Source organism: Paenibacillus sp. MY03, assembly GCF_002165585.1.
Lineage (GTDB): Bacteria > Bacillota > Bacilli > Paenibacillales > Paenibacillaceae > Pristimantibacillus > Pristimantibacillus agaridevorans.
Genome location: NZ_MXQD01000009.1, coordinates 115,344 through 300,057, shown reverse-complemented (window position 1 = coordinate 300,057; position 184,714 = coordinate 115,344). Strand labels below are relative to the sequence as shown.

The window sequence follows — 184,714 nt, the reverse complement described above, 5'->3', positions numbered from 1 at the left end:
TGATATGCTCCCCTTTAGGTAGACAGGTGAAATAATAAAACCTGTTTATCAAGGGGAGTTTTTTCATGTCCAAAATAAATGAGTACTGTGTGGAAGAGAAATTAGCCATTTTGAAGGAGCATGAAGCAGGACAGGGATCACGTAATGAGATCGCCTGTAAATATAACATTAACGTCAGTACTTTAAAGGAATGGCAACGTCGTTATAAACTGTACGGAGTCGAAGGTCTAGCATGTCGTGCAGAGAATAAGAGCTACTCAGCGGAACTTAAACTTCAGGCGGTTCAAGATTATCTATCTGGAAAGTACTCACAGAATGAAATCATAAGGAAGTACCGTATGGCAAGCCGTACTCAACTCCGAAACTGGATTAAGAAGTATAATAGTCATAGCGGTCTAAGACCGTATAAGAACGGGGGCGGAGCCGCTATGACAAAGGGACGGAAAACGACTTGGGAAGAACGAATGGACATCGTAATGTATTGCCTTTCGCAAAATCGAAACTATCAAAAAACAGTTGAAAAGTATCACGTTTCTTATCAGCAAGTTTATGGTTGGGTAAAGAAGTACGAAGCAGATGGCGAGAACGCTTTACGCGATGGTAGAGGGCGCACGAAGGCACCTGAAGAGCTAACCGAGGCCGATCAGCAAAAGCTCGCCATGAAGAAACTGGAGTACGAAAATGAGCGGCTTCGGGCGGAGAATGCTTTTTTAAAAAAGTTACAGGAGTTTCAAAGGAGGCGTCGCTAAGCGGGCATCGACAGGAAAACATTTACCTCGCTATCCAAGCCGTGCAGCAGGCAGAATCGCTTAGCATACAGCTTCTGTGCAAGGTTGCAGGGATTCCAAGGTCAAGTTATTACAAGTGGCTCAATCACAAGCCTAGCCAACGTCAATTGGAGAACCAGGACCTGACGGCGGTCATGATGGCATTGTATGAGAAGGTTGAAGGCACCTTCGGTTACCGTCAATTGACGCTGCATATGCGTCGACAAACGGAGAAGCAGATTAACCATAAACGCGTGTATCGTCTGATGAAGATAAAAGGGATTCAATCCGTTATTCGTAGGAAGAAAAAGAAATATGAGCATTCTACGCCGCAACATGTTGCTGAGAACGTATTAAACCGTCAGTTTCAGGCGGAAGCACCGAACGAAAAGTGGCTGACGGACGTCACTGAATTTAAGTATGGCCATGGTCAGAAAGCCTATTTAAGCGCAATTCTCGACCTTCATGATAAATCGATTGTTTCTTATGTACTGGGGCATTCCAATAATAATCCGCTCGTGTTTAAAACATTAAAGTTGGCGCTAAAGGCAGCACCAAAGAGCAAAGCGCTCCTTCATAGTGATCGGGGCTTCCAGTACACGTCTCCGGGTTTTAAGAGAATGTTGGATAAGGCAAAGCTAAAGCAGAGCATGTCACGAGTTGGGCGTTGTATTGATAATGGACCTATGGAATCCTTTTGGGGAACGTTGAAATGTGAAAAGTACTATTTACATAAATACCAGACCTTTGAACAGCTAAAGAACGACATTGATGATTATATCCGCTTTTACAATTACGAACGATTACAGAAAAAACTAAACGGCCTCAGTCCCATTGAATATAGGGCTAAGGCCGCTTCATAGATCTTTATTTTTTTGTACTGTCTACTTGACGGGGAGCAGTTCAAGGTTGGTTGGCTCTTTGCTGGCTTTACAATAATGGAGCGCCCACGGAGTAGCCGACGATCAAAAGCAGCAGCACGGTTATGTGGTTAAGCGAGAATATGAACATCGAACGTGCCCATTTCTCTTCCTGCTTCCGCCGATAACCGTTAATGCTGAGTATGAGCCAGCCCAGGCTCAGGAGCGCATTCGCAATGGCAATGTAAGGATTAAAGGACCAGAACAAGAAGCTGCTCATAAACAATGCAACCAAATACACGTTCATCTGCACGTATGTTCTTTTAATTCCTTTGACAACGGGCAGCATCGGTATGTTAGCCGCCCGGTACTCCTCCATGCGGCGAATCCCGATGGCGTAAAAATGCGGCATCTGCCAGATGACCATCAACACGAACAACGCAATGGCGCCGGGATGAAAAATATCCGGAGAAATCGCGGCCCAGCCGATCAGCGGAGGCATTGCGCCGGACAAGCTTCCAACCTCCGTGTTATAGATGGTTCTGCGCTTCGTCCACATGGTGTAAGGCACAACGTAGAGGAACAGTCCCAGAAACCCCATTAAAGCGGATAGCGGAGAAGCGATATACAGCGCGACAAGACCGCCGAGCGCGATCCAGCCCCCCATAATCAGTCCGCTCCAAGTATCGATGATGCCGGAAACGGTCGGCCTGTTTTTTGTCCGATCCATAATACTGTCGATATCGCGGTCGTACAGGTTATTGAAGATGCCGGCTGCGCCGATCACGAGCGCTGAACCGATCAATGCCAACGCGATATTGCCGATCCGATCCATAAACGGGATGTCATGAACGAACAGCGCCATGGTAAGGCCTGCGACCATCGCGATGAGGTTCGACTTGATGATGCCAATTTTTATCGTTTCGAAGAGTACCTTCGTGACTGAAGTTGGAATTGGTTCGACACTAACCGTATTGCCTTGGACACGCATGACGGTAACACTCCCCCTAAAGTAATTTCACTTCTTAAAGTGAGTGTTCAAAAAGTTCGGTTTTCAGCACCGAGAAGATGGAATGAAAGTAGAAACTGAGGAGCGGAGCGTAGTGGAAGCTACGTGAGCACCGGAAGTTTCGCTTGCGTTCCATATTCGATGTCGAGTAGGCTTCGTGGCATACTTCGTGATCAAAAGCGGACTTTTTGAACTACCTATATAAGGTTACCATATTGTGCCCATGATTTGCGGTTCGTCAAACCAACCCTCATCATTCTGTCATAAATGTTTGTCGCTTTGGTGAATAAAAGGATTATAAATGGCTAATTATCCGTAAATTTGCGGATTTTGACGGCGGCACTCCTCCATGACCATCATTTGCTGGCGGACCTGCTGAGGCGTAATTTCCAGCTCCGCCCCCTCGGTAATCGATCGATACAGCATCATGTAGACCTTTTCCGTCATATCCTCGAACGGCGTTTTGCCCTCTTCCAGCGCTAAGCTCCAGCTGTCCTCATGCCAGATTAACGTTTCGTTGCAATAGGCGGGAAGACCGTCCTTGCCGAACAGCGGCTCTTTGATCAGTTGCTGCTCGGGAGCCTCTTTCGGCTTGAAATATTTCCATTCCAATTGCTGCGCCGTGCCGCGGAGGCCGCCGTTCGTGCCTTGAATGTTGAATGGCTCGCGACCGTAAGTACAGCATGAGGAAATTTCAAGGTCGATCGTCGGACGTCCTTGGCCTCTCATAATGAGCTTGACATAGTCCTCCGCGTCGCCGAATGTGTTCGCGCGGTCCATTATACAGGTTACTTGCGGCATGATATCCGTTCCGAACAGTTGCAGCGCCTGATCAACGGGATGCGGACCCGTATTGAGCAGATTGCCGCCGTTGTTGCTCTGCAGCGTCTGCCAATCCCAGCGGCGGGCGAAGCCGTTAAGCGTGAAATTCACTTGTACAATGCGTCCAAGCACGCCGGACTCGATGACTTCACGGATCTTCGTAAACGCATGCTGATAACGGGATTGCTGGAAGATCGCTATTAATTTGCCGGAACGTTCGGAGGCTTCGATTAATTTGTCGACTTCTTCCGCCGTCTTGGCAAGCGGCTTCTCGCACAGAACATTAAACCCGCGATTTAGCAATTCCAGCGAAATCGAGAAATGCTGATGGCTTGGCGATGCGTTAACAACGAGATCAAGCTCCTCGTTTTGAACCATTTCCTCCCAACTCGCGTAGGCGTTACAGCCATACTCTTGCCTTGCAAGCTCCTGGCGCTCGGGCATGGAATCGGCTACCGCCGCGATTGTGTAATACTCGGAAATCTGGACAAGAAGATTGCCATGAATGTTGCGTCCGCTGCGCCCTTGCCCGATAATTCCTACCTTCAATGCTTTATTCGTCATAGGTAAGCTCCTCTTCTCGTCATGAGATCAATTTATGGGTTATGTCCAAAGGTTTTTTTGTATTCCGTGGGCGTAATTCCCGTACGTTTCTTAAAGGTCCGAATAAAATGGCTCAAATGATGAAAACCTACCTGGAAGCCGATTTGAGTAATCGTATGCGAATCCCTCCGAATAAGCTCCATCGCCCGTTCGATTCGAACCTCGTTCATAAAATCGATAAACGTCTGCCCCGTTTCCTTCTTGAACATATGACTGAAGTAGGCAGGCGCCATATTGGCAATAAGAGCGCCGTGCTCCAGCGGGATATCCTGGCTGTAATTGTTATAGACGTACCGCTTGACCTCATCGATTGGATGCTGGTCGGCGAGCGCAGGCCTGCTGGCCGGCTTTCTCCACAATCTGCGGTATTCTCGGTCGATTAAAATCAGCAGCTTAATGAGGCTGGTGCGGACAGAGTATTCGTATCCGGCCTCGCGATGCTCAAGCTCGTCCTGAATATCCTGCAGAAGCTGCTCGACGAGCGGCTGTTTGCTATTGTCGATGTGCAGCCAGGGCTGATGCAAGGCAGCCGTGTCCTCATGCCGGGATTGCTGAAAAAAAGGTTGGAGCGTCTCGGCGAACGGCTTCAGTTCCTCCCGCACTAAAAAAGGCATGAAATCGAGAAGCACGATTTCGAATGGTTTGTCCTCAATCGCGCTTAAGCTGTGCTCAATGCCGGGCAAAATGATAAATATATCGCCTCGGTTGACCATGAGCGACTTGCCGCGCAGCTGATGATTGCAAACACCTCCAAGCACATAAGCAATCTGCACATATTCGTGGACATGCAGGGGCTGCTTAAGCTCCATGTTCGTGTGGCGTATGATTTTAAAGGGAAAGTCCTTGCTGAGCATATCCTTGCTTTGAAAATAAGGCATCTCCATATCCATACCACCAGTCGAAAACGAACTTTTTGAACACTCAATTATAGTGCCTCTTATAGCTAGCATATTTCAAACGGCTGAGGATAACAATCTGTTTTCAGCGGGACATGCGGCCCAGCATTTTTTTGATGAAGTGAAAATCGTGCTCCAGCCGTTCGTAGGCTGGAAACGGCGCATGACATTCCAGCGTGACCCAATCCTTGTAGCCTTTATCGAGAAGCGCGTCGAACAGAGGCTGATGATCGGCTTCTCCTTCTCCCAGGCGGCTTTGCAGAAAACTTTCCTCGCCCCGATGGGTCAAGTTTACGAAGGTGCCAGGCTCGCCGGCTTTTTCGATCCGCCGTTCGTCCTTGACATGCACGTGAAATAAATGTTTGCCCAGCTTGTCGACCGAATCGCGACCGTAATCCGTATCGGTAATGTACATATTACCGGCATCGTGAATCATGCCGACATTATCGTGTTTCAGCAGGCCGAGCAGGCGCAGGCTGCTGTCTACGGTCTCTACCAGCGACAGGTTATGGATTTCCAATACAATCCTGATGCCCAACGCTTCGGCTTCCGCTGCGCACTTATCCAGCCAGTGAGCCGCTTTGGCAAAGTGATAATCATGGGCGAGAAAGGCGTTCGGTCCGCCCGGCATCACGCGGATCATAGAGGCGCCAAGCTCGTCTGCAATGGGAAGCATCCGCTTGAAATCGTCAAATGCCTTCTCGGCTTCTATATCGCTTGCCGTAGAGAAACCGCCCATATATCCGGCCAGAGCCGGAATCTCCAAGCCCAGGCTGTCCGCCAGCGTTTTCATTTCCTGTACGCGCGGCAGGCTCGTCGTAGGAGACAGGTGCGGCTCGCGCACGGCGATTTCGATACCGTCCATGCCAAGCCGCTTCGTCAACTGCATTGCCTCCTGAATGCTATGGTCTATAAAAACTCCGCTAAACGCTGCAAATTTCATCGATTTCCCTCCTGCAACTTTTACGATCCATGATACACCAACTCGCCGGATTTATAGGTTTGCTCTAGTCGGATCCGCTCGCCGTCCCTTCGGTAGAGAACGAAGTCGGCCGGGGCGCCTGCGGCCAAACCTACAGCCGCGGACAGCTTCATGAAGCCCGCCGGCCTTACAGACGCCATGTCCCAGGCTTCCGCCAATTCGGCGAGCCCACGATTCGTTAGATGCTCGATGCCCCACAGCAGCATTTGCGCCGAACCGGCCAAAATTTGCTCATTGCGGGCGAGATGAAGCTTGCCCTCCGGCGTCAACACCACTTCCCCTCCTACAGGGGTCGTGTAAGCTCCGTCGGGTAAACCGCTTAGAGAGACCGCGTCGCTGACCAGCATCGCTTGCTCTCCCTTCACCTTGAGCACGACTTTTAACACCTGATCCGGCAAGTGAAAGCCGTCAGCGATTACGCAGCTCCACAGGCGGTCTTGCGCCAGCTGCTCCCAAATGTAATTGGGATGGCGGGGCAACATGAGATGGGCTCCGTTGCCGAGATGCGTCGACATTCGCGCGCCGGCTTCGACCGCAGCCTGAATTTGCTCAGCCGTTGCGGAGGTGTGCCCGATCGACACCGTTATTCCATGCTTCGCGCAGCGCTCGATAAACGGTACGCTCTCCGGCCATTCGGGCGAGAGGGTCACGATCCGTATCCGTCCGCCGGAGGCCTCCTGCCAGCGGCTAAAAAGTTCCCAATCCGGCGGCCTTACATAATCGCGGTTGTGCGCGCCCCGGACGCCGTCATGCGGCGAGATAAACGGTCCCTCCAGATGAATGCCGGCAATGCCGCGGGCCGCTGCCGCATCCTGTCCGCATACGCGGGCGATTGTTTCCATTGCCGCCTGGATCGCTTCGCCGCTGTTCGTAATGACGGTCGGATAAAAAGAAGTGACGCCTTGCTCCCATAGCTTGCGGACCGCTTCGCTTATGGCTTCCTCCGGAATAGGCAACTGGTTAAAGTCATATCCGCTGTACCCGTTAATCTGCAGATCCACGAGACCCGGGGCGATAGTCGGCAGCTCTTCCTTGTTCTCCACGGCTATCGATTCGATCGCAGCAAAACATCCGCGCTCTATCCGGATCGATACCGGTTCTCCTGTCGAGTAGTGGACGGCCTTCACCGCCTGCTGCCGATTAAGAGATTCCATAGGAGTCATAGTCCACGTACAAAGTGCAATCGGGATGGTTCCGCAAACTAGTGGATGGGCATTCCGTCGAGACCGGCCCGTTTAGTGTACGGTTGACCGCATTTCGTTTCGTCGGTCCCGGGACGCTGCAGAACAGGTGGGCCCCCGACAACAGCGCGGGAATCGTAAGCGTCAGCGCATGAGTCGGAACCGCTTCAAATGTCGGGAAACAACCGTCATTTACCTGCTGCTGGCGGCAGGCGTCGTCCAGTTCCACCGCTTTAATTGCAAACGGGTCGTTAAAGTCGGCGACAGGCGGATCGTTAAAGGCAATATGTCCGTTCTCCCCGATGCCGAGGCAAACAATATCGATCGGCGCTTCCTGCAGCAATCCGCCGTATCGGCTGCATTCGCCGTCAATCGTATTTGAGCTGTCGATCAGGTGAACCGCGCCAGGCTTTACCTTGTCAAACAGCCGTTCGCACAAAAAACGGCTGAATTTCTGAGGCGCATCATTCGGCAGTCCGATATATTCATCCATATGAAAGGCCGTAATGCGCGACCAGTCGATTTCCTTATCCCGCGCCAGCTGCTCCAGCAGTTCGTTCTGCGACGGGGCTGCCGCGAATATCATCCGGATGCCCGCTTTCCGGGACAGCAGCTCCTTGATCTTGGCGGCAACGTCCATCCCTGCTGCCGCGCCAAGCGCACCTCGATCCTTAAATACGGAAACCTTCAACGCGTCTACCGTTTCTGTCCGTACTGCAAGCTGTTCACTCATATTCTTGCTCCTCTCGATTCGATTCGTAGGTCAGCTCTTTGGCAAAAGCAGTTGCACGCCTTTTGCTGCGCTTTCGTATATGGCCTCAACCAGTTGTACCGCCCGCAGTCCATCCTCGCCGGTAACGAGCGGACTTCCGCCCGTTTCGATCGAGGAGATGATATCAATCAGCTGGCTTTGATGAAAGTCGGATGGGATGCTTTTTGGATCAGTTACTCCGCCGTAAGCGTCCGAATGAATCCAGGTCGGCTTGTTCCTGTCCGGGACCGTCCAATGAACGATAGAATTGCCCTCCAGCTTAATCGTGCCCAGCTCGCCGTACAGGTTAATAGCTGCGGCAAAGCCGGGCTGAATGCTGGTTGAAGCCATAATCGTCCCGAAGGCTCCGTTATCAAACTGCAAAATCGCCAGCCCCAAATCTTCCGCCTCCATCTTATGCGTCTGCGTTGCGACTTGTCCGAAGACGGAGCGAACTCCCCCGGCGAACCACAGCAGAAGATCCAGGCTATGAATGCCTTGATTCATCAAGGCGCCGCCGTCCTCCGAGATCGTGCCCCGCCAGTCCGCGCTGTCGTAATACGCCTGCGTGCGATAAAAGGGAAGCGACATCTCGACCAGCAACAGCTTGCCGAGAGCGCCCTCCTCCAGCACCCGCTTGACTGCCTGATGCTGGACTTCAAAACGCCTCTGGGATATGACGGATAGGGTAACGCCGCGCTCCTTGGCCGTTCGGACCAGTTCGGCTGCATCATTTGCGCTCATCGCAATCGGTTTCTCAATGACTACATGCTTGCCGGCGTTAAGAACATCCAGGCCGATGCGAGCGTGGCTTCCGCTTGACGTTGTCACGCAAACAATATCTACGTCCTCGCGGCGGATTAATTGCCGGTAGTCGGTCGTCCAAGCGCAGCCCTCCCGCTCGGCAGTCGCCTTCGCTGTATCCTCGTTGCGGCTGGAAACAACCGTCAAGTTTGCGCCTTCAATTTGGCGGATCGCCTCCATATGAAAGTCGGCAACCGAGCCGCAGCCGATGATCCCGAAATTCCACGTCTTCATTCTGTCCCTGCCTCCTTAAGCAGGGTGCGCAGCGCATCCAGCGTCATGCAGGTGCCCGTCATCTTGCTTCCGCCTGCGGGAATAAAATGCGTTTCTATCGTAAAAAGGCCATCGTAACCATCAGCCTGAAGCGCTTTCAGCTGCTCGATAACGGCTACGTTGCCGGAGCCGAGCGGAACACAACGTCCAGTGCCGTCTTCGCGGATATACGCATCTTTTAGATGGACGTGAGCAAGATATTCCTTCATGGCCGCATAACCTGCAGGATACGCCTCGCGGCCGGCATACGCTTCGTTGCCCGGATCCCACAAACCTCTAAGCGCAGGAGATGCGATTTCGCGAACGAGAAGAGCGACCTCCTCCGCATAACCTCCATTGCAGGAAGGCTCATTTTCCAATAGAAGCGTAACTCCTTGCTCTGCGGCTGTCTTGGCCGCCCGCTGCAGATGACGGACGATTTCGCCCGTATACAAGGACGGGTCGGCTTCGCGCCAAAAAGAAAAAATACGAATCCGATTCGTGTTCAGCAGCTTTGCAATCGCAATGACGCGGTCCAGCTTGGAGAAATGCGCATCCACGCTTTCTTCTATTTGACCGAAGGTGTCTCCCGCCGCAACCTCCCTGGAAGGATCCAGCTTGCATTTAAATAAAGGCGATGCGATAGCGGAAATAAACAGCCCTCGCCCCTCAACCTGCCTGCGAACTTCGCGCAGCTGATCGTCGTTCAGGTCTGCGGCATTTTGCCCGTTAACCACCCGGACCTCCACATGCTTCAAGCCCTGCTCGGCAATCCAGTCCAGCGCCTCCTCGAATCGATCCGACACTTCATCCGTCAGAATCCCTAACCGGTTTAGTACCAACGAGATTTCCCTCCGTTTCTTTGTCTTTCCTGTCTCCAATTTACTATATCAACATCTTCGGCGCGCGTGTTGACGTTTCTTTCGAATTAAATTTACATTTTTTTAGGTATTTCTCGAACGAGCTCGGCAATCAAATAAGAAAGAGGCTGTCCGAGAAGTATCCACTTCCAGGGCCGCCCCGTCGCCCTTATGGCTCGATATGGTTAGACATGTATACAAAATGCAACAAAATTGGCTGCCCGAAGAAATGGTGTACGAAAATACACAATCCACCAAACAGGCCAGCGCCTAGCCGAACGTGTACGAAAATTCATATACAATCCACCAAACAGGCCAGCGCCTAGCCGAACGTGTACGAAAATTCATACACAATCCATCAAACAGACCTGCACCTGGCCGAACGTGTATGAAAATTCATACACAATCCACCAAACAGCCCCGCACCTGGCCGAACGTGTATGAAAATTCATACACATTCCATCAAACAGGCCCGAGCCTGGGCGAACGTGGATGTTCAAAAAGCCAGTGTAAACTGCATGCTGGATACCTCGTTTGAGTTGAATCTTAAGTGACAGGCATCCGCCTCTCCACTTTCCTGAAAAAAACAGGTACACAAAAAAGCTGGATGGAAATCAAAATGTCTTCCGCCCAACTTTTTATTTTTGAGACTTATTGGACAGCCCCTATGGTAAATTAATACAGCTTGTTTACTCGGAAACAATCGTAATGGATGCCTCATCCTGAACGGAAATGGTCCATTTGCCAGCCGTTAAAAAAGGGGGCGTCCCGGATCCTGATACGATGATTCCATCAGCCGTCAATGGTGCCAGCGGCAGGATGACTTCGCCGAGAACGCCCCGCGGAAGACGAACATCCACTTTAAACCCGCCTTCCCCTTTTGTCCAGCGCGCTTCCACTAAACCTTCGGGTGTATTTAACTTCCCCTCCGCCCAATGCAGCCCGATCGGCTGAGGCGCAATTCTCACTTTTTTGAATCCGGCCTCGATTGGCGTTATGCCGAGAATAATCCGCGGCAGGAAATGAGCAGGCGCTACACTCCAGCCGTGGCAATAGCTCCTTGTCGGATAAGCGGAGGACCATCGACCGGGCATATCCTCCCAGCAGGTTGTGCTTCCCTGCTCCAGCATATATCCCCAAGTATCCTGAATTTCCTGAACAAGCGGTTTCAGCATGCCTGCTTTTTCGAGCGCCTGCAATTTAAAATACCGCATAAACGGGGTTGCGCAACGAACAAAGTCGACAGGAGGCTCTGTTAAGTAAGACAAAAGCGCCGACTGCCGCTCCGGCAAAGCGACATCATGAAGATAACAAAGCAAATTCGTCTGCTCGCTAAACACCGAACTCAGACGTCCATCCTTATGGATACAATCCGCATAAGCTTGCCGCTCCCCGCTCCATAATTGAACGTTTATTCCTGCAATAATGGTTGCCCGAAGCGCTCGAAGCTCCATAGCGTCCTGCTTATGGCCAAAAAGATCCGCTAATTGCGCGATCCTGCGACAGCTCTCGGCAAACCAGGCGTTTACATGGGTGACAATCGCCCCGTCCGGACAGTCCATAGCCGCCCAATCGAGTAAATTCCAGAAAGGCGAACGGATCAAACCCGTACCTTCATCGACGCATTCGTCACGGAAATATCTGATTTGCTTCAAAAGATACGGGTACATTTCCTCCGCGAATGCGGCGTCGCCCCAGTAGCCGTAATATTCCTCGCAAGCAATCGACCAGAGGACGCTCCAGGTCGAGAGTACATTTTCCCATCCGCTTGGCACTTGCGATTCCACAACAGGAGATCGATTCATCGACGCTGCCGCAAGTCGCAAGCTTCTGCGCACCAGCGGATCGGCCCCGGCTAACGTTGCCTGAACCCCTGACATCACGTAGGCGTCGCCTACCCAGAACGCCTGCTCATAGGTGGGACAATCGACAAACGCGTCATCGCTGCATAATTGCGCCGTTCGCCGGCTCATCTCGAAAATTCGATTAAGCCTTTCATCCCCGCACCGGAACCCGCCGATTCTGGGAGAGGGATAGGTTCGCTGGATACAGCGCACAAAGCGGATCTTTAATTCTCCGCTTAAGTTGGAGGCTTGAATCACCCAATATCTGAACCCTCTCTGGATAAAGGAACGATAACGTTGCCAGCCTTTACGCGCTACATATCGCAGCGTGTTGTGCATGGAGTGCATATGAACGATATTCCCGCCCTGGTATGCTTCGAATCCATAACCGTCGACAATAGCGCCTTCCTCCGCCCATATCTCGAACTCGATCCAACCAGCCGTCATCTGTTCGAATTCATAGATGATCCTGACCGCTTTCCCTTCATCGAGATCGCGAAGAAGCGTATAATCCGCGTTTCCGCCGCAGCTGTTGTACAGCCCTTGGACTTGATCACCTGCCAGGCTTCTTGAGAGAACAACGGCGTCCGTCATCTGATGGAATACATTGGACACATGTTCCTGCTCATAAAGAATAATCTGCATCCCGTCACAAGCGGATAGCAGCTTCCATGAGCCCACTGCGGCAAGTGATCGTGGTTTCGCCGAGTCCTCCAAAAGGGAAGCTCCAAAGAAAACAAACCGCCCATCCGATCTACCGGGAAGTCGCGGCTCCAGCGCAATGGAACGGCCGCTCTCAATCTCGTGAAAGGATACTTGAAAATGATAGTCGTGAGCCGTCCCTTCTATTAAAAAAGACAGCAGATGTTCTCCCTCATCCATATGAACCTCATAGTCATATAATCCGCTCCAATGACTGCCGGAAACATCCCTCGAAGTAACGGGCTGGCCATCCACATAAAGCTTCACATTCATCCCCGAGGTTCGGTCCTGGAAACAAAATCTCGCATAAATAGGACGGTCCAGCTTAACCGTTGTCGCAACCAAGCCGCATACCGCATTCGGACTGGCATTCACGACTCCGGGCAGCAGCCATTGCCTTAAATCCATACTCCATGCGGGCTCAGGGAGCGTAACCGTCCCGAAGGACTTGATGCCCGCAGGATACGCCTCGTCCTCCGTTAACAGCGGGATATCTCTTGGACGCAGTTTTATCCAAGGCTCACAGCCAGCCGTTCCAAGGGGCAGCGCCTCTCTCCATTCCTCATTGACAACAAAACCGGGTAGCTTCCATCCAGGAAGCTCCAGCCCCGCGTCATAATGCTCCGCGTAGGCTTGCTGCGAAGAAATACGAGGCGTAGGACTGCCAAAGGAGAAATGACGCCGCCACTTCCAATCTTGGCCGCTTGCAACTTCCAGCGGCTTACCGGACAAAGAACGTCCGGATAGTCGCGCCAGCAATCCCGGCTTTCCAGCTATATATTGAAAGGTGGACGTGTTCAGAACGTGAACCAGAACGGCAATCGCATTGATCCCAGGCCGCAGCCACGCTTCCACCTCATACGTGTCATAGAACCATTCCTGCGTCCAACCGCGAACAGGGCCCTGACCGATAAAATGTCCATTCAGCCAAACCGTGTAACGGTAATCCGCTGTAATATGCAGCAACGCTTCATTCATCGGCTCCCATTGAAATTCATGGCGAAAGCAAACATAGGACGACGTCTCCTGAATGGATAACATGGAACGGTCAAAGCCGATCCATTGCGCTGCTCCAAAATCCGTTAACGCAAGTGTCATTCGGATTACACCCTCTCTATAAGCCTGGTAAGCTACCCGAAGCTGTCTTATTCAGCTTGCGGAAAGCCTCCTCATACGACTTCGCACCCGCTTTCCCTGAACAAGGACTTACAAACTGCTGATACCCCCAACTTACAAGCACATTCGCGTAGCGGCTGGCCAGCTCCATCTTCGCTTGCAGTTTGGCAACAGGCACCTGAATCCATCTTGCATCCTGAAATCCGGGTCCGTTAACGCCTTCCTCTCCTCGAAACCGCTTCATCTCATCAAAGTCCGCGACGTCAATTTCCGCCAGCTCCACATTCCCCCATAACTCTACCCCATGCGCGGCGCATGCTCGCCCTACGGCGGCAAAAAACGGTTCCCGCTCCGCAAGGCTTAAGAACGCGGAATGCTCCGCCCCGGAATCCTGAAGCAACAGCGCGTCGATATCGACCTCGCTGAATATCCCGTTCCAGAACGTTTCGTATTCGTCCGCTTCCGCGTAAGGATAACCAAGCACCTCTTCTCTATCGGTTACGAAAAAGGGGGAGAGCACAACTTTACAACCAGGGGTAAGCTCCCGGCACCATTGACTTACCTGCTTCCACAGACCAAGACAATAATCCAGTTCCTTGCCCTGTACCACATAAATTTCATTCCCCAAGTAATACCCGTAAAAGGAACGATGTCCGCTATACTTGCGGTTTAGATGCTCGATGATCCGGAGGCTTGCGTTCAAATCGGATTCAAGATCCCAATGGAAATGCCAATCCTCTCTGGCCATCACCTCAAGAACGACTCTCATATTTCGGGAATCCGCTTCCTCCATGATGCAGGTAACGGGATCATAAGAACCCTCTTTCTCCAGCCATCCTAGCGAGAGCACCGGTCCGTTCATCCAAATCAGATCAAATCCCGCAGCCTGCTGCGCATCCAATTCACGACCAATTCGCTCCCGATCAAACGATGCATCCACATAATACAATGACCCGCTAATAGGCAGCATCCGGCTAACCCCCTCTGCCTTTTATGGATTCCAATGCTATCAGCCGCTCTCCGTACTCGGTGTCTGCTCCCACCGTCGGGGCAGCCCACTTGACCGCGTTGGATATCACCTTCAAGATGTCCTTGTTATGATAGGTCGGATAGGTTTCGTGCCCAGGCCTGAAATAAAAGATTTTCCCTTTGTTTCTGCGATAGGCGCAGCCGCTGCGGAACACTTCTCCACCCTCGAACCAGCTAACAAATATTAATTCGTCCGGCGCCGGAATATCGAAGTGTTCGCCATACATCTCTTCCTGCTCCAGTTCAATATACTTCCCTAATCCATCCGCGATCGGGTGCGCGGGATCGACCACCCAAAGCCGCTCCTTCTCGTCCGCGATACGCCATGACAAGCCGCATCCCGTACCCATCAGTTTGCGGAACAGCTTGGAGACATGTCCGGAATGCAGGACGATCAGCCCCATCCCCTCGAGCACTCTCTTATGCACGCGATCGACGATGGAGTCCTCCACGGTCTCCTGCAGCATATGGCCCCACCAGATCAACACATCCGTTTGGGCCAATACGTCATGGGTTAATCCATGCTCTTCCTGATCCTGGGTCGCCGTTCTGGCAACGATGCTATCGCTCGTTATCCCGTTTGCGATGGCATGGTGCATGCCCTCCGGATAGATGCGGCTAACGCGGGGATCCACCTTTTCATGATAATATTCGTTCCATACCGTTACTCTGATCATTGACTTATGCCTCCCGCTTCCCGTTTATAGTTTAACTTCCGAACCCGTTTCCGCAGACGTATAAATCGCGCTTAAAATCTTGACCATATCCACTCCGAATTGAGGCAATATAATCGGTTCGGTTCGCCTCTGCACGCAATCTACAAAGTGGTTGATATTTTCCGTGTGAGGATGAATGCCGGCAGGGAATTTAGGCGTAATGTCGCAAGAAATGCCCTCTATATCGGTAAACAGCTTGCATTCGCGATCGGTAAGCTTCGCCCCGGCTTGCGTGCCGCGCAGCTCCAGATAAGCCATCTCTTCCTCTACATGGGAGGCCCAACTAAACTCGATCTGCAACGTAGCCCCGTTATCAAAACGAATAAACCCCGAAGCCAAATCCTCAACGTCGTTTTTATATGCGGCTTGATTGCGCGACGACTGTACCGTTTGCGACAGCTGAAGATGTTTGTCGCCAAACTTGCTGTAAGCCGCTCCAACAACGGAAACGGGTTTTGGACTGCCCATCAGCCAAACGCTTAAATCGATAAAATGAATGCCCAAATCAATTAAAGGACCGCCGCCGGATAATGCTTTATTGGTAAACCAGCCGCTGCCGGGAATGCCCCAGCGCCTTTGCCAGCCGCAGCGGCCCGTGTAGATGTCACCCATATGGCCTTTTTCGATATAGGTTTTCAGAAACCGCGATTCCGCGCGGAACCGGTTATTGCGGGTAACCATCAGAATGTTTCCGCTCTTCTTGGCTTCATCCGCCATTCTCTGCGCTTCCTCCGGATTGATGGCGTCCGGCTTCTCGCAATAAACATGTTTGCCCGCATGAAGCGCGGCGATGGAAACTTCGGAATGAAACAGATTTGGAGTCGTTATATCCACCATATCGATCTCTTTATCGGCAAACATTTCACGATAGTCGGTGTATACGCCGGCGACCGCATGTTCACGAGCCATCGCCGCCGCAGCGCTCTCGTTTACGTCACAGAAAGCAACGATTTCAACCTCCGGATGGGCGGACCACGCCGGCAGGTGAGCGTATTTAAATATATTTCCTACTCCCACGACACCCAGCTTTAATTTTTTCAACATAACCATCTCCTTCTTGCGCGCGATTCATATTTAAATGGAATAACGGAATACGGGAACCGCTAAATCCGCTCCGTCCCGAAGATTGCATACAGGATTAAAACCTTTGCCGTACCATAACTCCACTCCGGCAGGCGCGCTCTCCTTCAGCTTTACGATAACGGTATTGGCATTTGATTGATCCAATCGGCACTCCATTACGGGAAGAGCCGCCCCTCCATGCTCGACTCGAAACCCGCGTAAATCCTTGCTCGGCCGCAAACCTCCGTTGACATGCTCAAACTCGATTCGAAGCTCCGTCCTTTCCCTATCCGCAAAAAAGCAGCGCCGCACTCGAGGGCCCCTTTCATAAGCGGCATCCTGAAAGCATAACCTTCTAGCCAGCAGCGCAAAACGTTTGCCAAGCTTCTTTAACGCAGGCGTGCCCAGATGGATGGCGTCGGACAAGGAAAGATCGATCGTCGATACGAACGCGACATGCGGTAGGTCGCCTTCTATATGGAGTTGATCCAGTTGAATACCGTTCCATGCCGGGAAAACATCGCCTTCCCCCAACCAAGTGTTTAATTGAGCATAAAGGATGGGCAACTCCGGTTGTCCCGAATCACGCCTTAACGCTTCTATCAATGAAATAAATCGTTGTTTATACACCGCCGCCTTATCCCAATCCGCGGCGTCGGATTCGCCTTGATACCATAAACAAGCCTTGACCTTTCCTCCAACGGCGGACACCCTCCTGAGCATGGAGCCGTATAACGACCGACCGCCATCAGACAGCCCGACCGAATCCCACTGCTCCATATCCGTCCCCCCATGGGCGCACATCAGCAGTCCTATAGGAACCTTTGAATACTCCTTCATCGCCTTGCCGAAGCTTATTCCGAGACCCGCGCCAAACTCCCTAAACAATCTCTCGTTCCTCGCCGCCTCTTCCTTCTGATTCTTCGGGACTCTCCAATGAACGGAATCCGACGCTTCGTTAAACCAGCACAATGGATCCTTCGCTATTCCCCATTGATCATCCAAATAGAAACATCTTACCCATTGCGAAGGGCGTTCCGTCCCTAGGAGCTTGCCTACGCCTTCCATATTGGATTGTCCCGCAAGAAGATACACATCTCCGACGCCGATCCCATTAATTTGATTTCGGTATACAGCTTCCCCGCCGGCGTTATATGCAATCACTTCCAAACTGTAATCCCCCGCTAATACCCCTTGAAAGACGCCCTCGCAACTATTTCCATCAACTTGTAAAAGAATGGTGTATTCGCAATCCGCCTCTTTATGCCCGAAAGGGCGCAAGTGGCATTGAATCGACAACTGCCGCGTCTCCCCTTGCGAAACCTGCAGCTTGACGGGAATATCCGCATACCCTTTTTCATCCCTTTGGCGCACACTATACGAATGTGGGTATTCCAATTGGAAAACCCCGTTTTTATCCATAGTCATATCCTTCTCCCGTTCATCCCTATTCGATTATCCTTATTCCTTTACGCTTCCAAGCACAATGCCCTTAACAAAATATTTCTGCAGAAACGGGTACAAAATCAAGATAGGGAGAGCGCCCAGAAAAATTTGCGCCGCTTTCATCGTTCTGTCGGACACCTCGCTAAGCTCCTGCATCTCTTGCAGCGTCACGCTGCTTAAATCTCGTTGAATAATAATCGTTTGCAAATAGCTGGATAGCGGATACTGATCTCGGCTGTTCATATAGATCAAGCCGTCAAACCAGGAATTCCAATGGCCGACAACCGATAGCAGCGTAATCGTCGCGAGTCCCGGCAGCGACAACGGAGCATAAATGCGCCATAATGCCGTCCAATGACTCGCCCCGTCTATAAATGAAGCTTCCTCCAGCTCTTTGGGCAGCCCCCGGAAAAAATTAATCATAAGAATGACGCTAAAGACGGGCACAGCTCCTGGAATAACAAGAGACCAGATCGTGTCCAGCAAATTCGTATAGTTGATGATCATATAAGTCGGAATGAGCCCGCCGTTGAACAGCATGGTGAATACAAATATCCAGACCATCCATGTCCTTCCCCGAAACGATTTGGTTTCCTTGGATAACGGATAGGCTATCAGCAAAACCATTAGCAGTTGTAGGGAGGATCCTAAGCCAACCCGCTTCAGCGTAACAACAAAAGCCTCCAGAAACGCGGGATTCTGAGCGACGAACTGATACGACTTAAGGGTAAAATCCACAGGCCAGAGGTTGACCTGTCCGGCTGTCGCGGCAGCGCTGGAGCTAAACGAAACGGCTAATACGTGAACCAACGGAAGAACGCATATCAACGACAGCAATGCTAAGAAAATATAATTCGATATGACAAATAGCGTGCGACCTATCGTGCGCCGATCCTTCATCATTTATCCCCCTCTCGTCAAAAGATCCGGTAATTGGCGAACCGATAGGCGAGCCAATAGGAGATTGTAATCAAAATGAAGGAAACCACTGACTTGAACAACCCCATAGCCGTAGCTAAACCATATTGGGCATCTACCAATCCCATCCGGTAAATCATCGTATCCAGCACATCTCCGGTTTCATACACAATGGGACTGTATAAATTAAAGATTTGATCGAAACCCGCATTCAGAACATTGCCCAGGCTTAACGTCGCCAATAAAATAATGATCGGCGAAATGCCTGGAAGCGTCACATTCCACGTCTGCCTCCAGCGCGAGGCGCCGTCAATCGCTGCCGCTTCGTACAAGGTTGGATTAATGCTTGTCAACGCGGCGAAATACACGATCGTACTAAATCCGAATTCCTTCCAAACATCGGATAGGATGATGATAAAACGAAACCAGCGATTGTCGGCAAGGAAAAAAACCGCCTCTCCGCCTAACGCCTTAATGACCTGATTCACCAATCCCTCCGATGGGGATAACAGATCAACGAGAATGCCTCCCAGAATGACCCATGAGAGAAAGTGGGGCAAATAGATGAGCGTTTGCACGCCTCGCTTAAACGCGCTTTTACTCACCTCGTTCAATAGCAGCGATACAACAAGCGGAACGATTAACCCTGCTATCATTTTCAGAACGGCGATAATGACGGTATTCCATAATACCGGGAACGTGTCCGGCAATTGAACGATATACGCAAAGTTACTCATGCCAATCCATTCGGAATCAAAAAAACCTTTGGCGGGGATAAAACGTTGAAAGGCGATCCCGATCCCGATCATGGGCAGATAGCTATATATTAATATGATAATCAAGCCTGGAATGAGCATGAGATATAATGGCAGTTCCCTGTATAGCTTTCCGGAAAACATGACATCTCTCCTGTCGAAACTCTTCTATTGTCGAGAGGGAATAGAGCAGAACAAACAACTGCTCTATTCCTTCATTTCTCCTGTACAGGTTATTTCGCCGACGCGTACCACTCGTTAACTTCAGCTGTAATCTGGTCGCCGCCAAGCTGTTTCCACTGGGAAACAAACTTGTCGAACTCGTCGGGAGATACGGCTCCCATAATAATTTTGGTGAACGTCTCCAGCTCCAGCTTATCTAATATAGCCTGCTTCTCTACCATCGTTTGGGTCGGAGGACCTCCATACAGGGAATCGCGATAATTATCGCCGGCAATATAACCTTCAACCACTTCCATTGTTTTCATAAAGGAGTATTGAACCCAATACTTCGGATCCTGCGTCTCCATGTATTTCAAGATTTCATCGTAGGACACTTTCTGCTCCGCTTTTAGTTGGGACGGATCCTTTGCCAGCACAGCCGATCGAACCTCGGCGGCGGTGTTCATATTTGCCGTAACAAACGCGGAGTTGATCAAGGCGGTATTAATGATTTCAATGCCGTCCTGCGATTTGCCGTATTTGTAATTGCTTTCGACCGTCACCTTCTGAGGAGCCAGCTTCTCCAAGTACAGATTAGCCATCTTAATAACCGCTTCCGGATTGGCGTACCCTTTCTTGACGACAAACCATTGGCTAAGCGGGAAATAATACGACAGCTTCAGCGGCTCTCCGTTTGCCGTTGGGATCGGATAGGCTACCCAATTCGCGGTCGGATCCTTCTGCACGGCTTCTCCAAGCGGCCAGTTCATCGCCCAGCCGTAGCCGAAGTATAGACCCGCTTTTCCGCCCGTTATGCCCTCCAACGCTTTCGCCGTATCCTTAACGCCGAATTCCGGATCGACGATACCGGCTTTGTACAGCTCCTGCAGCTTGGTCAGGGCCGTTTTCACTTCCGGCTGAATACTCCCGTAAGCGAGGCCGTCGCCGGCCGGGTCTTTGATCCACATGTACTGCTTCCAGGCTACATTGGAAGGATTGCCTTGATAAGCGTTAAAGAAGCCTTGCAGATCGGGATAACCGTTAATATCCTTGCTTATCGGAATTCCGTATGTGTCTTTCTTTTGATTGCCGTCAGGATCTTGTTCGGTGAAGGCGGTTGCTATTGCCAACACATCATCCCATGTTTTCGGTTCAGGCAGGTTCAACTTGTCAAGCCAATCCTTGCGAACCCATAACACCTCGCTGCCCGAGTAATCCCCGCTTCCCGTTACTGGCAGCGCCATTAGCTTGCCGTTAACCGTAGATGATCCAAGGCCGCTGTCGCCATATTCCGCGATCGCTTCTTTTAGAAGAGGAGAAGCGTATTTGTTAAACGCTTCAGTCAAATCTTCGAGTTGATCCGCTTCTACTAGCTGCTTCAACGTTTTGGCGTCTACAGAAAACGTATCCGGCAAATCGCCGGAAGAGATGGACAGATTCAGCTTCTGATTATACTGATCCGAAGTGCCTGTCGTAACCCAGTCGTACTTGAGCTTGATGCCAAGTTCTTCCTCGTAAGCTCTTGTCCATGTATTGTCGTTTTCGTTGTCTCCGGCTATAAACTTGGTGCCTTGATTGTAATTGCGAACCGCCGTAAGCTCGATAGGCGTTTCATATTTGCCAAGCGGATCCGCCGGTTTCCCGGAATCATCGGCCGGAGTTGGTTCTGTTGCGGCAGAAGATTCAGGACTTTGACTTGCGCCCGGATTGGTCGCGTTGTTGGTGCTGCAAGCAGACAACAACATCGAAAACGTTAGTACAGCCATCATAACGACTACAGTGATTTTACGAGCCTTCATGTGTTCTCCCCCAATGGTTTAATTTCAGAAGTTTCCTTCCTGTACTTATCATAAAAAAAAATAGAGTCTTCCATCGACTCTAAAGATTCTACTTTCCACTCACTTTCATTGTCGTGGGGACGCCGACTCCCGGTCTCTGTATTCTTGGGGCGTCATTGTCGTCGCTTTCTTGAAATAACGGTAAAAATACCGGTCATTATCGAATCCAAGCAACTTCGAGATGTCCTGAATCTTAAACGGCGACTCTACCAGCATCTCTTTAGCTTTATTGATTTTAAGCTCATTAATGTAATCGGAGATATTCATGCCGGTATTATTTTTGTATAATCGCGAAACATACGCGGAGCTGTGCCCCACCACTTCGCCGATTCTGGTCAAGGACAGATCTCCCGCAATATTAGCCTGAACATATCGCTGGATTTGCTTTACGACGTCTTTTTCCTGCTGTTCATGCCCCGCCCGCTTCTGGTTAAAAATTTGTTCCGCAAGCTCTACATAATAATCGGATGTTTCATTCCAGGTTTCATGATGGCCCAAGTGCGTCAACCGATTGAGGTCAATCTTCTGCCCCAGCTCATTCCACAGATTCCATTTATTCAAGTAACGAATAAACATTAACGAAAAGGAATATTTGATTTCCTGTTTCAATGATTCCGGCGCCTTCGAGCGGAGTTGCGCGGCATTCATCATTTTGGGATATTCGATGAAAAACTGGTACCTCTGCCCATTTTCTAAATATTCGGCAAGCAGCTCTATTCGTTTGGCGCCCATCCTGCTTTGGTACTCCCATTGATCACTATGGAGCGCCGCCTGGTTTTCCTGCTCGGGCTCAAACAATAACAATTCTGTTCCCATCCCGAGTCCATGGCTGGAGAGAAGCTTTAATTGCTCGAACTTTTGGCCGGCTTGGTGCCACTCTACCGCTTTACCCGCGACAGTGATGGAAATGGATAATTTCAACAAGCTTTTGCAGGTTCTCTGCACAAACTCCAACGTTCCATGTATAAAGCGCACGGTAAGTTTCCATTCCTCCTCCGATACGGGCTTCGCCGTATTTTGCAGCGCGGAAGAAGGCTGAATTAACCAAATAAACTTGGCTCTTTCATACACCAAAGTAACAACGCAACAAGAAGGAGACAGACATTCCTCCACAATATTTTGAATCGCGAACAACAAAGGAGCCCGGTCGTAGCTGCTGTAGTGATGATTCCATTCATCCACTCGTCCGATCATCGCAAGAACGCGATTGTGGCTGTCTAGCGGCATCTCCAAATTGCTAAATTGCTCCGGCAGCGCCGATGACACCGCCATGTTCCCTTCGAGAATATCCAATAAATAGTCCCGCTGCAGCATGGGCAAAGCCTGCTTTAATTGTTGCTTCGCTTTGTTCACCATACTGTCCATTTGCAGTTCCTTCTCGATAGCGGCGATGGTTTGTTCAACGACCTCCAGCAATACCTCGTCGCCTTCCGTCTTAAGCAAATATTGACATGCGCCATGCCTCATCGCGTCCTGGATATAGTCGAAATCGCTATAGCCGGTCAAAAATATAACTTTGCATAACGGCCATTGCTTGACGATTAGCTTCTGCAACTGCAAGCCGTCCATTCCCGGCATTCGTATATCGGAGAGCACAATATCCATTTTGGTACGTCCCAGCCAATTCAACGCCTCTTCGGGGTGATAAGCCCGGTATACCTCTACATTCAAACGGGTTTCATTCGTAAATAGCTCAAATAATCCGTCCACCACATGGCGTTCGTTATCTACGATTAGCAGCCGATACATCTCTCAACCTTCTCTCTGCAACGGAATAATAAGTTCAACCTTCATGCCGCCCATACCGCTTCTCGATACGCGAAGCCCCGCCGTTGAGCCGAACTTGAGCCGCAGCCGGCTATGTACATTGATCACTCCCGTTGTCTCCGTCACCTGCTTCGCCATCATTAAGCCGTTCAGTTCCTGAAGCTTCTGATCCGATAATCTATCGCCATTGTCTTCGATCGTAATGGATAACCGATCGGCATGCCGGGCAAAATCGATTTTCAGTCGAGCGTCGCTTCTCAGCTCTTCCAATCCGTATTGAAACGCGTTTTCGATAAGCGGCTGAAGAGTCATTCGGGGAACGAGGATATCCCGGCACATACTAGGAATTTCGCTCCAACTGACTTTGACCAAATCTCCAAAGCGAACCATTTGAATTTCGACATAGGATTTGGCATGCATCATTTCTACTTCCAGAGGCACTTCATCCATTCCGGTCCGAGTCAGAAAATGATAGTACTTGCTTAAGTGCTGCGTTATTTTTACAACCTTGTCCAAATCCTCCGCTTTGGCCAATCGATATAAGGCATAAAAGCTGTTGTATAGAAAATGGGGATTGATTTGAGACTGCAGCTGCTTTAATTCGGCGCGTTGATTTCGTATTTGACCTTCATACACTTCATGAATGAGAATGCCGAGCCGGTCTACCATCGCATTGAATTGCTGGTAGACATAATTAAATTCATCCTTGTTGGGGTGGCGCACTTGAACGCCAAGATCCCCCGTCTCGACTCTTCGCAATGCTCGCACTAAATGACGAAGAGGCCGATGGATATTCCGAAAGATCCAATACGAAAATCCGATAATGACCGTAATCGAAAATAGAGATAACAACCACATCCAGACGGTATATTGGGTCAGAGGCTGCAAAAGCTGACTCTCGGGATAATAAAGCAGCAGCGACATATCAAGCTCCGATGATTTTTCGTACGTAAGCAAATAGGAAGTGCCGCCGACCTTTACGCGGCCTTGTCCGCGACCATGATTGTCGAATACAAAGGAAGGCGATTCCGCGGAAATCGCTTTCAATAATTCCGGCTGCGATTCCCCGTTCAGCATCCATGCGTTTTCGTGCCCGAGCAGAATGGCTCCGCCCCCCGCGACTCCCGTTATTCGGCTCAGCGAATCCTTGATTTGTTCCTTCGACAGCTCTACCGCGATAAGAAACACGGGAAGACGATCTCCGTAATTGCTTTCCGGATAAGCGCCGCTAATAAAAAGACGTTCGTCCCAATAAATAAAGGGAGACTCCTTGTTATGCGACAGCGCTCGAACCGTCTCTGGCGGCATGGCATGCTCATCGTATCGATTCGAATATATCACTTTTCCGATAAGCGGAACGTTCACGCTAGCTTCTTTGACATACAGATTGGAATTTTTTAGCAGCTCCAGTTTTTTTTCAATGCGAAGAAAAGCCGTGGTTCGATCATGAACCGGCATTAGGTGGGACATGCTGCTTATTTTCTGAAAATCATCGTCAAACAAATATTCGCGTTTAAGCGTTTCGATTCGATTCATTTCGGATTCAAACGAGCGGAGATAGAAGTCGATATTGGACTCCATGGAGCTCATAATCTCACTGCGCATATTCCGCGCCGCCGATTGATTGATCATCAGGCTCATCACATATAGAGGACAGACAACGATGATAAAAGTAAGGACGATTTTAGGGAAAATAGTAAGTTGTTTAGCGCGCTGGAACCACTGGATAAGACCACTCCCCCTACATCGCATGTCATGAATGCAAAGTCATTAAAACAAAGGCAAAGATCGGATATCTCTGCCTTTGATTATAACGAATATTAGGATTTGTCGACTAGTCTGATAAATAGATCATCAAACCATGCCGTGCCGTTAACCCCCCACAACTGCGCTTGCAATTGAACGCTGGCTGTTAGCGGAGGCAAAGTGATCTTGCCCCTTACATAGGTCCAATCGTTTGTTCCATGCAGCACAGTCGCGCTAACATCGGCTTGCAGCCATTTGCCATTGGAGTCCATAGCAATCGCTTGCAGCTGCGCTCCCATAGCGCCCGCGGAAACGTTCGAAGTTTTGATCCAGCCCCCAAACTCGTATTCCTTGCTGACCTGCAGATTGCTTCTGGATGTAAGCCATGCTGAGTATTGATTAGCGTTATTCGTGATTTTTAGAGACTTCTTCCCTTTATAAGAGGTCGAATTGTCCCATGCAAACGGCGTGCCGGACGAAGTCCAGTTGGACCAACCCGTTGGACCTCCGGTACCGATTTCCATCCCCGCATTGGAAATGCCCGTATCCGCCACAGACAATTCAAAATCGTCAAACCATGCGGTGCCGGAAGCCGAATACAAATTGCCGACAATAAAGAGATACGCCGTTCCCTCGGGCGGGTTAAAGCTGAGCTGATATTTGTTCCAGTCATTCGTGCCCGTTACGAATGGAATTCGATAGGTTGCAAGCACATTATGCGCCGAATCCTTGGCCTCTACTGAAATAAAGGCTCCCTGCGTTCCGGCAACGGACAACGTCTTGATCCACGCAGACAATTGCAGCGTCTTTGCCAAGTTCCCCGGAGCGTTCACCTGAGCGATCCATGCGGAATGATCCGTTGTCGCGTTTGTAATCTTTAACGATTTGTTTCCCCAATGACGCGTGCCGGAATCCCATGCAAACGTTCCGCTCGATGATTGATTCCATGTCGTCCAATGGTCTGGCGAAGTCGTGCCGCTCTCGGCGCCGCCATTTGGATTATCCGTCTTTCTAGGGAATTTCATCGTGAATACTTCATTGCTGTTGATCTGGAACCTTGGATAATAACCTCTGAACCTGCCCCCGTTTTTGAGCGTTACCGATTTGGCGGAACCAAACTCATACCTGATCATTTGGGAAGACGGAGGCTGATATAAGCTTAGGCTAGTTGCATTTTTCGTTACGAAGGCGCCTGGAAACGTATCGCTCATCGCATCTTCGCTGCCGTCCGACCAATACGCCGAAGTGGCATTGCGCGGAACGATTCCCCCGTCCTCTATTAAATATCCTCCGGCGTTCGGGCCTTGAACTTTTATCTCGATTCTGTCTGTGTAGAAGTCATAATACAAGGTTTCATTGCCTACGACCGTCACGATCCGCTTGTGCGTGGAGCTAATATCCGAGTAGGTTACGGAATCCGCCTCATAGAACAACCCGTGCTGCCCCACGATGGACACATCCGGCTGCTCCTCGAATCGAATGTCGTCGAACCATACCGTGCCGCTATTTTCGTAGAAGTTGGCGCCAATTTGAACCGTGGCCGTTCCGAGAGGAACCGTTACATCGGATACAAAATACGTCCAATCCTGAGTGCCTACATTGGAATAGGCGTCCGCTCCGCCCCTCGCTCCGAGGGAGACGCCGTTCGCGTCGAAAAACTGAATGTTCAGATAGGCGCCCCGACCGGCGCCGTTGGGCCCGTCTACTTGATCCGTTTTGATCCAGTACGAAACCTCGTAATGTTTGCCCGGAATAAAGTCGGTAGTCTGCTGATACCAGGTTGAATTTGCGGATTGATTGGCGTTCGTTATTTTGAGGGAGCGGTTTCCGCTATGTTTGACGCTGGCATCCCATGTAAACGAGCCATTCGCGTTATTCCATGTATTCCAATTATCCGGCGTGGTCGTTCCGCTTTCCGCTCCGCCATTTTGCACCTTATCGGTAAAGGCGCTGCCATTATATTTGAGCACCATCGGCGTCGAATAAAAATCCAAGCCTAAATTTTGCCTGTTGTAGCCTTGTTTATCCTGCAGAAATCCAATAACACCCGCTTTCTTGTATACTCTGGCCTTGTACCCATTCGCAAAGTCGGAGTCAATCTCGTAATAGTCATAATCCGTCGAGTCGATGACGCTCAGCGTATCCGAATACGCTTCGGCCCCGACTTGGACGGAGGCATACGCCGAAGCGGTTCCTTCATTTTCCGAACTATCTACAGCCGAAACTTTATAATAATACGTTTTGCCTTGTTCCACTGCGCGATCATGGAAGGAAGGAACTCCGCCCGGCTTTATCCAAATCTCTCCAACCTTGTTTGCCTGGGCAGGCGTAAACGCGCTCGTTTCACTCCGATAGACTCTATAGTAGGACAAGTCCGCCTCCGCCCCCGCTGTCCACGTTAAGTTCGCCTTGTGAAAGTCCGGCGCTGTTACATTTAAACCCGTTACCTGCGCAGGAGCCGTTTGATCCGGAATGTCCGAATAATAATAAATCGTATTTGCCGGAATCGTATCCGTAAATGTGGTTCCGCTTATTGACTTGGTCCCGAAGCTGGCCGGGATTTCGCCAAACTTATCGACTAAATCAATAGAGGCCGACTCGAACTTATATTTCTTAAACGTCGTATCAATGGAGTTCTCCAGCGTAAAGCTTACATCCGCGTCGTTATTCGACCAGTTCACCACGATAATGGTGTGTTTGCCCTCCGCTGTTTTAATGATGGCGGGGATAACTGCTTCATTTGAAGTAGTCGCCTGATACGCAGTCGAACCTTTGGGAATGAGCTTGTACGCCAGTGCCGTCGCCTTGTAATTGGGTCTTGGCGTAAAATTCTCCTGCTTGCTGCCTATGATGCCGAAGCCGTAATCTCCAAAGCTGGTAGACGTTTGGTTGGAGCCGGCAGGCCATGTCCAAATATCATCCGCAAACGACCATCGGCCGAATTCGCTGACACCCGCCCTTAATCCATTGGCGATCAACGCAACGGAATTTAGTCCATCCTCCGCTCTGCGAATGGTGCCGGTTGGGGTATAATCGGTAATCATAATCGGTTTATCAGCCCCGTTGGGGTCATTGGTTTTGATAATATCGATAAAGCTTTTGATCAAGCTGACATAGGAGCCATCCGTCGCCTCCGCTTTTGTCTGTCCGGAGTGGATGGTATAAGCGTCGAGACTAGCGGAGATATTCGTTGACAAATCGTCCAGCCAGGAGGCTGTATCATGGTCGCTATAACCGATCTCGGGACCAATCAGCTTGACGTATTGCAGCAGATTTTCACTTTGCAGCCTGCTCCGCACCGCGGTCATGGAATCTTTATAGCTCGTCAGCTTGCTGACGCCTGGCGGAGTCAGAAAGAAGTTGTTCGGCTCCCCTGAGAAGGAAACGTATTTGACGTTCGTAAACCCTTTGGTCACAACGAGATGTTTGACCATAGCGGCGATATGCTCCGCATATTCGGGGATCATGCCTGTATTCGGTCCGGTGTTCGACGCGTATTCGGCAGTGAGCCATGGATACATGACTCTGGGATCGTCGACCATAACATCTACAAACACATCCACGTTCATATCTTTAAAGGCTTGAAGATATTTATACAGCGAGTTCATTTCGATGCTGTTCCATGTAAATCCGGAATCCAGCATGACATCGGGGTCCGCGTTGTCATTTGTCGGCTCCCACCATGCTCCATCTAACCATAACCTAGCAACCGTTGAGCCTGTTTTTTTAAATTGCGTCATCAAAACCGCCAAGTCGTCATCGTTAAAATCTTTAACCTTCCAGGAAGAATGATAGCCAAAGGGCATAACCGTTCCTCCCATGCCGAGCGTCGTGCCTTCAAAAGCTTTTGTGTTGTTTTTTAACGTGATGTTTACCGTGGAGTTAGCCAATACCTTGTCTACGCTTTCAAAAACGATAAAGCTTGCTAGCAGCAACGCAACGCTTGCAACCAGCATGAATGGCAGTCTGTTGCTTTTCATGATTTCCCTCCCGATCTCACATTAGAATGACACCAAAAAAGAAGATTGTGTCTGATCTCACTATAAAGCAACTCTATTTTCCTTATCGACTATAAAGTTTCTACTTGCGACTCACCATTATTGTTCTAACCGGGAAAAAAATAAATTAAGAAGTTCTTCATAAATTCGAGAATGGGATATTAAGATTTTCCAATTATAATGAGATAAAGAACAGCAAGGGGAGAGAATGGGATGGAGCAGCGCGTGGTGCTGGTTGTCGACGACGATAAGGAAATCCGCGACGCCATTGAAATTTATTTGAAACAGGAAGGCATAACGGTCTTGAAAGCAAAGGACGGCTTGGACGCGCTAGAGACCTTGGAATCCAAGCAAGTGCATCTCATCATACTGGATATCATGATGCCGAGGCTTGACGGCATTACCGCTACCTTTAAAATCCGGGAGAATCGCAACCTCCCTATCCTCATCTTAAGCGCCAAAAGCGAGGACAGCGACAAAATACTCGGACTCCATGTAGGAGCCGACGACTATGTGACCAAACCTTTTAATCCGATGGAGCTTGTTGCCCGAGTCAAATCACTGTTAAGGAGATATGTCACTTTCGGCTCCTACGAAGGCATGAAGAAAATGATCGATTTGCGAGGTCTCGCGTTAAATCCGGAGGGAAAGGAAGTTACCGTAAACGGCGAACCGGTCAGGCTAACGCCTATCGAATATAAGATTGTGGAGCTGCTGATGACGAATGCGGGACGAGTCTTCTCGATCCAGGAAATATACGAACGCGTTTGGAAGGAGCCCTGCTACAATGCCGAAAATACGGTTGCCGTACACGTACGCAAAATCCGCGAAAAGATTGAAATTGATCCCAAAAATCCAAGATATTTGAAGGTGGTGTGGGGCATTGGATACAAAATGGAAAAATAGGACGCTCTTTTTACTCTATTCACTTTTGTTGGTCATTGGTCTGAGCGGTCCCTTAACGATAATGGATCAAGGCAGCCGTTACCTGTATCGCGATTATTACCGGACGCCGGAATTCCGGCAGCAACTCGAACAATTTGCGACCTACTTAAACCTGTTCGAGCTCAACTCCCTCTCGGCGCAGGAATTAAAAGCGGCCATTACAGTGAGCGAGGATGACATTCTCGATTATCGCAACCAGTTGGAGCCTCTTGCGTTTCAGATTCAAAATATCCACAACGAATATGATTCTCTCATTCTGGAAGCGGTCGCGACCGACAACAGCAGTGCGGCCGATTCTTACAAAGCTCAGAGAGATAACAAGCTGGAAGAGCAGAAAAAGGTATTCGAGGATAACGACTATGCCCTATCGCTTATCCGCAAGGAGAAGGAACGACAAATAGACGACTACTACAATCAACGAGAAATGTACCGCTCCGAATATCTTTATAATCAGGATCTGTTCAATTATTACTTCCGTAACCCTTCCACAGGTATGGTCCATTCGAGCTTGAGCAATGCGGATGACCAAGTTGTGGCGCAAAACGAATTATATGGCGACAGCCATGTCTATGCAACGAACTATTCGATAGACATCGTTAATTCTGCTCACTACATGTTCGGAGCACGCGAACTGCTAGACGCTTCCATCCTCCCTTACAAAGGCTGGATCGCCGTGCCGAAGGACAGTCCCCTGCAGGAACAGGCCAGAAAATATCGGTGGGAGCAAATCGTATTGCTTGCCTACGGCGTGGCAGCTGCCGTTCTGCTTGTCGCATGTTTCATTCGCTTCAAACGCGTCATGTCTATTCAAGCGGAGAGAAGTCAATGGACAACTTATTATCGCAAACTGCCGTTGGATGCCAAACTGTTGTTTTCAATCGGATCGGCAGCTCTTACACTCGGTTTATTGGCGAACCTGGCAGGACATTATTCCTCCATTGCCGAGGAGCCTTTGTTCTATGGCGAGAAGCTGATTGTTACACTTGCAATTGCAGCGATCAGCATGGCTTTGACCCTTATTCAAGGAAAATTCCTTGTGCAAGATCTACATAGCTGGAGCAAGTTCGGAGAAGAATGGAAACGTTCTTTGCTGCAGCGAGGCGGCTTGCGCATAAAAGCAGGTTTCATAAGCGTTATGAATCAAGTGCGAGATTCCTTTATTTATAAAAACACGGGAATCCGGTTGCTGCTTCTCTCATGGATCTGGATTTGTCTAGGTTTTATTGGAGGATGGATGACGTTTTCTTTTTTTCAATACAACGATTCTTCATTCGTTCTTGTTTTGCCAATATTGGCGATAGCGGGGATTGTCGTATTTCTCCTTACGACACGTAGGCTCGGGCATTTGAGTAAGGTTGCCAAGGCAGCGGATGAACTTGCGGCCGGTCGAATGCCGGATGAGCTTCCCCAATCGGGGAGCGGGGTGCTTGCCTCCTTGGCTTCTAATATCAATGCATTAAGACGAGGAGTCACGCTGCTTCAAAATGAACAAGCGAAAAGCGAAAGACTGAAGACGGAGCTCATTACGAACGTCAGTCATGATCTGCGGACTCCCCTGACTTCCATCATTACCTACGCCGGTCTGTTAAAGACAGAGGATGCAACAGTGGAGGAAAGAGCTGCCTATGTCGACATCATCAACCAGAAGTCGAAGCGATTAAAGACGATGATCGACGATTTGTTCGAAGTATCGAGAATGGCAAGCGGCAATGTAAAGCTGATCCTTGAGAAATCGGATCTCGTCCAGCTCATGCAGCAGGCGCTGGCAGAGTATAAAGAGGATATGGACGGATCAGATGTTCAATTCCGGGTTTCGTTGCCGGCGGGACCGTTATTCGTACTCGCTGATGGTCAAAAGCTGTGGCGCGCTTTCGACAACCTGATTGGAAACATGTTAAAGTATTCGCTGAGTCACACGCGTGCCTATATTTCCATGCAGTTATCGGAATCGCAAGAGGTTGCGATCACGTTTAAGAACATTTCGAAATATGAAATCAGCGACAACGCCGAGGAGCTGTTCGAGCGCTTTAAACGCGGAGATACGTCTCGTCATACCGAGGGGGCGGGCCTCGGACTCGCGATCGCAAAATCGATCATCGATCTTCACGAGGGCCGCCTCACGTTGGAGACTGACGGGGATCTGTTTAAGGTCTCCATTACACTCAAGCTTCAAGCTTCTGCCAAGCAGGAGGCTCCTGATCTCACCGCGGCCTTATAAGAGCTTGAATATCTTCTGCATCAAGTTCGACATCGGCGGCGGACATGGAATCCCGGAGTTGATCCGTTCTGGAGGGTCCGATAATCGCTGCAGCAGGCAATCGATTGCAGGTAATATAACCTAGCGATGCTTGAGTCGCATGGATTCCTTTTTTCTTGATTAAGTCTTGGACATTTTCGATTCTGGCCACGTTTATGTCGTTGAAATATTTCTTTTTAAGCTGTTCGCTAATCCCGTTCCAGCCGTTGGCAACTACCTTTGGAACGATGCCCGAAGCTTGAGAAGACCATGCCAGCACCGGAATTCCTGCAGCCATATAGGCTTCATACTCTTCATCCGTCATTTCTGGAAGCACTTCATTTGCCTGTTGGCCAGCCATCGTTACCGCGAGACTCCATTTCAGCTGGGAAACGGTAAACGGGGTCAAATGATTGGCTTTAGCAAATGAATTTGCTTCCAGCATTCTTTTTACCGTCCAGTTTGATGCCCCGATACTTTTGAAATGGCCTTCCGCGACATGTTTGTGCAAAACAGGCATGATTTCGCTAACGGGAACATCCTCGTTATCTCTATGTAGAAAGTAAACGTCGATGGCATCCACCATAAGGCTCTTGAGGCTTTTCTGGATGTCGTCCTGGATGCAAGCCGCGGAAACTCTGCTTTCCTGAGGAGAATGTAATTTGTAGTGCGCGCCTTTGGTTATCACTTTCATTTTATTTTTGTTACCGGATTGTTTCAGCCACTTGCCAATGGTCCTTTCGCTTACGGGATCGCCGGTGTCATGCCAATCTCCGTATACGCTGGCCGTGTCGATGCTGTCACCGCCAAGCTCGGCATAAAGATCCATAAGTTCAAAGGATGTTTTTTCGTCGATTTTTGTTCCGAACATCGTGCTGCCAAGAATGATTTTTGAGAGCGTGACTGGACTGGATACGGCTTCGATTGTTAATTTTCTCATAAGTGCTCCCTTCTCCCTTCTCCTTTCTACTTTCGGCTAATCGGATGACTCTCGCTTTTCGAGGTTGTCGCCCAGCAAAAAACCAAACATCTCTTTATGCACCGACTCCGGCTGCTCTTGATTGATGGCATGCCCTGCTTTCGAGATCATCTTGTATCGATACCCGTCCCTTTTTAGCAATTCTATAAACGCTTTGCCGACAACCGCATGATGATCGCCAACGAGAAAATAAAGCTTGTCTTTTAAAGCCATGCCTTGCTCGCTTATATATTTCCGAGGTTGGTGGGGAAACATCGCCTTCTGGTTATGGCCTTTCATCAACAGGACAAGATGGGAAGCCAGCAGCGGATGCTCGTCGAAAACTCGCGAATCAGGAGAACACAGCTTGGGTATGATGTTGCGCAAATTCCGGTCGGTTGGCATCAGCATTTCCGGAAACATAAGCATAATCGTACGAAACATGGATTGGATGGGGCTCACAACCATCCCGCCTTCCAGACATACGGCTTTTCGCACCCGTTCCGGCCGGGCAACGGTATACTGATACGCCAGATACGCTCCATTGGAGACACCTGCTGCAAAAGTCGTTCGAAGGCCGAAATGATCTGCCACATCGTCCAACCATTCCTCCTGGCTGAAAGATCCCTTGACGAACCGCTCATTCGGCACGCTTTTGCCGGGGCCGCCCAAAGTGTCAACCGCTATACAAAAAAATCGTCGCGAAAGCTCCTTCATATTAAGAGCCCACATGAGCGCCGAATTATCCCCCACTCCATGAAACAGCAGCAACGGAGGGTTATCCGCCCGGCCCGCGATAAGGCAATGCGTCGTTCCGAATCGGGTCTCTACGTTTCGAACTTCTATTTCCGTCCCCCACATTTGCAGCACTTCATCATAGGAGGACAACACTTTTTGGCGCATCTTTTCGTTTTTGAATATTTGAACCATGATCTCTCATCCTCCTGTTGTTCGCCTACCGCATTCAGTCTCTGCGTGCAACCAAGAAACGAAGCGCTATTTCGGCATCCGGGAAAGGCAAGCCGTGCCCCTCCTCCGTCTGTATGCGGGAGAGCGCGATCCCCTGCACAATCGAATAATAGGCGATTGCAAGCATCAATGGATCATCCTGCATCAGTTCCCCGAGTCTTTGGCCTTCCATAATGAGCGGTACAAGATGTTTAAACGGTTCGCCCCTTCGTTCCGCAACCATCGCTTTGACCGGTTCCGGAATGGCGTCCGGCGAAGTCGCCAGCAGCAGATTAAGCCGCCAATGTCCCGATGCGGCGCTTGTCGGCGCCAAATACGCCTCCGTCAGCCAGTAGAGGCGATCCAGCGGCGAGCCCGGAAGCTGGCAAGCTTGGTAGACGGAATGTCCCGCGCCGTCCAATGCCAGCTCTACGATTTTGGCGAACAGCTCCTCTTTGGATTTATAGTAGCTGTATACATAACCTTGACTAAAGCCTGCGCTTGCGGCAATGTCCTTAATTTTTGTGCCCGCAAACCCTTTGCGGGAAAATACTTCAATCGCATGCCCTAATATTTTTCGTCTGACCGGATCCCCTGCTCCCCATTCAAACGCTTCCAAAAAAAGTTGCTGCAACCGTTCGCTTTGTACGGACTTCGTTCTTTCGCCTTTATGGACCATCGGAGCCCCCTTGCTTTATAGGTAGAATTGAATGCATTTGAATGAACGTTCGTTCAAAATATACCATAAATAGTTAGTATGCTGCAAGTAAGAAAATCGGGTTGTCGAGCCGAAAGGCAGGCGGGGCGGGGATTTTAGTCGGCGAAACCGACTTAATCGCTCGACAAGCGGCCGGACTGCCGATTTTAGTCGGCGAGACCGACTTAATCGCTCGACAAGCGGCCGGACTGCCGATTTTAGTCGGCGAAACCGACTTAATCGTTCGACAAGCGGCCGGACTGCCGATTTTAGTCGGCGAGACCGACTTAATCGCCCGACAAGCGGCCGGACTGCCGATTTTAGTCGGCGAAACCGACTTAATCGTTCGACAAGCGGCCGGACTGCCGATTTTAGTCGGCGAGACCGACTTAATCGCCCGACAAGCGGCCGGACTGCCGATTTTAGTCGGCGAAACCGACTTAATCGTTCGACAAGCGGCCGGACTGCCGATTTTAGTCGGCGAGACCGACTTAATCGCCCGACAAGCGGCCGGACTGCCGATTTTAGTCGGCGAAACCGACTTAATCGTTCGACAAGCGGCCGGACTGCCGATTTTAGTCGGCGAGACCGACTTAATCGCCCGACAAGCGGCCGGACTGCCGATTTTAGTCGGCGAAACCGACTTAATCGTTCGACAAGCGGCCGGACTGCCGATTTTAGTCGGCGAGACCGACTTAATCGCCCGACAAGCGGCCGGACTGCCGATTTTAGTCGGCGAAACCGACTTAATCGTTCGACAAGCGGCCGGACTGCCGATTTTAGTCGGCGAGACCGACTTAATCGCCCGACAAGCGGCCAGAAACTGACATCGCTCTCCTCCAAGTCAATGTATCCGCCTTCAGACATGGACATAAGAGCCTGGATTTCAGGTTGGGGTGCGATTAATTAACCGACTCAGCGTAACAGTCTAATGGGAAGAGCCTTGATTCTTCCTCAAGGAATGAATCAAGGCTCTCGAATCAACTATTCGCTTGACACGGACTTCAAAGGTCTCTCCGCTGGGCCTTCCATCACTTCGCCCGTAATCGAGAATCGGGAGCCGTGGCAGGGGCAATCCCATGTGCGTTCGCCGTCGTTCCATTCCACCTCGCAGCCCATATGGGTACAAGTCGTATCGACGATGTACAGTTTGCCCTCCTTGTCCCTGTACGCGCCTGCCCTGCGCCCCTTGACCGTAACGGCCGCTCCTTCGTCCGGAGCCAAATCCTCGGGTTTCCGTCTCACCATCTCGAGCTTGCCGCCGATCAGATGTTTGGCGACATCGAAGTTGTCGACGACCAAGTTTTTGACCGTCTTTAACGACAAGGAGCGCGAAGGCGAGAACAATTCCTCGAATTCACTGCTTTTCTCTTGAATGAGATTGCTGACGAGCATCGCGGCTGCCGTACCGCTTGTCATTCCCCACTTCTTGAAGCCGGTCGCGACATAGATATTGGGAGTAGAGTCGGTTATCCGGCCGATATACGGCAGCTTGTCTCCGGTGACCAAGTCTTGCGCCGACCAGCGATAGACGATTTCCTTCGCGTCGAAGTGCTGCGAGGCATAACCCTGAAGCGCTTCGTAATGATTGATGGTGCAAATGCCTTGCCCGGTTTTGTGATTCTGCCCGCCGATGATCAGCAGCGGCGTTCCATCCTGGGAAGCCGCGCTCCTAATAGACCGGCTCGGCTCTTCCGCGCTGATGTACATGCCGCCGGGATACGGCTTGTCGGTCCTGATGCCAAGCGCGTAAGAGCGCTCCGCGTGCATCCGCGCGAAGTAGAAGCCAAGTCCGTCGTAAAAGGGGTAATGCGTGCAGACGACGACATGCTTGCAGGTAACGGAGCAACCGTCGGCCGTGTCGACTTTGGGCCGCTCCCCCTTCTCAATATCCAAGGCGGTCGTCCCTTCGTAGATCTCGCAGCCGGATTCCGCGGCCAGCTTGACGAGAGCCGCCAAATACCGCACGGGATGGAACTGGGCTTGTCCGTCCATTCGAACCGCGGCTTTCGCGGGAATATCGAGAAGCGGAATGCCTCCGACATAAGAACCCGGAATACCTAATGACTCGTAAGCCGCAGCTTCGTCCTCAAGCTTCCGAATATAATCATCCGAGTTGGTAAACACATAGGCGTCTTCCGTTTGCAAACCGCAGTCGATGGCATGCCGACTGATCAGCGATTCCGCGAACTTGCGGGCGCCTTCGTTCGCCTTGTAATAGAGCGCCGCTTTTTCTTGGCCTTCCTGCTTGATCAGCTCGCCGTAGATGAGATGGTGCTGGGCCGTTAATTTGGCCGTCGTATGGCCCGTCGTGCCGTGCAGGAGCTTGCCGGCTTCCAGCAGCGCGACCTTCATTCCCGCCTGCGTCAGCAGATAAGCGGTCGTAATGCCGGCGATGCCGCCGCCTACAACGGCGACGTCGACTTCGATGTCATGCTGCAGCTTGGAGAAGGACGTCAGCTCTTCGGTCGCTTGAATCCAAAGAGACTCCGGGTAAGTCGGCAATGGCGGATTATGCTTCATAGAAACGCTCCTTAGAAATGGTCTGTTTCATTCATTCCTTCCCTAATTGGCGGATTCTATTCTACGCGCTTGCATGATAAGATGGAATTATGTCTACGCCAATTCCATCCACCAAACTTCATATTCCGCCGCTTCGGCCCAATACGGTTCTTCGCGAGCCGTTAATCGATAAGCTTCAACGCGGGTTGAGCCGCAAATTAACCTTGGTCTCCGCGCCGGCCGGTTACGGCAAATCAACGTTGGTTAGCGACTGGACGTCCCGATGCGGTCGGCCGGTCGCATGGCTGTCGCTTGAGGATAGCGACGGCGATCTGACGCGTTTCCTAACCTGTGCGATCTCCGCTTTGCGAACGGTTGCAGAGCATTTCGGGGATCGCTTGCTCGCCGTGCTTCAATCGCCCGAGCCGCCGCCTACGGAGTCGATGCTAGCTGAGCTTCTTAAGGAAGCCTCCGAGCTGGCTCCGCTCGCGCTCGTCCTTGACGATTATCACGCGGCGAAGTCCAATGCCGTCGACGGAGCCGTCTCCTTCCTGCTCCGCCATCTTCCCGCAGGCATCCATCTCGTGATGATTACCCGGGAGGATTCGTCTCTTCCCTTGGCCCGGTTGCGGGCCCAAGGCCAGTTGACGGAGCTGCGGGCGGAAGAACTAAGATTTAATGCCGCCGAAGCCCATCGGTTTTTAACCGACTATATGGGACTCGCCCTGTCGCCGGACATCATCGAGGCTCTAGCATCGAGAACCGAAGGCTGGATTGCCGGCCTGCAGTTGGCCGCGCTGTCCATGCAGGGAACGCCCGAAGAGGATCGGATCGTTCCGTCTATCGCCGGCAGCCATCCGTTTGTGTTGGATTATTTGGTGGAAGAGGTTCTGCAGCGCCAATCTCGATCCGTTCAGGATTTTTTGATCCGAGCTTCCGTTCTTGACCGGTTGTGCGCCCCTCTCTGCGACGCTATTATGTCCGATCCCGAGATGTCGGGCATGCAACGGCTGCAGGATCTTGAACGTCGCAATCTGTTCCTTATCCCCTTGGATCATGAACGGCGATGGTATCGTTATCATCACTTATTCGCCGAGTCCTTGCGAAGACGGCTGCAGGATAGCCTCGACGGGAGCGCCATCGCGGAATTGCATGTAAGGGCTAGCGAGTGGTACGAGCAGCAGGGACAGGAGCTCGACGCGTTCCGTCATGCCGCGGAAGCCGGCGATATCGAACGGGCCGCGCGATTGCTGGAAGGCAACGGGATGCCTCTGCATCTTCGCGGGGGAGCGGATATCGCGCTGCGATGGCTGGAATCGCTGCATGCCGCGGAACTGGACGCCAGACCCGCGTTGTGGGTTATGTACGCTTCGGCGCTGCTGATCAAGGGCAGGCCGACCGCTATCGAATATAAGCTGCTAGCCGCGGAGAAGGCGCTGGAGGGGATCCGGCAGGATGTCCGCGTTAGAGACCTGATCGGACTGATCGCGGCGACCCGCGCGACCGTTGCCTCGTTAACCATGGCTGCAAAGCCGCATGGCTTCCGTCCGAAATTGCAGGAAGCCGAGGCGTCCATGCAGCTGTCGGATCAGGCTGACAAAACCGACGATCTGATCGGGCTCATCGCCCCCGCAAGCTTGGCCCGGACGGACGAAACCGCGGAGATCGATCGGGTCATCGCCCAGTCCGCCCGAGCGCTTGAATATCTGCGGCAGGACAATTTCCCCGTTCGGACATCGGCCGCTTGGATGCTTGGCGTCGCGCTCCAACGGCGAGGGGATCTTGCCGAAGCACGCAAAACCTATAACGAGGTGATCTCGTACTGCCATCTGATCGGCCATGTACCGATGGCCGTCCTGTCTCTTATCGGATTGGGCCAAATAGGGGAGGCGGAGGGCGATCCGGGCATGGCGGAAGCCTGTTACGCCGAGGCGCTCAAACTGGCTGGCGATCTACCGCTCCCGGCTCTTCGCGAAGCGCGTGCCGGCCTGGATCGCGTACGGCTTACCGCAATGGCGGACGGCATGATCGAACCGCTCAGCCAGCGGGAACTCGAGGTGCTCGCGCTCATCGCCAAAGGATTTTCCAACCGGGACATCGCGTCGCGGCTTTTCCTCGCTCTCGATACGGTCAAGGGGCATAACCGCAGAATCTTCGAGAAACTGCAAGTGCGGCGGCGAACGGAAGCCATCGCTCGCGCCCACGAATTGCATTTGCTCCCTTCGCCAGACAAACCACACTAAAGTGTCTACAGCCCATCGCCTCCCCTTCGCTATAATTCTGCTAATACAAGCGAAGGGGAGATCGACATGGATAGGAAAGTCAAGGTGGCAGGCGCGCTGTTTTTGATTTCGACGGCGGCGTACTTAATAGGGAGCGGCATTCTGAATCCGCTTCTGTAGAAGCCCGGAGTTCTGGAGCAATGGCATGACGACCGCGCGCTTGCATTAGCGGGCATGTTCTTGGAGCTGGTCAACGCGTTGGCGGTCTCGGGTATTGCCTTCCTGCTGTACCCGGCCCTGAAGAGACATAACGAGGCATTCGCGATCGGTTACTTCGGCTCCCGCCTATTGGAGTCGGCCATTTTGATCGTGAGTTTGATCGCGCCGCTGCTGCTGCTGCCTTTGAGCAAAGAGTATATAACTGCTGCGGAAGCTGCAGGACGTTTTTCCCTCACGACGATAGCGAATACGGCGGTAGACGCCCATTTCATGTTATTCGAACTGGCCATGGTCGTGCTTGGCTTGGGCAGCTTGTTGTTTTGCTCGATTCTATACCGCTCCAAGCTGGTTCCCCGGTGGTTGTCCGTTATCGGCTTTATCGGGTATGCGGGATTGTTATCGAGCAGTTGTCTGGCGATCGCCGGCCATGACATCGGCGCCGTTTTGTACATTCCGGGGGCGTTATTCGAGATCGTACTCCCCATCTGGCTGATGGTCAAAGGACTTCATTTTCGTCATTAGGAGGTGGCTGGCATTCGAACGCTGCCTCCTCTCCTTCATGACGCGCAACGCCGCCGATACGGAGAACAGCAATACGAATAATACCATGATCCCCGCCGAGAAACGGTACATGACCGCATAATCCGTCGCGGTCGCCACGGCGCCGAGCAGCAGCGCCCCGATCGCCACGCCGAAATCGGTGGAATTATAGAACATGCTGTTCGCCTCGCCGTATCGCTCCTTAGTCGAACAACGGAGCATCCAGGCTTGCAGCGTGGGCTGAATGGCGCCAAAGCCGAGACCGTACAGCAGAGCCGAGGCAACGAGCATCGGCAGCCCATGCGAATAAGATAGCAACAGCATGCTCGCCGTCACGAACGAACCTGCGGGAATCAACACAAGCACCGGCCCTCTCCGATCGAACAGCTTGCCCGATAACGGGCGAACCAGTACGATTGTTGCCGCGTTGAAGAGGAAAAACAATCCGACTTGCGTAAGTCCCGCAAATTCTCCGTACAAGACGATAAAGCTGAGCAGACCGCTGTACGTAATCGACAGCAGCACATTGAGGAAGGCGGGAAACCATAAGGAGCGATTGACTCCGCCAGATCGGGCGACGACACCTGACCCTCCGCCACGTTGGCGGTCCGGTTTCGCGGTCCACTTGATGAGCTTGAATGCAAGCAATATCGGCAACATGAAACAGACGACCGCAGTGCCGGCAACCGTTAGGACGCCGAAGCCGTAGCTGTTCATAATATTGATGCCGATCATGGGTCCTATCGACATCGCAAGGCTGGTGGACAGTCCGAAATAGCCGATGCCTTCCCCCATTCTTCGAGCCGGAATGATCTGCGAGACGAGCGTTGGCAGAATCGTACTAGCCATGCCGAAGCCGATGCCGTACAAGATGCGGAGAACAAGAAGCGAAGGCACCGATTCCGCGATCGAATAGAAGGCAGTCGTCAGCACGGAGAGCAGCAGCCCTGCCAGAAGCAGCTTGTCCCGGGAAATTTTGCGCATAAGAGCCGCCGTCATAAACCTCGATGCGATAGCGGACAGCGCGAACACGCTGGTGACGAGACTGACCGCCACGTCGCCGCCTTGAAGCTCCCCCTTCACGAAAGCGGGGAAAGAGGACAATAACATTTGCAAATTCAAAAACAATAAAAAAGAACAACCCGTAATCGCAAGAAACGACCGGGTCCATAATGGTTCTCGATGTAATTCTGGCTGCATATTTAAACTCCGTTCTTCTGTAGGATGACGATTAACGAATCCGGCTATGACTGCAGCTTCGCATCGACGTGATCATGTATCCGTAGAAGGATATTGATCAATAAGCGGTATTCTTCGTCCGTCATGATCGATCGGACTTCCTCCGACAGGCTTTGCTCGATAGAGGCCGTCTCTGTAATGACTTCCCGCCCCCTATCCGTCGCATGCACCACGAATGCTCGACGATCAAGCTCCCCGACTTTTTTCGTAATAAAACCTTTTTCCTCCAGCTGATCCAAAATGCGCGTCGTTGTCGGTTTGTCTTTGTGCGTCAGCTCCGCGATTTCCTTCTGGATCAAACGATCCGATCGTTGTATGGTATACAGCACCGACCATTGCTCGGGCGTCAGCCCGTACGGTCTTAATCGCTGCTGCAGCATTGTGGATAGTTTGCGGTAAGTAATGCCCATCCAGAATCCGACGGATGCCTCAAGCTGGCCTCTTGTTTCTTCCATCTTCGCCCATGCCCCCTTGCCTCGCTTCATCAAATTAGTTGCTACGACAACTATATACTAAACAATTAAATAACTCAATATTTCAAAAAAAAAGTAGTGGAGCTTAAAGCCTTCTCCACTACTCCCGATATTATTTACTTGTAAACCATTCATTCATTTCGTCGATAGCCTTCTGACCGCCTTTGGCATTAAACTCGGATACAAACGCATCAAACTCGCTTAAATCACGATTGCCCATAATAAATTTAATGGAGTTTTCGGCCACATAGTTGCTAAGCTCCGTCAGCTTTGTATCGTACGCTTCGATAAAGGGGGCATAGGCCGTTTCTTCTCTGTTTTGCTTATGCTCAAGCAACTGGTTGTAGTAGGGAAGGAAACCTTTGGCTCCCAGACGTGCGTTAAAGCTTGTATCGGTGTCCAGGTTAAAATAAAGGGTGCGCCATGGAATCTCGTTGCTTTGTTCTGGCGTTTGCACCACTTTGCCGTCTTCAACCGTGTAATCTTCGTTTTCAATGCCAAAAGTGATCAGTGTATCCGTTTTTTCTTCCAAAAGGAAGTTGTAATAATCCGCTGCGCCTTCTTTATTTTTGGCTTGCTTGGGAATAACAACAAACGAATTGGCAAGCGACTGCTCTGGAACTCCGCTTTGACCATTGGGTCCTACCGGCGGATCAATGTAGCGCACGGAATTCAGGGTGCCGCCTTTACCCGCGATCGCATCGTCGATAATTTTGGCATCCGCCCAATACAATACGCTCATCGCGGCTGTAGCCGTGATCATTTTATCTTTTACATCTTTGTTGATGGCAAATTCTTGATCGATCAGCCCTTCTTTAAACCACTTGTTCATCGTCTCCAGGAATGTTTTATATTCCGGCTGGATCCAGCTGAATGCAAGCTTCCCATCCTTTTCGACCGTTGTATTGCCTACGCCATACATGCTGGAAATTGGAGAGAACGCACCCATGAATGATCCTGGATTAGAAGCAGCGGCCGTTAATGGAATGATATTTTTTTGTTCCTTTATCGTTTTCAGGACATTATACATTTCATCTAACGTTGTTGGATCCTTTAATCCCAGCTCTTTAAACACGCCATCATGAATAAGAACCCCGTTGCCTACTTTTTGAGCCACGCGAACCGGAAGCCCGTATAAAACGCCATCAAGTCTTGCGGCATCAAGCTGTTCTTTGCTGAATACCGAGGAAAGATTGGGAATATACTTTTCCACCAAATCGTCTAACGGCTCGAAGGAGCCTTGCTGAGCCAACTTGAAATAATCCGACTTGCCTGGAATATGCATTAAATCCGGTACGTCGCCCGATGCAAGGATGACGGAAATTTTTTGGGAAGCATTATCTTTCGGCAGCGTTTCATAGTTAATATTATAACCGGACCATTCTTTAAGAAGATTGTACAGCTTATTGCTGTTAATATTGTCCGAGCCCTTAAATTGCTCCAGACCGGCATGATAAGTCCTCATCAATTTTACTTTTTTGTTTGTAATTTCCCCAGATTCCGAAAGATTACCGCCATTCGTTCCGTTATTTCCCGAACCGCAAGCCGCAACAATCAGTGCAACAATCATCAACATGCCGACTAACGACAAACTACGTTTTTTCATCTTCATCCCCCCTGGATATGTTTTCACCCTTTGACTGCTCCTAACATGATGCCCTGAACAAAATATTTTTGAATAAATGGATAAACGCATAGAATAGGAACAACTGCACACAAGATAGAAGCAGCCCGAATGGTCTCCGCCGTAACCTCTTGGAAAGCGTCGATCATCGCCAAATCGTTGACGCCTTCCTCCGAAATGAGCTGCAGGAGCAACATCTGGAGCGGCATCCATCGCCTTTCGGTAATGTACATCATGGCATTAAAGAAGCTGTTCCAGTAACCAACCGCGTAAAACATCGCAATTGTCGCAAGCGCCGGTACCGACAACGGGACAAAGATGGAGCGTAATATTCGGAAATTGCTTGCGCCATCGATTCTAGCCGATTCCTCGAGCGCATCCGGCACGCTCATAAAGAAGTTCCGAATTAAAATCAGATTAAAGGGCGACATAAGCACGGGAATAATTAACGACCAGATGGAGTTTAGCAACCCCGTATCTCTTACCACCAGGTAAGTTGGAATAATCCCCCCGCTAAAAAACATCGTAATGACAATGATGACCATAAAAAAACGGGTAAAGGGTACATTCTTTCGCGATAGTGGATATGCAGCCAAGATCGTAATCGCCATGCTCAGCGCGGTTCCAACTACGGCTAGAAAAACCGAGTTCGTAAAGGAATAAAAAAACTGACGATTTTCCAGCACGTATTGGAAGGAGGATAGCGTGAATCCTTTGGGCCAAAAATATACTTCCTTCGCCAGTACAAAAGCCTCGCTGCTTAACGATTTCGCTGCAATATGGATAAACGGAAGTATCATGGACAAAGAAAGCAGCGAGAGAAAGGCCACATTGAAATATTGAAACCAAATTTCCCCTCTAGATCGTATCAATCTGTCTCCCCCTCTCACTTGATTTGAACTTCCTTCTTTAAAAAATGCCTTCCTCTCCCATCCTTCGCGCCATCCAATTCGCCATAATCAGCAATCCGCATCCAATAACGGATTTAAATAAGCCTGCTGCCGTCGTTAGCCCAAATTGCATTTGGCCTAAGCCTACTCGATATACGTAAGTATCGATAATGTCAGCTACCTCGTACACCATAGCATTGTACATGACAAGAATTTGTTCGAAGCCGGCATCGAATACATTGCCAATCCGAAGCAATAACAAAATAACGATTGTCGATCGAATACACGGCAAGGTCACATGCCAGATTTGCCTCAGTCGAGTTGCGCCGTCCACCCTGGCAGCCTGGTACAGCTCATCATTGATGCCCAGTATGGCGGCCAAATAAATGATCGCTCCCCAGCCTGCTTCCTTCCAGTTATCCGAAAACACCAGGATCCAGCGGAACCACTGTCCGTCCGACATAAAGAAAATGGGTTCCAGGCCAAAACTTTGGATGACCTTATTAATGATCCCGCTGCTGGGCGACAGCAAATCAATAACAATCCCGCCGACTACAACCCATGATATAAAGTGAGGGATGTAAGTAAACGTTTGCACAACTCGTTTAAAACGTTTCAATACAAGTTCGTTTAATAGGAGTGCGATAATAATAGGAGCCGGAAAACCGAATATAAGCTTCATAAAGCTGATGATGATGGTATTGCGCACAACCCTTGGGAATTCATCGAACATAAAGAGCTGACGAAAATGTTCGAAGCCGATCCACGAACTGCCCATGATCCCTTTCATAATATTAAAATCTTTGAAAGCGATAATGACGCCGTACATCGGGACATATTTGTACACAATAATAAAAAGCATGGCCGGCAAGAGCATAAGATATAAATCCCAATACCGAAGCCAAGGTGATCTTTGTTTAAAAGCGTTCATATACCCCTCCCCTATTCATTTGGAATGCTTTAACTATATCCTTTTTTTCAATACATTCGTATCCAGCATATTTGCCTTCTGATGAAACAATTTTTACTTTTTCGCAAGGCGAAACGGTTAAGATGTCCTTGGGCTCCTCGCAAATCAATGCTTGATCTCGCTGGGCTTGACTCCCCAATATTTCATAAAGACCTTCGAAAAGTAGTTCACATGTCGAAAGCCAACCTGCGCGGCCGTATCGTAAACAAGCTGTCCGTTTGCCAATAGTTCCTTTGCTTTCTCCATACGAAGCTTCAGCACATATTCCGAGAAGGATTCTCCTATAAGCTTTTTAAATATTCGGCTCAAGTACGAATAATTGACATACAGTCTATCCGCAACCAAATAGAGACTGAGCTCCTCCTCATGAATATGTTCATGAATAAATTGAACAATTTCTTTCAACATTAACTGTGTTCCCGTCTGCTTGCGCTGCGCAATGGTTGAGCTGATAGAGAATGACAGCTGCCGGAACCATTCCAACACCTGTTCCCTGGTCAATAGCGAGGGGTATTGCTCAAATCGGGCATAATCCTTTCCAAGCGCGTCCGACATGAACCAGCCATGCGAGTGGACGATTTTCCCCAAAAAACAGACCATTCGAAAAATCGCTTCTTTCGCTTCCATTGCGGAAGCGCCATTGGCAAATCTGCTTTCGATTATTTTTTCTGATAATGCCATAATCGCCGCTTCGTTGCCCGTCTCAATCGCCATCTCCAGCTCTTTCTCGATATCCTGAACAAACATCAAGCTCGCATTGAAGCTGGACGGATCACGGAATTGGACAATCGTTTCATTACCTAGTACGATCCGTTCCTGCAGGGCTTGCTTGCTCTGCTTATAAGCATGCGGGAGCATAAGCGTGTCGTCTGTAACAGGACCCAGCCCTACGCTGGCTGTCAGCTTTAAACAATCCTTAACTGTCGCCAATAACGTTTGAATATGCTGATGCGCTTGCGATTGCCAAGACCCTGACTCCTCCTGCGTATGCGACCCGAACAATATAACCACCGTCATCCCGTCATCATCCTGCAAAATAATTGGATCCAGCTCCATAAAAACCTCTCTGGCGATGGTTAGCAAAGAAAATTGTACTAATGGGCGATCTTGCTCGTGAAAACGTGTATTGCCAGCCTGAATCGGATCCATGTCAAATACAAGCGGCCACAGCGGCCCTTGCTTGATCGAAATATTGAGATCACGACATCTCTTCTCCAGCTCCCACAGAGCATATTGTCCATTCAACCAATTCTTATACATCGATTCTCGCAATTGCGGCAGCTGCTCTTGCCATCGCTGCTCAAGCAAAGTGAGTTGATGCCTTTCCCAAAGCTCTGTTTCATGAAGCTTCTTTAACTCCAATACCGCCTCCAGCAGCAGTTCGTTCGCTACAGGTTTCACCAAATATTTATAAACCTTATAATCAATACTTTCTCTTGCATATTCGAAATCATCGTAGCCGGTTAAAATAATGATCTTGATATGGGGATACCGTTGATGAAGCTCCCGAGCAAGCTCCAACCCATTCATATCTGGCATCCGGATATCGGTTAACACAAGATCCAAATGTTCTTTTTGCAAGATTTCCATGGCTGCCCGTCCGTTGCCGACTGCGTCAACGACTTCAATCCCGTGCTCATCCCAAGCGATCCCCTTCTCCATACGTTCGCGTACAAAATGCTCATCCTCCACAATTAACATTCTCATGCTGGTTCATCCCTTTCTATCGGCAAAGTTACAGTGACTCGAGTTCCGCCCATCCCATTATGATCGATTGTCATTTCCGCATGGTTTCCATAATACATCTTCATTCGCGATACAACGTTTTTTAACCCAAAGTATTTGCTGAATTCTTTTTCTTGTATATACCGATAAGAATGGGCATTTATTTTCTGGAGCTCCTGCTTGATTTCCGTCAGCTCGTCATCTGCAATTCCACAGCCCGTATCTTCAATCGTTATTTTCAGGAAGCCATCCACCAATCTTGAACGTATATAAAGATCGCCGCCATAAGAGCTTTTGCAAATGCCATGTACAATCGCGTTTTCCACGATAGGCTGCAATAAAAGCTTTAGAACCGGAATAGGCTTCGTGTCCTCGGCGATATCCATTTCTACCGTAAACTGATCCGTTCGAATTTGTTGAACTCTGATGTAATACATAAGATGCTGGATCGTCTCCTCTAACGTAAAGGTTTCCTTCCCCTTGCCCAGGCTGAATCTGAAAAATTGGGCCAGATTTAATACCATTTCCCCAATTTCCTTGATCTGGTGTTTATCCGCGACAGAATAAATAGAATCCAACGTGTTATACAGAAAGTGCGGATTAATTTGGGATTGCAGCAAGCTGAATTCGGAGCGCGCCAGCTTAAGCTCCTTCTCGTAGTCATCCTCAATAAGCTTGCGCTGAGACTCGGCCATTCGATTAAAAGCATCCATCAACAGGCCGAACTCATCCTTGCGTCCATGCTTGATATTGGCAAGCAGATGCCCGCCGCTAAATAGTTTAATGGCGCCGAACAGTTTTCGCATCGGCTTGGAAATTTCACTGTACACGAGCCATGCCAAACATAACGCCAGCAATATGCTGATCATAATGATCAAATAGGTCATCAGCTCTAAATAATAAGGCTGCTTAAAAAGCTCGGATTCCGGCTGTTCCATCTGGATGGACCAGATCCCGTTGCTTTCTTCAATACTGAACATGTTATTGCTGGACTGAACCGTGGAATTGCTCGTCAACACCAGCTGATCCAGATACAGAAGACTGGTTTTAATATGCTCGGAGGTTTGCAAATGCTGAACAACCGTATTCAAAGCATGTTTATCGATCACAATCACTAGCACATTATCTTGAGAATTACTGTTAAACACGTCTAAAAGCCTTGCATAATAAATATAACCTTCCTCCAAATAACGGGATTCATTTTGTTGAGCGGCATCCGGCATATAAACCGATAACCCTCCATTGGCTTCTAGCGCGTCTTGAAACCATTGTTCCTCGCCAATCTCCTTCCACTTTACCCCGCCTTGCAATGTCGAAATCCCGCTTCCGCTTTGTCCATGAACAATAAACGCCTCTCTTACGGCTGGATTTACGCTAATTAATGCGGAAAGCTGTTGTTGAATCATGCGCATATCATAGAGATACTGCAGATTTAACGGATCATCCGCTTCCATCCAAACATTTACGATTTCCGGATTCGAGCTAATTAAAAGCGATTGCTGCTCGATATTTTTCGTAAGCTGATCCACATATTCTAAAGCTGTAAGCAGCGCCCCTCTCGTACGCTCTGTAATTTGGTCGTACATCATTCGCTGCGAGTAAACATTTGCAATGACGCTAACGACCACGAGAGGCAGCAAAATGACCAGAAAACTGACCGTTAACTTAAATTGAATAGAATGCCATACATTCGATAGCTTCATGCCGCTCCCCCCTGTAAGTGCGTGTTCAAAATCTCTATAAGGCCGAAAAAGACGGAGAAGCACATATTCGCGCTCCTCCATCTTCCCAATACCTTTATTTCATTATGGCAATTCAAGGTGAAACGGCTGTCGCCATCCTTAGGCGGCGCGGCGCGTTTCATTCCGAGAATTATAGGTCAGTATGGAGAAAACTCATACTATTCTATAATTTAAATAATGCCCTTGCATTTTCACTCAAAATTTTACGTTTTGTCTCTAACGGGAATTGCTTTAGAATTTTAGTCGGATCATCAAAATCCCAATGCGGATAATCGCTGGAGAACAATAACATGTTTTCCGCATCGAACATTTCAAACATCATTTTTAAATGTTTGGGATTATCAGGCTCCTCAATCGGTTGAGTCGTCATAAAGCAATGGTCGCGAACATATTCGCTGGGCAACCTTTTAAGCCATGGCGTTGACGCGCGAAGCGCTTTGAAATTTTTGTCCAGCCTCCATAACAACGGCGGCAGCCAAGTGACGCCTCCTTCACTGAGCACGACCTTGAATTCGGGATACTTCTCAAACACGCCCTCACATACGAAGCTGACCAAATGGGCCATGTACGTCTGCGGCAAACAACTATGCCACTCCAAATAATTCGATACGTAGCCGACTGCTGTAGGAGGATTAAAAATCCCTGAACCTTCTGCGCCAGGGTGAATAACCAACGGCATGCCATTTCGCTGACAGGCTTCATAGATGGGATGAAAAAAGCGTTGCCCGTATGGCATCCTTGATCCCCCAATAATCGATACGCCGACGATATCAGGATGCGGGGCTATTCGATCAATCTCCCTGGCCGCTTGAATCGGATCTTGTGTAGCTATACATAACAAACCTTTAAATGTTGGGCTTTTCGGCAGCCATTCCGCAATTAAGTAATCATTGTACGCTCGGCACATCGCCGCTGCATAATCGGCATCCGCAAAAGAAGAAACGGCGATCATGGAATCAGAGCATAATATAGCATACTCAACGTTAAACGGCTCAATCAACTGCTTAATCATATAGTCAGGATCTGCCCCGACAGGCAATCCGCTTGGAGGATTTGCGTCCTTCCTCTTATTTCCGATCGGCGATGCATAGGGCAAGCCGCCGCCTAACGGCAAGCCGCCTCCACGGAGAAGCGCCTGGCTTTTCCATGTATCATCCAGATAAGGAAACAAGTCATGATTCGACCTAAAGCCATTATGCACATCACAATCGATAACCGGCAACTTTTCTTCTTGATTCATTATGTCTCCTCCTCTATTTGCCGACAGCGATAAACAACTGGCCATCCTGTATTTGCATCGGATAGCTGCGTACGCGAACCTTATCGCTGAATAAGGACTTCCCTGTTTTTAGATCAAATTCCCAGCCATGCCAAGGACAACGTACAATCTCCTGATCGCGACCATAAATAAATTGATAAACCTCTGACTCCATATTTGTCCCGCACACCGGACCTTTACAAATTTCGGCTCCCTGATGAGGACAATAGTTATGAATGGCAAAATATTCGCCGTTCACATTGTAAACACCGATTGAACGCCCTTCAATTTCGACCACGATATTCGTTCCGACCGGGATTTCTCCCTCTAATGCGACAGGATAAAGAGCCATTTAAAATCCCCCCGAACCAATCAATTAAGAAAACGTTTTCTAAATAATCTGAAATCAGATGTGATATAATCACATCACATGAATCTAGATGAGGTGATCGCTTTTGCTTCAACTTTTTCTCGTATGCGTGGACGATATGAGGAGCAACTGGCAAATCGAAGAAGCTCGTACCCCCTATAATATTTTCATTCTCGTCACGAAAGAAAAATTAACCTATACGATTGAGGGCGTTGACGTCCAGCTCGAAAAGGGCGATATTTTATACATTCCGCGCAACAAATTACGCGGAGGCCGCAATCATCCCGATGGACCGCATCAGAAATATTCGGCGCATTTTCAAATCCTGCAACCGGATGCGTTTCCTTTTCTTCAGGTGGAGCACTTTTGTAAAATTCGCACTCGACAGTTAGACTACATGACGCAGCGATTTGTCGTCCTGCTGCAACAGTGGCTCGGTCATCTTCCCCAATATCAGATCATCAGCCAAGGCATTTTGTCCGAATTGCTGGGACATATGGGGAGAGAAGCCGAGATGACGGTTTACTCCCCCGCTAAATTAAAGCTTGTCAAAACCATACAAACCTATCTCATCCAGCATTATCGGGAAACGGTCAGCATTCCGCGAATTGCCGAGCTTTCGGGCCGTTCGCCCAATTACATCAGCCAAACCTATAAAGAAATAACAGGCTTGTCACCAATCGCTTATATTCATCATCTTCGCATACAAACGGCGATGGACTTATTGATCAACAACCATATGACCATCGGCGAGATTTCGGACTATCTTGGCTACAGCGATCAATCCCACTTCAATCGGATGTTCAAAAAGTTAATGGGAGGGCCTCCATCCAGCGTTAAACGATAAGTAAGTAAGCGCTTTAAAGAGACTGCAAACTCAAACTTATACTGTAATCTCACAAAGTTTCGCTAACTCATCTTCACCCAGAGCTTCCTTAAATACCGCCAAGCCTCCAATAGCTCCGGTATAAAAGTTGCCCATTTCGTTGGAACGATGCACCGCAGCTACTGTAAAGTCTGCGCCATCGTCTCCGCCATCGAATAGTCCCGAATCATACAAATAGGGGTTAAAATTTTCACGTTCATCCAGAACCCCGTCCAAATATACCTTGGCGTATTGCCCGTCATACGTAAAGGCCACGCAATGCCATTCTTCTTTTACAATAGGTGTAGAGCCGATCGCCGAGGTCATGCAATACTTATAACCCGGCGTAGGACCTCCCACCGCCGAAACATGGCCGCAAACCTGGTCGGCACTGTCCCAAATATTTAAATTAACGAACATGCAGTATTGACGTTTCTTTTCCGTCTCATTCCACATCCCCGCTATGGCCTCGCAACCTCGATTGGGAATATTCTCGCGCTTTAGCCAAGCCAATACGGTAAGTTTGGCATCTTTGCCATGAAAGTTCAGTTCAGGACAGGCATGTCTCGGCAGGTTCCACCATTGTCCAAGTTTTACTTGAGCAGCCGCGCCGAATGGTCCGTTCTCAACTCGCTCAATCGGTCCAGCCATTTCGGTTAACGGATAAGGAAATGGTCCCTTTGCTATCGCCTCTTGTCCGGGCTGTTCGGCAAAATCCCAAAACGAAATTAATTGCGGATGGTTCACAATGATACGGTATACATCGTTCATTTCAAAACTCCTTCCAATTATTCGAAGAGTTGTACGAGATACGATCTACACCGAGTATAGCAAGCATCCCCTGTCAAACACTATATACAAAACATGACTCATTTGAACAATTCTATGATGGATTTGTTATCGTAGTTGATCCCGATATTGGCTTGGCGTCATTTGCACCACCTTTTTAAAATTACGAATAAAATTGGAAGAGGTGCTGTATCTTAATTTTTCGGCGATTTCTGAAACCTTTAGGTTGGAGTTCTGCAGCCACTTCTTCGCAATTTCAATCCTGTATTGAGTTAAGTAATCCGTAAAATTAATGCCAGTATCCTTTTTGAACACTCTGCTAATATAGCTTGGGTGATAATGAAGTTGTGCTGCGAATTGCTCAATGCTCAAATCTTGATCAAAATGTTGCTCGATTTCCTGTAGCATCATTTGAGTTATATTTATATCCTGCTTTTGAAGCCGATCCTTGCTCCATTGGGCAAGAGGAGAAATAACTGATTGACTGAACCATCCCTCCAACTGCTCCAATTGGTGGATGCGGTATACGAAATCCAAGCTGAAAGTATCTTTGTTAAACACTTCATGCAAAGCATCTCCTGCATCCAATACAATACCGGTTAAGTGATTAAATAGACGCTGTATATATTGCTGATGCTCATAATGATTCATTTGATTGCTGAGCAATTCCTTCAATATTTCATGCAGTTGACCATTTGCTTGTTCTTCTTCTCCATTTTTTAAAGCATCGATAAGCAAAGCTTCTCTTTCTTTCGGAAAGCGGTAGCTATTAGGTGATTTTGGTTCAACTTCATCAATACATACAATGACGTTAGACCCTAACCTCGTTCGATAGATAAGCGCATCCAGGCTTTCCTGATAGGCAAGCGGGGCTAATATCCAATTATTATATTGTCTGCTTATACCGGCGCTTACCTTTAGTTTTAAATATTGTTGAATGCTGGACTGTATCTCTAATGACTGCTGATAAGCAGTCACATGAAGAGGAGCATTCGTATCCACGCTTTCGCCCATCACAACAACTATACTTTCATTCTGGATGATTGGTACAAGTCGAATGGCATTCGGTACCAGTTCTTCAACAATATTCAGCGCGGCATATTGCAGCAGCTTTCGGTCGGTCTCACTGTAGGGTGTGTCTTCCCAGAAATCTATTTGGAATGAAATTACATTCCAGGAAATCCAATCGCCTGCGAACTTATAATGCTCCAGCTGCTCCTGAATCAAATCGGACTTGACTTCGCCGATAAGTAGCTTAAATACAAAAAATTCCTTTGCTTGCTGATGCAGGCGCTCTACTTCCGTGACAAGTTTGGACTTGGAATGGGTAAGCTCCTTCAAATGTTTATCAATATAATACAGCTCATTATTGATCATATTTTTGGGCTCGGGCTGTATAAAGCGATACATTCGACTGATTGGCAAATATAAGCGATGGGAGAACATATACGCGACAAACAGGACAAGTAAAATGAGTATGCCTACGCTAAGAATAGTATAAAGCTTGATCTGGTTAGCTTTACTCATCAAGAGATCAAGTGGCGTAATCGACATATAAGTCCAATTATTGTAAAGTGAACGATCATACTGAAATAAATAATCCTTCATATAAACAAATGAGCCTGATTCGCCCCGGCTATCAACCAATTGATTATAAAACGGGCTTTCTTGAATATTCGAACCCGATACCGGGCCATGACGAGAAGCTATGACAAGCCCATTTGTATCTGCAATTACCAACTGACTGTTGTAAACATCGCTATTCAGATGTTTTTGCAGCTCTGTTATAGGAATATTAACGATTAACGTGCCGCTGGGCTCTATGGAATGCAACGGAATATGTTTAATGAGCTGCAGAACGGCCAGACTGTTCTCGTCCAGCGAAACTTGCCAAGTAGAAGGTCTCTCTTGTTCCCTATACGTCAGCAGCTTTTTATGCAATTGATGCAAATACAGATCATGACTATCCACGGTAGTCCGATTTTCCATAGGATAGATCGCTCCGCTGTCCACAATCCAATTCTGCTTGTAACTGATCAGATTGACATCCTGAATACCAAACTCGTACACCTGTATTTGCACGAGCGCGTACATTAGTCTTTCGAATATGTCCTGATGCTCATACTGAAAGGGCAGCTTCATCACTGTATCCATCGATATGGAGCTCGTTGTAACGGGAGCGGTAATCACTTGCGTGGTAAGGGTATCGATATTTTTTAAGAGCGCTTCAATCTTTTCTTTGTTCTGATGCAAGATCAACTGATTGCTGCTTGTTAATTCTTCCTTCAAGATCGCATTGGATAGATGAAACGATTGATACCCCAGCAGTAGAACGGGAAATACCCCGATTATTGTACTTAGCAATAATAAATTTTTAAAGTAACTAGGCATCTCCCATCGCTTCATCTATATCCCTCGCCTTCCAATAGATATTTAAAGCGCATAAGGGACTGTACCCTAACGGATACAATCCCTGCATAATGTTAACCTTTATTTCTGCTTATACAATTCCGCTAATTCTTTGGCAACCTGCGAACCGCCTGTTTTCTTCCACAGTTCAACCTGCGCGTCGAAACCGGCTTCGTCGATTTCGCCCATAATATATTTCGTACGCGCATCGGTAATGATGGTGTTGAGCTGTTCATTCTTTTCGATTTGGGTAGGAGAAATCAGGCCAAGAGAAGGGTCCGCCACTCCAACCGCAGAATGCTCGGCCATACGGTTTCTCAGCATCTCATCCCGATCAGAATCCCCTGGCGGATAAATCAGCGCGTCTGTATTGATCAAATTTTTTAAGTCATCGACATTAAACTGCTGTTCCGCGGGTTTCTTCTCGTTTTCCTGCGCAATTCGAACAAACTCCGATTTGGCCTCCTCGCTATTCATCGTATCAAAATATTTCAAAATAGATCGAAGCTCATCCTCGGTTTTCACGCTTGTTTTAGAAATCAATGAACCTCCATTATGGCCTGAAGTCGAAAAGGATAGGTTATTAATAGGTGGTCCCGCCAGCATATCATAATAATTTTTGGTATCCTCTTGCTGGAAATAATAGAATGGTACAACCGCATCCAGTGCTTCAATGCTTAGTCCTACCTTATTATTATAGAGATCCTTACGAGCCTCGTTTCGCACGACAATCGCAAATTCCTTGGTAACCAAACCTTCCGAATACAGCTTTCTTACAAATGCCAAGCCGTCTTTATACTCCGCGGTCTCCACATCCTTGATAAAGCTGCCATCGTCATCCACCCTCCAGTTATTAGGAGAACCGTGCCATGCGAATATATCTCCTGGAATAACGTTTTCATACAAAAGCATTCCGTAGGTATCATTTTGTCCGTTCTGATCGGGATCCTTCTCTTTAAACGCTTTCAATAGATCATAAAACTCATCGATCGTTGCAGGGGCATCCATGCCTACATTTTCAAGCCAATCCTTGCGAATAATCGTGCCGTTACGAACAAGCGGACGTGGACGAGGAATAAAATAATACTTGCCGTCAACCTTTAAATTTTCTATCACTTGTTGATCGAATTTTTTGAGATTCGGGAACTCATCAAGATAAGGTGTCAAATCCCAAAACATTCCTGATCTGATGCCGTTAATAACCGATGTACCATTTGTGTTTTGAATCATGACGACCTGTGGCATATCGCCCGATGTCATCGTAACATTGATTTTTTCTTCATAAACGTTGGCCGGAACGTAAGTGATGTCCAGGTCAGTACCTGTAATGCGTTCCGTTTCCGTAATAATAAATTCGTCCTTCTTAGGCGCAGTGTTAGAGAAATAAGCATTAATCATCGTAATCTTGGAAGCTACCTGAACTTCAGAACTGCTTTGTTTAGTAGGAGAAGAGCTGGACTGCGCAGCTGGCGAAGTCGGAGCGTTAGTTGTGCTGGAATTAGATGAACATGCAGACAAGGCAAACGCAGTTATAAGCAGGACGACGAAATAAAACCAAAGTGTCTTAATAGACTTTAACATTTGTTTTCCCCCTTCACTCATCATAAAAGATAGACTGCGATCTGACTAGGAACATTTAGTAAGTGGTTACAAAATTAAATATAAACGATCCTCTTCCTCCTCCAGCACCCCCTTTTCCAGATTTTCATGGGTTGCATCGCCACTGCAAAGCTTGCCTTGAAACAGTTTGGTGTTTGGATCCACAAGATGCTCTCCCGTAATTAAGTCGAATTCCCAGCCATGCCATGGACAACGAACAATCTCTCCTTCGCGGCCGAGCTTATATTCATACACATTGGAAGGAAGACGCGTGCTTGTCACACGTCCTTTGCATACCGGTGCGCCGAAATGCGGACATGCATTTTTCCACGCATAAAACTTACCTTTAATATTGTAGATCCCGAACTCGGCATTTTTCACTTTGACGATTTTGCAGGACGCCTCGGGCACTTCGGACTTTGTCGCAACCAAGTATTTCTGCATGTTATTTCCCCCAGTTATTAACCTTTAACTGAACCAACCATTGCTCCCTTGACGAAATACTTTTGCAAGAACGGGTATACACACAAGATGGGCGCAGTCGCGACCGTAATGACAGCCATCTTGACCGTGTCCGGCGGTATCGAGGATTCTCCTTCCACGCTGCCTTGCTCGACAAAGCCCGCTTGCGAAACCATAACGATCTGACGAAGCAGCACCTGAATCGGCCATCTATCCGTTTCATTGATATACAGAATCGCATGCATGTACGTATTCCATTGAAACACGGCATAAAAAAGCGCCAAAGTCGCGATTGCCGGAAGTGCCAATGGAATCATAATTCGGATCAGCATCGTCCAATCTCCGCAACCATCCATTTTTGCGGATTCTTCGATTTCCTCCGGTATATTGCGGAAGAAGTTAATTAGAATGATAAGATAAAAAGCAATGATGGCACGCGGGAGCATAAGAGACCAATAGCTGTTCATCAATCCCATTTCCTTCACGACCAAATAGTCCGGTATCATGCCGCCTTGAAAAATCATCGTAAACACGATTAGAAACATGATCACTCTTTTGTAATGGAAACGTCTGCGGGACAGCGGATAGGCTAATGTCGCGGTGAAAGCAAGACAGATCAGCGTTCCAAGGACAGTAATGTAAACGGTGATCCCCAGACTTTTCGGCAAAACGTTCGTTGAAAAAATATATTCATAAGCTTTTAACGAAAACTCCGTTGGTATCAACAAGAAGTCCTTTGAATTATACTCTTTCACGGAAGCGAAGGAGCTGGCAATGACATGAATAAAGGGAAGGACGGTTACAGCGGCAAAGAGAAGAAGCAGAATCGTGTTAATGATGTCAAAGACATGTCTGGAAAACGATTTATCAACCATTAAAACAGCCCCTCCTCTCCGAGCTTCTTCGCCAGCCAATTGGCGACGAGCACAAGCAGCAAACCGACTAATCCTTTAAATAAACCTACTGAAGTCGCGTAGCTCAGCTGCCCGTTAATCAAGCCCACCCTGTAGACGTAAGTGTCAAAAACTTCGGCTACATCCCGGTTCAAGGAATTGATAAGCACGTAAACATGCTCGAAGCTCAGTTCCAAGATGTCGCTTAACTTAAGCAAGAACAAAATAACGATCGTGCTGCGTATACCCGGCAGCGTAATATGCCATATTTGACGAAAACGATTGGCTCCATCCATCTTCGCCGCTTCATATAGCTCGGGGCTTACGGCTGTCAAGGCGGCTAAATAAATAATGGTGCCCCACCCAGATTCGCGCCATATCACCTGCAAAATATACATCGGTCTAAATAGATCCGAGCTCATCATAATCGTAAACTTCTCAAAACCAAGCCGCTCAAGCAATAGCTGAAAGGCACTTTGCTCGGATTCGAATAGAACAAAAAACATCGCTACGACGACAACCCAGGACATAAAGTGTGGAATATACACAAGAGTCTGGATTGATCGCTTGAACCATTCTCTGCGCAGCTCATTCAGCATCAGGGCCAAAATAATCGGCGCGGGAAAAGCAAATACAATCTGAAATAGGGACAACATCAATGTGTTGCGCATCAGCGTTATAAAGTCGTAATCGGTAAACAAACGCTCAAAATGCTTGAAACCAACCCATGGACTGTTTAGAAATCCAGTGAAGGGATGAAAGTCCTGAAAAGCAATGACGACTCCGCCCATGGGCAAATATTTAAAAACAATAAAGTAAAGGATTCCCGGTATCGCCATATAGTACAGCAAATGATCACGTCGCATGTCTTTCATGATTTTCACAAATCGTCTCTGCACGGCAGGATTCCTTTCTCCTGAGTATTATTCCAGGCGATATAGCTTTGCAGCTGTCCCTCCCTGGATCTTCGCTCTTAGCTCCTTGGGAAAACGCTGCAAGGTTAATTTCGGATGATCGAAATCCCAATGCGGATAATCGCTGGAATACATAATGTTGTTCTCAGCACGGCACATTTGAATGATCTGCATCAAATGATCGGGATGATCCGGTTCTTCAATGGGCTGAGTCGTTAAAAATAAATGCTCGCGAATATATTCGGAAGGCAGCTTTTTCAGCCAAGGCGTGGAATCGCGTAACGCCTTATAGTTTTTGTCCATTCTCCACATGAGATGAGCCAGCCAGGTGATGCCGCCCTCGATTGCGACTACCTTAAGCGCAGGAAATTTTTCAAATACGCCTTCGCAAACCATGGAGTTGACATGCGCCATATAATTGGTTGGCAATATATTGTGCCACTCCATATAACGCGATGGATAACCCGATGGAGTTGCTGCACCCGTCAACCCGCGTCCCTCTGTTCCAGGGTGGAAGGAAACAGGGAGCCCATAACGTTCGGCCTCTTCGTAAATAGGATGATAGAAACGATGACCATATAATCGGTTAGCGGCACTGCACATAATGACCTCGACTATATCCGGATGACCGCCAATTCGTTCAATCTCCCTGGCGGAATAGACAGGGTCGGAATGATTGATCAACATCGCTCCCTTTAATCTGGAATCAATCGGTAACCAATGCTGAATTAAGTAATCATTGTAGGCGCTTACAAGAGCGTTGCCATAATCGATATCGGGATGAAGAGACACCTCAAGAATGCTTTGTCCTGTTAAAATGCCATAATCGAATTGATAACGATCCAAATGATCCTTGACTAAAAAATGAGGATCGCTGCCCGAGCTTCCGCCTGCATCAGGAATCGCGTCTCTGCGCAATACTCCCACCTGGGAATAATAAGGCTGTCCTAGTCCTGTACGCTGTCCTAACCACTGCTCATGCCATACCTTCGGCAAATAAGGCAACAGATCGGCTTCGGATTTTAATCCGTTGTGAATATCCGTATCGATGAGCAAGTTTTTTTTCTTTTCGGTACGATTTGCTGATGTTTCCATGCCATCACCTCCAAGCTTGGTTGATACCCTTATCGTATTGGAGGAGCCGATTTCCAGATATAATCAATTCGTGACGATTGCTGCCCTAGGCACAGTTGCAGCAATTTCCATGAGAAAATGTTCAATAGATGACTGTCAATAATCATTTTTTTCCTTCGTTATCCTGTACGCTAACGTCAAACAGCCCCCACCATGGAGTCCAGGATGGGGGCTGTTGCTTTGCATTATAAATTTTTTCACCTTCTAATTCCCCAAATCCGTCGCATCGATCTCGACGAATTTGTTTCCGCCATCCTCCCAGCCAGCCAGCGGGATCAAAGTCACCGAATAAAGTCTCATCAGCTCATCCCCATCGATCCGGACAGGCATAATCATCAAGTCATGCTCGCCGGACGTTATGCCGAGCTCATGCTCGGCCAACAGCCGTTCGCCGGTTGACGACGGGACAATGCGGCCTTCGATACGTTGATCGCCCAAGGCAATCGCATAGCTGCCAAGACAGACCGCGCCCCGTGAGCCATACGCCATCACCAGCTTGAACATGCCTCGATGTTCCAACCGCACTCTCCACTTGACCAGTTGATGGATACTGCTCCAATCCCGGATATAGTCATTGTCCTTTTTTCCGTCGCCGTAACCGATTCCCTGACTGACTTCAGCATCAAATGCTTTCAGCACCGTTGCTTCGGTCCGACCGATGAGTCGCGCGGGATTCACCTCGGGTTCGCCGTCAACTTCAACGGCCACCACGCTATTGACGGGATCAGGAGCCTGTACCGATACATCGATCTGCCAGTCGCAGGCGTTCAAGCGCGTGGTCTGCAAGGGCTTGCGCTCAGGGTCTGCCAACAGCCAAGCTTTCCTGATATGGCTCCTCAGACCTCCCAGCACCAAACTTCCGTCCTCCGGCCAGTTGAAGACATGGAGATACAGCATGCCGCCCTTTCGGGTCGACTCTCCCCAGCCTTGTACAGGAAGCGGCGTCCGTCCGGCGCCATAGATGCTTTCGCCGTTGGCATCCAGCCAGTTTCCGAGCGACCGAAGAATCGGAATATCCCGCTCGTCGATCCGTCCATCGCCCATCGGCCCCAGATTCATCAGCACATTTCCGCCGCGAGCCGCCGACTTGGCCAGCAGCCGAATAAAGACGCTTGCCGGCTTATGGCTGTGGTCATCGGCCGAGTAGCCGTAAGATTCGTTGGTCGTCGGGATCGTCTCCCAATCGCCCGGGCAAGGGAAAATATCAAGCGCCCGATCCGCCGTATTGACATAGTCGGCAAAGCTGCCATAACCAAACCCGTTAGCCAGCCTTCCGTTTACCACCACCCGGTCGTCCGTCTGGCGGATCGCCCGCAAAATCCTTAAATTTTCCGAGAGAGGAAGCTTGTGGGGGGTATCGAACCATAAAAGATCGGGTCCATATTTGCGGATAAGCTCGACAATTTGCGGGATCGCCTTCCGGTCTACATAATAGTCCGCTACCCGGGGCAGCAGCTCCGGATGTTCGCTGAACCACAGCTTGCCTGGTCCCTCGTACAGCTTTAAATCGCCGCCGGGATTGGTATACTCCCAGTCATTGCCCGGCGCGTCCGGATGCTCCCAATCGAAGGCATGGGAATAATACAGACCGAAGGCAAGGCCATGACGCCTGCAGGCGTCCCTAAGCTCCATCAGCGGATCGCGCGCGAACGGTGTCAAGCGAATATCGAACGGATAAGCCTCGGAAGGATACATGGCAAAGCCGTCATGATGTTTGGCCGTGATGACCACATACTTCATGCCTGCGGCTTTTATAAGCTGTACCCAGGCTTCGGCATCGAAGCTTTCCGGATTAAACTTCTCGATAAATTCGCGCCGGTATTCCTCCAAACTGATCTTCCGGGCTCTCATCAGATGCTCTGCATACCCCTTCGAAGGCTCTCCTTTCCACCTTCCGCCCGATAAAGAGTACACTCCCCAATGAATAAAACAGCCGAAACTCGCCTCGCGCCACCAGGCAATCCGCTTCTCCTTGCCGGCGAGGGACTCGGGCCACCATGTCTCGACCGCTTGCCGGATAGCCTCCCGATCACGGACTTCGGGCTCCGGGATGACCGGCGTTATGACCCGGATTGAACCGAACGGGAAGGCCGAGGCTCGCTTGAGACGGAACGTCTCCAGGGCGCTTCCTCCTGTAATAACCTTGGAATCGCCCGTAAAACGCTCTCCGGCATACACGATAGCCTGATAGCCTGGAGCAACCTGTATAGCATCAACTTCCCCCTCGCATAGTCCATGCTCAAGCAATTGGGGAAAACCATATTCACCCGTATGGAATTCAACCGATGATTCCGCTTGGCGGATCGTAACGGCCGGCGTTTCCATGCACTTCTTCATACGAATACCTCCTGCAATTACTTATTCGGGAGCAATCGGAATCACCATGTTCCATGTATGCGAAGCACGTCTAAATCCTCCATCTCCGTCTGCCGTCGCCGCAAACAAGTGCGTCGGCTTCCCGTCCTGGAATAAAATGAACGGCCGCTCAAAGCTTCCCATCGTCGACACCGAGCCGTCATCCCATGCAACCGTTCTGGAATACGCTTTGGGCGTGTCCGACATTTGCCACTTCAGACCATCCTCGGAATAGGCATGTATGCCGGCATGCCGCTCCCCGCATATATGGCCGTCCATATCTTTGGCGATAAGCTCGTACCTGTCGCCCGAATGCCACACAAAAGGGTCCTCCAGGTGGAAGCGGGCCGGCGGGAACAGCGGCTTCTCGCTGATCACGCGGTAGACACTGTCGAAACTGTCGGCCCGAGCCGCGCCGAACGTCATCTGTCCATGTTTGTTCCCTTCATATCGCCGCGCTTTGTAGATCAGCAGCACGGATCCGTCCCTGTGCAGACACGGAGCCGGGTTGGAAGTGAGAAAGCTGTCGAAGCAGCCCGGGCGGGTCGGCATAATAGGGGCATCCTTTCTCACCCATGGGCCAAACACGCTCTTGGAGACAGCTATTCCGATCCGCTTGTTGGCTCGGGCGACGATCGTGCGGGCATCTTCGAGTCCCAGCTCCTCTCCCTCCGTCACGTCGTTAAGAGGATGAGTGGAGCCCATATAATAAAGCACGTAAGTATCTCCATGCTTCGTGATATGCGGATTGTGCGTGCTTCGGCCATCCCAATATTCCGCTCCTCGGGCAGGCAGCACCACCTCTTGGAAGGCGTAGGGCCCTTCCGGAGTATCGGACACCGCCCGAACGACTTCGGAGTGGACCAGCCAGCCCGGATGCATCGGCAGATGCTTCGGCCAACGGGAAGCAAACATATGGAAGCGGCCGTCCTCTCCTTGGACAACGGAGCCGCACCATACCCAATACCCCTCCATGCGGAAGCCCCCGGCTCGCGGAGCCGGAAGCAGACGGTCATAAAGACTGCGAGATGTTGTTTTCATAGGACCCTCCACCCCGGCATCAGCAGCAGCCGCTCACCGGGCTTCGTCTCAAGCTCGAGTCGTTCCCCGGCAAACGTTGCTTCATCCGTCCCGTCCCGATAGACCTTGGCGCCCCGATCCGGCCATGGATTAAGCAGATTGAGCCGTCTTCCCCGTTCGCTTTCGACGAGGATATAACTCACCTCTCCGTTTTGCCATTCGCTGCTGACGACAAACGCGCCAAACGCTCTCAGCTTTTTGAATTTCGCCTCTCTGTCCCGAGGCCAAGCCGGAAATAAACGAAGAATGCCTTGATGGCTTTGCAACAGCATTTCGTGCAGGCACGCGGGAACGCCGGCCGTATCCTCTATTCCTCCGCCTCCGTGATGTATCGACAAGTTCGGTAGCGAATAACTTTCGCATTCCGCTCTCAGACGGTTCAGAAGCTCGACCGGATCATAGCCGACCCGCGCGGCAGCCGCGTAATAGGTCGGGAAGGCGTTGAAATCGGACCAGCGCTGCATCTCGGCCACCGTGTCTTGCGCAATCTTCAACTCATCGGACGAACTGTCGAGCCCGATCATCCCTGCGGGGAATACATGCTGCACCGCCAAAGAATTGCGGTCGTTCCAGCTCATCCCCTCTTCGGTCAGCCGATAGACCGATTTTCCGTTGCGTTCCATTAGCGGATAATCGCTCAAGTGCGACAGGATATGTCGCCACTTCGGCCGTCTGTCCTCGTCCATTTCAAGCTCAGTGCTCAAATCGATCATGGCCCCAAGCACCATTCGCACAAAACCGAGCGAAAGAATCGGGTTTTTCCGATCATGGGATCTTTCATGGATGTCGTCGTCGTAGATGACGTAGCGTCCGTCTTCCAGGACCAGATAGTCCTCCCAGAAATCCGCAACTTCCAGCAGATAAGGATATACCATTCGCGCATAGTCCATATCGTAAGTATAGTAGATATGCATGAGCAGATTGACGGCCGCGAACGAGGCATTGGATTTTTGTCCATGAAACATCATGGAGCAAATCATCCCGTCCGGTCCGAGCTCGACCGGCATATAGATGCCGCGGCAGTTCAGCTTCTCCCTGGCCAGACGTTTGCCAAGCGGCAAGAATGCCAGCAGAGGGCCGGCGTAGCCCGATGCCAAGTCGATCCGGTTGCCGGTATATAAACCAAAGTAAGGCGATTCGTAATTGTAGTTCATCGTATAAGAACCGGTCCATTTCGGCCGATCTGTCGTCACCCAGTTGCCGAACAGCCCCGGCTGGGTTTTGTCCGGGCGCATGCAAGAGCCGATTATATAATAGGAAGCGTAATAATATTTCTCGAGTACGGGATCGCCGATCTCGACGGAAGATGCGCTCCAATACTCTCTCCACCAGCTCCGATGCTCCCGCTTTCGTTGCTCCAGTCCGTCCAGACCTTCCGCTGCATACTCGCCCAATCGATCCAAAGCGCCTCGCAAGCAATCCGGCTCATCCAGGTTGCTGACGATCGCCGTCACGATGGCCAGCCGTTCTCCCGCCCGGAGCTTGCAGGAGGCTTCCACGTTTTGAAACAGCCATTTGCTTTGCGAATCGACGCCGATGACACGGCTTGCGACCGCAACGCGGCGCACCTCCGGCAGACTGCCGGGATTGGCGGCGTACCGGAACCATACCGCTTCGGCTTCAACCCCGTTGTCATAATGGAATACCTCGTCGGTGCCGCTCTCGCCGGCATGGAGTCTGGCCGACAGCTCCAGCTCCCCGGCTTCGCATGACAGCTCGGTTACCAGTACGTTGGCGGCGGCGGAAACCCAGGAACAGATCTCAATATGCGCCCGATCGTTCCGGAACGAACTCCGCGTCTCGGCATTCAAAATATCCTGCTCCAGCAAATACGACGCATCCTCGAGCTCCGGCATCCGCAGCGACAACTGTCCTACCGTAATGATACGGGCGCCCGTTCGTCGGCCTTTGTCCCGGAGCAGGCGGTCGACCCGCTGCTCCCCGCCTTCGCCAAGATGAGGCTGAGTCCAAAAATCGTTTTTGCCGATATAATAGGTTTGTTGACAAGCTTCTCCCCCGATCGCCACGCCGACATCCCCGTTGCCAAGCAGCGGCGCATCCGTCCACATATCCGTTGGAATGCGGGCGGGAGGACGCCGGAATACGCCCGTCCTGTCCTTCCATTGCTCTTCCCGAATGATGATTTCGTCCTGGTCGTTACGTACTTTCGCTTCCATTGCTCTCCTCCTCGTCTAATTTCCTTGCTGTGGCTGTATCGGCTATATCGGGGGCTGCAGCTCCAGGTGCAAGCGCAGCGGCCTCTCATCCAGCTCAACGGACACGGGAAGTCCCGGCCGGTATTCGAAATTCTGAATTCGTGCCACAAAGTCCGGCAATACAAGCTGGACGACCTGAGGTCCGCCGCCAGCACGCAGCGTTACGTCCAGCCTTTGTTCTCCCCGGTCCCAGTCAAGCTCGCATTGCACTCCGCCTCTTGACAGTAACGGTCCCGCCGAACCCCGGATCCAGCGTGACGGCAGCGCCGGGAGCAGATGCAGCTCGCCGGGCACGGAGAACAGCAGCATCTCTTGCACCGCCGCCGTCCAGCCCATATTGGCATCCAGCTGCACGGGCGTCCAGTCCATGTCCACGCCGATGCCCATCCCCCGCCAGTCGTTATGGAGCGTCATCAGATTGTTCATGACACAGGAGCGGCCAAGGATATCCAGACATTCCAATGCCAAATCCCCTTCTCCCATACGCGCATAGTTATTTGCCATATGGGCAAGCGACCAGCCCGACTGCTCCTTCAGTCCAATAACGAGCCGCTTCCGGATCGCCTGGACGAACGAGCCGAACAACTCCGGATCGTTCTGCCGCGTCACTTCGATTCCCGGAAAGACGGGATATGCATGCGACTGATGGCGATGATGGTAATTGTCGTCGAAGTCGGGATGCATCCATTCGCGTATGGCGCCGTCCCCGTTGATCTGATAAGGAGGAATCCGCTCCAACATGGCCCTCCACTGGTGCTCTTCTTCCCCGCCGTCTCCGATCGCGCGCAAGCCGTCGGCCAAATTGCCTAACAATTCCTTGGCGATCGCGAAATCCATGGTTGCATTCATCGTTGTTCCCATCGAGTGACGAGGCCCCTTCCAATAGTTCCCCGGCGTATTCTCCGGCGAATTGGAAGGCGAGCTCACAAAGAACCCATCCTCGCCAAGGATAAAAAAATCCCTGTAGAACCATGCGGCCTCGCGCATGAACGGAATCGCGCGGTCGCGTAAAAAGACCGCATCGCCCGTATGCAGGTAATAGTCATAATACAACTGGCTGATCCAGCCCGCGCCGCCGGTCCAGTGGATAATGTGAGGCTGAATATTTTTGAGCAGGCCCGAATCCGGCGCCGTCGGGGCGGGGATATAGATGCCGCGGCAACCGTATAAGCGGCGCGCATTCGTTCGGAAGTCGTCCATCAGCGACTCCATGTAGTCGAACACGGCCAGCATCTGATCCGGCATATTGCCGGAGAGCGCTTGCCAATACATCATTTGCAAATTTTCATTGACCATATGAAATGCCCATAACGCATCGTAATCGCCAGCCCATAACCCATACAGATGGCACGGCTGCCCTTTCTCTCGCGAAGCGGAAATCAGCAAATAACGCCCGTATGCCCACATCTTCTCCATAAGCGCATCCGGCGTCTCGCCCCGGTATGCCTCCATCAGCAGCTCCTCATTGGAGCGCTCGCGTCCCTTTGCCTTCAAATCGAAGGACGAAGCATGGAACAATCGGCCGTGCTCCGCCCCATGCCGTGCGAGCAAGGAACCGTAATCGTCATCCATCTCGCGAAGCCCGAGCGTCAAACGTTCCCATTCGCGCTCCCTCTCCCCCGACGGAAACAGCCGTATGATCGCCAGCAGCGAATCGGCGCCTTCGATCGCGCAGTCTTGTTCGCCGGCGCCCATTGTCCCCGACCTGGCCGAGATCCGGGCGACGGCACCGAAGTCGGAGCCGTCATTGTTGCGAGCGGCATAATACAAATAATCGCCATCTCTCTTTGTTTCTACCTCCTGAGGGATGTAAGCCGTGCCTGGCCTGCGGGTATCCTCGGGGTTATGTAGCTGAAAGGCCAGTCTGGCATCCAGTGCAAGCGGGCCTTGCTTTCGAATTTCCAGAACGACGGCATCGTCCGTACGAGAGACGAACAATGCTCTTTCGTAAGCGGTCCCGCCATCCTTCCATCCGACAACGATCTCCCCGGTTGCCATGTTCAGCCTTCGCTCGTAATCGCGGAACGCTTGCCGCTGCGGCATAAAGATCTTAAGATCGCCCAGCGGCAGAGGCGAAGCAATCTTTGGCTCATACCCGCTCGCGCGCAAGCCTCCGGCCAACACGACTTCGGCCGTCTCCGCTTCTCCCCCGCTTACCAGGCGGCGAACCTCGGGCAGCATGGCGCTTATATCCGGCAGCTCCGGCGTCGAGCCTTTGCGCCATAACAGCTCATGATTAAGCAGCACGGTTTCTTCGTACACCCCTCCGTATACCGAGGCGCCAATGTTTCCGTTGCCCGACGGCATCGCTTCCCTCCACTGGGAACGCCACCATGATGCGGGATAACGCATCGTTAATATATGTTTATGATCGGTCGTGCGATTGGCCGAATACATGGATATAGACCCCTTTCCCCGCGAAACAAGCTTCGCTTTCACTTCAGGTTTTCTGTAACGCTTACGCCATTATTCTCGCGATAGCGGCGCGTCGCTTCCTCCAAAATGTCGTTGCCGCCTTTCGCCTTGTATTCCTCAATAACCTTGGGCCAGTCCGAGATCGGCTCGGCGCCGTAAATCATGCGGATCATATGGTCGATAATCAGCTTCGGGCCGACATCGTCGGATTGCGGCACCAGATCGGGATATTTCGCGAACGAATGTAATGCCGGAAAAAAACGTACCGTGCCAAGCCCCTCCCGGGACACGACGTTGTCCATCGCGAACAGCATATCCCTGCCGTTCTCGGTCAACTGCTCGCGCTGCTTCATGTATATTCCGTCATGAACGAACCACAAGCCCGTACGGAACGAATCCAGATCAATCTCCTCATCCGTTTCGGGAATAGTAAAGCGGATTTCGCCGTCTTCGTATCGATAGGTATCGTTTTCGATACCGAATGAAAAATAGGTTTCCGCTTCGGGCGTCAGCATCCAATCAAAAAAACGAACGATATCGGCAGCCTTGTCCGCGGAAATCTTGCGATTAATGTAATAAGAGCTTGCAACGTTCGGGTAAAGCAGGTAACCGCCCCATTGCTCGGGTCCGCGGGGCGACGGGATGATATCGACTTCGGCTTCCGGAACCGCCATGCTGATTTTGTTGCGGGAATCGCTGAGCGTCTTGGCGTTGGCCGACCAGATCCCTGCTTGACCGCTCTCGATGCGCTTGCTGTACTCTCCCTGAGTGATCGTGGCAAAGTCCTTCGGAATGAGTTCCTCGTCCAGCATCGTCTTATAAGTCTGGAGAGCGGCTGTCATATGCTCAACGTCAAAAAACTTGGGCACAACCTCGCCGTCGACGATTTCGTACTGTGAAGGCAGCACATCAAATGCGCCGAGTATCGTGTCGGCATATTTAAAATTTTCGCGCATCTGATACGGATATTCGACGCCTAGCCGCTTCATCGCCCTGAGCACGTCCAGAAACTCCTCGACGGTTTCGGGGGCAGGCAAACCTGTACGCTTTAGCAAGTCGCTGCGGATATATGTCGCTCTCCTGGACGGGATGGACAGCCAGGACGGGATGCCGTATATTTGGCCGTTGTAGCTCGTTTCCGCCCATGCTTCCTCGGGCACTTCGCGCATAATATTTGGCGCATGCTCCTTTAGCAGCTCATCGAGCGGCATAAAGATGCCCGCCTCAACCGATCCTGACATTCCTGTCGTGGTGGCGCCGCCGATATTTTGCACGACGTCCGGAATATCGTTGGAGGCAAACATCAGCGACATTCGCTCATGAAAATCCTTTAACGGAAACATGCGGATCTTCAGATCGGTCTTCGTCAGTTTTTCCAGCTCCTTGATCCATTTCACGTCGTTGATATCCTTCAACCGCTCGGCGTATTGGTTGCTGCTCGACGAGATGGACATGGAGAAGCTGAGCGCCCGTTCCGGCGCTTCATCGATTTCGCGGTTATAGCTTCCCGTTCCCGAGCAAGAGGATACCGCCATCGCGATACCGATATACAGCAGGATCAGCCGCAGCGCGTTCGTCATCGTTCTTCCTCCCAGCCTGATGCATGTTCGACGGTACCAGCCGTTTCATTGAGACGCGGGCATAAGCATGCGGATTTCCGTCCCTCGCCCAGCCTCGCTCTCGATTCGAAGACCGTACGCTTCGCCGAAAACCATCTGAATCCGGCGGTGAACATTTAACATCCCGATACCGCCTTTATCTCCTGCCGCATGTCCTCCCTCGTCAGCCAGACGATTGGTTTCGAGCTTCAAACGCATTTCGCGCAAGCGATCCGCGGACATGCCCTCGCCGTTGTCCTTTACGCTGACCAAGAACATGCCGTCCTTCGTCCAGGCGTTGATCCGAATGTAGTGAAAATCCTCGATGCCATCGGGAAAGGCATGCTGAAATACATTTTCGACCAGCGGCTGCAACGTAAGACGCACCATTTTGTGAAGCAAATATTCCGGTTGAATCTCAACGTCCAGCTCAAACGGACGTCCGATCCGATGACGCAATACGACCATAAAATACATCACGTGCTTCAATTCGTTTGCGACCGTGATTTCCTCCAGATTCGTCTGCACGGAATAACGAAGCATATAAGCAAGCGATTTCACGATGTCGGAGATATCCTCGGAATCGCGGACAAACGAATAACAGACGATCGTCTCCAGCGTATTGTACAGAAAATGGGGATTGATCTGCAGTTGAAGCGACTGGAACTCGGCGCGCTGCCGTTCCATCTGGCTCTCCTGGTTTTTCAGCTCGGCCTGGTAGACTTGCTCAACGAGATCGGACAGCCGGTTAACCATCAAGTTGTAGCGGACCATAAGCTCCACGATTTCGTCCCGGTGGTCGGGCAAGGGGATGGTCGCCCAATTTCCCTTTTCCGTTTCCCGCATGCCCATTTTTAACGCTTGTATCGGTCTCGTAATCGATTTTCCGAACCGCAGCGCAAGCCCGAACGCGAACACGAGAGTAAAAAAACCGACAATCAGCGTCGTCGTCCGAATGCTGGAGACGGGCATCTCGATCTCCTTCGTCGGCTTGGATACAACCAGACTCCAGCCGGAATAATCCGACTTCCGGACCATATAGGTGCGTTTCTCCCCGTCGGCGTCCAGCTCGAACAGCTCCTCGCCGGCTTCTGCGATTTTGGCGCTGAATTGGCGATCCAGCTGTCTGTCCAGCTGCGTCTGATCGGGATGATAGACGATCTGGCCGTTCTCGTCCATGATAAAGAAGTAGCCGTCCTTGCCAAGGTCGATGCCCTGCCACATGGCGGACAAATCTGCCGCGCGAATCTCGATCGCCAAAATGCCTGCGGATTGCGGCGAGCTTAGCCCCCTGATCTGTCTGGTCAACGTTAACATCTGGCCTTGTCCATTTTTCAGGATGGTGCTTCTCAAAATGCTTAGTTCGCCCTCGCTGCCGGTATGCGACTTCAAATAATCCATATGCTCCGCCACTTCGACGGCCTCAAAGCCTTGATCCGGCACGTTATTGAAATAATAGACGGCATTGCCGGCAAAGCTGATCATATACACGGTCTCGATTTCCGGATTGCGGATAAACAGCGGGTCGACGCCGATATCCTCGATCAGGGAACGGTAATGATAATATTCGTATTCGTCGCGTTCCGACGGCAAGTCGATAAATTCTTTCACGGAACGGTTCGTCAACAGCGATACCATAGAGCGTTCGTAGGTTTTTAGATACAGATCCGTATGATGCACCGCATTGTTTACGATTTGCTCCATCTGATCCCGCATCAACAGGTCCAATTCCCTGGAGGCTTTTGTATAAGTAAATAATCCGACGCTGGACAAGGACACGACAATGACGATCAGAAAATAAACATACAGCTTTTGATACAAATTAAATCGCTTCATTTGACGCCTAGCTCGCTGCGATACTCGGAGGGCGTAATCCCGGCGATTTTCTTAAATGTCTTCGTAAAATGCGGATAATCCTCGTACCCGACTTCCGAGGCGATGTCGGAGATGCGGTAATGAGGAATCGCAAGCATTTCCTTGGCTTTTTCCATCCTTTTCTGTATCCGGTATTGGACAAACGTTTCATTGGTCAATTTCTTAAACAGCGCGCTGAAATAATTCGGAGTAAGTCCGACCATGCACGCAACCTCTTCCAGCGTTATGTCTTGCGAAAGTCTGCTGTCGATATAAGTTTTGGCTTCTTCCATCGGATCCTTAAAATTTCCTTTGCGCATCGTATGCAGCTTGTTCATAATGCTTTCCAGATGGCCCGCGAAACACATCAGCATTTCGTCCGCGCGGCATCCCTGGATATCTATGCGGTCGAGGCGAAGCGAGTAGTGCCTGCTCTGTAAGCGCTCTATTAAAAGATCGAGACAGTCGCCGAGCATTTCCTTCATCCTGGCCAGCGGTATATCCTCGGAAAGGCATTCCGCTTGCCACTGCCCGATGATTTGCGCCAGCTGCTCGGCCTGAAGCGACCAGACGCATTCTTCGATGCGGTCCACCCAGTGCAGATAGCGGGTTACCGACACGTAACCGCGCATCGAATGTTTGAACAGCCGCTCCAGAACGTCGTGCACGTCCGACTTCGTCACCGGCTTGAGCAGGTAGTGCTTTACGCCCCAAGCCATGCTTTTTTGCGCATATTCGAAATCGCCGTAGCCCGATATTACAGCCATGTGGATACGGGGATAGTCATCGTGAATCGCTTTGCAAAGCTCCAGCCCGTCCATCTTCGGCATGCGAATGTCCGTCAGGACGATGTCCGGCTCAGCTTCGCCGATTAACCGCAAAGCCTCGATCCCGTTTACAGCTGTACGCACCTTCATCTGGCCCGGAGAATACGTCTCGGCCATCTTCGATAAGCCGTACCGAATGACAGGCTCGTCGTCAACGATCAGTACTTGCATGCGCCAACAGCTCCTTTGCTCCTATGTCTATCGCTCGAAATGTACTCCAATCATACTACCGCCCCGATAGCATCGCAATGAATAAGCTTACGACCGCTTGTGTTTTTTTACGATTTTGCAAGAGATAGCGGTCTCCAGGAAAAGGCGTTCAAGCTGACATGTCGCTGAGAAAAACGGGGCTGTCCACCGGTTCCTTAAGAACCTGAACAGCCCCGTTGCTTGTTGGCTCGCGTTAATTCATTAAGTTCGCGCTCTCAAGCATACGCGCGATCAGAGCAGCCGCTTCCGCTCGCGTCGCTTGGCCTCGGGGGACGAATCGGTTGCCGTCCCTTCCTTCCAGCAGCCCCATTGCCCGAAGCCCGTCCACCGCTTCCCGGGCCCATGGTTCAATCTCGGCATCGTCGACGAACGGCGGCGCGGCATCTGGATTGACGAGCCGAGCCTCCCATCCGGTTGCCGTCTCCGCAAGCCGGACGGAACGATAGATGAGCACCGCCAGTTCCATGCGATTGATCGGCTGTTCGGGACGGAAGGTTCCGTCCCCGTAGCCCTGGATCAACCCGAACTGGAGGGCGGCCGCCGCGATGTCCGCATGCCAATCGCCTTTTGTTACGTCCACGAATGGAGCTTCCGATTCGCCCGCGGGCAAGCCGAGACCTCGCACGAGCAGCGCAGCCAGTTCCGAGCGGCCAATCGGCGCGTCCGGCAATGCCTGCCTCGCGCTTGCTCCGTTCATGATCCGCTTGTCGGCGAGCTTGACCATAACGTCTTCGGCCCAATGTCCGACTGTATCGTCAAAGACACTGCTGTTGCCAAAGGCCGCGAATACGCCGCTGCAACCGATCAAACAGCGGATGGCCGCCTTTTTTGTACCGTCTTCGCCGAATACGGCGGGAATGGCGGTCAAGCGCTCCGCCCCGACGTCCAACCGCATGATCGCCGTACGGTCCCGGCTTGCGAAACGCTCGCTTAGCGGCAGCTCCAGCTCCACGAATCCGGCGTCGGCAAGCATCGCCGTTTCCGGGCCTTTGCCGCCAACAGCCCAAAGCTGGAACGCGACGAGTTCGGAAACAAGCTCGCCTTGCGGATGGGCAGCTGCAATCGCAGCGGCTTCTTCCGGCGTCGCGGCGCGGATCTGCAGCGTCAGATCAACTTTTCCCGCCCCGGCCAGCTTCAATAGCTCTTCCGTACGAAGCACGATCTTGCCAAAGGCGGTCTCGAAGCCGACTCGCAGCTCCTCGCTCGCCGCATCGGCAAGCGCAGCTAACGCTTCCGCCCGAATCAGCAGCTTGTATTCTTCGGCATCCGCATCGCCGTCGGCACGGATAATCAACTCTTCAGCCTGCGAACCCGCACCCTTTAAGTATGTCTGCAGTTTGGCCGCATCGAATGCCATAACGACCGCTTTGCCGTTTCTCGCGGCCGTTACGGTATCCTGCGCTTTCACCGGATTCGCGGGTGGAATGTAGCCGATTCCGCCCGGTTCGATTTGCTGGACGACGCCCGCAATGACAATTTCGTTCAGGTTGTTCCACGCGTCCTTGTCGCTTCCGCGCGTCACGAGGCGGACGAACCTTGCATCGGCAGCCGGAAATTGCACCGGTTCCAGCATATTGGGCGTGCCGCTTGTCATACCGGTAAACACCTTCGTCCACTCCGCGCCATCCTTGGACAGCTCGATGTCGTAATCATAATGCGATTCGTCAAAGCGAGCCGTCAACACGTAAGAGACCGAATGCTCGCGGCCCAGATCGAACACGATCCATTGATCGCGTCCGCTGCCCGCCCAGCGGGTGCCGAGATCGCCGTCGATGGCATTGGACGGCGGGTAGCTGGCATGCGAGCCAAGCGCTTCGGCGGACACGATCGGATACACCGTCAGGTTCTGCGGCACGCTTCCCAAAACCGGCATCGACTCGAACTTCACTTCATATTGCAGCGAATTGCCGGGATCTCCCGTCTCATATACGGTAATCCTTGCCGCGCCCTGCGGCGAATCCGCCTGCTCGATCGTAATGACGAGGCCTTCCCTTGCCGTGGCGGACACAGTTGGGGCCGCCCCCGCTCCTAACGGAAGCTTGACCGTATAACTATAGGTTTCCGGTATGAAATCCGATAGCGGAACGCCGTCAAGGGATATGCCCGTTAGCAGCGGCTCACCTTCGACGGAAGGAGCCACATCCTTGTCTCCGCCACCGTACGCGACAGGCGCAAGGGCATCGACGGCTTCCTGACCGAGCCGCTCGAGCAGCTGCTGCTTATAGAGACTGACAGGCGCGGCGATGTGCTTTCCGGCGCTTTCCCAGTATGCGTCTTTGCGCGGACGCGGGTCGTAAGCGCTCGGCACCAGAGGAGGCACCTTCGTACCAACGTGGCCGATGACATAGTTCTGGGCGGTAGGCGGCTGCTGGCTTGTGAGCCCGCCCTCCGTATTCCAGTTCACATAGTTCGCTCCGGACCATCCGTGTCCGCTGCCCAGCCAGGCACGGTCCCGGATCGACACCTGAGCGTCGACATTGTCGAACAGACCGCCGACCGACCACTTGTGATGCGGTTCGCTGGTGTTGTAATCCAACTGCGATTCGCTGTCAAGCACAACGTTCGGACCTTGAATGCGGCTGTCGACGACGAACGCATGGCGGGCCGTCTCCGTATAAACCCGCTGCACCAGCGTTTGCTGGCCCATCATATGAAAAATATAGCGCCGTCCGCCGGTAATAATGCTGACCATGTCATACATGCTGCTGTCCTGAACGGTGATCCATTTGCTGCCCCGGCCCATCTGTACAAGCGAATACGAGAGATGATAGCCCGTGACGTCGCGCACCCACGCGTTTTTGATGTTGTCCAGCACGACGAAACGTTCGGCGTGGTTCTCGTCCGCATAATAAGGATCGGTCGTATCATTGTCCATAACGGTATCGATGACGCTCGGATCAAAGTCGGAGACGACGCGCATCCGTTCGACGCCGATCCGTTCGATCCGGGAGTCGTCCGAATAGCGGTACAGCTCGCCTCCTCCCCAGCGGCGTTCGATCGCATTGGCGATCGGTGCGTCCAGGGTGACGACGTTGCCGTCGATTGCGGTAACGACCCGGTCGAAATCGAGATTAAACGGCGTCCACTGGCTTGTCGCGGAGCCGTCGGTTCCCGGACGCATGTAAATATAGTCCATGCCGATTTCGTGAATCCAGCGTTCGTTGCCGTAACGCCGGACGATGACAGTGTCTCCGACATTATAACTTGAGGCGTCCGCAACCTCGATGACGCTTGCGCCCGACGGCACGTAAAGATCAACGATCTCTTGACGGGTCGACGAGTCCAGAACGGGTCCGGAGCCTCCTTTGGCTTCGATAATGTTCCGTTTTGTCGTCCCGGTCGCTCTCAAAACGGTCCCATCCTCGCCGTCTCCTTCTCCGCGCAGTACGATGCCGCCGGTTGATATCGACAACTTGCCTGCAATCTCGTAGTTCCCCTTCTTTAGCAGCACAGCCCCGCGGAAACCATCGGAACGGACAGGCATAAGGGCAACCCGATCAATCGCGTCCTGAATTCTCGCGGTGTCGTCCCCTTCGCCCGGTTCGACAACGACTCTTGCCTGCACATCCGGCAGCGGAACGCCACCGCCTCCGTAGCCCGACTGGGAGAAATCAATGATCCGATTGCCGCGGTAATCGGGTACGTATACCATCTTGCCGCTTGACGGGTCCAGATAGGCAACCTTGCTCCCGCCTTCCGGCACATCCGACGGGTCCATAATCGTAAAATAATACGTATCGTTATAAGCTCGGCCCGACGTTCCTTCCGGTTCGATCCGGAGCGTCAGCGCATACTCGCCTTTGGCTTCCGCCTGGCCGCCAAGCGATATGACGCGGCTCTCGAACGCCTCGAACGATTGTTCCGGCAGGACGACATCGCCAGGCTCTCCGTTGCGCGAAAGAACGCCGCTGACAGTCGCCGCTACCATTGGCTCGACGCGAACGGACGGCAGAGGATCTCCTGGCTCCAATACGGCCGGCTGACCGATCTCCATCGTCATGTCTTCATGGATCAGCTCCGTGTCCGCGATCAATGACGGCAAACGGAATTCATTGGGGTCGACGACCTTGATCCAGAAGTCCGGCGTCCGCAGCTTGCCGCCGCCGGGTTTCTCGACTTCGGCATAGACGCGCGCCGCGCCGACCTTGTAGCCGCTAGCGATCCCATCCCGGCCAATGCCGGCAACGCCCGTCGCCGTCGACGTGTAGGACTTGGCCAGTGTGTCCATTCCCACTTCAATATTCGATGAAGTGCGTCCCATGAGTTTAAGCTGCGCTTCTTCGCCGAGCTCCACTACCAGTTCGGCATTGGCGGAATATGGCGTGCCTGAGCCATCAACGAAATAGATGCTTTCCAAATCTGCGGGTATCTCTTCCCCCTCCTCTTCCAGGTATACGGCAAACTCTCTGAACTGGTAGGAAAGTCCGTTGTTTAATGTCATGTCGAACTTGATGTAGCGGGCGTTGACGGTATCGAATCGAATCGTCTCGTAGGGTTGAATAGAGCCGGTCCTGGAAGCCGCCGTCTGCCACTCGATGCCGTCATCGGAGTAGAGAACATCCAGCTTGCTCATCGTAATCCGGCTCATGTCGTAGACAATGCTGTTGAAAGCGGCGCCGGTACCCAGATCGACCTGCAGCCATGCATTTAAATCTTCGCGATCCGACATGGAGGGCTGCCAGTAGGTAGCAGGATCGCCATCCACCACAGCGGCTCCGCTGTTTCCTTGACTTGTCGTTGACGGCCGGTTCAACGCCAGATTGTCTGATTCCGAGGCTGCTTCCGCTGCCGGGACAATCGCGCCGAACAGCAGGGCAACGAACAGGGACAACACCGTTAAGCACGAAATTGATTTTTTACAGGCTGACCATGACATTCCTTCCCTTCACACCTTTCCTTTGCGTATATTGGGCCATTGTTGGCTATTCCCGCTTCTTGCTCATTCTTGCGGCGGCCGCATCAGTCCGATCGAGGATATAAAGCCTCTTGCATCGAGCTTCTCCATGTTCGGTCCTCCCTGCCGGTGTTGAGAAGGCCATCCCTGCGGGGGATGGCCCATTGGTGACTGGATTTGCAAGCTGTCCGATTACTTCATTAATACTTCTTTCGCGGGTTTATTGTTTGCGCGAATCCTGGGAGACAACGCCATCCTGATTATTAAACCGCTCGGTTGCTTCCTTAATGATTTCGTTGCCGCCCTTTTTGCGATATTCCTCGATTACTTTCGGCCAATCGGCAATATCCTCGTTGCCGTAGATCATCTTAACCATATGGTCGACGATGATCTTGGGCGCCTGATCGGGGCGTTTGGAGGCCAGATCCGGATATTTCTGGAACGTCTCCAGATCCGGGATAAAGATAATGCCGCCCACGCCTTCTTTGGCCAGCGTCTGATCCAGCGCGTCCAACACGTCCTGGCCTCCTTCAAGCAGCTCCATCCGCATCCGGTTGATCGTGGCGTCGCTAATGAAACCAAGCATGCCCCTAAAGCCTTGCTCGGCTTCTTGTTCCGAGTTCGTAGGCGCTTTGTAATTCACTTTTCCATTATCGATCGTATAATTTTCGCCTTCGATACCGAAAGTGAAGAACATTTTAGCTTCGTCGGTCAGCATCCAATCCAGCATCTTGATAATGCGGATCGCTTTTTCCTCCGGCACGTTTTTATTGATATACAGGGACGTAATGACCGAGCTGTACAAGCCGTATCCGCTCAGTCCGTCAGGACCGACCGGCGACGGTATAATTTCGACCTGCGCATTCGGATCAACCGCTTTAATCTTTGTGCGGAAGTCGAGCAATCCCGCGGCGTTGGACGTCCACATGCCGGCTTTGCCGCCGTTGATGCTCTCACCGTACGTGGACACATTCAACGTAGCGAAGTCTTTGGGAATCAACCCTTCGTCATACATCGTTTTGTACATAGTCAGAGCGTTCGTCATATTCTCCACATCAAAAAATTTCGGAACGATCTCATCGCCTTGCTGCATGAATTGGTAGCCCAGCGCGTCGTAAGGGCCGAAAAAGAGATCGGCGTACTTGAAGTCCATTCGGAGCTGGTAAGGGTTTTCAACGCCCAGTTTCTTGAAAGCGCGGATGACGTCGAGGAATTCCTCCGGCGTCTTCGGCAGCGGCAATCCGGTTTTATCCAACAAATCCTTCCGAATGAACGTCGCCCTTCTGGACGGGTTGCTTAGCCAATTCGGAATGCCGTAAATTTTGCCATCATAGCTGACTTCGTCCCAGGCTGCTTGCGTGACGTTTTTCATTATGTTTGGAGCATGTTCCTTAAGCAGATCGTCCAGCGGCATAAATACGCCAGCCTGCACGGAGCCGGCCATCGATTTGTCCGTTGCTCCTCCCACGTTTTGCACCACATCCGGGATCGAGCTGCTCGCGAACATAATCGACATTTTGGAATCAAAATCTTTTAGCGGAATCGTGGTCAATTCTATGTCTGTATTCGTTCGTTTCTCCAGCTCCAGCACCCATTTGTCCTTGTTAATATCCGGGGACTGCTCTACATGGGCGTTGCCGCTTGTCGTAATCGACATGCTGAACTTCAAAGGCTCCTCCGCTTCCGCCTGGCCAGTCCCTTCGGTCTGAGCCGGCTTCTGGCTTGTCTGCCCTCCACTCGTATTTTCCGGTTTGTTGCTCCCCCCTGAGCAAGCGCTTACAGTTCCTGCGGCGATGATCATGGCTAGCATCAGGCTTAGCTTCTTTTTCATTGCAACCTTCATCTCCTTTAATTTGAATACGATTGCAACTACAAAATACCAAATATAAAATATAATGGGTATGGCATAATTACTGTTGATATGTGTTTTTTTACGGGATTACGATTTTATTGATCCAATCAGCATTCCTTTTACAAAATATTTTTGCAAAAACGGATATACAAGCATGATTGGCAGGACGGATACGATAATGACGGACATTTGCACGCCGCTTGGCGACACATTGGACAATTCCTCTATAAGCGCCCCCGCCTCTCCCATCGTATTGTTCATCACAATTTCCTGAAGACGAAGCTGCAGCGGATACAGAGTACGAGAGTTGATGAAGTAGAGCGCCTGCGAATACGAATTCCAATGCGTGACGGCATAAAATAAACCCATCGTAGCCATCACCGGCTTGGACAGCGGAAGCACAACGCTCCATATAATTCTGAGCTCGGAGGCGCCGTCCGTTCGGGCGCAGTCGATTAATTCATTAGGCAAACCCATATAAAAGGATCTCATAATAAACAAATTGTAGGCGCTGATCGCTCCCGGAATCATGAGCGCCCACAGCGTATCCAGCAAATGCAGATTTTTGATCAGCAAAAAGTTCGGAATAAGCGGCGCCGAGAAAATGAAGGTAACGAGAATGAGCATCAGAATAGGCTTGCGTCCCTGATACTCCTGTCTGGACAGCGGATATGCGAGCGATGCCGTTGCGATCAGGTTGATCAAGGTGCCGACGACCGTAACGAGCACGCTGACGCCGAACGCCCGCAATATCGACGGATCGTTTAGAATGACCAGATAGTTATCGAAGGTCAAATTGACCGGGAACAGCGTTACGCGGCCGGTATTGATTGCAACTTCGCTGCTCAGCGATTTGGCCAACACGTGCAAAATCGGAAAGATCATAAGTATTCCAAGCAGAGTCATAAATAGATAGTTGAAGAAGTCGAATAATTGAAATTGACGAAGCTTCCTTGATGGCTGCATGCCGCATCCCTCCTTTGTTCGTTGTTCGTTGGACTAATAAAGACCGCTGCCCGTCGCTTTCTTGCTCAGTGCATTGCCCAGCATGATCAGACCGAGGCCTACCACGGATTTAAACAATCCGATTGCGGTCGTATAGCTGTATTGCTGCTGAATCAAGCCGACGCGGTAAATATACGTATCCAGAATGTCGCCGTTATTTTCGTTAAGCGGATTCAGGAACACGAATACCCGTTCAAAACCGAAATCCAGGAAATTGCCGATATGAAGCAAAAACATAATAACGACCGTCGGCAATATCGCCGGAACGGTAATCGCCGTGATCTGCTTCCATCGGTTCGCGCCGTCTATGCGCGCTGCCTCGTACAGCTCGGGATTAATGCCGGCAAGGGCCGCAAGGTAGACGATTGTGCCCCAGCCGCTGTCCTTCCATACTCCTGCTCCCACGAGAATGCTTCGAATATAGGACTCTTCTCCAAGAAAATAAATGGAATCAAGGCCTAGCGCTTCGATCATGTTGTTGACCAGTCCCGTCGACGGGGACAAAATGCCGATTGCAATGCCGCCAATGATGACCCATGATAAAAAATGCGGCATATACACGACGGTTTGAAGCACTCGCTTAAACAAAACCAGTCTCATCTCATTAAGCAATATGGCCAAAATGATCGGCACGGGAAAGGCAAACAGGATATCGTAGGCGCCGATCAAAATCGTATTTTTCAAAATTCGCAAAAACTCGCTGTATTCAAACATGCGTTGAAAATGCTCCAGCCCTACCCAAGGGCTGCCCGAAAATCCTTTGAATATGTTGTATTCCTGGAACGCCATCGCCGATCCAAGCAATGGAATGTATTTGAATACGATAAAATACAACAACCCCGGAATCGATATAAAGTAAAGCACCTTGTATTTGCGGAACTGCGTCCATCTCATGCGGGCCGCGGAAGTTCGTTTGGACAGCTGCGATGCGGCAGCGGGGGGATGTCCCGGCATTTTGCTCACTCCTCCTTCTCTAGTCTTCTAAATCCAGCGCCGAATCAATGGCATTTAGCGTAGCTGCGTCAAGCTTGATGCCGGAGGCTCGCGCGTTATGTTCGATCTGCTCCGGCCGGGAGGCGCCAACAATACAGCTGGCGACGGACGGGAGCCGCAAAATCCAGGCCAATGCCAGCTGCGCAAGCGACAAGCCGGCTTGATCCGCAATCGGCTTCAGCCGCTGCACCCGCTTAAGATTATCTTCGCTGATCCAGCGGGATATGGCTCCGTTCTGCTTCGGGTCGACCGCCCGCGAGCTTGGAGGAAGCTGACGGCCAGGCTCGTATTTGCCCGTAAGCGCGCCTTGCGCCAGCGGCGAGAACACGATTTGGCCTAAGCCTTCCCGCTCGCATAGCGGGATCAATTCCTGTTCCGGTTCCCGCAGGAGCAAATGATATTGCGGCTGGCTGGAGACGATGCGGTTTAGATTGAGTTCCGCGCCCGTCCGTACCGCATCTACGATTTGCGCCGGCTTCCACATGCTGACGCCCGTATACAACACTTTGCCCGCTTTTACCAGATCGTCGAGAGCCCGCAGCGTTTCGTCGAGCGGCGTGTCCGGATCGTACCGATGGCACTGGTACAAATCGATGTAATCGACGCCAAGCCGCTTTAAGCTTAAGTCGCACTGCTCGCGGATATGCTTGCGGGACAAGCCTCGGTCATTGGGGCCGTCTCCCATCGGCACGCAAACCTTGGTCGCAAGAACGTAAGAGCTTCGTTCATATTTGGCCAATGCCCGCCCGACGATGCGTTCCGCTTCGCCAAGATGATAAACGTTCGCCGTATCGAACAGATTGATGCCAAGTCCGTATGCTCGGTCTATAATTCTCTCCGGAAGTCCGGCATCGGACGCCGCTCCGACCGTAAGCCAGCTGCCGAGCGAGATTTCACTCACTTTCAAGCCGCTGCTGCCCAGTCTTCTGTATTGCATGCCATGTCAACTCCGTTCATAAATTCAATTGTCAGATTGGTTGGGATGCCGATCGGGACCGGCATGACACCAGAGCGTCACGACGGGATCCTCTTGGCTGGAGCGGAGATGATGATCCTCGCCCGGTTCGATGACCAAGACGTCCCCGGTCGCGACGGGGTGTTCCTCGCCGTTCACCTCCATAATGCCGCGCCCTTGCAGGATGATGAACGCTTCCCGATCCGCATGCGTATGCAAATCCGTGCCCCCGGGTCCATCGTTCGAATGACTTCTATCGCCGGGTTTGGCGAAGGCGAGACCACCGGCGCATAAGTAATCGCCAGGCAAAAGATCGCCGAGAATATGCCCGGTTTTCGTATCCCTCAATTCGTTGAGCCGAAGCTTCAGCATGTGCGTCCCACCTTTACCTATTGTTTCGAGGTTATCCTTGATCCGTCGCAGATATGGAGCTCTGGAGATCCTTCCCCTGCCCCCTGCCCAACTCTATTCGCGTACGCTGCCCCGTGCTGGCCGCGACGTTCGTATAATAAACCAGAGCCTGTGTCTTCAAATAATCGGTGCCGCTCGTCTCCGATTCCCTGCCTTCTCTTAAAGAGGCCAGAAACTCGGTCAGCGGATCGCTTGTCGGAACGGAAGAAAATTCCCGAATCTGCTCTGTTTCGCCATCGCGATAGATCGTAATGATGCCATTTTCAAGCATAAGCGCCCCACGGTCTCCCTCGATCCGCCAATCGCCGTACCATGGCGTCATGGGGCCTCTCGATGCGATCGTTGCGGAGTAATTCGCAGCGATGCCTCCCGTCATTTCGATCATGGCGTTCGCGGCGATGACAGCCCCATCTTCCTGCCAAGCTCCGATCGGCGCGAACAGCCTGGCCTGAACGGCGTAACCTTCGCGACCGGTAAAGTACCGGAGCATGTCCATATGATGAACGCCGATATCGTCCAGCACCGAAACCGGGTATTTGCGCTGGACCCGATGGTAGCGCGCGAACCTGACGTCGACCGACGATACGTCTCCGATCGTTCCTTGAGCCAACAGTTCCTTGAACCTGCGCACGCTGGGGAAATGTCTGTAGTTTTCCGCGATCATAAACGGAATGCCGTCCTTCTCCGCTCTGGCCACGACAGCCAACGACTCCTCGTATTGAAACGAGATCGGCTTCTCGCACAGTACGGGAAGTCCCTTGTCGAAAGCCGCTACATTGACGGGCGTATGCGCGGCGGGAGACGTAACATTAACCAGAAAATCCGCCTTCTCCCGATCGAGAGCATCCTCCAGCGAGGTATAGAACGGAAACGGATCATCCTGCATCTTCTCCTTCATGACGGGGTCGGCCTCCACGACGGCAAGCAGCATGCCTTGATCCCTCAACCGCTTGTACCAGCTGAAACCCGCGCTCCCGAGCCCGACCAGTATCGCTTTCAATCGCGTCTCTCCTTTCCTCTTCTCCTGAATCCGCTTACGGCGTCGGCACGGTCTCGCAGCCGTATCTCCGGGCGGCGCTCCGGTACAGCCACTCCTCCACCGTATGCAGCGCCGTCTCCTCGTCGATCCAGCCAGCCGCAAGCCGCTCCCATAAAAACTCTGCGGTAAGCCTTTTAATGATCCAGATCTTGCCGAAGCACCACTCCATATTGCGAGCGTCCGATACGACGATAGAGCTTTGACTGGCCGGAAGCGCCTCTAACCGATACTGCATGCTGTCCCGATACGTGCTCCCGCGGAAATTAAACCACCACATCCCACCTACGCTGACGTTCGGGAAGTTCCAAGCGGCTTGCACCGCGTCCAGATTATTGAGCTCTGCAGCAAGCACAAGCTCGAACGCGCAGCGATAGGTGTCGAACAACGCCGACAGCTTCAAAATCCGCTGCGTATCATTCGAAGGCACAGCTTCCCCGCACCAGGAGCGCTCGACGCCCAGGAACAGCTGGACGAACAACCCATTCCGCTCGGCTCCGGCACACACTTCGTGCAGCAGCTCCATTAAAATTTCGTCGCTGCTGCTTCCAGGTCCAATCGTGTAACGGCGATTGGCGCTCGCGGCGTATGCCGGCAGCGTGGTCATGATGCCGGGGCAGCCAGAAGCCTTGTACGCTTCGAGGTTATGCCGAATTTCCTCGGCCGCCTGCTCGAACGATCCCGCGGGATCTTGGGATGCAGCGATCGTTTTCTGCCATTGCCCAAGCGCGCCGTCAATTCGGGGAACCAGTACCGCGGGAGATCGCATATGCATGAATTCCGCGTGCTCCGGCCGGTTAACGACAAACCGCTTCGCGCCGATCCGGTCGGCTGTTTCTTGCGCCCAGCCCTCATCGCCTTGTCTCGCTTTCACCGCCTCGATCGCCGCCTTGACGGATGCCGCGTCGCGAATCGTCACGCCGTACAAGCTTCGCATGATTTCCGTAAAGGCGATGTTCATCAGCGTGCTTCTCGTTGCGCGGTATGCGGCCACGAAGGCGTCGATCCGCTCCTCCTCGGGCAGCTCTTCCGCATGGGCGGGATAACCGCCTGCCTGCATCTCCCGGTTCAGCCAAAAGTAATGGGCGATTTCCCAGAAGCTGCGCGCACCAAGCGCATCGCCGACCAAATGCGAATGCGTATCGAACACCTCCATGCCCATCACTCTATCGTAGAAAGCCATTTTCTCTTCTTCCGTCCGACTCGTCATCCTGTCCTTCCTCCCTCGCTTATCGTTCGCTGCTGCTAAGCGGCACAGTTCCGGCTTTCGTGAACATCATACACCCCGATCGTCTCCTGCAACATGTCGTTTCTTAAGCTGCTGCTGTGTTTTCCTATGCAAGCCCCGCCCTTATATCCGACAAATTCGTCTCGATATCCGCCTGTTTCGCACTTATGCGAAATCCTCTACCCCAAGCCTCTCAGTGATGAGCGACCGCGTTTAATAGCTGAATTTATCACCAAAAAAAATAGAAGGTAAAAAGAGTTGCTCGACTCGGTGGCGTTCGTTCAATAGACCTCACCTTCTCCAGAATACAGGGAAAAACGCCCTCTAATGTCCGCGTCTCGGCCCATGCTTTCGTTTTAGAGGGAAATCCTACCTCTAATCCACCTCGAACTGATGCATTCGCGCATAAGCCCACCGATTAGTGGGAACTTTTCCCACTATGTCGAGCCCGCAGCCCGATTTGTCCAGATTAGAGGGAGCTTTTCCCTCTATTATCCGATGCGCGCACGATTATCCGATGAGGCATACGGTTATCCGATGCGCTGTTAGGGATCAAGCCAAGTTTGGAGAAAACTTATGGCTTTCCTATACTTCAGCAGCTTTCCATTAAGACCAAAAAGGCGCAGCCTCCTCCATAACAAGAGGAACTGCGCCTTTGACCGCGTTGCTGCCTATATTCTCTCGATTCGAAGCGCGATATACGGCTTCCCGGGCATATCCACCCGGCAAGTTCCGGACATCGGCTGTTCGATCGGCGTAATCTCCATATTCCATGTATCGATAATTTCCGCCCGGAAGGTTTCGCCCTCCGGCAAGTCGACGATTCGATAAAGCGGCTGGTGAATGCCGTAATAATGCAGGTAATACTGCCCGGGCACGCCGAACGCAGGCACGTCCCGAACCTCGGGAATCGGCCTGCACGCTGCCGGCGCCGCCTCAATCAGCTCACGCAAAAATGCGATGCGCTTGGCGCTCTCTCCGTACAAGCGCCCTCCCTTTGCCCACCATATCTCATCCTGCGGATGCACGAAGGTTTCCCCATGCGTCACATAAGCGCCGCGGGTTACCCCGTCCCAGAATCTCCGCGTCATCTCTTCTCCGGAGATATTGCCCCAGCGTTGCGGAATATTGCCCTCGTAGCAAATCTCATCGATGACAATCGGCTTCTTGTATTGGTCTCGCCATATCGACGCCATCGTCGCGTCCCAATGCTGGATGCTGCAGTGCGTCACCCACGGCTTGGCATGATCGTACATCTTGACGCTGGCATAATCATACATCTTTGTCCCGTTATGAATAGAACGGAGATGGACGTACGGATCATGGTCCTGTACATAACGGAGCAAGCGATCCCAGTCCGGCATGGCCTTTTCTGCCATGAAGTCGTATTCGTTGGCCAGCGACCACCATACATGGCGGAACGCGCCCAGCCTAGCGATGACGTAGCGCAGATAAAACTCTTCCGTTCGGGCATCCAGCCGGTCGAAGCCCCAACGCCCTTTGTCATACGGATGGAACAAGATCAGATCGGCCTCGATCCCGAGCTCCAGCAATCCCATTAATCGCGCTTCCAGATTCGCAAAAAAAGCTGGGTTAAAGCGCGTGAAATCAAAACCGGAAGCTGCTGATCCCGCAAAAGGAAAATGTTCGGGCTCATCAAAGTTGAAGCTGTAGTTTTTCGGGAACACGCACATTCGAATTTTATTAAAAGGCGACTCTTCCAGCGTTCTCAGCGTCTGCTCTTGCAAAGCTTGTTCCTGATGAATCCAGGCGTAACAAGTCGTGCCAAACGGGTAATAAGGCGTTCCGTCTTCATAGGCGAATTTAATATCATTGCGAATACGAACAGGACCATGGTTATTCGCTTCGGGCTCTATACATGTAAATGTCCCGGCGACGCCATCCAGCTCCGCCTGGTTGCTATTCGTCTCATACGTCCATTCTCCCGTCGCATCCGGCATAAACCGCACGCGATACGAATTTCCGCCATCATAGAAACCGTCAACCTTGACACTCCGCTGATTAAATCGGAACACCGCTTGCACCTGAACGTCCAGATAAGGGTTGCCAACCTCCAATCCGGTCAGCTCCAATTCGAATAGCTCCCATCTTTGAACGCGCTTTTCTTTTCCTTGACTGCTCACCGTACGCTCACTTCCCCTGATTTTCTTTTGGCGCCAGCTCGACGGCTGCGCGAATCGCCGCAATCATGCTTCTTTCGTCGGCCCTGTTGGATCCCGCTATATCAAATGCCGTGCCATGATCGACGGAGGTGCGAATAATGCCGCCCTTTAGTCCGACCGTAATATTAACTCCCTCTTCGATCCCCAACACTTTGATCGGGGCATGTCCTTGGTCGTGATAGCAGGCGACCACCATGTCGTAATCGCCTCGCGCCGCCAGGTAGAATAACGTATCCGCCGGATGGGGTCCCGTTGCCGCGATCCCTTCGGCCTGCGCCCTCAATATGCCCGGCAGCAGCTTCTCCTCTTCTTCTCCATTGCCGAATAAGCCATTTTCGCCCGCATGGGGATTGATCCCGCATACGGCGATCGTCGGACGGGGATATCCGGCCCTTACTAACGTATCGTGAGCCAGCTTGATGACGGTATAGGTGCGCTCCGGATTAATCATCTCTATCGCTTTTATTAATCCCACATGCGTCGTGAGGTGAATCACCCTCAGCTTTGGCGTGGTAAGCATCATGGAGAAATCCTCCGTATCGGTCAAATGCGCCAATATCTCCGTATGCCCGGGATAGAGATGACCGCCTTTATGAAGCGCCTCTTTATTAAGCGGAGCTGTGCAGATTGCGTCAATTTCATGATTTTGCGCCATCGTAATCGCTCTTGCAATATATTGATAAGCCGCGTCCCCTGCTTGCGCCGATACTTGACCGAAAGGGAGATCCGCCGGCAATAAATCCAGATCGATACAGTCGATCTCGCCCGGCAGGAAACGACAATCCTCCATGCTCGTCACGGCATGTATAACGACCTCTGAATTCGCCAGCTCCGCAGCGCGTTTTAACATTTTGGCATCGCCTATAACAACCGGACGACAACTTTTATAGAGCTCGGGAGCTTGCAGCGCTTTTACAATGATTTCCGGTCCTACTCCCGCACAATCGCCCATCGTAATCCCAATACAAGGTTTCATTGGCCAACCCTCATCTGAAGTGAATTTATGGATGCCCATAGCACCCTCTCGGAACCGAAGCTTCCCGCCTTGGTGACGGCGCTTATGTTTTTGCCGCCTGTTAATCTGCCGATCGGCACGCCGGTCTCGACCTCTCCGATCAAGGTCAGTTCGCTGGCGCCCAGCTGCATGATGACCTGCTTCGCGATATCGCCGCCTGTAAGCACGATCCCCGCTACTGCTTGCTTGTCTAACAATCTGCTAGCCATTTGTCCCATAATAACCGCAATCCGGTGACTGACCTCTGTGGGGCTCCACCCGTGGGAGCGGCCCATCTCTTGCGCTTTAGCCACATCATCGAGATCGGATGCGCAGTACAACGCGACGTGAGCTCCGCCGGCGAGACCCGTCGAGGCCAATGCGCAAGCACGTTCAATCTCGTCCCGGGAGTTGTCCGGCGTTGAGACTAGAAGATCGCATCGTACCATAACGCCGATGACATCGGGCTGTTGAAGCACAAATGCCACTTGCTTGCGCGACTCGGAGCTCGCGCTGCCGATCGCAAGAAGAACGGGCGCCGTCCGATCGGAGTCCTTATCCCGCTCCATTGCCTTAATCGGAGCAATTTTATTAGCATCGCCGTGCAACGGCATGTACGACACCAGCCCCGCCGATCCGGACCATACGACGCGGTATTCGGTTGCCTGTACGATCCGGATAATAGACTCCAAATCGGATTCGTCCTCCGAATCAAAGATCAGATAAGGGATTCCATCGGATTTGAATTGATCCAGCTTACGTTTCACTTCGTCGAAGCCGCGCCGGATTTCGGCATAAGTGACAAAAGCGATCGGCCTATCGGTTTGTTGCGCCAGCAAACGGGGAAGGAAGGATTCCGTCACGGGTGTCTTGGGATCGTTGGCCGCCTCGGATTGATGCAGCGGCACGCCGTTAAGATAATGATACCCGTCTATGACTTGACGTCCGTTTCTGGGAAAGCCGGGGGCAATAATGACAAAATCCGGCGAACATACATCATACATCGCGTCAAGCTCTGCGCCAATATTGCCCCTCATCGTCGAATCCATCTTCTTGTAGATGTCTCCGGCACCGTCTTGCACGACAGTTCGTGCAACCGCCTGTACGCGGCGATAGGCTTCCGCCCGGCTAACCGCCCTGCTGTCGGTATCGAATACGATAGCGTCATGATCCCCGCTTGGCTTTCGTTGATCGCCAATCATCACCGACGTTCTCAAGCCGGCTCGAACTAACTGCGCGCCGCTGTCATTAGCCCCCGTTAAATCATCTGCAATGATCGCGATTTTCACCCCCGCACCCCCAGCTCCGTTTCCTCAACGATCTTAATCACGGTAGCGTGCTTAACCGCGGAGGGCAGCTCCATGCGGTCGTTGATCAGCTCCCAATCCCGCAGGTCGTAAGAACGATAAGCATCATAGATATCCGCTCTAAATCGGTCGACAAGCATGATCCATTCCCGTTTGCCATCGCGATCTACGCAATAGAGAGTGGGGCCTTCCGTCATAGGGAAGGTTAACAGCTCCGAGATGTCTCGTACATTCGGTCGATCAGAAGCTTCCTTATCCAGATAACAGGATCGAATCGCCTTGCATGCCGCCCCTTCATCATCATAATGCCGCTCGTCCTTATACAACATGAAGTAACAATCGCCCAAATCCGTAACGTTAGCGTCAATTACGTTATAACCGGGATCAAAAAACAGCTTCGCCTCCGAGAAGGTATTAAAATCCGTCGTCGTTACAGACCAGATGCGATGATTCCGCGGACCTTCCTCCACGGTGGACGACCATACAATGCGATACGCCGCCTGAGCGGTGTCATAATAAATTTCGGGCGCCCACGTGTTCTGCGTAACCGGCATATGCTCCATAACGGGAATCAGCTTCTCGTCGCTCCAATCCGTCAGATTGCTCGAACAAGCGTAGCCAATGCTCCTGCTGCCCCAACCGTCCGTCCAGACGAGATGGAAGAGCCCGCCCTTATCCTGATAGAGGAAAGGGTCGCGCATGTTTTTTGTTCCTACGCTGGATGCAAACACAGGTTTGCCGTCATTTCGTTCCTTCCACGAGTATCCGTCCTTGCTTTCGGCGAGATACAGACTCTCATCCGCATTTTTAAAATAACTGATCACGTACATCGTCAGCACCTCCGGGTCCTTGTGTGAAAATGAACCGGGGAGGTGTGAACACCTGCTCCCGGTCCATCGCAAACCTATTCTTTAATCAGATTATATTGTTCGGTATATTCCTCAATGATTTTTAAACCGCCGGCTTTTTCCCAATTCGCGATCTCTTTCTTCCAGCCTTCTTCGTCAATATTGCCCATAATATATTTGACTTGGGCGTCAAGCATAATAATGTTGAGCTCCGCCCCTTTTTGGGAGTAGGTTTCCGAGGAGAGCGATACCGCCGGGTTTCCGACCGCATAGTTTAAGTTGTCTACGGTGATGTCTAATGTTTTTCTCTCCAAATCGGACATATCCTTCGGAATCGACTTCCCTCCCGGGTTAATCGCCAGCAGTCTGTCGCGATACGGCTTGCCTTCCAAGCGGAACAGATCTTCATCGATCACGGTCGCGTTGCCGTCTGTATTTTTCCAGTGCTTGCCTTCAATGCCGTATTGGAGAAGGGTCGCCATTGGCTCGTCCAACAGTTTATTTAAGAACGCCAGAATTTTCTTTAAATCTTCTTCCGTCTTCACGCTGGATTTCGGGAATACCAGCAATCCGTTATTGCCCAATTCGGCAGGCGCCCGCTTGCCATCCGCGCCCTGGAGCGGTTCTACGTCAACGACAGCGGTTGGAACGGTTTTGGCTACCGTGCCTTGCAGCGCAACCGCAATACCAGCCGTCCCCACCTTAATGCCGAGCTTGCCGGCATCCCAAGTGGTGCCCGCGCTTGAATCGTCGATAACCGCAAAATCCTGATTGATCAAGTTCTCGCTGTACAATTTGCGGAATAAGGTCAATACGTCGAAGTAGGTCTGGGAATAGAAGCTCGGAACGACTTTGCCGTCTTCCACTCCCCATTGATTAGGCGCTCCTTGGCTAACCGCGAGCAGATTTACGACAGAGGATGGTCCATCGGCGAAAATTTTGTCCAGCATAATGCCGTAAGAGTCCTTCTTGCCATTGCCGTCCGGATCCCCTTCGCCCATTGCTTTCACCACGTTATACCAATCATCTAATGTAACCGGCAATTCCAGATTTAATTTCTCCAGCCAGTCTTTGCGGAACGTGACGCCCGATCTGGCGAGCGAACGGAATAGCGGCACGCCGTATACTTTGCCGTCTACAGACACATTCTCGTAATGAAGCGGGCTGACCTCAGCCAGATTGGGATAATCCTTGATGAGCGGGCCTACCTCCCAGAACAAACCTTCCTTCATATAACTAATGTAATTGGGCGAATATTTAATCGTCATAATTTCAGGCAGATCTTGCGAGGCGATCATGACGTTGATCTTGTCGTCATAAGCGGAACCGGGAATCCACTGCATCGAGAAATCGACGCCGGTGTATTCTTGAAGCTTCATTTCAATCTCATTGTCTTCCTTCGGAATTTGCGTCGATTGCTCGGCAACCATTGTGATATGGAAGGGTTTGTCCGATTTCGCGTTGTTCCCTCCTGAATTTGGCGCATTGTTGACTGTCGAATTGTCGTTCGAGCCGCAGGCAGTCAATACACTGGAAGCAGTCAGCACCGTACAGAGCAACACCGTTAACTTTTTCAAGATAAGACCTCCATTTTTTCCTTTGTATTTATTAAAAGATATCCCGCTTTGAAATGTCAAAGAGGATTATCCCTTAACCGAACCCATCATTGCGCCTTTGGCAAAGTGTTTCATCAAGAAAGGGTACACCAGCAGGATGGGAACGGTAGCGAATACGATAACCGCCATCCTGATCGTGATCGGGTGGAAATCGGAGCGTTCCACCGCCGACTGATCGCCGAACCGGTCATTGGCCAACATGACAATATCTCTCAGCAGAACTTGAAGCGGCCACTTGCTAGAGTCGTTAATGTACAGGATCGCATTAAAAAACGTGTTCCAATGGGTTACCGCATAAAACAAACCTATGGTTGCCATCGCCGGGAGCGACAAGGGAATTACGATACGGAACAAGATGCCGAGATCATTGCATCCGTCGATCTTGGCGGATTCCTCAAGCTCGTAAGGAACTTGCTGGAAAAAGTTTTTCATAATAATCAAGTTGAAGGCGCTTATGGCCCCTGGAATCATTAATGCCCATAGGGAGTCAATTAAACCTACATCCTTCACCACAAAGTAGGTAGGGATCATGCCGCCGTTAAACAACATCGTAAATAGAACGAGCAGCAATATCTTTTCTCTGCCGCGCAGATGCCGCTTGGCCAGCGGATAGGCCATCATGGAGGTAAAAAACAAATTAATAAAGGTGCCCATGAGCGTAATATAAATCGATGTCCCCAAGCTGCGCAGCAAGGTGTCTGTCGAAAAAATATAGGCATACGCCGAAAGCGAAAATTGCGTAGGGAACAGGATAAAGCCGCGTTGCGCAATCTCTTCGGGAGTCGCAAAGGAAACGGCAATGACGTAAATAAAGGGTAAAATCATGACTAATGCGACTATTGTCAACAGCAGATAGTTCGCGCCATCGAATAATCGGTTTCCCCAAGAACGTTCTTTCATGGTGATCACGCCTTTCCTATCCTTTAATAAATACCTTCTTCTCCGGCTTTCTTAGCCAGCCAGTTCGTACCCAGCACCAGCACCAAGGCAAATACGGATTTAAACACCCCTACAGCCGCGCTGTAGCTATATTGCGCTTGCGTTAGACCCTTGGTGTAAACATAAGTGTCGAACACTTCTCCTACTTCCCTGTTCATCGTGTTGAGCACCAGAAAGACCTGTTCGAAACTGACATCCAGGAAATCGCCCATCTTCAATATAAACAAGATGATGATCGTACCGCGGATCCCGGGGAGCGTAATATGCCACATCTGCCTCCAGCGATTCGCGCCATCCATTTTGGCTGCTTCGTAGAGCTGCATATCGATGCCGGACAACGCCGCCAAATAAATAATCGTTCCCCAGCCCGCTTCCTTCCAGATGGTCTGCCCCGTGATCAACGTTCTAAACCATTCTTCGCTTAGCAGGAACGGAATTTTCTCGAAGCCGAAATGAGCAATCAAATCGTTGATAATGCCGCCTTCCGTCGTTAGAAACATATAACTGATCCCCACGATGACCACCCAGGAAACAAAATGAGGAATGTAGATGACCGTTTGGATCGAGCGTTTGAACAACTCCACGCGGACCTCATTCAGCATTAACGCCAAAATGATCGGGATCGGGAAAAAGAAACAGATATTATAGAGAGCTAGCACGGCTGTATTTCGGAATAACTTAAAAAACTGCGGCTCGGAGAACAGGCGGATAAAATGCTCCAGTCCCACCCATTCGCTGCCGCTGATGCCCAGATGCGGCTTGAAGTTTTGAAAGGACATCACTAATCCCCACATCGGCCAGTACTTAAAAATAAGGAAGTACACGAGACCGGGAATAAGCATGAGATACAACCAACTATTCTTATACAACTCTCGAAGGATATCATTCGGTTTTTCTAATCGGTTCACATTCATAGCGTTCCTCCAGTGGTTGATGGTTGATGGTTGAGCCGATCGATAGCGGCTGTTTGATAAGGCTAATTATTGCAGGGTTAGAGTAACATTCAATCTCCCGTTTTCAACTCTTTGCGTGATTAGCCCCATTCGTACCGCATTCAATATGGAATATGCTCCATTCAACTTCAGCCGAAATTGGACAAAAAAAATCTCTTGCGTCCGCAATGGCTGCTGGCGCAAGAGATTCTTATCTATTTGGTCCCGACTTTTTGAACACGCATTTTTACTTAATCGTTTTTCTTGTGCTCGGTTCGATATTTGCCCGGTGTTTCGCCAACGACTTTTCGGAAGGTTCGGATAAACGCCGTCGTATTGTTGTAGGATAATTTCTCGGCGATTTCCGATACCATCATATCCGTTTGCTCCAGCCAAATTTTCGCTTGATCCATGCGGAACTGGGCGACATATTCCGTAAAGTTCATGCCTATTTGCTTTTTGAACACGCGGCTTAAGTAGACGGGATGGTAATTCAGCAGATCTCCGCACATTTCCAGCGACAGATCCCGGTCATAGTGATCGCGCACGATCTTCAGCATCTCGCCCGCTACATTGGCAAATTTGGATTGCTCGCGATTATGCAGAAACGTGATAACCGGCGCGAACACGAATTCCCCGAACCACTTGCGGATCTCCTCCGTCTGATTAAGCTGCTTCCACTCGTCCTGAATAACGGATGGATCAAATACCTCGGTAATCGGAACGCCATGCTCTTGAATGAGTTCGTATATTTTCGATAATAATTGCCTCATTAGAATTTGATATTCCTTGAAGCCTATTTGTTTGTGCGTGATCGCGTCCAGATATTTCTGGAAGGCTTCCTCCACTCGCGGCTGATCGGCAGGTTTAAAAGCTTGCAGCACTTGATTTTCCAAAGCCTTCAGTTCGATATAAGCTTTATTGTCGAATTCCAGGTTGTAGCGCAGATCGTCATAGTGCAGAATAATATCGTTGCCCAGCACGAATCGGCTTTGAATCGCTTGCAGTCCTTCCTTATAGGCGCGTTTGGCATCCGTTATTTGATCGAAAGTATTGCTTATGCCTATGCTGACTTGCACGCTCAAATATTGGGCGACATTGGCTTTTAGTTGTTTGGCAATGTCATAAAAATAAGCGTTGGCTTCCTCTAGCGTCGGCTTGTCGCAATAGACAATGCTGACTTGGGATTGATCCAGCAATATCGGTTTAAACCAGTTCGTGTCCTGTATAATATCTTCCGCAATATTATTAATCGCGTATAACAGCAAGTCGCGGTCGGTTGCTTTATATTTGCTATCCGTTAACGTGTCGATCTGCAGCACAATAACCGCATAATATTTCCATTGAACGGAGAAGCCCAGCATCCTGCACTTGTACAGCCAGTCTTCCGGCGAATAATGATCCATAAACAATTGCAGCACCAGCAGCTCTCTCATTCGAGGGAATTGTTCTTTGACCTGCAGCTGCAGCTTTTTCTCCGAATGAAACATCGTTTTAAATCGTTCTTCTATGACGCTAAACTCGTTATGACTTTTGTCTTTGGCATCGTGATCTTGTTCGCCGCCCAAATATTCGAATAATCGTTTGATGGGAGAATACAGTCTTCGGCTTCCATAATAAGAAAACACCGCCACGAGCAGGAACAAGGAAAGACAAGTGATGATCGTAATATCCGCAATCTTTCTGGTTTGCTTTTTGATTTCCGTCATGGATTCAAACGACATGTAGATCAAGTCATTGTACGACGACTGGATATAAGCAATGCCCCAGTCCTGACCGTTCATCCTGGCTCCGACAAATCCATTTGCCGAGTCTAATAAAGGCCGAAGCTCATCGGTATCCACCGCCAATTGCCCGGGTCCGGCAACAATAGGCTCGTATTCGGCATCAAGCACGATCGCGTGTCCGGGTTGATCTTCGAAGAGAGAGCGGAATAAATCATTCCTGAACATCTCAATGACAAGTATGCCATCGGCATTATTGGAATTCAGGTATAAAGGAAGCTTGACGATTAAATTCACCGTATCTGACGATAACGGATTATCGGCGAACACCCAAAACATCTTCTTCGGATTTTGCGAGGCTGCATTCTTGAATTGCTCGGCATGTTCGAATTGGTTAAGCTCGTAAAAACCGTTGTTGCGAATAATCCAATTGTCCTTGAAGTGGATCAGATAAACTTCCTTAATGCCATCGTTCGCTTGAAGCGTATACAACCCTTTGGACAGATCCCAGATCTGTCTGTAATCCTTGTGCGAAATTTCTCCTCGTATCGCTTCAAGAACCAAAGAAGACCCCGCATATTGCAATGCGGAAGCCTCCAGATTCATAATCATTTGTTCCACTCTCAGCTGGTCTTGCTTCAGGATTTGTATATTGGATTGTTTCACTCTATCCTCAATATCCTTCGAAGCGATCCAATACGAGACGAAGCCTACGATAATAACCGGAATGATGCCAATCAATAAAGCAATCACAAGTATTCGATACATATAATTGGGATATCTCATGAGACCCTCCAGCCCATTATCATAGATGCACAACTCGTCTTATCGAATAATTCCCTCATCCAGCTTATAGTATTTGATTCCTTTACGCAAATACGTAAACGCCACATGGATTGCTCCATCCCTGCTCTGCAAGATCGATGGATAAGAATAACCAATCTCGTTTTCCCAATATTCTTGATCCGCAACTTGCAGATCGAGCTTGCGCGGCCAGGTCTCCCCTTCGTCCTGGGATATGGCGATCGTTAAGGGAGTTCGAAGCGCCTTCTTAAGCGTCTGACCGTTTTTTTCGTACCACCGAAAATTATTATTCTCCAGGCTTGCCGGGTTATAAATAAGCGCAAGATGATTATTGATTAATCGCACGACCTGCATGGATGAATTATTGTTCGGAAGCTCGCTCCGTTCCGGCGCTGTCCAGGTCACGCCATAATCATGCGAACGGCTTGTATAGATCCGATCGGAATCGCGGCTGCGAAACATTGCGAACAGACTGCCATCCGGAAGCGATACGACGCTCATTTGCACGCGGCGGGACACCTCCGGAATCGTATGTTCCGTCCAAGTGTTTCCCTGATCGCCGCTAATAAATACGATGGCGTATTCATCCTCTTCCTTGCAATAATAAGCCGGCAACAGCCAGTTGCCATTGTCCATAATGACGACGGGATGTCTCAAAAAGAAACCTGGACCGTCGAACATGATCTCCGGATCTGACCACGTATGGCCGCGATCGGCAGAAATTCGCCGCACAACTCTTGATGTCGTTTGATTATGCGGCTCATTGGAGGTGTGCATCAGCCATAACTCTCCATTTGGTTGTTGGAAAAGGACGGGATTCTGCTCGGACCGATCCGGGTCGCAGGATAATTCAATAGGCTCGGTCCATCCGGCAGCGCCCAGCGGCAGCCGCGACATGATGATATTGGTATCGGGATTGCCTTCGGCGCTCCCCGAGAACCACACGCATAGCAAGTCCCCTTGATCCAATTCGATCAAGTTCGCGCAGTGGCTCGTTAAATACCGAACAGGCAGATAAGCTTCTTCCACGCCCGGTTGATCCGGCTTCTTGCGGATGATTCCATCAAATCGGTTCATTTACATCTCCCCCAGTTTAGCTGATTAGTTGTCGATAGATGCTCTCGATGTCGTCCACTGTCATATGCTTCGGATTATTGTCCATCAAACGGGTAACCTTCGAAGCCGCGATAGCCAAGTCGGGCACATCCCGATCGGTGACGCCGAAGCTTCGCAGATCCTGCGGAATGTCGAGCGCGGACGTCCACTTCGTAATTCGCTCGAGTACGCGATCCGCCGCTTCCCCGGAGGAGCAGCGATGCGAATCCGTTATCCCCATAGCGGAAGCTGCAAGATTCATTCGATGCGCGATCGCATCCAGGTTAAACGCCAGCACATGCGGCAGCAGCATCGAATTCGCGACGCCATGCGGGATATTGAACTTCCCCCCGATCGGATAAGCCATCGCGTGCACGGCCGCGGTGCCCGCGCAGGTAAGCGCCATGCCGCCATACATCGACCCGAGCATCATCGCTTCGCGCGCATCCGCTTGATCGCCATGATGATAGGCCGTTTCGATGCTTTGGCTGATGAGACGCATGGATTCCAGGGCAAACATATCGCTAAACGGATTGGCTTTATTTGAGATAAAAGATTCGAAGGCATGCGTAAAAGCATCCATGCCCGTTGCTGCCGTAATCGGTTTAGGCAGCCCAAGCGTAAGCAGCGGATCGATGATGACTAGTTGCGGCAGCAGGTAACGGCTGACGATTCCGATCTTGAGCTCTTGCTCCGGCAGCGTGACAATCGCATTGGGCGTGACTTCGGATCCCGTTCCGGACGTAGTCGGAATCAGAATCAAGGGAACGCCCGCTGCCGCAATCTTATCGATGCCCAGCATCTCTTCGATGGTCATTGCATTAGTCGCCAAGACAGACAAAATTTTGGCGGCATCGAGCACGCTCCCTCCTCCGATCCCCACTACCATATCGAATCCTTCGTCTTTATATTTTTCGAATATCGCGATAATCGCTTGATCCGTCGGCTCCGGCCTCACATCCGCATTTAATTGGCATGCGATGCCCGATTGCTCCAGCTGTCGAACGACTGATTCCGCGTATCCAGCCTTAACGATGGACGGCTGAGATAGAACAAGCGCGGTTCGAACCGGCGGAAGCACATTCAAATATTCGTTTAGTCTCTCCAGCGTATGGCATCCCGCCGCAATTTTGTCGGCAGTTTGAAATTGATAAGGTCGCATAAGCTCATTCCTTTGTCGATGATCGTGGAAACGTGTACTTCATCATCTGCAGATGCTCGCTATGAAGCACCAATTCATTGTTTACGTACAAGCGATAACCTTGCTCCATGGTCCCGGCCTGCGACGCTGACTTGTTATAAGTCACACGAATGGCGTCATTGTTAATGTTCACATTATTCAGCTCGAAATAGGTTAAACCGACATGTACGGGATCGAGTACGATTCCGTCCTCTTGCACGTTTAATCCGGCAATATGCCGGATCACGAGATCAATGTAATACGAATGGTTGTAATCCACATCATCGCTGATCGGCTCTCCCGTCATACTGTCATAATGCTCCACCAAATAAGGTTTGTCGAGGTCCCGCTGCGCGTAATGCAGCATGGAGTACTCCCTGAAGGCATGTCCGAACTCCTTGTCGTAGACATGCTCCCTACGTTTGCTCTCCTCCGCCAGCGCATCCAGGATGACGCTGTTCGTGTAAGGCCAAGTGGGACCATTCCAGACGCAGCCGTTTCTTCCTTTAAAGAAATGGCCCTGCCAGCCCCCTTCGGCCGAGAATACGGGACAATCCTTGGCAACAGACGGGAAAGGATTTCGTGTCCCGAAGTAACGTTCGTCGAAGAGATAATCCAATCCGTTCTTGTGGCGTTGATCCGTCATTCCGGCCCAATACGGGTAGAACCCTACAATGTTTTTGACATAAGCCTTCCGGTTGTCCTTATAATGCAAATCGTAGAAAAATTGACTTTCCTCGTCCCACATGCCGGATAGAACATCGGATTTAATTTGCTCTGCTTGTTCCCCAAACCTCTCGGCCTCGGGATCGTCTAACGCCAGGCATAAGTTCATGACGCCGATGCAATTTAAATAATGATAGATCGAACGATCGACGCGTTTGAGCGGCGTGACTAGCTCCGGATCCTTGCAGTTTTTCGGGAAGTCATTAAAGTACCAGTAGCTCGGCTGGTATTCCTTCCCCGTCCGATTATGTTTGTACTCAATGATTAAACGATCTTCCGCATTGCCCATCAACCGGCTTTCGCCATCTATCTGGCGCTTAAGTGAAGGCAGCAATTGCCGGGCCATCTCCTTGTCCCGATGGATCAAATAATATTGATAGGCGCCCCATCCCATAAAATTCGCGTAGGAATGCAGCGTTTCATTGACTAACAAACAACGATACAGGCCGTCGTCATCCTGGCTTGCCATCATATTTTTCCATATGCCATCCCCGTACGAGCGATCCGGATACCATCTGGCTTCGAGCAAATGCATCGGAGCGGTAAGCGGAATAAGCTTCGAGAACTCCCAGCCATGCGGGGCAAACGGCGTCTTGGACATCTTATGCGAGCGACCTTCGTAAAAAAGCGGGTATTGCAGCTGCCCTACCCTTGGATCGGCTAAATTATGCCGCATAAGAAACCAGCGATAATGCCAGGTTTTGGTGATCAAAGGTTCATCGCATGTGAACTGGGGCGCTTGATCAAACCAGCTCTGATATTCGGCTTGATTCGCCGGGAGGATATCCTCGGCCGGTTGTTCGAGGAAGGCGGCTGCCCGCCGTTCCAGAGCGGCGGCATCATCCTGCTCCTCGATGCCCATAGCCGCGGCAATGACAAGCCGAACCTGCTGGCCCGGCGCCAGCTCCAACCCTTCGTGCAGCCTGTTATCGCTAAGCTTCAGCACAGTCCGTATGGCGAACGAATAACGATCTGCCGAGTAGACGCCTGACAACGAGCCCTGATCCTTATTTTGCAGGATACGGGGGTCGGTCTTCAATCGGATGACGATAGCATCCGGGCCGCGATTTTCCCATGTTTGCACGGCTACCGAGCAATCGTTCCAGGTGACAAACTTATGCTCGCGCAATGACAACGAAGCGCTCTCATATTCGAAAGCCAAGTAGCTGGGATGCCAGTTCAGCTTGCAGGGCTCGAATACAGTCCCTTGATCCGATTCGACGGTGAACAACAGCGGAATATTCAATTTGTGTATAAAGTCGATCGCACCGCTAAAGCCAGGCTTGGGATCCAGATAATCCGCCCAAAGCCTGGCCCCTGTCGGGCCGAGAAGACTGGTTGTCGGCAGCGTCCTTAAACTTCTTCTGCCGCTCGCCAACTGATCATCGATCCGTGCGTTCAAAGCTGGCAACGTTTATCTCCTCCTTTGCGATGGCACCCGATTCTATATAGGCTTGGATCATCTTTGCAACCTCGCGCTTTTGGCTTTCGCCTAATCCCTTTACCGGGAATCGAGCGGGTCCCCCCGGCAATCCCATCTGGCTCATCGCTTCTTTTAATGCCGAAGGGATCGTTCCTAATTGAAAGGAGTTGCGAAGCGGGCGAAGGGCGTCTTGGGCATGTTGAGCCGCTTCCAGGTCACCGTTTGCCCAGTTGTTGTAGATCGATGCGACAAGCCGCGGAAGCACATTCGAGGTTGCCGCGATAGCGCCGGTTCCGCCAGCCATCAACGTAGGCAGGATAAGAGAATCCGTTCCCGCCAATACCGCAAACGATTCGTCCGCCGCGTCCAAAAGTTGCAGAATGACATCCATTCTGCCGCTGCTGTCTTTGATCCCGACAATATTCGATTCCCGAGCGAGCCTGGCTGCTGTTTGCGGTTGAATCGAGTTGCCTGTCTGATTCGGTATGTTGTAGAGAATAATCGGCAGATTAGTGGAAGCCGCAATCCGTTGGTAATGCAGAGTCAGCTCATCCTGCGAGAACGTTAGAAAGTAGGGGGTGATCACCGATACCGCATCTACGCCCGCCCGCTCCATCTCTTTCGTCAGAGTAATCGTTTCATCCGTGCTTATTCCGCCTGTTCCGGCATATACGGGAATTCGCCCGGCAGCCTCTTCGACGACAATCTCGGCAATTCTGACCTTCTCTTGCTTGTTAAGCATAAGAAACTCGCCGTTCGTTCCAAGACAGAATAATCCATGCACACCCTGCTCGATAAATCGTTGTACAAGAACACGCAGGCCCGCCTCATCCAAAGTTTGATTTTCTGTAAATGGCGTAACCATTGCCGGTATGATTCCTGCTGGTCTGATCATTTTGCGCTGCTCCTTCAGTTGAATTAGTGTTGGATCAATCAAATTAATAGGAATCGTCGAACCGTTAAATGTTGTATACATCATTTATGAGTAGTTTATCGGCAACCTTCCGGTCTGTCAACAAACAATATCGCTGCGCTTAGTCATCTGGTATGTTGTATGCATCATTTACTTCAACCGATTTCCCATGTTACTATACAAGGTGAAACGGCTGTTCAATCATTTTACGCAAAGGAAGTTATTGCACATGGATCTGCCTAAACTCGACAACTCCAACTTATGGGACAAAACGTATTCGGTGTTGAAAGAGCAAATTATACGCAGAACGTTTAAGCCCAATCAGAAAATATCCATACCTGAATTAGCGAACCAACTAGGCGTCAGCCGCACGCCCATTCGAGAAGCGCTTAATCGTCTGGAGACCGAAGGTTTGATCAAGACCGTCTCCAAGGTCGGAACCTTCGTCGTAGCTATCGATGAAAAGACGCTGCTGGATATCATCGACACCCGTCTTATGCTCGAATACTGGGTGCTCGAGAACCTTCCAAAGCTATCGTCGGATGAGATTAATGGAACTCTGGCAAGTATGGAAGAGATTTTGTCGCTCACCGAAAGTACCATTCGCTCCTCTCCATTTGACTCCAATCAACTCGCCGAGTACAACCTGGCTTTTCACCTTGCTTTTATTCGAATGGGCGGGAACCAACGGAACACGGACATCTATCAGCAATTGATGAATTACCGCTTTTCGGCAGCCAAATCCTCCCTCATAACCCAAACTATGGTGGAGACTGCGCTCGAGCAGCATTACGCGATTATCGCATCCATTCGGACCGGCGATATCGCGCTTATGCGAGAAGCCATATATACGCATCTTAACGATTCGAAAGTACGTTTGCTGGAGAATCTCAAAAACAATGGCGGAGTTATTTAGTGGCAGGCTAGCGGCCAATGGCTACTGGTCATTGACTAACGATCAATCAAAAAGGTACAGCTCTCCTCATCATTGAGAAGACTGTACCTTTTGGTATTTATGATGAACTGCCTTTTTAAATGCGAGTTCAAAAAGTTCGGTTATCAGCACCGGAAGGTTCGGCTGCATTCAATATTCGACGTCGAGTAAGCTACTTGGGTTTCTTCGTAATGGGAAGCGGACTTTTTGAACAACCTCTTAGAGCAAATTTTTGAAGGCGTGACGAACGACGTTGCCGCGACTAATAATGCCAACGAGAACGCCGTTGCGTACAACCGGCAGCTTCTTGATGCGTTTCTTCCCCAGAATGGCCGCTACATCCTCGATATCTCGATCCCAATCGATCGTAACGACCCGCTTCCTGGCAAGCTCCATGACATTGAGGTTAAGCAGCCGCTTCGTTCTCTCCTCGAAAGGCTCCTGATAATCTTCCAGCTGTATAACGAAGGCGTATGCGATCGCATCAAACATACCTTGCTCCGACTTCCCAATAAAACGCATAATATCGCCGTCGCTGATATACCCGACGATCGCATTGGCTTCATTGACAACCGGCATGCCGCTGATGCCGTGGTCGATGAACTTTTCGATGACCATCCGGACCGTGTCCGTCTCCTTCACCTTGTATACTTGCGCATTCATCACGTCGCTTGCTTTCATCGTAGTCCCTTCTTTCTGATATACTGTACCTGAATCTGATTTCGTGTGAGGAAACCTCAATCTTATGTGGTAAAATAGAGTTTAACACCTGAACGAACCTTATGTCGATCAGGAAAACAAAGGGACGGAGGTCGCCAAAGCATGTCGCTTCAAATCTTTATTCTCGGAATCTTATGCGAGGGACACCGTCATCCTTATGACATCAAAAAGATGTTTAAGCAAGAAAGTCTCGCTCCGGAAATCCGTATTACCGATGGCACGCTTTATTATCATTTCGAAGCGCTGACGAAACGGAAATTCGTCGAAAAAATGACGACCTCTCGGGAAGAGAACCGCCCGGAACGAACCTTATATGGCATTACCGAGCTCGGTCGGGAAGCTCTTGTCGAGATGATCTATAAAAGCTTTCGAAATTTCAAAGAGGTCAGCGATCTATACCCCTGCATCCTGTTCATCCACCACGTGAACCGTGAACGGGTCATTGGCATGTTGGAGGAATGTATTGAGGCCATGAACAAAAAAATCCGCCGATATGAGACAATTTGGAACGATGTGCCTCCGGAATCCAATGAGCATCCCATTGTTTTAAATGCCAAAAACTTGCAAGAGCATGCAATGAACAGGGCCAAGACGGACCTTGAATGGCTCGAAAGGGTGCTCGAACGCACCAGGCCCAATTAATTGCCAACTCTATAAACGCCAACCCTAATCGTTTTCTCCACATCCAATGCCGTCGATCGCGGATAGTCGCGGACGGAATTCAATAATGACAATTTGTTCAAAAACGGCCAAAAGTGACGCTAATGTCTGTTCGATCACCCCTTCTCACGAATAAGTGGAAAAACGCCCTCTAATATCCCCCTTTCCACCCTTGCTTGCGCTTTAGAGGGAAATCCTCCCTCTAATCCAGGCCGAATCACGGCATTCGGGCAGAATCCCCCCGATTATAGGGAGCTTTTCCCTCTATGCCGAACCGATGGCCGGATTTGTCCATATTAATGGGAGCTTTTCCTTCTATTTTCTGATGCGATATGCGGTACGCGGCATCCGGCATGCGGTGCGTGGCATGCGACATGTGGTGCGCTGCATGCGACGTCCGGTACGTGGTGTTAGCCTCTCCTCGCCTTGCAGCTTAGGTTGAGGATACGTCGCTGCCTTAGCCATATGCTTTCCTATACGTGAAACATACACTGCGAAGACGCCCAATTAGGGCGTCTTTTGCTGTTTTCAAGCCTGTCCGGGTTTGCTTCCCCTCTTGACAAGAAAGAGCTTACACAGTTATCCTTCAATTTATATTACTTTAATTAGAGTAATCAGTCTAGAGGTTTTCCAGGAGAGAGGAGTTCAGAAGGAATGAAGAACATACTGACGTTGTTCAAGCAGAAAATGGTTATCGGCGGCATCTTCATGGCGGTCTTTTATCAAATCGTCTTTATTACCATCTACATGAGCGGTTACGGCGCGATGTCGGATAATTTGGACCAGCTCAGCGTCGCCATCGTGAACGAGGATGAACAATACGGCAAGGAGATCGCCGACTCCTTGGGGTCCCAGCTACCGTTCAAGCTCATTACGAATGTGAACCTGGCGGATGCGCAACAGGAATTGGACGATCGAGACCTCCATATGATCATTCATATTCCGGAGAACTTCACCGAGAAGCTCCAGACGGAGGGCGAGCAGGCTCCGCTGGACTTCTTCATTAACCAGTCGACTCCGGCAATGGTCGCTTCTTCGATGCAGCAAGTAGCGACTCAGTTGACGTCTACGTTGAATCAACAATTCGCCGTACAGAACGCCGAGCGGCTCCTGCTCGCGCATAACATGCCCGAAGAGCAAGCCAAGGCGCTTGCAGCCGGCATTGCGACGAAGCTCGCTTCAGAGATCAACCTGTCGAATCCGATTCCGGCCGGCATGCAGAACCAGGTGGCTCCAGTGTTTTTGTCCATGGTTTCACTCGTCGGCGCGATGATTTTCGCCATGCTGGGAACAGGCGCAGCCCAAAGCCTCGCCCCTTCCATGGGCAAATGGCATGCTTTTCTCGCCTTTCACGGAGTCAGCGCCATTGTCTCGGTCATTGCCCCGGTCGTGGGCCTAGCGATCGCATTCTGCTTTCATGGCTACGGCTTTGAAACCTTCTTCAAGATGTGGGGGCTGCACGCGCTCGAGATGTTCGCCGCAATCGAATTTATGGGCATCTTCTTCTTCCTTGCAGGGCAAGCGGGGATGCTGATCTCCTTATTTTTTATCCTGGTTCAATCCATTACAAGCGGATTAATGATGCCTCAAGCTATCATGCCCGACTTCTACCGAATCATTAGCTATATTTCCGTCATGTACTACAGCGGGCAATCCGACTTAAGTCTTATGTTCGGAGGGGGCAAGACAGGCGAGCACATCCTTGGCCTCGTTCTAATTGCCGCCGCGGCCATCCTGATTAATACGCTGATTTATTGGCGGAAGACGGCCGCGAAGCAGGTAGCCGAACCCGCTCGCGTCTTCGCAACCGATTAATTAAGAAATGAGGTGCCGTCCATGAGAAACGTATTCGCTCTTTTAACTAATAAGGCCTTCATCACCGGCTTTGTTATGCTGCTGATTTTCCAGTCCATGATGCTGCTGGTTTTCCTGCCGGGTTACACGGCCATTCCGAAGAATCTGCCCGGCTTGACTGTAGCTCTGCTCAATCACGACAAGGGAGAGGCGGGAGCGCAGATCGCCGAAGGACTAAGCGGGCAGCTGCCCTTTAAGCTGGATACCTCCTCCTCGCTTGAGCAGGCTCAAAAAGATCTGGACAATCGCGACATTCATATGATTATTCAAATCCCCGAGAACTTCTCGGAGAAGATTGGCGATATAAGCGAACAAGTGAATCTGAACTTCTTCATTAACCAATCCAATCCTTCCACCACGGCGTCGACGATGCAGTCCGTCGTCACTCAGGCGACCGACGCGCTGAACGCTCAGTTTGCGGTTCAAACGATTCAAGGCACGCTGCAACAGCTGAGCGTCGGCGAAGAGGAAGCCGCGGCGTTGGCAGCAGGCATTCCATCCAAGGTAGCCGCCAATATCGAGCTTACGAACGAGGTTCCGCCGGGCATGCACAATCTGATGGCGCCCATGTTCCTTGTCATGTCTATCTACACCGGGGCCATGATGTACACCATGATCTCCCTTAACGGCTTCCATGCGCTTAAGCGCAGGATGGGCAAGTGGCAATCGTTCTTCGCGCTTCAAGGCGCGCATGTCGTCGTATCGATACTCGCGCCGCTGGCCGGACTCGCCATCTACTTCCTGATGCAGGAGCATTCCGCGGCGTCCTTCTTCGGCGTTTGGCTGACGCATTCGCTGGAGACGCTGGCGTCCATTGAATTCATGACAATCCTCTTCATGCTGTTCGGCCAGATGGGTTCGATCGTCAACATTCCGATCATGCTGTTTATGACGATCGCGAGCGGCGCGGTCATGGCGCCCCAGATGATGTATCCGTTCTTCAAGTTTATTAGTCAGTGGACGGTTATGTATTATCCGGTTCATCTGGACTTCAACTTCCTCTTCGGAGGGGGAGGAACGGGAGAGCTTCTGCTCAAGCTGGTACTATATGCCGTCGTTTGTATGGGCATCGCGCTTGGCCTGCATTTCTGGAAATACAACAAAAAAGCTACCCCGCCGCCTGCTCTGGATGGAGCTACGGCTGTGCAGCCTGTAAGCTAGGAATGTCAATGCATATACAAAATGGCGATGCTAAGGTTATCTTAGCACCGCCATTTTTTGCTTCAGGGAGCCTCCAACATACGAATAACATCAAAGTCAAGCTGCACGTCAACTGCTGCCATGCTATCATCCAGTTGAGTTATACTCTTGGGGCCAATAACCGGGTATACGGCAAAGCCGTGTGCTGGCGAGAGCATATAAGCAAGTGCAATTCTGGAACAAGATAAATCCCGATCACGAGCTATTTGTTTAACTCGATCAAGACGAGAGAAGTTGACTTCATTGTAGTAATGGCGCCCTACTCCCGAATCGGCTTGATCATCGCCTGCGGCATATTTCCCGCTGAAGAAGCCATTTGCCTGCGAGCTGTAAGGCGTGGCGGACAAGCCGGTTTCCCTGTGATGCGTTATCATCTTTTCATCCATAGATACCAAGGTTGGATCCGACAAATGATGCCGATTTACAGTGGCAAGACTCCACATCATCTGGTTGACGACAAATCCACGTTTGCCGTTTTCCTTGGCATACCGGCGGGCCTCCTGTATCCGCGGAAGCGTCCAATTCGAGCATGCGTAATAACGAATCTTGCCAGCCTTCACCTGCTCCTCAAGAATTTCAATGATTTCAGCAATCGGTTTTGAAGGATCATCCCTGTGCAGATAATACAAATCGATCGTATCCGTCCGTAGATTACGCAGACTTTGGTGCAAATCCGACACAATGTCTTCTCGTTGCAGACGAAGGAAAGGGCCATTGTTCAAAAGAGGGCATGCCCCTTTCGTTCCAATGACGATGTCCTGACGATTGCCGCGCAGCTGCATCCATTTGCCCAACGTTTTCTCGCTAATGCCTTTAATAGGCCATTGCCAATCCGCATAATTTAATGAAGTGTCCAGGAAGTTGCCTTGTTCATCGTAAAAACGATCTAACATACGGAACGATTCGGTTTCATTAATGCTGCTCCCGAACAAAGCTGTACCAAGAGCCAGTACAGAAGCATTTAAATCCGTATCTGGCAACGCGCGCCTTTGCATATATACTCCCACCTTTTTTGATCCTACCAAATTCCCGATCTCGTTTTATGACCAATCCATGTATTGTTCTTTCCCGGAAACAGCGGACGCATAAACCTTCTCGAGAATCGCGATAATGTCTCTGCCGTACGATGGCGGGCAGCCTGTATCCCCGCCGCTTGAGATAGCTTGCAGCAAATCCATGTACTGCAATTCAAAGGGGGAGACGGAGCGGGGCACTTCCACTCGCTCGTAAGGGCCTCCGGCGCTTAACCACAAGCTATCCCCCGTCATCAGCTTAAGCATCCCCTTCGTGCCGATAACTTCCGTCTCATTGCGCGCCGCCCCGACATACCCGGCTTGCACTATCGAAGCGGGCATTCCGTTCTCCAGTTCCAGATAAATCAAGCCGCTTCCCTCCACATCTCCTCTGTTGCCGTTATGGCTGATCGACGCATTTACCTTGCATACCCGGCTCCCGGTCAGCCACTGGATTTTGTCGATGGAATGCGTACCTAGATTGGCTAATATGCCTCCGCCCGATTTCTTCTTCTCTAGAAACCAATCCGGTCTGGAGTCCCGGAAATAATCGGTGTGACGAACATCGTGAATCATAACCAAATCACCGATGAGTCCGCTATCGATCATCAATTTGGCTTGTATATTCTCCGCCATGTAATGTTGTGTATGGCCTACCAATACGCAAACTTCCCCAATTTGTGCCGCTTGTATGATCTCATCGCACTCGTCGACGGTTAACGCCATCGGCTTCTCCAGCATCATGTGGCAGCTATTCGAAGCAGCGAAAAGCGCGGCTTCCTTATGCAAGTAATGCGGCAACGCGATCGCGACAATGTCCGGACGTTCCCGCTGGATCATCTCCCGATAATCCAGATATGCCGGAATTCCGTATTGAGCCGCCGCCTCCTCCACTCGTTCCGCGTTTAGATCCGCAACTGCACATGCACGCAGACCCTCCAGCTCTGCAACCGCGCTAAAGTGACGGCCAGCAATCGCGCCAGCTCCAATAACGGCAACCGTTAGCTCGGCTTTTGCCATAATGTATCGACGCTCCAATTCTAGTAGGATAATAAGAAGCTGGGTTTAATGATTCCGTTGCTGCTGTTAAAATCCATATAGCTTGTTGTGCTGTTATCTTCCATGACGACAACCAGACTTGCCGCTCCTCCCGAACGCATCGATGCATAGATAAAGTCGCTGATATCCCATTCATATACGGCTGCCGTTGGTCCAACCGGAATCGTATCCAGCTTGAATGCGGATATCCCTACACCCGTTACGTCGCCTGTCGTTGGATGATGGTTAGGAGCATTATTGAAAGTAATGGCGGTTGACGTCCAGCTATTATCGATAATCCCGTAAACCGTAATCGGAATTTCCTCCAGCGATGTCGTGTTTTTTCCATACAAACGCAATACGGCTTCATTAACGCGGCCCGTCTTAATCGATTCCAAATCGATTTTTAAGTAGGATTTTCGGTCAGCTCCCGTGCCGCTTGCATTTTTTACTACGAGATGGGTAGAGTATTCCAGATTGCTGTTGGCATACGTGCCTCCCCAAATAAAGGCGGATTGGTCGATCTGTTGAACAACCGGCCGATACATGGATAATGTCGGCGGTTTGTTGCCTAAACGTCCGTCAACCGTTAGCAGCACATTGCCGTCGGTTTCATCCACCAGGATAAAACTGGCCGTTTGCCCGGAGAGTCTGTCCTGCAAAAACTTGCTTACATCTATCTCGTAATTTCTGTTCGTCCCGGAGGCCAGAACGGTGGCGATAGGTACCGCGGCATCGGGAATATCTGTAATGGTTGTATCTCCCGATTCATGATTGGAGGAATTGCTCCAGGTTAAGCCGGCTTCCGTCCAGCTATCATCCATAATTCCGTAGACGCTGATGGGTATGTTCGTATTTGGACTGGTCGATGAAGCCTGAAAACGTAGTACTCCCTTGCCCAGCTCGGCGGAAGTATATTCGCCCAGATCAAACTGCAAATAAGAGATTCGATCATCCGCCGCATCGGGAGCATCCATAATCTGCATCTCTGCAGCTCCCATCTGAGGCGAAGCACTGTACGCCCCGCCACGGACATAAGTCGTATCCTCGGCTACAATATCTAAACTTTCTTTGATCGTCAGCTGCGGCGGTCTAGAACCGCTTTCTTTGCTCGGAATAAAGATCCAGTCATTCGTATTATGATCCGCCGCAATCATAAAGCTGACAAATTTGTTATCAAGCCCGTGGGTCTGGACAAAATCGGTAACATCAACCTCATGCCACGCATAATTGGCATCTTCAAGGCTGATCGTATCGATGTAATAGGCGGTTGAACCTTCACCCGTAATTATCGTTTTGCCTGATCCGTCACTTGCGATATTAGGCGCATTCGTCCAGGTCAAGGACTGCTCATCCCAGCTGTTATCCACAATTCCATAGATCGATAATTCCACGGGGTTGTACGGTGCGGCATTATCATAAGCATAAAATCGGAATGTAGATTCCGACACATGATTGCCCGAATAGTTATTTAAATCGAATTTCACATAGGATACCATGTCGCCGCCATTGGCTCCCGTATTTCTGACTCCCATCGTCGAATATTCGCCAAAGACCCGATTCGGCTCTTGTTCCCTGGCATAGGTATCCTCAGATGCATTTACTTTGTATGCCTGATTGCTTAATGTCGGGGCAGCTTTGAGCGGTGCAACAATCGTAATGTATTCCCCTTCTCTTGTGAACGGATAAGCTTCCCCATCGACGTTGACTTGGGTAAAAACTTCGTCGCCCGCGTAGAAGGTCAACGTGGTCATTCGATATGGAGTCGAATCATTAACCTCATTCTCAATGTTAATGATGCCAGTATCGTAAGCGATAGATAAGCCGCGCAAAATCTCGTCGCTGTGAGCATATAGCTTATAATCGATCATCAAACGATTGTCGTTGCTAATCTCCAGGTTCACCATATCCTGATTCGCATTCCGCCTAAGAAGCATAAAGCTGGCTTCCTCGGTTGCATGGCTAATATCATATTGGATAATGACTTCTTCGCCGTCATCCTTCGTAACGCGAACGCCATCGGGTGTATTCAGCATTTGGGCAATCCCATTGGTCGCCCCGGGAGAATATTCATGGATAGCGACAAATTCTCCATCCCCCTCAACGGTCTGACGGGCAGCGAGAACTGGAATTTTAATATTTTGCTTATTCGCCGTACCATAGGATCGTGCCTCGAATACATCCATCTGCCGATCATTCAGCATCGTGATTCGATAGGATTTGTTTGCATCCGTATCATCGGTGAAATCCGCCGACCAGTTCCCTGTCGTTGTTCCTTGACCGAACAGATCGGTATACTGGTAGCCGTTAGCCGTTCCCAAACTCCCAGTTTGAGGAATTGTAGCAAGACTCAGCTCCATCGTGCTATCAGGCACGCGAGCGAACCAGTCAAACGTTACCTCATCATACGTACGCAATTTGAATACATCCAGCATCCAGTCATCGACGCTTATTAGCGCTCTCCGATATTGCTGAACATCGGCGAAGATACCATCCGCTGCCGCTGCGCTGTAATGCATGGAATTGGTATGGCCCAATGTCAGGAACGAACCGCTGATTCCAGCTTGATTCGCATCCGGAACGACAACCGTATTATGGGCGGCAGACATTCGATAATAATTTTCCGCTGAATCAGTGCCATACGGACTGATCCCCAGATCATCCAGCCATACCCGGTCATTCCCGTAAGTCGTAATATTCAGCTTATCGTAATGGTCGTGAGAGCCGGTAAACATGCCGTAATCCATCGTACTCATATAAGTTTGTCCATTATAATGATTTCGGGTAAGCACGGTTCCGATGGCGCTCATGTTAGCATCATGAAGAATGAACGGCTCCGCCGAGTACGGAATTTGGCGATAGCCGGTTAACAGGGAAAACAGATCGGCATCGCTTCTCTCGACCGTCGTATAAGCCTGGTTAAGGAAAGATCTGTACTGGGATGAAGCAGCTTGATATTCTCTGTCGGCCGTTTCCATCATCCATAAATAAATGGGGGTTATGAGATTCGGCTTATAAGGAGAATCGTTATTCGCTTGCATTGTTAAATCCGGATAAGGCAAATTCAACATTGTATCAAACATGGACTTCAGCTTGTTGTTCCCCGTATACAGATTCTCGCCTACATTGCTTCCGAAACGCTGCGCGGCATCCGCCAGGAATATATATTCCTTTAGAACAAAACCGTGATAACTCGGCGTACCCTCAAACCAGAAACCGTCCTCGCCTACACCGTAATCCAGCAATTCATTGAACATCCCCATTGCTTCTCCTGCTTGCGCGGTCGGCGTATAACCTTCTTTCGCTTCTGTTATCAAGTCCGGATCATCATACAAATAACCGATCAAGCCTAGCGCAGTGTCTTGAATAACCTGGAAATTAGTTGTGCTGAAGCTGCGCTTCATAACATCGGCCGAAGGGTACAGCATGTCCTCTCGAATCGCTTTCTTATATGCGGCGTCAAACACGCCGGAGTTATACAAATTATCCACTGCATACACCATTGGCGTAACAAAATAAGCTCCCTCACTCAGTACGGAATAAAACACCCTCGAGGCGATTGGCCTAATTGGAGTAACGACGTCATGCAGCGCGTATTGCGGGTATTTATCTGCAAACTCTTTGACGATCTCCCCCGCTTTTTCGGCATAAGCGGTTTCGCCCGTCAGCACATACAAGTAGGACAAATACATGGCAGCATCCGTGTGGTATTGAATCCATTTTGAATACCAGCCTTTTGCAATCGCTTTCATTTGATCTTCGGTCGCGGTCTCGTTAGCCAAGCTAATAATCAAATCATCCGAAGGGTCGTTCGGATCAATGCCGGGCGATTTGAACTCTGCGACCTGATAATACGTGTCATAGTCATACCCCATGGCGATAATATCCTGGTAAGACTTGTATTCAAAGATCAAAGCTACATTGTTAATGGGATCGGTAAATCGATTCTCCCAGATATAATTCGAATCCGGGATGAGCTCTATATCCCTGGTCAACCACCCATCGTATCTCGACTTGTAGTTATTCACGACATCCTGGGCCCAGCGATAACCGAATATTGTATCTCTAATCGACTTTACATGAATAAAATGAGGGCGGGTATTCGACAGTTCTCCTTCATTCAGCTCAAAGTTATCGATGTAGGCTTCATCGATCCCTAGCGGCGAATTAAGCTCCACATATAAAGCAATAACGACATCGCTGCTTGCATAGCTGCCGAGAGCGCTCGCAAAATCTACTCCTTCTGAAGTCCCTAGCTCCCATTCCGTAATCGGATCCGGATTTATGCTGCCATCATGCCAGGTATGATTAGAAAGTTCGGTTGCCGTATACATACTGGCACCACCCGCAGTCGATGACAGGCTGTCCCATTCCGACTCAGGGAGAATCACAAGCCTCAGTACATTGCTATGTTCGGTCAATGAGTTAAATAGCTGATAGTCTGCCGTCGCTATCAAATCAGCGGGTCCGGTAAAGAAAGAGGGCAGCGTCAGCCTTTGTCCCAGAAGCACGGCTCCTTTGGATGCGGCCGTTCCGGTTACTTTCAGGAAATGCCCTGGCACGCCCCCTTCATCTTCTACCGTAACCGTAAAGTCCGGGTCGGCTAAAGCGTCCGTCTTGGCGTACTTAACCTCCCAACCGCCGGCCGTTGAAAGCTCAGCGTCCAATGTCGTTTCAAAGCCCGTATCCATAAAGCTTGCTCCGCCCGTGTATGCAAGGCGAAGCTTGCTTATATACACGGGAGAAGAACCAGCCGTCCAGCTTATCTTCATATAGTTGGCGTTCTGTATCCCTTGCAGCTCGAATACCAGACGATTCCACGAGCCATCCCGAACCCCTTCATTGACAAGGGTTGGATTAACGGCGGTATAGTTGATCTGGTCCTCTGAAATTTGAAAGTCAATAGACGGCAAAGCCAGAGAAGGATCAACATAAGCAACTACTATCAACGATCTTATATCATTTGCTTGATAGATCATCTGGGGATTCGAACCATTGTCGGATACGAAAGAGGAATCATCTTCAACATAACTGGCTCCAGGATCGGTTTCATCTCTGACAACGATATCCGAATGGGAATAAAGCATAGTCAAATCATTAAATTCGTCCTGGAGAATTAACCCGCCATCATCCTCATTCAGCGGATATGCGGCAGCCACGTTTGATGCGGAAGGATGAAATGCAAGATGAGAACTCACACAAAGCATAGCCAGCAACAGCAACGCCCACTTGCGTAATTTTTTCATTTTAACTCACCTCTGCTATTTTGGAATTGTTAAAAAGCGATCATTCAACAACCTCTTGATAGGATTTGGTTACAGCCGCCTCCTTGGCTTTCAGGCAAAGGAGAGCACTGCGTAAACCTTCTTGCAAGGTGCTTATTGAAGCTTCTTTTCCTTTCATCACAGCAATAAAATTGGCGGCTAAATGCGCATCTCCGCCGAAATGTCCATCCCCTTCGCCGAATTGATACCGATCCACTTGTTCCTTATGATGATGAATCACGGTTATGGAGCCTGTAATAAAATCGAAATCGACGGTTCCCTTGTAACCAACGACTCGAGCTCCACGAGTACCTGCTTCGCGCCGGACTATGAAGTTTTGCGTATAACTGAGATGAACGCCATTCTCGTATTCGATAAGCGCGCTGCCCGAATCTTCATTCCCCGTATCCTCTGCGAAGCAGCAGTACGGCCAATTCTGTTCCTCATTCGTACCGACCGTGCTCTCCTCGCAGGTCCGATTATCTTCGCAGTCCTTGCATCGCAGACCCGCAGGCTTCTGTCCTTTGAAAACCAGCTTCGAGGTTACCGCGCAGACCCTTATCGGCCTCGAACCAATAATATGCATTAAATAATCAAAGTCGTGGGTAGCCTTCTGCAGAAACATTCCGCCCGTTATGGATTCATCGCGATACCAAGCATGATAATAAACGCCGCCGTAAGGTACATTATTGGTAGCTTGCACATGGGCAATTTCGCCGATTTCACCCGATTCTACAATGGCCTTGACCTTCTGCACGATAGAGGTTAAACGAAGCGGATGGGATACGACGACAGGCGTATGGCTGTAGATTTCCGCTGCCTTGTGCAGCTCCTTCCACTGCTCCATCGATGTCGATACGGGCTTTTCCAAATAAAGAGGGATGCCATACGGCAATACCTCTAATGCATACGCGGTATGCTCGGAGCAGCGCGTACCGATCATGATGCCGTCAAGCTTTTGGGCCGCCAACATCTTGGATACCGTTGGAAAATTGGGAATAGGCAGACCGTCCTCATCCACAAGATCCGGAAATTCGAGAACATCTACGATCCCTGCTATACGAACAGCGGGATCCAGCAGCTTTATATGTCTAATCACCTCTTTCATTCGAAGCCCGTATCCGATAACACCTAATCTCAAGTTTGACTCCCCCCTTTTGTGAATTTCCGACTACAACGCTCCTATGGATGGCCAATGCAGCTCAATCCCCGCTCTTTCCAGCCCCGTTTGGAAGTCTTGCAGAAGCATCTTATTATTCCTTACCTGGCTTGGCGTTACATTGCGATCCAAGCAATAGGAAGCAATTGCCCCGGCGGCCTCTCCAATGTTCCATTCCACGGGATGCAGACGATAACAGCCGTTCGTAAGGTGGGTGACCCCAATATTTTTGGAAGCGGCTAGCAGATTGCGAATGCGTACGGGAATTAAACTGCCCAGCGGGATTTGGAACGGATAACTGGATAAATCGATATAAGGTCTCCCCCCCAAACTAGGGTGCAGGTCAATCCGGTACGCCCCGATCCCGACCGTATCGTCAAATCGCTCGGCCCCGGCAGCCCCTCTGATATCAGCGCTAACCATTTGCTCGACGACCGTAAATTCCGCTTGAATTCTTCTGGATTCTCTAATATAAGGATATTTGGCCAACCCGTCCTCCGTGCCCACGGCATCCTTGCATAACTTAATACCGGGATAACCTTGTTTCCCGTCGGGGCGCGGCGCTTCCGTCTGCATCCAATACAACAACGAAAGACTTAACTGTTTGGCGCCTTCCAAATGACGTTGTTTCTCCTCTTCGCTTACATCGATGATGGATCCGAGCCAGTAGTCGTTCTGCGGCCAGTTCACGATAACGATATCGCTATCGTAAGTGCCAGGCATAAAGTTGTTTTTATCAATAATTCTGCGATAGGTCCATCTCGATGTCGGCCCGCCCTCTATTGGGAAAAAGGGGTATTCCGTCGGCTCTAAAGTGATATAATGCGGAACTTGCCAGCTGAGAAGTTTTCCTGTCCAAAATTGCGTGTTGGAGTAGTCTCTCCAAAAATCGTATTGCGCAGGTTTCTCGATCGTATGGTCTTCGCCCTCATGGTAAGTAATGGCGTAACAATACGTAATCGGCTGCATATCCATTGGGTCTGCAGGGCCCGCCAGAGCATGCGGCTCGCCTGTCTGGGCCTGCGACTCCGAGCCTGTTACATATTCGGCGGAAGCAAGCGGCAACAAATCTCCGCATTCCGTGGCGTCCAGGAAGTATTCCGCCGTTAATACGATTTGATGATTCAATAAGCCGTTGCGAACCGTAACGGCTATGATTTCATCGCCGTTCAATTCAACCGATTCAGGTTTATATTGATACAAAATTTTCAACTTTCCGCTATGGATATAAGGAGCCAACATTTGATGAAAAACGGCCAACGATGCTCTTGGCTCGTGGCAAAGCCGACTCACTACGCCATTGCCGGGATTTAACCGATCCAGGGCTCTAGCCTCGGGGGTAAGCGGAAAATGATTGCGGTAGTAGTCGCGAACGAGATTGCGATATTGCCTGTAGCTTCTGGTACAACCGAACTGCTCGATCCAGGGATGTTCATCGGGAGGCACCGCCTGGCTGGTAAATTGCCCGCCAATCCAATCCGTTTCCTCTGTCATAAGGACATGTTTTCCCGTACGACAAGCCGAAAGAGCTGCGGCGCAGCCCCCAATCCCTCCGCCAATGATGACAATATCACTTTTCATTTCTTGAAACATGACCTTCTCCCCCGCATCCATTCACGATAGTTTCCTTTAAACATTCATAATATAGCTGCTGCCCAAGCAAGGTTGGATGAACGCCATCATCCATTCCTGCATTTTCAATCGTACGAATAAATGATTCTAAACGATGAGTGGAGGCAAGCGCTAATTTCCAATATGCCTCAATATCTGCCACCAAGCAGTCATATTGACCAGCGACATCTCGTATCAACTGATTGTACTCTGCAATCCATTGATTAGCCCCCTTCGTCCCATACCATTGCTGCCGATGCCTATTGTAATAATAGGCATCCGCATTTCCTTCAATAATGGGATGAATGGTGCATAATAGAGATCGAATGTTATGTTCCCTCTGATCCTCGATCATCTTGCTTAGATTGGCTTGAAAGGCGCTTCCTGGAACTTTATTCGTATTAGGCGCTTCCATAACATGATCATTCATTCCAAATTGCAGAATACATAGCTCCGGTTTATGCAACAACACTTCTTCGCGATGTCGTAATAACGCATCTGCCGTTGTTTGCCCCGGAACACCCGCATTATAGGTTTCACACCCTAATGCCTCACCTAACATATGAAGATAAGTATCCTGCGGGGACAAATGAACTCCGGCCGTAATGCTATCGCCAAACCCGACAATTAACCTTAATTTCGAATCGTATCGCTCCATCGCCGTTTATCCTTTCAGCGCTCCGCTAGTAATTCCGTTAATAATATGCTTTTGAAGTATAAAGAAGATAACTAGCAACGGGATCGTCGCCACTACTAATCCCGTCATGGTCAAGGAATAATCGATGAAATGTTCGCCCTGAAACCGCATTAACCCGGATTGGATAGGATGAAGAGCTTTTTCGGTAATGACAAGCGAAGGCAACAGCCATTCATTCCAGATGCTTCTTACATGAAAGATCGTCACGGTTGCAATAGCCGGCCTGACTAGCGGCACTACAATGAACCATAGCTTGGTCCATTTATTGCAGCCATCTACAGTAGCAGCTTCCATCATTTCCTTGGGGATGGAGTCCATAAAATTTTTGACGATAAACACGGTTAGCGGTATTAGCACCGTCGCAAACGGTAAAATAAGTCCCAGTCGATTATTGAGCAGCCCCAGCTCGGCTATTACAATATATTTCGGAATAAAAATGCCCGGCATCGGAATCATCATCGTAACGATGATGGCTCCGAATATCAGGTTTTTAAGTGGGAAACGGTAGAACGCCACAACATATGAAATGCTGATCCCTACCACAATCGCAATCGATACAGAAGTTACGGTGTAAAAAAAACTATTCCAAACGTACCGGGAAAAACCAAATTCAACAATGACCTTGTAGTAGTTGGTCCAAGATGGATGATTCGGGATCAGGGTCGCCAGCAAATTTTCGTTTTTCAAAATTTCGCTATTGGGCTTGAATGTATTGGCGATAATCCATGCAAACGGATAAATACATGTAACGGCGACGGCGATCAGAATGGTATGGAGACTCATTGATTTTGTTTTATTATTCATATAGCTTCGCACCATACCTTCTTGAAAACGTTAATTGAATAACGGAGAACACAATAAGGATGAAACCAAAGAGAACGGATAGGGTAGTGGAATAACCCATTTTGCTGTTCTCAAAAGCTTCCTTATAAATGCGCATGGACGGAACCTCTGTCGCATAACCGGGTCCCCCGTTGGTCATGATGACCACCTGACCGAAGATTTGCATGGAACCCAATACTAACAGAATCATGACAAGGATGATCGTAGGAACCATGAGCGGCAAAGTGACTGATTTAAACGTTTGAAAGCTCGATGCTCCTTCAATGCTCGCAGCCTCATACAGTTGTTTATCAATCCCCGTAAGACCGACGAGGAATAGCAGGAAAAAGGTTCCAAACGTTTCCCAAATAAAGGTTACTCCGACCGCTCCCATAGCTGTACTGCTTTCGGCTAACCAAGCATGCTTGAGCGAGGACAACCCTAAGGCATCCAACGTCTGATTAATAATGCCGAACTTTGGCTCGTACATCCATTTCCAAATCATCCCTACGGCAATTGGAGAAAGTATGGTAGGAATAAAATAGATGATGCGATAGGCGCCGGCTCGAATCACCTTATTGACCAGAATCGCAAGCAATAAAGCCAAAGGAATCTCGAGTCCGATAATGCCAATCGATATTTTAAAAACTCGAATGACGGATTCCCAGAACACATCATCCTCGAATGCCTTATTAAAGTTGCTTAACCCTACAAATTTGGCTTGAGACATCGGTGTATATCCGGACCATTCATAAAAGCTAAGACGATAGCTCTGATAGAAAGGCAACAAATAAAACACAGCGAATAGGGATAAGCCGGGAATCACAAACAAATAGCTTGTGAAATAATCCTTCCATTTAGTAAACGTTTTCAAACCACTTGCCTCCCCTTGTCAAGTAACGCAATTCTGTCAAAGGCACTACTTGTTTTACCTTACTTATTCTTTTCGGCGTACACTTTCATTAATTCTTGTTGAAGCTGCTCCGGAGATTTTTTGCCTTCGACCAATGCTTGAAGTCCTTTCCAGAATTCCTCATAGATATTGGATTCCGTAACTAACGCATGCATTCTTTTTTTGGTCAACTTCTCGCCCAGACCAGCAATTATTTTAATGTTAGAATCCAAATCGGCCTCTGCCAATGCATTGCTGTTGGCCGGCAAAATCCCGCTTAGCTCCGTCATTTTTATTTGCTGCGGACCATCGACGAACCATTTTAGGAAGTCTTTTGTTTCTTGCATGTTTTTATTGTTTTTTGCAACTGTAAAGCTAATCGATACGCCTCCGTCAATGTTCACGTCATTGCTTGTATTTACAGCCGGAGGGAGGGCTACAATCCAATCCAAATCAGGAGCGTCCGACTTAAGCACAGGCACAAACCACGAACCGTTGGAAATGACAGCTACCTCTTCATTGATAAATTTCTTTTCCACGTCTGACATAACTAGCACAGCCGTACCCTCAGCCAAATACTTTTTGTCGCGCAGCTCTGCAATTTTTCCGAATACCTCAAGCCATTTCGGATCTGCTAATCCATCGCCTTTTAACGCTGCCGTCAGCTGCTCTTCCCCGCCGAAAATATTGCTGGCAATCGGAAACACAACCGCATTCATAGAGCCCCAATTATCTCCGAAGTCGTAAGCGATTGGCGAAATCCCTTTAGCTTGTACTTTCTCGCTAAAACTCAGGAACTCATCCCAATTCGTTGGAGCTTGATCGAAGCCTGCATCATTAAGCATCTTCTTATTGTAATAATAGCCCGAGGTAGCGATCATATATGGAATTCCGTATTTGCCTGCTTCGGCGCCCCATGGGTTGCCTTCAGCCAAATCACCTTTGAAGCTTTTCTCTTCGCCAAGCCAATCATAGCCCCATGACTCCCATTCGGGCAGCAAATTTTCGACCAAACCTGCATTTACGAGATTGGCTAACAATTCGCCTTCCAGGGATCCCGCGTAAATATCGGGAAACTTTTTTTCCTGGGCTCTTGTGATCAGATACTGCTGGTTGTTTTTGGCATCAATGAGCGTTTGTTTTACCTTAACCCCGGTCAATTCGAAGTATTCGTTTAACAGTTGGTTGATGGCATCCTCTTGTCCGGTTTGATAATGCACCAGCTCGATCTCCACAGGGTCCTTCTTGTCAGAAGGGGTTTCTGTCGACTGATTGGTGGGACTGGGGTTGTTACCACCCGCGTTGGACTTATTACCGCCACTATTAGACGTACAACCAACAAGCATTGCTACTGCCAATACCATGATGAACACAAGAGAATAAGATTTTTTGACCATTGAACTGCCTCCCTTTTTTAGTATGTTCACTAAATCATTTGTTGCTTTCAAGCCACTCATCAGAACGACTGTTGCAGATCTCTCACCTCCCGGCAGAATGTATCGTCTTGAAATAAATCGAGGACGGATCAACTGCGTCATTGCCCCAAGAGTGTCTTTCTACTTCGAATTGAAGCCTCTCACCGGCAAACAGCACCGAATAATTTTGTTCGCTGAATAAAATTTTTTCGGTCCCTCCATCCATGTATGCGGCTACGATATATAAGGCAGGTATTGGCCCCGTGTTAACAACCTCATAGACTTCAATTGCGTCGTGCCCGCTTTTCCTTACATGACTCCAGCTTAAATCTGCGGATGGAGCTCTAAGCCAGTCAGAGAAATAATGGTTTTGCTTGGTGGAAAACAAATAGGTATTCGATTCCAGATTATAAAAATCATTACTTTTATAGCTTTCTCCTATGAAGAAACCTGATAATCGGACGATGACGATTCCCTCGGACATTGTGGAAACATTCCAATTTAGTGTTTCTAATTTAGTCGAGGAATTACTGCATATAGAATGACTACCCTGTTGAATATGAAACATCTCTCCTTGCGGACTTATGCATTCTATTGTCCAGTTCAGCTCGCCTTCCTCCAAACTATTATGGAAATACAACTCCGGGTAGAAAGGTGTATTCGGATCGATGATCAATTGGTCATATTTCAAAGATAGATGCTGATTTGCAAATGCTTTGCGCACCCAATAATACGCCATTTTGGGTTGGTGATAATAGTCAATCACGCTTGTGCAAGATACGTTTGGATAGGGCTCATTGAATTGCCATACGATACTTCCGCTATTCCGGTACTTTCGGCGTCGATTGGCCTCCAATGCATAACGTAGTCCTTCGGCTTGCGTCCATTGACTCGCTACAACAAATTCCTGCAGGTCATTGATATCGCCGAACATCTCATCCTCACGATCCTTGGTGCACCACCATTCGCCATGATGTCTCCAAACATCGTTTTCCTGCATCGTTTGCACTTTAAGCTCAGCTTTATTGAGGAAACGCAGTATGGAAGCGTACGAAGCAAGTCCATCGACGCCAAATTCGCTGTGAAGCAGACTATCGGAACCGTTGTAAAGTCTGTATTGCTCCACAGGACCGGCATATTTCCAAGGACCATGCACATCGTAGTTTTTGCCGGGATGATCAAGCGATAGAAATTCATTCGGCCCAGAAGCCGAGGTAGGCAAGAAGTATCTGTGAGGATCTAGCTGTTGCACCATGCTTTGAAGCAAAGCAATGTTCTTGTCCTTAACCGTAGAAGGTATTCCGTGCTCGTCTCGCAGTTCATTCCCGCCGCTCCAGCAGGCCAATGAGATATGATTGCGCTTTCTTGTTATTGCCGAATAAGCCGCGCGCTCCAGCATTTTCATAAATCCAGGTTTCTGGGAAGGAATGTTGTCTATACCGGAGCTGGACTGAATAAATTCTTGCCAGATTAGAATGCCGTGCTCATCGCACAACTCATAAAAAATATCCTTTTCGATTATGCCTCCGCCCCATACACGGACGAGATTGACGTTTGCTTTCTTGAGCTTTAGAACGATATCCTCATATCTTTCGTTCGTCACCGCGCCATACATCATATCTAGCGGAGTTAGATTCATTCCCTTAATGTACATGGGTGACGAGTTAACGAATACGGAATAAGGAAAGGCATCTGCAGGAGCCTCCTCATTCGGAATCCATTCCAAGTAACGAAATCCCGTTTTGCCCATCCACTCGTCGATCAGCTCGCCATCATGATAAAGACCGACTTTAACCTGATACAACGGCTGCTCCCCCAAGCCGTTAGGATACCATAACGATATATTCGGAACGTCCATATCGATCTCAAAGCTGCCGGATTGCTGCAAGAAGGCCTTCCATTTGCCCAAGCTTTCACCATTATGTACAACTTCGGCAATTGCAGACCATTCCTCAGATGGATGAATGGAGGCGGAAGCCTGACCCTTTAATGCTCCATGCCAGCGAATGTTGCCCGTTTGTTCCACGTATGAGGTTGTTAATTGAACCTCTCCCCAATAAGCGGATTTGATCACTTTCACATAAACATCATCCCATAGTCCGATCGGAACCAATCTGGTGGAGAAATCCCATTTGTAATTAAATCGGCTTTTCTGCGTGTGCGTTTCTGACGTGTATCCGATTTGTCCCATCTCATCGGGTGCATGCTCGAACAAAACAGTCAGCTCGTTATCCTTCTGGCAAAGGTCGGAGCCTATGGCTAACTCAACCGGTTCAAACATGCCTTCATGCGTAGCGAGGAAATGGCCATTGAAATAAAAATGCGCTTTATAATCGATTCCTTTAAAAATGAGAAGGATTCTTTCGTCCGCTGCAACAGAAATCGAAAAACGAGTCCGATACATCCACCACCGATTTTCCACCCATTCGCATTTCAAACTATTCATATCCTTATAGGGATCGTCAATCCAGCCGGCTTTCCATAAATCATTTTGTACACAGCCTGGCACTTCGGCAGGAAGCCAATCCGTCATTCCCATCAGCTCTTGTTGCGTCTCCAAGCTGTTGCCGAGGAATGGCACATAAGGATAGAATCCCTTCAACTTCCATTCAACAAGTTTCAACAACCTCAAATGTAGGAACCTCCTGTTAGTCTTATCCGCTTCATTATCTTGTATTCTCAATTGATAATTAAACTATAATCCGAAAACCAAGTATTCGTCAATAGAAATTTCAATAAATTTATTAAACTTTTTGAATCTTTTAGAAATATCTATTCAACTTTATTGATCGTTTTCCTTTCTACTATTTTTACAACGAGCTGTTGCTTTTCAGAAACGCCATTGTCATATTCCATCCTGCGAAGCAGCATCTGACTGGCTCTTTCCCCCATGAGACTTTTGTGAGGCTCGATAGAAGTCAATGGAGTTACGCTCATCTCGCATTTGCTTACATTATCAAATCCCATAATCGACATTTCGTCCGGGCATGCGATACCAAGCTGATCCATAGCCTGCATTACAACAAAGGCAATCGGGTCATTCGCGCAGAAAAGCGCATCCGGACGCTGATCAGCCTCCAGGCATTTCATGATCTCTCCGTATGAAACAGGCACGTGGTTAAAATCCACATCGCCAGAGAACACGGACAGCTTTATCTCATCTCCCGTTTCGCTCCTATATTGATCGACAGCAGCGGCAAAACCTCTGTACCGCTCTCTAAAGGTCCACGAGTAATCGAGATTCCCAATAAATCCGAGATTACGATGACCATTCTTTATCATATGACGAGCCGCTTCGAAGCCTCCTCCATAATTATCAGCATATACAAGATCTACATTTAGATCATGATAGTCCGAATCAATCAATACAATAGGCAGCCCTGCTGCAATAACGGATAATATGATCGGCCTGGGGATCCGTCCAAGTATAATGACTCCATCCACTTTATGTTCGGTTATGCTTAACGGCAACGAAGCGCCTTTCTCGGCCTGAGTATCAATTCCCGAAAACATGACACTGTAGCCATTACGGCTCATTTCTACTTCTATGCTCTTTAATATGACTCCCCAATAATCAAAATCGCCTACGTCCTCGCGAGGAAGCAATACGGCCACATTGCCTGTCTTATCCGTCGCTTCTTGAGGGACGCCTTTTTTGAAACGATAGCCCAATCTAATGGCTGCGGCTCTGACCTTATCTTTCGTATCTTCACTGATTCCATGTGATCCGCTTAACGCTTTGGAAACCAATGACTTCGAAATGCCTAATTCAGCGGCAATGTCTTCCATCGTTACTTTTTTTAATTTCATTTTGTATCAACTTCTCTCTATTTGTTTTCAACTTCTTTAATAATAATTGAAACTTTATTCATCTTCAATAGAAAGTTGAATTTTTAAAAACGCCAGATAGGGAATAGTACAAATTCTCCACTCATAAAGTACTCTTAAAGATCATGTTTAAAGAGGGAGAGGCTGCCGTTGTTAGATCAGTCATTTGTTGCTCGTTCATTAGAAGAAGTTCGGTTTTGGTCCCGAATTATGAAAGAGCATTCTCTTTTTCTTAAACTAGGGTTTCGTTGCGATGATACCCAATTAATTAATGAAGCCAATCACTTCTATGCCATTTTTGAAGCAATCGAAAACAAAGCCAATGCATTTAACATCGGAACAGATCCCTCCGTGATTAAAAGATTCAACGAAGAAGTACACATAGCTGTTTCTTATATTTGGGCTTTTAAACGAAAAGTGCTCGGTTTAATACTAAGATGCCAACTTCCTGGCGCAAACAACTTCCCCTTGTTGGTTGATCATGTTAGCAGAGAAGCCAATTATTTTAGAAATCGGTTATCGGAATTAAACGCCGGCAGGCTGGAGCCTCTCCCTGATGCTATTATTGACGAGAACGTATTTTTTTTACGAATTATGGCTGATCACGCTAAATTTATTAGCCACTTGCTTGATCCTTCCGAGCGCCAACTAGTGGAACAAGCAAATCATTTTAGCCAGGAATTTGACACCTTGCTGTATCAAGCAAGGGACTTGGAATCCATGCGTCCAGAATCGCAAACGCTTCCTCTGCTTGACCAATTTTTAGATCAAAACAAGGTGTCGGTCAAATCGCTTCGCGACTTCAAAAAAACAGCCCGAGACATGATTGAAGCTTGCCGTATTAAAAGTATCATTCATCCGTTATTGGCGGACCATGTATTTCGAGAAGCCGAACACTTCCTTGTTATCATCGATATGTTTGAAAATAGTTTAACGGGCAATTCTGCTTAACATTTGAATCCCTCAGCCGACCATATGGTCGGCTGCTGTTATGTCTTCGTAACAGTAAGAAGCTTGTTTCTTTCATAATTCTATCATTGCCGCCTGATACACTATAAACAAACTTGAGATGGAAGGGATGAAAGGCATGTTGCGAGGATTTGACTGGAGGAGACTTTTGCTGGCGGTAGGAATTGTAGGATCCGTGTGGTTTGTATCGTCGGAGGACGCCTTCAGAGCCGATGCGGCGCTTTCGGATTTTAGCTTCGACTATTATTCGGATTATGCCGAGATTTATTATTATTATGGAACGGATACGGAGATTGTTATTCCGGAAACAGCGCGTGAACTTCCGGTGACGGCTATTGGCTATAGAGCGTTTATGCGGATGGATATATCCAAAGTTACTTTTCATGAGCGCCTGAAAACGATCGGAGACGAGGCTTTTAGTACAAATCGGCTAACGGAAATCGAGATACCGGCTAGCGTGTCCTACATCGGGAAATTTGCATTTTGGCGCAATGCGCTGGAAAAAGTTACTTTGCATGAGGGCTTGCAAACCATCGATGCTTTAGCATTTGCTACGAATGCCATATCGGAAATTGAAATACCCGCTAGTGTGAGCAGTCTGGGAATGAATGCGTTTAGAGAAAACGGCCTTACAAAGTTGAAGTTGAATGAAGGACAGCTGGAGGAAATCGGATATGGTTCCTTTTCTGACAATTCGATAACAGAAGTTGAAATTCCGAAAACCGTAAAAAGTATCGCTCATGCCGCTTTTCGAGACAACGCGCTTAATAATGTGATATTAAATGAAGGTTTGGAGACGATTTGGGATTCTGCATTCGAGAACAATGCGCTAACCGCCATCGTGATCCCGTCTACTGTAGATCTTATACGAGGCTATGCCTTTTATAATAATGATCTTGCATATGCCGTAATTCCCCCAAGTGTGACCACGATCGAGAGCAACGCGTTCGGTTCCAATAGATCCAATTTTACCATCATCGGATCCACCGGTTCGCCAGCTCACGATTATGCAATCGAATTCGATATTCCTTTTATAGATGCGGCAACGATCCCTCTGCCTGATATTCGGTTTGCACCGGATGGCCAAGACTGGGCGCAGTCGGCCTCGACGACTGTGTCAGGTGATGTTTTCGGCATCTTTAATCTCGAATATATCTGGACGAACACGGACGTTGAGCCCGCTCCGGAAGCAGAATCGCGCTCATTCGAAAGTGGCGACGAGATTGAACAATCCTCCGAAGGGGAATGGTTTTTGCATGTTCGGGGATCCCTGTTGGATCGAGCAGCCACCTGGCATTCCGGGCGCTTCCGGGTCGACAATACACCGCCGACGCTGAACGTAGAGATGACGACTGGTTCATCAGCAGTTCCTTATACGCAAGATACATGGAGCGCAGAACCTGTTACCTTACATGCAACAGCGTCCGACTCGTTTGGCGAAATCCGTGAAATCGTGGTTGAAACGGAATATAACTCGCAGAGCTCGGCAGCAGCCTATCCAGGCAGCACGTACTCCGCAACATTCGCTGCCAATGGCACCTACCAACTAAAAATTTCGGCCATCGATCAGGCAGGGAATGTATCGGCTGCGGAGCAACGCATCGTAAAAATCAACATCACTCCACCCCCGTATGAGAAGTCAGGCAATGCCCGGCTAAAGGAACTGATCGTATCAGCCGGGGAACTCGCTCCTTTATTCTCTGGAGACGTTACAGCATATACTTTGCATATCGGTTCCGATGTGCAGAGCATTACCGTAGACATGTTGCCGGAACATACGCTGGCATCGACATCGCTGGGTGGACAAGCTCTCGGATCAGGCAGAGTAAAGGCTGATATCTCGCTGGAAGAGGAAGCCAACCTGTTCGAGATCGTGGTCACCGCGGAAAATGGGACCAAACGAACATACAAGATTTTGCTGGAAAGAGACGAAGCCGAACTTCCTCCGTCAGAATCAGAATGCTCTAAGCCATCCGCTTTCACCGATATCGCCGGTCATTGGGGGGAAACGTCTATCATCAAAGCGAGCTGTCGCGGAATCGTTCAAGGCTACTCGGATAGCAGCTTCGGGCCGGATCGACGCGTTTCCCGTGCGGAATTTACCGTCATGCTGGCTGGACTCTTCCAATGGGAAGGCGCGGAGACCGCCCTCCTGTTCGGCGATATGGCAGGCAAAAACCATTGGGCGATGCAGGCCATTGCGCCAGCAGCAGCTTTTGGCATCGTATCGGGGTATCCGGATGGCAACTTCCGGCCGGAAGCGACAATTACCAGGGCCGAGATGGCCGTCATGATCGCCAAGGCACTCGAATTGCCAATGGATGCCGACAGCCCAACTGCTTTCGCCGATCATGCGGAGATCTCTGATTGGGCAAAGGGCGCCGTAGCTTCGATTCATCAATTGGGGATCGTCATCGGTCGCGGCGACAATCGCTTCGAGCCGGACGGAGCAGCCACCCGCGCAGAAGCAACTGTCATGCTGCTTCGCATAGCGGAGATTAAGAAGAAATGATCGTATCAATCTAGCAGCCTAGCTGTTTTTCAAAATAGCTTCGGCTACCCCCGGAGCCAATCGGTTAAGCCAAGTTAGCAGTTTGACCTTGCCGATAGCAATTTCCAACCGGTCGCGGCGGTAGGATCGCCAAAACTCCGCGGCCAGTTGATCGGCGGTTATTTTCCCCCTCCCCCTGCCGCTCGTCATGGCCGTGTCAACGATCGGCGGAATAATTTCAAACACTTTTACAGGAGTCGACTCCAATTGATACCGGAGCGCTTTCGTAAAGATATGCAGTCCTGCTTTCGTCGCGCAATAAACCGGGGCGGACTTCTTGGGCGCGATGCCCAATCCGGACGAAATATTGACGATAGCGGCTTCCCGATGACGGGAAAGCATCGGCAGCAGTCGGGCGATAAGTCTGATCGGCGCGATCAAGTTAATATCCGTCTCCTCCTTGATTTTCCCGTCCGTATCCAGTGCCTTCCAATCGTTGAAAGCGTAGTTGTGTTGAATTCCCGCATTGTTGATCAACACGCTTAGATCGGGATGCTCTTCGCTCAGCCACTTAACAAGCCTGTTCATATCCCCTTCCTGACTGATGTCGCAACGAATGACATGAACTTCCGGATAACGCGACTTCACCTCGGACAACTTGCTTTCGCTGCGGCCTGCGACGATCACCTTATTGCCATGCCTCACGAACTGCTCGGTCAAAGCCAATCCGATTCCCGAAGCGCCGCCGGTAATCAATACGGTATGTCCTGATGGATTCATAATAACTTCCCCCTTCTTACCTAAATTGCGAGTTCAAAAAGTTCGATTTTCAGTACCGAGAAGGTTGTATGAAGATTAGGGACTGAGGAGCGGAGCGTAGTGGAAGCTACGTGAGCACCGGAAGGCCCGGCTGAATGCAAGATTCGATGTCGACATACTTCCCGAGTTACTTCGTAATCAAAATTGGACTTTTTGAACTTCCTCTTAAAGTGTAGAACTTAAAGAGAGGGTTTTCCTTAACCTAGGTTTATTTTCGTCATTTTTTTCGCATTCGGTCAAAGCGCCTCATATCTGCTTAGGGCGGTACTCGAAACAATAATTGACATTTGAACTTTCTTGATGATATATTGTGTATGCACAACATACACAATTTAGAGCGGAGGGTAACTTTATGCTTGCATTGGATATCAAAAATTTGAATAAAAAATATGAACACTTTCAATTGAAAGACGTATCTTTCCAACTGGAAAAAGGATATATTATGGGCTTTATCGGAGCCAATGGCGCGGGTAAAACAACCACCATCAAATCCATTTTGAATCTGAGTCGCATGGATGGCGGCGAGATCAGTATTTTGGGCAAAAACATGGTCGAACACGAAGTCGAATTGAAACAAGAAATCGGCTACGCATTTGGCGACATTAATTTCTATACCCGCAGTAAAATCAAAACGTTAACGAATGTGATCAAACCGTTTTATCGCAATTGGGATGATGGCACCTATTACAAATATCTTAAAAAATTCAACTTGATCGAAGACAAAAAAATAGCCGAACTTTCAACCGGAATGAAAGTTAAATACAGCCTAACCCTCGCTTTGTCGCACGGCGCAAAACTTCTTATTCTGGATGAACCAACAAGCGGACTTGATCCGGCTGCCCGAGACAATCTGCTGGATATTTTTCAGGAGCTAGTGCAAGACGGCGAAATCAGCATCCTTTTTTCAACCCATATCACATCCGATTTGGAGAAATGCGCCGATTATATTACCTATATCCACAACGGCCAAATTATCAACAGCGCCGAGAAAGAAGAGTTTGTCGATGCGTATCGTTTGCTAAATGGCAAAAAAGAGCAGTTGGATTTGTTCAAAGACCGGCTCATTGCCTACAAGATAAATTCTTTCGGATTCACAGGCTTGATTCATACCAAAGACTTTGATCCGTCTGTAGATATTAAATCCGCCGTGCCCAATTTGGAGGAGATTATGATTTATTTCTCGAGAAAGGAGAATATGCATGTATAACTTATTGAAGAAAGAATTAAAGTTAGGCGTAAATCCGTTTTTTTATGTGCTGCCCTTTTTGACAGGCGCCTTAATGTTAGTTCCGGCATGGCTTTATTTCCTTGTTCTCCTATACTTTTGTTTCATTACGGTACCGAATATGTTAGGAGGATTCAAAAGTCATAACGATTTAATGTTTACAAGCATGCTGCCAGTAACGAAATCAGACATGGTAAAAGCAAAGGTCTCTTTTATTGTCATTCTGGAATTATTGCATGTGGTTGTCGCCGCTATATATGGCCTGATTAGCGTTCGCTTATATCCGAATCTGATCTACTATTTCTATGAGCCGTCCTTTGGTTTCTGGGGGTTATGTTTCGTCATGCTGGCCATCTTTAATATCATTTTAATCCCTATGTATTTCAAGACTGCTTATAAATACGGCGCGGCATCGGTTGCATCGATTACAGCCGCTATCCTGTTTGCCGGGGGCGCAGAATGGCTTGGCATACAGAATTCGTATGTGAATGATCTTTTTAAGGGAGCCGGCGCCGACAATTTAGCTGTACAACTCTCCATCTTGCTTATTGGCATTGCGATTTTTGCAATATTTACGATAATAGCTTATTCTATAGCCAACAAAAGGTTTGAGAAAGTGGAAATATAATGAACATTGCGATATCGAACACATCCGAGAAACCCATCTATCAACAGCTTTTCGAACAAATCAGCGCTCAAATTCTTAAAGGCGAACTTGGAGGCGGATATAGCTTGCCGCCTATCCGACAAGCGGCCACGGAGCTTCGGGTTAGCATCATTACCGTGAAAAAGGCTTGGGAAGAGCTCGAACGATGCGGTTTAATTTATACCGTTACCGGCAAAGGATGTTTTGTCACCGAGCTCTCACCCGATGAGATGCTTCAAAAACGCAATAAAACGATCCTAGAGCAGATGGCGATCGACACTTCCTATTACAAATCATTTGGCCTCACGATAGAAGAAGTTTTTGAGCTGTTAAAAAAAGTTTATTAAATGGCTAAGACAAGAAACGTAAGAAGAATTGATGGTCCCTTGGGGAGGACGCAGATGAAGAGTGGAATGTGAAAAATAAAAAGAGAAAGCGCAAGCAAGCACCGACCTAAATAGGACGGACACCGACTTTGAGCTTTCTCTCATCGCACAGACTCAAAATTGTATATTCAATGTTTTATTAAGAATGAATTGCATTTACGCTATAAGCGGTCTTAATCGAGTTCAATCCATACTTCGCCGTCTCTAATGCGCTTCGTCCCGCGTAGCTCTTTTTAAAAAGTTCTAATGATAGATACCCGCTATATCCGATACTATGCAGTGTCGCCGCGATGTGTTTAGTAGGCGCAATACCTTCTCCCGGGAACAGACGCTCTTCATCGTTTATGATCAATCGTGATGGCTCGCCGGGGTAGTCATTGACATGAACGATCCCGATTTGGTCAGCTGCAAGGGAGCCTAAAAGTTCATGATTACTCCCTCCTGTATACATATGAAACGGATCAATGAGCATTTTATTCATCGGTTGCAGATCAACAATCTGTTTTGCTTGCTCCAGAGTAGATAAATATTCAGCTCTCCCCCAGAACTCAAGGTAAGGCTCGACGCCTGCCTTACGTCCGATTGCCTTTAAGTCCGAGAAGTATTCTGCGATTGCTGCGGCATCTAAATGACTGACATCGCCAAAAGGCGGCGCGGCAATTGCAGGGCAGCCAATAGCAGCTAGCATCTCCATTTCTTCTTCTGCTTGACGCAGCCCTTCTTTTCTCGTTTGCAGATCCTGATCGCACCATTTGAAAAAAGCTATTGCATTAACAGGTGCAAGTTTTAATCGATCAAGCTCTCGCCATAGAGAAGACAGTTTCTCTCCGCTGTCTACATATGCTTTTACATCTTTTATCCAAAGTTCAATCCCATCATAACCAGCCTCGGCAACCAGCTCTATTTGCTGAAGAATATCAAGATTGTACGGGAATAAAGTGGATGTATTAAGGGCGGTTCGAAAAGGGAATATTCCATTTAATTCAGTCATTGATTTCGTCCCCGATCCGGATTGTACGTTGTTCTCTATGGCTCTTGTAAGCTAATTCGATCAATTGAATCGTCCTTAATGCTTCCTCGGGTTTGACTGCCAATTCTTCCTCTCCGAGTATGTGCTTGCAGACATTATTATAATAAGAAGTATAAGCGCCTGGTTGGGTTTCGACCAATCCCCTGACATGCAAATCCCCTATGGATGTATGAATGGTTCCCCAATTTTCGGGGTCTTCCTTGCCCCAGTTTTTAGAATCGCTTGGACTCTCCCCCGCAATTAATGCAGCCTCTTGCGGATCTATTCCGTACTTGACAAAAGATCCTTTACTGCCATGAAGGGTGTATCTTGGACTTGGCTCCCGTACGATCCGGGATGATTTTAGTACAACCTTTAAATTATGGCTATAGCCAAGGGAAACATCGAAATAGTCATCTGTTATCCCTCCATCCCTAGTAATGCGAATATCGCCGGTTATGGTATCCGGTGTCCCAAAAAGTTGTACAGCCTGATCGATGAAATGGCTGCCTAAATCATAAAAAACGCCTGTAGCGGGACCTTTTTTATCACGCCAATTGTCTGATTTCATAACGGGGTTAAAACCATCCCAATGGAATTCGCAGTCAGATAGCTTGCCTAATAAACCTTGTTGAACGATACTTTTGACGGTCAAAAAGTCTCCATCCCAACGCCTATTATGGAATATGCTTAGTACTTTGTTTCTTTCCTTTGCTAACTCTATTAACTGTATGGCTTCTTGACTTGTAGCCGTAAACGGCTTTTCGACAACAACATGTTTATCGGCCAGCAAGGCATCTCGCGTAAATTCCACATGATTTGTACTAGGAGTGGTCACAACAACAAGATCAATAGTCGGATCACTGTACAATTCCTCAACGCTGCTTACAACCTCAATCCATGGATATCGCGCCTTGGACAACTGACTTCTGCGTTCCACTACCTTGGACAGTTCTAAACCTGGCACTGATGTAATTACAGGTGCATGAAATGTTTTCCCGGCAAAACCATATCCAATAAGCCCTACTCGAATTTGATTTTTCAAAGGAATCTACTCCCATTGTCATTATTTGCATTGCCATTTAACCCTTTCTTACAGCAAACCTCTCTCCTTCAAGTTTAAATAGCTGACCATCGCCGTTTCCATTCCAGTAAGGTTTCGGAGTTGATCTTGCTCGACTGTCATCCATTCAACCCCAATCTCTTTTGCTGCAGCAATAGACTCCTCAATCTTTACCATGCCTGTGCCTACTGCCGTCCACTTGCCGACCTCGTCAACTCCGTATACGTCTTTTAAATGAATAGCAGGTACGCGACCGGCCATTTTGCGAAGAATATGTGCCGGATCGGCTCCGCCGAGCGTAATCCATGCAACGTCTAATCGAAAATAGAGATGATTGGGATCTGTATACTCGGCTAAAATATCTAACGAATAGATGCCATTAAAAACGTTTTGAAATTCATGTGCGTGGTTATGGTAACAAAAACGCAATCCTTCCGACTTTAATCGGGCGCCAACAGCATTATATAGTTCGGCGTCTTGAAGCAATTGCTCCCTCGTGTCCACCACATCCCACCAGAATGTGACATCCTTTGTTTGCAACAAGTGCGCCTCTTTAATGATATGATCCAACTCATTTTGATCGCGCATTTGTTCCTTGTTGATACTGTGAGTTGCGACTTTGAGCCCCAATTGATGAAATCGATCCACGTTTTCTTGTACATGGCCTGTAAGCAAGGACTGACCGCCCTCAATGCCCTCATAGCCAATATTTGCGATTTGCTGCATGGTTCCCCAGAAATCTTGTTTGGCTTCTTCGTTCACGATACCAATTAAAGCAAGTTTAGGTTTCTTAATCATTATTCCGCACCTCTTCCTTGACCAAATTGGCCGTTCTCTAACATTGTAATAAACGGACTATCCGTTACACCGGTTAGGGGCAATTCTACTCTTGCATGTTGACGCACCGATTCAAAAACAGCAAACGTGATCTCAGAAGCACGGAGTGCCTTTTGGTGGGAAACCTCTGGTTCAATCCCCGTTTCCAAACAATCTATTGCATGCTTGACGTATGCTTTCATCTGATCAGACATGGATGATAAAACCAATTCCGGACTCCAGGAAGGATCCTTGTAGTTAACCCCTCTGATGATTTGGCCATCCCACATCACTTCAATAAATCCTTCCGTGCCATAGAGACGAACTCCAGCCCAAACTTTTGTCATATCATCCGTCGGTTCCCATGTATCTACAGGTCCGCAGTATAAGTTGGCTTGAACGCCGTTGGCAAAAACGATATGTCCGGACGCCCCATATTCGGAGGGAACATTAAACCAATTTAGTATGCTTGTTGTATCGACTGCGCCTAAAACAGATTTTGCCGGAGTTTCGTTTAAAAAGCTAAGCGCTTGATCAAACGTATGGATCCCGCAATCCAGCAGGTTTTGCGGAGAGTAAAGGTCCAATCTGACAAGTTGACCAATTTTTCCATCGTTAAGTAACTGACGTACGAATTTGTTCCCTTCCGCAAAACGACGTTGCAAGGAAAAGGTTAGCTGGCAGCCCGTCTCTTCTGCAATCCGCGACATCTCCTGACATTCTCCCCAAGTAGGAGACATCGGTTTTTCGCATAACACAGCTTTAACTCCAGCTTCGGCGCAATCACGAAAAACGGAAAGATGCAACGGCGTCCACAAACAAATTAAAACGACATCCGGTTTTTCTTTTTCAAGCATAACTTTATATTCAGTATAGATATTGCCTTGGAATTCAAAATCTGCTTTTAACCTCTCGGCTGACTCCGCGGATAAATCTGAAAATGCCACCACTTCGCATCTGTTATCAGCCTTGATGCCAATTGCATGTTCATGTGCCCGTTTCCCGCATCCGATGAAAGCTACTCGATGAACAACTTTACTCATTAAAAGATCGCTCCTTTTTTTCAAGTCATAATCACAGTCTAAAGCTTTGTTGGCTTCCAGATAGATGAATCGTTGCTCTGGTATAGGCTGAACTACTTTCAATTCTGCCATATATCGTTTCAAAACTCTAGCGTTATTGCCGGTGGATTCATACGAACGTATGTGCTATAACCAAGGCGTGTTAGGCACTTCATTAACGAATTGGGAGGCAATACTGATGAGCGATGCTAATAATGGTCTTGCGCAACCGATCATTCCGCATTTGTGGTTCGACAAAGAAGCAAAGGAAGCAGCTGAGTTCTATTGCTCTGTTTTCCCGCATTCCGAAATAACCAGCTCGACGATCTTAAACGATACGCCTTCCGGGGATGCACCTATCGTTTCGTTTACGGTTTGGGGACATCCGTTTATGGCTATCTCTGCAGGGCCGCTCTTCAAGTTAAATCCGTCGATTTCGTTTTTCGTTAATTTCGATCCGTCGCGGGAACCAAATGCCAGAGAAATGCTCGAAGAGGCGTGGCACAAGTTATCCGACGGAGGAACTCCTCTCATGCCTCTGGACAAATACCCGTTTAGCGAGCGGTATGGCTGGATACAGGACAAATTCGGAGTCAACTGGCAGCTCATATTAACAAATCCGCACGGGGAGCCGCGCCCACCGATTATCCCTTCCCTGATGTTTGTCGGCGACAACTGCGGCAAGGCGGAGGAAGCCCGCGAGTTTTATCTCTCAGTCTTCCGCAACGCGATGCCCGGTACGCTTGTTCGTTATGCCTCCGGTATGGAGCCAGACCGCGAGGGGGACGTCATGTTCTCCGACTTTATGCTGGAGAACACCTGGTTTACGGCCATGGACAGCGCGCATGAACATTCGTTCCAGTTCAATGAGGCGATTTCCTTGCTGGTCGACTGTACGACGCAGGAGGAAATCGACTACTATTGGGACAAGCTGTCCGCCGTTCCCGAAGCCGAGCAATGCGGCTGGCTGAAAGACAAATACGGCGTTTCGTGGCAAATCTCGCCCGCCGCTTTAGACAAGATGATGAACGAAGGCACGCCGGAGCAGCGTGATCGCGTCACGAAAGCATTCCTAAAGATGAAGAAGTTCAACATTGCGGAATTGGAACGAGCTTATTTGGGGAATTAACCAACCGGGTCGTATCACCGTTGGCGGTGTGAAGGGCTAGACGCACAGAACAGCCCAGGAGGCGTACTCCTGGGCTGCATTGTTTATATTGTCGTTTCATATTCAAGCTGTTCATTAATGTCTATACCTCTCTTCGCTTTCCAGCCTGTTCCCGAAATTCATGCGGTGAAATGCCAGTCCACTTCTTGAATACTCGAGTAAAGGAATGGGGCGCCTCGTATCCGACGCTGGCACCGATCTCCGCGATTTTCATGTCAGTATGCAACAGCAGCTCCTTCGCTCTTGCAAACCGGACATCCTCGATATATTCCGACAGCTTGATCCCCCGTTCTTGCTTGAATAAGCGCGAGAGGTACGAAGGATTAAAGTGGATTTCATCTGCCAGACGAACGAGCGACAAGTCCTCTGCGATATGTTCGTCAATATAAGCGCTGATCTTATCAATAGCCGTAACAGCTCGGTTATGCTCCCCATCTCGTCTCCATTCGAACAGATCTTCCGCCAAACCCCTCAGGACGGAGTATCGTTCTTTCCAGGAGTGATACCCATCCAATTGCATCAAGCCCCCTGCAGACATCGGCAGCTTCTCTCGTTCTCCCCAACGATTGGAGTAGGAGAGCAGGATAAGGGCGATGGAATAATACAGCTCCGTGGCGTAAGCCGATGTCCATCCTCCCTCCGTAGCAGACAGCGTAAGCTCGTTAAACAACCCAAGAAAGTCCTCTCTTCTGCCACCCTCCAAATGTGCCGCCAGCGTCTCCGTCTTCTCCTTCGGGAAGCGCAAACGTACCTGAGCTGCCGTTCCCTCCCCGTTTAGCAGCACGGATTGCACCATCGTTGTCCCGTCTCCCGCACGCAAGTGCTGCCTTTCTCGGAGCTTATCGTAAGCAGTGGGGAGTTGCTTCCAGTCCGTTGGCTCCTTCGCCAGCGTAACGGACAACTGAATGCCTAGCGACTGCCGGCAGGCCTCCTGAATCAATTCGAACGTTCCCTCCAGGAATGTAGATAGACGTTCGAAGCGGTTATCCTGACATGGATCGGGCGGCTGAACGAGCCAGATCAGATCGCCGTAACGATCGATTACGCCAAGACATCTGCTTTTCTCATCCAAATAAGTATCAGAAAGGATTTTAACCCTGAGCGCAGTCTCCTGCCGATCGGCATAGTAACGGTGAGCCTCTGCGGCGGACAAGCTGCCAAGGGCTATGAGGACGGGAGCTCGGGGTTCGAATTCGATACGCAGTCTATTGAAGTTGTCCGTCATCGTCTCGTCCGCTCCGCCTTCGAACAAGAGATGGCGCACATAATTGCCTGTAGCGAGCGTGTCAAAGGCATTCTGGCTTGCTTTAGAACTCTGCAGCAGCGCAGCCGTTCGCAACTCTTCTTGAATCTCGCTAACAACCAGGCCAACGGTCTCAATCAGTTTGTTATACCCTTCACTCTTAAGCAAATAACGGATACCCGGCCACTGAACCGCCTGGTATACCGTTTCGAAATGGCTGTAGCCGGTCAAAAAAATCATCTTGCATTGCGGCCAATCGGAGCGGATTACGTTCATTAAGGCTAGACCGTCCATCTCCGGCATTGCGATGTCCGAGAGTACGATATCGAATCGGGTCCTCCGCAGCCATAGCAATGCCTCCTGTCCGGAATATGCCTTATACAGATCGAGCTCCAGATCCAGCTTGCTCAACACTTCGTATAGACCGTCAGTAATAATTTCCTCGTCATCTACGATTAGTAATCGGATTATCTTGTTCTCCCCCCTCCCTAGGCAGCCTCAGCGTCGCCATTAATCCTCCGAGCCCGCTTCTTGACACCTGTAATCCTCCATCGCCTAGTGTCAAACGGACACGTCGATGTATGTTGACCATCCCTGTAATCTCGCTTTGGTCTTCGTCATGCTTCAACGAATGTATGATTCTAGCCAATTCCTCGTCAGATAGACGATCTCCATTATCCTCCACAATCACTCTAACCTCTTCGTCATCCCATTCGAAACGAACCACTATCAGGCCGTCGTACGCCTTTTTCTCCAGGCTGTGCTCGAACGCGTTCTCGATGATTGGCTGTACGATCAGACGGGGCACCTGCATAGCCGCAAGTTCGGGAGGAAGCTCCTGGAAACTCACCTTAATACGTCTCGAGAAACGCAGCTCCTGAATCTCCGTGTACATTCTCGCATGCGAGATCTCATGCTCCAGCGGCAAGTTATCGGAAGCGTTACGCGTTACGAATTGGAAGTATTTGCCCAATAACGTAGTGAATTGCTCGATACGCTCGACGTCTCCCGTCTTCGCCATCGTGTTTAAAATGAAAAAGCTGTTGTACAGGAAATGGGGATTGATCTGCGATTGAAGCTGTTTGAGTTCCGACCGCTGTGCCAATATCTTTTGCTTGTAAGCCTGATCGATCAATGAACGCAGATTAGCGACCATTTGGTTAAATCGGCCGTACAGATAACGGAATTCGTCCTTTGAGGCATGATCAATGAAGATGTCGAGGTCCCCGTTCTCCATTCTTCTGAAGCTCTTGACGAAAGTTAATAAAGGCTTGTGGATGAATTTGTACGTCGAAAGAGCGTAAACGGCTATGATTCCAAGCGATAGAATGAGAAACAACCACGCCCAGGAGTAGAACCGGTCGAGCGGTTCCTGGAATACTCGTTCCGGGATGAACCGGTACAAGGAAAAGTTCAGTTTCTCCGAATTCGCGTGCATATAATAGAAACGCATGTTGGACAACTCTACTGCGTCCGTTTTCAGTTCCTCGCTTTCTCGGGATTGCTGCAGGAAAACGGGCATATCTTGCTCTGGAAAGGCTCCCGCCCCATTGGTAATAACTACGCCATCCCGTCCATGCACAAGCATGACCCCGCTGTCTGCGTAGAGGTTGAACTGGTTCAATTCCTCTCGCATGACACCGCTGTCAAGCGCGATCTCTACGGTAAACAGCGGCTCTGCATCTCTTCTCCCCCCGGGCTTGTACGCGCTCAGGTGCAGGCTGCCCTTCCATTCGATAATCTGGGATCCGTGCCCATACACGGAGCGAATCCCGTAAAACCGCTCCGAGTCGAACTCGCGTGCCCCATCGACGGACAGCGTCTTGCCGATAGGAGCAATGTGCACGCTGACGTCTTCGATGTAATGGCTGCTGTTCTGGATCGTATAGACTCGTTTCAGCAATAAATTGATATTTTCCATCCGCTCTATCGTGTCCATCGTTTCCCAGGTCAGCGCCAATTCGTTCAAGTGTTCATCTTCGAGCAGGCTGTACTGGAGCAGCTTGATCCGTTCGATTTCGTTCTCCATGTCCGAGAGGTAATAAACGATCTGCGAGACCGCCGTCTTGGATATATCCTCACGGGCGGTCTGCACGATCCAGTTATAAATGTACGCCCCGAACGACCACATAGGGAGCATGATAAGCAGAAAGGTAATCAGCAGTCGCGAAAAAATGGAATTTCTGAGCGAGATATCATGGCGATTGAACAACAACGTCGCCTCCACCGTTTTCCCTCATTGTAACGAATGTTCAACATTCTGTCCCTGGATTTCTCCAATTATCCCTTAACGCTCCCCAGGACGATTCCTTTGACAAAATATTTCTGCAGGAACGGATACGCCATAATGATAGGCAGCGAACCCAGGAATATCTGCGAGGCCTTCAACGTTCGATCTGAGATTTGGGCCAGGTTCAGCAGATCGTCCCTCGACACATTGGACAGATTCTGTTGAATGACGATCGTCTGAATGTAACTCTGAAGCGGATAATTGGATGGATTGCTCATCAGGATCAATCCGTCAAACCAACTGTTCCAATGCTCCACCATGGAGAACAGAGCAAGCGTTGCAAGCGCCGGCTTCGAGATAGGCACGTAAATGCGCCATAACGTCGTCCAGTGGCCCGCACCATCGATCAGCGCCGCTTCCTCCAACTCCTTTGGCACCTCTCGAAAGAAATTAAGCAGTAGAATGATGCTGAAAACTGGAACGGCTCCGGGAAGCACGAGCGCCCATATCGAATTCAGCAAACCGTATTCCTTGAGGGTAACATACCAAGGAATCAGTCCGCCGTTAAAGAGCATGGTCAGGAAGAATAACCAGGCATACACAAGCCGCAGACGCAGAGCATGTGACTCCTTCGAGAGCGGATAAGCGACTAGAATCGTCAGAAGCAGATTCAACGGAGTTCCGAACGCAAGGCGTTTTAACGACACCCACATAGACTGCCAGAATTCTCCCCGGCTTGCCGTGTATTCGTACGATGCCAGCGTGAAGTCGACGGGCCACAGCCTGACGTGCCCAGCAGCCGCTGCCGTACTGGAACTGAAGGAAACGGCGATAATATGAATGAGCGGGAATATGCAGAGCGCCGCTACCAGCACCAGAATGACTGTATTGACAATCGGAAACCACTGGCGCTTCCTGCCGCTCCCTCGGGAAGTGCTTACGGATGACTGCTGATTCATGGCTTCTCTCCTCCTAGAAGATTCGGTATCTAGCAAAGTAGTATGCGAAGAAATAAGAAGCGGAAATGAGAATCAGCGACACAATCGACTTAAAGAACCCAACAGCAGTTGCAACGCCATATTGCGCGTCCAGCAAGCCAATTCGGTAGACAAAGGTGTCCAGAATGTCTCCGCTTTCGTATACTTGAGGACTGTACAGGTTAAACACTTGATCGAACCCGGCATTCAGGAGCTGCCCCAAGCTCAGTACGGACAGGAGGACGATAACCATCCTCATGCCAGGCAACGTAATATGCCAGATCTTGCGCCATCGATTGGCGCCGTCAATCGTTGCCGCTTCGTACAAGCCGGGATCGATCCCGGTAATTGCCGCGAGGTAAACGATCGTTCCATAACCGAAGTTCTTCCAGACGTCTGACCCAATCAAAGTCGTAGGGAACCAGTCGTTATCGCCGAGGAAAAAGATTTTGGGCAATCCCAGCGACGTTAGCAGCCCGTTCACGATTCCGCCCGACGGAGACAAGATATCAACCAGGATGCCTCCGAGCACGACCCAGGAAAGGAAATAAGGCAAATAGATGGTCGTCTGCACCGTGCGCTTTAGCACGGCGTTCTTGACTTCGTTAAGCAGAATCGCGAACACAATCGGCACAAGCAAACCAAGAATAAGCTTGGAGCCCGCAATCAATAGCGTATTTAACAGCACTTGCGAGAAGCTGGGCAAATGCATGACATATTCGAAGTTGGACCACCCGATCCATTGTTGGTCGCCGAATAGACCTTTGGCGGGGATAAACTTTTGGAATGCGATTACGATGCCGGCCATGGGGACGTAAGAGAATAGTATGATGAAAACAAGCCCCGGCACGATCATCAAATGAAGCGGCAGCTCTCTCCTTGTCTTGGCTCCCATTGGATGTTGTCCCTCCCATTCAGTCATAAAACATGGAGGACAGAAGCTGGAACCTTGTTGCCTCTGTCCTCTTCATTACTATGCCGTTACTTCCTCTTTATTTTGTTGCCGCATACCATTCGTTGACCTCTTGCGTAATTTGATCTCCGCCGAGTTTATTCCAGTCATCAACGAATTTATCAAAGTTTGAAATGGGATCGCCTAATATAATTTTGACAAACACTTCGTTCTGCAGCTTCTCCAGCGTAGCTTTGCGCTCCACCATCGTCGGCGTCGGCGCTCCGACAAACTTCTCAAGCAGGAACTGATTGTTTTTGTCGTATTGATCCGTTATTCCCATGGAGCCTTGCTCACTGTAGATTCGCTCCCAGCCCCAAAGCGCAAAGCCCTCTGTGGAGCCGGAATAGTAAGATTCCATTTTCTCTTGAATCGTCTTTGCTTCCCCGATCAGCTTAGACATATCGCCGCTTTTGCGGGCCTCATCGATGTCGCGGAACGCCTCGACATTCTTTTTCAGAGGGTAAGGGGTGACAGGCGATAACTGCCATACGCTTTCTGCCTCCGGCGGCGCGAAATAGTAATCGAAATCTCCCGTCTCTCCCCAGTTTTTCTCCATGTGCATATTAAAGAGCTTGATAAGCGCTTCCGGATGTTTCGTTCCTTTCTTAACCGCAAAGAATCGCGTCGTGCTGAATTTAAGCGGCACCTTCGCCATCTCTCCGGATTCAGTAACGATTGGGAAAGCCTGCCATTCTGCATCAGGGTCGTTGTTTTTGTTGAGTTGAAGCGGATAAATCGAATTCCATTGTTCGCCGTATTGCATGCCAATCTTGCCGGCCGCGATCAGCTCGGATACTTTGCCGCCGTCTTTAATGCCGAACTCGGGATCAATCTGACCATTCTTTGCCATATCCTGAAGCGCTTGAAGCGCATTTTTAACTTCAGGCTGAATGCTGCCAAACTTGAGTTTGCCGGATTCATCTTCCAGCCAAATGTTCGGGAAAGCGTTAAATCCGGCAAAGAAGCCTTCCAGCCCCATTGCTCCGCCCCATACATTTTTGGTGAAGCCGATGCCGTACGTGTCCGCCTTGTTGTTGCCGTCGGGATCCTTTTCCGTAAACGCTTTGGAAATCGCCAGAACGTCGGCCATTGTCTTTGGTTGCTGCAAACCGAGCTTCTCCATCCAATCCGTGCGGATCCAGACGAACATGGAGCGCTCGATAGATGCCTCGACAAGCGGAACCGCCATCAGCTTGCCATCCAGGGTTACGGCGTCGAAGGGGCTGGAGCCCTCTTGGGTGAGCGCATCCTTTAACATTGGAGAGGCGTACTTCTCAAAGATTTCCGTCATATCTTCAATCTGATCGGAATCCGCCAGCTGTTTGAGCTGCGTCGCGTTGACGGGAATAAAGTCGGGAAGATCTCCCGAGGCAAGCGTCACATTGATCTTTTGCAGATATTGATCCGAGCTGACATCGCCTTTCACTACCCAATCATTGACGATTTTAATGCCCAGTTCTTCTTCGTACACACGCGTCCAGCGGTTGTCTTCCAACGTCTCGTCTTTCAGGACGCCCAATACGTTGTTCTCGACCACATCGCTTAGATGACGTACGAACGATACCTCGATCGGCGGATCATATTTGCCGAACGGTCCGTCATTTGCTCCACTGTCCGTATTCGCTTTGCCTTCATTCCCGGCATTCCCGCTTCCGGCTGTCGCCGTTGGTTGTGCCGTGCTTTCTGCCCCTTTGTTCCCGCCTGTACAGGCAGTAATAGCTAACGATGCGAGCAGCAGAACTGTCAGCCCCTTCAGCGCTATGCCTCTCCCTTGCTTATCCATGCGTCCTTCCCCCCAAGTTCATATAGTCTTGCAGGAGCTCCCTCTTGTATACGTTTTCAGTATATGTGCTAGATCAACGAGCCACAATGTGCAACTCTTTACTTGCTTACCCGTTGTTTACCTATTTGTAAGCGTTTTATTTGTTGTTGAGAAAACCTTTGGCGAGGCCTTTCGGGGATAAGCGAGCGCAGCATAATATATTATTGAGCAAAATACAAAGCGGTTGTTCCCGTACGGGACAACCGCTTCAAAACTGTTCCTTGCGGTAGAGACTATCGGTTCAATGCTTTCCTTCCCGCTTCCAACAACTCGACTATCCGATCTACGTCGTAGACGCCGCCTCGCCAAATTCCGCCGCTGGCTGCCTGAAGCGCGGCCCACAGACGAGTATCGTCGGGCAGATCCGGATCGGGCGACAGCAAGGGATGAGCCGGGCGTTCATACAACCGCCTAGCCCCTTCGACTTCATCGAAGCGCTCTTCCCCCTCGCCTACGAAGTTGATGCTGCCTTCCAGTTGGTTAAGATCTACAACAATGTCGATCCAGTCCCCATCGCGCAGCTTCGCCACAGGACCGCCAGCCAGCGCCTCGGGGCCGATATGCCCGATGCATGCACCGGTCGACACGCCGGAGAATCGTGCATCCGTGAGCAAGGATACCTCTTTGCCAAATGGCAAATGTTTCAGAGCGGAAGTAAGCTGATACGTCTCTTCCATCCCTGTCCCGCTAGGCCCCCTGCCGATCAAAACCAACACGTCGCCAGCCGATATCCCCCCTGTTTTTATCGCTTTAATCGCGGCGCGCTCGGTCGTGAACACTTTGGCTTGACCCAGGTGCCTGTATATACCGTTGTCGCTTACGACCGAAGGGTCGATTGCCGCCGACTTAATGACCGAACCTTCCGGAGCGATATTGCCGATCGGGAACGTTACGGTTGAAGCCATTCCAGCCGCTCTGGCGCTTTCCTTCGTATAGATGACCGTTTCGGGGTCGATGCCGTCGGAGCGGAGCAGCACCTCCCGCATTCGTCTTCTTCGCTCGGACGACTCCCACCAATCCAGCACTTCGCCCCACGTCTTGCCCGATACGGTGAGCGCCGACTCCTCCAGCAGTCCAAGTCCCCTTAGACGGAGCATGACTTCCGGCACGCCGCCCGCCAGGAATGCGCGAACCGTCGTATGTGGAATGGGGCCGTTAGGCAATACGCTGACAATACGAGGCACGCTGCGATTGATGTCCGCCCAGTCGGCTACATTGGGCACGCGAAGACCCGCAGCCTGCGCAATCGCCGGGATATGCAGCAGCAGATTCGTCGAACCCCCGAAGGCGGCATGAACGATCATGGCGTTGCGGATAGAAGCATCGGTCAACACCTTTCCAACGGTAAGTCCTTGCTTTGCGGCGGACATCGCAGCCCTTGCCGATTGACGGGCCAACTCTGTCCATACCTCCTGTCCCGATGGTGCCAATGCAGCATGAGGGACCGTCAATCCCAGCGCCTCCGCCACGACCTGGGATGTTCCCGCTGTCCCGAGGAACTGACAGCCGCCGCCCGGCGAAGCGCATGCCCGGCACCCCATATCCGCCGCTTCTTCCAGCGTCATTTCTCCGCTTGCGTATCGCGCGCCGATCGTCTGTACCTTGCCCGCGTCTTCTCCAAACGTCGGCGGCAGAGTAACGCCTCCGGGCACGATGATGCCGGGTAGCGAAGGGCTACCTGCAAGAGCTAGCAGCATGGCGGGCAGACCCTTGTCGCAAGTGGCAACACCGATGACGGCTTTGCGGGTCGGCAGCGAACGGATAAGCCGCCGAAGTACGATCGCGGCATCATTTCGGTAAGGCAGCGAATCGAACATGCCTGCAGTTCCTTGAGACCGGCCATCGCACGGGTCGCTGACATATCCGGCGAACGGAACTCCGCCTGCGGAGCTGATCTCCTCGGCTGCCGCCTGCATCAGCAGCCCGACTTCCCAATGCCCCGTGTGGTAACCTAACGCTACCGGTCTGCCATCATCCCGACGTATGCCGCCAAGCGTACTTAAGAGCAGCACTTCCTGACCCCCCAGGCGCGATGGCGAAAGCCCCATCCCGACATTTTGCGACCAGCCGAACAAATCCCCGCTTGGGGACTCTCGAAGCAGCTCCGGCGTAAGCGGCAACGAACCGGCCGGACCCGAAGCATGGGTGGAAATTCTGTAGACTTCCTCTCCTCCAGGCTCTGCGATATTACACCAATCATTATGCAGCATGACTTGCTCCTCCTCATGGCTGGAAGTCGATTACGGTTTCATAAATACCGTCTTTATCGAGGTATAGAATTCAATTGCCGCCTGTCCTTGCTCCCTGGTGTGGGAGCTGGACGCTTTCATGCCGCCAAACGGCGCCTGGAGCTCTACACCAGCCGTCTCCGCATTAATGCGGATCAGCCCGGCATCCATATCCTGAATAAAAGCCAGCGCGCTGGCGATATCCTTCGTATACAGCGAAGCGCTAAGACCGTATGGAACATCGTTCGCCAGTTCAATCGCATCGGCCAAATCATTCGCTTTAATCAAGGCCAGCACGGGTCCGAATATCTCCTCTTGCGCTATTGCCATACGCGAAGCGACGTTCTCGAATATCGCAGGCGTAATATAATAGCCGTTGCGAAGCTCCTCCTCCTCGGGCTTGGTCCCACCGAACGCCAACGTCGCTCCCTCCTCGACCCCGGTCCGAATGTAGTCGAGAACCGTCTCGTATTGCTTCTCGTTTGCGCACGGTCCCAGCCACGTCGACTCCGACAAGCCGTTTCCCACGCGGAGCGTTGCCGCTTTCTCGACCAGTTTGTCGCGGAAGCTGTCATAGATATCCTTTACGACGATCACGCGGCTCGTCGCGGTGCATTTCTGACCCGAGGACTTGAATCCGCCGCTGATGGTCGCATCTATCGCCAGGTCCAGATCCGCATCGGCAGCTACGATGATGGGATTTTTGCCGCCCATCTCCAGCTGATATTTCGCCCCTCGCGCAAACGCAGCCTGTCCCACAGCCTTCCCGGTCCCGTTGGAACCTGTAAACGTGATGCCTTGCACGTCGGGATGCTCGGCCAAGCCCTGCCCGATCTCTCTGCCGCTCCCGATGACCAGATTCAGGACGCCGCTTGGCAGCCCGGCTTCGTGGAAGCATTCCATGACCAGCGCCGCGGTGACAGCCGTCTCGGAAGCCGGCTTCCACACGACAGCGTTGCCGTAGATCAGAGCAGGAGCCAGCTTCCAGATCGGAATGGCCACGGGGAAGTTCCAAGGCGTAATCGCGCCGACTACGCCAAGCGGAACGCGAGTTGTGAACATAAAGGCATCGGAGTCCGTCGCGGGGATGACATCGCCGATCTTTCTCATGCCTTCGCCGGCGTAATATCGCAGTATTGCTACTCCCCGCGCTGTTTCCCCCTTTGCTTCCGTCAGCGTTTTGCCCATCTCCAGCGTCATTATGCGGCCGATCTCGTCCAGTCGCCTTTCCAGCACATCCGCCGCTTTGAATAAGAACGCGCCGCGCTGCGAGCCGGCGAGCTTGCGCCAGGCTCCCTGCGCTCCTTTCGCCGCCGCCACAGCTCTATCGAGATCTTCTTTCGTCGACAACGGAATTTGGCCCACGATTTCCTCCCGATTGGCAGGATTGACGCTTGACGTTGTTCCTCCGTATTGCGGCGGCATCCACTCTCCGCCAATGTAATTCGAGCAGCTCTTTACAACCTCCATATTCTGAACTCCTCCTCTTTTATTTCGCAATCAGGCGACTACTGTATTGATTAACGTTCCAATAGATTTAATTTCGATTTCGATACGATCGTTCGGCTGCAAGGTGAAGTCGTCCGGCGGAACCAGACAAGTGCCCGTCAGAAGCACCGTCCCGTCGAACAGCAGATTGTCCCTCTTAAGATAGGATACAAGCTCCTCCAATTTCCGCTTCAGCATTCCGGTATTCGCCGCAATGTCGACAACGATCTCCTCATTGCGATAGATTCGCAGCTTCATCTCCAAGTCATAGGGATTCGCAGTCGTCTCTGCGAGCCGAATGGCGGGCCCGACGGAGCAGGACTGCCTCCAAATCTTGGCTTGCGGGAGATACAGCGGGTTCTCTCCTTCGATATCCCGGCAACTCATGTCATTGCCGATCGTGTACGCCACGATATCCCCTTCGGCATTTAGCACGAGTCCCAGCTCGGGCTCCGGCACTTGCCATGTCGAATCGCTGCGAAGCTTGACGGTTCCTCCCGGACCCACCGTTCGGGCGGACGTAGATTTAAAGAACAGTTCCGGTCGTTCGGCATCGTATACAAGATCGTAGAAAGTGGCGCCTGCATCCCCCTTACCACCGGTCGCTTCGTAGTTGCGGGCCTCGCGGCTGCGCTGGTAGGTGACGCCCGCCGCCCATACTTCGGGAGCATCCACCGGAGGAAGCAGTTCGAGAGAGCGCCAATCTCCTTGCAACGGCGTTTTTTCCGCTATGTCGGCAGCAATTGCCTCGAGCGTCGTCATGCCGAGCCGCTGCGCCCTGCTGAACAACTCCCAGACATCCTTATCTTGCAGCCTATAAGCCACTTCATTGTCGCCGACCGCCGCGAGCGCATTCCGATCCCCGTCCAAATACTGAATTAACCTCATTAACACCACTCCTTGTTTTATAATATAGTACACGGTTTTATAATATTGCTATAATAAAACCTCCACGGAGGTCTCTCAATAAAGAGCGACCTCGCTTAGAGGTGGGTTTTATCGCCTAAGTTGTATCCCAGCCTTCGGGAAACTTCCGCTGCTGTTTGTTGCAATTCTGCTATCAGATTCTCCAGCCCTCGATCGTCGACACGCGACCGTAACGTAGATACGCTGATGGCCGCCGACGTATGCCCGCGATGATCAAAGACGGGAACGGCCGCACATCTGACGCCGATCTCATTCTCCTCATTATCGACAGCGTACCCGCACTCCCTTACGAGTTCCAGCTCTCGGCGGAACTCGACCGCATCGGTAATACTCTTTGCCGTAAGGCGAACGAATTCGTATCGTTTAAGAAGTCCGTCAAGCCATGCATCAGGCTGATAAGCGCTTAATAGCTTGCCTACGGAGCTGGTATGCAGCATGACGCGCCTGCCTACACGGGAGTATCGAATTGGAGCAAGTTCGCCCTCCACCTTGTCAATATATACGCCTTCGTCGCCATCCAATATGACCAGATGTGTCGTCTGCCCCGTCCTCTGCGTGAATTGCTCCAGGCTAGGCTTGGCGACTTGCCTAATGTCCATCGATTGCAGCACCTGTTGCCCCTTCTCGATTAGCCGCAAGCCAAGTCGATATTTCCCCGAATCAGCGTCTTGCTCCATATAGCCGCGAGCCTGCAGCGTCCTCACCAACGAATGAACCGTACTCTTATGCAAGCCCATCCGGGCGCCGATCTCCGTAATCTTCAGCTCCGGTGTCCGTTCGTCGAATAAATCCAGAATGAGCAGTGCCCGTTCAACGGCTTGTATGATTGGCATAACCGCCTGCAACCACCTTCATGTTCGAATAGCTTCTGTAACCGTATTCGACGTCTTTTTTCACATTCCTGCTTGATTCGAAATTATATGGCGATTGGAGGCTTGCCGCTCTTGCTTTGGCAGTACGGCCACATCGAAATTATTGGCGAGGAATTCATTGGCCGTAAAGCCCGGACACTCCTTACAAAGTGTCCGGCTTATAGGTGCTTGTTTTTTATTTATCGCCGCGTGAAGCATTGACCTTGCTTGCGGTTAATAAATCTATCTTTCATAGATTCTAAAGATAACTACAGCCGCCTGCGCCCTAGTAGTTGAACCCGTCGGGTTGAGGGAAGAGCCGTCTCCCCTAATAATCCCCTCGTTTATCAATGCCGCCGCGCTGTCCCGCGCGTATTCCGCAACACTTGAAGCATCCAGGAATCCGCTTAGATCCTCCGCGGTTCCTTTGGACGGCAATTTACCGGCGAGCTTGAGCGCTCTTGCGACGATTACCATCATATCCTGCCTGGAAATCTCGCTCTTTGGATTAAAGTTGCTTCCGTCCACGCCGGTTACGATGCCGAGCCGCTTCGCGATTAGCAACGCCTCATAATAGTAATCATCGGTGTGGATATCCAGGAAGCTTGCCTCATCGTCCGTTTCGGCCTCGAAGCCGAGCGCCCTGACCAGCAAGACGACAAAGTCCGCTCTCGTTATATTTTTGTCCGGACTAAAGCTAGTATCGGACGTGCCTTTGATAACGCCATTCGCATACAACTCGTCGATCGCTTCAGACGCCCAGTCGTACTTGCCATTGCCAACATCCTTAAAGTTATGGGGCTCAAGCGTAGGCTTCGGCGTTTGCGTTGGTGTCGGTGTCGGTGTCGGTGTCGGTGTTGGTGTTGGTGTCGGTTTCGGTGTCGGTGTTGGCGTTGGTGTTGGCGTCGTTTCCGGCGGCGACCACGCGGATTGTGTAGTCGCGTTTACCGTCGGGCCATCCGTGCTCCAGTTGCCAGCTGCGTCTCCCGCCTGCACCGAGAATGTATATGCCGTGCTCGATGAAAGTCCCGTCACTTGATGGGAGCGTACCTCTCCACCGACTGCCGCCACTTCCGTAGCGCCATTAAAAATTTTATACCCCGCGACTCCCGTGTCGTCGGAAGCTGCCGTCCAGGCCAATGTGAGACTGTAGGTAGATACGGAGGAAGCCGTCAACGCGCTTTCTTCCGCCCAAGTCGGAGCCGCAGTATCCGTTTCCGTCAACGTGGTTACGGTAACCGAAGGACCGTTCGCGCTCCAGTTGCCTCCGCCGTCTCCGGCTTCTACTTTAAAGACGTATTCTGTATTCGGAGCTAAACCTTCGACCCGGTAAGTCAATATCGTTCCGCCCACGGTCGCGATTTCTTCCCTATCATTGAAAATCCTGTACCCCGTAATCCCGGACTCATCCTCGGCCGCCGTCCAAGTCAGCGTAATTTCCCTCGTTCCGACGCCGGATTCCGCAAGTACGCTTTCTTCCGGCCACACCGGCGCCGTCGTGTCGGCCGACGGCAATGTCCTGACCGTTGCGGTCGGGCCGTCCGTGCTCCAATTGCCTGCCTCGTCTCCAGCTTCGATCTTGAAAACATAATCGGTGTCCGGAGCCAATCCGACGACGTCGTAGGAGCTTGCCGCTCCTGCCACAGCTGCCAGTTCCTCGGAGCCTTTATAAATTTTGTAGCCCGTAACTCCTTTGTTATCCTGCGCGGCGGTCCAGGTCAGCGTAAGCGTGGTCGTCGCTATGTTAGAGACCGCAAGGGCGCTGCCTTGCTCCCATGTCGGCGAAGCGGTGTCCGGGCTTTCGCCGTCTACCGTAATCGAGACTCCATGCACGTGGATCGACGCTGCGCCTTTTGCAATCGTCAACGCAAATTTACCGTTATCGACAGCTACTGTGACGGCAACGCCTAACGCCCCCAGCTCCTCGTCTTGGTTAAGGTAGTCTTGCGCTAGCGCCGCAAGGAATTCCGGCTGCGTAACGCTTGTATTCGGCACTATGACGGTCGAACCGATCAGTCCGGCTGCCTGCTCAACCGCCAACTGATCCGCGCCGATCGCCGAAGAACCCGTCGACTTCACAAAGATTATATCGTTGTATGTGACTTGCAGATCGGAAGCGCTTAAGTTATTTCCGTATAATAGCAGTTTTGCGTCTCTAAAGAAATCCGGCGTAAACGTGATCGGCACGGTTGCGCCGGGGCTGCCGCTCATAATGGTATAGCTGGCCCCGTTATTTGTCGAGAAATACCCTTGTACATCGTTGCCCGTCTTTACGACCCGCAGGAAGTAATTGGTACCGCTCAAGCTCGTTCCGACGGTCTGATTGTTGGAATTCGTCGAGCCCGACAACCCGGAACTCACGACCTTTATGCTGTTGTCCAATTTAGTAGCGGCAAGTCTAAAAAATTCGCCGGTTTCCGCTTTGCGGATGCCGATGCCGACCTGCGTCGCGTTCGTTAATGCGGCGTCGCTAAGCGGTTTGTCCACCGTCAGCTTTGCCGTCAGCGTCCAGTTTCCTTCCGCCGATCCCGGCAATTGCAGGAGATTCGTGCTATTGGGATACGGCGGATCCTGTTTGACCGTATGCAATGTCACGTTCCCCTCCGGATGGAAGCTGAACGCTTCTCCGCTTGGGTTTCCGATGCTCCAGCCATCGGGAAGACCGTCTGCGAAGTCGAATCTTTGCGTCTTGGTGAACGCTACCGTAAACGTCTTGATCGATTGTCCCTTGATAAAGCGTATGATTGCCGTATCGCTGACGCTGCCGGCTTGCGCGATGCTGACCTTCACGCTTGGATCATTGGAGGACGCGGTCACGACCGGCACTTCCGTACCCGCAACCGTGTACGTATAGTCAAGCTTATCCTGCGAGAAGCTTACGGGCAGACTGCCATCGACAAAAATCGTGTAAGTCGTTAGTACGGGAGGCGTCAAAGAAAGCAAATCGGCATACATGATATTCGAATCCTTGGCATAGGCGGCCAAAACGACTTTAGCCGTGCCGACCGGCTCTTGATAGACAAAAGATTCGTTGTCGCTTTCATGCCAGTCCGCGACTCTTACATGAAGAGGCTGGAACGAAGCCAGGTTTAAAGGCCCGCCTTGCAATATCCGTCCGATAAATTTACCGTTCTGCCAATAACCGGCATCCCCGGCTTCGCGCTCCCGATAAGGCTCCGGCATATCGCGGCCGCTGATCGGCGTCAGCGCCAGCTGTTCGCCCTCGCTATCGTAATAAACCAATGCAACCTCTACATCGCCTGGATTGTCCGCGGCAACGTCGTAGCTCTCCGGACGATGTTTCATGGACATAAAGTGTCCCTTGAAGTTGTAGGTTTCTCCGGCAGTCAGCGTACCGGTCACGTCCTGCCAGATGCCGTCGTATTGATTATCGGCATCGATCCGGTTGGCCAGCTTCGCGGATCCCGCTATTCTCGAAGTCGCATTGTTCTTTAAATAACGAGACAGACCCGTGTAGCTTTGAATCGTGTCCGCGGTAAGCTCCGGACCCGCTACGGATTGCAGGAACGTGCCGTTATCGTATCGACCTGCCGCCCAGTTGCTCGTATCGGAAGAATTCACCGTATCAAAGTCGCCGTTAATCAACAAATTGCCCGGTATAGAAACCGTCGAATTGTTGGCGGCGGAGCTCCAGTCGGAATCGTTGGCCCCGAACAAGAATCGGTCGACTACGATCGGGCTGCCGCTTGTTTCCGATACGATATACAAATCTTTATGGCCGTAAGCGCTGAGGTCGCCCGTAGATACCATATCCTGGTATTTGCCGTACCCGTTATTGGCCGGCACCGAAATACGCGCCACCTCTCTGCCTAACGAACGGATGTCGTTCGCATCGCCTACATGCGTGCCTACCGGCACAACATAAGCCGCCAGATCGCCTCCATTGACAGCCTTGGCTTGCGCCGTTAGATAAAGCAGATGCCTGCGGACTACGCCGCCGTTCGCGGAACCATCCGCAAAGTTGATATTGCCGTATGCCAGGTAGCTGTCGTTGCCCATAGCGACGGCTTCATTGGCGCGGCCTGCATGGCCGGCCTCGTTTCCTTGCACGTCATTGTCGTTTCTTTCTGCCTCGAGCGAAGAGAAAATATCGCGTTCGCCGTCCAGACTGTCAAAAGTCGCGTATGTGCCTTGGGATGGAACAATCGTAACGACGCTAGCCGAAGGAATGTCGATGACAAACTTGCCGTTTACGACGGGAATCGTGCCGAGCTTCTCCTGATTCTCGCTGGCGGAAGTCCGGAATACGGTCACGCTCGACGTGCCTGCCGGGAATTGATTGAGCGTGAACTCCAGCGGTTGAATGCTATCGTCGTTTTTGGCGTTGGATATCGTAATGGAGAAATCCGTATTGCTGCGGAAACCAACGATGTTAATGTCTTGCGCCGGAGCGCGCGTTACATCGAAGCGCTTGTCTCCCGGATTCATAAAGCGGGAGAAATGCCCGAAGCTGTAAAACCGTTTGAAAATCCGGTATTCCCCGGTCAATGTGCTAATGCGCCCCGGCTCCTGCTGGGAGTTCGTTGTGACGAAGCGGATCAAGTCGGAACCGTCGACGCCGTTGTTATCCCACATGCTCCACCAGATGAAGCCATTGAAGCCGGGATTGCTTGTAAACATATTGGTCATCAGGTTGGACCAACGCACCGCGTCGTTGATGTTCTGATTGCCGTACCGATTGGTATAGGCGCCGGCGGAACCGTCGCCGGTATCCTGGTTCATGAACTCCGTCTGCCAAAGCTTGTATTTGGTCAGATACTGCGGATACGAGTTGCCCGCCGTCGTATAATCCATTGGCGTCTGCGAGAAGCCGCCCGTATGATACAGCTTGTTCTCGTCCGTGCCGATCCCTGTCGTACCGTACAAGTGAGTCGAAAACACGTCAAGAAACGGATTCTTCATCGTGGCAGTCGCTTCATCGACTTGGGAGAACATCTGACCGCCTCTGCTCAATGAAGCGTTAAGGTTCGTCCCATCCACCGCAACGAGCTGAGGGATAAAGTCGATGGCTTCGCCGTCGGGATTCTGGATATCGTACAGAGCCCCGCCCGGTTCTACGGCTGCTTTCAATGCAGGGCCGACATATTCGTTGACCAGCTCGGTTACATAAGCCGCGCTTCCGCCCGCCAAGTCCACCTCGTTAAAAGGCCCTACATGGGTAATCGGAATCCCCCATTGCTCCCACATGCCTTTTACGTAATAAACCAAATAATCGGCAAACGCCTGATAATAGATTTTCACTTGCTTGCCATCGATAATGGCCACATCGTTGCGAATAATCTTGCTCGGCGAATTGGATGAGGAGTTGCTCATCCAATAGGGCACCGTCCACACGCATGCATAGAATGTCTCGACGCCGTATTGCATGGCTTGACGCATCGTCCATACTTGGTCGAAGTCGAATAATTCCTTCCTTGTGCGCGGCGCGTTCTTGATGACAACGGGATCCGCGCCTTTGTCGCTAAGCAGATTGGTCGGGCCGCCGGCATCGTTCGGGATCGGCTCGTTCCAGGATGGATAATTCCACACGAAATCCTCGAGCGGCACCAGCGTGCCTGGTTCATGCGCCGGCTCGTTCGGCCAGATGCTGTCGGTGTTGCCGTCGTAATAGCGATTCTCGGCATCGATTTTATAGCCGTATTGACCGGCCGTCCCCCTCATGGGGATGGGATTGCCCTCTATATCGAATCCCGGATTCGCGACATCCGCGGGCAACGAGGTTACGGGGTTGAATCCGGGGCTTGCAGCCGTACCGCTTGCGGCGACGCCTCCGTTGTCTCCGATCATGACGCGAACGATATCATGCCCCGTACCGTTCTTCTCGTCGAAGGTCATATCCAGCAATCTTCTGACCGTATCCTGATGACCCGCGGATGCGAGCTGCATCATTTGTGTGGAAGGCGTATAGGCATAGGCCGCGCCTACGCCATCCATGTCTTGGTATGTTGTATACCAGTTCGCTGTTACCGGGGCGGCATCTGCAGCGGCTTGAACCGTACTGCTCATGGACAGGGATGCCGGAGCAACGATGGATGCCGCCAATGCGGCAGCCGTCAACTGCGCAAGAGTCCTTCTCCTAAATCGTGTTAACATGATAAGTCTGCCTCCTTTTTATGAAATCTCCAATAATGAACGCGCTTACATTTCGCTGAAGTATTTATGTACCGTTACGTGGCATCCGCCTTTTCCAATGTCGGTCGCTGTCTATTCCCGCGTACGCATGATCGATTCCCCGCCGACGAGGCGGAGAATCGAGTTCATGCCTGCGATTCTTATTTCGTGGCTTCGAATGCCTGGCGTTTCTCGTCCATGACTTCTTGTCCGCCGATTTTCATATAATCGTTGACTTCGTTATCGTAAACCTTATCGAAGTCTGCCGGTTTTGCCGTTATGACTTTAACGAAAATTTCATCCGTCTTCTCTTTAAGAGTCGTGGCGTATTTAATTTCCGCTTGAATCGGCGTCGTAACGCTAGGCTTGATCACGCCGTCCTTGGTACCCATCTCGAAGCTGGCGACGGTGAAATCCTTATAATTAGGGTCGGATGCGTTTACCGCAAGGTTTAGTTTCTCGTCTGTCGAGCTTGCGAGCTTGCCGTTCAAAATGATGGCGTAGTCCGTATAGTTATAGAGCGTTTGTTTCGCTTCCTCGTTATCAAGCACTTGCGGCACGCCATCTACCATTTCGTAGGTTTTGCCTTCCGTTCCGTTTTGCAACGGAATGAAGTTTTCGGGCATGGCCATCCAATCCAGATACTTGACTACGGCTTCGGCGTTTTTACTGGTTTTTGGAACGAAGATGTACATTCCGTTTGGCGAATAAAGCGCTTTGGGCGTTTTCCCGTCAGGAGTAGTAAACGGATTGATCGGAACGACCTTCGCGTTGGCATCTGCTTTGCTCACCTCGGCCAAGTAGCCTTGGTAGACCGGCTCGTTCGTATTGGCCGTGCCCGATCCAACCACGCCGTTGATCAAGTCCTTTTGGAACTTCTGGAAATCCTTGTTCATCGTCAACGGGAAATCCGGATCGATCAAACCTTCGTTATACAGCTTGTTCATGAAGCGGAACGCTTCCTTGTTGCCCGGCAGCAGCCAGTCCGGCGTCGCGTATAGATCGGCATCCGAAATTTTATCCCATTCCCAGAACGAGTATTGAAGCGGCTTGCTATGGAATGGATCGATGTTGCTATAAGGAATGACCTTGTCGCCGGACTTGCCGGGCTTCTTCTCTTTAAACGCCTTCAGCGTATTGTAGAATTCATCCGTCGTTGTCGGAATCGGCAAGCCCACCTCATCCAGCCAATCCTGGCGCATGATTGTCGTGCTTTCCGGCAAGAGAACCCGGCGGGCCGGAATCGCGTACTGAACGCCTTCGAATTTACCATAATTCAGCACGGTTTCGCCCAAAACCGTTTTCAGGTTTTGCCCGAATTGCTCGAGATAAGGTCCAAGATCGGTCAAACCGCCGTCTTTGACGTATTTCTGCACCGTTGGCGTATCATACGTATAAACCAGATCCGGAGCCTGATTGGCCGCCATCAGCACATTCAGTTTCTCTACCTCTTGAGTCCGCGGTACGGTTACAAATTCGACTTTAATATTGTTCGGATCCCCGAAATTCTCTTGAATGTAATTCGTCATGAAATTGTCCGTGATCGGCGGGGCGCCGGCCGGCGTATTATTGCGGTCGAACAACTCGATGCGCAGCGTGATGGGATCGCTCTTAGGCGCTTCCGTTGCAGGATTGGAAGTTGGATTGGTTGTCGGCTTGCTGGAAGGCTCATTCCCTCCCGTATCGTTACCGGAGCATCCGGCAAGTATGGATGTCGATACAGCCACCGCCATTAGCCCGGCTGACCACTTTTTGGACTTTGCATTCATTTGACCCGCTCCTTTGAATGATTGTAATCCTGCTTCAACACTATCCTTTGACTGCGCCGATCATCATCCCGGATACAAAGTATCGCTGCAGCCATGGATATACTAACAAAATCGGAATCGTGGCAAACATAATGGATGCCGCCTTAAGACTTTCGGGGACTGGCGCGATCGTGCCAATGCCCTCGAGCATGCTGTTTACCTGGCTATTCATGACCATTTCGTAAAGTCGGAGCTGCAGGGGGTACAAATTAGAGTTTGTAATGTAAAGCAAGGCATCCATAAAGCCGTTCCACCGTCCGACTGCATAAAACAAGCTGATGGTCGCCAACACGGGAAGCGATAATGGCAAAATAATGCTTAGCAACACTCGGAACTGGCTGGCGCCATCCATTCTGGCGGATTCCTCCAGCTCCGACGGGATGGAGCTGAAGAAGGTCTTGACGATGAGCAAATAAAAAGCGTTGATGGCGCCCGGAAGAACCAGAGCCCATACGGAATCGAGCAGGTCTAAATTTTTTACGTTCAGATACTCCGGAATCATGCCGCCGCTGAAAAACATCGTAACTACGATTACAAAGAGAAAGAAGTCCCGCCCTCTGAGATTCTTTTTGGTTAACGGATAGGCAGCCATAACGGTCATGGTCATGGCAATTACAGTGAATAACGACACCATGCCTATCGTAAATCCAAGCGATCGAATCATCTGAGCATTGCCGAATACGGCTTTATAAGCCGTCAAATCGATATCGAGCGGGATAAGCGTCACTTTGCCTGCCATAATGGCGCTGTTACCGCTCAGCGACAAGGCCAGAATATGAACCATGGGCGCCAAACAAAGCAAGCTTGCAATGGAGACGACGAAAATAAGCACGATATCCAGCCATTTGTCGCTCCGCTTCACTCGAACGCCGGAATAATTAGAGCTTGTCACGATTATCTCCTCCTACCATATGCCCTGATCGTTGACCTTGCGGGAAATCAAATCGGCAGACAGGAGGAAGATCAAACCGATGACCGCCTGAAATAGTCCAATAGCCGTAGCTATTGTATAACGGGCCGATTGGATTCCGGTCTTGTACACGTACGTACTGATGACCTCCGAAACATCGGTGACGAGCGGATTGCTTAATACGAACGGCCGGTCGAAGCCGATGCTGGCCATATGCCCGATATTGATGATGAGCAAAATAATAATGGTCGGCTTTATGCCCGGCAACGTGATATGCCATATCTTCCTCAATCGGCTGGCGCCGTCTACATCGGCCGCTTCATAAAGATCCTTGTTGATTCCCGTTAAAGCCGCAAGGTAGATAATGGTCCCCCATCCTGCATTTTGCCAAATTCCGATACCTAGATACGTAAATACCCAATACACCGGATCTGTCAAAAACGGGATGGTGCTCAGGTTAAAGGACTTTAATACATTGTTGACGATACCGGTATTGGTCGCGAGCAATTGGATCGCGATGCCTCCAATAATGACCCATGAGATGAAATGCGGCAGATACAGCACCATCTGCGCACCCCTCTTAAACCAATGGACCCGAAGCTCGTTAAGGATGATGGCCAGCAGGATGGGAAGAGGAAAGCTGACCAGCAGATCGAGCAAATTCAGCATGAACGTATTTCGCAACGCCAGGTAAAATCCTTGCATCTGGAAAATTTCCCTAAACGTCTCGAAGCCGATCCATGGACTATCCCAAATGCCTTTAAAAATGTTGTAATCCTTAAACGCGATGACGGCGCCTAACATCGGTACGTACTTGAATGTTACGAAAAACACCAAGGGTACCAGAATCAAGATGTATAGCTGCCAGTCTCGGAGCAAGGAGCGTAACGGCAGTCGTGGTGCCGTCCTGCGCACCGGCTTGGTTGTTATGGCCATCTACCTCCTCCTTAAAGTTAGTCGTTGCCAACGGCCCATGCATGGTTAGGCTCTGCTTACAGGCACTAATGTATCATCGAGCCCGCTTGCTTGAACATTGACAATAATTAAGCTCCTAACCAGCAGCTTTCATGCAAAAATCGACTTGATTTTGAGCTGATTTGAATCGTCTTTACCTTTATTGCAAAGCTAACAGGCCCCTGTTTCGAACGCAAAACCCGCTAAGCATCAGCCCTCTCCTAACCTTTTCGTTGCGTACGATAGATAGCTCTGTACTCGCCTGGCGGAAACCCGAATATTTTCTTGAACGCCCGGTGGAAGGAGAGCACATGTGCGTAGCCTACCCGCTCGGCAATGATTTGTATGGCATCATCCGAATCCACGAGCAGCTTCCGCGCATGCTCGAGCCGAACCTTTAAGACGTAATCGATAAACTTCTCTCCGGTCTCCTTTTTAAACAAAATGCTTGCATTGGTTGAAGGCAAATCGAAGGTATCGCTCACGGCAACGAGAGACAAATCCGAATCCGCAAAATGATGATCGATATACGCCTTCATTCGCATCGCGATCGATTTGTTGCTGTTGCTTTCGCGCTGCTGCTTTAATTGCACGGCCAGTTCTCCTAAAACGTCCTCAGCTCCTTGGCAGAAATCCGACAACGTCTCCGCTAAATTGGCAAGCTTCTCGAAGCGGTTACGATAATTGCTCTCCCATACATTCACAATATCCGGCGGCATGAATGATATTTCTTTGTCCAGATGCAGCATCAGACTCGTTATAAAGGCGACTAGTTCCGACCTTCCGAGTCTCTTGCCCCGCAGATCGCCGACCATCTGCTCGAACTTGTCACGCCAGCCGTCATCCCCCTTTCTAAGCAGGTGAATCATTTCCGGCATCATGCCCATTACAACGTAAGTATCCATGTCCGACTTTTGCTGGGCCATTAGTCGATCAATCACGCTATTGGTTCCAAATACAGCTTTCAGGCAAACATGGGAAACGGCAATGCGATAGGATGTCGCGACTTGAGTTACGTTTTCCACGCATGCGCCTATTCCGACGGATATGGTAAATTCCAGATTGTCTTGTATCCAATTCTTGTATACGTTGCATATCTCATAGATCTTGTCTTCATAGGGAAGATCGCATTCTTTAAGAAACAATACCACCGCCGCCTGATGCTGATCCGTCCAAGCGAAGTGCAGCATTATGTTCCTTTCGCTTGCCGATTCCTTGAGGGCGCTTTCCAGGATATACTTGAGCAAGTGTTGATCGCTGGGTTTGTAATTTTCGGAAAACATATGGTATCGGTCTATCTCTATAGAAAGGGCGCATACTCGGTCGTAGTCGATTGGAAGTCCCAGCACGGGAGCCTCGTTGTCCCACTCCGAGGCGCTAATAACGCGTTGACCGGCAATAAGCTCCTGGATAAAAATTCTTTTGCGATGAATGGCCTCCGCCTGCTGCAAGGAGTTATAATCCATCGATTTTTGCAGCAAATTTTCGAATGCCGATTCAATGATGTTAAATTCGTTTGACCTTCTTTTCATGCCGTTGCCTGCGCCCTTTTTAATCCCGATCGACGAATTGATCTTCTCGACGAGATTATGGATCGGCTTGTAGTGGATATGCGTGATGATTGTAAACCAGATAAGGGCTAACACGATGATGACGAGGACAAGGATGAACCAGATGTTTGACAGCTGAGAGATTGCGGAGAAGCTTGCGGCATTGACGCTCTCGACCGAATAGGCCCACCCGGTATAATCCGATTTGGTTTGAAAGCTGGACACCGGAGTTTGACCGTCGGATACGTTGTGGAACTCTTTATTTTCGGAGTCGAGAATGTGGATTTTCGATTGCTCGAGTTCGCCGAATTGATTAAGGTATTCCATCATGGAATTGACGTAGATATTAATGACAATAATTCCCGTTTGCTGCGAGGGGTACTTATATTTTTTCATGAGAGAAACTACTTTTTGCCCATTGTTATTGGTAAACAGCGTATACTCGCGGGGTTCCGTCCATTTGTTTGGTTCGGCTTGACTTATGTTATCGCGGAGAAATTTGCTATCGGCGAAAGAATCGAGCGAGTACGTACTGGAATCGGACAAAATCATTTGATTCGATTCCCGGTACATATAGATGGAGCTTTCGAAAGGAAAGGAGGATTTGAGCTCGATTAATCTCTTTTGAATGACGTAATAATCATAAATATTTTTCGTTCGCTGAGAAAAATAATCCATAATATGCTGGTCGGTTATCAACGCGCTAACCGAATTTCGTTCAATCAGCTTCAGATTGACCTCGGTATACTTCATCATCTGCGTGACGATCGATCTATTGGTCTCCAGATATCTGCTCTCGGATTGATGGTTTAAGGTCGTAAAGAATACAATGATTACCGAAGAAATCACCACAAAAAAAATAGGCGTGTAGGACAACATCAAACGATAATACCAGTTTAATATCATTGCAATCCGCCTCCGCTCTCGATAAATAAAATTGATAGCGCTTACATTCAATCGCTGTCTCCCGCCGCTTATTCAGCACGGGAGTTTAGCGATTCTCGCGTAAGGTATAAATCGTTATAACGTTGCGTTGCGTTATTTCGTTAATTCCGTTGGATTATTGCCGATATATTTTTTGAATAGCGTGCTGAAATACGGCACGTTCTTATACCCGACCTGGCTCGCGACTTCATAGACCAGCATTTTTCTCTCCAGCAGCAGCTCCTTTGCCTTCTCCATTCTTACGCGGGTCAAATAATTATTAAACGTGTCGCCTACACTGTTTTTAAAGATATCGGATAAGTAATTTCGGGACATATTGACTTTGTCCGCTAGATCTGCGAGAGTTACGTCTTCCGCATAGCTGTCGTGAATGTACTGCAGCATGAAGTCCACCGCCTGCCGATGTTTACCATTGCCCTTCCACTCTCTGCTGGAGCATATCGCGCTTACCGTTTTCGTGATCCACTGCTCCAGCATATCGATTCTTGTCAGCATCACGATCTCTTGTTGAGGAAGCTTCAGCGGAGATCTCTCGTCCAACACGATTCCCGCCTCGTATAAGCTATAATTAAGAATGCCCCACATTTCGCCGGCGAGAAGCTGCACTTCAGATGGCGTATATCGGCCCCTGGACGATAGAAGCTGGAATTGATCGGCTATAATGCGGAGAGCGAGTCCCTCCTGATTAGCTTTTATCGCGCTTGTAAGCTCCTGATAAAATTTCACGGGACGAGTCAAGGGCCCAATTTCCCCAGAGCATTCGGTTCTACCCGATTGATAGAGCTCGTATCCTTTCATGGACGGGGATTCTCTAAGCTCGATGGACCGGAAGGCTTCTTCCGTCGAATCCGAAATTTGCAGCCAACTGCCCTTAAGGCTGCCCATTCCGATTCTAAGATTAATATTCAAGTATCGACTTACGCTTTCGATGGCTTCGGTACCGAGTTGTCTTAGCTTCATGTGGAGGTCTTCATGTGAAGGAGAGCGGGGGAGATGAATGACAATACCCGACCGTGTGCCGTGCAGCTCGGTATACGAATACGAGTCGAAGATGGGATTCGCGATTTCATTGATAATATTGCCGACAGCAAACCGAAACAGGTTTAAATCCGCGATAGGTACGGCGTTCAAGCGCGCATCCCGAACAATTTCGATGCCGATGACGAGATGACTGATTTGTCTCCAAAAGCTGTACGATTCCGGTAATTTCTCGTCTTTGCGATACGAGGGCTCCAATGTGCCCGAAATAACCGATTTGACCCATTCTTTCTCAATAAAGGGCTGGAATTTGCTCAGCCATTCGGACTGTTCCGCATGCTCCTTGTCCTTCATTCGTTCTTCCTGCAGCTGCGTTACGATTTTGTGCAGGATGGATTTTAAGGTAGATACGCTAACCGGCTTGCTCAAATAGTCGGCGACACTCAGCCTCATCGCTTGACGAGCATACTCAAAGTCCGAATATCCGCTTAAAATGACGATTTTTCCGTTGAAATCGTCGTTGCGCAATAATTCGATCATGTCCAAGCCGCCCATGACCGGCATATAAATATCCGTAATGACAAGATCGGGGTTCACCTTGCGGATCAGTTGCAGCCCTTCTTCTCCATCGGTCGCTTCGCCCGCCCATTCGGCTCCCAGATCGTTCCACGGAATGACCTGCTTCATTCCTTGCAGAACATTACGGTCATCGTCGATGATCACGATTTTCCACATGGCTCCGTCCCCTTCGTTCATCTCTTGATTATTCGTACTCCTTGGCCGTCTTCCGCAAGGCCTCGTAAGCTTGCTCAGGCGTCTTTTTGCCGAAGCTGAGTTCGTCTCGTACAAGCGCCCAGTCCTTATCCACCCAATTCGTCCAGCCGCTGGGGCCAGGCGACCATTGTTGACCGTTCTGTTGCGTGGCGTGATACAATTCCATCCCCGCCCTATCCGCATCGCTGAACGAGGCTTCTATCGCGGTAGCCACCTTGGTGTTGACCGGAACCCCCCGGGTAGTTCCGAGAATTTCGCCAGCCTCTTCGCTGTTAATGAACCAGTTGACAAACTTCTTGGCCTCTTCGACGTTATCGGAGAAAGGCGATATGCCAAAGAACAAGGAAGGTTTCAACCAGCCGCCCGCTTCTGCGGATCTGGGCATCGTCACCAAAGCATAGGCGCCTGGATTCATGCTGTCCCAGCCACCGTAGCTGGCGTTGAATGCAAGCCGGAGCAAAATGGCCCCCTTTACCAGAAGATCCGCGGAAGGATCAAATTCCTTATCCGACGCATTGACGTCAGCCGGCGGTACGGCCCCTGATTCGCGCAGCAGCTGCCATCGATTGGCCCACTCCAAAAACAGGTCCTTATCTATATTAAATTTACCATCGTCCGTCATCAGTTGACCTTTGCCGTTCGCGTACTGATAGGCGCTGTAGGCAAAATAATCTCCCGCGTAATCCTTTGATACGTATTGGTTGCCGGCCAGCTTAGCCTTCGCCTCTATCGCGAATTGAAAAAAATCGTCCCAGGTCCATCCCATGGAGGGAAGAGCGATGCCGAGCTTCTCCATGGCAGCCTTGTTATAGATCATCCCATGGGCTACCGACCCTAACGGAACGCCGTACAACTTGTTATCGATCAAGCTGATGCTTGTCAACTTGGAATCAATATCTGTAAGATCGATAGCTTCCGTCAGGTCGGCAAGCTGATTCCGGGAAGCCCAATCCGCTACCCAGCTGGGGTCAATCTGGAATATATCCGGAGCATTATGGGCGGCGGCTTGGGTAGACAGCTTGTCCAAATATCCATCCATGCCCGAATACTCCGGTTCGAATGTCACATGCGGATTGGCTTTCGAATAAGCCTCCAACGCCTTAAGCGTCACTTCATGCCTGGATTGAGCTCCCCACCACATCATGCGCAGCTTTACTTTCTCTCCGATTTGGGATTTTGCCGGATTCGCGCCATCGTTGCCGGATACGCAAGCCGTTAATGTCATGACCAATACAATTGCCGCAGCAATCCCGGCTATTTTTTTCCGAGCTGCCATTTTGCCCCCCCTTTGTTTCTGCGGTCCTGATCTATCCCCATCTTAACAAGCACAATTTTCTATTTATACAAGAAAGATGCACAATTTGATTTGATATTTTCCGATTGCCGCTCAAGATTACGGGATCGTATACAGAACGGGGAGCGTCACGCCGACATGGGTTCCCCCTTCTTCGCGCGACTTCAGCTCGACAACATAATCGCCGCCAAAATGAGCGAAAATACGTTCCCTCACATTGCGAATGCCATAACCGCCTGTTTTACGTTTCGGGGTCCTGGCGGGCTGATAACCTTGTCCGTCATCCTCGATCTCGATAACGAGCTTGCCTTCTGATTGCTTGATGCGAATCCGGACCGTTCCGTTGCTGCGATTGTGGAAGCCATGAACGACCGCATTTTCTACGAAGGGCTGCAATATCATTTTTGGAATGTACAGCAACTGGATGGATTCCGGACTATCGATATAAAATTGCAAAGCGCCTTTGTAGCGAATCTGCTGAATCTCCAGGTAACAACTTAAATGCTCAATCTCCTCTTTAACGGTAATAAACGTATTGCCATTGGACAACCCTATCCGAAACATTCGTCCCATAAGCTCCAGAATGCGGCTAATCTCTTCCTGATGATTGGTTATGGCTATCCAATTCAGCTGATCTAATGTGTTATATAAAAAATGCGGATTAATATTGGCCTGCAAAGCTTCCATTTCGGCCTTTTTTTGAAGCTCGTGCCTCTCGCGAAGCGACTGTACCAGCTGCTCGATACGTTCATTCTGCTTGCGATATCCCGAGAAAAGATACCCGAACTCATTCCTGTAGTCATCCGGCAGCTTCAAATTTTCGCCGTCGACGGAATAACGATTCATCGCGCCGACCAGCTTCTTGATCGGCTTCGTGAACTGCATGCTGAGCAGCATCGTTATGATTAACGTTAATAGAACGGATAAGGCCCCAATGACGGCAATGACCTTCGCCAGCTTCACGCTTCCTTTGGTAATTTCGGACCAAGGGGTTATTTCCACCAAAGTCCATTTGGAGTTAATGTTCCGAGCGTATACGAACAGCGATGCCGGGGTCCCGTTGCCTGCCTCGATCCGGAATACCCCCGAGGGACCGTCCATTTTGGCCTTAAGGTCAGCCCATGTTTTCGCATCCGTGACATTGCCGATTTGGAGTATCGGTTGCCCCGACATATCCAGCATGATCCTGCTCACTTCTCCTGTGGAGTGGCCTATTAATACATGACCAAGCAGTTCCGACTTTAGATGGATAACCAGATACCCGATCCTTTTATTATTATAGAGGATGGTGCGTACGAAACTGATGACGGAGATTTCTCCTTTAAACGAAGCGCGTTTATATTCGTCGCTCCATGCAAAATCGTTGCGTTTAATGCTTTCCGCCCAATATTGATGCGAAGCCTCCTTCAAATCCAAAAACTGAATGTAGCTTACCGAGTCCCCGTAGCCGGGATCATTCATAAACACATCGATTCCTTCGATTAGCGGCATCGAATTCGTCAAGCTCGCCAGAGATTGTTTAACTTCCTTAAACTGTTGGTACCTGATGAATTCATCCTCATCATTGTCGCCCGCCAATAAAGAAAGCAACGAATCGTCCCGGGATTTGGACAATGAAATTTGTTCGATGGTGACCATTCGCGATGTAATTTCATTGTTCAGTTCATTAAGAAGTTTTTGTTGATTGGTAGATGCGGTAGTCGCCAGCTCCCTTGAAGTCAGACTATAACTTATCCATATAATCGTTATAATGACAAGGGTTACGAGCAAAGCAAAGCTGCCGAAAAATAATCGGTCGATTCTGTACCTCTTAAATGGATTTCCTATCATGCAGGCACTCCTCTACCCTGTTGATTATATCGAATAAGCAGCGGTTCTCGTCGTGGCCGGGGTCCTATTACTTAATGCCTGTTGTGGCGACTCCTTCAACTAATTGCTTCTGCGCAACGGCGAACACCAAAGTTGCCGGAACGACCGAAACAAGTGACATAGCAAGCAATTGTCCCCATCGATGATGGCCCTCCGAATCATTGAGCATCTTTAGGGCGAGCGCTACCGTATACTTGTCAACGGAATTAATATACAAGAGATGACCCAAAAAATCGTCCCAATTCCAAAGAAAACAAAAAATCAGCACCGTTGCGATCGCGGATTTCGTCAGCGGGATCACCATGCGCCAATATAAACCGAACAAGGTACAACCATCGATCTTCGCCGCTTCGTCAAGCTCCTTGGGGATTCCCCTTATAAATTGCACGAGCAGAAAAACAAAAAAGGTACCGCCTGTCCCTCCAGCCAACATTTGCGGAACGATAAACGGCCAATACGTATTAATCCAGCCAAACTGATAAAACATCGCGTATTGCGGGACGATCAGCACTTGCGCCGGCAACATGAAGGTCAGCATAAGTATCGCGAACCAAAATTTTCTCAAAGGAAAATCAAGTCTTGCGAAGCCGAACGCGACCAAGGTGCAGGAAAATATAGCAGCTGCAAGAACGGCGATCTCAAGCAAAAACGTATTCAGGTAAAAGCGGGTGAAAGAATATCCGGGGATCGCCGTCCAGCCCTCGCGGAAATTGCTCCAAACGGGAACCGACGGAAATGCGTTAAGGGAGCTTATTTCCGCTGTCGATTCTAACGATGCGCCGATCCACCACGCAATGGGGTATAGCATGACGAAACTAAACAAAACAAGCATAATATGGCGAATCGCTTCGGATGTTTGCCGCCTCATGGCCTCCCTCCTCCGGATTCCGTTTCGTAGAACACCCAATACTTGGAGGTCAGGGCGATGATGCCCGCTACAACGGCAATCATCATCAACATCATCCAGGCAAGCGATGAGGCATATCCCATTTGATAACGGTTGAAAGCGCGTTCATAGAGATAAACGGCGTATACCATTGTAGCATTCATAGGCCCTCCTCTTGTAATGACATAGGCAGCCGTAAACATCTGGAAAGCTCCGATTATCGCCATGATCAGGTTAAAGTACAGGGTCGGCGTTAGCATGGGCAATGTAATGCACCAGGTCTGCTTCAACCGGCTGGCGCCGTCCGCCGACGAAGCTTCGTATAGATCCCTCGGGATTTGCTTCAGGCCAGCCAAAAAGATGACCATGGCCGAGCCAAGCTGCCACGCCGTCAGCAACACTAGCGTCCATAACGCCGTATCGGGATCGCTAATCCATCCCCTCCCTTTAAATCCAAATAGCTGGAGAATTCGATTGACGAATCCGTCTATTCCGAATATATTCCCCCATAACATCGATACGGCGATACTCCCCCCGATCAAGGAAGGAAAGTAAATAGCAACGCGGTAAGCGGATAACCCTTTAACCGCTTGGTTTAACGCCAGAGCGACAAGCAATGCCGCCAACAAACGAACAGGGACAGAAACGATGACGAATTTGAACGTTACGGCCAAAGACTGAACAAATTTATCGTCCTCCAGCAATATCCGTTTGTAATTGCCGAGTCCAACCCAGTTCATGCCTTGCATTAATGTATAATCCGTAAACGAATAATAGAGCGAAAGCATCATGGGGTATAACGTCAGCCCCAAAAATCCGAGCAACCATGGCGAAATAAATAAATATCCCGCCAGCGGAGACTCCCACCTTCTGAAGGATGTTTTCTTGCGAATCTTGTTCATGGCATGATGGCTGGGGCCTATGGATATGTTCTCGTTGCGGCTCATATTATCCTCCTAACTTGGATGTCTCTATCTTCCAAGTATAAGAGCAAGGACAGTCCAAACCTATAAGGGAATCTCACGATTCCTTTCAATATAATCAGAAAAAAAAGGAGAGAGGCAGCAATCTGCCTCTCTCCTATTCCCTAAATCAGTACTTGTATAACGGTTAGCGCATTACCATTCTAGAATCATGCGAGCCAACATAGTCAGATCGAGAATGTCGATTCGTTTATCGTCGTTCAAGTCCAAGGCTTGCACCTGATCCCATCCTGCATCTTCATAGGTCATGCCATAAGCCTTAGCCATAATCGCCAAGTCGCCAACGCTGATCTTGCCGTCTTCATTGTGGTCGCTCGGGATCTTCACGATCACGGAAGACTGGAAGTGCAGTAATGCGGCGTTCAACAGAGCGGCAGCTTCATCGATCTGATCTTGAGTGGCGTTCGAGTTATCCGCTACAGTCTCCGCTGCGTCGATGGCAGCCTGCAGCGTTGCCTTGGAGCCTGCCGGATATTGTCCGATCAGCTTGCCTTCCACGGCTTGATCATGCGCGCTTTGCGCCTCGGCAATCAGCGCGTTCAGCGCCGCTTTGTCGATGACGTCGATTCGAACGGTGTGTATCGTGCCGTCACGATCCGTTTCCGCGCCTGCGCCGTCTGCCGTCACCAATCGGGCGACCTCGACGTTCGTCAAGCCGGCTGGCGCATGTTCTTTGGCCCGGAAAGACAATTGGATCAGATCCGCATTCGGATTGGTTTGACCGGCGCCAAGATGAACGCCCAGAATGCGGAGTGTTCCGGCAGGTTCTGTCTTGTAATCGGCGACGACGAATTTCGCTTCGTCTGTCGAGACTGGCGGTGCGGTCAGTTCCAGCTTTTCGGCATCGTAAGTAATCGTGACGTCTTGAGCCAGTACGTTGCCCTGCACATGGCTCAAACCGTAGACAAGGTCGAAGGAACCGCCGGCCGGTACATGATCGGCGCCGGTTAATGTTGCAGGCGCTTTAGAGCCGCCGACGGAATAGATGCCGAGATCGCCAAGGTCAATGGCATAGTCGTCCTGGATTTTCTCGTATTCGCCTGCAAAGAAATCATCCAGGTAGGAATGCCCCAGCATGAAGCGGTTCGGATTCATGGCGCCATAGTATCCGGCATTGGCATTGCTCTGACCGTCGAACAGCACATAACTTCCCTGCCATCCGGAACCGGTTACGCCCCAACTAATAATGTGATCGATGTACGGAGCGAACTTGGTGAACAGTTTATACATCAGCGCATACTGATAACCAAGGGCGTCAGACTGTCTGACATTGAGCGCCGCTGGAGCGATCGCGCCGCCTCCGGGAGCGTTTGTCGGCAACTTAAGGTCGAATTCCGAGAAAGTAATACCGGCAAGCAGGCCCTGGTCAACGAGAGATGCATAGAGGGCCATGGCATATTGGTTATCGCTTGCAAGGGTGTTCTTAACCGAATCGTGTCCCTGGATCCCCATGTCCTCAATAAGGGGTCTTCCGTCATACAGCGGATCGGTAAGCCATGCAGTGTTCAATTCGCGGATCATGTTGTACGCGGTCCTCGCTTTGGTGCGGACGGAAACGTCGTAATCGTTATAGGTCAGCTTCGGAGGACTGTCCGTGATATAGGCGTCAATGCTGCCTTCGGCGTCGTGTCCATCGAGCTTCATGTATTCGGGAAGGTTGGCGTAGTTGGCTTTGTAAGCCGCCGCCATCTGAGCGTTCGGTGCCGCGATGTGCGCGTACTTGAAGAGCAGGTAAATGTAATGCTCTCTGATGTCGCCTTCAATTTGGTCATCCGACAAGGCAACCAGCCAGTTGGTGTGTTTGAGGCTTGTTCTCCAACTGTTCGGATCCGTCGGGATGTTCTCGCTATGGCGGCTTTCGTGAACCTCTTCGTTGAGTACATCCCATGAATTGAAGGGGATGACTCCGCGGGATTCGCTTGAGCCATACTTCGTATCCGTGGTCAGGAAGTGGCGCATCACATACATGGTGTGATTAAACTGCACTCTTCTGGCACTTTCTTTGTCTACCGGAACCGTGGACGTAACGCCGTTGCCCAATCCGTAGAAACTGGCTGTGCCTTTATACCCGGATTCAAGATTCGCGGGAATGATCTGTCTCATCCATGCGGGTGCCTGGTTGTACCATGCCAACACATGGCCGTGAGACTTGTACTGCCCGGGAGTTCCCGAATCCCTGATCGCTTGATAAGAGCCGGTCGGGAAGTTGTACTCAGCTGTGCCAGGAGTGGTGGTTGCGCCGTTCAGTGGCGCGCCGGTCACGCTTTTTAGCCAATTGGGACCGCGAGGATGCGTTGGTTCGGCCTTAAGATTGTTGCCGTCGACAAAGATTTCATAGTGCCGGGCCCTGGTTCCGGTTACGGATCCGGTTCCGATCGAGCCGACCATGAACAGGTCGTTCTCCTTGTTGTATACACTCTTAAGAGGCGCTACGGCACTCTGGTTTTCCTTGTTGACTACATTGGGAAGCGCAATGCCGTCTGGATCGGGCGCGGTTATTTGGATATTGGCGACAAGCAGCATGCCGGTTTCTGCGGGACGGCCGTTCTCGCCATGGAGCTCAAGAATGAAATTCGACGAATTGCCTGTCGAGGCGTTAATGCTGTGGTGGGCCATTAACCAGGATTCGCCGTTGTAGCTGCCAACCCAGTCGGGGTTAAGGTTATTGTACTGGTATTCCCTGAGGTAGCTATCAAGATCGGAGTTGGCATTTCTGGTTCTCCACCGCATGAATTTGCCCTGCGCGCTCTTGGGATAGTACACATCAAACTCAATCGTCGCTCCTGCAGGGACATTGACAGCCGGAGACAACGGAGATGCAAGAGTTATTCCGCCGAACGTGCTTGTTCCGTTATGGACGTAATTGATCTGGAGCACATCGGCTTTGCCTGCGGAATCCGCAAAAGGATAAGGAATCATTTTGAAGGTGCTGCCGGCAAAGTCGGCAGGGACGCGGTTGTCCAGCGGAGTTCTCGTGGCCCAGGCACCGGTGGGTTCGGTAATTAATACAGGCATTTTACCAGGACCCGGATCAAGACGGAAGTAGGGATCCGAACCGTCCGCCTTGATCCTTCCGGTGAAAATCGCTATTGCCTCTTCAAGGCTGGCAATGGCTTCGTCGGCGGGAGTGGGCTCATGGCGCGCGAACTCGAGCGCTTTATCAAGATCCTCGAGCTCGTTGGCGTACACCCAAGGGAAAGCTTGGTTTACATCGGAGCCTTCGTCAGTACGGCTAACCTGGAGCGGGAATTCCTCGTTGCCTGCTTTTAAGGCTTCGGCTTGCGCAATGAGGTCGTTCAGTTCAAGCGACAACTCGCCTTCGGCCGCAGCGGCCGGGGCGGAGACAAACGCGAATGTGGAAATCAGCATGATGACTGCGAGGATGCGGGAGACGTTAATTAAGCGTTTTTCAACTTTCATCATAAGTTTAGCTCCTTTTCGTAAGGCAACCACTAAAATCTCGTTTTAGTGCCGCCCGTTTTGGAATTTCGGGATTTCGGAATACCACATACAAGAAGAGTCGCGCTTTATCGCAATCACGGACGCGTAAGCGCTTACCATAACCCCTAGTAATTTGCCGAATAGATTCACCTCCTTCATTCGAAACATAGCTGCCTCATTTCCGGACGTAACGCCATCATTGTAGCGAATGGAATAATATTCGTCGGTTAAAATTACGCGTTCACGCTGCTCTGCAACGTCAAAATCAGAGTCACCGCCTCGGCCCGGGTAGCGTTAGCTTTCGGAACAAACCGATTATTGCCCCTCCCTTGCATAATGCCTACTTCTACCGCATGCGCGATGAACGGACTCGCCCATGACGGAATTTCACTATCATCCGCGAAGCTTGTCGTCTTACCGGAATCAATAGGGACGCCTAAGGTCCTCGTAGCCATTACGGCCATCTCCGCGCGGTTAATGTGTTTAGAAGCGCGGAAAGTATGGTCCTCGTAACCTGTTACGATTCCCGCCGAGATGGCTTGACTAACGGCTGACACGGCCCATGAAGGAATGTGAGGGGAATCGGTAAATTCAAGGGCAATATCTGTAGCTTGAGGCAGCGATAAGGCGCGAATTAACATGGCTGTAAACTCTGCGCGAGTAACGAATTGCTGAGGTCGAAACGTTCCATCGGGGTAGCCGTCCACAATGCCTATCGAAGCTGCTTTGTCAATGTTTCCCTCAGCCCAATGCCCCGAAATATCCGTAAATGCCTGTAGTTGCCTTGTAATGTCAAAGTCGATCCGCACATCGGCCTTTGGCTCTTGAGCCATAATATCGCTGCTTACAAGCTTAACTTTTTTGAGCTCGACGGACGTCTTGCCTGCAGCAATCATTCTGAAGGTGATTTCGGCCATCTCAACCTTGCCGCTTTCGCCATTCGTACGCCCGACCTTGGTGTGGGCAAATAGAAGTCGGCCCTCTTCTTCATGAACAGGGACGGAGAAGCCGGAAACGGCACTCTTGGCTCCCTTATATTCCAGCCTGCTCTTATCATAGGTTAGCTGAATTTCAAAACCATACATATCCTGCAGATGCTCGCCCGTCACGATCACCCTGATGTTCCGACCTGCTACAGCTCGGTCTTCCGATGCGGTTAAAGTAAAAACGGGGCCGCTTTCCGCTGAAGCGGCTGGCGCGAAATAGGATAGAAGCAGTACGAAGGTTAAAATACCGGCTATAGCTCTATTGATCATGTCGATCCGCTCCTTCATTAATAAGTAGAGGAGACGCTTGCTTGTCTCCCCCTTGATTCCATTATGATATCGTCCTCATCGGAACTACCAGTTGAATATCAATCTGGCCAGGATGACCAAATCCAAGATATCGACAGCACCGTCATCATTGCTTAGCTTCCTTTAAACAAATCAACCGCTCCCCTGCCATGGATTCAATTCGCTATTAGCGTAGCAAATCGATAGGAAAGCGTATATTGACATTAATCAATGCCCTAACATATTTCTAAGGCCATCATTTCAATCCTTTGTCTATTGACAAACATAATTAAGGTGCGGACATATTTCCTATTCGCACTGTTCGCGAACGGCTAATCCTATTGGCTCCTCTGACAAATAGCCAGTTCAGATAGCATCTCATGTTGTCCTCGCTCGGCGGCCAACCTCCATCTACTCCGCTTGTCATAAATGAAAGATAGTCTGCGAGAAGGGATTCCCCCCTCCGCAGACTACCATTTTTTTTCTTTAAATGAGGATGGCTCTGATGTTGGATACGGTCATTGCGCTATCCGCCACCTTAATTTTCCAGTGCTCCAATGATTTCGATCCTGCCGCCATATTGCAATTCAGGCCAATCGGAGGTTAACCTGGCAGCCTCCTCCAAAGATTCTGCTTCAATTACAGACACACCGAATATATCGCCGGTGTATTCTTCGACCATATGCTGAGAAACAACTTTACGGCCAGTGCCGGCAAAACGAACCTTTTCATAACCCGTTTCCTTCAAATTCTCCAGCCAACTCCACAACTCATGAATATTCTGAGCTGCATTCTCGTCCGGAACTTCACCGCTTCGATATACATACAAGAACTTCATTTCATAACCCTCCTTTTTCAGTTGCAATTTGAAACTAAAATCAATATAATAAATCGTAATGATAAAGTCAAGGAGGCAATATGCAAAATAATCCTCGCAGAAGATCGAACTGTCCCATCTCTTTTTCACTTGATATCCTAGGTGATTCATGGTCGCTTTTAATTATCAGAGACATCATATTTGCAGGAAAAAAAACATTCGGAGAGTTTATTGCTTCCGATGAGGGGATTGCCAGAAACATTTTGACGAATCGCCTGTCTCGACTTGAGGCAATGGGTTTGATCACTAAAAACCCCCATCTCGGCGACAAAAGAAAAGATTTATACGAACTCACAGAGGCCGGATTGGATTTAATACCGGTGTTGTTGGAGTTATCGGCTTGGGGAGCGAAACTTGAGCCTGAAACCGCAGAAGCCGCAGCTTGGTTGGACGAGGTCCAAATGGATAGAAACAGCCTCATTCAACAAATACGAAATACGGTTAAACAGGGAGGATCGGTGTTCACGTAAAGGTGATTCAAAAACCCAAAACGTCCAGTCGCTCGCTATAGCGTCGATTGTGTCCGTTAGTTCACGCTAGCAACCGGAAAGAGTGCGGCTGCCGACGAAGGGGATGTTCGGGAGAGAACTTAAGGAAGCCTTATGGGACAAGGCTTCCCTGAGTTTAGTGTCATATTCTCAATCATTCGTTTAGATTTTCTACCGCTCAGTGTGGCTCATTTGCGTATCTATTAGCCGGCCTCTGAATCCGGTTATAAATTATTGGCAACCACTTTGCTTGTACCGGTCGCCGCGTCATGAATGCCGCTTCCCGATTCGGAAGTGTCGTTGCCTGTTACGATGTAATAGTTTAATTTGCGAGCTCCATCGTCAAATAGCCCGATGCCGTTCCGGTCAAAGTCGCTGAATACGCGATTGCCGTTTACAATCACATGTTTCCCGCCTTCGATCTGCATGCTGTCGCAGGATAAACAATTGTTGGGATTGAGCCGGTTACGTACTACATTGCGTTCCAGCAGGTTTCCTGTAATCGTCACATTATCCCCTTTGGAGAAAATGCCTTGCAGCTGCTGGTCGCCAATACGATTGTCTGCAATCGTGACCTTTTTGGCGCCTGACTCGATCAGGATGCCCAGTCGCGTAGTCGTGCCTTCCTCGTCGCCGGCACCGATCCAGGAATTCGCCACGGTGACGCGCTCCGATTCTCCACCAATGTAGATTTGCTGATGATGGGCGTTCTCGAGAATACTGTTGACGATATAACGGGCAAATCCGTTGCCGACGCTCATGATGCCATAATTAAAAGGAGCGCCGTTAATAACGGTCGTCGTATCGATATTAATGCCATTTGAGTTGCCTTCCATCAGCACGCCTATATTCGTCGGCTCCAAAAATGTTTTCGACAATTTATAATCGGCACCGGACCAGAACACGATATTAGCGCCTGGAAAAACCGATGTCGGCTGCATGCTTCCAGTCGTCATTACATTGCTGTTAAGGATGGTTACGAACTGTGTATTCAATTGTGCGTTGCCTTTTACACCGACGGAAATGCCATATGCGGCATTGTAGACCGTAACGCCATCCAACGTCGTGAATCTTGCTCCCTCCACACGAATGCCGTATGAAGGTGAATGGACGATATCGGCATTCGGGGCTACGGAACGATCAATCGCCAAATTTTTTACCTTGTTGTGTGTCGTCTGACCGCTCCCTGTTCCGATATGAATGACAGCATCCGTTCCCTTGTTGAGGAAGAGGGACGACCCCTTTCCCGTTCCTTCCAGTTGTACGTTATGTTCGGTTATGTGGAGTGTCGAGCTTAATTTATAACTCCCTTTTGGAAAAAACACGACGCCTCCGCCTGCGCTTTGCGCATCATTGATCGCGCTCTGAATCGCGGCTGTATCATCCGCTATGCCGTCACCGGCCGCGTTATAAGGGGCGGCTTTTACATTGTAATCCGTCACGCTTGCCGCTACGGCTAGGTCAGGTGCAGTTATGGTACTTCCCCCTAGTACAACCGTCGCCAAAATAGCAACCAGTATTCGCATACGAAATTTAAATTGATTCATCATCTACGATTCCTCCTTTAAATTATGCTGCCACTCGTTACAATCGGCCTCGACATTCAGCCCTTCTATAATAGGAATGAATTCGCTGCCTTCCTTAAGGTTCCGTTGAGCCCAATTCATCTGCAACCGCTCTCCTGGCAACAGCACAACCATATTGCGGTCGAAACATACAAACTGCCCGGGATCACGTTCCATCACCATCAGCCCAATGGCGCATACAGGTGAAACATTAACCAGAATAAAAGCTGTATGAAGTACTACCGGCTCCCTTTCTATGACAATTTGCGCCCGCGGAAGCTGCAGCAGCGGCTCCAGGGGGGCAGAACTCTCCACAGCGAAAGCGTACTCGTTACGCTCTACAGTCCATTCCCCGGCGACAGCCTCCAGCCGCAGTACAAATACACCATGCGCCGGGCGTTCCACTATCCAGGAAAAATCCCCCGCCAGCTGCGCTCCAACGCCCAAAGAACAGTCGTAAACGCACCGCTTTAGCAGATTCCCGTCCGCTCCATACAGCGATACATTCACTGTGGCCTCTAGCCCCTCAATCTCGGAATGTTCATTGTGGATAAAGATGCCGCATGCGAAAGTATCGCCCTCTTTGTACGCCAATTGGCTGTAGCGCGCGGAGAGATGCAGGCCCGCGTAGGCTTTCTTCAACACGTAGTAAGCCGGTTTCGGCATGCCGTCATATTCGATGACGGATGTATTCGCATTGTTCGGAAATGGTTCGTTGCCCATCCAGACGATAAACCCGGAAGCTTCCGGTTCCCGCCGGCGAGTTGCTTCCACGGCGTACCGCAGCGACTCTGCCTGCATATACCTGCTGACCCGGCAATACAAATCCAGCTCATCCGCATCCGCAGCCCACAATCCGAACAACGCGCCCAATTGCTCCCACTGGATCCACCAGGCTCCGCGATGAACCCAGTACGGATTGTCCCGGGTAGGCGGCCATACAGGCAGCCCATCCGCCCACTTGCGTATCGTTGCCGCCCGAGACGTGCCCGGCGTCCCTGTTTCCGAGCGAAACAAGGCATCGTCGCTATTAAAGAAAGCATAATGCTCGCGATCGCCCAAATACTGCCACGGACCATGGACATCATGATGGAGTCCCTGGCCAAATCGGCTGGCATCGGCCACGAAAGTCGGACCCGATGCGCTTGCAGGCAAAAACCGCCGTCCCGGATCGAGCTCCGCAACCAATCGCTTCAACATGGCGATATTGAGATGTCGCTCATCAACAGGCACACCCCCTTCCCACATGAGCTCATTGCCTCCGCACCACACCGCCAGCGAGGGATGCGAGCGCCTCTCCCGGATTGCTTGGGCGGCTGCCCGCTCCAATGTCGCTAGCACAGCCGGATCATCAGGCGGCAGGTTGCTGATGCCGCTCGACGATTGGGGAAATTCCTGCCATACAAGCAAACCCAGGCCGTCGCATACCTGAAAAAAGGCTTCTTGCTCAATGATAGCGCCGCCCCATACACGCAGCAGGTTAACGTTCATATCGCAAAATCGGCCGACATATTGCTGGTAGTCCTGCTCCGTCACGGAACCGTAGAGAGGCTTAATCGGCACCCAATTGACGCCCTTAATGAATATGCGCTTGCCATTGACTACGAGCGTATAGGGCAAAGCGCCGACAGGCGCGTTCTCATTCGCAACCCATTCCAGCTTGCGAAAGCCGATCGTTTTAACCACGGCCTGGAGCTCCTCCCCCTGTTCGCTCAGCAGCTTGATTTCAGCCGTGTAGAGGGAAGGTTTGCCATAACCGTTCGGCCACCATGACTGTACTTCGCCCACTTCCGCCATATGCTCGAAGGAGTTAACCCCGCCTTTAAGCATAAGTGTCTCTGACCATTCGTACTGGACGGCGTCATCCTCGTCCTTAAGCCGATATTCGGCCCTGTATGGCCCTGCTGCGAGCGTCTCCACGGAGGCGGCAAAACGAACCTGCCCCGTATGCAGATCATCGTTTAGAGTCGCATGGGGCCAAAAATCAGTCAGCTTCGTAGCCCGGTACGTATACAGGCAGACGTCTTGCCAGATGCCAACCGGCACGATGCGCGGGCACCAGTCCCAGACATAATTGAATCGCGGCTTCAGGGTGGTGACAAGGTGGGTGTATCCGTACTGGCCGTCGATCTCCGGCGATTGCCTGAACATGACACGCAGGTGGTTCGAGCCCTCGGATACTGTACGAATATAAGGTGAAACATCAAAGGCATGAGGCCAAAAGAAACCCTCGAATTCGCCAAGTTTCACGCCATTGAGAGAGATCTCCCCGGCGTAATCAAGCCCTTCGAACACAAGCTCGCACCGGTCCAACGGCCAGCCGTCCGGAATATCGAACTTCTTTTCGTAGCACCATTCCCGGTTATTCACCCACTCGCCGCTCAAGCTGCGCAATCCCCTGTTGGGATCGTCCAACAATCCGGCTTTGAGCAAATCGGATTGCACGGCCCCGGGCACTGTCGCGGCAATCGGCCCGACCGGAGGAGGAAACGTCTCCCCTAGCTCCATCGATACCGTAAACCGCCACTGATTACGGTACCAGCCGGTCAGCTGCCAATCGTCACCGCTCAGGTTCAAGCGGCCGTTCATACAGGCACGATCTCGATCGTGACGATTTTTTTGCCGTCCGCTTCAATAGCGATTTCCTGTTCATCCGTGACAACTAACGGAGCGAGTCGGTTTTCCGCCAAATCTACGGCATACGCTTCGCCGATACGCTGCCACCAGCGGAGCATCGTCCGTCCTGTAACGTCGGATGCATTAAAAAGGCGGATCAGGATGCTGTCGCGCGAATCCGCTTTTTTCAGCGCGGACAGGACGAACGAATGCCGCTCCCCGCCCAGCTGGAGAAACGATTGCGTCAGGGGCAACGCTCCCGTTCCATCCCCCCCGTTCTGATCGGCAACCTTCGCCGAATGCCGCATTTGAACCGTTTGGACCGCCAAATGATGCTCATGCGCTCTTCGCCATACTTCTCCTTCCAGCGGACGGCCTTGATGCGGCACTAGCGCGAAGCGGAACGTATGCGTTCCCTGGCATTGTCCGTCCGGCGTCGGGAAATTCGGCCCTGCGCCGCTCACGATTGTCAGCGGATCCGGCGAACCAAGATAGCCGACCGCACGCAGCAGCGTCAAATACAAGGTTCCGTCCGCGGTCGCTTCGCATTCCGGTAAGCCAAGAGGCGCAACGGCAAACCCCCGCTCGCCGCCGGCATCGGTCATACCGGCAAAACCATGATTGTGGAAGACGCCTACAGCATCCTCAATCCACGCGGCCTCATCTGGCTGAACGACCTGTACAGACCTTTCTACAAGATCGAAGGCGGCAGAAGACCAAGACGTATCGGCTTTCAGTCCTGTAGGAAGCGCCACCCGCAGCCGATGATCGGCAGCCTGATTGTCGAAAATGACCTTTACGCCCAGCCATTCGTCCTCCGCTCCCAGGCTGACCTCAGTGACGAGTCGGCAGATCCGTCTCTCCAAAGCCCTGCGTTTGCGATCGGACGCCAGACCCGCAGGCAGCTCCCAGCTTCGCTCGATGCGCAGTACGCCGAGTGCCTCGCCATCGGCCGCGACCGTGACGGAAGCTTGAATCCCTCTCGTCGTGAACACCTCATCGATTAGCGGGGCGGAGTACGTATAACCGTCCCCTCCATCGCCGCCGTCTTCGAATACGAGCAGCCCTTGATAACAATGGCCGTTCTTCTTGTCATAAAGCGTCACACTGCCGTCGAAATGCACGTCTGCTTTCAGCCACTCGTTTTCAAGCGAATTCCCTTTCGCGATAACCCCTCGTTCCGGTACCCGCTTCCGGTTCGGAACTGCTGTAAAGGTGGCATAACCTAGTGCGGGCAGCGTCTGCGGAACGAATGCAACTGTCGCCTTCAGCGAATATTCCAGCCCTGGCAATATGCCTCGCTCCTCGGGAGGAGCAGCGTTATGCAGCATCGCCATATCGCGCACGGCAGTCTCGTGATGGTGAACGCAGCGGAATTCAGGCCGCACATCCATCACCTGGCTCGGAAGCCGTTTCCCTTCGGAGTCGTAAATATCGATCGTCCGGAAGGCAGGGGCATCGGCAGGCAGGTACAACTCCGCCATGACCGTATTGCGCCGCGTATGCTCCAACGGATTAATGGCATGAAAGATGATCCGGTTATTCGGAAGCACCGATGTGTCGACTTGCGCCAGTAATGAATAGAGGGCCTCGTCCTTCAATTGTCCGGCAATCTCCGTCGACCATTCGAAACGCGTCATCATCTGCCGGTGAACCTCGTCACGACTGCAGCCGCAAATGGAGTCATGCGGGTGGTTTTGCAACAGATAGATCCAGCTCTGCTCAAGCAAGCGATCCGGGTAGCGATTACCCGCCAAACCGCAAGCTATGGTTGAGAACGGCTCCGCCCATCGTTCCAGCAAATATTGGGCCTGTGCATTGGCCTGCTTCAGGTACATTCGCGAGGAAAGCACGTTTGCCAAAAGAAAGTTAAACCCGCCGCTAGTGACACGGTTCGTATCGCGAAGCTCTCCATGCGCTTTGAACAGATCCTTCCCGTACGTTTTCTCCTCTGCTTCGTTTAGAAATCCATCGATCGTGCCGAACACCAGCTCATATTCCGGCAGCAGCGGAGCTGCTTCGCGGATTATGCGGGATAGATCGCGCTGCGGCTCCATATGGTCGACGCCGACCATTAATAGCAGCGTGTCAATGCCCGATGCAGGAATAAGATGGCGCTCTGCTGCACCACGTATTTGTTCAGCTGCTTTATCCGGATCGGAATAAAGGCGGAACAATTCCGAGTAGCCCATCTGATTGGATAACCTGTAAGTAAACAGCTCGCTGCCATCGGCCCCTTCCCACAGCAGTTCGGATTGGCTGCGGGCAGCAACGTCGCCAAGGCCTCTCCAGACGACCGCTTGCGACATGCCGAATCCCCTCAGTAGTTGGGGCAATTGCGAGATGTGCCCGAACATATCCGGCAAGTAGCCAAACTTGAGACTGCCGCCCATCTCCTCCGTCTTGCGGATTCCCAGGGAGAAGTTGCGAATTAACGATTCTCCGCTCACAAGCGATTCGTCCGGCTGCACATACCAAGGTCCAACCTTGATCCGCCCCTCGGCAATTAAGGTGCTCAGCCGCTCCCGATCTTCCGGATGAATTTCCAAGTAATCGTCCAGTACGCTGGCCTGCCCGTCGAGATGATAGCTGACGTAGTCAGGATCATTGTCGAGGATCTCCAGGAGCCCCTTGATCAGCCGGGTTAGACGGATGCGAAAATGTTGATAGGACAAATACCATTCCCGATCCCAATGGGTATGAGGCACAATATAAATACGTTTCATTAGCTGTACACGACCTTCCATTTGACATGTTGACATGACTTTTGAAATTACAATATAGCGCTTACATTATAATGCCGCCAGCCGAATCGCCGGCTGCACCGCATTGCCATTCATGCAATGCGGCACCGCCTCTTTATTTCGCCTTGCCCGTCGACTTGCGGACGACCAGCTTTGTGTTAAGCATCACATGCTCCAGCGGCAGCTCGTTATCCTCGATATGCCGAATGAGCATTTCGCCGGCCTGTTCGCCTAACCGCTTGCGGAACTGCTTGACCGAGCTGAGCGGAATCGACACATGATCCAGCATGGGAGAATCATCGAAGCCGATCAGACTGACATCTTCCGGTATTGCCACGCCGCGCTGAGGCAGTGCCTTCATCACGTCGATCGCAATTTCGTCATTGATGGCAAACACTGCCGTTACTTTGTCCGTAGGAGATTGGATCTGCTCCAGGAGCCGTTCGGTGATCGCCGCCATATTTGCCGGAATGTAGTCTTCCATAACCAGCTCCCGGCGCAGCGGAATCCGGTGATCGCTCAACGCTTCGCAGTAACCTCTATAACGTTCGTGCACCGATGAGGCATAGTCGATTTTGAGCGACAAAAACGCGATATTGCGATGCCCTTGCTCAATCAGATAGGAAACCGCTTGGTAAGCCCCGTCAAAGTTGTCGGAAGTGACCAGATTCGTTCGCAGCGTCCGGATCGTGCGGTCGATAACGACGAACGGAAAACGCCGCTCGTTCAGCCGCTTCAACTCCTCTTGCTCATGATTGCTGGATAATGGCAAAAGGAGAAAACCGGAAAATTGGCCGCTCGAAGCCGCAGTGATCAGACTTTGCTCCTGCTCCTCGCTCTCATCGCTGAAAAAGATAGATACGTCGTATCCGTGCTCGGCAAGCACCCGCTGCGCGCCCAGCAATATTTCCATACAGGTGGTATACCCGTACTGATGATGCTGGACATCTGCAAAAATCACGGCAACCCTGCGTGCCGCATCGGGCACGCTGTACTCGGTACCGGCACCTGCCAGACGATCGTTAGGAGAAGCCACGAAGCTGCCTTTGCCCCGCGTCCGATAAATATACCCTTCCATCTCCAGCTCGCGAATGGCCCGGTTGGACGTAATCCGGCTGACACCGAACTTTTCCGACAACATGAACTCTGTCGGTATCTGATCATGCGGCCTAAAATCGCCCTGATTAATTTTCTGAACGATGTACTGCTTAATTTGTGAATACTTAGGTGATTCCGATTCCATGTTTACTCCTTTGAAAACACATTTCGTATTTGACATTACAAATCGTGAGTTCAGTTTAACCAGAACGAATACGTTTGTCAATGGAATCAGCCTTTGACGGAACCGGAGCTAAGCCCCTCGATAAAGTATTTCATCGTAAACAAGAAGACTGCCATGAGCGGCAGCGAAGCGACCGTGTATGCGGCATACATCTGCGTTCGTTTGACGTCGTATCCGCTGCTGATATTGGCAATGCCCAGCGGCAGCGTCCAGTAGGTTTGGTCGCTAATGGTTACAAGCGGCCAAATATAGGAATTCCATGAGCCGAGCAGCGTCAGTATCGAGATGGTCATGACCATCGGTATCGCCAACGGCAGCACGATTCGCAGCAAAATGCTTCCTTCGGTCGCTCCGTCAATTCTTGCCGCCTCTAGCAGCTCCTTCGATATTTGCTCGAAGAAGGCGCGCAGAAGAAAGATGGCCATGACCTGTCCGCCGGCGATTCCGGGGATAATCAGCGCTAGCGGAGAATTCAGCAGACCGAGCTTCTGCACGATGATGAATGAAGGAATGAAGGTCAGAATGCCCGGAATCATCATAAGAGAGATGACGCCGATATACAGCATTTCTTTCCCGGGAAAGCGGAACCGGGCGAAAATATAGGCAGAAATGACGCCGACAAGCAGCGTGCCCGCCACGGTAAACAAGCCAATATAGATACTGTTCCAAATGTAGGGCGAGACAGCCTTCCACCCGAATTCGTAATTTTCCCAGGCAAGATTTTTCCACTCCGGCAGCCAGTAATTGATCGTCATTTGCGCTTCTGTCTTGAACGAATTCATGACCATGAAAAAGAGACCGTAAAGCGAGAAAGCCATCATCGCGCTCAACGCGATATAGCGGAGCGCTTCAAACACGAGCCATCTGCGGTTCTGCACCGCATTCCCTCCCCTGCATGTTCGGTTGTTGTCGTTCGGCATTTATGCGTCTACACGATTATAGCGATTATTAATGTAGGTAAAGCCAATAATGAGCAAGAACAGCACGATGCCGATTGCAGAAGCGTAGCCGACGCGCCCATAGCTAAAGGCATTGTTGTACAGCATAAGCCCCGGCACATTCGTAATGCCGTACGGACCGCCTTGCGTAATGATCAGGATGCTCTCATACGATTGGATGCTGCCGATGATTGTCAAAATGATCAGCAACCTGAGCTGTGGCAGAATTAAGGGAATTTCGATGTTCCACATTCGCCTCCAGGCTGATACGCCATCGACGCGCCCCGCGTCATATAATTCCTTGGAGATATTGATCAGGCCGGCTAACAAGATTAATGTACCGACGCCGTTTACCCACGGAAATCCGATAAAAATGAGAGCTCCAATGACCGTATCCTCATTTCCCAGCCAGCTTGTCGCAAATTGTCCCATTCCGATTACTTTTAACAGCTCGTTGATCATCCCCGTTTCGCTCAAAAAGCTTTTCCACAAAAGCAGCCCGACCATGCTCGGGACAACCGCCGGAACGACGAGCAGGACGCGAAAAATGTACTTCGCCCGCTCGCTGCGCAGGTGGTGGATCATGAGCGCCACAAACAAGGGGACGCTGACCGCCTTGACTACGTCAGCCACTGCAAAGACCGCCATCACCTTTAGCGCGGGGTAAAACTCGGCATCGTTTGTCAGCAGTTCAACGAAATTGGCGAGCCAGACGAACTTGCTGTGATTGACGCCGTTCGAATCGAGCAGCGAAGTGTAAAACGAATTAAAAAACGGATAATACGAGAATATGGCGAGCAGGCCGAATGATGGAAGCAAGCCGGCATAAAGCCATTTGTTCTTGAACAACGCGCGAAAATTGATTTTCGAAGCCAAAATTCCACCCATCTCCTCCGGCATTTGGAGTGAACAGCAGGACCAGCCCCGCAGACATGCAAGGGCTAGCCCGCTCTCCCCTTGTTCCTTATTTCAACTCGCTATCGATCAGAGCCTGGTCCACCTCGCTTTGGAGCAGCTTTAATTGACGCTCAATACCCGCTCCAAACGATTTGCTGCGCTGGGCCGCAAATTCGTCCAGCGTTATTTTGTCGGTCAAATATTTTTGCCATTGCCCCCAGAACTCGTCCTGATCCTTCTGATCGGCGAAAAACGTCAGGTTGAGATCGGCATATTTGCGTTCAGGCGAAAGCATCTCCGCACCTTCCATTGGAGGGACGCCCGCAATCGCGGCTATATCTGCTACGTAGCGTTTGCCGCTGTCCGGATTTTTTAATTGGAACAGCTCGGACGCCATTTTCGGGCTCGTCAGAAAACGGAGGAAATCAATCGCAATGTTGGTAGTGTTTGCATCGTCCGACTTCTTGACCATGAATCCGTTACGCAGTCCCGACAGTTCATTTGACTCGCCTTTGTCAAAAAAAGCACCGTTCTCAGCTCCAACCTTAGGGAACGGAATGACGCCCCAGCGGAATGTTTGATCCTCCTTGCCATCGGCCTTGAGCGATTCCATATGCATGTTGATATTGCCGACGAACCAGGTTCCGTTATAGAACTGGGCATTTTTGGCGGTCAGGAACCGCTGCGGCACTTCCGAGCCCCCGATGGCCATAAAGTCCTTGTTCATATAGGGGGTCATCTCTTTGAACAGCTGGAAGAGGGAACGCAGCTTCTCCGATTTGGCCGGGTCGAGAATGCCCTTCTTGTAGCCGATCCACAGCTCGTCGATTGTAATCGCTTCGCCGACCGTCGAAGCCGGGTCGTTCGGATCGTAGCTCCACCCTTCCTTATGCTTGAGATTAAGCA

130 protein-coding genes (1 of these 130 running past the window's edge) are annotated in these 184,714 nt (G+C 50.3%); 18 read left to right on the top strand and 112 right to left on the bottom strand.

The window, feature by feature from the left end; translation table 11 throughout:
* Positions 1 to 65: 65 nt before the first annotated feature.
* A protein-coding gene (locus B1748_RS11685) for an IS3 family transposase (protein WP_087568076.1) occupies positions 66 to 1,630 on the top strand; the annotation gives its coding sequence in 2 pieces (ribosomal slippage) (positions 66 to 702 and positions 702 to 1,630; 1,566 coding nt in all).
* A gap of 67 nt (positions 1,631 to 1,697) precedes the next feature.
* Here B1748_RS11685 and cyoE read toward each other — a convergent pair.
* From cyoE to B1748_RS11590, 19 genes are all read right to left on the bottom strand, one after another.
* Entirely contained in the window at positions 1,698 to 2,618 is a 921-nt protein-coding gene (gene cyoE, locus B1748_RS11680; protein WP_087568075.1) for a heme o synthase, read from the bottom strand.
* 327 nt (positions 2,619 to 2,945) lie between these two features.
* On the bottom strand, positions 2,946 to 4,022 hold the full coding sequence (locus B1748_RS11675) for a Gfo/Idh/MocA family protein (protein ID WP_087568074.1): 1,077 nt from the start codon (positions 4,020 to 4,022) through the stop codon (positions 2,946 to 2,948).
* A 32-nt stretch (positions 4,023 to 4,054) separates the two neighbouring features.
* The gene (locus tag B1748_RS11670; RefSeq protein WP_179215536.1) at positions 4,055 to 4,945 is read right to left on the bottom strand and encodes a helix-turn-helix transcriptional regulator; all 891 of its coding nucleotides are present in this window, start codon (positions 4,943 to 4,945) and stop codon (positions 4,055 to 4,057) included.
* A 97-nt stretch (positions 4,946 to 5,042) separates the two neighbouring features.
* A complete protein-coding gene (locus B1748_RS11665; protein ID WP_087568072.1) occupies positions 5,043 to 5,900 on the bottom strand; it encodes a sugar phosphate isomerase/epimerase family protein in 858 nt (285 codons plus the stop codon).
* A gap of 20 nt (positions 5,901 to 5,920) precedes the next feature.
* Complete coding sequence (locus tag B1748_RS11660) at positions 5,921 to 7,093, bottom strand: N-acetylglucosamine-6-phosphate deacetylase (protein WP_087568071.1); 1,173 nt, start codon at positions 7,091 to 7,093, stop codon at positions 5,921 to 5,923.
* Positions 7,080 to 7,853, bottom strand: coding sequence for a glucosamine-6-phosphate deaminase (locus B1748_RS11655; protein ID WP_087568070.1), 774 nt, complete (start codon positions 7,851 to 7,853; stop codon positions 7,080 to 7,082). The genes B1748_RS11660 and B1748_RS11655 overlap by 14 nt, the downstream gene beginning before the upstream one ends.
* A 30-nt stretch (positions 7,854 to 7,883) precedes the next feature.
* Positions 7,884 to 8,909, bottom strand: a complete 1,026-nt coding sequence (locus B1748_RS11650; RefSeq protein WP_087568069.1) for a Gfo/Idh/MocA family protein — start codon at positions 8,907 to 8,909, stop codon at positions 7,884 to 7,886.
* A complete protein-coding gene (locus B1748_RS11645) occupies positions 8,906 to 9,769 on the bottom strand; it encodes a sugar phosphate isomerase/epimerase family protein (protein ID WP_087568068.1) in 864 nt (287 codons plus the stop codon). Before B1748_RS11645 ends, B1748_RS11650 begins: the two co-directional genes overlap by 4 nt.
* Positions 9,770 to 10,476: 707 nt before the next feature.
* Positions 10,477 to 13,431: an alpha-L-rhamnosidase-related protein gene (locus B1748_RS11640; RefSeq protein ID WP_087568067.1), complete on the bottom strand. Its 2,955-nt coding sequence runs from the start codon at positions 13,429 to 13,431 to the stop codon at positions 10,477 to 10,479.
* A gap of 16 nt (positions 13,432 to 13,447) precedes the next feature.
* Entirely contained in the window at positions 13,448 to 14,419 is a 972-nt protein-coding gene (locus tag B1748_RS11635) for a DUF4434 domain-containing protein (RefSeq protein ID WP_087568066.1), read from the bottom strand.
* Positions 14,420 to 14,423: 4 nt separating this feature from the next.
* Entirely contained in the window at positions 14,424 to 15,155 is a 732-nt protein-coding gene (locus B1748_RS11630; protein WP_087568065.1) for a ThuA domain-containing protein, read from the bottom strand.
* A gap of 24 nt (positions 15,156 to 15,179) precedes the next feature.
* The gene (locus B1748_RS11625; protein WP_087568064.1) at positions 15,180 to 16,238 is read right to left on the bottom strand and encodes a Gfo/Idh/MocA family protein; all 1,059 of its coding nucleotides are present in this window, start codon (positions 16,236 to 16,238) and stop codon (positions 15,180 to 15,182) included.
* Between the two features lie 30 nt (positions 16,239 to 16,268).
* On the bottom strand, positions 16,269 to 17,684 hold the full coding sequence (locus B1748_RS11620; protein ID WP_087568063.1) for a sialate O-acetylesterase: 1,416 nt from the start codon (positions 17,682 to 17,684) through the stop codon (positions 16,269 to 16,271).
* 33 nt (positions 17,685 to 17,717) lie between these two features.
* Positions 17,718 to 18,602 (bottom strand): carbohydrate ABC transporter permease, encoded by an 885-nt coding sequence (locus B1748_RS11615; RefSeq protein ID WP_087568062.1) that lies wholly within the window; start codon positions 18,600 to 18,602, stop codon positions 17,718 to 17,720.
* Between the two features lie 17 nt (positions 18,603 to 18,619).
* Positions 18,620 to 19,519: an ABC transporter permease gene (locus tag B1748_RS11610; RefSeq protein ID WP_087568061.1), complete on the bottom strand. Its 900-nt coding sequence runs from the start codon at positions 19,517 to 19,519 to the stop codon at positions 18,620 to 18,622.
* An 89-nt stretch (positions 19,520 to 19,608) separates the two neighbouring features.
* The gene (locus B1748_RS11605) at positions 19,609 to 21,336 is read right to left on the bottom strand and encodes an extracellular solute-binding protein (protein ID WP_087568060.1); all 1,728 of its coding nucleotides are present in this window, start codon (positions 21,334 to 21,336) and stop codon (positions 19,609 to 19,611) included.
* A 105-nt stretch (positions 21,337 to 21,441) separates the two neighbouring features.
* The gene (locus B1748_RS11600; protein WP_087568059.1) at positions 21,442 to 23,124 is read right to left on the bottom strand and encodes a response regulator transcription factor; all 1,683 of its coding nucleotides are present in this window, start codon (positions 23,122 to 23,124) and stop codon (positions 21,442 to 21,444) included.
* 3 nt (positions 23,125 to 23,127) lie between these two features.
* Complete coding sequence (locus B1748_RS11595) at positions 23,128 to 24,774, bottom strand: sensor histidine kinase (RefSeq protein ID WP_179215535.1); 1,647 nt, start codon at positions 24,772 to 24,774, stop codon at positions 23,128 to 23,130.
* Positions 24,775 to 24,962: 188 nt separating this feature from the next.
* The gene (locus B1748_RS11590) at positions 24,963 to 28,868 is read right to left on the bottom strand and encodes a carbohydrate binding domain-containing protein (protein ID WP_087568057.1); all 3,906 of its coding nucleotides are present in this window, start codon (positions 28,866 to 28,868) and stop codon (positions 24,963 to 24,965) included.
* Positions 28,869 to 29,099: 231 nt separating this feature from the next.
* On the opposite strand from B1748_RS11590, the gene B1748_RS11585 reads away from it, so the two are divergent.
* Together B1748_RS11585 and B1748_RS11580 are read left to right on the top strand one after the other, a co-directional pair.
* Positions 29,100 to 29,792: a response regulator transcription factor gene (locus B1748_RS11585; RefSeq protein ID WP_087568056.1), complete on the top strand. Its 693-nt coding sequence runs from the start codon at positions 29,100 to 29,102 to the stop codon at positions 29,790 to 29,792.
* Positions 29,770 to 32,049, top strand: coding sequence for a sensor histidine kinase (locus B1748_RS11580; RefSeq protein WP_143810287.1), 2,280 nt, complete (start codon positions 29,770 to 29,772; stop codon positions 32,047 to 32,049). Before B1748_RS11585 ends, B1748_RS11580 begins: the two co-directional genes overlap by 23 nt.
* On the opposite strand, the gene B1748_RS11575 is transcribed toward B1748_RS11580, so the two are convergent.
* The 3 genes from B1748_RS11575 to B1748_RS11565 are packed head-to-tail and all read right to left on the bottom strand — an operon-like array spanning position 32,033 to position 34,652.
* Positions 32,033 to 33,007 (bottom strand): aldo/keto reductase, encoded by a 975-nt coding sequence (locus B1748_RS11575; RefSeq protein ID WP_087568054.1) that lies wholly within the window; start codon positions 33,005 to 33,007, stop codon positions 32,033 to 32,035. The two genes, B1748_RS11580 and B1748_RS11575, sit on opposite strands and share 17 nt — an antisense overlap.
* 36 nt (positions 33,008 to 33,043) lie before the next feature.
* Positions 33,044 to 33,955 (bottom strand): alpha/beta fold hydrolase, encoded by a 912-nt coding sequence (locus tag B1748_RS11570; RefSeq protein ID WP_087568053.1) that lies wholly within the window; start codon positions 33,953 to 33,955, stop codon positions 33,044 to 33,046.
* A gap of 34 nt (positions 33,956 to 33,989) precedes the next feature.
* Complete coding sequence (locus B1748_RS11565) at positions 33,990 to 34,652, bottom strand: TetR/AcrR family transcriptional regulator (RefSeq protein WP_087568052.1); 663 nt, start codon at positions 34,650 to 34,652, stop codon at positions 33,990 to 33,992.
* 101 nt (positions 34,653 to 34,753) lie between these two features.
* On the opposite strand from B1748_RS11565, the gene B1748_RS11560 reads away from it, so the two are divergent.
* Positions 34,754 to 35,497: a hypothetical protein gene (locus B1748_RS11560; protein WP_087568051.1), complete on the top strand. Its 744-nt coding sequence runs from the start codon at positions 34,754 to 34,756 to the stop codon at positions 35,495 to 35,497.
* A 157-nt stretch (positions 35,498 to 35,654) separates the two neighbouring features.
* Here the strand turns inward: B1748_RS11560 and B1748_RS11555 are convergent, their stop codons facing one another.
* Entirely contained in the window at positions 35,655 to 37,193 is a 1,539-nt protein-coding gene (locus B1748_RS11555) for an FAD-dependent oxidoreductase (RefSeq protein ID WP_087568050.1), read from the bottom strand.
* An 89-nt stretch (positions 37,194 to 37,282) separates the two neighbouring features.
* Here B1748_RS11555 and B1748_RS11550 point away from each other — a divergent pair, with 89 nt between their 5' ends.
* Positions 37,283 to 39,415 carry a winged helix-turn-helix domain-containing protein gene (locus B1748_RS11550; protein WP_087568049.1) on the top strand — a complete coding sequence of 711 codons (2,133 nt, stop codon included), beginning with the start codon at positions 37,283 to 37,285 and terminating at the stop codon, positions 39,413 to 39,415.
* A gap of 219 nt (positions 39,416 to 39,634) precedes the next feature.
* Positions 39,635 to 40,135: a DUF4386 domain-containing protein gene (locus B1748_RS11545; protein ID WP_256975626.1), complete on the top strand. Its 501-nt coding sequence runs from the start codon at positions 39,635 to 39,637 to the stop codon at positions 40,133 to 40,135.
* Here B1748_RS11545 and B1748_RS11540 read toward each other — a convergent pair.
* The 9 genes from B1748_RS11540 to B1748_RS11500 all read right to left on the bottom strand — a co-directional run bounded on the left by B1748_RS11540 (position 40,076) and on the right by B1748_RS11500 (position 50,426).
* Positions 40,076 to 41,353: an MFS transporter gene (locus B1748_RS11540; RefSeq protein WP_087568047.1), complete on the bottom strand. Its 1,278-nt coding sequence runs from the start codon at positions 41,351 to 41,353 to the stop codon at positions 40,076 to 40,078. The genes B1748_RS11545 and B1748_RS11540 overlap by 60 nt on opposite strands.
* A 44-nt stretch (positions 41,354 to 41,397) precedes the next feature.
* The gene (locus B1748_RS11535) at positions 41,398 to 41,847 is read right to left on the bottom strand and encodes a MarR family winged helix-turn-helix transcriptional regulator (RefSeq protein WP_087568046.1); all 450 of its coding nucleotides are present in this window, start codon (positions 41,845 to 41,847) and stop codon (positions 41,398 to 41,400) included.
* Between the two features lie 130 nt (positions 41,848 to 41,977).
* Positions 41,978 to 43,561, bottom strand: coding sequence for an extracellular solute-binding protein (locus B1748_RS11530; RefSeq protein WP_087568045.1), 1,584 nt, complete (start codon positions 43,559 to 43,561; stop codon positions 41,978 to 41,980).
* Positions 43,495 to 44,361, bottom strand: coding sequence for a carbohydrate ABC transporter permease (locus B1748_RS11525; RefSeq protein ID WP_087568044.1), 867 nt, complete (start codon positions 44,359 to 44,361; stop codon positions 43,495 to 43,497). Before B1748_RS11525 ends, B1748_RS11530 begins: the two co-directional genes overlap by 67 nt.
* Positions 44,362 to 44,398: 37 nt before the next feature.
* Positions 44,399 to 45,310 (bottom strand): ABC transporter permease, encoded by a 912-nt coding sequence (locus B1748_RS11520; protein ID WP_087568043.1) that lies wholly within the window; start codon positions 45,308 to 45,310, stop codon positions 44,399 to 44,401.
* 144 nt (positions 45,311 to 45,454) lie between these two features.
* A complete protein-coding gene (locus tag B1748_RS11515) occupies positions 45,455 to 47,056 on the bottom strand; it encodes a response regulator transcription factor (protein ID WP_087568042.1) in 1,602 nt (533 codons plus the stop codon).
* Positions 47,053 to 48,777, bottom strand: coding sequence for a sensor histidine kinase (locus B1748_RS11510; protein WP_179215534.1), 1,725 nt, complete (start codon positions 48,775 to 48,777; stop codon positions 47,053 to 47,055). The genes B1748_RS11515 and B1748_RS11510 overlap by 4 nt, the downstream gene beginning before the upstream one ends.
* A gap of 202 nt (positions 48,778 to 48,979) precedes the next feature.
* On the bottom strand, positions 48,980 to 50,056 hold the full coding sequence (locus B1748_RS11505) for an amidohydrolase family protein (protein ID WP_087568040.1): 1,077 nt from the start codon (positions 50,054 to 50,056) through the stop codon (positions 48,980 to 48,982).
* 13 nt (positions 50,057 to 50,069) lie between these two features.
* A complete protein-coding gene (locus B1748_RS11500) occupies positions 50,070 to 50,426 on the bottom strand; it encodes a Rieske (2Fe-2S) protein (RefSeq protein WP_087568039.1) in 357 nt (118 codons plus the stop codon).
* 103 nt (positions 50,427 to 50,529) lie between these two features.
* Between B1748_RS11500 and B1748_RS11495 the strand changes: the two genes are divergently transcribed.
* Entirely contained in the window at positions 50,530 to 51,291 is a 762-nt protein-coding gene (locus B1748_RS11495; protein ID WP_087568038.1) for an AraC family transcriptional regulator, read from the top strand.
* Between the two features lie 36 nt (positions 51,292 to 51,327).
* On the opposite strand, the gene B1748_RS11490 is transcribed toward B1748_RS11495, so the two are convergent.
* From B1748_RS11490 to dapA, 34 genes are all read right to left on the bottom strand, one after another.
* Positions 51,328 to 52,080 carry a LamG-like jellyroll fold domain-containing protein gene (locus B1748_RS11490; protein ID WP_087568037.1) on the bottom strand — a complete coding sequence of 251 codons (753 nt, stop codon included), beginning with the start codon at positions 52,078 to 52,080 and terminating at the stop codon, positions 51,328 to 51,330.
* A gap of 126 nt (positions 52,081 to 52,206) precedes the next feature.
* Positions 52,207 to 54,504, bottom strand: a complete 2,298-nt coding sequence (locus B1748_RS11485; RefSeq protein WP_087568036.1) for a helix-turn-helix domain-containing protein — start codon at positions 54,502 to 54,504, stop codon at positions 52,207 to 52,209.
* A gap of 84 nt (positions 54,505 to 54,588) precedes the next feature.
* The gene (locus tag B1748_RS11480; protein ID WP_179215533.1) at positions 54,589 to 56,088 is read right to left on the bottom strand and encodes an extracellular solute-binding protein; all 1,500 of its coding nucleotides are present in this window, start codon (positions 56,086 to 56,088) and stop codon (positions 54,589 to 54,591) included.
* 66 nt (positions 56,089 to 56,154) lie between these two features.
* Positions 56,155 to 56,550: a Rieske (2Fe-2S) protein gene (locus B1748_RS11475; RefSeq protein ID WP_087568034.1), complete on the bottom strand. Its 396-nt coding sequence runs from the start codon at positions 56,548 to 56,550 to the stop codon at positions 56,155 to 56,157.
* Between the two features lie 17 nt (positions 56,551 to 56,567).
* Positions 56,568 to 57,443, bottom strand: coding sequence for a carbohydrate ABC transporter permease (locus tag B1748_RS11470; protein WP_087568033.1), 876 nt, complete (start codon positions 57,441 to 57,443; stop codon positions 56,568 to 56,570).
* Positions 57,443 to 58,336 carry an ABC transporter permease gene (locus tag B1748_RS11465; protein WP_087568093.1) on the bottom strand — a complete coding sequence of 298 codons (894 nt, stop codon included), beginning with the start codon at positions 58,334 to 58,336 and terminating at the stop codon, positions 57,443 to 57,445. Before B1748_RS11465 ends, B1748_RS11470 begins: the two co-directional genes overlap by 1 nt.
* A 48-nt stretch (positions 58,337 to 58,384) precedes the next feature.
* Entirely contained in the window at positions 58,385 to 59,470 is a 1,086-nt protein-coding gene (locus B1748_RS11460; RefSeq protein ID WP_087568032.1) for an amidohydrolase family protein, read from the bottom strand.
* Between the two features lie 243 nt (positions 59,471 to 59,713).
* Positions 59,714 to 61,846, bottom strand: coding sequence for an alpha-L-fucosidase (locus B1748_RS11455; RefSeq protein WP_218781626.1), 2,133 nt, complete (start codon positions 61,844 to 61,846; stop codon positions 59,714 to 59,716).
* Between the two features lie 21 nt (positions 61,847 to 61,867).
* Positions 61,868 to 62,905 (bottom strand): glycoside hydrolase family protein, encoded by a 1,038-nt coding sequence (locus B1748_RS11450; RefSeq protein WP_087568031.1) that lies wholly within the window; start codon positions 62,903 to 62,905, stop codon positions 61,868 to 61,870.
* Positions 62,902 to 65,121 (bottom strand): glycosyl hydrolase family 95 catalytic domain-containing protein, encoded by a 2,220-nt coding sequence (locus tag B1748_RS11445; RefSeq protein ID WP_087568030.1) that lies wholly within the window; start codon positions 65,119 to 65,121, stop codon positions 62,902 to 62,904. Before B1748_RS11445 ends, B1748_RS11450 begins: the two co-directional genes overlap by 4 nt.
* A gap of 42 nt (positions 65,122 to 65,163) precedes the next feature.
* The gene (locus B1748_RS11440; RefSeq protein WP_087568029.1) at positions 65,164 to 67,557 is read right to left on the bottom strand and encodes a glycosyl hydrolase family 95 catalytic domain-containing protein; all 2,394 of its coding nucleotides are present in this window, start codon (positions 67,555 to 67,557) and stop codon (positions 65,164 to 65,166) included.
* A gap of 38 nt (positions 67,558 to 67,595) precedes the next feature.
* The gene (locus B1748_RS11435) at positions 67,596 to 69,155 is read right to left on the bottom strand and encodes an extracellular solute-binding protein (RefSeq protein WP_256975625.1); all 1,560 of its coding nucleotides are present in this window, start codon (positions 69,153 to 69,155) and stop codon (positions 67,596 to 67,598) included.
* Positions 69,156 to 69,200: 45 nt separating this feature from the next.
* Positions 69,201 to 71,009 (bottom strand): sensor histidine kinase, encoded by a 1,809-nt coding sequence (locus B1748_RS11430; RefSeq protein ID WP_087568028.1) that lies wholly within the window; start codon positions 71,007 to 71,009, stop codon positions 69,201 to 69,203.
* Positions 71,006 to 72,025 carry a response regulator transcription factor gene (locus tag B1748_RS11425; protein WP_087568027.1) on the bottom strand — a complete coding sequence of 340 codons (1,020 nt, stop codon included), beginning with the start codon at positions 72,023 to 72,025 and terminating at the stop codon, positions 71,006 to 71,008. Before B1748_RS11425 ends, B1748_RS11430 begins: the two co-directional genes overlap by 4 nt.
* A gap of 232 nt (positions 72,026 to 72,257) precedes the next feature.
* A complete protein-coding gene (locus B1748_RS11420) occupies positions 72,258 to 76,940 on the bottom strand; it encodes a discoidin domain-containing protein (protein ID WP_087568026.1) in 4,683 nt (1,560 codons plus the stop codon).
* 238 nt (positions 76,941 to 77,178) lie between these two features.
* Positions 77,179 to 78,789, bottom strand: a complete 1,611-nt coding sequence (locus B1748_RS11415) for an extracellular solute-binding protein (RefSeq protein ID WP_087568025.1) — start codon at positions 78,787 to 78,789, stop codon at positions 77,179 to 77,181.
* 108 nt (positions 78,790 to 78,897) lie between these two features.
* Positions 78,898 to 79,776, bottom strand: a complete 879-nt coding sequence (locus B1748_RS11410; protein ID WP_087568024.1) for a carbohydrate ABC transporter permease — start codon at positions 79,774 to 79,776, stop codon at positions 78,898 to 78,900.
* A gap of 33 nt (positions 79,777 to 79,809) precedes the next feature.
* Positions 79,810 to 80,709, bottom strand: a complete 900-nt coding sequence (locus B1748_RS11405; RefSeq protein ID WP_256975629.1) for an ABC transporter permease — start codon at positions 80,707 to 80,709, stop codon at positions 79,810 to 79,812.
* Between the two features lie 79 nt (positions 80,710 to 80,788).
* Positions 80,789 to 81,745, bottom strand: a complete 957-nt coding sequence (locus B1748_RS11400; protein WP_087568022.1) for an aldo/keto reductase family protein — start codon at positions 81,743 to 81,745, stop codon at positions 80,789 to 80,791.
* A gap of 24 nt (positions 81,746 to 81,769) precedes the next feature.
* Positions 81,770 to 82,135 (bottom strand): cupin domain-containing protein, encoded by a 366-nt coding sequence (locus B1748_RS11395; protein ID WP_087568021.1) that lies wholly within the window; start codon positions 82,133 to 82,135, stop codon positions 81,770 to 81,772.
* Between the two features lie 31 nt (positions 82,136 to 82,166).
* The gene (locus B1748_RS11390; RefSeq protein WP_087568020.1) at positions 82,167 to 83,174 is read right to left on the bottom strand and encodes a Gfo/Idh/MocA family protein; all 1,008 of its coding nucleotides are present in this window, start codon (positions 83,172 to 83,174) and stop codon (positions 82,167 to 82,169) included.
* Positions 83,175 to 83,208: 34 nt separating this feature from the next.
* The gene (locus B1748_RS11385) at positions 83,209 to 84,420 is read right to left on the bottom strand and encodes a glucuronate isomerase (protein ID WP_087568019.1); all 1,212 of its coding nucleotides are present in this window, start codon (positions 84,418 to 84,420) and stop codon (positions 83,209 to 83,211) included.
* A 689-nt stretch (positions 84,421 to 85,109) separates the two neighbouring features.
* Positions 85,110 to 86,582, bottom strand: coding sequence for a DUF5605 domain-containing protein (locus B1748_RS11380; protein WP_087568018.1), 1,473 nt, complete (start codon positions 86,580 to 86,582; stop codon positions 85,110 to 85,112).
* Between the two features lie 7 nt (positions 86,583 to 86,589).
* Positions 86,590 to 87,597, bottom strand: coding sequence for a 4-hydroxythreonine-4-phosphate dehydrogenase PdxA (gene pdxA / locus B1748_RS11375; protein WP_087568017.1), 1,008 nt, complete (start codon positions 87,595 to 87,597; stop codon positions 86,590 to 86,592).
* Positions 87,594 to 88,904 carry a four-carbon acid sugar kinase family protein gene (locus tag B1748_RS11370; RefSeq protein ID WP_087568016.1) on the bottom strand — a complete coding sequence of 437 codons (1,311 nt, stop codon included), beginning with the start codon at positions 88,902 to 88,904 and terminating at the stop codon, positions 87,594 to 87,596. Before B1748_RS11370 ends, pdxA begins: the two co-directional genes overlap by 4 nt.
* Positions 88,901 to 89,752 (bottom strand): glycoside hydrolase family 43 protein, encoded by an 852-nt coding sequence (locus tag B1748_RS11365; protein WP_087568015.1) that lies wholly within the window; start codon positions 89,750 to 89,752, stop codon positions 88,901 to 88,903. The genes B1748_RS11370 and B1748_RS11365 overlap by 4 nt, the downstream gene beginning before the upstream one ends.
* Before the next feature lie 74 nt (positions 89,753 to 89,826).
* Entirely contained in the window at positions 89,827 to 91,347 is a 1,521-nt protein-coding gene (locus tag B1748_RS11360) for an extracellular solute-binding protein (RefSeq protein WP_087568014.1), read from the bottom strand.
* 66 nt (positions 91,348 to 91,413) lie between these two features.
* Positions 91,414 to 92,286, bottom strand: coding sequence for a carbohydrate ABC transporter permease (locus B1748_RS11355; RefSeq protein ID WP_087568013.1), 873 nt, complete (start codon positions 92,284 to 92,286; stop codon positions 91,414 to 91,416).
* A 23-nt stretch (positions 92,287 to 92,309) separates the two neighbouring features.
* The gene (locus B1748_RS11350; protein WP_087568012.1) at positions 92,310 to 93,239 is read right to left on the bottom strand and encodes an ABC transporter permease; all 930 of its coding nucleotides are present in this window, start codon (positions 93,237 to 93,239) and stop codon (positions 92,310 to 92,312) included.
* Positions 93,240 to 93,508: 269 nt separating this feature from the next.
* The gene (locus B1748_RS11345; protein ID WP_087568011.1) at positions 93,509 to 95,767 is read right to left on the bottom strand and encodes a helix-turn-helix domain-containing protein; all 2,259 of its coding nucleotides are present in this window, start codon (positions 95,765 to 95,767) and stop codon (positions 93,509 to 93,511) included.
* Positions 95,768 to 95,806: 39 nt separating this feature from the next.
* Complete coding sequence (locus B1748_RS11340; RefSeq protein ID WP_087568010.1) at positions 95,807 to 96,862, bottom strand: sialidase family protein; 1,056 nt, start codon at positions 96,860 to 96,862, stop codon at positions 95,807 to 95,809.
* A gap of 16 nt (positions 96,863 to 96,878) precedes the next feature.
* Positions 96,879 to 98,042 (bottom strand): iron-containing alcohol dehydrogenase, encoded by a 1,164-nt coding sequence (locus B1748_RS11335; RefSeq protein ID WP_087568009.1) that lies wholly within the window; start codon positions 98,040 to 98,042, stop codon positions 96,879 to 96,881.
* 4 nt (positions 98,043 to 98,046) lie between these two features.
* On the bottom strand, positions 98,047 to 100,197 hold the full coding sequence (locus tag B1748_RS11330) for an MGH1-like glycoside hydrolase domain-containing protein (RefSeq protein ID WP_256975624.1): 2,151 nt from the start codon (positions 100,195 to 100,197) through the stop codon (positions 98,047 to 98,049).
* Positions 100,169 to 101,104, bottom strand: coding sequence for a 4-hydroxy-tetrahydrodipicolinate synthase (gene dapA / locus B1748_RS11325; RefSeq protein ID WP_087568089.1), 936 nt, complete (start codon positions 101,102 to 101,104; stop codon positions 100,169 to 100,171). Before dapA ends, B1748_RS11330 begins: the two co-directional genes overlap by 29 nt.
* 247 nt (positions 101,105 to 101,351) lie before the next feature.
* On the opposite strand from dapA, the gene B1748_RS11320 reads away from it, so the two are divergent.
* Entirely contained in the window at positions 101,352 to 102,038 is a 687-nt protein-coding gene (locus tag B1748_RS11320) for a GntR family transcriptional regulator (protein ID WP_179215532.1), read from the top strand.
* A 237-nt stretch (positions 102,039 to 102,275) separates the two neighbouring features.
* Here the strand turns inward: B1748_RS11320 and B1748_RS11315 are convergent, their stop codons facing one another.
* The gene (locus tag B1748_RS11315) at positions 102,276 to 102,737 is read right to left on the bottom strand and encodes a CBS domain-containing protein (RefSeq protein ID WP_087568007.1); all 462 of its coding nucleotides are present in this window, start codon (positions 102,735 to 102,737) and stop codon (positions 102,276 to 102,278) included.
* Positions 102,738 to 102,878: 141 nt separating this feature from the next.
* Between B1748_RS11315 and B1748_RS11310 the strand changes: the two genes are divergently transcribed.
* From B1748_RS11310 to B1748_RS11300, 3 genes are all read left to right on the top strand, one after another.
* Positions 102,879 to 103,418 carry a helix-turn-helix transcriptional regulator gene (locus tag B1748_RS11310; RefSeq protein WP_087568006.1) on the top strand — a complete coding sequence of 180 codons (540 nt, stop codon included), beginning with the start codon at positions 102,879 to 102,881 and terminating at the stop codon, positions 103,416 to 103,418.
* Positions 103,419 to 104,090: 672 nt separating this feature from the next.
* Complete coding sequence (locus tag B1748_RS11305; RefSeq protein WP_087568005.1) at positions 104,091 to 105,251, top strand: YhgE/Pip domain-containing protein; 1,161 nt, start codon at positions 104,091 to 104,093, stop codon at positions 105,249 to 105,251.
* Between the two features lie 21 nt (positions 105,252 to 105,272).
* Positions 105,273 to 106,451, top strand: a complete 1,179-nt coding sequence (locus B1748_RS11300; RefSeq protein WP_087568004.1) for a YhgE/Pip domain-containing protein — start codon at positions 105,273 to 105,275, stop codon at positions 106,449 to 106,451.
* A 62-nt stretch (positions 106,452 to 106,513) separates the two neighbouring features.
* On the opposite strand, the gene B1748_RS11295 is transcribed toward B1748_RS11300, so the two are convergent.
* The 11 genes from B1748_RS11295 to B1748_RS11245 all read right to left on the bottom strand — a co-directional run bounded on the left by B1748_RS11295 (position 106,514) and on the right by B1748_RS11245 (position 124,211).
* Positions 106,514 to 107,485, bottom strand: a complete 972-nt coding sequence (locus B1748_RS11295; protein WP_087568003.1) for an aldo/keto reductase — start codon at positions 107,483 to 107,485, stop codon at positions 106,514 to 106,516.
* A 45-nt stretch (positions 107,486 to 107,530) separates the two neighbouring features.
* On the bottom strand, positions 107,531 to 108,523 hold the full coding sequence (locus tag B1748_RS11290; protein WP_087568002.1) for a Gfo/Idh/MocA family protein: 993 nt from the start codon (positions 108,521 to 108,523) through the stop codon (positions 107,531 to 107,533).
* Between the two features lie 20 nt (positions 108,524 to 108,543).
* Positions 108,544 to 113,787, bottom strand: coding sequence for a CBM96 family carbohydrate-binding protein (locus B1748_RS11285; RefSeq protein ID WP_087568001.1), 5,244 nt, complete (start codon positions 113,785 to 113,787; stop codon positions 108,544 to 108,546).
* Between the two features lie 40 nt (positions 113,788 to 113,827).
* The gene (locus tag B1748_RS11280; protein ID WP_087568000.1) at positions 113,828 to 114,946 is read right to left on the bottom strand and encodes a Gfo/Idh/MocA family protein; all 1,119 of its coding nucleotides are present in this window, start codon (positions 114,944 to 114,946) and stop codon (positions 113,828 to 113,830) included.
* Between the two features lie 30 nt (positions 114,947 to 114,976).
* Entirely contained in the window at positions 114,977 to 116,557 is a 1,581-nt protein-coding gene (locus B1748_RS11275) for an FAD-dependent oxidoreductase (RefSeq protein WP_087567999.1), read from the bottom strand.
* Complete coding sequence (locus tag B1748_RS11270; RefSeq protein WP_087567998.1) at positions 116,535 to 117,233, bottom strand: SGNH/GDSL hydrolase family protein; 699 nt, start codon at positions 117,231 to 117,233, stop codon at positions 116,535 to 116,537. The genes B1748_RS11275 and B1748_RS11270 overlap by 23 nt, the downstream gene beginning before the upstream one ends.
* A 6-nt stretch (positions 117,234 to 117,239) precedes the next feature.
* Complete coding sequence (locus B1748_RS11265; protein ID WP_179215531.1) at positions 117,240 to 118,076, bottom strand: carbohydrate ABC transporter permease; 837 nt, start codon at positions 118,074 to 118,076, stop codon at positions 117,240 to 117,242.
* Positions 118,069 to 118,968, bottom strand: a complete 900-nt coding sequence (locus tag B1748_RS11260; protein ID WP_087567996.1) for a carbohydrate ABC transporter permease — start codon at positions 118,966 to 118,968, stop codon at positions 118,069 to 118,071. The genes B1748_RS11265 and B1748_RS11260 overlap by 8 nt, the downstream gene beginning before the upstream one ends.
* Before the next feature lie 59 nt (positions 118,969 to 119,027).
* Positions 119,028 to 120,383 (bottom strand): ABC transporter substrate-binding protein, encoded by a 1,356-nt coding sequence (locus B1748_RS11255; protein WP_179215530.1) that lies wholly within the window; start codon positions 120,381 to 120,383, stop codon positions 119,028 to 119,030.
* 82 nt (positions 120,384 to 120,465) lie between these two features.
* On the bottom strand, positions 120,466 to 123,033 hold the full coding sequence (locus tag B1748_RS11250) for a glycoside hydrolase family 2 protein (protein WP_087567994.1): 2,568 nt from the start codon (positions 123,031 to 123,033) through the stop codon (positions 120,466 to 120,468).
* Positions 123,034 to 123,173: 140 nt separating this feature from the next.
* On the bottom strand, positions 123,174 to 124,211 hold the full coding sequence (locus B1748_RS11245) for a LacI family DNA-binding transcriptional regulator (RefSeq protein WP_087567993.1): 1,038 nt from the start codon (positions 124,209 to 124,211) through the stop codon (positions 123,174 to 123,176).
* A 168-nt stretch (positions 124,212 to 124,379) separates the two neighbouring features.
* Here B1748_RS11245 and B1748_RS11240 point away from each other — a divergent pair, with 168 nt between their 5' ends.
* Both B1748_RS11240 and B1748_RS11235 read left to right on the top strand, forming a co-directional pair.
* On the top strand, positions 124,380 to 125,180 hold the full coding sequence (locus B1748_RS11240; protein WP_373271269.1) for a DUF2935 domain-containing protein: 801 nt from the start codon (positions 124,380 to 124,382) through the stop codon (positions 125,178 to 125,180).
* A gap of 136 nt (positions 125,181 to 125,316) precedes the next feature.
* The gene (locus tag B1748_RS11235; RefSeq protein WP_179215529.1) at positions 125,317 to 127,710 is read left to right on the top strand and encodes a leucine-rich repeat protein; all 2,394 of its coding nucleotides are present in this window, start codon (positions 125,317 to 125,319) and stop codon (positions 127,708 to 127,710) included.
* A gap of 18 nt (positions 127,711 to 127,728) precedes the next feature.
* Here the strand turns inward: B1748_RS11235 and B1748_RS11230 are convergent, their stop codons facing one another.
* A complete protein-coding gene (locus tag B1748_RS11230; RefSeq protein ID WP_087567990.1) occupies positions 127,729 to 128,469 on the bottom strand; it encodes an SDR family oxidoreductase in 741 nt (246 codons plus the stop codon).
* A 391-nt stretch (positions 128,470 to 128,860) separates the two neighbouring features.
* Here B1748_RS11230 and B1748_RS11225 point away from each other — a divergent pair, with 391 nt between their 5' ends.
* The 3 genes from B1748_RS11225 to B1748_RS11215 are packed head-to-tail and all read left to right on the top strand — an operon-like array spanning position 128,861 to position 130,726.
* Complete coding sequence (locus tag B1748_RS11225; protein WP_087567989.1) at positions 128,861 to 129,715, top strand: ABC transporter ATP-binding protein; 855 nt, start codon at positions 128,861 to 128,863, stop codon at positions 129,713 to 129,715.
* Positions 129,708 to 130,361, top strand: a complete 654-nt coding sequence (locus B1748_RS11220; protein ID WP_087567988.1) for an ABC-2 transporter permease — start codon at positions 129,708 to 129,710, stop codon at positions 130,359 to 130,361. The genes B1748_RS11225 and B1748_RS11220 overlap by 8 nt, the downstream gene beginning before the upstream one ends.
* Positions 130,361 to 130,726 (top strand): GntR family transcriptional regulator, encoded by a 366-nt coding sequence (locus B1748_RS11215; RefSeq protein WP_087567987.1) that lies wholly within the window; start codon positions 130,361 to 130,363, stop codon positions 130,724 to 130,726. Before B1748_RS11220 ends, B1748_RS11215 begins: the two co-directional genes overlap by 1 nt.
* Positions 130,727 to 130,904: 178 nt before the next feature.
* On the opposite strand, the gene B1748_RS11210 is transcribed toward B1748_RS11215, so the two are convergent.
* The 4 genes from B1748_RS11210 to B1748_RS11195 are packed head-to-tail and all read right to left on the bottom strand — an operon-like array spanning position 130,905 to position 134,807.
* Positions 130,905 to 131,756, bottom strand: coding sequence for a sugar phosphate isomerase/epimerase family protein (locus tag B1748_RS11210; RefSeq protein ID WP_087567986.1), 852 nt, complete (start codon positions 131,754 to 131,756; stop codon positions 130,905 to 130,907).
* Entirely contained in the window at positions 131,749 to 132,819 is a 1,071-nt protein-coding gene (locus B1748_RS11205) for an oxidoreductase (protein ID WP_087567985.1), read from the bottom strand. The genes B1748_RS11210 and B1748_RS11205 overlap by 8 nt, the downstream gene beginning before the upstream one ends.
* A 48-nt stretch (positions 132,820 to 132,867) precedes the next feature.
* On the bottom strand, positions 132,868 to 133,635 hold the full coding sequence (locus B1748_RS11200; protein ID WP_087567984.1) for a sugar phosphate isomerase/epimerase family protein: 768 nt from the start codon (positions 133,633 to 133,635) through the stop codon (positions 132,868 to 132,870).
* A complete protein-coding gene (locus tag B1748_RS11195) occupies positions 133,635 to 134,807 on the bottom strand; it encodes a Gfo/Idh/MocA family protein (RefSeq protein WP_087567983.1) in 1,173 nt (390 codons plus the stop codon). The genes B1748_RS11200 and B1748_RS11195 overlap by 1 nt, the downstream gene beginning before the upstream one ends.
* 106 nt (positions 134,808 to 134,913) lie before the next feature.
* On the opposite strand from B1748_RS11195, the gene B1748_RS11190 reads away from it, so the two are divergent.
* The gene (locus B1748_RS11190) at positions 134,914 to 135,843 is read left to right on the top strand and encodes a VOC family protein (RefSeq protein WP_087567982.1); all 930 of its coding nucleotides are present in this window, start codon (positions 134,914 to 134,916) and stop codon (positions 135,841 to 135,843) included.
* Positions 135,844 to 135,964: 121 nt separating this feature from the next.
* Here B1748_RS11190 and B1748_RS11185 read toward each other — a convergent pair whose 3' ends face one another.
* From B1748_RS11185 to B1748_RS11080, 22 genes are all read right to left on the bottom strand, one after another.
* Positions 135,965 to 137,539, bottom strand: coding sequence for a response regulator transcription factor (locus B1748_RS11185; protein ID WP_256975623.1), 1,575 nt, complete (start codon positions 137,537 to 137,539; stop codon positions 135,965 to 135,967).
* A gap of 31 nt (positions 137,540 to 137,570) precedes the next feature.
* Positions 137,571 to 139,352 (bottom strand): sensor histidine kinase, encoded by a 1,782-nt coding sequence (locus B1748_RS11180; RefSeq protein ID WP_256975622.1) that lies wholly within the window; start codon positions 139,350 to 139,352, stop codon positions 137,571 to 137,573.
* A 53-nt stretch (positions 139,353 to 139,405) separates the two neighbouring features.
* Positions 139,406 to 140,314: a carbohydrate ABC transporter permease gene (locus B1748_RS11175; protein WP_087567980.1), complete on the bottom strand. Its 909-nt coding sequence runs from the start codon at positions 140,312 to 140,314 to the stop codon at positions 139,406 to 139,408.
* 13 nt (positions 140,315 to 140,327) lie between these two features.
* On the bottom strand, positions 140,328 to 141,227 hold the full coding sequence (locus B1748_RS11170; RefSeq protein WP_087567979.1) for an ABC transporter permease: 900 nt from the start codon (positions 141,225 to 141,227) through the stop codon (positions 140,328 to 140,330).
* A gap of 97 nt (positions 141,228 to 141,324) precedes the next feature.
* On the bottom strand, positions 141,325 to 143,070 hold the full coding sequence (locus B1748_RS11165) for an extracellular solute-binding protein (RefSeq protein ID WP_087567978.1): 1,746 nt from the start codon (positions 143,068 to 143,070) through the stop codon (positions 141,325 to 141,327).
* Positions 143,071 to 143,342: 272 nt separating this feature from the next.
* Positions 143,343 to 145,319 (bottom strand): YjhG/YagF family D-xylonate dehydratase, encoded by a 1,977-nt coding sequence (locus B1748_RS11160; protein WP_087567977.1) that lies wholly within the window; start codon positions 145,317 to 145,319, stop codon positions 143,343 to 143,345.
* 30 nt (positions 145,320 to 145,349) lie between these two features.
* Positions 145,350 to 146,807 (bottom strand): alpha-ketoglutaric semialdehyde dehydrogenase GucD, encoded by a 1,458-nt coding sequence (gene gucD / locus B1748_RS11155; protein ID WP_087567976.1) that lies wholly within the window; start codon positions 146,805 to 146,807, stop codon positions 145,350 to 145,352.
* A gap of 30 nt (positions 146,808 to 146,837) precedes the next feature.
* On the bottom strand, positions 146,838 to 147,713 hold the full coding sequence (locus tag B1748_RS11150) for a fumarylacetoacetate hydrolase family protein (RefSeq protein WP_087567975.1): 876 nt from the start codon (positions 147,711 to 147,713) through the stop codon (positions 146,838 to 146,840).
* Between the two features lie 95 nt (positions 147,714 to 147,808).
* Positions 147,809 to 148,585 carry an IclR family transcriptional regulator gene (locus B1748_RS11145; protein ID WP_087567974.1) on the bottom strand — a complete coding sequence of 259 codons (777 nt, stop codon included), beginning with the start codon at positions 148,583 to 148,585 and terminating at the stop codon, positions 147,809 to 147,811.
* A gap of 261 nt (positions 148,586 to 148,846) precedes the next feature.
* Positions 148,847 to 154,717 (bottom strand): S-layer homology domain-containing protein, encoded by a 5,871-nt coding sequence (locus tag B1748_RS11140; RefSeq protein WP_087567973.1) that lies wholly within the window; start codon positions 154,715 to 154,717, stop codon positions 148,847 to 148,849.
* 179 nt (positions 154,718 to 154,896) lie between these two features.
* A complete protein-coding gene (locus tag B1748_RS11135) occupies positions 154,897 to 156,504 on the bottom strand; it encodes an extracellular solute-binding protein (protein WP_087567972.1) in 1,608 nt (535 codons plus the stop codon).
* A 40-nt stretch (positions 156,505 to 156,544) separates the two neighbouring features.
* Positions 156,545 to 157,435: a carbohydrate ABC transporter permease gene (locus tag B1748_RS11130; protein WP_087567971.1), complete on the bottom strand. Its 891-nt coding sequence runs from the start codon at positions 157,433 to 157,435 to the stop codon at positions 156,545 to 156,547.
* A gap of 12 nt (positions 157,436 to 157,447) precedes the next feature.
* A complete protein-coding gene (locus B1748_RS11125) occupies positions 157,448 to 158,389 on the bottom strand; it encodes an ABC transporter permease (protein ID WP_087567970.1) in 942 nt (313 codons plus the stop codon).
* A gap of 239 nt (positions 158,390 to 158,628) precedes the next feature.
* Complete coding sequence (locus B1748_RS11120; RefSeq protein WP_087567969.1) at positions 158,629 to 160,863, bottom strand: AraC family transcriptional regulator; 2,235 nt, start codon at positions 160,861 to 160,863, stop codon at positions 158,629 to 158,631.
* A 132-nt stretch (positions 160,864 to 160,995) separates the two neighbouring features.
* Positions 160,996 to 162,615 (bottom strand): response regulator transcription factor, encoded by a 1,620-nt coding sequence (locus tag B1748_RS11115; protein ID WP_087568087.1) that lies wholly within the window; start codon positions 162,613 to 162,615, stop codon positions 160,996 to 160,998.
* Between the two features lie 28 nt (positions 162,616 to 162,643).
* Positions 162,644 to 163,930, bottom strand: coding sequence for an ABC transporter substrate-binding protein (locus B1748_RS11110; RefSeq protein WP_087567968.1), 1,287 nt, complete (start codon positions 163,928 to 163,930; stop codon positions 162,644 to 162,646).
* A 117-nt stretch (positions 163,931 to 164,047) separates the two neighbouring features.
* Entirely contained in the window at positions 164,048 to 165,778 is a 1,731-nt protein-coding gene (locus B1748_RS11105) for a sensor histidine kinase (protein WP_256975621.1), read from the bottom strand.
* A 67-nt stretch (positions 165,779 to 165,845) separates the two neighbouring features.
* Positions 165,846 to 166,685: a carbohydrate ABC transporter permease gene (locus tag B1748_RS11100; RefSeq protein WP_087567967.1), complete on the bottom strand. Its 840-nt coding sequence runs from the start codon at positions 166,683 to 166,685 to the stop codon at positions 165,846 to 165,848.
* The gene (locus tag B1748_RS11095) at positions 166,682 to 167,650 is read right to left on the bottom strand and encodes a carbohydrate ABC transporter permease (protein ID WP_087567966.1); all 969 of its coding nucleotides are present in this window, start codon (positions 167,648 to 167,650) and stop codon (positions 166,682 to 166,684) included. Before B1748_RS11095 ends, B1748_RS11100 begins: the two co-directional genes overlap by 4 nt.
* A gap of 171 nt (positions 167,651 to 167,821) precedes the next feature.
* Complete coding sequence (locus tag B1748_RS11090) at positions 167,822 to 171,109, bottom strand: endo-1,4-beta-xylanase (RefSeq protein ID WP_087567965.1); 3,288 nt, start codon at positions 171,107 to 171,109, stop codon at positions 167,822 to 167,824.
* Positions 171,110 to 171,360: 251 nt separating this feature from the next.
* Positions 171,361 to 172,383, bottom strand: coding sequence for an S-layer homology domain-containing protein (locus B1748_RS11085; RefSeq protein WP_087568085.1), 1,023 nt, complete (start codon positions 172,381 to 172,383; stop codon positions 171,361 to 171,363).
* Between the two features lie 556 nt (positions 172,384 to 172,939).
* A complete protein-coding gene (locus B1748_RS11080; protein WP_087567964.1) occupies positions 172,940 to 173,239 on the bottom strand; it encodes a YciI family protein in 300 nt (99 codons plus the stop codon).
* An 80-nt stretch (positions 173,240 to 173,319) separates the two neighbouring features.
* Between B1748_RS11080 and B1748_RS11075 the strand changes: the two genes are divergently transcribed.
* A complete protein-coding gene (locus B1748_RS11075) occupies positions 173,320 to 173,748 on the top strand; it encodes a winged helix-turn-helix transcriptional regulator (RefSeq protein ID WP_087567963.1) in 429 nt (142 codons plus the stop codon).
* Between the two features lie 242 nt (positions 173,749 to 173,990).
* Here the strand turns inward: B1748_RS11075 and B1748_RS11070 are convergent, their stop codons facing one another.
* The 7 genes from B1748_RS11070 to B1748_RS11040 form a co-directional block, all read right to left on the bottom strand.
* Positions 173,991 to 175,316 (bottom strand): glycosyl hydrolase family 28-related protein, encoded by a 1,326-nt coding sequence (locus B1748_RS11070; RefSeq protein WP_087567962.1) that lies wholly within the window; start codon positions 175,314 to 175,316, stop codon positions 173,991 to 173,993.
* Complete coding sequence (locus tag B1748_RS11065; RefSeq protein WP_087567961.1) at positions 175,317 to 177,920, bottom strand: glycoside hydrolase family 2 protein; 2,604 nt, start codon at positions 177,918 to 177,920, stop codon at positions 175,317 to 175,319. It lies immediately after the preceding gene.
* The gene (locus B1748_RS11060) at positions 177,917 to 180,673 is read right to left on the bottom strand and encodes an alpha-mannosidase (RefSeq protein WP_179215528.1); all 2,757 of its coding nucleotides are present in this window, start codon (positions 180,671 to 180,673) and stop codon (positions 177,917 to 177,919) included. Before B1748_RS11060 ends, B1748_RS11065 begins: the two co-directional genes overlap by 4 nt.
* 133 nt (positions 180,674 to 180,806) lie before the next feature.
* A complete protein-coding gene (locus B1748_RS11055; RefSeq protein ID WP_179215527.1) occupies positions 180,807 to 181,934 on the bottom strand; it encodes a GntR family transcriptional regulator in 1,128 nt (375 codons plus the stop codon).
* Between the two features lie 86 nt (positions 181,935 to 182,020).
* On the bottom strand, positions 182,021 to 182,851 hold the full coding sequence (locus B1748_RS11050; protein WP_179215526.1) for a carbohydrate ABC transporter permease: 831 nt from the start codon (positions 182,849 to 182,851) through the stop codon (positions 182,021 to 182,023).
* A 42-nt stretch (positions 182,852 to 182,893) separates the two neighbouring features.
* A complete protein-coding gene (locus B1748_RS11045) occupies positions 182,894 to 183,787 on the bottom strand; it encodes a carbohydrate ABC transporter permease (protein WP_179215525.1) in 894 nt (297 codons plus the stop codon).
* Between the two features lie 88 nt (positions 183,788 to 183,875).
* Positions 183,876 to 184,714 carry the 3' portion of an ABC transporter substrate-binding protein gene (locus B1748_RS11040; protein WP_087567956.1) on the bottom strand. It continues 721 nt past the right edge of the window, so 839 of the gene's 1,560 nt are visible here — the last part of the coding sequence; its start codon lies off the right edge, out of view — the gene reads right to left on this strand; the stop codon is at positions 183,876 to 183,878.

Coding starts and splice junctions, on each gene's coding strand:
- B1748_RS11315 (WP_087568007.1), bottom strand. CDS start 102,737: ATGAAAGCAAGCGACGTGATGAATGCGCAAGTATACAAGGTGAAGGAG.
- B1748_RS11620 (WP_087568063.1), bottom strand. CDS start 17,684: ATGACTATGGATAAAAACGGGGTTTTCCAATTGGAATACCCACATTCG.
- B1748_RS11065 (WP_087567961.1), bottom strand. CDS start 177,920: ATGAACGGCCGCTTGAACCTGAGCGGTGACGATTGGCAGCTGACCGGC.
- B1748_RS11265 (WP_179215531.1), bottom strand. CDS start 118,076: ATGAATAATAAAACAAAATCAATGAGTCTCCATACCATTCTGATCGCC.
- B1748_RS11590 (WP_087568057.1), bottom strand. CDS start 28,868: ATGAAAAGCAACAGACTGCCATTCATGCTGGTTGCAAGCGTTGCGTTG.
- B1748_RS11150 (WP_087567975.1), bottom strand. CDS start 147,713: ATGAGGTTAATTCAGTATTTGGACGGGGATCGGAATGCGCTCGCGGCG.
- B1748_RS11305 (WP_087568005.1), top strand. CDS start 104,091: ATGAAGAACATACTGACGTTGTTCAAGCAGAAAATGGTTATCGGCGGC.
- B1748_RS11125 (WP_087567970.1), bottom strand. CDS start 158,389: ATGGCCATAACAACCAAGCCGGTGCGCAGGACGGCACCACGACTGCCG.
- B1748_RS11600 (WP_087568059.1), bottom strand. CDS start 23,124: ATGTATCGGCTGCTAATCGTAGATAACGAACGCCATGTGGTGGACGGA.
- B1748_RS11225 (WP_087567989.1), top strand. CDS start 128,861: ATGCTTGCATTGGATATCAAAAATTTGAATAAAAAATATGAACACTTT.
- B1748_RS11160 (WP_087567977.1), bottom strand. CDS start 145,319: ATGCTGCATAATGATTGGTGTAATATCGCAGAGCCTGGAGGAGAGGAA.
- cyoE (WP_087568075.1), bottom strand. CDS start 2,618: ATGCGTGTCCAAGGCAATACGGTTAGTGTCGAACCAATTCCAACTTCA.
- B1748_RS11650 (WP_087568069.1), bottom strand. CDS start 8,909: ATGAAGACGTGGAATTTCGGGATCATCGGCTGCGGCTCGGTTGCCGAC.
- dapA (WP_087568089.1), bottom strand. CDS start 101,104: ATGATCAGACCAGCAGGAATCATACCGGCAATGGTTACGCCATTTACA.
- B1748_RS11470 (WP_087568033.1), bottom strand. CDS start 57,443: ATGGTTGATAAATCGTTTTCCAGACATGTCTTTGACATCATTAACACG.
- B1748_RS11415 (WP_087568025.1), bottom strand. CDS start 78,789: ATGAAAAAGAAGCTAAGCCTGATGCTAGCCATGATCATCGCCGCAGGA.
- B1748_RS11190 (WP_087567982.1), top strand. CDS start 134,914: ATGAGCGATGCTAATAATGGTCTTGCGCAACCGATCATTCCGCATTTG.
- B1748_RS11630 (WP_087568065.1), bottom strand. CDS start 15,155: ATGATCAGAGTAACGGTATGGAACGAATATTATCATGAAAAGGTGGAT.
- B1748_RS11295 (WP_087568003.1), bottom strand. CDS start 107,485: ATGCAAAGGCGCGCGTTGCCAGATACGGATTTAAATGCTTCTGTACTG.
- B1748_RS11420 (WP_087568026.1), bottom strand. CDS start 76,940: ATGTCATGGTCAGCCTGTAAAAAATCAATTTCGTGCTTAACGGTGTTG.
- B1748_RS11405 (WP_256975629.1), bottom strand. CDS start 80,709: ATGAGATGGACGCAGTTCCGCAAATACAAGGTGCTTTACTTTATATCG.
- B1748_RS11255 (WP_179215530.1), bottom strand. CDS start 120,383: ATGGTCAAAAAATCTTATTCTCTTGTGTTCATCATGGTATTGGCAGTA.
- B1748_RS11530 (WP_087568045.1), bottom strand. CDS start 43,561: ATGCGTTTATCCATTTATTCAAAAATATTTTGTTCAGGGCATCATGTT.
- B1748_RS11430 (WP_087568028.1), bottom strand. CDS start 71,009: ATGAAGCGATTTAATTTGTATCAAAAGCTGTATGTTTATTTTCTGATC.
- B1748_RS11485 (WP_087568036.1), bottom strand. CDS start 54,504: ATGAAGCGATGGGAGATGCCTAGTTACTTTAAAAATTTATTATTGCTA.
- B1748_RS11110 (WP_087567968.1), bottom strand. CDS start 163,930: ATGGCAGCTCGGAAAAAAATAGCCGGGATTGCTGCGGCAATTGTATTG.
- B1748_RS11080 (WP_087567964.1), bottom strand. CDS start 173,239: ATGAAGTTCTTGTATGTATATCGAAGCGGTGAAGTTCCGGACGAGAAT.
- B1748_RS11615 (WP_087568062.1), bottom strand. CDS start 18,602: ATGAAGGATCGGCGCACGATAGGTCGCACGCTATTTGTCATATCGAAT.
- B1748_RS11575 (WP_087568054.1), bottom strand. CDS start 33,007: ATGAGAAAATTAACAATCGAAGCCGTATCCAGTCCAGTCACGCTCTCA.
- B1748_RS11075 (WP_087567963.1), top strand. CDS start 173,320: ATGCAAAATAATCCTCGCAGAAGATCGAACTGTCCCATCTCTTTTTCA.
- B1748_RS11365 (WP_087568015.1), bottom strand. CDS start 89,752: ATGTACGTGATCAGTTATTTTAAAAATGCGGATGAGAGTCTGTATCTC.
- B1748_RS11320 (WP_179215532.1), top strand. CDS start 101,352: ATGGATCTGCCTAAACTCGACAACTCCAACTTATGGGACAAAACGTAT.
- B1748_RS11135 (WP_087567972.1), bottom strand. CDS start 156,504: ATGAATGCAAAGTCCAAAAAGTGGTCAGCCGGGCTAATGGCGGTGGCT.
- B1748_RS11100 (WP_087567967.1), bottom strand. CDS start 166,685: ATGAGGCGGCAAACATCCGAAGCGATTCGCCATATTATGCTTGTTTTG.
- B1748_RS11245 (WP_087567993.1), bottom strand. CDS start 124,211: ATGAAATTAAAAAAAGTAACGATGGAAGACATTGCCGCTGAATTAGGC.
- B1748_RS11310 (WP_087568006.1), top strand. CDS start 102,879: ATGTCGCTTCAAATCTTTATTCTCGGAATCTTATGCGAGGGACACCGT.
- B1748_RS11570 (WP_087568053.1), bottom strand. CDS start 33,955: ATGGTTCAAATATTCAAAAACGAAAAGATGCGCCAAAAAGTGTTGTCC.
- B1748_RS11055 (WP_179215527.1), bottom strand. CDS start 181,934: ATGGAATCGGAATCACCTAAGTATTCACAAATTAAGCAGTACATCGTT.
- B1748_RS11200 (WP_087567984.1), bottom strand. CDS start 133,635: ATGATTAAGAAACCTAAACTTGCTTTAATTGGTATCGTGAACGAAGAA.
- B1748_RS11585 (WP_087568056.1), top strand. CDS start 29,100: ATGGAGCAGCGCGTGGTGCTGGTTGTCGACGACGATAAGGAAATCCGC.
- B1748_RS11165 (WP_087567978.1), bottom strand. CDS start 143,070: ATGGATAAGCAAGGGAGAGGCATAGCGCTGAAGGGGCTGACAGTTCTG.
- B1748_RS11440 (WP_087568029.1), bottom strand. CDS start 67,557: ATGTATTCGGCCAATCGCACGACCGATCATAAACATATATTAACGATG.
- B1748_RS11605 (WP_087568060.1), bottom strand. CDS start 21,336: ATGAAGGCTCGTAAAATCACTGTAGTCGTTATGATGGCTGTACTAACG.
- B1748_RS11335 (WP_087568009.1), bottom strand. CDS start 98,042: ATGCGACCTTATCAATTTCAAACTGCCGACAAAATTGCGGCGGGATGC.
- B1748_RS11460 (WP_087568032.1), bottom strand. CDS start 59,470: ATGGAAACATCAGCAAATCGTACCGAAAAGAAAAAAAACTTGCTCATC.
- B1748_RS11300 (WP_087568004.1), top strand. CDS start 105,273: ATGAGAAACGTATTCGCTCTTTTAACTAATAAGGCCTTCATCACCGGC.
- B1748_RS11235 (WP_179215529.1), top strand. CDS start 125,317: ATGTTGCGAGGATTTGACTGGAGGAGACTTTTGCTGGCGGTAGGAATT.
- B1748_RS11465 (WP_087568093.1), bottom strand. CDS start 58,336: ATGAAAGACATGCGACGTGATCATTTGCTGTACTATATGGCGATACCG.
- B1748_RS11395 (WP_087568021.1), bottom strand. CDS start 82,135: ATGCTGAAGCTTCGGCTCAACGAATTGAGGGATACGAAAACCGGGCAT.
- B1748_RS11170 (WP_087567979.1), bottom strand. CDS start 141,227: ATGGGAGCCAAGACAAGGAGAGAGCTGCCGCTTCATTTGATGATCGTG.
- B1748_RS11090 (WP_087567965.1), bottom strand. CDS start 171,109: ATGATGAAAGTTGAAAAACGCTTAATTAACGTCTCCCGCATCCTCGCA.
- B1748_RS11550 (WP_087568049.1), top strand. CDS start 37,283: ATGTCTACGCCAATTCCATCCACCAAACTTCATATTCCGCCGCTTCGG.
- B1748_RS11435 (WP_256975625.1), bottom strand. CDS start 69,155: ATGACGAACGCGCTGCGGCTGATCCTGCTGTATATCGGTATCGCGATG.
- B1748_RS11120 (WP_087567969.1), bottom strand. CDS start 160,863: ATGATATTAAACTGGTATTATCGTTTGATGTTGTCCTACACGCCTATT.
- B1748_RS11660 (WP_087568071.1), bottom strand. CDS start 7,093: ATGGAATCTCTTAATCGGCAGCAGGCGGTGAAGGCCGTCCACTACTCG.
- pdxA (WP_087568017.1), bottom strand. CDS start 87,597: ATGAAACCTTGTATTGGGATTACGATGGGCGATTGTGCGGGAGTAGGA.
- B1748_RS11230 (WP_087567990.1), bottom strand. CDS start 128,469: ATGAATCCATCAGGACATACCGTATTGATTACCGGCGGCGCTTCGGGA.
- B1748_RS11610 (WP_087568061.1), bottom strand. CDS start 19,519: ATGTTTTCCGGAAAGCTATACAGGGAACTGCCATTATATCTCATGCTC.
- B1748_RS11275 (WP_087567999.1), bottom strand. CDS start 116,557: ATGTTTCAAGAAATGAAAAGTGATATTGTCATCATTGGCGGAGGGATT.
- B1748_RS11505 (WP_087568040.1), bottom strand. CDS start 50,056: ATGAATCAAGAAGAAAAGTTGCCGGTTATCGATTGTGATGTGCATAAT.
- B1748_RS11115 (WP_087568087.1), bottom strand. CDS start 162,615: ATGTGGAAAATCGTGATCATCGACGATGACCGTAATGTTCTGCAAGGA.
- B1748_RS11385 (WP_087568019.1), bottom strand. CDS start 84,420: ATGACGAGTCGGACGGAAGAAGAGAAAATGGCTTTCTACGATAGAGTG.
- B1748_RS11410 (WP_087568024.1), bottom strand. CDS start 79,776: ATGCAGCCATCAAGGAAGCTTCGTCAATTTCAATTATTCGACTTCTTC.
- B1748_RS11345 (WP_087568011.1), bottom strand. CDS start 95,767: ATGAGATATCCCAATTATATGTATCGAATACTTGTGATTGCTTTATTG.
- B1748_RS11520 (WP_087568043.1), bottom strand. CDS start 45,310: ATGAACGCTTTTAAACAAAGATCACCTTGGCTTCGGTATTGGGATTTA.
- gucD (WP_087567976.1), bottom strand. CDS start 146,807: ATGGAGGTTGTAAAGAGCTGCTCGAATTACATTGGCGGAGAGTGGATG.
- B1748_RS11215 (WP_087567987.1), top strand. CDS start 130,361: ATGAACATTGCGATATCGAACACATCCGAGAAACCCATCTATCAACAG.
- B1748_RS11270 (WP_087567998.1), bottom strand. CDS start 117,233: ATGGAGCGATACGATTCGAAATTAAGGTTAATTGTCGGGTTTGGCGAT.
- B1748_RS11555 (WP_087568050.1), bottom strand. CDS start 37,193: ATGAAGCATAATCCGCCATTGCCGACTTACCCGGAGTCTCTTTGGATT.
- B1748_RS11210 (WP_087567986.1), bottom strand. CDS start 131,756: ATGACTGAATTAAATGGAATATTCCCTTTTCGAACCGCCCTTAATACA.
- B1748_RS11060 (WP_179215528.1), bottom strand. CDS start 180,673: ATGAAACGTATTTATATTGTGCCTCATACCCATTGGGATCGGGAATGG.
- B1748_RS11565 (WP_087568052.1), bottom strand. CDS start 34,652: ATGGTCCATAAAGGCGAAAGAACGAAGTCCGTACAAAGCGAACGGTTG.
- B1748_RS11675 (WP_087568074.1), bottom strand. CDS start 4,022: ATGACGAATAAAGCATTGAAGGTAGGAATTATCGGGCAAGGGCGCAGC.
- B1748_RS11145 (WP_087567974.1), bottom strand. CDS start 148,585: ATGCCAATCATACAAGCCGTTGAACGGGCACTGCTCATTCTGGATTTA.
- B1748_RS11510 (WP_179215534.1), bottom strand. CDS start 48,777: ATGAAGCTATCGAATGTATGGCATTCTATTCAATTTAAGTTAACGGTC.
- B1748_RS11290 (WP_087568002.1), bottom strand. CDS start 108,523: ATGGCAAAAGCCGAGCTAACGGTTGCCGTTATTGGAGCTGGCGCGATT.
- B1748_RS11450 (WP_087568031.1), bottom strand. CDS start 62,905: ATGAAAACAACATCTCGCAGTCTTTATGACCGTCTGCTTCCGGCTCCG.
- B1748_RS11140 (WP_087567973.1), bottom strand. CDS start 154,717: ATGTTAACACGATTTAGGAGAAGGACTCTTGCGCAGTTGACGGCTGCC.
- B1748_RS11490 (WP_087568037.1), bottom strand. CDS start 52,080: ATGAACGATGTATACCGTATCATTGTGAACCATCCGCAATTAATTTCG.
- B1748_RS11195 (WP_087567983.1), bottom strand. CDS start 134,807: ATGGCAGAATTGAAAGTAGTTCAGCCTATACCAGAGCAACGATTCATC.
- B1748_RS11625 (WP_087568064.1), bottom strand. CDS start 16,238: ATGTTGAAAAAATTAAAGCTGGGTGTCGTGGGAGTAGGAAATATATTT.
- B1748_RS11665 (WP_087568072.1), bottom strand. CDS start 5,900: ATGAAATTTGCAGCGTTTAGCGGAGTTTTTATAGACCATAGCATTCAG.
- B1748_RS11175 (WP_087567980.1), bottom strand. CDS start 140,314: ATGAATCAGCAGTCATCCGTAAGCACTTCCCGAGGGAGCGGCAGGAAG.
- B1748_RS11480 (WP_179215533.1), bottom strand. CDS start 56,088: ATGTTAAAGTCTATTAAGACACTTTGGTTTTATTTCGTCGTCCTGCTT.
- B1748_RS11455 (WP_218781626.1), bottom strand. CDS start 61,846: ATGAAGAAGTGCATGGAAACGCCGGCCGTTACGATCCGCCAAGCGGAA.
- B1748_RS11400 (WP_087568022.1), bottom strand. CDS start 81,745: ATGCAATACAGAAGACTGGGCAGCAGCGGCTTGAAAGTGAGTGAAATC.
- B1748_RS11355 (WP_087568013.1), bottom strand. CDS start 92,286: ATGAAAGAACGTTCTTGGGGAAACCGATTATTCGATGGCGCGAACTAT.
- B1748_RS11105 (WP_256975621.1), bottom strand. CDS start 165,778: ATGATAGGAAATCCATTTAAGAGGTACAGAATCGACCGATTATTTTTC.
- B1748_RS11655 (WP_087568070.1), bottom strand. CDS start 7,853: ATGAGTGAACAGCTTGCAGTACGGACAGAAACGGTAGACGCGTTGAAG.
- B1748_RS11220 (WP_087567988.1), top strand. CDS start 129,708: ATGTATAACTTATTGAAGAAAGAATTAAAGTTAGGCGTAAATCCGTTT.
- B1748_RS11500 (WP_087568039.1), bottom strand. CDS start 50,426: ATGGCTCTTTATCCTGTCGCATTAGAGGGAGAAATCCCGGTCGGAACG.
- B1748_RS11085 (WP_087568085.1), bottom strand. CDS start 172,383: ATGATCAATAGAGCTATAGCCGGTATTTTAACCTTCGTACTGCTTCTA.
- B1748_RS11475 (WP_087568034.1), bottom strand. CDS start 56,550: ATGCAGAAATACTTGGTTGCGACAAAGTCCGAAGTGCCCGAGGCGTCC.
- B1748_RS11640 (WP_087568067.1), bottom strand. CDS start 13,431: ATGACACTTGCGTTAACGGATTTTGGAGCAGCGCAATGGATCGGCTTT.
- B1748_RS11350 (WP_087568012.1), bottom strand. CDS start 93,239: ATGAATGTGAACCGATTAGAAAAACCGAATGATATCCTTCGAGAGTTG.
- B1748_RS11340 (WP_087568010.1), bottom strand. CDS start 96,862: ATGAACCGATTTGATGGAATCATCCGCAAGAAGCCGGATCAACCGGGC.
- B1748_RS11095 (WP_087567966.1), bottom strand. CDS start 167,650: ATGAGCCGCAACGAGAACATATCCATAGGCCCCAGCCATCATGCCATG.
- B1748_RS11635 (WP_087568066.1), bottom strand. CDS start 14,419: ATGCTGCCTATTAGCGGGTCATTGTATTATGTGGATGCATCGTTTGAT.
- B1748_RS11445 (WP_087568030.1), bottom strand. CDS start 65,121: ATGGAAGCGAAAGTACGTAACGACCAGGACGAAATCATCATTCGGGAA.
- B1748_RS11595 (WP_179215535.1), bottom strand. CDS start 24,774: ATGATCAATCAATCGGCGGCGCGGAATATGCGCAGTGAGATTATGAGC.
- B1748_RS11285 (WP_087568001.1), bottom strand. CDS start 113,787: ATGAAAAAATTACGCAAGTGGGCGTTGCTGTTGCTGGCTATGCTTTGT.
- B1748_RS11540 (WP_087568047.1), bottom strand. CDS start 41,353: ATGCAGCCAGAATTACATCGAGAACCATTATGGACCCGGTCGTTTCTT.
- B1748_RS11535 (WP_087568046.1), bottom strand. CDS start 41,847: ATGGAAGAAACAAGAGGCCAGCTTGAGGCATCCGTCGGATTCTGGATG.
- B1748_RS11515 (WP_087568042.1), bottom strand. CDS start 47,056: ATGAGAATGTTAATTGTGGAGGATGAGCATTTTGTACGCGAACGTATG.
- B1748_RS11670 (WP_179215536.1), bottom strand. CDS start 4,945: ATGGAGATGCCTTATTTTCAAAGCAAGGATATGCTCAGCAAGGACTTT.
- B1748_RS11425 (WP_087568027.1), bottom strand. CDS start 72,025: ATGCAAGTACTGATCGTTGACGACGAGCCTGTCATTCGGTACGGCTTA.
- B1748_RS11070 (WP_087567962.1), bottom strand. CDS start 175,316: ATGATGAATCAATTTAAATTTCGTATGCGAATACTGGTTGCTATTTTG.